This is a genomic window from Thermococcus thermotolerans (assembly GCF_024707485.1).
GTDB classification, from domain to species: domain Archaea; phylum Methanobacteriota_B; class Thermococci; order Thermococcales; family Thermococcaceae; genus Thermococcus; species Thermococcus thermotolerans.
Genome location: NZ_CP102602.1, coordinates 1,319,031 through 1,548,720, shown reverse-complemented (window position 1 = coordinate 1,548,720; position 229,690 = coordinate 1,319,031). Strand labels below are relative to the sequence as shown.

Annotated in this window: 226 protein-coding genes, 2 tRNA genes, 1 other RNA gene and 2 pseudogenes (2 of these 231 only partly in view); 133 read left to right on the top strand and 98 right to left on the bottom strand. The window is 51.0% G+C overall.

The genetic code is table 11. The annotated features are described in order from the left end of the window. The 3 genes in view from NUS69_RS08760 to NUS69_RS08750 are tightly spaced (at most 5 nt apart) and all read left to right on the top strand, a layout consistent with a single transcriptional unit that may run on beyond the window. A protein-coding gene (locus tag NUS69_RS08760; protein ID WP_258083418.1) for a hypothetical protein crosses the window boundary here: on the top strand, nt 1–608 show its 3' portion. It extends 181 nt beyond the left edge of the window; the window shows 608 of its 789 coding nt (coding positions 182–789); the start codon falls outside the window, past its left edge; its stop codon occupies nt 606–608. A 5-nt stretch (nt 609–613) separates the two neighbouring features. After that, nucleotides 614–1,060 (top strand): hypothetical protein, encoded by a 447-nt coding sequence (locus NUS69_RS08755; protein WP_258083417.1) that lies wholly within the window; start codon nt 614–616, stop codon nt 1,058–1,060. Nucleotide 1,061: 1 nt separating this feature from the next. Continuing rightward, a complete protein-coding gene (locus NUS69_RS08750; RefSeq protein WP_258083416.1) occupies nt 1,062–1,694 on the top strand; it encodes a hypothetical protein in 633 nt (210 codons plus the stop codon). A gap of 58 nt (nt 1,695–1,752) precedes the next feature. Here NUS69_RS08750 and NUS69_RS08745 read toward each other — a convergent pair whose 3' ends face one another. Continuing rightward, the gene (locus NUS69_RS08745) at nt 1,753–3,204 is read right to left on the bottom strand and encodes an NAD(P)/FAD-dependent oxidoreductase (protein WP_258083415.1); all 1,452 of its coding nucleotides are present in this window, start codon (nt 3,202–3,204) and stop codon (nt 1,753–1,755) included. A gap of 156 nt (nt 3,205–3,360) precedes the next feature. Between NUS69_RS08745 and NUS69_RS08740 the strand changes: the two genes are divergently transcribed. The 4 genes from NUS69_RS08740 to hisS all read left to right on the top strand — a co-directional run bounded on the left by NUS69_RS08740 (nt 3,361) and on the right by hisS (nt 7,172). Next, nucleotides 3,361–3,906: a CBS domain-containing protein gene (locus NUS69_RS08740; RefSeq protein ID WP_258083414.1), complete on the top strand. Its 546-nt coding sequence runs from the start codon at nt 3,361–3,363 to the stop codon at nt 3,904–3,906. A gap of 22 nt (nt 3,907–3,928) precedes the next feature. Next, complete coding sequence (locus NUS69_RS08735) at nt 3,929–5,071, top strand: cation:proton antiporter (RefSeq protein ID WP_258083413.1); 1,143 nt, start codon at nt 3,929–3,931, stop codon at nt 5,069–5,071. 106 nt (nt 5,072–5,177) lie between these two features. Beyond that, complete coding sequence (locus NUS69_RS08730) at nt 5,178–5,792, top strand: MarC family protein (RefSeq protein WP_258083412.1); 615 nt, start codon at nt 5,178–5,180, stop codon at nt 5,790–5,792. A 66-nt stretch (nt 5,793–5,858) separates the two neighbouring features. After that, a complete protein-coding gene (hisS, locus tag NUS69_RS08725; protein ID WP_258083411.1) occupies nt 5,859–7,172 on the top strand; it encodes a histidine--tRNA ligase in 1,314 nt (437 codons plus the stop codon). A gap of 208 nt (nt 7,173–7,380) precedes the next feature. Here hisS and NUS69_RS08720 read toward each other — a convergent pair whose 3' ends face one another. The 7 genes from NUS69_RS08720 to NUS69_RS08690 form a co-directional block, all read right to left on the bottom strand. Then, nucleotides 7,381–7,806, bottom strand: a complete 426-nt coding sequence (locus NUS69_RS08720) for a hypothetical protein (RefSeq protein WP_258083410.1) — start codon at nt 7,804–7,806, stop codon at nt 7,381–7,383. Nucleotides 7,807–7,837: 31 nt separating this feature from the next. Continuing rightward, nucleotides 7,838–7,969 (bottom strand): hypothetical protein, encoded by a 132-nt coding sequence (locus tag NUS69_RS08715; RefSeq protein WP_258083409.1) that lies wholly within the window; start codon nt 7,967–7,969, stop codon nt 7,838–7,840. A 57-nt stretch (nt 7,970–8,026) separates the two neighbouring features. Continuing rightward, a complete protein-coding gene (locus NUS69_RS08710; protein WP_258083408.1) occupies nt 8,027–8,278 on the bottom strand; it encodes a hypothetical protein in 252 nt (83 codons plus the stop codon). A 6-nt stretch (nt 8,279–8,284) separates the two neighbouring features. After that, complete coding sequence (locus NUS69_RS08705) at nt 8,285–11,236, bottom strand: hypothetical protein (protein WP_258083407.1); 2,952 nt, start codon at nt 11,234–11,236, stop codon at nt 8,285–8,287. A 139-nt stretch (nt 11,237–11,375) separates the two neighbouring features. Further along, nucleotides 11,376–11,510 (bottom strand): hypothetical protein, encoded by a 135-nt coding sequence (locus tag NUS69_RS08700; RefSeq protein ID WP_258085145.1) that lies wholly within the window; start codon nt 11,508–11,510, stop codon nt 11,376–11,378. Nucleotides 11,511–11,580: 70 nt separating this feature from the next. After that, entirely contained in the window at nt 11,581–12,963 is a 1,383-nt protein-coding gene (locus NUS69_RS08695) for an acetyl ornithine aminotransferase family protein (protein ID WP_258083406.1), read from the bottom strand. Nucleotides 12,964–13,002: 39 nt separating this feature from the next. Next, entirely contained in the window at nt 13,003–14,553 is a 1,551-nt protein-coding gene (locus tag NUS69_RS08690) for an alanine/glycine:cation symporter family protein (RefSeq protein ID WP_258083405.1), read from the bottom strand. A gap of 240 nt (nt 14,554–14,793) precedes the next feature. Between NUS69_RS08690 and NUS69_RS08685 the strand changes: the two genes are divergently transcribed. Beyond that, nucleotides 14,794–15,795, top strand: coding sequence for a tyrosine-type recombinase/integrase (locus tag NUS69_RS08685; protein ID WP_258083404.1), 1,002 nt, complete (start codon nt 14,794–14,796; stop codon nt 15,793–15,795). 248 nt (nt 15,796–16,043) lie between these two features. On the opposite strand, the gene NUS69_RS08680 is transcribed toward NUS69_RS08685, so the two are convergent. After that, on the bottom strand, nt 16,044–16,463 hold the full coding sequence (locus NUS69_RS08680) for a hypothetical protein (protein ID WP_258083403.1): 420 nt from the start codon (nt 16,461–16,463) through the stop codon (nt 16,044–16,046). A 141-nt stretch (nt 16,464–16,604) separates the two neighbouring features. Between NUS69_RS08680 and NUS69_RS08675 the strand changes: the two genes are divergently transcribed. Genes NUS69_RS08675 through NUS69_RS08655 form a run of 5 tightly spaced genes read left to right on the top strand, consistent with a single transcriptional unit; the run spans nt 16,605 to nt 21,523 of the window. Further along, nucleotides 16,605–17,009, top strand: a complete 405-nt coding sequence (locus NUS69_RS08675) for a hypothetical protein (RefSeq protein WP_258083402.1) — start codon at nt 16,605–16,607, stop codon at nt 17,007–17,009. A gap of 36 nt (nt 17,010–17,045) precedes the next feature. Beyond that, nucleotides 17,046–17,546: a hypothetical protein gene (locus NUS69_RS08670; RefSeq protein ID WP_258083401.1), complete on the top strand. Its 501-nt coding sequence runs from the start codon at nt 17,046–17,048 to the stop codon at nt 17,544–17,546. A gap of 14 nt (nt 17,547–17,560) precedes the next feature. Next, nucleotides 17,561–17,971, top strand: coding sequence for a hypothetical protein (locus tag NUS69_RS08665; protein WP_258083400.1), 411 nt, complete (start codon nt 17,561–17,563; stop codon nt 17,969–17,971). After that, complete coding sequence (locus NUS69_RS08660) at nt 17,961–18,485, top strand: hypothetical protein (RefSeq protein WP_258083399.1); 525 nt, start codon at nt 17,961–17,963, stop codon at nt 18,483–18,485. Before NUS69_RS08665 ends, NUS69_RS08660 begins: the two co-directional genes overlap by 11 nt. Then, nucleotides 18,431–21,523: a hypothetical protein gene (locus NUS69_RS08655; RefSeq protein WP_258083398.1), complete on the top strand. Its 3,093-nt coding sequence runs from the start codon at nt 18,431–18,433 to the stop codon at nt 21,521–21,523. Before NUS69_RS08660 ends, NUS69_RS08655 begins: the two co-directional genes overlap by 55 nt. 640 nt (nt 21,524–22,163) lie before the next feature. Here the strand turns inward: NUS69_RS08655 and brxL are convergent. The 6 genes from brxL to NUS69_RS08625 form a co-directional block, all read right to left on the bottom strand. Continuing rightward, a complete protein-coding gene (gene brxL, locus NUS69_RS08650; protein WP_258083397.1) occupies nt 22,164–23,618 on the bottom strand; it encodes a BREX system Lon protease-like protein BrxL in 1,455 nt (484 codons plus the stop codon). 11 nt (nt 23,619–23,629) lie between these two features. After that, complete coding sequence (gene pglZ, locus NUS69_RS08645) at nt 23,630–26,053, bottom strand: BREX-4 system phosphatase PglZ (RefSeq protein ID WP_258083396.1); 2,424 nt, start codon at nt 26,051–26,053, stop codon at nt 23,630–23,632. Next, the gene (locus NUS69_RS08640; RefSeq protein ID WP_258083395.1) at nt 26,031–30,383 is read right to left on the bottom strand and encodes a hypothetical protein; all 4,353 of its coding nucleotides are present in this window, start codon (nt 30,381–30,383) and stop codon (nt 26,031–26,033) included. The genes pglZ and NUS69_RS08640 overlap by 23 nt, the downstream gene beginning before the upstream one ends. Before the next feature lie 91 nt (nt 30,384–30,474). Further along, nucleotides 30,475–32,856, bottom strand: coding sequence for a phosphoadenosine phosphosulfate reductase domain-containing protein (locus tag NUS69_RS08635; RefSeq protein WP_258083394.1), 2,382 nt, complete (start codon nt 32,854–32,856; stop codon nt 30,475–30,477). Between the two features lie 122 nt (nt 32,857–32,978). Further along, complete coding sequence (locus NUS69_RS08630; RefSeq protein ID WP_258083393.1) at nt 32,979–33,398, bottom strand: hypothetical protein; 420 nt, start codon at nt 33,396–33,398, stop codon at nt 32,979–32,981. Nucleotides 33,399–33,467: 69 nt separating this feature from the next. Further along, on the bottom strand, nt 33,468–33,743 hold the full coding sequence (locus NUS69_RS08625) for a hypothetical protein (protein ID WP_258083392.1): 276 nt from the start codon (nt 33,741–33,743) through the stop codon (nt 33,468–33,470). A gap of 125 nt (nt 33,744–33,868) precedes the next feature. Here NUS69_RS08625 and NUS69_RS08620 point away from each other — a divergent pair, with 125 nt between their 5' ends. From NUS69_RS08620 to NUS69_RS08600, 5 genes are all read left to right on the top strand, one after another. Continuing rightward, nucleotides 33,869–34,096 (top strand): type II toxin-antitoxin system CcdA family antitoxin, encoded by a 228-nt coding sequence (locus NUS69_RS08620; RefSeq protein WP_258083391.1) that lies wholly within the window; start codon nt 33,869–33,871, stop codon nt 34,094–34,096. A gap of 31 nt (nt 34,097–34,127) precedes the next feature. Continuing rightward, nucleotides 34,128–34,424 carry a hypothetical protein gene (locus tag NUS69_RS08615; protein WP_258083390.1) on the top strand — a complete coding sequence of 99 codons (297 nt, stop codon included), beginning with the start codon at nt 34,128–34,130 and terminating at the stop codon, nt 34,422–34,424. 57 nt (nt 34,425–34,481) lie between these two features. Then, nucleotides 34,482–37,223 (top strand): alanine--tRNA ligase, encoded by a 2,742-nt coding sequence (gene alaS, locus NUS69_RS08610; protein WP_258083389.1) that lies wholly within the window; start codon nt 34,482–34,484, stop codon nt 37,221–37,223. A gap of 70 nt (nt 37,224–37,293) precedes the next feature. Then, the gene (locus NUS69_RS08605; RefSeq protein WP_258083388.1) at nt 37,294–38,091 is read left to right on the top strand and encodes an ABC transporter permease; all 798 of its coding nucleotides are present in this window, start codon (nt 37,294–37,296) and stop codon (nt 38,089–38,091) included. A 9-nt stretch (nt 38,092–38,100) separates the two neighbouring features. Next, nucleotides 38,101–39,099: an ABC transporter ATP-binding protein gene (locus tag NUS69_RS08600; protein ID WP_258083387.1), complete on the top strand. Its 999-nt coding sequence runs from the start codon at nt 38,101–38,103 to the stop codon at nt 39,097–39,099. A 145-nt stretch (nt 39,100–39,244) separates the two neighbouring features. On the opposite strand, the gene NUS69_RS08595 is transcribed toward NUS69_RS08600, so the two are convergent. Then, on the bottom strand, nt 39,245–39,550 hold the full coding sequence (locus tag NUS69_RS08595) for a hypothetical protein (RefSeq protein WP_258085144.1): 306 nt from the start codon (nt 39,548–39,550) through the stop codon (nt 39,245–39,247). Between NUS69_RS08595 and NUS69_RS08590 the strand changes: the two genes are divergently transcribed. The 7 genes from NUS69_RS08590 (at nt 39,458) to NUS69_RS08560 (ending at nt 46,032) form a co-directional block, all read left to right on the top strand. After that, nucleotides 39,458–40,630, top strand: coding sequence for a radical SAM/SPASM domain-containing protein (locus NUS69_RS08590; protein WP_308686505.1), 1,173 nt, complete (start codon nt 39,458–39,460; stop codon nt 40,628–40,630). The genes NUS69_RS08595 and NUS69_RS08590 overlap by 93 nt on opposite strands. Then, nucleotides 40,623–40,787: a hypothetical protein gene (locus tag NUS69_RS08585; protein WP_258083386.1), complete on the top strand. Its 165-nt coding sequence runs from the start codon at nt 40,623–40,625 to the stop codon at nt 40,785–40,787. The genes NUS69_RS08590 and NUS69_RS08585 overlap by 8 nt, the downstream gene beginning before the upstream one ends. 267 nt (nt 40,788–41,054) lie before the next feature. After that, nucleotides 41,055–42,284 (top strand): hypothetical protein, encoded by a 1,230-nt coding sequence (locus NUS69_RS08580; protein ID WP_258083385.1) that lies wholly within the window; start codon nt 41,055–41,057, stop codon nt 42,282–42,284. Then, nucleotides 42,281–43,789, top strand: coding sequence for an ABC transporter permease (locus tag NUS69_RS08575; protein WP_258083384.1), 1,509 nt, complete (start codon nt 42,281–42,283; stop codon nt 43,787–43,789). Before NUS69_RS08580 ends, NUS69_RS08575 begins: the two co-directional genes overlap by 4 nt. Before the next feature lie 4 nt (nt 43,790–43,793). After that, a complete protein-coding gene (locus NUS69_RS08570) occupies nt 43,794–44,714 on the top strand; it encodes an ABC transporter permease (protein ID WP_258083383.1) in 921 nt (306 codons plus the stop codon). 5 nt (nt 44,715–44,719) lie between these two features. After that, a complete protein-coding gene (locus NUS69_RS08565; RefSeq protein ID WP_258085059.1) occupies nt 44,720–45,637 on the top strand; it encodes an ABC transporter ATP-binding protein in 918 nt (305 codons plus the stop codon). A 32-nt stretch (nt 45,638–45,669) separates the two neighbouring features. Continuing rightward, nucleotides 45,670–46,032 carry a hypothetical protein gene (locus NUS69_RS08560; protein ID WP_258083382.1) on the top strand — a complete coding sequence of 121 codons (363 nt, stop codon included), beginning with the start codon at nt 45,670–45,672 and terminating at the stop codon, nt 46,030–46,032. Here the strand turns inward: NUS69_RS08560 and NUS69_RS08555 are convergent. Beyond that, on the bottom strand, nt 46,021–46,491 hold the full coding sequence (locus tag NUS69_RS08555) for a hypothetical protein (RefSeq protein ID WP_258083381.1): 471 nt from the start codon (nt 46,489–46,491) through the stop codon (nt 46,021–46,023). The two genes, NUS69_RS08560 and NUS69_RS08555, sit on opposite strands and share 12 nt — an antisense overlap. A gap of 68 nt (nt 46,492–46,559) precedes the next feature. Then, on the bottom strand, nt 46,560–47,312 hold the full coding sequence (locus tag NUS69_RS08550; protein WP_258083380.1) for a Nif3-like dinuclear metal center hexameric protein: 753 nt from the start codon (nt 47,310–47,312) through the stop codon (nt 46,560–46,562). Between the two features lie 99 nt (nt 47,313–47,411). On the opposite strand from NUS69_RS08550, the gene NUS69_RS08545 reads away from it, so the two are divergent. The 6 genes from NUS69_RS08545 to NUS69_RS08520 all read left to right on the top strand — a co-directional run bounded on the left by NUS69_RS08545 (nt 47,412) and on the right by NUS69_RS08520 (nt 52,205). Next, a complete protein-coding gene (locus NUS69_RS08545) occupies nt 47,412–49,184 on the top strand; it encodes a tRNA uridine(34) 5-carboxymethylaminomethyl modification radical SAM/GNAT enzyme Elp3 (RefSeq protein WP_258083379.1) in 1,773 nt (590 codons plus the stop codon). Between the two features lie 120 nt (nt 49,185–49,304). Beyond that, a complete protein-coding gene (locus NUS69_RS08540; protein ID WP_258083378.1) occupies nt 49,305–49,874 on the top strand; it encodes a hypothetical protein in 570 nt (189 codons plus the stop codon). 9 nt (nt 49,875–49,883) lie between these two features. Next, nucleotides 49,884–50,411 (top strand): hypothetical protein, encoded by a 528-nt coding sequence (locus NUS69_RS08535; RefSeq protein WP_258083377.1) that lies wholly within the window; start codon nt 49,884–49,886, stop codon nt 50,409–50,411. A gap of 127 nt (nt 50,412–50,538) precedes the next feature. Next, on the top strand, nt 50,539–51,054 hold the full coding sequence (locus NUS69_RS08530) for a YkgJ family cysteine cluster protein (protein WP_258083376.1): 516 nt from the start codon (nt 50,539–50,541) through the stop codon (nt 51,052–51,054). 27 nt (nt 51,055–51,081) lie between these two features. Continuing rightward, nucleotides 51,082–51,678 (top strand): hypothetical protein, encoded by a 597-nt coding sequence (locus NUS69_RS08525; RefSeq protein ID WP_258083375.1) that lies wholly within the window; start codon nt 51,082–51,084, stop codon nt 51,676–51,678. Nucleotides 51,679–51,698: 20 nt separating this feature from the next. Beyond that, nucleotides 51,699–52,205 (top strand): PUA domain-containing protein, encoded by a 507-nt coding sequence (locus NUS69_RS08520; RefSeq protein ID WP_258083374.1) that lies wholly within the window; start codon nt 51,699–51,701, stop codon nt 52,203–52,205. 31 nt (nt 52,206–52,236) lie between these two features. Here NUS69_RS08520 and speD read toward each other — a convergent pair whose 3' ends face one another. Then, nucleotides 52,237–52,668 (bottom strand): adenosylmethionine decarboxylase, encoded by a 432-nt coding sequence (speD, locus tag NUS69_RS08515; RefSeq protein ID WP_055429966.1) that lies wholly within the window; start codon nt 52,666–52,668, stop codon nt 52,237–52,239. Between the two features lie 331 nt (nt 52,669–52,999). On the opposite strand from speD, the gene NUS69_RS08510 reads away from it, so the two are divergent. The 15 genes and pseudogenes from NUS69_RS08510 (at nt 53,000) to NUS69_RS08440 (ending at nt 68,614) form a co-directional block, all read left to right on the top strand. Beyond that, on the top strand, nt 53,000–53,917 hold the full coding sequence (locus NUS69_RS08510; protein ID WP_258083373.1) for a protein translocase subunit SecF: 918 nt from the start codon (nt 53,000–53,002) through the stop codon (nt 53,915–53,917). Then, entirely contained in the window at nt 53,914–55,437 is a 1,524-nt protein-coding gene (locus tag NUS69_RS08505) for a preprotein translocase subunit SecD (RefSeq protein WP_258083372.1), read from the top strand. The genes NUS69_RS08510 and NUS69_RS08505 overlap by 4 nt, the downstream gene beginning before the upstream one ends. After that, nucleotides 55,437–56,129 carry a potassium channel family protein gene (locus tag NUS69_RS08500; protein ID WP_055429963.1) on the top strand — a complete coding sequence of 231 codons (693 nt, stop codon included), beginning with the start codon at nt 55,437–55,439 and terminating at the stop codon, nt 56,127–56,129. Before NUS69_RS08505 ends, NUS69_RS08500 begins: the two co-directional genes overlap by 1 nt. Before the next feature lie 146 nt (nt 56,130–56,275). Next, nucleotides 56,276–56,587, top strand: a complete 312-nt coding sequence (locus NUS69_RS08495; RefSeq protein ID WP_258083371.1) for a V-type ATP synthase subunit H — start codon at nt 56,276–56,278, stop codon at nt 56,585–56,587. 1 nt (nt 56,588) lies between these two features. After that, nucleotides 56,589–58,565: a V-type ATP synthase subunit I gene (locus tag NUS69_RS08490; protein ID WP_258083370.1), complete on the top strand. Its 1,977-nt coding sequence runs from the start codon at nt 56,589–56,591 to the stop codon at nt 58,563–58,565. A 15-nt stretch (nt 58,566–58,580) separates the two neighbouring features. Then, complete coding sequence (locus NUS69_RS08485; protein WP_088181426.1) at nt 58,581–59,069, top strand: V-type ATP synthase subunit K; 489 nt, start codon at nt 58,581–58,583, stop codon at nt 59,067–59,069. Between the two features lie 38 nt (nt 59,070–59,107). Then, on the top strand, nt 59,108–59,719 hold the full coding sequence (locus NUS69_RS08480) for a V-type ATP synthase subunit E (protein WP_258083369.1): 612 nt from the start codon (nt 59,108–59,110) through the stop codon (nt 59,717–59,719). 5 nt (nt 59,720–59,724) lie between these two features. Continuing rightward, on the top strand, nt 59,725–60,825 hold the full coding sequence (locus NUS69_RS08475; RefSeq protein ID WP_258083368.1) for a V-type ATP synthase subunit C: 1,101 nt from the start codon (nt 59,725–59,727) through the stop codon (nt 60,823–60,825). Further along, a complete protein-coding gene (locus NUS69_RS08470) occupies nt 60,822–61,130 on the top strand; it encodes a V-type ATP synthase subunit F (RefSeq protein WP_055429957.1) in 309 nt (102 codons plus the stop codon). Before NUS69_RS08475 ends, NUS69_RS08470 begins: the two co-directional genes overlap by 4 nt. A gap of 54 nt (nt 61,131–61,184) precedes the next feature. Then, a pseudogene (locus tag NUS69_RS08465) lies at nt 61,185–62,893 on the top strand (ATP synthase subunit A). A 5-nt stretch (nt 62,894–62,898) separates the two neighbouring features. Further along, a complete protein-coding gene (locus NUS69_RS08460; protein WP_258083367.1) occupies nt 62,899–64,290 on the top strand; it encodes an ATP synthase subunit B in 1,392 nt (463 codons plus the stop codon). 28 nt (nt 64,291–64,318) lie between these two features. Further along, on the top strand, nt 64,319–64,972 hold the full coding sequence (locus NUS69_RS08455; RefSeq protein WP_258083366.1) for a V-type ATP synthase subunit D: 654 nt from the start codon (nt 64,319–64,321) through the stop codon (nt 64,970–64,972). 48 nt (nt 64,973–65,020) lie between these two features. After that, nucleotides 65,021–66,244: an alanyl-tRNA editing protein gene (locus tag NUS69_RS08450; RefSeq protein ID WP_258083365.1), complete on the top strand. Its 1,224-nt coding sequence runs from the start codon at nt 65,021–65,023 to the stop codon at nt 66,242–66,244. A 130-nt stretch (nt 66,245–66,374) separates the two neighbouring features. Further along, nucleotides 66,375–67,391 carry an ABC transporter permease subunit gene (locus NUS69_RS08445; protein WP_258083364.1) on the top strand — a complete coding sequence of 339 codons (1,017 nt, stop codon included), beginning with the start codon at nt 66,375–66,377 and terminating at the stop codon, nt 67,389–67,391. Then, the gene (locus tag NUS69_RS08440) at nt 67,388–68,614 is read left to right on the top strand and encodes an ABC transporter permease (protein WP_258083363.1); all 1,227 of its coding nucleotides are present in this window, start codon (nt 67,388–67,390) and stop codon (nt 68,612–68,614) included. Before NUS69_RS08445 ends, NUS69_RS08440 begins: the two co-directional genes overlap by 4 nt. A gap of 8 nt (nt 68,615–68,622) precedes the next feature. On the opposite strand, the gene NUS69_RS08435 is transcribed toward NUS69_RS08440, so the two are convergent. The 5 genes and pseudogenes from NUS69_RS08435 to NUS69_RS08415 all read right to left on the bottom strand — a co-directional run bounded on the left by NUS69_RS08435 (nt 68,623) and on the right by NUS69_RS08415 (nt 73,352). Next, a complete protein-coding gene (locus NUS69_RS08435; protein WP_258083362.1) occupies nt 68,623–69,444 on the bottom strand; it encodes a 7-cyano-7-deazaguanine synthase in 822 nt (273 codons plus the stop codon). Nucleotides 69,445–69,474: 30 nt separating this feature from the next. Then, on the bottom strand, nt 69,475–70,158 hold the full coding sequence (locus tag NUS69_RS08430) for a hypothetical protein (RefSeq protein ID WP_258083361.1): 684 nt from the start codon (nt 70,156–70,158) through the stop codon (nt 69,475–69,477). A 338-nt stretch (nt 70,159–70,496) separates the two neighbouring features. After that, nucleotides 70,497–71,393, bottom strand: a pseudogene (locus NUS69_RS08425) (radical SAM protein); the annotation flags it as partial. 47 nt (nt 71,394–71,440) lie between these two features. Further along, nucleotides 71,441–72,142, bottom strand: a complete 702-nt coding sequence (locus tag NUS69_RS08420; protein WP_258083360.1) for a dihydroorotate dehydrogenase electron transfer subunit — start codon at nt 72,140–72,142, stop codon at nt 71,441–71,443. Further along, nucleotides 72,120–73,352 (bottom strand): dihydroorotase, encoded by a 1,233-nt coding sequence (locus tag NUS69_RS08415; RefSeq protein ID WP_258083359.1) that lies wholly within the window; start codon nt 73,350–73,352, stop codon nt 72,120–72,122. The genes NUS69_RS08420 and NUS69_RS08415 overlap by 23 nt, the downstream gene beginning before the upstream one ends. A 394-nt stretch (nt 73,353–73,746) precedes the next feature. Here NUS69_RS08415 and NUS69_RS08410 point away from each other — a divergent pair, with 394 nt between their 5' ends. The 8 genes from NUS69_RS08410 (at nt 73,747) to NUS69_RS08375 (ending at nt 83,078) form a co-directional block, all read left to right on the top strand. Then, nucleotides 73,747–76,200, top strand: coding sequence for an ABC transporter substrate-binding protein (locus tag NUS69_RS08410; protein ID WP_258083358.1), 2,454 nt, complete (start codon nt 73,747–73,749; stop codon nt 76,198–76,200). A 182-nt stretch (nt 76,201–76,382) separates the two neighbouring features. Then, a complete protein-coding gene (locus NUS69_RS08405; protein WP_258083357.1) occupies nt 76,383–77,438 on the top strand; it encodes an ABC transporter permease in 1,056 nt (351 codons plus the stop codon). Nucleotides 77,439–77,449: 11 nt separating this feature from the next. Next, nucleotides 77,450–78,907: an ABC transporter permease gene (locus NUS69_RS08400; protein ID WP_258083356.1), complete on the top strand. Its 1,458-nt coding sequence runs from the start codon at nt 77,450–77,452 to the stop codon at nt 78,905–78,907. A gap of 10 nt (nt 78,908–78,917) precedes the next feature. Continuing rightward, nucleotides 78,918–79,877 (top strand): ABC transporter ATP-binding protein, encoded by a 960-nt coding sequence (locus NUS69_RS08395; protein WP_055429942.1) that lies wholly within the window; start codon nt 78,918–78,920, stop codon nt 79,875–79,877. A gap of 10 nt (nt 79,878–79,887) precedes the next feature. Then, on the top strand, nt 79,888–80,895 hold the full coding sequence (locus NUS69_RS08390) for an ABC transporter ATP-binding protein (RefSeq protein ID WP_258083355.1): 1,008 nt from the start codon (nt 79,888–79,890) through the stop codon (nt 80,893–80,895). 30 nt (nt 80,896–80,925) lie between these two features. After that, entirely contained in the window at nt 80,926–81,402 is a 477-nt protein-coding gene (locus NUS69_RS08385; RefSeq protein ID WP_258083354.1) for a hypothetical protein, read from the top strand. Next, nucleotides 81,399–82,160, top strand: coding sequence for an NAD+ synthase (locus NUS69_RS08380; RefSeq protein ID WP_258083353.1), 762 nt, complete (start codon nt 81,399–81,401; stop codon nt 82,158–82,160). Before NUS69_RS08385 ends, NUS69_RS08380 begins: the two co-directional genes overlap by 4 nt. A 9-nt stretch (nt 82,161–82,169) precedes the next feature. Further along, nucleotides 82,170–83,078: an EamA family transporter gene (locus tag NUS69_RS08375; protein WP_258083352.1), complete on the top strand. Its 909-nt coding sequence runs from the start codon at nt 82,170–82,172 to the stop codon at nt 83,076–83,078. On the opposite strand, the gene glnA is transcribed toward NUS69_RS08375, so the two are convergent. Further along, complete coding sequence (glnA, locus tag NUS69_RS08370; protein WP_258083351.1) at nt 83,075–84,406, bottom strand: type I glutamate--ammonia ligase; 1,332 nt, start codon at nt 84,404–84,406, stop codon at nt 83,075–83,077. The genes NUS69_RS08375 and glnA overlap by 4 nt on opposite strands. Nucleotides 84,407–84,626: 220 nt before the next feature. Here glnA and NUS69_RS08365 point away from each other — a divergent pair, with 220 nt between their 5' ends. The 4 genes from NUS69_RS08365 to rnpB all read left to right on the top strand — a co-directional run bounded on the left by NUS69_RS08365 (nt 84,627) and on the right by rnpB (nt 87,337). Next, on the top strand, nt 84,627–85,034 hold the full coding sequence (locus tag NUS69_RS08365) for a DUF61 family protein (protein WP_258083350.1): 408 nt from the start codon (nt 84,627–84,629) through the stop codon (nt 85,032–85,034). After that, the gene (locus NUS69_RS08360; RefSeq protein WP_258083349.1) at nt 85,034–85,315 is read left to right on the top strand and encodes a hypothetical protein; all 282 of its coding nucleotides are present in this window, start codon (nt 85,034–85,036) and stop codon (nt 85,313–85,315) included. The genes NUS69_RS08365 and NUS69_RS08360 overlap by 1 nt, the downstream gene beginning before the upstream one ends. Nucleotides 85,316–85,357: 42 nt before the next feature. Beyond that, nucleotides 85,358–86,974 (top strand): COG1361 family protein, encoded by a 1,617-nt coding sequence (locus NUS69_RS08355; protein WP_258083348.1) that lies wholly within the window; start codon nt 85,358–85,360, stop codon nt 86,972–86,974. Between the two features lie 41 nt (nt 86,975–87,015). Beyond that, nucleotides 87,016–87,337: RNase P RNA component (gene rnpB, locus NUS69_RS08350), an RNA gene on the top strand. Here the strand turns inward: rnpB and NUS69_RS08345 are convergent. Genes NUS69_RS08345 through priL form a run of 3 tightly spaced genes read right to left on the bottom strand, consistent with a single transcriptional unit; the run spans nt 87,323 to nt 90,505 of the window. Next, nucleotides 87,323–88,171: a DMT family transporter gene (locus tag NUS69_RS08345; protein ID WP_258083347.1), complete on the bottom strand. Its 849-nt coding sequence runs from the start codon at nt 88,169–88,171 to the stop codon at nt 87,323–87,325. The genes rnpB and NUS69_RS08345 overlap by 15 nt on opposite strands. Continuing rightward, nucleotides 88,168–89,208, bottom strand: a complete 1,041-nt coding sequence (gene priS, locus NUS69_RS08340; RefSeq protein WP_258083346.1) for a DNA primase catalytic subunit PriS — start codon at nt 89,206–89,208, stop codon at nt 88,168–88,170. Before priS ends, NUS69_RS08345 begins: the two co-directional genes overlap by 4 nt. Beyond that, nucleotides 89,201–90,505 carry a DNA primase large subunit PriL gene (gene priL / locus NUS69_RS08335; protein ID WP_308686504.1) on the bottom strand — a complete coding sequence of 435 codons (1,305 nt, stop codon included), beginning with the start codon at nt 90,503–90,505 and terminating at the stop codon, nt 89,201–89,203. Before priL ends, priS begins: the two co-directional genes overlap by 8 nt. Nucleotides 90,506–90,769: 264 nt before the next feature. Between priL and NUS69_RS08330 the strand changes: the two genes are divergently transcribed. The 3 genes from NUS69_RS08330 to NUS69_RS08320 all read left to right on the top strand — a co-directional run bounded on the left by NUS69_RS08330 (nt 90,770) and on the right by NUS69_RS08320 (nt 93,859). Continuing rightward, nucleotides 90,770–91,519 carry an ATPase domain-containing protein gene (locus NUS69_RS08330; RefSeq protein WP_258083345.1) on the top strand — a complete coding sequence of 250 codons (750 nt, stop codon included), beginning with the start codon at nt 90,770–90,772 and terminating at the stop codon, nt 91,517–91,519. A 64-nt stretch (nt 91,520–91,583) separates the two neighbouring features. Continuing rightward, the gene (locus NUS69_RS08325; protein WP_258083344.1) at nt 91,584–92,750 is read left to right on the top strand and encodes a hypothetical protein; all 1,167 of its coding nucleotides are present in this window, start codon (nt 91,584–91,586) and stop codon (nt 92,748–92,750) included. Further along, nucleotides 92,744–93,859, top strand: a complete 1,116-nt coding sequence (locus NUS69_RS08320) for a tripartite tricarboxylate transporter permease (protein WP_258083343.1) — start codon at nt 92,744–92,746, stop codon at nt 93,857–93,859. Before NUS69_RS08325 ends, NUS69_RS08320 begins: the two co-directional genes overlap by 7 nt. Nucleotides 93,860–93,869: 10 nt before the next feature. On the opposite strand, the gene NUS69_RS08315 is transcribed toward NUS69_RS08320, so the two are convergent. Beyond that, complete coding sequence (locus NUS69_RS08315) at nt 93,870–94,178, bottom strand: DUF5748 family protein (protein ID WP_258083342.1); 309 nt, start codon at nt 94,176–94,178, stop codon at nt 93,870–93,872. 70 nt (nt 94,179–94,248) lie between these two features. On the opposite strand from NUS69_RS08315, the gene NUS69_RS08310 reads away from it, so the two are divergent. Further along, nucleotides 94,249–95,439, top strand: coding sequence for a class I SAM-dependent rRNA methyltransferase (locus NUS69_RS08310; RefSeq protein ID WP_258083341.1), 1,191 nt, complete (start codon nt 94,249–94,251; stop codon nt 95,437–95,439). A 61-nt stretch (nt 95,440–95,500) separates the two neighbouring features. On the opposite strand, the gene NUS69_RS08305 is transcribed toward NUS69_RS08310, so the two are convergent. The 6 genes from NUS69_RS08305 to NUS69_RS08280 all read right to left on the bottom strand — a co-directional run bounded on the left by NUS69_RS08305 (nt 95,501) and on the right by NUS69_RS08280 (nt 101,572). Next, nucleotides 95,501–96,400, bottom strand: a complete 900-nt coding sequence (locus NUS69_RS08305; protein ID WP_258083340.1) for a restriction endonuclease — start codon at nt 96,398–96,400, stop codon at nt 95,501–95,503. A gap of 186 nt (nt 96,401–96,586) precedes the next feature. Beyond that, nucleotides 96,587–97,009 carry a hypothetical protein gene (locus NUS69_RS08300; RefSeq protein ID WP_258083339.1) on the bottom strand — a complete coding sequence of 141 codons (423 nt, stop codon included), beginning with the start codon at nt 97,007–97,009 and terminating at the stop codon, nt 96,587–96,589. A 237-nt stretch (nt 97,010–97,246) separates the two neighbouring features. After that, nucleotides 97,247–97,990 carry an RlmF-related methyltransferase gene (locus NUS69_RS08295; RefSeq protein WP_258083338.1) on the bottom strand — a complete coding sequence of 248 codons (744 nt, stop codon included), beginning with the start codon at nt 97,988–97,990 and terminating at the stop codon, nt 97,247–97,249. 37 nt (nt 97,991–98,027) lie between these two features. After that, on the bottom strand, nt 98,028–99,296 hold the full coding sequence (locus NUS69_RS08290) for a M20 family metallo-hydrolase (RefSeq protein WP_258085057.1): 1,269 nt from the start codon (nt 99,294–99,296) through the stop codon (nt 98,028–98,030). A 12-nt stretch (nt 99,297–99,308) separates the two neighbouring features. Then, on the bottom strand, nt 99,309–99,644 hold the full coding sequence (locus tag NUS69_RS08285) for a PqqD family protein (RefSeq protein WP_258083337.1): 336 nt from the start codon (nt 99,642–99,644) through the stop codon (nt 99,309–99,311). Nucleotides 99,645–99,697: 53 nt separating this feature from the next. Next, nucleotides 99,698–101,572, bottom strand: a complete 1,875-nt coding sequence (locus tag NUS69_RS08280; RefSeq protein WP_258083336.1) for an OPT family oligopeptide transporter — start codon at nt 101,570–101,572, stop codon at nt 99,698–99,700. Nucleotides 101,573–101,862: 290 nt separating this feature from the next. On the opposite strand from NUS69_RS08280, the gene NUS69_RS08275 reads away from it, so the two are divergent. Both NUS69_RS08275 and NUS69_RS08270 read left to right on the top strand, forming a co-directional pair. Next, the gene (locus tag NUS69_RS08275; RefSeq protein ID WP_258083335.1) at nt 101,863–102,678 is read left to right on the top strand and encodes an MBL fold metallo-hydrolase; all 816 of its coding nucleotides are present in this window, start codon (nt 101,863–101,865) and stop codon (nt 102,676–102,678) included. 10 nt (nt 102,679–102,688) lie between these two features. Beyond that, nucleotides 102,689–102,910: a hypothetical protein gene (locus NUS69_RS08270; protein ID WP_258083334.1), complete on the top strand. Its 222-nt coding sequence runs from the start codon at nt 102,689–102,691 to the stop codon at nt 102,908–102,910. Nucleotides 102,911–102,927: 17 nt separating this feature from the next. On the opposite strand, the gene glmM is transcribed toward NUS69_RS08270, so the two are convergent. The 8 genes from glmM to NUS69_RS08230 form a co-directional block, all read right to left on the bottom strand. Further along, nucleotides 102,928–104,292, bottom strand: a complete 1,365-nt coding sequence (gene glmM, locus NUS69_RS08265) for a phosphoglucosamine mutase (protein ID WP_258083333.1) — start codon at nt 104,290–104,292, stop codon at nt 102,928–102,930. Between the two features lie 29 nt (nt 104,293–104,321). Then, nucleotides 104,322–104,726, bottom strand: coding sequence for a UPF0146 family protein (locus NUS69_RS08260; RefSeq protein WP_258083332.1), 405 nt, complete (start codon nt 104,724–104,726; stop codon nt 104,322–104,324). Between the two features lie 32 nt (nt 104,727–104,758). Next, the gene (locus NUS69_RS08255; protein WP_258083331.1) at nt 104,759–105,877 is read right to left on the bottom strand and encodes an ABC transporter ATP-binding protein; all 1,119 of its coding nucleotides are present in this window, start codon (nt 105,875–105,877) and stop codon (nt 104,759–104,761) included. Between the two features lie 32 nt (nt 105,878–105,909). Continuing rightward, complete coding sequence (locus NUS69_RS08250; RefSeq protein ID WP_258083330.1) at nt 105,910–109,959, bottom strand: glucodextranase DOMON-like domain-containing protein; 4,050 nt, start codon at nt 109,957–109,959, stop codon at nt 105,910–105,912. A 9-nt stretch (nt 109,960–109,968) separates the two neighbouring features. Further along, nucleotides 109,969–111,237 carry a sugar ABC transporter permease gene (locus NUS69_RS08245; protein ID WP_258083329.1) on the bottom strand — a complete coding sequence of 423 codons (1,269 nt, stop codon included), beginning with the start codon at nt 111,235–111,237 and terminating at the stop codon, nt 109,969–109,971. After that, nucleotides 111,234–112,133, bottom strand: a complete 900-nt coding sequence (locus NUS69_RS08240) for a carbohydrate ABC transporter permease (protein ID WP_258083328.1) — start codon at nt 112,131–112,133, stop codon at nt 111,234–111,236. The genes NUS69_RS08245 and NUS69_RS08240 overlap by 4 nt, the downstream gene beginning before the upstream one ends. 38 nt (nt 112,134–112,171) lie before the next feature. Next, nucleotides 112,172–113,527 (bottom strand): extracellular solute-binding protein, encoded by a 1,356-nt coding sequence (locus NUS69_RS08235; protein ID WP_258083327.1) that lies wholly within the window; start codon nt 113,525–113,527, stop codon nt 112,172–112,174. A 123-nt stretch (nt 113,528–113,650) separates the two neighbouring features. Further along, on the bottom strand, nt 113,651–115,594 hold the full coding sequence (locus NUS69_RS08230) for an alpha amylase N-terminal ig-like domain-containing protein (RefSeq protein WP_258083326.1): 1,944 nt from the start codon (nt 115,592–115,594) through the stop codon (nt 113,651–113,653). Between the two features lie 72 nt (nt 115,595–115,666). Between NUS69_RS08230 and trmBL1 the strand changes: the two genes are divergently transcribed. Together trmBL1 and NUS69_RS08220 are read left to right on the top strand one after the other, a co-directional pair. Continuing rightward, nucleotides 115,667–116,689, top strand: coding sequence for an HTH-type sugar sensing transcriptional regulator TrmBL1 (gene trmBL1 / locus NUS69_RS08225; RefSeq protein ID WP_258083325.1), 1,023 nt, complete (start codon nt 115,667–115,669; stop codon nt 116,687–116,689). Nucleotides 116,690–116,744: 55 nt separating this feature from the next. After that, nucleotides 116,745–118,097 (top strand): glycogen synthase, encoded by a 1,353-nt coding sequence (locus NUS69_RS08220; protein ID WP_258083324.1) that lies wholly within the window; start codon nt 116,745–116,747, stop codon nt 118,095–118,097. Here the strand turns inward: NUS69_RS08220 and NUS69_RS08215 are convergent. Then, nucleotides 118,094–118,456 carry a ribonuclease P protein component 2 gene (locus NUS69_RS08215; RefSeq protein ID WP_167891112.1) on the bottom strand — a complete coding sequence of 121 codons (363 nt, stop codon included), beginning with the start codon at nt 118,454–118,456 and terminating at the stop codon, nt 118,094–118,096. The genes NUS69_RS08220 and NUS69_RS08215 overlap by 4 nt on opposite strands. Before the next feature lie 72 nt (nt 118,457–118,528). On the opposite strand from NUS69_RS08215, the gene NUS69_RS08210 reads away from it, so the two are divergent. Continuing rightward, nucleotides 118,529–119,614, top strand: a complete 1,086-nt coding sequence (locus NUS69_RS08210; protein ID WP_258083323.1) for a radical SAM protein — start codon at nt 118,529–118,531, stop codon at nt 119,612–119,614. A 1-nt stretch (nt 119,615) separates the two neighbouring features. Here NUS69_RS08210 and NUS69_RS08205 read toward each other — a convergent pair whose 3' ends face one another. Beyond that, nucleotides 119,616–120,665, bottom strand: coding sequence for an AAA family ATPase (locus NUS69_RS08205; protein ID WP_258083322.1), 1,050 nt, complete (start codon nt 120,663–120,665; stop codon nt 119,616–119,618). Nucleotides 120,666–120,747: 82 nt separating this feature from the next. On the opposite strand from NUS69_RS08205, the gene NUS69_RS08200 reads away from it, so the two are divergent. The 6 genes from NUS69_RS08200 (at nt 120,748) to NUS69_RS08175 (ending at nt 124,379) form a co-directional block, all read left to right on the top strand. Next, a complete protein-coding gene (locus NUS69_RS08200) occupies nt 120,748–121,527 on the top strand; it encodes a hypothetical protein (protein ID WP_258083321.1) in 780 nt (259 codons plus the stop codon). A gap of 32 nt (nt 121,528–121,559) precedes the next feature. Continuing rightward, nucleotides 121,560–121,787: an antitoxin VapB family protein gene (locus NUS69_RS08195; protein WP_258083320.1), complete on the top strand. Its 228-nt coding sequence runs from the start codon at nt 121,560–121,562 to the stop codon at nt 121,785–121,787. A 45-nt stretch (nt 121,788–121,832) separates the two neighbouring features. After that, the gene (locus NUS69_RS08190; RefSeq protein WP_308686503.1) at nt 121,833–121,976 is read left to right on the top strand and encodes a type II toxin-antitoxin system VapC family toxin; all 144 of its coding nucleotides are present in this window, start codon (nt 121,833–121,835) and stop codon (nt 121,974–121,976) included. A gap of 4 nt (nt 121,977–121,980) precedes the next feature. Further along, nucleotides 121,981–122,805: a potassium transporter Kef gene (locus tag NUS69_RS08185; RefSeq protein ID WP_258083319.1), complete on the top strand. Its 825-nt coding sequence runs from the start codon at nt 121,981–121,983 to the stop codon at nt 122,803–122,805. A gap of 201 nt (nt 122,806–123,006) precedes the next feature. Next, nucleotides 123,007–123,978 (top strand): halocin C8-like domain-containing protein, encoded by a 972-nt coding sequence (locus NUS69_RS08180; RefSeq protein WP_258083318.1) that lies wholly within the window; start codon nt 123,007–123,009, stop codon nt 123,976–123,978. A gap of 5 nt (nt 123,979–123,983) precedes the next feature. Continuing rightward, nucleotides 123,984–124,379 (top strand): hypothetical protein, encoded by a 396-nt coding sequence (locus NUS69_RS08175; RefSeq protein ID WP_167711407.1) that lies wholly within the window; start codon nt 123,984–123,986, stop codon nt 124,377–124,379. Here NUS69_RS08175 and NUS69_RS11705 read toward each other — a convergent pair. Then, on the bottom strand, nt 124,376–124,639 hold the full coding sequence (locus NUS69_RS11705) for a hypothetical protein (protein WP_308686502.1): 264 nt from the start codon (nt 124,637–124,639) through the stop codon (nt 124,376–124,378). The two genes, NUS69_RS08175 and NUS69_RS11705, sit on opposite strands and share 4 nt — an antisense overlap. A 391-nt stretch (nt 124,640–125,030) precedes the next feature. On the opposite strand from NUS69_RS11705, the gene NUS69_RS08165 reads away from it, so the two are divergent. Beyond that, nucleotides 125,031–125,354 (top strand): hypothetical protein, encoded by a 324-nt coding sequence (locus NUS69_RS08165; protein ID WP_258083317.1) that lies wholly within the window; start codon nt 125,031–125,033, stop codon nt 125,352–125,354. Nucleotides 125,355–125,547: 193 nt separating this feature from the next. Then, the gene (locus NUS69_RS08160; RefSeq protein WP_258083316.1) at nt 125,548–125,853 is read left to right on the top strand and encodes a hypothetical protein; all 306 of its coding nucleotides are present in this window, start codon (nt 125,548–125,550) and stop codon (nt 125,851–125,853) included. 297 nt (nt 125,854–126,150) lie between these two features. Here the strand turns inward: NUS69_RS08160 and ileS are convergent, their stop codons facing one another. From ileS to NUS69_RS08145, 3 genes are all read right to left on the bottom strand, one after another. Further along, on the bottom strand, nt 126,151–129,354 hold the full coding sequence (gene ileS, locus NUS69_RS08155; RefSeq protein ID WP_258083315.1) for an isoleucine--tRNA ligase: 3,204 nt from the start codon (nt 129,352–129,354) through the stop codon (nt 126,151–126,153). Nucleotides 129,355–129,602: 248 nt separating this feature from the next. Then, nucleotides 129,603–129,968, bottom strand: coding sequence for a hypothetical protein (locus NUS69_RS08150; RefSeq protein ID WP_258085056.1), 366 nt, complete (start codon nt 129,966–129,968; stop codon nt 129,603–129,605). Nucleotides 129,969–130,050: 82 nt separating this feature from the next. Then, a complete protein-coding gene (locus NUS69_RS08145; RefSeq protein WP_258083314.1) occupies nt 130,051–130,881 on the bottom strand; it encodes a DMT family transporter in 831 nt (276 codons plus the stop codon). Between the two features lie 126 nt (nt 130,882–131,007). Between NUS69_RS08145 and NUS69_RS08140 the strand changes: the two genes are divergently transcribed. The 3 genes from NUS69_RS08140 to NUS69_RS08130 are packed head-to-tail and all read left to right on the top strand — an operon-like array spanning nt 131,008 to nt 133,681. Further along, nucleotides 131,008–131,535 (top strand): 4Fe-4S dicluster domain-containing protein, encoded by a 528-nt coding sequence (locus NUS69_RS08140; RefSeq protein ID WP_258083313.1) that lies wholly within the window; start codon nt 131,008–131,010, stop codon nt 131,533–131,535. A 4-nt stretch (nt 131,536–131,539) separates the two neighbouring features. Beyond that, on the top strand, nt 131,540–133,408 hold the full coding sequence (locus NUS69_RS08135; protein WP_258083312.1) for an aldehyde ferredoxin oxidoreductase family protein: 1,869 nt from the start codon (nt 131,540–131,542) through the stop codon (nt 133,406–133,408). 12 nt (nt 133,409–133,420) lie between these two features. Continuing rightward, complete coding sequence (locus NUS69_RS08130; protein WP_258083311.1) at nt 133,421–133,681, top strand: MoaD/ThiS family protein; 261 nt, start codon at nt 133,421–133,423, stop codon at nt 133,679–133,681. Here the strand turns inward: NUS69_RS08130 and NUS69_RS08125 are convergent. Then, a complete protein-coding gene (locus NUS69_RS08125) occupies nt 133,640–133,948 on the bottom strand; it encodes a hypothetical protein (RefSeq protein ID WP_258083310.1) in 309 nt (102 codons plus the stop codon). The two genes, NUS69_RS08130 and NUS69_RS08125, sit on opposite strands and share 42 nt — an antisense overlap. Before the next feature lie 124 nt (nt 133,949–134,072). Here NUS69_RS08125 and NUS69_RS08120 point away from each other — a divergent pair, with 124 nt between their 5' ends. Both NUS69_RS08120 and NUS69_RS08115 read left to right on the top strand, forming a co-directional pair. Next, entirely contained in the window at nt 134,073–135,803 is a 1,731-nt protein-coding gene (locus NUS69_RS08120) for a glycoside hydrolase (RefSeq protein ID WP_258083309.1), read from the top strand. A 107-nt stretch (nt 135,804–135,910) separates the two neighbouring features. Beyond that, nucleotides 135,911–136,135, top strand: a complete 225-nt coding sequence (locus tag NUS69_RS08115) for a hypothetical protein (RefSeq protein ID WP_258083308.1) — start codon at nt 135,911–135,913, stop codon at nt 136,133–136,135. Here NUS69_RS08115 and cca read toward each other — a convergent pair. Next, nucleotides 136,058–137,419 carry a CCA tRNA nucleotidyltransferase gene (cca, locus tag NUS69_RS08110; protein ID WP_258085055.1) on the bottom strand — a complete coding sequence of 454 codons (1,362 nt, stop codon included), beginning with the start codon at nt 137,417–137,419 and terminating at the stop codon, nt 136,058–136,060. The two genes, NUS69_RS08115 and cca, sit on opposite strands and share 78 nt — an antisense overlap. Nucleotides 137,420–137,495: 76 nt before the next feature. Between cca and NUS69_RS08105 the strand changes: the two genes are divergently transcribed. Next, on the top strand, nt 137,496–138,815 hold the full coding sequence (locus NUS69_RS08105; protein WP_258085054.1) for an ATP-binding protein: 1,320 nt from the start codon (nt 137,496–137,498) through the stop codon (nt 138,813–138,815). Here NUS69_RS08105 and thpR read toward each other — a convergent pair. The 4 genes from thpR to NUS69_RS08085 form a co-directional block, all read right to left on the bottom strand. Continuing rightward, complete coding sequence (thpR, locus tag NUS69_RS08100) at nt 138,779–139,333, bottom strand: RNA 2',3'-cyclic phosphodiesterase (protein WP_258083307.1); 555 nt, start codon at nt 139,331–139,333, stop codon at nt 138,779–138,781. The genes NUS69_RS08105 and thpR overlap by 37 nt on opposite strands. A gap of 64 nt (nt 139,334–139,397) precedes the next feature. Further along, entirely contained in the window at nt 139,398–139,559 is a 162-nt protein-coding gene (locus NUS69_RS08095; protein ID WP_258083306.1) for a hypothetical protein, read from the bottom strand. Nucleotides 139,560–139,570: 11 nt separating this feature from the next. After that, nucleotides 139,571–140,377, bottom strand: a complete 807-nt coding sequence (locus tag NUS69_RS08090; RefSeq protein ID WP_258083305.1) for a hypothetical protein — start codon at nt 140,375–140,377, stop codon at nt 139,571–139,573. Between the two features lie 218 nt (nt 140,378–140,595). Beyond that, a complete protein-coding gene (locus NUS69_RS08085) occupies nt 140,596–141,057 on the bottom strand; it encodes a phosphoribosyltransferase (protein WP_258083304.1) in 462 nt (153 codons plus the stop codon). 340 nt (nt 141,058–141,397) lie between these two features. Here NUS69_RS08085 and NUS69_RS08080 point away from each other — a divergent pair, with 340 nt between their 5' ends. Both NUS69_RS08080 and NUS69_RS08075 read left to right on the top strand, forming a co-directional pair. Next, nucleotides 141,398–142,399, top strand: coding sequence for a hypothetical protein (locus NUS69_RS08080; RefSeq protein WP_258083303.1), 1,002 nt, complete (start codon nt 141,398–141,400; stop codon nt 142,397–142,399). After that, the gene (locus NUS69_RS08075) at nt 142,396–142,788 is read left to right on the top strand and encodes a hypothetical protein (protein WP_258083302.1); all 393 of its coding nucleotides are present in this window, start codon (nt 142,396–142,398) and stop codon (nt 142,786–142,788) included. The genes NUS69_RS08080 and NUS69_RS08075 overlap by 4 nt, the downstream gene beginning before the upstream one ends. Nucleotides 142,789–142,806: 18 nt before the next feature. Here NUS69_RS08075 and NUS69_RS08070 read toward each other — a convergent pair whose 3' ends face one another. The 7 genes from NUS69_RS08070 to NUS69_RS08040 form a co-directional block, all read right to left on the bottom strand. Beyond that, nucleotides 142,807–145,536 carry an adenosylcobalamin-dependent ribonucleoside-diphosphate reductase gene (locus tag NUS69_RS08070; RefSeq protein ID WP_258083301.1) on the bottom strand — a complete coding sequence of 910 codons (2,730 nt, stop codon included), beginning with the start codon at nt 145,534–145,536 and terminating at the stop codon, nt 142,807–142,809. Nucleotides 145,537–145,726: 190 nt separating this feature from the next. Then, nucleotides 145,727–146,161, bottom strand: a complete 435-nt coding sequence (locus tag NUS69_RS08065; protein ID WP_258083300.1) for a ferritin family protein — start codon at nt 146,159–146,161, stop codon at nt 145,727–145,729. Continuing rightward, nucleotides 146,158–146,976: an HAD-IIA family hydrolase gene (locus tag NUS69_RS08060; RefSeq protein ID WP_258083299.1), complete on the bottom strand. Its 819-nt coding sequence runs from the start codon at nt 146,974–146,976 to the stop codon at nt 146,158–146,160. Before NUS69_RS08060 ends, NUS69_RS08065 begins: the two co-directional genes overlap by 4 nt. Before the next feature lie 30 nt (nt 146,977–147,006). Continuing rightward, a complete protein-coding gene (locus NUS69_RS08055) occupies nt 147,007–147,603 on the bottom strand; it encodes a TasA family protein (RefSeq protein WP_258083298.1) in 597 nt (198 codons plus the stop codon). Between the two features lie 82 nt (nt 147,604–147,685). Next, nucleotides 147,686–148,651, bottom strand: a complete 966-nt coding sequence (locus NUS69_RS08050; protein WP_258085053.1) for a DUF1616 domain-containing protein — start codon at nt 148,649–148,651, stop codon at nt 147,686–147,688. Nucleotides 148,652–148,682: 31 nt separating this feature from the next. Then, a complete protein-coding gene (locus NUS69_RS08045; protein ID WP_258083297.1) occupies nt 148,683–148,928 on the bottom strand; it encodes a hypothetical protein in 246 nt (81 codons plus the stop codon). Beyond that, nucleotides 148,919–149,692, bottom strand: a complete 774-nt coding sequence (locus NUS69_RS08040; RefSeq protein WP_258083296.1) for a hypothetical protein — start codon at nt 149,690–149,692, stop codon at nt 148,919–148,921. The genes NUS69_RS08045 and NUS69_RS08040 overlap by 10 nt, the downstream gene beginning before the upstream one ends. A 41-nt stretch (nt 149,693–149,733) precedes the next feature. On the opposite strand from NUS69_RS08040, the gene NUS69_RS08035 reads away from it, so the two are divergent. From NUS69_RS08035 to NUS69_RS07980, 12 genes are all read left to right on the top strand, one after another. Beyond that, entirely contained in the window at nt 149,734–151,512 is a 1,779-nt protein-coding gene (locus NUS69_RS08035; RefSeq protein WP_407704656.1) for a DUF4129 domain-containing protein, read from the top strand. Further along, the gene (locus NUS69_RS08030) at nt 151,509–152,531 is read left to right on the top strand and encodes a DUF4350 domain-containing protein (RefSeq protein ID WP_258083294.1); all 1,023 of its coding nucleotides are present in this window, start codon (nt 151,509–151,511) and stop codon (nt 152,529–152,531) included. Before NUS69_RS08035 ends, NUS69_RS08030 begins: the two co-directional genes overlap by 4 nt. Then, nucleotides 152,521–153,450, top strand: coding sequence for an AAA family ATPase (locus NUS69_RS08025; protein WP_258083293.1), 930 nt, complete (start codon nt 152,521–152,523; stop codon nt 153,448–153,450). The genes NUS69_RS08030 and NUS69_RS08025 overlap by 11 nt, the downstream gene beginning before the upstream one ends. A 3-nt stretch (nt 153,451–153,453) precedes the next feature. Further along, entirely contained in the window at nt 153,454–154,767 is a 1,314-nt protein-coding gene (locus NUS69_RS08020; RefSeq protein WP_258083292.1) for a DUF58 domain-containing protein, read from the top strand. Beyond that, nucleotides 154,764–155,312 (top strand): hypothetical protein, encoded by a 549-nt coding sequence (locus tag NUS69_RS08015; RefSeq protein WP_258083291.1) that lies wholly within the window; start codon nt 154,764–154,766, stop codon nt 155,310–155,312. The genes NUS69_RS08020 and NUS69_RS08015 overlap by 4 nt, the downstream gene beginning before the upstream one ends. A 70-nt stretch (nt 155,313–155,382) precedes the next feature. After that, nucleotides 155,383–156,255 carry a glycosyltransferase family 2 protein gene (locus NUS69_RS08010; RefSeq protein WP_258083290.1) on the top strand — a complete coding sequence of 291 codons (873 nt, stop codon included), beginning with the start codon at nt 155,383–155,385 and terminating at the stop codon, nt 156,253–156,255. A gap of 3 nt (nt 156,256–156,258) precedes the next feature. Further along, a complete protein-coding gene (locus NUS69_RS08005; protein WP_258083289.1) occupies nt 156,259–157,257 on the top strand; it encodes a glycosyltransferase family 2 protein in 999 nt (332 codons plus the stop codon). Between the two features lie 41 nt (nt 157,258–157,298). Further along, a complete protein-coding gene (locus NUS69_RS08000; RefSeq protein WP_258085052.1) occupies nt 157,299–158,216 on the top strand; it encodes a glycosyltransferase in 918 nt (305 codons plus the stop codon). Continuing rightward, a complete protein-coding gene (locus NUS69_RS07995) occupies nt 158,216–159,313 on the top strand; it encodes a glycosyltransferase family A protein (protein WP_258083288.1) in 1,098 nt (365 codons plus the stop codon). Before NUS69_RS08000 ends, NUS69_RS07995 begins: the two co-directional genes overlap by 1 nt. Nucleotides 159,314–159,336: 23 nt before the next feature. After that, nucleotides 159,337–161,022, top strand: coding sequence for a hypothetical protein (locus NUS69_RS07990; RefSeq protein ID WP_258083287.1), 1,686 nt, complete (start codon nt 159,337–159,339; stop codon nt 161,020–161,022). Between the two features lie 52 nt (nt 161,023–161,074). After that, nucleotides 161,075–161,950, top strand: coding sequence for a hypothetical protein (locus tag NUS69_RS07985; RefSeq protein WP_258083286.1), 876 nt, complete (start codon nt 161,075–161,077; stop codon nt 161,948–161,950). Between the two features lie 11 nt (nt 161,951–161,961). Then, on the top strand, nt 161,962–162,801 hold the full coding sequence (locus NUS69_RS07980; RefSeq protein WP_258085051.1) for a glycosyltransferase family 2 protein: 840 nt from the start codon (nt 161,962–161,964) through the stop codon (nt 162,799–162,801). On the opposite strand, the gene NUS69_RS07975 is transcribed toward NUS69_RS07980, so the two are convergent. After that, entirely contained in the window at nt 162,764–163,762 is a 999-nt protein-coding gene (locus tag NUS69_RS07975; protein WP_258083285.1) for a glycosyltransferase family 2 protein, read from the bottom strand. The two genes, NUS69_RS07980 and NUS69_RS07975, sit on opposite strands and share 38 nt — an antisense overlap. Before the next feature lie 76 nt (nt 163,763–163,838). On the opposite strand from NUS69_RS07975, the gene NUS69_RS07970 reads away from it, so the two are divergent. After that, nucleotides 163,839–165,449 (top strand): alkaline phosphatase family protein, encoded by a 1,611-nt coding sequence (locus NUS69_RS07970; RefSeq protein ID WP_258083284.1) that lies wholly within the window; start codon nt 163,839–163,841, stop codon nt 165,447–165,449. Nucleotides 165,450–165,768: 319 nt separating this feature from the next. Here the strand turns inward: NUS69_RS07970 and NUS69_RS07965 are convergent, their stop codons facing one another. The 24 genes from NUS69_RS07965 to NUS69_RS07850 form a co-directional block, all read right to left on the bottom strand. Next, entirely contained in the window at nt 165,769–166,401 is a 633-nt protein-coding gene (locus NUS69_RS07965; protein ID WP_258083283.1) for an oligosaccharide flippase family protein, read from the bottom strand. Nucleotides 166,402–166,416: 15 nt separating this feature from the next. After that, nucleotides 166,417–166,581, bottom strand: a complete 165-nt coding sequence (locus NUS69_RS07960; RefSeq protein ID WP_258083282.1) for a DeoR family transcriptional regulator — start codon at nt 166,579–166,581, stop codon at nt 166,417–166,419. Between the two features lie 56 nt (nt 166,582–166,637). Further along, on the bottom strand, nt 166,638–167,018 hold the full coding sequence (locus NUS69_RS07955) for a DUF2283 domain-containing protein (protein ID WP_258083281.1): 381 nt from the start codon (nt 167,016–167,018) through the stop codon (nt 166,638–166,640). Further along, a complete protein-coding gene (locus tag NUS69_RS07950; protein WP_258083280.1) occupies nt 167,002–167,334 on the bottom strand; it encodes a DUF4258 domain-containing protein in 333 nt (110 codons plus the stop codon). The genes NUS69_RS07955 and NUS69_RS07950 overlap by 17 nt, the downstream gene beginning before the upstream one ends. Before the next feature lie 231 nt (nt 167,335–167,565). Then, nucleotides 167,566–168,252, bottom strand: coding sequence for a hypothetical protein (locus NUS69_RS07945; RefSeq protein ID WP_258083279.1), 687 nt, complete (start codon nt 168,250–168,252; stop codon nt 167,566–167,568). Further along, on the bottom strand, nt 168,240–169,184 hold the full coding sequence (locus NUS69_RS07940; protein ID WP_258083278.1) for a helix-turn-helix domain-containing protein: 945 nt from the start codon (nt 169,182–169,184) through the stop codon (nt 168,240–168,242). Before NUS69_RS07940 ends, NUS69_RS07945 begins: the two co-directional genes overlap by 13 nt. Before the next feature lie 366 nt (nt 169,185–169,550). Further along, entirely contained in the window at nt 169,551–170,441 is an 891-nt protein-coding gene (gene rfbD / locus NUS69_RS07935; RefSeq protein ID WP_258083277.1) for a dTDP-4-dehydrorhamnose reductase, read from the bottom strand. Next, entirely contained in the window at nt 170,438–170,908 is a 471-nt protein-coding gene (locus NUS69_RS07930) for a type II toxin-antitoxin system VapC family toxin (RefSeq protein WP_258083276.1), read from the bottom strand. Before NUS69_RS07930 ends, rfbD begins: the two co-directional genes overlap by 4 nt. Further along, nucleotides 170,896–171,084, bottom strand: coding sequence for a hypothetical protein (locus tag NUS69_RS07925; RefSeq protein WP_258083275.1), 189 nt, complete (start codon nt 171,082–171,084; stop codon nt 170,896–170,898). Before NUS69_RS07925 ends, NUS69_RS07930 begins: the two co-directional genes overlap by 13 nt. Nucleotides 171,085–171,146: 62 nt before the next feature. Further along, complete coding sequence (rfbC, locus tag NUS69_RS07920) at nt 171,147–171,704, bottom strand: dTDP-4-dehydrorhamnose 3,5-epimerase (RefSeq protein ID WP_258085050.1); 558 nt, start codon at nt 171,702–171,704, stop codon at nt 171,147–171,149. A gap of 2 nt (nt 171,705–171,706) precedes the next feature. Further along, the gene (rfbB, locus tag NUS69_RS07915; RefSeq protein ID WP_258083274.1) at nt 171,707–172,708 is read right to left on the bottom strand and encodes a dTDP-glucose 4,6-dehydratase; all 1,002 of its coding nucleotides are present in this window, start codon (nt 172,706–172,708) and stop codon (nt 171,707–171,709) included. A 9-nt stretch (nt 172,709–172,717) separates the two neighbouring features. Beyond that, a complete protein-coding gene (locus NUS69_RS07910; protein ID WP_258083273.1) occupies nt 172,718–173,776 on the bottom strand; it encodes a glucose-1-phosphate thymidylyltransferase in 1,059 nt (352 codons plus the stop codon). A 97-nt stretch (nt 173,777–173,873) separates the two neighbouring features. Continuing rightward, nucleotides 173,874–175,406, bottom strand: a complete 1,533-nt coding sequence (locus NUS69_RS07905; RefSeq protein ID WP_258083272.1) for a flippase — start codon at nt 175,404–175,406, stop codon at nt 173,874–173,876. 37 nt (nt 175,407–175,443) lie between these two features. Continuing rightward, nucleotides 175,444–176,787, bottom strand: a complete 1,344-nt coding sequence (locus NUS69_RS07900; RefSeq protein WP_258083271.1) for an AlbA family DNA-binding domain-containing protein — start codon at nt 176,785–176,787, stop codon at nt 175,444–175,446. 121 nt (nt 176,788–176,908) lie between these two features. Further along, nucleotides 176,909–177,646, bottom strand: a complete 738-nt coding sequence (locus NUS69_RS07895; protein WP_258083270.1) for a sulfite exporter TauE/SafE family protein — start codon at nt 177,644–177,646, stop codon at nt 176,909–176,911. 16 nt (nt 177,647–177,662) lie between these two features. Continuing rightward, on the bottom strand, nt 177,663–178,208 hold the full coding sequence (gene cysC / locus NUS69_RS07890) for an adenylyl-sulfate kinase (protein WP_258083269.1): 546 nt from the start codon (nt 178,206–178,208) through the stop codon (nt 177,663–177,665). A gap of 29 nt (nt 178,209–178,237) precedes the next feature. Next, nucleotides 178,238–178,453 (bottom strand): DUF2283 domain-containing protein, encoded by a 216-nt coding sequence (locus tag NUS69_RS07885; RefSeq protein WP_258083268.1) that lies wholly within the window; start codon nt 178,451–178,453, stop codon nt 178,238–178,240. Then, nucleotides 178,450–178,704, bottom strand: a complete 255-nt coding sequence (locus NUS69_RS07880; RefSeq protein ID WP_258083267.1) for a DUF4258 domain-containing protein — start codon at nt 178,702–178,704, stop codon at nt 178,450–178,452. The genes NUS69_RS07885 and NUS69_RS07880 overlap by 4 nt, the downstream gene beginning before the upstream one ends. A gap of 38 nt (nt 178,705–178,742) precedes the next feature. Then, nucleotides 178,743–180,173, bottom strand: a complete 1,431-nt coding sequence (locus NUS69_RS07875) for an alkaline phosphatase family protein (RefSeq protein WP_258083266.1) — start codon at nt 180,171–180,173, stop codon at nt 178,743–178,745. A gap of 5 nt (nt 180,174–180,178) precedes the next feature. Beyond that, on the bottom strand, nt 180,179–181,114 hold the full coding sequence (locus tag NUS69_RS07870; RefSeq protein WP_258083265.1) for a DHH family phosphoesterase: 936 nt from the start codon (nt 181,112–181,114) through the stop codon (nt 180,179–180,181). Nucleotides 181,115–181,143: 29 nt separating this feature from the next. Then, nucleotides 181,144–182,283: a sulfate adenylyltransferase gene (sat, locus tag NUS69_RS07865; RefSeq protein ID WP_258083264.1), complete on the bottom strand. Its 1,140-nt coding sequence runs from the start codon at nt 182,281–182,283 to the stop codon at nt 181,144–181,146. Nucleotides 182,284–182,308: 25 nt separating this feature from the next. Continuing rightward, entirely contained in the window at nt 182,309–182,536 is a 228-nt protein-coding gene (locus NUS69_RS07860; RefSeq protein WP_014788819.1) for a ribbon-helix-helix domain-containing protein, read from the bottom strand. Between the two features lie 101 nt (nt 182,537–182,637). Continuing rightward, a complete protein-coding gene (locus NUS69_RS07855; RefSeq protein ID WP_258083263.1) occupies nt 182,638–185,004 on the bottom strand; it encodes an STT3 domain-containing protein in 2,367 nt (788 codons plus the stop codon). A gap of 12 nt (nt 185,005–185,016) precedes the next feature. Next, nucleotides 185,017–186,012 carry an NDP-sugar synthase gene (locus NUS69_RS07850; RefSeq protein ID WP_258083262.1) on the bottom strand — a complete coding sequence of 332 codons (996 nt, stop codon included), beginning with the start codon at nt 186,010–186,012 and terminating at the stop codon, nt 185,017–185,019. 89 nt (nt 186,013–186,101) lie between these two features. On the opposite strand from NUS69_RS07850, the gene NUS69_RS07845 reads away from it, so the two are divergent. The 8 genes from NUS69_RS07845 to NUS69_RS07810 all read left to right on the top strand — a co-directional run bounded on the left by NUS69_RS07845 (nt 186,102) and on the right by NUS69_RS07810 (nt 192,989). Beyond that, nucleotides 186,102–187,055 carry an NAD-dependent epimerase/dehydratase family protein gene (locus tag NUS69_RS07845; RefSeq protein ID WP_258085049.1) on the top strand — a complete coding sequence of 318 codons (954 nt, stop codon included), beginning with the start codon at nt 186,102–186,104 and terminating at the stop codon, nt 187,053–187,055. A gap of 393 nt (nt 187,056–187,448) precedes the next feature. Then, nucleotides 187,449–187,526, top strand: a tRNA-Glu gene (locus tag NUS69_RS07840). Nucleotides 187,527–187,539: 13 nt separating this feature from the next. Then, a tRNA-Ile gene (locus tag NUS69_RS07835) sits at nt 187,540–187,617 on the top strand. Between the two features lie 1,281 nt (nt 187,618–188,898). Further along, a complete protein-coding gene (locus NUS69_RS07830) occupies nt 188,899–190,290 on the top strand; it encodes an ATP-binding protein (protein WP_258083261.1) in 1,392 nt (463 codons plus the stop codon). Between the two features lie 388 nt (nt 190,291–190,678). Then, nucleotides 190,679–190,858: a zinc finger domain-containing protein gene (locus NUS69_RS07825; protein WP_055429248.1), complete on the top strand. Its 180-nt coding sequence runs from the start codon at nt 190,679–190,681 to the stop codon at nt 190,856–190,858. 19 nt (nt 190,859–190,877) lie between these two features. Beyond that, nucleotides 190,878–191,153 carry an elongation factor 1-beta gene (locus NUS69_RS07820; RefSeq protein WP_055429247.1) on the top strand — a complete coding sequence of 92 codons (276 nt, stop codon included), beginning with the start codon at nt 190,878–190,880 and terminating at the stop codon, nt 191,151–191,153. A gap of 161 nt (nt 191,154–191,314) precedes the next feature. Next, a complete protein-coding gene (locus NUS69_RS07815; protein ID WP_258083260.1) occupies nt 191,315–192,271 on the top strand; it encodes a MarR family winged helix-turn-helix transcriptional regulator in 957 nt (318 codons plus the stop codon). Next, nucleotides 192,246–192,989: a hypothetical protein gene (locus NUS69_RS07810; protein ID WP_258083259.1), complete on the top strand. Its 744-nt coding sequence runs from the start codon at nt 192,246–192,248 to the stop codon at nt 192,987–192,989. The genes NUS69_RS07815 and NUS69_RS07810 overlap by 26 nt, the downstream gene beginning before the upstream one ends. A 13-nt stretch (nt 192,990–193,002) precedes the next feature. On the opposite strand, the gene NUS69_RS07805 is transcribed toward NUS69_RS07810, so the two are convergent. Together NUS69_RS07805 and NUS69_RS07800 are read right to left on the bottom strand one after the other, a co-directional pair. Then, on the bottom strand, nt 193,003–194,028 hold the full coding sequence (locus NUS69_RS07805; RefSeq protein WP_258083258.1) for a tetratricopeptide repeat protein: 1,026 nt from the start codon (nt 194,026–194,028) through the stop codon (nt 193,003–193,005). 33 nt (nt 194,029–194,061) lie between these two features. After that, nucleotides 194,062–194,199 (bottom strand): hypothetical protein, encoded by a 138-nt coding sequence (locus NUS69_RS07800; protein WP_258083257.1) that lies wholly within the window; start codon nt 194,197–194,199, stop codon nt 194,062–194,064. 42 nt (nt 194,200–194,241) lie between these two features. Here NUS69_RS07800 and NUS69_RS07795 point away from each other — a divergent pair, with 42 nt between their 5' ends. The 10 genes from NUS69_RS07795 (at nt 194,242) to NUS69_RS07750 (ending at nt 202,745) form a co-directional block, all read left to right on the top strand. Then, on the top strand, nt 194,242–195,753 hold the full coding sequence (locus NUS69_RS07795; RefSeq protein WP_258083256.1) for an alkaline phosphatase: 1,512 nt from the start codon (nt 194,242–194,244) through the stop codon (nt 195,751–195,753). 160 nt (nt 195,754–195,913) lie between these two features. Next, on the top strand, nt 195,914–197,551 hold the full coding sequence (gene thsB / locus NUS69_RS07790; protein ID WP_258083255.1) for a thermosome subunit beta: 1,638 nt from the start codon (nt 195,914–195,916) through the stop codon (nt 197,549–197,551). Nucleotides 197,552–197,622: 71 nt separating this feature from the next. Then, a complete protein-coding gene (locus NUS69_RS07785; RefSeq protein WP_258083254.1) occupies nt 197,623–198,504 on the top strand; it encodes an ABC transporter ATP-binding protein in 882 nt (293 codons plus the stop codon). Then, nucleotides 198,488–199,171, top strand: a complete 684-nt coding sequence (locus NUS69_RS07780) for a multidrug transporter (RefSeq protein ID WP_258083253.1) — start codon at nt 198,488–198,490, stop codon at nt 199,169–199,171. Before NUS69_RS07785 ends, NUS69_RS07780 begins: the two co-directional genes overlap by 17 nt. A gap of 8 nt (nt 199,172–199,179) precedes the next feature. Then, complete coding sequence (locus NUS69_RS07775) at nt 199,180–199,413, top strand: antitoxin family protein (RefSeq protein ID WP_258083252.1); 234 nt, start codon at nt 199,180–199,182, stop codon at nt 199,411–199,413. A gap of 256 nt (nt 199,414–199,669) precedes the next feature. Beyond that, a complete protein-coding gene (locus NUS69_RS07770) occupies nt 199,670–200,713 on the top strand; it encodes a hypothetical protein (RefSeq protein WP_258083251.1) in 1,044 nt (347 codons plus the stop codon). Continuing rightward, the gene (locus NUS69_RS07765) at nt 200,710–201,687 is read left to right on the top strand and encodes a potassium transporter Kef (RefSeq protein ID WP_258083250.1); all 978 of its coding nucleotides are present in this window, start codon (nt 200,710–200,712) and stop codon (nt 201,685–201,687) included. The genes NUS69_RS07770 and NUS69_RS07765 overlap by 4 nt, the downstream gene beginning before the upstream one ends. A 44-nt stretch (nt 201,688–201,731) precedes the next feature. Then, nucleotides 201,732–202,007, top strand: a complete 276-nt coding sequence (locus NUS69_RS07760) for a hypothetical protein (RefSeq protein ID WP_258083249.1) — start codon at nt 201,732–201,734, stop codon at nt 202,005–202,007. An 89-nt stretch (nt 202,008–202,096) separates the two neighbouring features. Continuing rightward, a complete protein-coding gene (locus tag NUS69_RS07755; protein ID WP_258083248.1) occupies nt 202,097–202,429 on the top strand; it encodes a hypothetical protein in 333 nt (110 codons plus the stop codon). Nucleotides 202,430–202,475: 46 nt separating this feature from the next. After that, nucleotides 202,476–202,745 carry a hypothetical protein gene (locus NUS69_RS07750; RefSeq protein WP_258083247.1) on the top strand — a complete coding sequence of 90 codons (270 nt, stop codon included), beginning with the start codon at nt 202,476–202,478 and terminating at the stop codon, nt 202,743–202,745. 310 nt (nt 202,746–203,055) lie between these two features. Here the strand turns inward: NUS69_RS07750 and taw3 are convergent, their stop codons facing one another. Genes taw3 through NUS69_RS07730 form a run of 4 tightly spaced genes read right to left on the bottom strand, consistent with a single transcriptional unit; the run spans nt 203,056 to nt 206,253 of the window. Continuing rightward, the gene (taw3, locus tag NUS69_RS07745; protein ID WP_258083246.1) at nt 203,056–203,652 is read right to left on the bottom strand and encodes a tRNA(Phe) 7-((3-amino-3-carboxypropyl)-4-demethylwyosine(37)-N(4))-methyltransferase Taw3; all 597 of its coding nucleotides are present in this window, start codon (nt 203,650–203,652) and stop codon (nt 203,056–203,058) included. A 30-nt stretch (nt 203,653–203,682) separates the two neighbouring features. Continuing rightward, entirely contained in the window at nt 203,683–204,015 is a 333-nt protein-coding gene (locus NUS69_RS07740; protein WP_258083245.1) for a type II toxin-antitoxin system VapC family toxin, read from the bottom strand. Continuing rightward, nucleotides 204,003–204,224, bottom strand: coding sequence for a hypothetical protein (locus NUS69_RS07735; RefSeq protein WP_258083244.1), 222 nt, complete (start codon nt 204,222–204,224; stop codon nt 204,003–204,005). The genes NUS69_RS07740 and NUS69_RS07735 overlap by 13 nt, the downstream gene beginning before the upstream one ends. Before the next feature lie 37 nt (nt 204,225–204,261). Continuing rightward, a complete protein-coding gene (locus NUS69_RS07730) occupies nt 204,262–206,253 on the bottom strand; it encodes an IGHMBP2 family helicase (protein ID WP_258083243.1) in 1,992 nt (663 codons plus the stop codon). Nucleotides 206,254–206,381: 128 nt separating this feature from the next. Between NUS69_RS07730 and NUS69_RS07725 the strand changes: the two genes are divergently transcribed. The 3 genes from NUS69_RS07725 to NUS69_RS07715 all read left to right on the top strand — a co-directional run bounded on the left by NUS69_RS07725 (nt 206,382) and on the right by NUS69_RS07715 (nt 210,308). Next, nucleotides 206,382–207,863, top strand: coding sequence for an AAA family ATPase (locus tag NUS69_RS07725; RefSeq protein ID WP_258083242.1), 1,482 nt, complete (start codon nt 206,382–206,384; stop codon nt 207,861–207,863). A 206-nt stretch (nt 207,864–208,069) separates the two neighbouring features. Next, entirely contained in the window at nt 208,070–208,987 is a 918-nt protein-coding gene (locus tag NUS69_RS07720) for a hypothetical protein (protein ID WP_258083241.1), read from the top strand. Nucleotides 208,988–208,991: 4 nt separating this feature from the next. Beyond that, on the top strand, nt 208,992–210,308 hold the full coding sequence (locus NUS69_RS07715; RefSeq protein WP_258083240.1) for a hypothetical protein: 1,317 nt from the start codon (nt 208,992–208,994) through the stop codon (nt 210,306–210,308). A gap of 30 nt (nt 210,309–210,338) precedes the next feature. Here NUS69_RS07715 and NUS69_RS07710 read toward each other — a convergent pair whose 3' ends face one another. Beyond that, nucleotides 210,339–210,602 (bottom strand): hypothetical protein, encoded by a 264-nt coding sequence (locus NUS69_RS07710; protein WP_308686501.1) that lies wholly within the window; start codon nt 210,600–210,602, stop codon nt 210,339–210,341. A gap of 215 nt (nt 210,603–210,817) precedes the next feature. Between NUS69_RS07710 and NUS69_RS07705 the strand changes: the two genes are divergently transcribed. The 10 genes from NUS69_RS07705 (at nt 210,818) to NUS69_RS07660 (ending at nt 220,539) form a co-directional block, all read left to right on the top strand. Then, nucleotides 210,818–210,967 (top strand): hypothetical protein, encoded by a 150-nt coding sequence (locus tag NUS69_RS07705; protein ID WP_258083239.1) that lies wholly within the window; start codon nt 210,818–210,820, stop codon nt 210,965–210,967. 120 nt (nt 210,968–211,087) lie between these two features. After that, nucleotides 211,088–212,548: an IMP dehydrogenase gene (gene guaB / locus NUS69_RS07700; RefSeq protein ID WP_258083238.1), complete on the top strand. Its 1,461-nt coding sequence runs from the start codon at nt 211,088–211,090 to the stop codon at nt 212,546–212,548. Between the two features lie 63 nt (nt 212,549–212,611). Then, nucleotides 212,612–214,012, top strand: a complete 1,401-nt coding sequence (locus NUS69_RS07695; protein ID WP_258083237.1) for an L-aspartate oxidase — start codon at nt 212,612–212,614, stop codon at nt 214,010–214,012. Nucleotides 214,013–214,073: 61 nt separating this feature from the next. Continuing rightward, the gene (gene nadA, locus NUS69_RS07690; protein ID WP_258083236.1) at nt 214,074–214,982 is read left to right on the top strand and encodes a quinolinate synthase NadA; all 909 of its coding nucleotides are present in this window, start codon (nt 214,074–214,076) and stop codon (nt 214,980–214,982) included. Between the two features lie 58 nt (nt 214,983–215,040). Next, entirely contained in the window at nt 215,041–215,874 is an 834-nt protein-coding gene (gene nadC / locus NUS69_RS07685) for a carboxylating nicotinate-nucleotide diphosphorylase (RefSeq protein WP_258083235.1), read from the top strand. A gap of 133 nt (nt 215,875–216,007) precedes the next feature. Beyond that, nucleotides 216,008–217,015: a pyridoxal 5'-phosphate synthase lyase subunit PdxS gene (gene pdxS, locus NUS69_RS07680; protein WP_258083234.1), complete on the top strand. Its 1,008-nt coding sequence runs from the start codon at nt 216,008–216,010 to the stop codon at nt 217,013–217,015. A gap of 36 nt (nt 217,016–217,051) precedes the next feature. Next, nucleotides 217,052–217,645 (top strand): pyridoxal 5'-phosphate synthase glutaminase subunit PdxT, encoded by a 594-nt coding sequence (gene pdxT / locus NUS69_RS07675; protein WP_258085047.1) that lies wholly within the window; start codon nt 217,052–217,054, stop codon nt 217,643–217,645. A gap of 55 nt (nt 217,646–217,700) precedes the next feature. Next, on the top strand, nt 217,701–219,740 hold the full coding sequence (gene fdhF, locus NUS69_RS07670) for a formate dehydrogenase subunit alpha (RefSeq protein WP_258083233.1): 2,040 nt from the start codon (nt 217,701–217,703) through the stop codon (nt 219,738–219,740). A 53-nt stretch (nt 219,741–219,793) separates the two neighbouring features. After that, nucleotides 219,794–220,054, top strand: coding sequence for a UPF0175 family protein (locus tag NUS69_RS07665; RefSeq protein ID WP_258083232.1), 261 nt, complete (start codon nt 219,794–219,796; stop codon nt 220,052–220,054). After that, nucleotides 220,051–220,539 (top strand): DUF3368 domain-containing protein, encoded by a 489-nt coding sequence (locus NUS69_RS07660; RefSeq protein ID WP_258083231.1) that lies wholly within the window; start codon nt 220,051–220,053, stop codon nt 220,537–220,539. The genes NUS69_RS07665 and NUS69_RS07660 overlap by 4 nt, the downstream gene beginning before the upstream one ends. On the opposite strand, the gene purF is transcribed toward NUS69_RS07660, so the two are convergent. Continuing rightward, complete coding sequence (purF, locus tag NUS69_RS07655) at nt 220,529–221,863, bottom strand: amidophosphoribosyltransferase (RefSeq protein WP_258085046.1); 1,335 nt, start codon at nt 221,861–221,863, stop codon at nt 220,529–220,531. The genes NUS69_RS07660 and purF overlap by 11 nt on opposite strands. A gap of 161 nt (nt 221,864–222,024) precedes the next feature. Here purF and purC point away from each other — a divergent pair, with 161 nt between their 5' ends. Beyond that, entirely contained in the window at nt 222,025–222,726 is a 702-nt protein-coding gene (gene purC / locus NUS69_RS07650) for a phosphoribosylaminoimidazolesuccinocarboxamide synthase (protein WP_308686523.1), read from the top strand. Here the strand turns inward: purC and NUS69_RS07645 are convergent. Beyond that, nucleotides 222,693–222,866: a hypothetical protein gene (locus NUS69_RS07645; protein ID WP_258083229.1), complete on the bottom strand. Its 174-nt coding sequence runs from the start codon at nt 222,864–222,866 to the stop codon at nt 222,693–222,695. The genes purC and NUS69_RS07645 overlap by 34 nt on opposite strands. A 30-nt stretch (nt 222,867–222,896) precedes the next feature. Next, nucleotides 222,897–223,898: a phosphoribosylformylglycinamidine cyclo-ligase gene (purM, locus tag NUS69_RS07640; RefSeq protein WP_258085045.1), complete on the bottom strand. Its 1,002-nt coding sequence runs from the start codon at nt 223,896–223,898 to the stop codon at nt 222,897–222,899. A gap of 117 nt (nt 223,899–224,015) precedes the next feature. On the opposite strand from purM, the gene purT reads away from it, so the two are divergent. Beyond that, entirely contained in the window at nt 224,016–225,305 is a 1,290-nt protein-coding gene (purT, locus tag NUS69_RS07635; protein ID WP_258085044.1) for a phosphoribosylglycinamide formyltransferase 2, read from the top strand. 130 nt (nt 225,306–225,435) lie between these two features. On the opposite strand, the gene purE is transcribed toward purT, so the two are convergent. Then, nucleotides 225,436–225,867, bottom strand: a complete 432-nt coding sequence (purE, locus tag NUS69_RS07630; RefSeq protein ID WP_258085043.1) for a 5-(carboxyamino)imidazole ribonucleotide mutase — start codon at nt 225,865–225,867, stop codon at nt 225,436–225,438. A 105-nt stretch (nt 225,868–225,972) separates the two neighbouring features. On the opposite strand from purE, the gene purD reads away from it, so the two are divergent. The 4 genes from purD to NUS69_RS07610 all read left to right on the top strand — a co-directional run. Next, nucleotides 225,973–227,289, top strand: coding sequence for a phosphoribosylamine--glycine ligase (purD, locus tag NUS69_RS07625; protein WP_258085042.1), 1,317 nt, complete (start codon nt 225,973–225,975; stop codon nt 227,287–227,289). Nucleotides 227,290–227,299: 10 nt separating this feature from the next. Further along, the gene (locus NUS69_RS07620) at nt 227,300–228,442 is read left to right on the top strand and encodes a formate--phosphoribosylaminoimidazolecarboxamide ligase family protein (RefSeq protein ID WP_258083228.1); all 1,143 of its coding nucleotides are present in this window, start codon (nt 227,300–227,302) and stop codon (nt 228,440–228,442) included. A gap of 199 nt (nt 228,443–228,641) precedes the next feature. Then, nucleotides 228,642–228,767: a hypothetical protein gene (locus NUS69_RS07615; RefSeq protein WP_255453695.1), complete on the top strand. Its 126-nt coding sequence runs from the start codon at nt 228,642–228,644 to the stop codon at nt 228,765–228,767. Between the two features lie 48 nt (nt 228,768–228,815). Then, nucleotides 228,816–229,690, top strand: the 5' portion of a protein-coding gene (locus tag NUS69_RS07610; RefSeq protein WP_258083227.1) for a radical SAM/SPASM domain-containing protein. Its footprint extends 157 nt past the window's final position; only the first 875 of its 1,032 coding nucleotides appear in the window; its start codon is at nt 228,816–228,818; its stop codon lies beyond the right edge, outside the window.

Below are 229,690 nucleotides of genomic sequence, written 5' to 3'. Positions count from 1 at the left end.
ATTATTATGCGGTTAAGGTCACAGTGACAGATGTAAAGTACAGGAATAACGGATGGGTCGGCCCACTATATCTGTACGTTGATATAGGAGTTCTTCCCACAACAGCTATAGAAGTTCCTGAAAACCACAGACCTCAGGCAGGGATTGTATTAAGCCAGAATTCCGTTTCTTTTAGCTATGAGGGAATTGGATTTAACGTCTACATCCCAAGGGCATTTATCTCATACTATGAAAAAACCGATTCGCTCCATCACTTTATCTGGGAAGTTAGTGGGACCAAACCAAGCTGGGTTGGGTGGTGGTTTGTATTTGATGACTATGCCGAGTTTGCGGTAGGATTTAGGGTACCTCAAAATTCACAGGTTGCTACAGCCACATATGCCTATGGTGAATGGTATAAATTCTATGGGGCGGTATTTAAGAAAGTTGGTACCGATAGTGCTGTAATTGGTATGGACAACAATCCGACCTCTCGCTATTTGGCAAAGGATGCACTTCAGCGGCTCAAAAAGAAGAACAAAGATATCCTCAAACTCCCAGAGGTAATAAAAGCCAGCGATGAAACTTTAAAATTGATTGGAGGTAGTCAAATGCCGGGAATGAGGTGATCAGGTTGGGCGCTTTGTTATCTTTTATTTATTTCATTCTAGCGGGGGCTTTTGGTGTTGTGAAAGGAAGCTTTCTCATATTACCGCTCATTTTAGGTACTTTAGTTTTGATGATCTTTTCTATAACCCTTAGAGAGAGATTGTTGGGCCTGATCTTTGTAGTTTTGCTGTTTGTTTTGAGAATACTCTATGTATCCGAAAGTATTACTCCCCTTCTTGTCTTCCTATCCTTTATTTGCAGTGCTCTCTATGTGCTGGTCCCTGTACTGGGGAGGAATGACCCAAACTCCAACATCTTGATGTTTGCCTCGGCATTGGCTCTCTTTGCCGTTGTATCAACTGTAACCTCTGACAACTATGTTCCTGCCTTAATTTTTGTAATTCCATCCATCCTTAGTCTGAGCCTCCTTTATTTTTTCAAAGTTCTCATTATACGATGGGAGGGGATTTAGAATGGGAAACAGAACACGAACTGCTGGTTGGATTCTGGTGGTGTTTGTAATACTTTCCAACATGCCAACAGTGAAGGGTGGAGATACTTTCACTAAACACATCAACGCAACTGTTGATGAAAAATGGATACCCCTAAATATGACGCATGGGGATATTTTGAAAATCAAAATAACAAGCATAGATGTTGCAGAAAACATCACATTCGTTAAGGGACCCGGTATTGTGATTAGCCCTGTTGGAGGTAGGTATCCATCTCTTTCCCCAATAGTGGTGCTTTACTTTGATATGAACGGGAGCATATATGCATTCTTTCCTGGAGAAAGTGTTTATCTTGGGACGTGGAAGCCGGGAAGCGATGTAACGGTACTTTTGACTACCCGGAGAATCCTGCTTTACAACGGTAACGTTTCGGCTTCTTTTGAGGCTCCGACAGAGATAGAGCCAGTAAGCTATCTTACGGTTAGGACGTCATCGGTTACACTAAACGCTACGATTGCGGTGATGAAGACGAGGGCATTTGAAGGCCGAAAACAGTCATTGGAAGTGATTCCCTCGGTTAGCTTTGTGTTCTTCGCCGTAGTAACTTCAATCGGTGCTGCTGGGTTGGTGGTATTATTGAGAAGGCGGAAATAATCCAGATGCGTACTACTTGAATCATGACGAAAAGGAAAGAATAGGTTTGGACGGATTATTAAGTTATCCTCTCAATTCTTTCCTTCCAGTTGCCAGGCCTCCTGAAGTCCTTCTCCGTGTAAAGGCCCTCTTTCTTGAGTATCCCCCTCGCCGCCAGAATTCCCGTCGCGGCCGCGTTGACTATGTCCCTGCTCAGTCCGGCACCGTCGCCGGCGGCAAAGATACCCTCGATGCTCGTCTCAAGGTTCTCATCGACCTCAACCTTCATGGCGTAGTATTTTATCTCGGGCGCGTAGAGCAGGGTGTGGTCGCTGGCAACTCCAGGCAGAACTTTATCGAGCTTCTCCAGGCCCTCCAAAATGTTGGTGACAACGCGATGCGGCAGGGCCATCGCTATGTCCCCTGGAGTGACGTGCTTCAGCGTCGGCTCGACGTCGCTCCTTCTTATGCGCGCCCATGTGCTCCGCCTCCCTCGCCTGAGGTCGCCTAGCCTCTGGAGTATCGGTTTCCCTCCGCCGATCGTGGTAGCCAGCTGGGCTATGCTCCTCCCGTAGGCGGTGGTGTCCTCGACCGGTTCGGTGAGCTCTATCCTCGTCAGGAATGCGAAGTTGGTGTTGTTGCTCTTTTTCTCGTGCATCGAGTGGCCGTTTACTCCAACATAGCCGTCGTAGCGTTCTTTAACCACGAAGCCGTTCGGGTTGGTGCAGAAGGTCCTCACGAAGTCGTCGTAGGTGTCGGTGTATATATGGAACTTGGGGTCGTGGTTTATGCTCGTTATGGGCTCCATGATTATCGCGGGCACCTCCACTCTAACGCCGACGTCGATCGGCCCGTGTCTGGCTTTGAGGCCTATCCTCCCTGCCACCTCGTGGAACCAGTCCGCGCCGCCGCGGCCCGGAGCGACGATGATATAACGGGTGTTTATGTCGAAGATGTCCTTTCCCCTCTTTACCTTCACCCGTCCCTGTCCGAATTCCAGGGCCTTCGTCCAGAGGAGGAACTCCACGCCCTTGCCTTCGAGGTGGCGCTTTACCTCCGCGATAACCCCGGGCGTTCTGTCCGAGCCTATGTGCCTCTGGATTATCGGGATGAACTTTACTCCGGCCTGAGCCGCCCGCTGCTCCCAGTACCTGACCTGGTCGGGGTTGCCTTTGAAGAGGTTCTTCGGTGCCTTGTGCCTAAGGAAAATCCTGTCTACCTCCCAGACGAGCTGCCAGGCGTAGTTCTCGTCCCCGGTGAGCTCGCTCAGGTCGCCCCCGATGTCTGGACGGAGGTTTATCGTGCCGTCGCTAAGTCCTCCAGCACCGCCGATACCGCTCATTATGTGGCAGGGCTGGCAGCCTATGCAGTAGCCGAGCTCGTACATCGGGCATATCCTCTGGTCGATGTCTCCACCCTCGTCGATTATCAAAACCTTAAAATCGCTCCTTTCCGCCAGCTCGTAGGCCGCAAAAAGCCCCGCCGGGCCGGCGCCGATTATGACGACATCGTAGGTTTTCTCAGAAACCATATTTCCCTTGCCGAGGTTTATGGGAAATCCCTTAAAAAGTTTTTGGCAGATTTTTGGTTAATTTGCTCTTTTCATGTTCCAAATTTCGACAGCAATATGGCAATGACTTCCCGAAACCTTTAAACAGAATTGGGCACTACGGTTCTTAGTGGGATAATGCCTGGGGAGAAATCTAAAAACGCCAAGGCGAAGAAGATAAAGATAATCCACAGCAAGAGGAGGCTCCTCCAGCTTAAGAGAAAGGAGGAGATGAGCCACAACATCAGGTACATCTCGAAGGTTCCCGTCAGTGTCGTCATGGACAGGGAGTTCCTGAAGGTTAAACCCAGCGACTCTCTTATTACCCTGATAGAGAACATGGGTGATGAGGAGAGCTCCGCCGTGGTCGTCGATGACTCGGGATACCTCGTTGGTTTTGTAACGATGAAGGATGTGCTCCATTTCTTTGACGTCCCAAGGAGGCATTCAATAGTGGGATTCGGCCTCCTCAAAAAGTATTCAGTCACGAGGGCGACCTACGTCAGGGACATCATGGTGACGAAGCCCATAACCATAAGCATCAATGATAACCTGGGCCATGCCATAAGGATCATGCTCGAAACGGGAAAGCACCACCTCCCGGTGGTTGATGAAAAGGGCCGCGTTCATGGGCTGCTTGAGGTAAAGGATATAATCCGGCTCATCCGCATAGTCTCGCTTTGACAACCTCCAATCAGGTGGGAGCATGGACGTCTTCCTGGAGCTTGCAGTGATACTGGTGACGGCCAAGCTGGGAGGATACATAAGCAGCAGGCTGGGCTTTCCGGCTGCCCTTGGCCAGATAGTGGGGGGAATCCTTCTCGGCCCTAGCCTCCTGGATTTCGTCACATACGGGGAGGGTGTGAGGCTCATATCCGACCTCGGTGTCATAATGTTGCTCTTTCTGGCAGGCCTCGAAACGGACATGGAGGAGTTCAGGGGTGTAGGCCTTCCCGCCTTTGTTATCGCTTCCCTTGGGGTTGCCCTTCCCTTTGTCTTCGGTTACTTTGTGACCATTGGGTGGGGCTATCCGAAGATGGAGGCCCTGTTTCTGGGTGGAGTCATGACGGCCACGAGCGTCAGCCTAACCGCCAGCGTCCTTATGGAGATGAAGCGTCTCAGAACGCGCGTTGGGGCGGCGATTCTGGCGGCGGCCGTTGTCGACGATATACTGGGCATAATCATACTCACGATACTCGTCGGAATGAACACCAAAGGAACTGTTTACACCCAGGATATAGCCATACTTCTCGTTGAGATAGCCGCGTTTTTCTTCTTCAGCTATCTCCTCGGCAGGGGAATTGTTAAGAGGGTTCTCCGCGGTTCCCATAGAATAAACCTGCCCGAAACAGTTACCACCGTTGCCCTTGTTGTCATGCTGGTCTTCGCTTACCTGGCGGAGTACTTCCAGATAGCGGCAATAACCGGAGCTTACCTGGCTGGAATACTCGTTGCTGGGAGTGAGGACGCCAGAAAGATAACCGACAAGATAGTTACCCTCGGCTATGCCTTCTTCATACCCGTCTTCCTGGTCGGAGTCGGCGCCGAAACTGACGCCCATGTCGTATTCGCCGCTGGAACATTTGCGTTCATATACTCCCTCCTGGCGATAGCCGGCAAGGTCATCGGCTGTGGGATCGGTGGGATTCTCTCGAAGTTTAACCTCCATGAGTCCATCCAGATAGGTGTTGGCATGATTCCGAGGATGGAGGTTGGCCTGATAATGGCCAACATAGGCTTGGCTGAAGGGGTTCTGAGCCAGCAGAGCTTCTCCATAGCGATAGCGATGGTAATGGCGACGACGCTCGTGACACCACCCCTGTTGAAGGTCGCCTTCTCAAAGGGTTAGCTCGGCCAACCGAGTGCTCATCACGGCTCAGACAGTGCCGGTCTCGTCATCGCTCAAAGTACAGTTATGGGCATAGCTTTATAAAACCCTCACCGCAGTGGCGAACATGAGCGAGTGGCTTTCGATACTCAGTTCGGCGCTCTTCATGCTCATCATGATAGACCCGAGCGATAAGATACTTCTGGTCAGCCTCCTCCGCGAGGACTTCCACATAGAGGACATAAGAACTCTTATCGTGAGGGCGAACCTGATAGGCTTCCTCCTGCTGTTCATCTTCGCGGTTTCCGGACAGATAATCCTCCAGCAGATATTCCACATAGACATAAACGCCCTCCGCGTTGCAGGTGGCTTCGTGCTCTTCAAGATCGGTCTGGAGGCCCTTGAGAGCGGCGGAATGCTCACCCTCAAGAGGGAGAAGAACATACTCGCCCTTGCCGCGGTTCCTGTTGCGACACCTCTGATAGCGGGCCCGGCAGCCATAACCACCGCGATAACCCTGACGGCCGAGAAGGGCCTCTACCACGCCACCGCTGCTATATTCATCGCCATACTCCTCACGGCGCTCACCATGTTCATAACCCTCTACGTCATCAAGAACGTGAGCAAGACGACTCTCGGTGTCTTCATAAGGATAATAGGTATGTTCACGATGGCGATTGGGGCGCAGATGATGGTGCAGGGCGTCGTTGGAATATACCTGCTCATGACGTCTGCTGGATAAATGTCGAAAACCCCTGGGCTAAACTTTTAACCTCTTCCGCTTTTCCCAGGAAAAGGAGGGTTGAAGATGAAAGTTAGACTTGAGAGGGTCAAAGGAACGCGAGATTTGCTCCCCGAGGAAATGGCCAAGAGGAGATGGGTATTTGAGAGAATACGCGAGGTCTTCGAACGCTATAACTTTCATGAGGTACTCACGCCGACCTTTGAATATACCACGCTCTTCCAGCTGAGGAGCGGCGAGGAGGTCGTCGAACAGCTCTACGCCTTCGACGACAAGGGCGGCAGGAACATCTCACTCCGCCCGGACATGACTTCGAGCGTTGCCCGTCTATTTGTCAACTCCTTCCAGAACGCGCCCAAGCCGATAAAGTGGTACTACATGGCCAACATGTTCCGCTATGAAGAGCCCCAGAGCGGCCGCTATAGGGAGTTCTGGCAGGCCGGCATTGAGCTTCTCGGAAGCGATAGAGTTGAGGCCGATGCAGAGGTCATAGCCCTCTTCGTTGAGAGCTACCTTGCAACTGGCCTCAAGGACTTCACGGTCAACATAGGCGACCGCGTTCTCCTCGACGAGTTCGCCAGGATGCTCGGCGTTAAAGATGACATAGGTCTGATGAGGCTCATAGACAAGAAGGACAAGATGAGCCGCGAGGACTTCATAGGTGCCCTGAAGGAATTTGGGCTGGACGATGAAGGGATTGAGAAGGTTCTCTCGCTGATCGAGATTAAGGGGGAGCCCGACGAGGTTCTCCCAAAGGCGGAGGAACTCTTTACGAGCGAAGAGGCTGAGGCAGAAATCAAGAGGCTCTACGGGCTGGTCGACCTCCTCGATGCATACGGCGTTAAAGACCGGATCCTCATAGACCTCGGCATCGCTAGGGGCTTCGATTACTACACGAGCATAGTCTTTGAGGCCATAGCGCCCAACGACCTCGGCATTGGGTCAATAGGCGGCGGTGGGAGGTACGACAACCTCATAGAGGTCTTTGGGGGCAAACCAACGCCAGCTACCGGCTTTGCGATAGGCATAGAGCGCCTCATCCCGATACTCGAGTGGAAGGGCCTCATTCCGGAGCCCAAGCTCAGGCCGGACGTTTACGTTATCCCGATTGGAAAGGAGCCGGAGCTCAAAAGGGCCGCCATCGAGATAGTCTCCTCCCTCAGAAGGGTCGGAGTTAAGGCCGACTACGAGCTGACCGGGAGGAAGCTCAGGAAGGCCCTGGACTACGCCGGAAGGCTCAACGTGCCTTACGTCGTCCTCGTCGGAAGGAAGGACCTCGCGGAGGGCAAGGTAACGATAAGGGACATGGAGAGCGGCGAGCAAAGGATGGTGGAAAAGGAAAAGGTTGTGGACGCCATCGCTGGGATGTTGAGGGGCTAAATTTCGTTCTATGTTACCTTTCTCAATATTCCCCTATTTGCGGTGGGGCGGTGGGTTTTGTTCCTTTTCCTTTCCGCAGTCTTCCCTCAGTTCTCCTGAAAGTGGGTACTCAATACTGGGCATGTGGGTTTCTCTGTATTGACCGTTCCTCTAGGTGGCGTTGTTATAGTCCTCCAATGTCCTCCTAATGAAGCTTCTTCTTGGGGCATTATGTCTCTAATATTGTTTTCGCTGGTTTGGCCTCCAGTTTTCGTCTCGTGGTTTCCAGGAGCAGTAACGTAACCGCTGTAAACGCCGCGTTCACAATGAACAGTTGTGGAGTTTCAAACGTGCTTAACGCCAGCAGTGGAATTGCGATTTCGAAAGTCCTGTACAGGGTTCCTCCCCATTTTAGGATCTGGTCAAATCGGGTGAAAACCCTGTAGATGACGTATGTAACTCCAACTCCCACCAGAAGAATGCCCGGTTGCTCCGGTGGGTAATACGCCACCATTGCAAACACTGAGATTATTAGGCTCAGGATTGGAGCCGTTGCCAGCAGGATTTTCTTCCTCTGAGAATCACCGGCCATATACTTGGCGGCTATCAGTATGGCTGCTAAAAATATTGTAAAAAACCAGAGGGTTTCAAGCACCAGTACACCCCAGTCCCCACTATTCATACGTTCAGCCCCCAATAATATTATTGTTAGGCGTTTCTCGATCCTCAAGCAATGTGTGGTAGTGTAATATCCATGCCAGTTCTTTACCTCCTTTAACCGTTACTGTTTCAAGTATTCCGATTATCCCAGACTTCAATCCTCCACCCGTGCTCTCCATCCTTGGGGTCTTGTGGTAACTACTTTAGAGTCTCCCCTACAAATTATGACCTTTGTCCCTCTTTCTGTTCTGTAGTCTTCTCTCCAGCTCTTTAGGGGTCAGATATTCGATTTCTGTGGAATTCCCGATGATGTAGGGCTCCTTTTGGGTCATTCTTTTTTTCTGGCTCACCATAAACGCAAGTACAAGGATTAAGAAGCCTATAAAATCCCAAATACTAATCTCCTCTTGGACAATTACCGCAGAAATATAAAAGATAAAGATAAGAATCCAGTATCTAACCTCCATTGCAGATCACCCCACTAACCAATCCAATACCTTCTTGAGGAACTCTTTTCCTAGTTCTTTCAAACCTGCTTCTGCTCCAGCCTTTACAGCTGCATATTCCACTGTTAGATATAGCCCAAGAACTTCGGCACTCGTCTTGCCGATCTTGAAATAATAAATCATTGTTTTCTTCTCCACGTATCCGTCGTATTTGACTGTGATGACTTCTTTCTCACTTTGTGTTAGTGCTTCTGTCGTTGGCATAAAGTTTATTGCCTTGTAAATTTTCAGGCTTATCGTATGATTCTCGGGCAAGTAGTAGATTCTTGTCGAGTTGTAGCATACTCCACGCTGGCATACAGTTCCGCCGCTTTCCTCAACAGTACGAACAAAGCTCAATGCAGTTGCTGATGGTCCATACATAATTTGAGCCAGTCCATCGCTGAACTTAACCTCATACTGTAGATTTATTGAGGAGTTTATTGGTAACGTTCTTATATTAAGCCAAAAGGTCTCGATGTCATCAATCACAACTCTTGGGGCTATTTGGATTTCTGGACCTTTATTTTGTATAGTAACGGTACAAGAAACCTTGTCTCTGTCCAGTCTCCATTCATACAGCCCAACTTCTTTTGGCATACAAGCGAAGTCTGTAATTTCCAAGTTTGCATTGATTGTGTTGGATCCACTTTTCTGACTATCTCCGTTGGAATTGACCCTGATGCTCCCGCTCCTCGACGCCTCCAGTTTTCTGCCCTCCCAGACTTCAACCCTCCACGCATGCTCTCCAGCCTGGGCAGTCCAAGTTAAGCTCACCACCCCAGAACCCCCGGCACCGATCGTGAGGCTCTCCCTCGACTTTTCTTGACCATCAATGAAAAGCTTTACCGTTAATGTTCTGGATCTGGAAACTGGGTTTTTCACGCTCACGTCAAAACTTACACTGTCCCCGTGTGTCGGATTCGCTGGCGAGACGTCAACGCCGGTTATGCTTAAAGTTCCTGAAGTCACTGTAACACTTTTACTGGCGCTCTTTGAGTGTCCGTTCCAGTAGATTGAAGCGTGAACAACGTAAGTGCCAGTGTCAGTGTAAGTTATGGTCTTTTCATACAGAATGGTTTTCCCGTTTGCCGGGACGTCTGTTGTCCCAGTTTGTGTGGATGACTTGGTTATGGAATACGGGACTGTGATGGAGTACCTCACCCCGCTCAAGGCCTTGCTGTTGTTGTTCTCCACGATAACCCTGTAGGTAACGCTCTCACCCTTCGTAATGCTCTCCCGTGAGGCTTCCACTCTAATGCCGACCATCCTCCAGTCCACTGGAGACTTAAGGTTTATCGTTGCCGAGTATTCCTTTGTTACAGTCCTCTCCTGACAGCTGGGGGAGGTCGAAAGTACCCCCTGGTTTCCGGAGAGCGGCACTGCGCCGCAGGAGGGGGTATAAGCTATCTCAACTTTTCCACTCACGATAAGCTCCCCGGCCATTGTGTGGGCCAATGTGAAGCCTTTGGTGTTCCAGGTATAGCTCTCCCCAGAATTGAGGAATGAGACAGTTCCAGAGTCAGAACCACCGGTTGTGTAATCCTTAACGTTGATCCCGATGTTGCTGACCGCGTTGTTCTCTGCCTTGAGAGATACCTTAACATGGTACGTGACCTCACCCGAAACGTTCTTGTCGACGATAACTGCCACGTCTGTTATCGTCAATATACCTGGATCGTTCTGGGTATCGAGCGCTCCCCTGAGCACGTTTGAGTCTATTAAAACTCCGTCTAGGGTTACTCCACCGGCATCACTCGAACCGGTAGTGATTGTGCCAGTTGTTGTAGTGGAATCCAGCGGGAGCTTCGGTAGGGGATCAGGGATTACTGGGTCGCCTGGCTTGATAGGAACCGGTTTTACCGGTGTTGGGTTTGTTATGGGGGTGCTCGTGACTTCACTGGAAACTACTGCAACCTTTAGGGCCTCTTTGAGCTCGGCAATCTTTTGATTGAGTATGGAATCGATTTTGGGGTTGTTGTTTCCATAGTTCCTCGCTTTTATGAGGGTGTAGACATTGCCCACCAGCTCGTATGCTCTCAGGGCGCTGGGCCAGTAATAGGTTGTTTTCTCTGTTATGACCTCGGTCGTCGTTGTTTTTTTCGTGGTTACGGTGATCAGCAGCCCACCGTTCTCTACCCATATAATTGAGTCCACACTTCCCTGGAGCGGGGAGGGCGAAGCGCTTTCACCGTAGGATAACAGGGTGACACTCCCGCCGGCGCCTGTTATGAGGTCATACATTGACTGTCTCAATGTTTTAGCGGCAGGCTCCATTCTCTGATAATCCCTCTGGGAATACCTCAGGTACAGTATAACCCAGTCCCCACCGAGTGCTGGGTTCATGAGGTAGCCGCCACTTACCTGAGGGGCTTTTTGGGTGCTCGTCCATTTCCATCTTTTCAGTGTCCATGCCTCATACTCGTTGTATTTGAATGCCACGTTGATGAATGCCATTGAGAACTCCTCAAGAAAGGCCGTCATGTTGAAGTCTTGGTTAATCTCTCCAGCGTTCTGGGCAATGTACTCTTCCAAAGCCTGGATCTGAGTGTCAGTCCAGCCTTGAGCCTTTAAGGACTGGACAGTCTCGTTGGGCAGGCCGCTCTGGCTGATGTTTTGCGCCATCTCTTGGAGCTCTTGAGCGGTGTAATAAGTTTTAACTCCTGAGGATTTCAGTTCTTCCAGAGCCTGCCAGATTAACGCTGAGACATTAACCGCGTTCTCAGCGCCTAGGCGGGAGTTCTGGATCAACTCCTGGGCGAGGGAGACATTACCTGTGGAGTTGAATTGGATCACGAGTTCGGCTTCCCTGTTAAGAATCCGCCAGAATTCCTCGTAGGGGCCGGTTGTTGCCGCTTTGACGTAGTTGTTTGACGCTCCCGCACTTACTGTCATGCCTACAATTAGCATTACCAACCACAGACCTATTAATTTCTTCATACCTGCTTCACCAAAATACTAGAGACAGTATAAATTTAAAAGATTTTTCTATTCAGATTTAGCACACCACTTAAAATAGTACACAAAAAATGGATACTAATTTGAGAGCAGTGAAGCCCGGGATAAAAAGATTCAAGATTTAGTATCTCCTTGTTTCAACCCTGAACTCCCTTGCCTTTCGCCTCATTCTCCATTCCTCGATTTTCCTCACGAACGGACAGCGGGAGCGCCATTTCCAGTAGGCCTTTCTCAGTAACTCGAACATCTCCAGCACCGGGATAACCTCTGACGCACGGCTTAAAGGGTTAGCGGATGAAGAAATATTAAAAAGAGCCCTGAGGCTCTCAATGCCACGTCACGACCCTGTGGGTGACCTTTCCCGCCAGTGCGTCCTTCAAGGCATCTTCCATTATCTCAAGGCCCCTCTCGGCCAGCTCCTCTGTTATCACGAGCGGTGGCGTTATCCTGATGACGTTTCCGGACATTCCGTAGCTCGGCAGGATGAGGCCCAGCTCGAAGGCGCGCCAGCATATCTTCCCGGTAAGCTCCGGGTCCGGCTTTCCGTCAGGTTTGACTATCTCTGCTCCTATCATCAGCCCCTTCCCGCGGACGTCTCCGATTACTTCGTAATTTTCCTGCATCTCCCTCAGTCGCTTCTGGATGATGACACCAACGCGCAGGGCATTTTCTAGCAGATTCTCCTCCTCAATTATTCTCAGCGTGGCGTAGGCAGCCGCAGAGATGACGGGATTTGCTGCCGGCGTGAGAAGCGCCGAACCGCTAGTGAGCCCTTCCATCAGCTCTCTTCTCCCGATGACACCGCTGAGCCCCATACCGCTGGCAACACCCTTTCCGAACGCCAAGAGATCCGGCTCAACATTAAACCACTCGCTCGCGAACCACTTCCCGGTTCTTCCGATTCCAGTCTGCACCTCGTCCATAGCTAGGAGTATCCCGTGCTCATCGAGGAGTTTCCTGAGCTCGATGAAGAAGTCATCGGGAGGCACGACTATTCCGGCATCCCCCTGTATCGGCTCGGCTATAAGGACGGCCGTTTCATCTGGAGGAACCACATGGGCAAAGATGTAGCTCTCAAGGTAGTCGAGGAAGCGGTTTATCAGCTCGTCGGGCTCTTCGTAGCCGTCTACTCCCCAGACGTTCCGGTAGGGGTTGGGGTAGGGCACCCACACGACGTTGGGGATGAGGGGGGATAAACCCTTTTTCTGGGAGCTCTGAAATGCCGCTATCGAGGTTGCCCCGTAGGTCTGTCCGTGATAGGCACCGATAAAGGCTATTATCCAGGGTTTTTTCGTTGCAAACCTCGCCGTCTGCATGGTTAAATCCATCGCGTCGCTTCCGCTCAGTCCGAACAGAATCAGGGGGTCTTCGATGGGGGCCTTTTCAGCGAGCATCTCGGCGACCTCTATGGCTCTCTTGCTGTAGGTGTAGCCTATCATTGAGTGCTGTATCCTCGCAACCTGCTCCTGAACTTCCTTCACCAGTTTTGGATGTGCGTAGCCGGTGGAAGCCGCTGCCGCTCCAGCTAAGAAGTCTATGAATACGTTGCCGTCGACGTCCTCTATCAGTGCCCCGTAGCCCCTCTCCGGGACAACGGGGAAGAGCTTGACACCAAGGCCGGGGGATATAACCCTCTTTTCCCTCCCTATCAGCTTTCTGGCCTTTGGGCCTGGAGGAGTGACAATTATTCTCGGATACTCAGAAGACATAACTACCGCCCCGAAATGTTAAAGGAAAAAACGAAAAGGTCACGGGTTGGCCGCGATGAACTCGTCGGTCTTTTCTCTGACGAACCAGAACAGCACGAGCAGGCCTATGAGGTTCGGTATTGCCATCAGTCCGTTCATCATGTCTGAGAAAGTCCAGACCGTTTCGAGCTTGGTCACTGAACCGATGTAGATGAAGACGACGAAGAGCAGGTTGTAGATGAGGTGCAGCCTGGGATAGAGCTTGGCAAACTTCTCTGGGTCCTGCTCAAGCCACTTGGCGAGGTACATGACGTTCTGCCTGCCGTAGAACGACCAGGCGAGTATCGTAGAGTAGGCGAACAGCACGATGCCTATTGCAACCATTATCTCGCCCGCATGTCCGAAGGCTGCCGCGAAGGCTGCCTGGGTGAGCGGTGCGCCGTTGAGCTCCGGGTTGAGGTAAGCCTCGGTGACAACTATCGAGACGCCGGTGAGGGTACAGATTATCAGGGTGTCGATGAACGGACCGAGCATTGCAACGTGCGCCTGCCTCGACGGGTGGTCGGTCTTGGCCGCGGCGTGGGCAAGGGTTGCCGTACCGAGACCGGCCTCGTTGGAGAACAGACCCCTCTTGACACCCCAGAGGATGACGTTTCCGATGGCCCCGCCGGCGACGGCCTTTCCGGTGAAGGCATCGTTAATGATAAGTGCGATGGCGCTTGGTAGCTTTCCTGCGAACTTTATCCAGACGCCGATGGCGAAGAGGAAGTAGATTATTGCCATGAATGGAACGAGGGCTTCAGCAACTTCACCGATCCTCTTGATACCGCCGACGATAACTATGAATGTCAAAACCGCCAGTACAAGCCCTGTGACCCACATCGGGACGTTGAATGCCGTCTTCATTGCGTCAGCAACTGAGTTGGACTGGGTCATGTTTCCTATACCAAAGGCAGCTATGGCCGCGAAGAGCGCGAAGAGTACCGCCAGCACCTTTCCGAGAGTCGGGTAGGCGTCGTCCTTGAGGAGGAAGATGCCCAGTATTGCAAACAGTACGGCGACTATTATTGCGCCGATCTGAAGCGCACCGCTGAAGCTTAATGCAGACTTGGCAACGAACAGAGCAAACAACAGGGTGAATATCGAGGCGAGATATTTGCCGGTCTTTGGTATGTTCTCCATGGCGAAGCCCTTTTCGAGGAAGTTGAAAGTCCCGCCTATCATGGTACCGTCTGGCAACTTGTCCCTGAAGGCGACACCGAGAAGACCCTCTGAGTACCTGGTTGCCATTCCTACGAGCGCCGTGACCCACATCCAGAAGAGGGCTCCGGGGCCACCGTAGTGGATAGCCGTTGCGACACCTGCGATGTTTCCGATACCAACGGTTCCGGCTATCGTTGCCATGAGTGCCTGGAACGGGGTGATGTCGCCCTCACCTTTCTTTTTTCTGCCCTCGAAGAGGGTGAACCTTATGGACCACCCGAGGCGGCGGAACTGAATCGCCTTCAGTATTATTGTCAGGAAGAGCCCGGTGCCCACCAGCAGTACTATCATCGGCAGGCCCCAGACTTCTCCGTCCAACCAGTTGATAAAGTCCACCAACATGCCCATTGAAGCACCCCCATATAAGTTCATTCTAGTGCATGTAAATGCCTTATGCCACGTTTGCTGACGTTAGTGTACTTTAACGTTAATGGTTATGAACATCATATGTTTTAAGGTTTGTGAAATATAATTGGATAAAATGTCATGCATTTGGCGCACTTTCAATTGTGTTTGTAAAATTGGAATGGTCGCAGTGGAGGGCATTCAGTGGGGGCTCTTGACTCTGGGTAACGTTATTAACCTCCAATGGCTAACCTCTGCAGGGATGATGAGTCTGGAGCCCCCTTGAGGTTTTTTGGGGAAACAAAGGAAGGGAAAGTTTTTACTGCTAAAAAGCAATACTTTAAAGGAAATTCTGCTAAAAAGGACAATTTTGAGAGTGAGACCCTCTTCACAAAGAAGTGGAGAATTAAAGAAGAACACCTGCAACTTTTCTGGGAGCACTATGAAAATAAAGACATCACACCCAGGCACAAAAAACATATAGAGAAGATTATCAACACTTTTCTGGAGTTCTCAAATTATGTAGTTGACTACCCAACACTGAAGAGGTTTTTCAAGATGATAGACAAAAAATGGAGTGATGAAACCTACAACAGGTACTTGATGTATGTAAAGAAACTTTGCAAGGTTGTTGGGGTTGATGAGAGATTATTAAACCTCTTCTCCTACAAGAAAGTGAACCATCAAATCAAAATAGTCAAAAAGGAAGATGTAGAAGAGTTTATTAGGATTGTCAAGGAGAGTAAACTACCCAATAGTGAGAAAGACCAATTAGTTCTTTTGATTCTCCTATTATCAGTTACTGGAATGAGGATTGTGGAGGCTTTAAAGTTGAAGAAGAGAGATATAGACTTAGAGAGTAGGGCAATATATATCCAATCAGAATACACAAAGAAAAGGGAGTTCAGGGTGACATTTTTCACAAACCAAGTGAGAAGCCTACTGGAAAAGCATCTACAAGGACTGGAAAAGAATGAGAGAGTATTTGACTTCACAATATACCAATCAAACAAAACATATTTAGATAAAATCTTCAGAGAAGACTTGAATACAGAATTGAGGCTTAAAGACCTCAGAAAATTCTTCATACAAGAATGGAAAAGGAAAAATGGGGATAGCATGGTCTTACAGCTGATTGTTGGGCACAAGGGATTAGTAACAACCCAAAACTACCTGAAACTGGAAATAGAGAGGCTTAAACAAGAGTATGATAAAGTTTTTTCACACATAATCTTCAAGATGTAATTGTTCTTAATTTCTGATGGGGGCTATGATTATTTCACAACTTATAATCATATTGCTCATAAGTTACATCATTGTGGTTTTGATAAGAAGACTACCCACACTTATTGCTGTAGTTGTTGTTAGTATCATTACATACTCATTATATGGATTATTACAAAGACATGGTGTTAGGCTGAGCATGATCCTAAATACAATTATAGTAAACACTCAAGAACTCATAGAAAAGCTAATGGAAATAATGAAAACAATCATTCAGCAAATATTAACTTGAAGACAAATATCTCAGTGCTTAACACTCTAAACCTGTATAAAAACTCTACTGTGAGTTTTTTGATAAATTCAGCATTCTCTATAAGTGTGTTGATAATCTCTTTAGCCTCATCATCAGACCCCATATCATCAACATCATCCCCATCAAGGAATACAACACTGTTTGAAATAAGTTCTAGCTCCCTTTTTTCTATTAGCTTCTTTGCTAGGTATGTCACATTATTCTTGAAGAGTTTAAGTCTCTGCTGGTCTGGGAGGTCACAAAAAACACACTCACTACTAGTGAATTTTTTGATAGCTTCCTTGACACTTTCAAACTCCTCAGCAGTGAGGAATTTCAAGTAGTCATCCCCAGCATCAATCCCATACATCACATAATACTCCTGTTCCATGGCCAATCCCCTCAACAAGGATACCAATAAAAAGTTTATAATGTTTTTGGTGTTTTATTGATGCACTACTGTACACAAATGTTTGAAATAATGATTAACTTTTTAAGTAGTTTTTGTACAATTATACAATGAAGGAGGTGATGAGTTATGACTGGGGCAAGTACCCACAATAAGGTTGGGATTGATGGTTTTGAGGTTGGGGGGCTTTATGAGTGCCCCCTTGATGAAGGAGACTTTGAAGTCATAGTCAAGGATAGAACAGTGCTCAAGCTACACAACAAACTCATCAACCAGTTTGACAATATCAAGCTTTACTTCATCATTCCAAGCTGGAATGATGAAGTGTTCTTGGAGCTTGAGAAGGAAGTTGTCCACAGGGGTAATGATGACTTAATTGAGTTTGACAGTGACTTCACACAAGCCATCTTCAAGGAATACCATGTCAAAAGCATCTGGTTTAAACAAGAATTCAACAAGCTAACATTGTACATTTTCCTCAGTAAAATAAACAATAGTGTGCACCTAGGGGTGTTGTTTTTTGATACCCCCTAAGTACTTTTTGTATTATTATAAAAATGAAGATTGGTGATGGAGGTGGTTGCCATGACAGGGGGTAAGGTTGATGATATCCAAACCAAGATTGATGAGAAGAAGCTCAAAGAACTTGAAGATGAATACTTTGAAGCACTCACTGGATTTGGTAGAGTACACAGAGCACACAGAGAGTATTACAAATTCAGTGATGGAGAACACTTTGAAGCTCTCCTCAGAGCAGTCAATAGAGCAGAAAAAGAGGGCCATATGGGGCTTTACAGGTTCATAATTGCTTCAGAAGTCTACTTTGCCAGAAAGATTGGAGAAGAGGACTGGGAATTCTATGATGACTTGAATGAGAGCCACTGGTTTGACAGTGATGACTATGAAGACTATGATGACCTCAAACTCTCAGAATTCCTTGAAAAACACAAAGAGGAAGTCATAGAAGCATTCAAGAATGCAATAAAGGAAGCAAAAGAAACAGCTCAGGAAATACAAGGAGTTGATGGTTATGAGTATGATGTCAGGGCAGGTATCATAGTTGAGAATTGAAGGGGTGGCTGGTCATGTACATTGTGACAGGCTTCACCCCTTCTCAATCTTTCAAATTTTCAAAGAAAAGAATCTATATTAGCAATGAAGCAGGGTATATCATCATCAACAAGGAATCAGACTTGAAGAACAAGGTGAGCTTCCCACAAGAGATTCCAGTTGAAATCAAAGTGGGAGGGGATAAAATCAAGCTCATCACAAAAGTTCTTGAAAACAAGTATAATTACAGGATTTACCTTCCAGTGAGCATCATGAGGACTCTAATCAGAATTTACAAGCTCAAGGAACCCCTGACTGCTGATGTTGAGTTGGAGTTTGAATTCAACTCAGTGCTTGCTAAAATCAATTTTTCTAATTTTTATCCTAAGCATTCTGTAATATTATGTTATGTGAAGGTTAAGGAGGTGATGAACCATGATGGGTAAAGTCACCAATCAGCTTGATGATAATGTTATTGTGGAGCAACTCACAGCAACACAGTTCAAAATCACAGTCTCAGGGAGAATTGTTTACATTCAAAATGGAGCAGGCTACTTATCAGTCAAAAAGAAACACCTTGACAGCCTCATAGAACTAAAAAGAAAAGACAAGGCAAATGCAGAGATAATCATCAAAGGAGAGAAGATTAAATTCATCAGTAAAATGTACAACTACAAAAAGTATGTTGTCATATACCAAATCCCAACATCAATCATAGACCTTCTCATGGTTGAATATGGCCTCTCAGGGACTAGATTCACAGTAGATGTCACAATACTGATAGATGTAGAGAAAAACACTCAGAAACTAATTCTTGAGGTGCCACAGTGGGAAGTTGAGAGAGTGTTTGACCCAGCTCCTGGTTTTGAAAAAGAAAGAGGTATGATGGAAAGGAGTGATGAGTCATGGCTGAGGCAAGCACCCAAATCCTCAATAATAATAGGAGTAATGAACACTTAAAGATTACTGAAAAAACAGCAGAGGAGATTGTAGAGTACCTTAGAAGATATTATATTGAAGAACAGGGCTGGGGGGACAGGGAGGATTGGTATATTGTACTCTTCAGAAGACCAGAAGGGGGGAAACAGAGCTTCTACTTCACAATCAGAGAACTCAAAGAAGAGCCAGAGAAAATCAAGAACTGGATAATGAAAAACCTTGAAAAATACAACATCTACCACAGCATTTTCATCTACAAGGAGAAGCAGAGGAAGGAAAAGTATGCCCTCAAGGAGAGCAGGGTCACCTATATTGATTTGGATAAGGGAGAACACCAGACTATCACAATGAAGGAATTGAACACAAAAATTGCTCCACTACTTGAAGAGAAGCTCAAGAAGAGGGGAATACCATATACAGTAATTCACTCTGGTAGGGGAATACATATCAAGATACTACTTAACACACCCCTAAAAGAGGGGGAATACAAGAGACTCTCAGCCCTGGCAGAGCTGTTTGAGGGTACTGATTGCAAGGCAGACAACATATATGATTTTGCTAGAATAATCAGAATCCCCTGGAGCATAAATCAAGAGTCAAAGCAACAGGCAAAGATTATCTACCAAACAGATGAAACAGCAAAGAAAGAAGTCATAATTAAGCTCATAGAGGAGCTTGAAGAGAAAAAGAAGGCCAAAACAAGAACAGAAAAACAGTATGAGGAAGAAGAAGTTGTTGATTTGGAAGAAGAGAAGTTGGACAGTATAGCAAAGGAAATCTACCTCATCATCAAAGATTATTATGCAATTGGGACAAGACACAACCTCTTGTTCTTCACACTGGCAACAATATACAAATATACAAGAATCACTGAGGAACAACTTTACTATATTACAGAAGAACTCATCAATCTCTTGAGTGATGAGGAGTACAAACAAAGAATGAGCATTGTGAAGTCCATTACAAAAAAGGCTGAAGAGGAGGGTAGGGATAAAATAGCAACAGTTAGCTTCTTCTTTATACAAAATGACAAAGGAGAACTACTTGAGGATAGAAGACTCAGTCAGTTTGCTTCAGCCAACAAAATTGAACTCTCAGAAGCAAAGGATGTCATAATAAAGCTCAAAAATGACATAATTGAGTTACTTAAGAAACATGGTCAAACCTACAACAGAAAGTTCCTGGGAAGGGTCAGAATCAGCAACAAGGGAAGAATAATGGATGTTGAAGTTTACAGGGATAGCATAGCCCTTGCCTGGTACAAGAAGAATGATGAAGGGGACCAGTTAGTAGGTAGAGAATACTTCATCAAGGCAAGAATCATCCTGAAGGAAGTCATAGTCAAGAGAAATGATATGAAGAAAACAAGTGAGTGGCTTTACACAGTCAAAATCCAATCAGAATACACAAATGAGGAATTCAGGCAAGCCCCACTCAGAAGGATAGCAGAGTACTTGTATGGTTCACCCCTTGTTAGAATGAAGTCAAAACAGCAAATAGAGACCATACTTCAGGCAGTTTTTGACATACTCATCAGATATTACAGAATTAAGATAACCAAGGTATCAGAAGTCTTTGAAGTAGAATGGAATGAAGAGAAGAAGAAATACACTCACAATGCCACAGAATTCTATAATGAGACATACAGTGTCTCAGATGTCAGAAATTACCAAGAAAAAGTATCAGAGGAAGATATAGAAAAGGCATTGGAAGTCTTCAACAGAATCAGGGATGACAAGCTCTTTGCAGTGGTATCAGGGGCCTTATTCAGTAGCTTCTTCAACAATGAGCTAAGATTGAAGCCCCTTATCTGGGTCTGGAGCAAGGAACCAGGATTGGGAAAATCAACCCTAATGGAATTCATCTCAGAGAAACTCTTTGCAATAAAGAAGCTCTCAATCCAAGAAGCTAAAAGCAACTTCAGAATTGTTAGTGCACTTAGCCTGGCCACACTCCCAATTGTGCTTGATGATGTGTCATCAAGGGAAATAGACAACAATCTAAGAGATTTCATAAAATCCTACTTGACTGGTGTTAAATCAATCAGCAGGGGCAGGGCAGACCTCAGTACAGTCAGCATAGACCTCAGAGCCACACTCTTTGTTACCAGCAATACCAGATTTGTTACAAATGATGAAGCATTCAAGGATAGGATTATCCAGATTAAGCTTAGTAATGAGGAAGAGAAAGCATATGTCTTCACAGATGAAGAAACAATAGACCTGATTGAAGAAATCACTGGGGGAACAGGGTACTATATGCTTGATGAAGTGCTCTCAATAATGAACCAGTACAAAATGACTTTCTCAGAGTATGCTAAAATGTATTACAAGAAAATGAGGGATGTTTTAACAGACATACACTCCAGAAGGCTAAAGCTCTACAGTCAGATTTGGCAGGGACTAATCCTACTCAGAGTCATTGCAGAGAAGCACAACAAAATGGAACTTGTCAAGAGGATTGATAGGGTACTGGAGAACACTGCAAATCTCATAGGGGAGATAGAATCACAACAGGATGATGTTTCAGAAATGCTAATTTATGTTGATGACATGCTTGAAAAGTTGGAAAACTCAAGTTTCATCAAGAAGACAGAAGATGGAGAACTAATTGTTACCAGCTCAGCACTCAAGATACTCAGAGAGAACAACACCCTATTTGAAGAAATTAAGAGTCTGAGAGAGCTTGAAAGGGTAATCAATAGCAAGTACAATGATGTTGCAAGGGTTAAGACTGTCAGAATCAAAGGCAAGGTCATCAAAGCCCTTGTTGTGAATCTTTCAAAAGCCACAAGAATGAGAGGGGTTGATGAAGAAGAGTTGAGGGAAGAGGTCTACCAGCTCCTCAAGGAGCTTAAGAATGAGAAGTCAATAAGCTTTGACAGGTTCATTGCACTCCTCCTCACCAGAATAAGTGTCAATGATGAAGAGGAAGTTGCAGAGAGAGTTAAGGAACTCCTGTTAACCAAGTTCAGGAGACACATAGAACTCATGGGTACTGAACTATCCTCAGTGCTCAAGAACTCAGAAGTTCCAGTGTTCAAGGTCAAGAGAATTTAACCCCATCACTTTTCTTTTTGGTTACAACCTCAAACTTTTTTGGGTGTAACCAAGTGTAACCACAGCTTGAACAATACTTTCTAGTTGTGACTTCAAACCCTAAAACTGCAAAAAATGACAATTTTTCTTGTTGCAAAAAGGGATTTGCAAAAATTGTATCAAAAACTGCTGTAACCCCTTGTGGTTACATTGGTTACAATGGTTACAGCAAGCTCCTGCCTTCTTTTGTGCCAATGAAGTCCTCTCAAGCCATTTCATTCTTTTGCCAAATAAAGCTCTATTGTGCCTTCTTTCAACAAAAAGAGGAATCTGGTAATTGTAACCATTGTAACCAATGTAACCTCAATTGAGTTGCATCAATTTTCTTTACATAGTTGTATTAACCCTTGATAAATATAAAGGAAAAATGAAAAATTAAAATTTAATTCCAAAGTTGTGGTTACAAAGTTACATATAGCAGGCAGGAGCAAGCTCTGTTAGGCTATCAGAGACAGGAGAGGGATGTAATCTCTAATGAAAACAGCAGTTATTGGGGGCTTGTAAAGGCTCTATTCAGCCAACAGAATGATTTCTGGGATGTAACCATTGTAACCACAGGGGGTTACACTCATTTTGAAGTACAAAGTAATGGGTGAAAAGTCTAGTAGATAACTTCAATCTCTGGAAGATTAGGTGAATACTCTGGGTCCATTATGTGCAATTGTTTTCTTATGAACCCTCTCATCTCAATTGCCATGTCTAAGCAGTATTTTTTGAATTCATCAATATGCACATCTTCTGGCCTCTCAACATGGGGGAATAGCAATTTCAAGAATGCTGTACTAATTCTTTTTATTGCTTCTACATCTCTGCTATCAGCATGAGATGGGACATATAATAAGCTATCTACTATGGCCCTGTATGTTAAATCATCTCTAAATCTATGTAAGACCTCAGTGAAATATTCAACATTCAAAGCCCATCCTCTGGCTTTCATGCCTTCTTTTATCCTTGGTAGTTCCCATCCCTTAATGAATCCATGGAATCTATCAATGAGGGCTGATTCTTGGAAAAACTCAGGAAGAGTGAGGAATACTTTCCTATTTTCCCCTTGGAAATCAATGGGAATATTTCCTAGGAGGATGAATCCAGCTTCACCAACTCCTCTATGGTTACCAACTCTATACTCCCCACTTTCAAGATATCCTTTAAGAGCCCCTCTGAGCTCTTCAGGGTTTGGGAAATGTACTGTCTGTATCTCATCTAAGGCAACATAGTCAAATCTGCTCACTAATCCTGGTTTCCTTCTGTTTAAATCATAGAATAATTTGGCTCTGCTTATACTACCTCCACTTATTAACCAACCATACTTGCTTAACTGTGAGTAAACATAGGATTTACCAGTTCCTTTTGGGGCTAGTTCAATAAGATTAACTCTTTTTTCAACAAATGGGAGAAGTCTAGCTATCATCCAGAGCTTTGCTTTTTTTGAGATAAATCCCTCAGGATTGTAATCCATTGCCCTTAACAAGACATCAATCCATTCTTCTGTTGAAAACTCCCTTCTGGCTTCCTTATAGTAGTCAATATCAATCCTATAAGGTCTAAATGGTTTAAAATCAACACATACAAGTCTTCCCTCTTCCTTTGATTTTCCAGGAACTTTTTCAATTCTCCAGTCCAGGGTTACAATACCCCAGGCTCCTTCTAGAGATAGCAGTTCTTCTCCATATTTTTGTATTAGATATCTCTCCACTCTTCCCTGATATTTTCTTTCAGGGAGTCCTAACTCAGGTAAGTGAAAGAGGGCTTCACCTGTAGCTATATCAATTTCAACAACAATCTTTGCTAGAATAGAGACTTGTTCCTGTTTGTTTATTAGTCTGTCTTTAAGGACTTGAGCATCTTCCTTCCTTGGTATTTTCTCTCTAATGAACTCCCTGATAGCTTCAATGTCAATATTTCCTTCTTCATCTGAGAATTTTTTAACTAGCCAATCCCTTAGATAGGAGGGTATATTTAGAGATGAAAATACCTTAGATTTTTGAGGGTCTTTGTATACACTCTCTTCATAAAATATTTCTCTGATTTTTTCTCCTAATGGGTCCATTGGCATTTGGGTCCCTCCTAAATTAACTCTTCTTCTTCAAGACCACCCCTAATCTCAAATTCAACTTCACCAATTTTCTTATCTCCAGATATCAGAGTTCCTTTGTACTTTCCAGGCCTAAGTTTGAGTTTTCTTAGATTGAACTTCCATAAGTTCCCTGTTTTTGTTTCTCCTTTTATGTCTCTTCCATCTATTCTTAATATCACTTCATTTAGACCATATAGGCTTTCAATTTTCACTTCTAATATAGGTTTCACAAGTCTAACTATTTTTTTCATAACCCTAACTTTTGCAGGAGCTTCTGAAAGGGGGCTGACAAATATAACTGGTACAATAAGTTCTTCTGGGGTGGCTCCCCCATGAGTCTCTGTGATACTTCTTTTTCCACCAGGGAATACCTTATATGTTCTGGATATCAAATATATTTTTTTGTCTTCTTTTATCTCTACTAAATACTCTGGTGTATTATCAATATCTTCCAGTGAATTAATTTCAGTTATTACAAAGTATCTACCATCTCTTTTATGCTGTCCTTGAATTGAAGATGGTAGTTTAATCCTGTCTTTAATGTACCCATTAAATTGGGTGGCTCCATGGTCAGAAGTTATTATGAATTTTTTGCCTTTTAGCTTGGAGATTTTGTTTTGTATTATCTCTTTGATTGTCTCTATTTCCTCAATAATATTTTCTGGATATTCTTTACTATGCAGCACAATATCAAGGTCTCTAGTTAGAATTATTGTCTTGTCCCCTAGCAACTTGTTGAATTCAGTTGTAGTTGGCATACTAGCTTTTGCAAATGTTATTCTGATATCATGATTAGTGAAATGTTTTTCTAAGTACCACTTAAGTAATCCACTCCACTCAACCCCCAATCCATCAATAAAGACTATTGGTGGAGACAATAGTTCAGAAATAACAGAATTCCTGTGTTTGAACTTGGTATGTAGATTATCTCTATTAAATTCCCTCTGAAGTCTAAGAAGTTTGTCACTTGGCTCATTCAACACTTTGGAGAGAATGTATTCTCTAAAGTACTCTTGAACTCTCTCAGGGATTTCTGGGTTGTTTATGAATGCAATGTAATGATAAAGGTCTGGAAATGTTATTTGTAGTATTCTTAGTGTCTTTTCTAAAGAGATACCTCTCTTTATGGCATCTCTGACTGATAGAATAATTTGTATCTTATCTTCCTTTTTAGTTCCAAGTAGTACTGATAACTTTTGAATTGGGTTATCTGTATCTTCAAGCAAGATAAAGAATTCTTGAGGAGGTGTTAGGTCCATTAACATAATAACTTCTTTCCTCTCTTTTATTTCAGAAAGGTTTAGTGTTAGTTTTCTCTCTAGAGGATATACCCAAATACTCTTTTCAAATGATGCATAATTGATAGCTTTGTTGTTCAGTACAAGTTTAAGATATTGATTATCAATTAAGTTTACATTGAGTCTCATCCAGTTGAAGATTAACCATCTCTTGTAATCAGTACTTGATTTCCATTGTTTCAGTAGATGGGTCCATGAGAACTCTTTTATGTTGAATGTTGTTTTTAGGTATTCCACAATATCAGGAATCTTTAACTTATTTAGTTCTCTTAGTAACTCTTTCCAAAACTTCAACTCATCATGAGAATATTCAAAAGGTATATTAATGCTCAGAATCTTCTCTGCAACATCTTTTAATGTAGAGATGTGTTCAATATCAATTCCAGGAAAGTCTCCCTTTTCCAAGTATTTAGATAGTATCTTGGATCCTGTTAAGAGAATTTTAGCTGACATCAACATCTCCAAAGAGGGTATACTTTCATACAAACTCAGATATTCTCTGTATCCAGTAACAGGCAAGATTTTATTTTTTCCCAGGTCTTGGGCTAAAGTCATCACTGTGTTGTCTTTGGTGATACAAATCTTAGGTTTCTTTTTTTCTTCTGGAAAAATTGGGGGCACATAGATTGGAGGGACTTTTCTTGTATCTTGTGAGTTTTTCCAATATTCTTGCACAAAAGAAGATACACCAAACAGAACCACCCAAAGTCTGCTTTGGGTATATGGGGTAACTTCAATTGAGTGTATCCTACTCAGGAGATGCACTGGGTGGTAACCCTTAGTTCCTTTCCTTTTATTCAGTCTGATAACTTCACTAAGTGAAGTCAGTAGCAATGAGTTCTCTCCTTTTTTTAGTTCATCTTTAATTTCAGTTATTGCTTTATGGATATCTGGAAGAGTGTCTCTTTTTGTACAATATTCTGACAAGTGAACTTGGATGGGGTTAAACTTTTCTGTTATTCCCTTAACAATTTGGACATAGGTATAATAATCATCAGTATAAATAATCTTAGTTGGAAATCTACCTCCAAGATACCCTTGATATGATGGGTGTTCCTGTTCTTCCCTGAGCAGAGGAATTAATTCTGAAAAATTAACTTTGAGAGTATTCTCCATTTGACTCACCCTGATACTTTCTAATTAATTTTGCAATTTTGAGTCCAACTCCTGGGTCATCTTTGATAATAAGTGTAACAAGCTCTTTGAGTTCTTCTGGTGGTAGTGCATGAATTATCTGTTGAATCCTATCATACATTTCTTCCTTGTATTTCTCCCTGACCCATTCTTTGTAAAAGTCTCTAATCTGTTTTGTTGTCCATTTTTCCACATTCTCCCCTAATTTGAGTTTCATGTCATTTAGCATATCTGCAAAGTCATGTTTAGTTAACAGTCCTTCAATCCAATCTTCCCCAAAGAAACTTCTGAAAATCTTGTAATGTATGTCTTCTTTAGAAAGAAGACTGAGTTCTGAGGAGTATGTCTCAATTAGTGTCTTTATCTCTGTAAGCCTGTTTTCTGAATCAATATTCCTGAATTCCAGTAGTGCTCTAACTAAGTTTTCAACATTATTTGCCACATTTTCAGGAACTCCTGGAAGATACTTAATTAGCTCAACAGGAATCATTTTTGTTCTCAGGAATTCTCTTATGTCACTTGTGCCAATAATTTTGATGAGGGAGTCTTCAATTTCTTTCTTTATTTTGGTCTTCCTTGCCCTAGTTATGACAGTTCTAACTTTTATTACAAGGCTTTCTTCACTGACTTTCTCTGGCCCCCTATCTTTGACTATCCCTCTGATTTCTTCCATAATTTCATTGAGAATCTCTCTGTCAATCTCTTCACCTAGTTTACTTGATACCCAAGATTTTAAAACCTCCATTTTGTCATCTAATATTTCTTCAATTTGTTTGGCATTTTGGGGGATTTTCTCATATAATATTCCAAATTCAAATTTCTGTCTGACCTTCACTGCATCTTGTATTGATACTATTTGGGACAATGCTCTCAATATTGCTATGATGTCTGGATTGGGTTTCTCCACTAGCTGGGGATGGTATTCATACATCCAGAGAGGTAGCAGTTCAAGGTTTTGTAGTTTCTCTTTTAGGTTCTCTATTAAGTCCTCCAAGAACATAACTTCCTTGCTAATGTGCAATACTTTTGAGAGCTCTCTAGTTAGAAGAATCTCATACTCAAGGATTTGGATTACCTTTTTGACTTCTTCTTCTCTCCATGCCCATGGCTCTTCCTGAAGAAGTTCTCTTATTTTGTCTTCAAGCTTCTGATAAAATTGTGCTCTTTTTAGTCCCTGTTCACTATTTAGTTCCCCCTCTATTGTATTAGAGGTTAGGCTCCTGAGTATGAAGTTGAAGAATCCTTTCTGATAATATTCTGGATGGTTAGAGGCATATCTTAATTTTTCTTTTAAATCCTGTGCAGGTCCATCTAGTGTATATACAATGTCTTTGATTGGTTCTTCAATTCCCTTGGGTAATTGGGTGCCCTGCTTGTCAATTTCTTCATTTTTGATTACAAAATCCAAGACATCAATAAGGACTTCTTCTTCCTCTGTTAGTTTGAAGGGACCATATTTTATTGCCCATATAGGATACTTCAATGTGGACTTGATTTTGAATCTTACATCTATTATTGCTGTTCTGGGATATTTTGACTCTGTATCCAAAGTAAAAATCTCTTTTAATAACTCAGAGAATCTTCTCTGCTCATAACTTAGTCTTTGTATGAAGAATTCTTTCCTCTTAGTAATTGTTTCAGTTATCAAATCTCCCAAGGTACCAACATCTAGCTCCCCATCATTTATTCCATCTGTGTAATAATAACCTTTGCTGAATTCTTTTAATAACAATGCAAATATTATCCCCCCAATTTTTGAAGGATACAACCCAAATGGAGGTTTGGTCAATTCATCCCACAACAGGAATAATGAGACTCTCTCTTCAGTCTCTGGGAATAGTTCCTTGATTCTTCTTCTCATTGCACATACTGGTATTTTTTGTGGGTTGCACTCTTCAGGTATGAACTCTCCCTGTATATCCACAATTCTCCAGGTATCTACCAGCAGATTGTAAATCTCTCTAGTTTGTCCTTTTCCAAGCTGGGGGAATGCTTTTAGTGTTCTTTTAATAATTGCTTCAGGTCTTTTCTCATATCTCCAGAGAGTGTCATTTTTAATCCATTCATCCAGTCCATGATTGAACACTTTCTTTATAATTGAGTTGAGAACTGAGGACAATGCTTTGGCTGTGTAAATGTTATCTTCAACCATCAACTCTTTCTCAGTGCCATTTTCAAGTAGAGAAACTACAAGGAATCTTCCATTTTCAATGTTGCTCATCCACTTATCAACAATGAAGTCAATGTTCTTCTTAAAGTACTCTGCTTCTTTAAACCTATTTGCTTTCTCATGTGCTTTCTGATGTTTATAGTTTAATTCTATTTCTTCCCAGTTTTTGTCACCCAGTTCAGATAGTGACACAATGAACACAGTATTTGGATAGTTCTGTGCTATCTTTGTCAATTTTTCTTTAATCTCTGAAAGAGGGGTCTCTTCTTTCATAACACCAAATATGACATTCAACTGATATGGTTCTTTTTTGATATTTGGAGTTCTCATAAGTGCCAAGTCTTCAACTGGAATAACAGGGATATCTTGATTTTTGGCATTGAATCTGACTGAGAGTCTTTCTTTTCCTAAAGTTACTAATTGTTTAACCTTGGATAAAATAGCTTCATTGTTTTTGATAAATAAACTAAATCTTGGTGCCTCAATATTGCTTATGTCAATTTGTCCCATGTAAGGTAAGATGAATTCATCCCCTATACTTGCTATGATTCCTTTTTTCATTAGAGAATTAATAACTTCTTGAAGCTTCAGATATAAGGGAGTTCCGGAAAATGCCACTTTAAGGGCTTCTCTAGAGGGCTTAAGTAATGGTACAGAAGAAACTCTCTTCATTAATGCACTTAGCATCATTATGACATTGAACACTTTTAGCTCTTCTTCTGATAATTTATCTTTCCATGTATCCCAATAGTTGATAATCTCTACAATGTCTTGGTGGAATATGTGGATGCCCTCATTTGATACAAAGAAATATTCCCATAAGAAGTCAGGAGTTAGGAGGTACCACATCCCTTTTGGATATTCATTGATAAATTTTCTAAAGGATACAGTCTCAGCTTTTTCTCCTCCTTTCAAGAATTTAAAGAGTGTTCTTTGATATGAGCCAATATGTTGTGAAATCCTAGCTGCCAGATAAACAGAGTATGGATGTATTGGGAATAGTTTCTTCATATCCTTCAAATTTGCATTTTTCTCTTCAGAGATTAGCTTCATGACTTCATCTTCAAGATAGTAATACATTGATAACTGTTCCCATTGTTGTTTCACAAATTTCTTCCATTCTTCAGAGTTCTTTGGCTGTATTACATTTGACATTAATTGATAGATTGTCACAGGTTCCATGTAATAGTGAATAAGATTGAATCTGGCTTGGATTTTTTGAATGTCATCTACTCTGGCACTTTTGAACTGGTTGGGATGTCTATGTGTTATGAGAATCAAGTAAAATGGTATTGATTTTGTAATCTCAGCAAGTTTTTGGAGTGTTGTCAAGGGAGGATGGTCTTGGTTAAAGAAGTCTGAAAATTCATCCCATATGAATACTATCCTAGACACTATTCCACTCTCAAATATCTCTTTTAGCCAGTTAACAAAAGTCTCAACATTGAATCTATTAGAGGATGGGCTTATTCCATCTTCTTCAAGAGATTCAATTAAATACTCAACAAAATCTATATCAATCTCTTCTTGGTTTAACTTCTCAAGGATATCCTCTTTGCTTTCAATTCCCATTTCATAGAATTCTTCATGTTTTTTTATGAATTCATCCCAGTTAATCACTGTATCTTCTAGTCTTTCTTTTAGCAGTTCAATTTCAGTCTTTGTAATGAAGGGCTTATCAGTATTTTGTTCTTTGACTATCCTCTTTAGTTCTTTTTGGATTCTATCTTGCAACACAAGAAGAAGCTTTCTTTCAGAGGTTATATCACTTGACCCATAATTGTAAACCACCAAGATTTTGTTGTTTTCTCTAAGCTCAAGCAGTTTGTCCCTTAAATTGCTGGGTATCTCATATTTTGAGAGATAACCCATAACATCATTAATGTCATCTGATAATAGATGTTTAATTACAAAAGCTGCATGGGTTTTTCCAGTTCCATATGCACCAAATATCCACAATGGCTTAGGTTCAGACCCTTCTCTATTTAAACTTGGAAGAAGTTTCCATAACATCTCATAGAATCTTGAATGGGGTATGAATGTTTTCCACATGTCTTTGTTTTTCTTGTCAACTTCTTCTCCAAAAACAGCTACAAAATTTTCATCAATTTCAATGTATTTAGCATATGTTTGGGGCTCCATATTACCTTCACCCTTCTTTTGCTCTCTTGGTGATTAACCCTTAACATCTTTTTAATCCTTTTGATGATTCATAAAGTCAAATTAAGGGAAGTCATGCCTTCTGTTTCATCTCTTTGTAGATATTGATTATATCCTTACTGTTTTTCTGGGGTGAAAGGAATATGTTGTCAAGGTCAGCAATTATTTCAACTCTAATCCATTCATGCCCAAAGGTTTCACTTAGGCCATGCAATATTTTCTCTAGTTGTTCTCTCTCTACCCCAAATACCTTGTATGGACCCTCAGGGAGAGTGGTATCATAAAGTTCTGAGATAGTCAGGCTGTATCTCTCTGTAGCTTCAGCATATCTATATAGTGAGTACAGAATTAGCATTTGAATCTGAAGTTCACTGAGATTTCCAAAGTTTAAGCCTGGTTTGGCAATGCCTATCATTTTGTTCTTCTGTTTTAGCACTATGCCCAATTCAAGTTTAGTTCCCAAGGGGCTCTTATCAAATATCTCTCTTAGTGAGCTGAGGATGTTCTTTTTTGTTCTCTGGGCATATTCTTCACCTAGGATGTTAAAGATGTCTTCTGTAGTGTATGTTCTTTTCCATTTCAGATTTTCAAGATACCATTTAATTAGAGGAGAATTCTTTGCTAGATTGTTCCAGATAATGCCCCATGTAAACAGGTCTGAGCTTCCAATTGAAATTAATGCTCTACCTAACTTTGTTATAGTGTATTTACCTTTTTGGACTTTGATTATCTCAGCTTCATTTAGCCAGTGCTTCATTGCTTTGAATTGCTCAGGACCCAAAGTATGAGAGCTCCACCAGTCTTCAGTGGTGTCAAAGAACTCCCTAATCCACTCAGTTCTTATGCCAAAGCCTTTATACCTGCCAAAGCCTTTATCTTTCTTCATACTTTTGACCTCCATATCAACTCTTAGTGAATCTGAAGCAAGACATCCTCTGTTTGTAAATGTGAGACATGTATAGCAATGAGTACATCTTTCTTTGTTAATTTTAACTTTTCCTTCACTCATGTCAATAGCATTTGTGGGACAAACTGCTTCACAGACCATACAATGAACACAATCAGAAGTTTTGTAAGCTACTATTTTAATGAGGTTTTGAAGCTTTTCTGATATCTCCTTGTTAGCATACTCAATGATGAATTGATTTTTAGTGATGTCTTCTTTCCAATTAAACCTGTATATCTCACTCTCAACTTTTAAAACAAATGTATTCTTTGAGATTACCATATCCCCCAGTGTTTTGGCCCACTCAAAGAATTTTTCATTGGGGTCTGAGATAACAATTGAAGTCTTGTCATTAGAAGTTGATACTATGACCTTTTCCTTTCTCTTTAGGTCATTTCCTCCTATTCTCATTTTCCAGTAGCCTTTTTCAATAAACTCTTTAATCTCAGACTCATCTTTTATGCCTTTGTTTCTGGCATAGTCCTCAATTATCTTAAGATATGGTTGTATTTCAGTAGTAAATGCCAATCCCATTATAGTTTCTTTCCAAGGAGAAGCAAAAGGACATACTGCACAACCTACTCTTCTTAGACCCAATCTGTATAGCCTGTTAAGGGGGATATCCCTGTATAACAAATAGAGGTATACTTCTGCAGAGTTCCAGTATAAAATTGGATGTACATTTCTCTGTATGAGATATTTGCCTTGAGATGTAAGTGTGTTTTTCTCTTTTAACAGCTTTCCTAGAGCAGTTCTTCTCTGGCTTTCATCACTTCTGACACCATCAAATAACAACAATATTGGGGTATCCTTGTTTACTAGCTTTCTAATGAGTTTAATTGTGGGGGCAGATTTATAGACACTACAACACCACCTGTGCACCCTGGAAGGGGGTCCCATCTTTCTCCACATTTCAGGAGCTGGTAAGTCTGTTTTTGCAGTCCTAAAATTCAGATTTTTGTATCTCCTTTTTATAATCTCCACATACTCATAAGTAGGGCTTAGCTCCATGTTAGTGTCATTGAATATAACAACAAATTCTGTTGGGGGAACTACTCTCTGGACTAAGTCAAGAAGTACAGTAGAATCTTTGCCCCCACTAAAAGACACAGCCATTAGGTCAACCTTATCTTTATTTGTGAGATAGATGTTTCTAATAGAATCTAATGTAGAGTTTATTAATTTGTCCAGGACTTCTTTGTTGACCTTTAACATTTCTTCCAGATTTACAGGTTCTAGAGCAAGGTCAGTTTCTATTACCTTTAACTTAGGTCTATGGAAGAACCCTCCTCCAACAGCTTTGGCAACTATTCTGCCCTGATAATAATAGTCTCTCCCAACAGCCCATAGAAGAGGTTCATTAGAGTGAGGATAGTCCCAAAATTCATTAAATCCTAGGAGGTCAAGTTCCTCCCAAAACACTGGTCTGATATCAGGGGAGATGTCTCCAAGACTCTTTTTTAGTAATTTTATACCCCCAGATTCAAAGTGCCATGTGACTCCATACATGTCTTTGGCCCCCATTGATACTGGTCACTGAGTACCTTAATGTTTCTATCATGAAAATACCCCTACCTCTCACTTTAAAATACTTTGTGCAAATGTTTGGGTAATGGGGATGTTGAAAGTGGTTAGCTTCTTGTTATAATCTTTAGAAGCTTTTTCTCAATTTTTCTGGGGAACAAAAAGAAATGTATCTCATTTTTTGATGGGTGTGTTTTTATACCTATAACTAATTTTTCATTCATATTGAGAAACTCTACAATTTTTGAGGGTATTGTCAATTGCAATCCAGACCTCCAAGGATATAATGATACACTGATACTGTATTTGTATTGATAAACTAATTTCCATTTCCCCTGATATAGTTTGAGTTTTTCTATGTCCTTAACATTAAAGAAAACCTTGATTGTAGAGTGAGTTACATCAAAGTGAACCTTTTTAATGACAACATTCTTAATTGTTCTCCCTTTATATTGTACTGACACTATGATTGATGATTTTGATAATCTCTTGATGGCATTTTTTTGCTTTTCCAATGTGTATCCCATTAATAGATTAATAGAAATATCACTTAGGGTGTAATATCCTAAAAACAGACAAAGATAAGAAGCAATTATTCACAGTTTTTTAAGGTCTTCTATTATGCTTGTTAAATCTGTCTGTTTTTCAGACTTCCCCTTTAATTTTGCTTCATCCAGGAACTTTTTGAACTTTATAAGCTCTTCAGTATCTACACTATGTTTAAAATATTCAATCAATGCATAGATGACTTCTGATTTAGTATATCTTGTCTTGAATGCCTCTTTGAGTTTAGTTTGTAAGGTGTTTAGTTTTTCAAAGGTTTCATTATCAAGCTGGATATTGTGTCTTGGAGTCTTCTTTTCCTCTGCCATTTATCATCACCTAATTGTTGATTATTTTGTGTTTGTATTTAACAGTTTTTGTTAGGCAGAAAACTTAAAATACTATTTCTGAATACTAGTATATACTGGTATATACTAACATGAGGGACCTTAAAATGAGCAAAAAAGTCAGGACAAGTGTGCTGGTAGATGAAGAAATACTTAAAATAGCTAAAGACTTAGGCATAAATATATCAAAAACTTTGGAATTGGCATTAATTAGGGAAATTCACTTTAAAATTGGCCTTTATGGTCAGGAGACCCTTCAGCATGCTGGAATATTAAAAAAGAACACTAATTTGTCCTTAATTGGAAATTGGGATGATGACTCTGGAGCCCCCTGATCGGTGAGGAGGTTTCGCGGGGCTGACCACAATGATACGAAGGCGCATCTGTCGTGAGTATCTGGAGGAGATTGAACGTCTCGAACGTTCGATTCGGGAGCTGGAGGAAGAGATAATCGAACTCCGCATGCAGCTCAAACTGAAGGTTGATGAGGCCAACAGACTCGCCATAGAGAACACCAGTCTGAGGCATAAGATAGAGATGATACAGAAACGTGAAAAGAGACTCATTGAGTTTCTCCGGAAGGCTAAGATTCCAATTGTTGTTATAGATGAGGAACAGTTCGAGGATGTCGATGTTGATTTGGGAGTTGATTCGAAAGAATGAGGGAAACTTTAATTAGTCCCGCTTCCGTTTCTACTTCAGTTTAAAGAGGTGAGGATCATGAGCATGGACATGACCACTGAGATGTTTAAAGAGGAAGGATGGATAAGAAAAACGTGTAAAGTGTGCGGCAAGCCCTTCTGGACGCTCGACCCGGACAGGGAGACCTGCGGTGACCCGCCCTGTGACGAGTACGCCTTCATAGGAAAGCCCGGCATACCTAAGAGGTACACCCTTGAGGAGATGCGCGAGAAGTTCCTGAGCTTCTTCGAGAGACACGGCCACGGAAGGGTGAAGCGCTACCCGGTTTTACCGCGCTGGCGCGATGATGTCCTCCTCGTTGGGGCGAGCATAATGGACTTCCAGCCCTGGGTCATAAGCGGCGAGGCCGACCCGCCGGCGAACCCGCTCACCATAAGCCAGCCCTCAATAAGGTTCACCGACATAGACAACGTCGGAATAACCGGCAGGCACTTCACGATATTTGAAATGATGGCACACCATGCCTTCAACTATCCGGGGAAGCCGATATACTGGATGGATGAGACGGTTGAACTTGCCTTCGAGTTCTTTACGAAAGACCTTGGAATGAAGCCCGAGGACATAACCTTCAAGGAGAACCCGTGGGCCGGCGGAGGAAACGCCGGTCCGGCATTCGAGGTGCTCTACCGCGGTCTGGAGGTTGCAACCCTCGTTTTCATGCAGTACAAGAAAGCCCCGGAGAACGCTCCAGCTGACCAGGTCGTCGAGATAAAGGGCGACCGCTACGTGCCAATGGAGACGAGGGTTGTAGATACAGGCTACGGCCTTGAAAGGCTCGTCTGGATGAGCCAGGGGACGCCGACGGCTTACGATGCCGTCCTCGGCTACGTCGTTGAACCGCTGAAGAAGCTCGCTGGAATAGAGAAGATAGACGAGAGAATCCTCATGGAGAACTCCCGCTTGGCTGGAATGTTCGACATCGAGGACATGGGTGACCTCAAGGTTCTCCGCCAGGAAGTCGCGAGACGCGTCGGCATAAGCGTCGAGGAGCTTGAGAAGGCAGTAAGGCCCTACGAGCTCATCTATGCCATAGCCGACCACACGAAGGCCTTGACCTTCATGCTCGCCGACGGTGTAATCCCCTCCAACGTTAAAGCCGGCTATTTGGCCAGGCTCCTCATAAGGAAGAGCATAAGGCACCTCCGCGAGCTTGGGCTTGAGACACCGCTCGCTGAGATCGTCGCCATGCACATAAAGGAGCTCTCACCAACCTTCCCGGAGTTCAAGGAGATGGAGGATGTAATCCTTGACATAATTAACGTCGAGGAGAAGCGCTACCACGAGACGCTCAAGCGCGGTAGCGATTTGGTCAAGAGGGAGATTGCCAAGCTCAAGAAGGCAGGAAAGGACGAGATACCCCTCGAAAAGCTAATCCTGTTCTACGAGAGCCACGGCTTAACTCCGGAGATAGTCGCGGAAGTGGCCAGGGGCGAGGGGGTTAAGGTTCACATCCCCGACAACTTCTACACCCTGGTTGCGAAGGACGCCGAGAGGACGGCGAAAGAGGAGGCCGCCAAGTACGTCGTTGACTTCGAGCTGGTCAAAGATTTGCCCGACACGAGGACGCTCTACTACGAGGATCCCTTCATGAAGGAGTTCGATGCAGAGGTTCTCAGGGTCATAGACGACTGGGTAATCCTGAACCAGACCGCCTTCTACCCCGAGGGCGGAGGCCAGCCCTACGACACCGGAGTGCTCGCCGCGGGGGACGCGGAAGTGAGGGTAACCAACGTCCAGAAGGTCGGAAAGGTAATCCTCCACCGCGTTGATAAACCCGAGGCCTTCAAGGAGGGCATGACCGTCCACGGGAAGATCGACTGGGACAGGAGAATCCAGCACATGCGCCACCACACCGGAACCCACGTCCTCATGGGCGCTTTGGTTAGGGTTCTCGGCAAGCACGTCTGGCAGGCTGGCTCTCAGCTCAGCACCGACTGGGCCAGGCTTGACATAAGCCACTACAAACGCATAACCGAGGAGGAGCTCAGAGAAATCGAGCGCCTTGCCAACCGCGTCGTCATGGAGAACAGGCCCGTGAAGTGGGAGTGGCTTCCGAGAACAGAAGCCGAGATGAAGTACGGCTTCCGCCTCTACCAGGGCGGAGTCGTTCCTGGAAGGATCATCAGGGTTCTCAACATCAAGGACTGGGACGTTCAGGCCTGCGGTGGAACGCATCTGCCGAACACCGGACTCATAGGTCCGATTAAGATTCTCAGAACCGAGCGCATACAGGACGGCGTCGAGAGGATAATCTTTGCAGCCGGAGAAGCTGCCATCAACTGGATGCAGGAGACCGAGAGGATACTGAAGAGAACGAGCGAGGTCTTCCGCGTGCCGCCCGAGAAGGTTCCAGAGACGGCCGAGAGGTTCTTCAGCGAGTGGAAGCAAGCAAGGAAAGAGGTGGAGAAGCTGAGGAAGGAGCTGGCGAAGCTCCTCGTTTACGAGCTTGAGAGCGAGGCCGAAAAGGTCGGCGACGTTGAGTTCATAGGCAAGGTCGTCGAGGGGACTATGGAGGATCTACGCGAGGCGGCAAACAAGCTCAGGAAGGAGAAGAGGGTTGTCGTCCTCATAAGCCGGGAGGGCCACTTCGTCGTTGCCGTTGGGGACAACCTCGACCTCAAGGCCGGCGAGCTTGCGAAGGTTATAACGAGCGTCGCCGGCGGCGGTGGCGGTGGGAGGAAGGAGCTCGCGCAGGGCAAGATAAAGAACCCGCTCAAGGCCGAGGAAGCTATTGAGGAAGTGAAGAGGAGGCTCGGCTGAGCTTTAATGGATGTTTCCATTGTGGGGCCGATATTCTTTTAAACCTCCCTTCCGACTTTTTTCGGTTGAAATGATGGACGGCCTTAGAATAGTCCGCGAGTTCTTCAGGGTCCAGAGGGAGGTCTTTTTCAGCTACCGCTGGGACGTGGTCAGCTATCTGATAGGCCTTCTAATCCAGGTTGCAGTGATGGGGATATTCGCCAGCCTGGTAACGATAGACGCCAACATCGAGCAGTACGGCACCGACTCCTTCCTCCAGTTCTTTCTGATAGGCTTCATCGTGCACAACATAATATTCCTTCCGCGGGGCAGCCTTTCCAAGCTCCTGATTGGGCGCAGCTTCCCGATGCTCTACGCCTCCCCCGCCGGAATGGTGGCGATCTTCGTGGGAATAAACGCCTGGAACGTCGTCTGGAGCCTTATGATAATGGGCCTGATAACTGTGATCTTCGTTCTCTTCTACGGCCTGGTCATACACATCAACCTCGGTGCTTTGCTTGTTATCCTCGCGGGCTTCACCCTCACCTTCGCCCTTGAACTTTTCTCCGCCGGCTTTCGGGCGGCGACCAAGGCCAGGCAGGACCCGATAAACTGGTTCCTCAACCTCACCTCCCAGCTCGTGAGCGGTCTCTACTTTCCTCCTCAAGTTCTCCCCTGGTGGCTCCAGCCTATTTCCAAGATACACCCCGAGAGGTACATTCTTGAGATGGCCAGGCTGACGATGGGCGGGGGCTATTCAGTGTCCCAGATCTGGCCGGGCTTCGTGAACCTTGCCCTGACCACGGGCGTCATGCTCCTGGTTGGAATCGCGACCTTTCGGTGGGGCGTTGGAAAGGCAATGCAGCTGGGAACCCTCGGGCACGTGTGAGGTGGTCAGATGATAGAAGCAGAGCATCTCACCAAGTACTATCCGCCCCCTTTCAGGGGCTTCTTCGATCTGGGTAGCCTTCGTGATTTTCTCGGAAAGCCCAGGGAGGAGATTCCGGCCCTCATAGACCTGAGCTTCCGGGTGAGGGTGGGGGAGATATTCGGCCTCCTCGGCCCCAACGGCGCGGGAAAGACAACCCTCTGTAAAATCGCCAACGGCCTCCTCGAGCCGAGTTCTGGAAAACTGCTCATCGACGGCCACGACAGCTTTAGGGAGCACGGCAAAGTTGCGAGCAAGATGTTCACCGTTTTCACCGGCGAGAGGGACATGTGGGGCATATTCCAGTGGCGTCTGAGCGTTCAACGAAACCTCCAGTTCATCGCGAGGCTGTGGAAGGTCCCGGAGGGTGAGATAGGGGAGCGCATAGAGTACGCGCTCAAGCTGCTGAACCTGTGGGAGAAGAGGGACGAGTGGTACCAGAAGCTCTCGGCCGGAATGAAGCAGAAGGTTTACATCGCCTCCGCCCTTGTGGTACAGCCCAGATACCTCATACTCGACGAGCCGACGGTTTTTCTCGATGTGATAACCAAGAGCGAGATACATGATGCAATATTAAGCTTAGTCCGTGACTTTGGGACAACGGTTATCCTCACCACCCACGACCTTGGGGAGGCGGAGAAGCTGAGCGACAGGGTTCTGCTCTTCAACAAGAGGCCTATCCTGGAGGGAAAGCCCGAGGAGATAAGCAGGAAGCTCAGGGCTCCGATTGATAAGAAGGTTGTGGCTCTGGTGGAGGGAAAGTTCGACTGCAGCTGGGAGGGTCTCGTGAAGTGCACCTTTAAGAACGGTTATACCCATGTCGTGGCGTACCTTAAGGTCGAAGAAGTTGATGAGTTCGTGAGGTTTCTCTCCTCAAAGGGTGCCCTTCAGATTAAGGTGGAGGAATTATCACTAGAGGATGTATTTCTGCTTGTTTTTAGTCGTTTTAGCGAGGTAGAAAAATCTTAACACTTCCTTGATTTTTAAATGAATGGAAAATTTTATAAGTACTAATCTCAGTTTTTTTTTTCGGAGGTGTTAGAGTACAATGTCTGGAGATGTAAAACCGGAATTGTACACCTTCCATGTTGGTGGCAAGTATTTTGTCTTGCATTCATCCACAGGAACCCTCTTTGAAGTCGATAAGAAAACCTATGACTTCTGCAGGTTTGTGGCAGAAATGGGCTGGAGTGATGCCAGAGAGCGTTTTGTAAGGGAGTACTCCGAATCTGACTGGAATTCTTTGATAAATGAGATTAAATCCGATGAGAGCCTGCGCCGGGTGTTCTTTGAAGCTAAACCTCCTGTAAAACCATATTTTGGAATTATGAAATCTAAGATCTCCTCCCTCTCCCTTAACGTCATGGAGGACTGTAACTTTGCGTGCGTTTATTGCTATGGTGATGGTGGGACTTACCACACCCCCAACACCAAGATGAGTCCTGAAGTTGGTAAAAAGGCCATTGACTTGCTAATGAAAGAAGGGAAGAAAGCTGTTAACCTTCAGTTTTTCGGTGGCGAACCTTTGTTGAACTTTCCGCTGATTCGGGAGCTTGTTCACTACGCCAAGGAGAAGGCTGAGGAATACGGCAAAACCGTTACATTCAGCATAACAACTAACGGCTACCTCATCACGGACAAGGTCATTGACTTTTTCCTCGAAAACAACTTCACGGTAACTTTGAGCTTTGATGGTCCTAAGGACATTCAGAATTACAACAGACCTCTACGCGGTGGGTATCCAACCTTTGATGTTGTGGCCAGGAACGCTCGAAAGATGCTTGAGCGCGGCGTTAAGGTTAGCGTCCGCGCGACGATTCTGCCCGAACAGCTCGGCAGGTACTATGAGATTTACCGGTTCTTCGTTGATTTTGGATTTAGGAGCGTTCATCTTGAGCCCGCCACCACCAGCACACCGCTAACCAAGGAGCATGCCAAACTCATTGAGTCCGCCCTGGAGAAGATAGCGAAGGACGAGCTTGAACACTACAAGGAGAAGGGAATCGTTTACACGAAGCTCCGTGAGATGGTTCACATGATATACTCCGGCACCTACCGCCATTATCCATGCGGCGTTGCCAGGAGCTACTTTGGGGTTTCGGCGGACGGAAAGATATATCCCTGCCACCGGTTCGTTGGGATGGAAGAATTTGTGGTTGGTCACGTTGATGATTTCAGATGGGAGAACGAGTTCATTCAGAAGATTCTGCGCCATACCGTAGATAGGAGGCCCAACTGTTCGAACTGCCCGATAAGGGCTTACTGTGGCGGTGGTTGTATCTACAACAACCATTACTACAACGGCGATATATTCCTCCCTGACGAGTTCCACTGCTCTTACATGTTTGCTCTCGTGAAGTGGGGTTCCTGGCTCTACTCAAATCTTGACGAGGATTGGTTGAATAAGGTCTTTTCACGCTCACTCCAGAGAGGGGTGAGGGCCGAGGAGTCCGATGAGGCCAAAACCCAAAAACCGAAGGAGGTGATAGAGAGTGTTTAAGAAGCTGAACGCCGGCGGCAACCCGGTGGAGCCCCTGTGTTGGATATCAGATAGCTGCAAGACCATTGACAGTGGAGGTTGCTGGCTTTTTGACAGTTGCGACTATGACCACGGTGACTGCAAGATAAGGGATTCCTGCGGCAGGGATTACAACTGAGCTCTTAGGAGGGTGTGAATTGTTCCGCAGACTTACAAAGACTACAAGTTCACACACCATTCAGCCGTACTGTTGGCTCAGTGATTCCTGCATAGAAGATAACGGCGGATGCAGACTGTGGGATGACTGTGGATACGATGCAGGAGGTTGTCTCCTCATAGACACATGTGGTGAGCTGGACCTGTGTGATTTGGATCCATTTTAGTTTTTTAAATCCCATTTTCAATTTTTAATGGAAATGGGAATTTATTAATCGGGGGTAGTTTCGTGTACCCTGTGCTGAGAGTCGAGGCAATGAAGCTCAAGCAGGGGTTGTTGTTACCGTACGCCTTGGGGTTAGCGCTCTTTCCGCTTCTCGACGACATCGCTTTGCTAATTCCCTATTTTATCGCGGGCTTTCTTTTCATCGTGTTCTCGGGCGACCTGTGGGGGACCTGCCAGCTTTTAATGTCCAAGCCCTACAAACGCTCGCGCCTGTTCCTTGAGATTTCCCTTTCCCACCTGCTCCTGGTTTCCCTCCTAATTGCGCCCTTTGCCCTCCTTAACCCGATATCTGCACTTTTTGCCTTCTTTGCCCTTCCATTCCTGCCTCTGGATTATTTGACGGCTTTGATGCTGAAGAACTCCCGGAAAACCATGGCGGTTGGAGTGCTGGTGTTTCTCCTCCTCACCTTCGTTCCGCCGGGAATCGTTCAGATTAAGGCCCAGGAAAAGGCTCAAGCTACCCTTGGGATAAAGAGCCTGGAGGACTACGAGGCCAAAAAAGAGGAGTACCACGCCCTCGTGCTGGAGCTTGAAAAGCGCTACTCCAACTATGCCTTCCTTTCTCCGGGGGCGCAGCTTGAGCTCTTCGCGAGAGGGGTCGAATCCGGTGAGGGCGATGCCCTCCTCAGGCTCTCCCTAACGCTGGTCACCTTCCTTGCCCTCACCGTGCTCGTCTTTCTCCTCTTCCTGCGCTTCGAGCCCGGAACCTTTATCAAACCCTCCCTTCCGTCCCTCTACGTACCGTTCCTCCCTTGGTGGTTTGGAAAAGAACTCGCTGGCCTGTGGGCCTCAAGAACCTTCCAGGCCCTTCTTGTCCTTCTGGTTCTTCCAGTTGGGAGAACCCTCAAGGCCTTTGTCCTGCTCTTCCTCCTGCCCCTCGCTTCCTTGGAAATCCTCTCGGAGAACCCGGTTTTAATCCTCAGCAAGCCCGTTGGCAGAAACTACCTCCTAAGGCGCCTCCTCGTTGCTTCTCTGCTCTTTGGAATTTCGACCCCTGTTGTTGGGTTCTCCTATGGGGTTGCCTTCTTTCTGGCGTCCCTGACTTTCTCCATGGGGCTGTTCACGAGGAGGGGTGCCTTAGTCCTAATCCCCGTGCTCGCGCTCCTCTTTGCCCCGGCAATCGGGTCGGGAACGGCCTCCCTAACACTTGCCTTCCTCTCAGTCGTTCCCCTCTCCGTCTCGGCCCTGAGGATTTCGAGGATGGACCTCAGCGCGTGGGGTGGCGTGGAATGAGACATAAGCTCGTGCTTTTCCTCCTCTCACTCTTCCCCGCCTTAGCGGTCGAGATAGACGTATCAAAGTTCACCGCTCGCTACCCGGATATTCCGGCCGAAGAGCTTGGCCATCTTGTCACAGCAGACCTGCTCGCCAAGTGGCTCCCCAGCTTTTTCAAGTTCCTGTTGGTTCCCCTAATCTTAATCCTGCTCCTCTCGCGCTTTGGCTCGGACTTCGAGCGAGGGAACGTCCTTCTACTCCTCTCAAAGCCCCTCACGAGGAGGCGCTACTTCCTCGACTGGGCAGTTGAGGGTATGAAGCTCGCTCTGATTTCAGCTTTGGGAGTAACACTCTCTGGAGCGCTCGCGATGCTGGCTCACGGTTTCGTGGTTGAGGACTACCTCATCGGTTCCCTCGCCCTTTCGCTCTCGCTAATCGGCGTCCTCGGAATCGCCCTGCTCCTCATTCCCTTCGCAACCTCCCGTGATGCGGGAGTTTTCCTCGGGCTTGGAGCGTTTGTAGTTCTCCTTCTCCTTGGGGAGTTCGGTTATTCCTTTATCCCAACTTCTTACCTTGAGAGGGCCGTTTCTATTGGGGAAGACTTTTCCGTCTGCTATACCGCCGTTGGTGAGCTTCTGGCCCTTTTCATTGGCCTGTCGCTCGTTGGAATGGAAGTCTTCAAGAGGAGGGAGCTTAGAAGCCCCGGGTCATTCTCAGTTCCGGGTTTTTCCTTCTCCCCCCGCGGGCTCTACGGCGTTTTCCTTGGACTTAGTCTCCAGAGCAGGCGCTTCCTGGCGTTCGTTGCCTTTACTGCCCTTATGGCGCTTTTAAATAAAGCCACCCTCGACAAGTACTACTCCATCTACCGCCTTCCTGGCCTTCTCAACGCCGTAATCCAGACCCTGAATGGCTCTTTCCTCCCCCTCGTGGTTCTCCCCCTGGGGGCGCTTTCAATAGGCTCGGCCATCGAGAATGGCACTGTTAGAGTTTTGCTGAGCAAGCCGTTGAGAAGGAGGGACTTCTTCCTCGGGACGCTCCTGAGCGACATCTTTGCTGTGCTGGCTGGAGTTATTCTCTACGTTGCTTTCATCGTTGCCTACGCCCTGCACCTTGGCTCTCCGTTGGGTAAAACCCTCGAACTCGGCCTTGTCTTTGGTTTTCTTCTCTTTCTCTCGCTCGTCCAGTATCTGGCCCTCGGCTACCTGTTTTCGGCCTTCATGAGGGGCAGGAAGGCGCTTTTTGCTTCGCTGGTTCTGGCCTTCCTGCTTGGCGTCGTTGCCCCGATAGCTTTCCTCGCCTCGTTCGGGCGCTCGGAAGAACTTGCCCAGAAGGCTCTTTACCTCCCGGCACCGTCGGTTCAGTACGCTGTACTCAGCTCCGCGCTCTTCCGGGGGCGCCACCTTCCTCCAGCAGAGATGGATAAGATTTTAAACTACGAAGGTAATCTGGCTATGCTGGTCGTTCCGACGTTCGTCTACTTAGTCGTCTCGTGGCTCAGGTTCAGGAAAGCCGACCTGAGGTGATAGAATGTGGGGGTTCGAGCTTGAGCTGAAGAAAAGTCTGAGGACGAAGAAGTTCTGGCTGATACTGGTTTTGATTCTGCTAATCTACGCCATGGCCTTCAGGGAAGTGAGGGACAACCTCGAAGGTGCCACAAATCCGGGGGAAGTGCTCGTCACGAGCCTTGTGGGTTACATAGCGGTCAGTGCGTTCCTCTTCATCGGCGTCTACGCCCTCATGGCCGGGGCGACTTCAGTTAATAATGACCTTGAGAACGGAACGGTCAGGGTTGCCCTCAGCAAGCCCCTCGGACGGGCCTCGTACCTGCTCGGCAAGTTCCTCGGCCAGGCGCTCAGCATAGTCGTGGCGATGGTCTTCGCAACACTGCTCTCCTTCGCGGTAACAAAGTACTACGGCCTCTCCCTCACGGCTTCCCTCGCTGGCGATTTGGTTCTCTCGAACCTGCTAATCCTGCTCACCATGCTCCAGCTTTTAGCTCTCGGTCTGCTGATTTCAACCTTTGTCCGCTCCTCGAACACCACCCTGGGGCTGGCCCTGGTTCTGTTCTTCGTTACCGGCCTCGTCATGCCCCAGATCGTGGACGGCTTCGCCGAGGACAAAGCGAAGGAGGAGTTCGGGATTGAGAAGTGGGGGGACTTCAGCAAGCTTTCGCCGGAGGAGAAAAGGGCCTACCGCGAGCGCCTGGACGAGCTTTACAGGGAGTACCACCTGAAGTACCTCTTCTACATCCCCCAGGTACTCATGCTCGACATCTTCACGGACATAGACAAAACCACCTTCAACGACGACGGCACGTACACCGTTGAGTACATCGGGGTTAAGCGGGCCATAGCTGACAATTCCGCCCAGACGGCGCTGATAGTTGGGCTTATCCCCATCTACCTTGGAGCGGCCCTCTTCAGGTTCAGAAGAATGGATTTGAGGTGATGGTCGTGTTGAGGGTTGAGGGTTTGGTTAAGGTTTATAGGGACGTTAGGGCTTTGGATGGTCTTAACCTTGAGGTTAAGCATGGTCAGGTGTACGGCTTCCTCGGGCCGAACGGCGCTGGCAAGAGCACTACAATCCTGAGCACCCTCGGTCTCGTCTTCCCCCAGGAGGGGAGGATTGAATTGTTTGGCGAGGAGGTCTTCAAGGACGGGAAGTTTGATGAGGGTAAGCTCGTCAGGGCCAAAGCTAAAATAGGTTACATGCCGGAGCACGCCACTCTGTGGGATTTTTTAACGCCAGAGCAGACTCTTGAGGTCATTGCCGACTCCTTTGGGATTCCCAGGGCAGAGAAGGAGAAGCGCATAAGTGAACTCCTCGACCTGGTTGGTTTGAAAGAAGCTCGAAGGAGGAAGGTTGGCAAGTTCTCCAAAGGAATGCGTCAGAGGCTTCTTTTGGCTCAGGCTTTGATTAACGATCCAGAGCTTTTAATCCTCGATGAACCGATGACCGGGCTGGATCCGAGGGGTATTGCCGAGTTCAAGGAGATCATCAGGGAGCAGAAGAAGGCCGGGAAAACCGTCTTCTTTTCCAGCCACATTTTGGCTCATGTTGAAGAGGTTTGTGACACGGTTGGAGTGATCGTTAAGGGTAAACTCCGGTTGGAGGATAGCATCGAGAACATCAAGCGGGAATTCCTGAGGAAGGCCGGCTATACCATTGTCATTGAGACCAACAGGCCCGTGGACTGGGGTTTGGCGGGGTGGAACGTGAGTCCCCTCGGTGAGAACAAGTACCGCGTGGTTGCCGAGAATGACATTCGCGAGGAGCTACACGACTTCGTTGCTTCCCAGGGCGCAAAAGTCCTTACGATGCAGGTGAAAGAGCCGAGTTTGGAAGAAATATTTCTCAAGCTCATCGAGTAAGTTTTTAACCTCCCGTTTCTCCTTTTTCTCTGGTGTCCCCAATCAAGGTCAAAACCCTGACCAGGGAAATCGTCGCGCTTGCAAATGAACTCGGCCTTAGCGCGGTTCCAGAGTACAGGACGCCTGACGGCACGAGGATAGACATAGCTGTCCTCAACGGCGAGCAAAAGCTCCTCGCCATAGAGCTTGAGGCCTCATTCAAGTGGTTTCCCCAGAGGCTCCTCTACGACGTCGTCAAGGCCCACCGGGCAGGTTTCCCGGAGCTCTGGGTTGTGACGCCCTTTACTGCCCGTCCCCGCTGGGTGTTTGAATATTCTCAAGAAATAGGTGTAAGGACAGAGGTTATAAAACCGGAGGAGATAATGGAGAAGATAAAGTCCCTTTCATCCCTTTGAGTTGGCCTCTTTCCTGTACCTTATGTATATCACGTCCTTTGCGTGCCAGACTGGGAGCTTGTCCCCGCTGATGGTTATCTGCGCCTCCTCACCCTGCTGGACTATTCTCTCCGTTACCTCCTTTGGCAACTGGAACTGGACGTAGACTTCGTCGGGCAGGCTGTCTTTCTTGACAGTTATCTTGAACGTTCCTTCACCCTTGTATATCTCTTCCCCGTAGCGTACCATATATTCCGTGCCCTCAGGGAACGTTATGGTGAGATCAAAGGAGTCAACACGGGGGTGTATCACCATTGAAAACAGCCCAAAACCGTCCTTTGTAACGAAAGTGACACTCTGGTTGCTCATGTAGAATACCTCGCGGTATTCGATGCTCGCTGGGGGTATCTGGGCGGTTGTGAGGGCGTACGCTGCGAGTGCCATAGTTACCACTGCCATTACAAGTAGCCCCTTGTTCATCCCGACCACCTCCTAAGATATTGGGGCTTTGTCTCTTATTAACTATTTGTGTAGGCCTTTACGTTTTCTCATAGTCCGGTGGGCGCGTCTATGAAGAAAGCCTCGATCCCAAACTTTTCTTTTACGACCTCCATCAGGGCCTTGACGCCCAGGGTTTCGGTCTTGTAGTGTCCTGCAACGGCAACGCTTATTCCAAGGTCGAGGGCAGTCAGGTAGTCCGCGTGGGTAAATTCTCCGGTTACGAGGAGGTCTATTCCCTTTCTCCACGCCTCTTCAAGGGCGAATGCTCCAGCCCCGCTGATGGCTCCGACGGTTTTTATCTTCCCCTCCCCGAACTCGTAGGTTTTAACGGTTGTATCGAGCTTTTCGGCTATTACCTGGGCGACCTTCTCTATCGGTTGCGGCTCCTCGAACTCCCCGAGGAAGCCGATCGTTGTCCCTCTGTACTCCCCGAAGGGCTCCTTCGGTTCAAGGCCTAGGAGCCTCAAAAGCCCGACGTTGTTCCCGACCTCTGGGTGGGCATCCAACGGCAGATGTGCCGCGTAGAGGTTAATGCCCGCATCGAAGAGCGCTTTCAGGCGTCTGTAGTGCACCCCCGTGATGTATCCCAGACCGCCCCATATCATGCCGTGGTGGACGATGAGCATGTCGGCCCCGGCCTTCGCGGCCCTCCCGATTGTTCTTAGCGTTGTATCGACGGCAAACGCTATTCTCTCGACCTCCGCCTTTCCCTCAACCTGGAGGCCGTTGCTCGACTTGTCTGGATAAGCTGAAATCTGAAGATATTCATCGAGGAAAGCAACGAGCTCGTCGCGGTTCATTCTCCCACCCCGTATTCACTTGGTGAATTATTCACTAACTGAATATGTCCGGCAAACCCTTTTAAAACCGAGCCTCAACTCCAGCCGAGAGGTGTCGGGATGAGTGAGAAGTTCCGGAAGGCTGTTGAAGAGCTCGCGAGGGCCGTCATGAACGGTGAGATAAAGAGCCGTGAGGAGCTCAACAGGTACAAGATAGCCGTATCCAGGAAGTATCACCTTTCAAAGATTCCCGGTAACTCAGACATCCTCAGGGCCATCCCGGAGGAGAGAAGGGAAGAGTTCAGGGACTTGCTGAAAAGAAAGCCGACGAGGACGATAAGCGGCGTTGCGGTAGTTGCCATGATGACCAGGCCATTTCCCTGCCCTCACGGCAGGTGCATCTACTGTCCAGGGGGGCCAAGCGTCGGCTCGCCGCAGAGCTACACCGGAAAGGAACCCTCCGCCCTGAGGGCCGTTCAGAGCGCCTACCATCCCTACATCATCATGATGCGTCGCCTTAAGCAGCTCACCGATATAGGACACGACGTGGACAAGGTCGAGGTCATAATCCAAGGTGGAACTTTTCCAGCGGTTGACCTGGACTACCAGGAGTGGTTCGTCAAGTGTGCCTTCAAGGCCATGAACGACTTCCCGCACTTTAAGGATGTGGAAAACCTTGAGGAGAAGCTCGTCAGGCTGATAGTCCACAAAGACGAGTCCGTCTTTGACGAGGACCCGAAGTTTAAGGGGGCATGGGAGAAAACGCACGCAAAGCCCTACTACTACCTCGAAGACGAGCAGAGGAAGAACGAAAGGGCTAAGGTCAGAATGGTTGGCCTGACCATCGAAACGCGCCCCGACTGGGCCTTCGAGAGGCACATAGACAGAATGCTGAAGCTCGGAACCACGAGGGTCGAGCTCGGTGTTCAGACGATATTCAACTTCATCCACGAGAGAACCAAGCGCGGGCACGGCGTTGAGGAGATAGTCAGAGCAACCCAGCTCCTCCGCGACGCTGGCCTTAAAATCAACTACCACATAATGCCGGGCCTTCCGGGAAGCAACTTCGAGAGGGATTTGTACACCTTCAGGGCGATTTTTGAAGACTCTCGCTTCAGGCCCGACATGCTGAAGATATATCCCACGCTCGTTACGGCAGATGCACCGCTCTACCGCCAGTGGAAGGAGGGTAAGTACCGCCCCTACCGCACGGAGGAGGCCGTTGAGCTTCTCGTCGAGGCCTACAAGCTCTTCCCCAAGTGGGTTCGCGTGATGAGGATCCAGCGCGATATACCCGTTCAGCTCATCGTTGATGGGGTCAAGCACTCCAATCTGGGCCAGCTCGTCTTCAACGAGCTCGTGGAGAGGGGCATAAGGCCGAGGGAGATTAGGTTTAGGGAAGTTGGCCACATGATGGAAAAGTTCGGGGTTCAGCCCGAAATCGAGCACATCAAGCTCCTCCGTGAGGACTATGAAGCGGCTGGAGGTAAAGAGATATTCCTCAGCTTCGAGGACGTTAAGAACGACATCTTGATAGGCTTCCTCAGGCTGAGAATTCCGAGCGAAAGGGCCCACAGGAAGGAGATAAACTGCTGTCCCTCAGCCATAGTCAGGGAGCTCCACGTTTACGGTCCGCTCGTGCCGATAGGCGGGAAGCCGAGGTACGAGTGGCAGCACCGGGGATACGGAAGGGAGCTTTTGGCTGAGGCCGAGAGGATAGCTCGCGAGGAGTTCGAGGTTAAGAAGATGCTCGTCATCAGCGGCGTGGGAGTCAGGAACTACTACCGGAAGTTCGGCTACCGGAAGAACGGGCCCTATGTCGCCAAGAGGCTCGATAGGAGCTACGCTGACTTCGAAATTCGCGGGCACTTCGACGGGCACTTAAACACCTGAATAGTGTTTTATTCTCTCCCTGCTTTGGTTTTCTAGCTCTCCCTATTGGTTGAAAAAACCTTTTCTCATCAGTAAAACTTTTAAGCACCGGTGAACAAGTATAGACTGAGGTGAGCCGGAGTGGTGAAAAAGCACCAGGTCTCGTACGAAACGAGTTTCCGGGCCAAGGTTCTCATATTGGCGCTCATTTTTGGAATCGCCATATTCATGATAGTGTATTACCCCCTGCTGAGCCATCAGACCAACCCGTGGGGGGTGGCGGCGCCCAAGGGGCAGATCGTTCTCGCCCAGAACTTTACCCTCGGTTCCGTGAACTACACCAATGCTGTTCCGGCAACCTCCCAGAACAACCTGCTTGTGCTCAAGGGCAACGACAACTTGGGGGACACGCTCACCCTGGAAGTCCAGACTCCAGGATGGTGCGTTGACCTGTGGACGTGGGGCGGCTCGTCGAAGGGCTGGCAGCAGAAGTACGACTGCGTCAGAGAGGTCCAGCTGAGTCAGTACGCTTTCAAGAGGATTCCCACCCACGAGGCAAAGGAGATACTCTACTGGTACCTTGAGACGGGCTACGTGATAGTTTTCCACAAAGAGAGCCCCGTCCAGAACTACGAGCTTGTCAACTTCACAGTGACCTACGGCGGGGAAACGGACTGGGGGGCATTCAAGGTGTCCCTTGGGAAGTCATGAGGTGGTTCCATGAGGATATCCTACGAAACGGCGTTTCGGCTCAAAGTTCTCTTTATAGTCCTTGTTTTTGGGATTCTCATCTTCAGGATAGTTTACTATCCCCTCCTCACCCACAAGGTTGTGCCCTACGGCGTTGCCGCTCCGAAGGGACAGATACTCCTCCTCGAAAACATAACACTCGGCAACTACACGTGGGAGAACGCGATTGATATGCAGAATCACCTGATACTGAAGGGCAGCGAGGACTACGGAAACACGGTTCTCCTTGAGATCCAAACGCCCGGCTGGTGTGCGGACGTTGCCTTCTGGGACGGGCAGAAGTTCATCGTGAGCGAGAAGTGCGTGAGGAAGCTGGCGATCTCCAAGTACTTCTTCGTGGTGACCTCTGCTTTCTACTGGTATGTGGAGCCCGGTTATCACCTGATCTTCTACAAACCCGATGGGAACCCCGAGAAGTACGAGCTTGTCAACTTCACCGTGACCTACGGCGAGAAAACCGACTGGGGAGCTTTCAAGGTCGCCTACGGAAAAAGCTGAGGGGGTTAAACCCTGCTTCAGTCTCTTTTTTCATTGGTCTTGCCAGATTATGGCAGTCTGTTCTGTTAACAGAGGGTCAGGCATAGGTGCCCGATGCATTTTTAACTTCCCGGTGCGACTGGGACATATGAGGTTCGAACCGAGGCCTTTCACCGAACCTGTGCCCTTCAGGTGCCTCTACTGCCTCGACTGTTGCCGCGGGAGGCATGTCTATCTGACCCTGAAGGACATAGAGAGAATAGCGAGAGCCGGCCACGACCCCCAGGAGTTCGTGACGTTCTCCATAGAGGGGGATAAAATCCGCTTCGTTTTAGCGGTGAGGGAGTGGGATCTGGGGTGTATCTTCCACGACCCTGAGACCGGAAAATGCCGGATTCATGAGGTCAACCCGGTAATCTGCAGGATTTATCCCTTCATGGTTTCGCGAAAGCCCCTCGGGGTCGAGGGAGAAAAACCGCTTCGGTACAAGGGCCAGAGTCTCTGGCTCTATTACGATGCATCCTGCCCGGGGATAAACGCTGAAAACCCTGAAACGCTTATAACTCCGGAGGAGATTGCCCGGCTCGGCCTCGAATTTGAGAGGGAGTTCGAGAAAACCGACATGGATGGCCTCGCGAGGCTCATTGATGAGCTCGAAAGGTAGATATATCCCCTTTGACTATATTCGAACATGGGGGACTGGAAGACCACGCTGCTCCTTGCCTCTTTCCTGGTACAGGCGGTGCTCGGCCTGGTGTTCTACGGAATCCCGGCCATAATGTTCTCCAAAGTGCTTCCCGAGTTCTTCTACCTTGAGCTGGCGTGGAGTCTTAAGCTTTTCATCCTCGGGTACTTTTTAACAGCGTTGCTGTCCCTCTACTATCTGGGGGTTTCGCCCAGGCTTGAAACGGGCAGGCTCTTCGGGACGGTTTACTTCGCCTTTGGAATGCTCGGCTCGGTCTGGGTCATCGTGGAATCCATCTCAAGTGCTGAGACGCCCCTGCTGTTCGTTGCCTTTGGCATATGGTTCGCCACCTCCCTCTGCGGAATCATAGCCCTCTGGCTGGCGGGGGAGAGAATTCCTGAGGCGGCAGCGGCCGCGGTAATGGCCCTCCTCGGCGTCTCCGCCCTGATAAGCACCCTTATTGCCGAGTGGGTTGCGGTGGATTACTACGTCCACGCCAGCATGAAAGGGGGGCCAGAAAACGCCACGGTTGTCGTGGGGTTGGTGGGGTGCCTGTCAATCTCTCGGACTCGAGCTGAGCCAAGCCTTTTAAGGCATGCCTGAGACTCCCAACCGGTGGGTTCATGGAGGGCGAGCTGAGATATAGACGTGCCTCCGCATGGGAGTACGATTTGATCCTCCGCGAGGCCGAGAAGTATGGTGAGCTAAAGCATCACTTCTTTGCCGTGGTGGAGGGGAGGTTCCGCGATGTTTACGCCGTGAACGAAAGTCTGTGGCGAGAGATCGAACGAATGAAGGTTAAGCCCTACGCCTACGGAACCTTCGTCGGCACGATAAAGGTGGACAAAAACCTTGTTGAGAAGTTCTATCCCAACGTGGAGTTCTTCTACTTTGTGAAGGTTGAGAAGAACTATGCCGTCTTGACCCCAAAGGCGGGCTTTCTCTTCACCACCGGAAAGGACGTGCCGAGAAGCGGCGTGAGAAGATACGTCTGGCAGGGAACGAAGAAACTGGTGGTCTACGACGAGAACGGTGTTATCCTCGGCATCGGCAGGATAAACCCGGAGAGCAGAAGGAAGTTCATCCTCAACGTTACCGACGTGGGGGAGTTTATAAGGAGAAAACGCTAGCCGGCAAAGGAAGTATAAAGGAAAACTAACCTCAGTCTTTTTCGCTGTTCTTCCTCTCGAGCTTCTCCTCCCACGTGAGTATCATGTGGGTAAAGGTCTCGTCTTCCTCCTCTATTCCACGCTTTATCTCGGAAACGTGGGCGTACTGGGCGCGGAGCTTGTCGAGGATGTAGTCAACTGCCTTCTCAGGGTCGGCGGTGGTTCCGCAGGTGTAAACGTCCAAAGCCGCGTAGCCCTTCTCGGGCCAGGTGTGTATTGAGATGTGGCTTTCTGCGACGATGACCATCCCGCTGACACCGGTGGGGGAGAACTTGAAGAAATAGCTTGCCTTGACCTCCATTTTACCGACCTTGGCTGCTTCCAGGAATATCTGTCTTATCTTGTCAGCGTTACCGAGGATTTCGGGATCACAACCTGCTGCCTCAACAACGTAATGGAACCCGATCGTCTCTATCTCAGCCATGGCTCTCACCTCTTGTTGCTCCTATTACGAACCCTTTTTAAAGTTAAGCCCTGAAGCGGAGAGCTGTGAACGGGCCGTTTTGGCGTTGAACTGCTCTGAACTGGACTGGAATTTATTGAACAGTTATATCTAGCTCGTTATTGAAATTTTCCGAAAGCTCATGGAGGATTCCCTGCAATTCCGATTTGAAGGCTCTTTCATGGGTTAAGTCCCCTCTGCGCCCAGTTTAATCATGCTCACCGATGGCCTTTTTTAGGCGTGAACCACTAATTTTAAAACTCATACCTCCAACTAACGACAAGTTTACTAAAACTCACGAAGGGGTGAAGGTATGTCGAAGCCTAAATCAAAGGCAAAGCCCACGGCGGGAGATGCCGTGAGGGCGAAGAAACAGGAAAAGCTGAGCTTCCTCGCAAGGATGGAATACAGAAAAATGATAATGTATCCGCTTGTGGTCTTCGTGATAGCCTTAATACTCCTCGCGGTCAACTTTCCGACGCTGGGGATAGACCTCAGGGGCGGTGTTGTGGTTACCGCCTACGGAGTTAATGCAAACCCGGATGAACTGGCCAAGTACATAAGCGATAAAATCGGTGTGGACGTCAGGGTCGAGAGCTTCACCGGTGTCGAGACCAGCGGTGTCAGGGTTTATGCGCCTATAGGCACCGACCCGCTCAGAATAATCGATGCCATGAAGGAGAAGTATCCTGGTGCTGAATATACCCACAGCGAGGTGCAGCCAACCTTTGGAGAGATAGCTCAGCAGCAGGGAATAAGGGCGCTGGCATTTGCGTTCCTTGCTATGGCAGTCGTGGTCTTTCTGTTTTTCAGGAACCTCGTGCCGTCGCTCACGATAATATTCTCCGCACTCTCGGACATGACGATAGCAGTTGCCCTGATGGGCATCTTCGGGATAGAGCTCACCACCGCCACTATAGCGGCGCTGCTCATGCTCATAGGTTACACCGTTGACAGCAACATCCTCCTGACGACTAAACTCCTCAAGAGAAAGGAGGACTCCATAGACAAGGCCTACCTCTCGGCCGTCTCGACGGGCTTCACCATGAGCACCACGACCCTGGGTGCCCTGCTGATTCTCTGGATAATCTCGACCTCCCAGACCATAGACAACATCGCCATAGTCCTAATCTTCGGTCTGCTCGCGGACTTCATGAACACGTGGGTTCTCAACGCGGGCGTGCTCAAGTGGTACCTTACCAGGGAAGCTGTCAGGGGTGGTAAGGCATGAAGAGAAGAACCAAAAAGCTTCTCCTAAACTGGAGGATAATCCTGCTCACTCTGTTTCTCATAGGCTCGATAGTGACCCTTGCGGTTAGGCCTCTCACGTTTGGTATCGACATAAGCGGCGGTGTCGCACTCGTTGCTCAGACCGAACACCCCGTTGACACCAAGACCATGCAGCTCGTAACTGACTCCCTTCAGAAGAGGCTGAACACCCTCGGCCTTAGAGACATAACCGTTGAGGCCCAGGGAGACCAGATAGTGCTGATTAAAGTCGCCAACGTTACCTCTCCGGAGGAGGCGAATCAGATAAAGAGCGTCATCGAGAGTCAGGGTGTCTTCTACATGGAGTTCGCGGGGACTGTATTTGGAACGGGAAACGACGTTGAGTATGTGGGTATCTATAAAATAAACCCCGACAACAGCTGGAGCGTTCCCTTCAGAATCTCCAAGAGCGCAGCCGAAAAGTTTGCTGAGCTTGCCAAGGGTAAGGCCGGCTGGCCGGTTGACATGTTCCTTGACCCGCCGGTCAACTCTCTGATGATTGTCCCCGAGAGCGTTTACAAGACGATGAACAGCTCGGAGTTCAACGCCAACGCCCCGGAGGCACCGACGCTCCTTGAGAGGATTACCAAGGCCTTTAACATAAGCGTCGTCGCCTACGCCAACCAGAGCGCCGACGAGATAGTCAAGCTCGCTCAGGGCAAGGGCAGGATAGTCCTCGTTGACGTCCCGGGGGAGCTTCAGACCCAGCTTGAGGCAATGAACATCACGGTAAGGTACGTCCCGAGGGCCCAGGGGGAGAGTGACCACGCGCTTATAGTCAGGGTTCTTGGCCTTTACGGCCCGTATTCCCTTGGCGAGGGTCTTACCGTAGGAGAACCCCAGCAGGATGTTCAGATAACTGGAAGCGCTCCGGACAGGCTTACGGCCGAGCAGGAGGCGAGCACCATCTACACCGTCCTTAAGAGCGGGTCGCTTCCGGTCAAGCTCAACGTCGTTGGTATGGAGTTCATATCCCCGAGGCTCGGCGAGGGCTTCAGGACGCAGGCTCTCTACGCGGGCATTGGTGCACTCATAACCGTCCTGCTCATCGTCTACTTCCACTACAGGAAGTGGAGGATAGCCATACCCGTTGCCTCGACCAGCCTCTTCGAGGCGATAATCATCCTGGGCTTCGCGGCGCTCATCAGGTGGAACCTTGACCTGCCCAGTATCGCTGGTATCATTGCGGCCATAGGTACTGGTGTCGACCAGCAGATAGTCATAACCGATGAGCTACTCGGTGGGGAGAAGACCACGAGGATAAGCAGACGCTCAAGCATGCTCAAGAGGATGGGCAGGGCGTTCTTCGTCATCTTCGCGTCAGCAGCGACCACTATAGCTGCCATGAGCTTCCTGCTGGTTTACTTCGTCGGAACGCTCAAGGGTTTTGCCTTCACGACGATACTCGGAGTGCTCATCGGAATCCTGATAACCAGGCCTGCCTATGCGGAGATAGCCAAATACCTCCTCGGTGAGGACTGATGTTCGTCGTGATAATGGGTGCTGGCAGGGTCGGCTTCCTCGTGGCAAAGATGCTTGAGGAGGAGGGGCACGACGTAACGATAATAGAGATGAACAAGGAGCGCGCCAAGGAGCTCTCCCTCCTCATCAATGGTTTGGTCATTGAAGGCGACGCCACTGACCCCAAAACGCTGGAGGAGGCCAACATAAAGCAGGCGGATGCCTTTGCAGCCTTGACGGGCAAGGACGATGCCAACCTGCTGGCATGTATACTGGCCAAGCACCTCAACCCGAAGATCAAGACGTCGCTCAGGATAAGCAATCCCCAGAACAGGCGCATCTTTGAGGAGGTCACCGACCTGAAGCGCTACTTCGACTTCGTGATATCGCCGGAGGAGATAGCCGCTGAATACATCAGCAGGAACATAGTCACGCCGGGCTTCGATCGCGTTTTGTTCCCAAAGGAGGGCGCTGAAATAGTTCGCTTTACCATCAACGGAGACAGCGAGATAGCGGGCAGGCTGGTCAAGGAGCTGAAGCTGCCGAGGGACGCACTCATGGTGGCTGTTTACGATGAGAAGGGCAACCTGATAATTCCCTCTGGCGATACAAAGCTTCCGGACAGGGGACAGGTCATAATCTTCGCCAAGAACAGTGTCCTCGACGACGTGAAGAGGCTTTTGGAGAAGAAGAAACCCAACAATGAAAGTTAATATGACATTTTTTTCAACTTTCATGTCCATTTTTGTTCTTTCCCCGTCAAATCCTCGGCCCATAGGCCAAAAACTATTTAAACCGATTAGGGAAGCCAAAGGTGGCGTGAGGATCACCTGTTTTCGGTGTCATTGGGGGGCTAATCATGGAGGACGTCATCAAGCAGATTGTTGATGCAGAGAAACAGGCGGAAGAGAGGATCGAGAGGGCCAAGGAGGAAGCCAAGCGGATAGTCCTCAAGGCCCGTGAAGAGGCCAAGCTTCTGGAAAAGAACATAGTGCAGGAGGCCGAAAGGAACGCCGAATCCCTCATTGAAAAAGCACGTCTCGAAGGGGAGGAAGAGGCGAAGAAGATACTGGAGGCGGGAGATTCTGAAATCGAAGAGCTCAAGGTCAGAGCCACCAACAACTTTGAGAAGGCCATCTCCGCTGGAATAGCGCTCGTGAGAGGGGGCTGAAATGTTCAAGCCTGAAGAGATGGTCAGGATAGAGGTCATCACGCTTAACAGATACAAGGACAGCCTCCTAACGTACCTCCACGAGAACGGTATTGTGGAGATACGGGAGCTCAACGTCGAAGTTGCCCAGAGTGATTCTCCCAACGAGTACCACAGGAAGGCCGCTTCGTACAGCATAACCATCTCAAGGCTTGCAGATTTCCTTAAGGCCTACAGAAAGTCCACCGGGGGTGGCCTCAGGGAGTTCATCTTCCCGAAGGAGCGGGCAAGGAAGAAGTACAGGTACGAGGGAATCGAGAGGCTCATAAAGGACGTTGAAGCGTTCCTTGCTCAAGTTGAGCCCGAGATAAAGGCAGTTGAGGGCAAGATAACCACCACCCAGACTGAAATCGAGAGGATAAAGGGCGACATAGCGATACTGGAGCTTCTTTCGGCTCTCAACCTTGATGTGTCATACCTCAGATCAACCCAAATGCTGGAAATCGTCGTCGGAACCGTTGACAGAAACCGGTTTAAGCCCCTCGTTGAGGAGGTTACCAAAGCCACGGAGAACAGGGCGGTCATAGTTTCAAGGGAACTGAAGGACAAGGTTCTGGCGGTTTTCGTCTTCCTCAAGGCCGATTACGACAGGGCCAACCCGATTCTGGCCAAGTACTCCCTTGAGAGGCTTGAGATTCCGGAGGGTGAGGGGACTCCCAGGGAGCTCATAGCCGTCTACGAGGAGAAGCTCAGGAGAAAGGAGGAGGAGCTTGAGAGCGCCAAGAAGGACGCGGAGATGCTGGCTGAGCGGTACTACGAGGATGTCCTCTTCTACCAGGAGCTCATGGAGAACGAGCGTGACAAGTCAACCGTACTGCCGATGCTGGCCAGGACGAACATGACATTTGCTTTGACCGGCTGGCTTCCGAGGAGCGATGTCCCCAAGGTTCTGGAGGGCATCAAGAGGGTGACCAACGGCACCGCCTACATCAACGTCAGGGAGCCGACCGAGGAAGAGCTCGACGAGATTCCAATAAAGCTCAAGAACCCGGGCTGGGCCAGGCCCTTCGAGATGCTCACCGAGATGTACGGCGTCCCCAAGTACAACGAGATAGACCCGACGCCGATAATAACCTTCACATACTCGTTCTTCTTCGGATTCATGCTCACGGACTTCATGTACGGCCTCATAATAGCGATAATAGCGGCCCTCCTTGTCAAGGGGCACAGGAAGTTCAACGACGGCACCTACAAGTTCGCTTACACCCTGCTTATAAGCTCGTTCTTCACAATGGTGATGGGCGTTATCTTCGGCAGCTACTTCGGCAACGCCCTTGATCTGGCTGGGTTCACGGTCCCGCGCGTCTGGGACACCTTCCAGGATGCCCTAGTGGTGCTCCAGCTTGCTCTCGCGATAGGTATAGCCCACCTCTTCACAGGCTACACAGTCGGCTTCATAGTCAAGCTCAGGAACGGCGAAATCAAGGACGCGATACTCGACCAGCTCTCGTGGATGCTCATAATACTCGGAATAACCTTCCTGTTCCTCGCCAGTAGCAACCCGTCCCTGGACATGCCGGGCAAGGTGCTCTTCGGGATCGGCTTGATCCTCTTCGTACTCAGCGAGCTCAAGAACGGTGCACTGGCGGTTCTCCTGGTCATCTCAGACTTCTTCGGCTTCGTGGGCAGCTGGCTCAGCTACGCGAGGCTCATGGCACTGGCCCTAGCGACGGCGGGAATCGCGATGGTCGTCAACATACTGGCCCAAATGGTCTGGGGCATAAGCATCGGCCCCGTCCCAATAGGCATAGTCATCGGAATCATACTGTTTGCCGGCGGCCAGCTGTTTTCGGTCGCCATCAACGCTCTCGGAGCGTTCGTTCACTCGCTCCGTCTGCAGTACGTTGAATTTTTCGGAACGTTCTACTCAGGTGAAGGTAAACCCTTCCAGCCCTTCAGGGCAAAAAGAGAAGTTTCCGAGCTGGAGTTTGAAGCTTAAGGAGGTGCATGAAAGATGGACCCGATAGTTTACGTATCCCTCGGTGCGGCCCTTGCCGCAGGAATAGCTGGAGCAGCTTCGGCCTTTGGTGTCGGTATAGCCGGTGCCGCAGCGGCCGGAGTCGTCGCCGAGGATGAGAGGAACTTTAAGAACGCCCTCATCCTTGAGGGTCTGCCAATGACCCAGAGCATATACGGCCTCATTACGCTGTTCCTCATCCTGATGGTCTCTGGAATCCTCGGTGGCGGCTTCAAGTTCACCGACCCGACCAACATGGACAACATCGTTAAGAGCGCCATACTCCTCGGCGCAGGTCTCACCGTCGGCCTTACCGGTCTCTCGGCAATACCGCAGGGAATCATCGCCAGCGCGAGCATCGGTGCCGTTGCCAAGAACCCGAAGACGTTCACCCAGGGAATCATATTCTCCGCTATGGCGGAGACCATGGCCATCTTCGGTCTCGTCGGCGCCCTGATCATGATAGTTACCGGAGTCGGCTTCTGACTCCCACAACTTTCTTTATAGGTCAAGGAGGAAGGAAGATGGATGGAGCAGAGCTGATAATTCAGGAGATAAACAGGGAAGCGGAGCAGAAGATACAGTACATACTCAGCGAGGCCCAGAAAGAGGCGGAGAGGATTAAGGAAGAGGCGAGAAAGAGGGCCGAAGCGAGGGCTGAGTGGATACTCAGGAAGGCCCAGACCCAGGCGGAGACGGAGAAGCAGCGCATAATAGCCAACGCGAGGCTTGAGGTCAGGAAGAAGCGCCTTGAGGTTCAGGAGGAGCTCATTCAGGAAGTACTAACCGCCCTCAGGGAAAGGCTCGCGGAGCTTCCCGAGGAAGAGTACTTCCCGATGCTCATCGACCTTACCGTTAGGGCCCTCGAGGAGCTCGGTGGGGAGGCCTGCATTGTTCGCTCCAACGAGAAGACCCTGAAGCTCCTTGAGAGCAGGCTGGGAGAGTTCAGGGAGTCCGTTGTGGCAAAGCTCGGAAGGGATGTGGAGATAAGCCTCGGTGAGCCAATACAGAGCATAGGTGGCGTTCTTGTGGAGGCCCCCGACGGCTCTATTAGGGTCGACAACACCTTCGAGGCAAGGATAGAGAGGTTTGAGAGTGAACTGAGGGCAGAGATAGCCAAGGCTCTCTTCGGGTGAGGTTAATGGAAGCAGGAGCCGTAAGTGGAATCCTAAACACGACGCTGGCTGTGGTGTTCGCCTGGGTGGGATATAAGACGGCAAGGATAGTATGGAAGTACACACCCTATTCATACCCAAACGCCAGGATAAAGGCCATGGAGGCAAAGCTCCTCACCGAGCAGCGCTTCAATGAGTTAGCCGAGAGCAGAACACTGCAGAACTTTGTCGTCAGTCTGGAAGACACCGACTACAAGGACTACCTCACCGACGTTTCGACCTACACCGTCGAGGAGATAGAGAGGGCCTTGGAAAAGGCCCTTGCCGGAACCTACGAGCTGATGATTAAGATCCTCCCGAAGAGGGTTGGCCCGTTCTTCAGGTTCATGCTCGAGGAGTGGGACGTCAGGAACATAGCGAGTGTCGTCAAGGCCAAGTTCGCCGGCGAGGTTGCGGGCGACTACGTCATGGAAATAGGCCCGATGCTCCCGAAGGTCAAGGCCATGGCAGAGGCAAAGACCATGGAGGAGATACTCGTTATCCTTGAGGGCACTCCCTACGAGGAGCCCTACCAGAGATTGCTCCTTGGAGAGGTATCGCTCCAGGAGTTCGAGACAGAGCTCTACAGGATGCACTACGGAAAGCTCCTCCGCTATGCTCTCTCAAGGAAAGACGACGAGCGCGTCATCCTTGAAGAGTTCGTCAGGCTCAAAATCGACAAGACCAACATACTTATGGTCCTCAGGGCGAAGTCAGCCGGAATGACCGCAGAGGAGATAAGGCCGCTGATAATACCTGGAGGGAGCATAAGACTCGACCCTCTCCTCCACGTTGACGACCTGAGCATGGCCTTGGCCGAGCTGGACTCCACCAAGTACGGCAAGGTCATCAGGGACGTCAGGGAGGAAGTCGAGAGGGATCTCAGCGTTCTTGAGAGGGCCCTTGAGAGGCACATCCTTGAGAGGATGAACGAGCTCAACAGGTTCTACCCGCTCAGCGTCGCGGCTCCGTTAAGCTACATCCTCCAGAAGGAGAGGGAAGTCAGGAAGCTCAGGGCCATAGCGAAGCTCATCGAGGACGGGGTTCACCCTGAGAGAATAAAGGAACTCGCGGGTGATGTTGCATGAAGATAGCCGTGCTTGGGGACAAGGACACCGCGCTCGGCTTCAAACTCGCCGGTGCCCACGAGGTTTACTCCTTCGACGACACCCCCCTTGATATGGAGCGCCTGAAGAACAAGCTGAAGGAGCTCGTAGAGAGGGACGATATAGGGATAATCCTGATAACCGAGAGATTCGTCCAGAAAGTTGAACTTCCGGAGGTTACCCTTCCAATCATCCTTCAGGTGCCGGACAAGTCCGGCTCCAGGCTTGGTGAAGAGGCGATCAAGGAGATAGTTAGAAGGGCAATTGGTGTTGAGCTGAAGAGGTGAAGGGAAATGGGAAGGATAATTCGCGTTACCGGTCCGCTCGTCGTTGCCGACGGAATGAAAGGAAGCAAGATGTACGAGGTGGTTCGCGTCGGCGAAATGGGGCTCATAGGAGAAATTATCCGCCTTGAAGGGGACAAAGCGGTCATTCAGGTCTATGAGGAGACTGCAGGTATAAGACCGGGTGAGCCGGTTGAAGGAACCGGGGCTTCACTGAGCGTCGAGCTCGGTCCCGGACTTCTTACCGCGATGTACGATGGAATTCAGAGGCCGCTCAACGTTCTCAGGGAGCTCAGCGGCGACTTCATAGCGAGGGGTCTTACCGCCCCGGCATTGCCGAGGGACAAGAAGTGGCACTTCACACCGAAGGTCAAGGTCGGAGATAAGGTTACCGGCGGCGACATCCTCGGTGTTGTTCCTGAAACAAGCATCATCGAGCACAGAATCCTCGTCCCGCGTGGGTCGAGGGCGAGATAATCGAGATAGCTGAGGAGGGCGACTACACCATCGAGGAGGTCATAGCCAAGGTCAAGAAGCCGGACGGGAGCATTGAGGAGCTCAAGATGTACCACAAATGGCCGGTCCGTGTTAAAAGGCCCTACAAGAGGAAGCTTCCGCCGGAGGTCCCGCTCATCACCGGCCAGAGGACGATTGACACCTTCTTCAGCCAGGCCAAGGGTGGAACCGCCGCCATTCCTGGCCCCTTCGGTTCAGGAAAGACCGTCACCCAGCACCAGCTGGCGAAGTGGAGCGACGCCCAGGTGGTTGTTTACATCGGATGCGGTGAGCGCGGAAATGAGATGACCGACGTCCTTGAGGAGTTCCCGAAGCTCAAGGACCCGAAGACCGGGAAGCCGCTCATGGAGAGGACGGTTCTCATAGCCAACACCTCGAACATGCCGGTCGCTGCCCGTGAGGCGTCCATCTACACCGGAATCACCATCGCTGAGTACTTCAGGGACATGGGCTATGACGTCGCTCTCATGGCTGACTCCACAAGCAGGTGGGCTGAAGCTTTGCGTGAGATTTCCGGAAGGCTTGAGGAGATGCCCGGTGAGGAAGGCTATCCAGCTTACCTAGCCAGTAAGATTGCCGAGTTCTACGAGCGTGCCGGCCGTGTAGTCACCCTCGGAAGCGACGAGAGGATTGGAAGTGTTTCCGTCATAGGTGCCGTTTCACCGCCCGGTGGAGACTTCAGCGAGCCCGTCGTCCAGAACACGTTGAGGGTCGTCAAGGTATTCTGGGCGCTCGATGCTGACTTGGCCAGGAGGAGGCACTTCCCGGCAATCAACTGGCTCAGGAGCTACTCCCTCTACCTCGACTCAATTCAGGACTGGTGGCACAAGAACGTTGACCCCGAGTGGAGAAAGATGCGCGACACGGCAATGGCACTCCTCCAGAAGGAGGCGGAACTGCAGGAGATAGTTAGGATAGTCGGTCCGGACGCGTTGCCCGACAGGGAGAAGGCGGTGCTCATAGTCACAAGGATGCTCCGTGAGGACTACCTCCAGCAGGATGCGTTTGACGAGGTGGACACCTACTGCCCGCCGAAGAAGCAGGTCACCATGATGAGGGTTATCCTCAACTTCTACGAGAAGACCATGGAGGCCGTCGACAGAGGGATTCCGGTCGACGAGATAGCCAGGCTCCCGGTCAGGGAGAAGATAGGCCGTATGAAGTTTGAACCGGAGATAGAGAAGGTCAAAGCTCTCATCGATGAGACGAACGAGCAGTTTGAGGAGCTCTTTAGGAAGTACGGAGCGTGATTCCGATGCCGGGAATGGAGTACTCGACCGTTAGCAAGATTTACGGGCCGCTCATGATCGTCCAGGGCGTCAAAGGTGTGGCATACGGTGAGGTCGTCGAGATAGAGACCGAGAGCGGGGAGAAGAGGAAGGGACAGGTTCTTGAAGCCAGGCAGGACATGGCAATCGTTCAGGTCTTCGAGGGGACTAGGGATCTCGACATAAAGACCACCCGCGTCCGCTTCACCGGTGAGACCCTCAAGGTTCCGGTTAGCATGGACATGCTCGGCAGGGTCTTCAACGGTATTGGGAAGCCGATAGACGGAGGCCCAGAGATTATACCCGAAGACAGGCGCGACGTCCACGGCGCCCCACTCAACCCGGTCGCGAGGGCCTACCCGAGGGACTTCATCCAGACAGGTGTTTCCGCTATAGACGGAATGAACACCCTCATCCGTGGTCAGAAGCTGCCCATCTTCAGCGGTTCCGGTCTTCCACACAACATGCTCGCTGCCCAGATAGCCAGGCAGGCGAAGGTCCTCGGCGAGGAGGAGCAGTTCGCCGTCGTCTTTGCCGCGATGGGTATCACCTACGAGGAAGCCAACTTCTTCAAGAAGAGCTTCGAGGAGACCGGAGCAATAGAGAGGGCCGTCCTATTCCTTAACCTAGCAGATGACCCGGCAATCGAGCGCATCATCACCCCGCGTATGGCGCTGACGGTTGCTGAGTATCTAGCTTTCGACTACGACATGCAGGTTCTGGTTATACTCACCGACATGACCAACTACGCAGAAGCTCTGCGTGAGATTTCTGCTGCTCGTGAAGAGGTTCCAGGAAGGCGCGGTTATCCGGGTTACATGTACACCGACTTAGCGACCATCTACGAGCGTGCCGGCCGTGTCAGGGGCAGGAAGGGTTCCATCACGCAGGTGCCCATCCTGACGATGCCGGACGACGATATCACCCACCCGATTCCGGATTTGACCGGGTACATCACCGAGGGACAGATAGTCCTCAGCAGGGAGCTGCACAGAAAGGGTATCTACCCGCCCATTGACGTTCTCCCGAGCCTCAGCCGTCTGATGAAGGATGGTATCGGTAAGGGAATGACTAGGGAAGACCACCCGCAGCTCAGCCAGCAGCTATACGCTGCCTACGCTGAGGGGCGCTCGCTTAGGGATCTCGTCGCCGTCGTTGGTGAGGAGGCACTCAGTGAAACCGACAGGAAGTACCTCAAGTTCGCTGACAGGTTTGAGAGAGAATTCGTCGCCCAGCGCTACGATGAGGACAGGAGCATCGAGGAGACCCTCGACCTCGGCTGGGAGCTTCTGGCGGAGCTTCCGGAGAGCGAGCTCAAGCGTGTCAGGAAGGAGTACATCCTCAAGTACCACCCGAAGTACAGGAAGAGGGAGGGCTGACCTCCCCTTTAACCTTTAGGTGGTCGAGATGGCAGAGTTGCTCAACGTCAAGCCCACCCGTATGGAGCTCCTGAACCTCAAGAGGCGCATTAAGCTGGCCAAGAAGGGCCACAAGCTCCTCAAGGACAAGCAAGATGCTTTGGTGATGGAGTTCTTCACGATATACGACGAGGCGCTCCAGCTTAGGGAAGAGCTGGGCAGGAAGATGGCCGAGGCCTTCTCCGCCCTTCAGAGTGCTGAGATAGACGTTGGAACCCTGCGCCTCAGGGAGATAGGTCTCTCTGTGAAGCCCAACCGGGAGGTCGAGATAAAGCGGAGGAACGTCATGGGCGTCCCGGTTCCTCTCATCGAGGCAGAATCCTTCAGGAGGAGCGCGGACGAGCGCGGCTACGCCTTCGTTTCCAGCTCGGCCAAGGTGGATCTCGCCGCCGGAAAGTTTGAAGAGGTTCTCGACCTGGCGGTTCGCTTGGCCGAGGTGGAGGAGACACTCAAAAGGCTCGCGAAGGAGATAGAGGTCACCAAGAGGCGCGTCAATGCCCTTGAGTACATAATAATCCCGAGGATGGAAGCCACCGTCAAGTTCATCAAGCAGCGCCTCGACGAGATGGAGCGCGAGAACTTCTTCAGGCTGAAGAGGGTCAAGGCCCTCATTGAGGCCAGGGCCCAGGCTGAGGGTTCGTGAAGCAACAACCCTTTTATTTCCAGCCTTCCTTTTCTTCCTGGTGGTGACATGACGGAAAAGCTGTTCTACAAAAACGCCTACCTCTGGGAGGCCGGCGCGAGGGTTAAGATGGTCGAGAGAAGGGGCGAGAGAGTGAGAATCCTGCTCGACAGGACTATTTTCTACCCTGAGGGTGGCGGTCAGCCCTCCGACAGGGGAATAATAGCCGGTGAGGGCTTCAGGATAACCGTCGAAAAGGTTAATGGAAAGGACGAGATATGGCACGAAGGAAAACTTGAGGGCCGCCTTCCGGAGTCGGGAGAACCTGTGAGGCTAATCCTCGATGCTGAATGGCGCTACGAGAACATGCGCCAGCACACTGGGCAGCATATCCTCTCGGCGGTCTTCAAGGACCTCTACGGCGCCAACACGACCGGCTTCCAGATATTCGAGGGCTACAACAAGATAGAGATAGACTACCCCGGCGAGCTTACGTGGGAGATGATTTTTGAGGTGGAGAGAACCGCCAACGGAATCGTCTGGTCGGACCTTCCTGTTGAGGTGGAGGTTTACGATGAGCTCCCAGAGGAACTTCAGAAAAAGCTCCGGAAGGAGCTCTCCGATAAAGTCAGGCCCCCGATAAGGATAGTCTCCATTCCCAATGTTGACGTAATACCCTGCGGCGGGACGCATGTGGGGCGCACGAGGGAAGTTGGCATCGTAAAGGTAGTCAACTTCTACCGGAAGAGCAGGAAGCTCTGGCGCATCGAATTCGTCTGTGGAAACAGGGCTCTAAAGTATCTGGACGAGCTTATGGCCGACTACTGGCTAAGCCTCGATGAGATGCCCAACAAGAACCGCCCGCTAGTCCGGCGCGTGCGGGAGCTCAAGGCCGAAATCGATAGGCTTGAGGAGGAAAAGGACGGCCTTAGAAGGGAGCTCTGGAGATGGAAGGCGAAGGCCCTGCTGGACAACGCAGAGGAAATCAACGGAATCAAAGTCGTCTCATACATAGAGGACGCTCCAATGAAGGACGCTCAGGCCTTCGTGGTTTACCTCGTTGACAAGAATCCCAAGACCGTTGCACTAGTGGCGGGCGAGAACTACGTTATATTCGCCAAGAACAGGGAGGTTGAAGGCATCTCGATGAGAGACCTCCTGAGGAAGGTTCTTTCGGAAGTCGGCGGAGGTGGAGGCGGAAGCGAGACCCTCGCAAGGGGAGGGGGGTTCAAGGTGTCACCCGAGGAGGTTCTAGAAACCGCCCGCAGAGCTCTGGGTGCCCACCTTGGATGATACACCTTTTGTGGTTTTTCTTTTGGAACCTGTTGCAGGCTTTAATTAAAAGTAAAACTTTTTAAAGATTGTTGGGAATTTTTACTGTAATGGGTTAAGGTTGTACGCACCTTCATGTGGGGGTGTGTCTTTGTCCCTGAGGCGGATAGTAATCAGATACGCGATAGTAACCCTGCTGGTAGCCTTTGTGCTCGGATACGCCATAAAAGGCGTTGTGGAGAAAAGGGCGTACTACGAGGCCGTTGGCTTCTTTCAGTTCAATCCCAACGCGGGAAAGGTTGTGGCTACGGCAGAAAAGCTCGGTATGGATCCCTTTGAGTATTACGTCAGGTACATCGCCCCAAAGACCCATCCCGAACTGGGGATGTCCTCCCTCCACGTGGGTCTGAAGTACATGTGGATTATCATCGAAGACCTTTTTGGGCACAAAACGAGGGGTTCATGGGACTACCTCTACGGCTTTCAAAGTGTGGACTGGGGCTACATATACAGAACCCTGATCTTTCTCGTTCTGACCGAGGTCTTCGTGGTGCTCTCGGCTCTTCTTCTCTCATTCAAGGCTGTGAGGAGTGAACGCTTCTATGGTTTCCTGCAGATGGCCGCGAGAACCTTCAACGGCATTCCCGTGTGGTTCTTCGTGGTTCTCTTCTTTTTGCTCATAATCTACTCTCCGATACCCTCTGAGCTTGCCAACGGCCTCAAGGGTTTGGGCTTAGAGATGCTCGCCTACTTCGTCTTTCCGGTTCTCTCTGTTCTGCTCGTCGCCAGCTGGGGGCTGGCCGAGGGCATAACCGTCGTTATGAGGGAAGAGTTTCAGCAACCCTATGTTGAGGCGAAGAAGGCGATGGGTCTTCCCGAGAGGAGGGTTAAACGGCACGTCGTGAGGGCCTCAGTAGTCCCGGTGATGCACGTCTGGCTCCAGAACTTCATTGAAATTCAAACGCTGATCCTCGTCGTTGACTACCTCTTCAAGCTCAACGGACTGGGGACGCTCCTAGCTTCGGCACTCATCATAACACCGGACAGCGTGTTCTTCTACGCAGGCATCTTTGCCTTCGTGGTCACCGTTCTCGTGCTCATGAACTTCATCGTCTCGATAATCGTTGAGGTTCTCTCGATAAAGCTGGAGCCGAGGGGGTCGTCATGAACCGCAGAAAGGTGGGTGCGCTGGTTTTGCTGCTATTTCTCACGTTCACCGCTGGAAGTTACGCAACCCTTGACCGGCTCAAGCTCGACAACTGGGACAACTATCTATTCTGGGTTGACTATCCCAGGGGGGCGAAGCCGGTCTGGCTGGGGGATTCCTCCGAGACCCTTACCTTCAGGGGAGGGGTTAACTACACGGTAGACTCCGAGACCCTTACCTTCAGGGGAGGGGTTAACTACACGGTAGAAGATAAGGCGCCCTCCAATCTGGTTCTCAGGGGGAAGGGAAAGGTTTCAATAACCATATTTCGGCCGGACGGACGGGTTGTTCATCTTGAAGGGGAGATAAATGGCACCTCAAGCGTGAACTCGAACGTTGACCTCGCCCTCCAGGCCAGGCGCTTCGCCATCGAGGAACTCGGTCTCAGGAGGGAGGATCTGGCATTCATAACCCCCACGCAGGCCCTCTTCATGGACGGAAACCGGCAACCGCTGAGGGGCACTTACACGATTCTGGTTCATCCTTCTGGCGTTGAGGCCACATTGGTCGGCGACACCTACGGCCTCCTCGGCACGGACTACAAGGGAAGAGACCTGTGGGTGGGTTTTGTTGGCTCCACGGTGAACACGCTGGTTTTGGCCTTCCTCACAACTCTCTTTGTGATATTAATCGGCCTTTTCCTCGGTGTCGCCTCGGGTTATTACGAATCGAAGTTCGGCGACGCTGTCTCTGTTGTCCTAGAGGCCCTCAACTCCATTCCTTACCTACCGCTGGCGATAGTGATTGTGTTTGTTCTCTCCTCCACGGGCTCTCATGGGAAGCTCAGGATGGGGACGGTCGAGCTGGCACTCATTCTGGCTGTGCTCCTCGTGGGCAAGTTCGCCAGTGCAGTCAGAGGAATAGTTATGCACGAGAAGGTTCAGGAGTACATAGAATCCGCGAGGGCCCTGGGTGCGGGCGACCTGGCGATAATCATGAGGCATATAATGAAGGCAGTCGTCCCCTACGCCCTCTCGTACTCCACGCTCCTCTTCGCCCAGATGATAGCGGTGGTTTCCGTACTCGGCCTCTTCGGGATAATCCCTGGCGTTAACTGGGGCTCCTTTGTGGCTGAGGCATTCTCTCAAAACGCCATCTATACCCTCTGGTGGTGGCCGCTCTCGCCTTCCATAGCAATAGTCCTCGTCGGCATCGGCCTGACGTTTCTGTCGGACGAGTTTTAATCACACCTTTATTCGTGACTTATTCCGAGTTTTTTGAAGACGATCTTTCTCTGGAACTCGGGCACAACCGGCCTTGACAGCTCCCTCTCGGCCTTCTCCCGGCTCATCAGGCCGTAGCGTACGAGTGCGGCTATTCTCCTCTGCTCGAAGCTGTGGCCGTGCTTCTCCCAGTACCTCTCAAGCGCCGGGCCAAGGACGAGGCAGTTGGTGGTGTATCCCGGTAGCTTTGGGAATTCGAAGGGAAGGCCTTTGAGGAGTTCGAGCCTCTCCTTCTCAGGTATCATGGAGAGGAGCCTTATCTGAACCACTCCTCCCTTCATGGGCCTGTAGGGGTGGTGACCGAAGGGAAGCTCGTGGCCCGTTATGATGTATCTGTAGCCGTTTCTGAGGGCATATTTGTGAAGTTTTTTCAGGGTTCTCCTGGAACAGCGCCTGCAGGGGGAATCTCCTTTGAGAAGGGCTTCGCGGAAAATGTCTGAGTAATCGTAGTGCAGAACCGTGAATGGAACGTCAAGTGCCTTGGCAATCCTCTCCGCGTTTTCTATGGCTTCTTTAGCCATAAGCCCGTGGTCGACCATCACCGCCTCCAGTTCCGGAATCTTGTATGCCTCCTTTGCCAGATACAGCGCGACTGTGCTGTCTTTGCCGCCAGAGTAGGCAACGATTGCCCTGTCAACATCCTTCATGAGCTCATCAAGCTCGGCGCAGATTTTCTCCCTGTCGATGGGATGCTTCAGGTAGACCTGACATTCCCGGCATATCGGCCTTCCGTCGATGATGTCTATCTTTGCCGTCCTCTCGTCGTGTATGCAGAGTGAGCACTTGAGCATGGTGGAAGAAAAGAGAGGCGGTTTAAAAAGTTATTTTCCCATCTTCGGGAACTTCGAACGAAGTTTTTTGGGAGCTCTCCTGGCCTTTTCAACGGTTTTCTCGGTTTTCTTCTTCCCTTTCTTAGTTGCGAAGAAGCCCACTATGGCTATGGCGTTCTGGAGGAGTATTCCGCGGTTGTTCCTTGCTATAAACCATCCGAAGAGCAGTCCAAATACAAGCCCGAGAATCCACAGCGATAGGATGAAAGTGTTCGCGCTCATTCCGTTTGGGCTGAGGGTCACTGAGAATGCCTTGTACGCCAGTGCAAAGGCGACGACGAAGACCGTTTCGAGCATTATCGTCAGCTTGGTGGCCGTTCCTATTATCCCCAGAAGCCTGCTGTTCTCGGTGTACTCCTCGATGACCCTCTGGTCGTGGAGGCCGTAGACGAGGGTTCTTGTGATGTTGGCCCCGCTCCTGAAGGCCAGAAATCCGAAGAATGCCGCCGCCCACGAAGCCCCCCAGAGCTTCCAGAAGGCCCAGATCCCAACGGCTATCCAGACCAGCGTGTAGATTCTCTCGATGCCCTTCTTCTCATTCTCCGGTATCTCCAGCGTTAGAACCTTCCTCCAGGTCATGCCGGCGATGCTGCCGAAGGTTCTCATAAGGATTACAGCCAGGTTCAGGAAAAGGAACGCCATCAGGAATACGAAGGCAAATATCTCGCGTATCATCGCTATCCCCGGCTGTAAAAGGTAGGTGAAGAGATATTTAACGCTTCCTCTCAGCGCTCCGGAGGGGATTTGGGGCTGTGCAGTGGATGGGATTAAGACAAATTGCCCTTGAAATATCTGCTGTAAATCTCCCTCGCCTCCTCCTCTCCAACGCCCTTTATCAGCACCTTCCCGCTTTTGAAGACCACAACCTCTGCGTCGCCGTCCTTAAACCTGAGGGTACCGTTTTTCATAGTGTATCCAACCCTGAGGGCAGCTAGATTTGAGGCGAGCGCTTCCAGGTTTACCCCTTCGACGTTGAGTCTGAACGCCCCGTCGCAGGTCTCCTCTATCTCCGCCCGCTTTCTCTTCACTATTGGAGCAACGTCCCTGGCAACGCGCCTCGCGCTGAAGAGCGTCAGCGGGTCCATTGTCCGGTATATAGCCAGCTGACAGCCGCTTATACGGACGTCTATGTATTTCTTTGCCTCCATTGCCGTTTTCAGGTATTCCCTTATGCTCTCTGCCCTTTCAAAATCCAGCCCAGCTTTCTTAAGCCTCTCAACGTTCAGCTCGTGAATCGTGAGGGGCTGGAGCATCATCTCGTCCACACCAAGCGAGGCGGCCAGCTCGGCTATCCTGGGTATGTCCTCGTCGTTGATGCCCGGCATGAATATCGTCCTGACGATCGAGCGGACGCTTTTATCTGAGCCGACTATTCTAAGAGCATTCACGACGTTTTCAAAGGTGTCGGCGTTGGTTATCATCAAATGCTTCTCCCTACTCGCTGCATCGAGGCTTATCATGACCAGGTCGAAGTCGAGCTTGCTCCACAGCTCCTCAGTCAAAAGTGAGCCGTTGGTCTGAAGGTCGAGCCTCGCCCCCGGAAACCTTTCCCTGAGCATTCTGTTGACCTCGACTATGCGCGGGCTCATGAGGGGCTCCCCGTACTGGGAGACCGTTATCGCGTACGGCCTGTCCCAGCCGTAGTAGCCGGGTCTGGGGGCTTTCCTGAGCTTGACCGCGACGTTCGAATAGCAGAATATGCAGTCGTGGTTGCAGGCAGGTGTTAGCTCGTAGCTCGGGTGGTGAACGGGATTGGGATTGCTCAAATCCAGCCCCTGACAGCCCTGGCAGTGAGTGGGGAACTTTAAATCCATCACGAACTTCTTTAGCAGTCTCGCCTCCCTGTTCTCAAGGATTTGGGGCTCCACACCCATGCTTCTCGCAAACTCCTCCCAGCTCATCCGCTTCATTCTCCCACCGGCCGAAACGGAGAAAAGGGGTTTAAAAAGGTGATTGGTCAGAGCAGTCCCCTCAGCTGGAAGCCGTCGAAGACGGGACCATCCCTGCAGACGAGGTACTTTCCGAGGTTGCAGGAGCCGCATACGCCGATTCCGCACTTCATATACCGCTCGGCCGATATCTGGACGTTCTTATAGTTCATGATCCTGAGAACGGCCTTGAGCATCGGCTCTGGGCCGCAGGCGTAAGCCTGGTCGAATTCTCCTTTCCTTTCGGCGAGAACCTCCGTTGGAAAGCCCCTCCTTCCGGCCGAGCCGTCATCTGTCGTGATAACAACTTCGTCCACGTAGTTTTCGATGTCCATCAGTGCCAGCTCGTCCCTTGAGCGGGCACCATAGATGAGGGTTATCCTCTCAAATCTGTTCCGGTGCTGTTTTGCAAATGCATACAGGGGTGGAATCCCTATTCCGCCTCCCACTAGGGCTATCCTCTCCCCTTTGGGCTCGAAGCCCCTTCCGTAGGGGCCTCTGATCCAGATGTAATCTCCTTCCCTCAGCTCAAAGAGCCTGCCCGTGAAAGGTCCAACGCGCTTGACGACTATGGTGTCGTTCCAGGCCAGACTGAATGGTTTTTCTCCAACTCTGGGAAGCCAGACCATTATGAACTGTCCCGCCCTGAATTCCAGCTTCTTATCGAAGCGGAACGCTTTAACGTCCTTTGCTACATCCCAAACTTCCCTAAGCGTCACCCTTTCCAGCATTTACCCTAACCCCCAGGGGCTTTCCTAGGATTTCGTCCTCTTCCATAACGACGTTCCCCCTGAGAATCGTCATCACTACCTTTCCTCTCAGCTTTCTGCCCTCCCACGGGCTCCATTTGGCCTTGGTATAGAACTCCTCGGGTTTAACCCGCCATTCTCGCTTCATATCAACGACTGTGAAGTCGGCGTCCTTACCGTTTTCGAGTCCTTTGTTCCTTATTCCAAATATCTTAATTGGGTTCTCGTGCATCTTTTCCACTATATCCTGGAGCTCCAGCATTCCCCTGTTCACCGCATCGAGGAGAAGTGCCACCTCGGTCTCAAGACCGGGTATCCCTGCCGCGCCGTTTTCCTTGTCTTCAAGAGTGTGGGGTGCATGGTCGCTGGCTATGATCGGAATCCTGGAAAAGTTTCTCCAGAGTGCCCTCCTGTGTTCCTCGTCCCTCAGCGGGGGATAAACCTTTAGGTGGGGGTTCCTTTCATAGTCCTTATTCGTCAGGAAGAGGTGGTGTGGTGTGACCTCGAAGCTGACCCATGGGAGCTTCGCGCTCAGTATGGCATCTATTCCATCGGCAGTGGAAACGTGGCAGATGTTGAGGGGTTTTCTGAATTTCTCGGCGGCTTTCAGGGCGCGTTTTATGGCGGTTATCTCGGCCTCTGGTGGTCTTTCAGGTTTTTTCTGGATTATTCCAGCGTCCTCGGCATGGACGCTGACGATCCCTGGAGCACAGGAGTAATCGCTTTCAAAGTCCCTGGAAAAAATCCCGCCCGTTGAGGCGCCCATGAATATCTTGTAAAAGTCTGCCTGCGCCTTTTTGGCTTCATCGCAGTTGTCGCTTAGGAGAAAACTTAGCGCATAATCTGTGTATGCCCTGCCAGAGAATGCCGCTTCCCTTCTCCGAAATGTCGATGAGTCGAGTACCGGTGGGTCGGTGTTCGGCATGTCAAAAACGGCCGTTATGCCACCGTGAAGCGCCGCCATGGTGCCGGTTCGGATGGTCTCTTTGGAACGCTGCCGAAAGTCTCTGAGATGGACGTGAACGTCTATGAGGCCGGGAAGGATGACCTTTCCACGCCCGATCCTAACCGTTTCTTCTCCCCTTAATTCTCCGGTGGATATTCTGGAAATTTTGCCGTCAAGAACCCCTATGCTCCCGTCTATCAGTTTCCTACCCTTCAAGAATCTGCCTTTCATGACAAGGTCGTACATAGCGCCCGCACCGGGATGGATGATACTCCATTTTAAGTTTTTTGCATCCAACTTCACAACTTGAAGCTAAAAACTGGGTGCTAACGATTTTTACGGCTTTCCTCAATTATATATGGCCTTCCTGACCCATTTTGTGATTTTTCCTCTGTTATTATTAAGATTTTAGCATGGTGCACAACGCAAGATGCCATTGAGAGGTAGATAAGAGTCATGAAATCTTTTGGGACCTGTAGATGGCTTTTCTAAAGCCACTACTTTTACAAGAACGTAACCCTTAAATAGGCTTTCAATGTATATCTTCATGCCATTATACACCATATGTGGCAACATTGCCAAAAAGTGAAGGAGGCAGTGGAGTATGAAGAAGGCTTTGGGATTGTTTATTATGGGTTTGATGTTGTTTAGTATTTTTTCAGTCCATGCAGTCAGCGCGGCTGACTACACCCCCAAGGACATACCCCTGAACAGCGACGAGGCCAAGGCTCGCTTCAAGGCCGACCTTCAGTGGTACCTCCAGTACGGCCACTTCGTTATCAGCAATGGTCCGTACATGCTCGTCATGTACTCCCCGGAGAACCTCTACCTCAAGCTTGAGAAGTTCACCGGTGCGAGGACCATCTACACCAACACCCTTCCAAAGGACGGTTATGCCGACGTTATCGAGTACCAGGGTGTCCAGAACCCTGAGAACGTTATCCTCCAGATCGCTAAGGGTGAGTACGACCTCGGTATGTTCTCCTTCCCGGCTGGAAAGTACCAGGGCCTTGGTGCCGACGTTCTCGCGAACCTCAACCTCTATAAGAGTGCCAGCTCCTACAACGAGCTGACCTTCAACACCTACCACGACCCGGACAAGGACGCTCCGCTCGTTACCGTTGGTGACCAGGTCTACTTCAACCCGTTCGCCATCAGGGAAGTCAGGTTTGCAATGAACTTCCTCGTCAGCAGGGACTACATCGTCCAGAACATCTACCAGGGTAGTGGCGCCCCAATGCTCGGCTGTATAAGGCCCAGCCACCCGGCCGACAAGTACTTCGAGCCAGTTTACAAGGCCCTTGGAATAACCGGCGCTGGCAACGAGCAGTTGGCCCTCCAGATGATTGACCAGGCCATGCAGAAGGCCGCTCAGGAGGTTGCCAACTACGGCCACACCCTTGAGAAGAAGGACGGAATGTGGTACTTTGACGGCCAGCCGGTTACGGTTAAGTTCATCATCCGTATCGAGGACGAGAGGAAGGAGATTGGTCTCTACGTTGCCGACCTGCTTGAGAAGAAGGTCGGATTCAAGGTTGACAGGCTCCTCTGGGACAGGCAGAAGGCCGGTCAGGTCGTCTTCGCCAAGCCTCCGAGCAACTACGAGTGGAACATCTACACCGGCGGATGGGGTACCAGCGGTATCCCGAGCGTCTGGATTGACGACTACACCGCTTGGTTCTATGCATCCTGGTACGGATACGTTCCTGGCGCAGTTGAGCCCAAGCACGTCAACACCGTCACCGTCGAGGAGGCCCTCAAGTACATAGGCAACGGCGATGTTAACGCCGGTCTCCAGAAGATAGGTGCTGAGTACTACACCAACTCAGACAAGCTCGGCCCGATGCTCAAGTGGACCGAGGAGGAGCTCACCTACCTGCTGACCTACTTCGTCATCAGCAAGGACGCCGTTCAGGGAACCCCGCACATCAACGCTGACCTCGTTCCGACCGACCCGATCAAGATCACTACCAAGGAGCAGTACTGGGACCTCCAGAAGATAAGCATGCTCATTGGTGTCCTTGAGAGCGCCAGGGTCTTCATGATTGAGACCTGGGAGTTCTACCCGGCCAACAAGCAGAGGGTTGTTAAGATCGTTCCTGAGGCCAGCACCGGTATCGGCCAGCGCTGGAGCATCATGACCGCTCAGACCCCGGACAAGCACCTTAAGATCGCCCAGTTCGCCTCAACCGGTGCCATGTTCATGAGTGCCTTCAACCCGGTTGGCGGTCTGAACGACGTTTACAGTGTCCGTGTCTGGAACCTCATCAGGGACTACGGCGCGACCACCAACTTCGACGGTATAGTTACCCCGTACAGGTGCAAGTGGACCCTTGAGCGCGGTGAGTTCACCGTTCCGGACGATGCGGTCATCTACAACCAGACCCAGGGCTGGATTGCCGAAAACGCTGGCAAGACCGCCAAGGTCAAGGTCGCAGTCACCTGCGACTTCGGTGAGTGGCACAACGGTGTTAAGGGCAACATCGACGACCTCAAGTACTACATAGCCTTCCTCTACACCTGGGCCTACAAGGACGGCGCCGACGACCCGTACTACGACGAGAGCCTTGGTGGAACCGCTGGAACGCTCAGCAACATACTTGGATTCCAGTGGACCGACAACGGTTACGTCGTCTATGGTACCTACGAGCACCCGCTCGCCGACGACATGACCGCAGGATTCTACGTGTTCTACCCGACCCTCCCGTGGGAGCTCTACTGGGCTATGGGTGAGCTCGTCGCCAACGCCAAGGAGTACGGCATCGACAAGACCTACTCCTTCAGCAGCGGTGCCGAGGGAGTCCTCTGGCTCGACCTCCTCACCAAGGAGCACGTTGACGACCTTGCCAAGGTCATGCTCAAGATCTCAGGCCTCACCTGGGACGACATAACCAAGACCACAACCACCCAGCCGCCCACCACCACCAGCAGCCCGAGCCCGACTGAGACCACCAGCAGCCCGAGCCCGACCCAGACCCCGACCGAGACCACCACGACCACGGCCGGCGGAACCAGCACAACCACCTACGTCGTTGTCGGCCTGGTGATAATCATCATCGCCGCGGCCGCCTGGTACTTCACCAAGAAGAAGTGAAGCAGTTTCGATCTTTCCCTTCTTTTTTGAAATTTTGCCTTCACTTCTGGATCTCTAACTGCGGGTTTCTGCAATACACTTCTATGAAAATGTGCACATCTATGCAGTAAGATATATAAAGTCAGTTTTACAATGCTGAAAAAGATACATTAAACACGAGCAACCTACGTGGGGGTGAAAAAATGGGGTATCTAAAGTACCTGGTGTTTAGGATTCTAAACGCCATTCTCGTCCTGTTGATAGTGACTTTTATTATCTCGGCACTGTTCGTTAAAGTTGCCGAAGAGAGCAACAGATCCAAAATGTACGAAGAATTGATGATGTGGGAAAGAACCGAGGGTGCTAAAATCAAACAGAGTCAGGGCCTTGAGGCCTTTGAACAGGCTAAAGCTGCAAAGCAGGCGTCCCTTGAAGAGAAGTATGAGCTGAACATCCCATACTGGCAGAAAGTTTACAAGAAGGCTTTGCGTACATTGCGGCTGGACTTTGGAACGACGAGCATGCCGATTTTCGGTACGAACAATGTCTCTGACATCATTAAGGTTGCCGTCCCAAGGAGCATCCTGCTCTTCACAACGGCAACGATAATAGTTATCATACTGGGTATCTTCCTTGGAGTCAGGGCTGCAAGGCACGCGGGCAGTGTCTTTGACAGGGGCCTCTCTATCTTCGCACTGCTCACATACAGTCTGCCGATGTGGTGGACCGGAATGATGTTCCTCCTGATATTCGCATTCAAGCTCGGCTGGTTCCCGCTCAGTTCAATGTTCGATCCACAGCTCACCGGCTGGGCCCACGTTAAGGACGTTCTCTGGAAGCTTGCCCTTCCGGTGTTCACCTACGTCTTCGTCGTCTTCGGTGGCTGGGCCTGGACGACCAGGAACATCATGATAGGAACCCTCCAGGAGGACTTTATCATGGCCGCCAAGGCCAAGGGTGTCCCCGAGCACAAAATCATCTACGGCCACGCCCTCCGTGCCGCTGCCCCGCCGATAGTCACCATGATCATCTTCGCCCTCCTTGGATCGCTCGGTGGTGCAATCATCAGTGAGCTCGTCTTCAACTACCCTGGAATGGGCAGGCTCTACTGGGTTGCCCTCCAGCAGAACGAGACCAACCTCCTCATAGGGCTGACGTACTTCTTCACGGTGCTCTACCTGGCAGGAGTGGTTCTGGCTGACATGATTTACGGATTCCTCGACCCGCGTGTCAAGGTCGGTGCTTCCGCCAAGATGTGAGGTGATTCACGATGAGATGGGTCGACGTCAAAGAAGGATTTAAGGAATTCCTTGAAGAATTCAAGAGGGAGAAGACCGGCATAGCCGGTGTTATTCTCCTTGTTATCCTTGTCCTTGTTGCACTTACTGCACCGTACACCACCATCCCGGATCTGCCAGAGAAGTGGAGAAGCTCCGCTTACTGGGAGGACAACCCCAAGAACGTTCCGCCGACCTGGTACAATATGTTCACCTCTCAGAAGCTTGTTCCTCAGGAAGTATACTACATCAACGACCTGAAGATAACTCACCCTTCGGATACTAGAACCGTAATTGAAGCTGATTACAACTTCCCCGACCGCTATATCCTGGGGCCGCAGGGCATAATTATACGTGGGCTGAACGTATCTGTTGGCGATCCAATGAATGCCCCAGTATTTGACCTGTACCTCTTGAGGCCGGATGGCAAGAAAATCCCCTTGCTCAAAAACAAGCCTCTGAGCGCAGGCACAATCTCCGTGGGTAGGGACAGTACGATATCGGCCAATGTCTACATATGGCTCGTCAACGTCACCGAGGGCAGGGAGATAACCATGTTTGAAGTTCCACTTCAGACGATACTCATCAGCGACATGGTTGCCCCAATGTTTGCCAAGGTTGAGCCCGGAATGAACGTGACCCAGATAATAGAAAACCCCGAGCCCCTTTGGGGTAACTACAAGCTTGTCCTCGACATAAACAACCCCGCACCCGACAAGAACAAGATTATACTTGATAACATAAAGGTGACCTTCCTCGGAAGGAGCTACGGAACCATGGGTACAGACTACCTCGGCAGGGACCTCTGGGCAGGTATCATCTGGGGTAGCAGAGTTTCGCTGACCATTGGTGTGCTCGTCTCCGTCCTAAGCACCGTCATCGGCCTTGTATACGGAGTCACCAGCGCATACCTCGGTGGAAACGCCGACGAGTTCATGATGCGTATCAACGAGATATTCGCCTCAATCCCGAGCCTGCCGATACTTATCCTCATTGGAGCCACAATGGGACACATAACACTAATGTTCATAGTGCTGCTGTTGGTCATCTTCGGATGGATGGGAATAGCAAGGATTTCGAGAAGTATGGCGCTCCAGATCAAGGAGCAGACGTACATAGAGGCGGCGAGGGCACTCGGTGCCGGCAACGGCAGGATAATCTTCAAGCACATACTGCCCCAGCTGCTTCCATATGCCTTCGCGGTCATAGCCCTCAGCGTTCCGGGTGCTGTTATAGCGGAGGCTTCGCTGAGCTTCCTTGGTATCGGTGACCCGACGGCCGTTACGTGGGGCCAGATACTCAACGCGGCCCAGAATCAGGCGGCAACGACCAAGGGCTACTGGTGGTGGGTTCTCCCGCCCGGGCTTGGAATCGCTGTCGTCGGCCTTACCTTCGTCCTCATCGGTACGGCCCTCGATAAGATACTCAACCCGAGGCTCAGGAGGCTGTGAGGTGGTATAAATGGCTAGGAACGTACTCGAAGTTAAAGACCTCAAGATGTATTACTTCACCAGCAAGGGTGTCGTCAAGGCCGTCGACAACATCTCGTTCAACCTCAGGAAGGGTGAAGTGCTGGGACTTGCCGGTGAGAGCGGATGCGGCAAGTCCTCCCTTGGTTTTACCCTTATGGGAATGCCGACTCCGCCGGGCAAAATCGTCAGCGGTAGCGTGAAGATTGACGGAAGGGAAATAGTCGGTCTCCCGGAGGATGTCCTTAGGAAGGAGATACGCTGGCAGAAAATATCCATGATATTCCAGGGTGCAATGAACGCCCTCAACCCTGTCTATACCGTCGGATATCAGATGACCGAGCCGCTGATACTCCACAAGGGGATGAGCAAGGATGAGGCCCTCGACAGGGCCCAGAAGTACCTTGAGCTCGTCGGTCTCGACCCCGAGATAGTCTATCGCTACCCGCACGAGCTTTCAGGCGGTATGAAGCAGCGTGTCATCATCGCAACGGCCCTCCTCCTTGAGCCCGACGTTGTCATTGCCGACGAGCCGACGACGGCTCTCGACGTCGTTGTTCAGGCTCAGATCATCAACCTCATGAAGAAGCTGAAGAAGGAGCTTGGCCTTTCGATGATATTCATCACCCACGACCTCAGCATCCTCGCCGAGATCAGCGACCGCGTTGCCATCATGTACGCAGGTAAGATCGTTGAGATCGGAGACAGCGAAAAGGTCTACTACGAGCCGGCCCACCCGTACACCCAGAAGCTTCTCTCGGCAATACCGAGACTGCATGAAGACGTCGAGAAGCTGGAGTTCATTCCAGGACAGCCACCGAACCTCATCAACCCGCCCAAAGGATGCCGCTTCCACCCGAGGTGCCCCTATGCGATGCAGGTTTGTAAGGAGCAGGAACCCGAGCTGAAGGAAGTTGATAAGGATCACTATGCCGCATGCTGGCTGCTGTGAGGTGTGAGAGATGGCGGAGCCGATACTCAAGGTTGAAAACCTCAAGAAGTACTTCCCGATCAAGAGGGGCTTCATCGACACGATCAAGGGCGCCCCCCAGAAAAAGGTTCACGCGGTGGACGGCATTAGCTTTGAGATATACAAGCAACAGGTCTTTGCCCTCGTTGGTGAGAGCGGGTGTGGTAAGTCCACCACAGGAAAGCTGATCGTTAAACTGCTGGAGCCCACCGACGGAAGGATATACCTAGAAGGCAAGGACGTGACCAACGTCAAGACCAAAGAGGAGATACTCGACTACAGAAGGCACGTTCAGATGATATTCCAGGACCCGTTCAGCTCAATGAACCCGAGGTTCAGGATATTTGACATCCTTGAGGAGCCGCTCCTCATCCACGGTATCGGTGAAACAAAGGCCGAGCGTGAGGAGCTCATCTACAAGGCCCTTGAGATGGTCAAGATAACCCCGCCCGAGGACTACGTCGGCAGGTTCCCGCACATGCTGTCCGGCGGTCAGAGACAGCGTGTCGCTATTGCAAGGGCCCTCATCCTGAACCCGACCTTCATCGTTGCCGACGAGCCGGTCTCGATGCTCGACGTGTCCATCCGTGCCGAGATCCTTGAGCTGATGAAGGAGCTCAAGGAGAAGATGGGTGTCACCTACCTCTACATCACCCACGACATGTCAACGGCAAGGTACTTCGCCGACTGGATGGCGGTCATGTACCTTGGAAGGATAGTCGAGATGGGTCCAGTCGAGAAGGTCATTGACAACCCGCTTCACCCCTACACCAGAGCGCTACTGGCGGCGGTTCCCGAGCCGAAGCCAGAAAGACGGAACATCATCAAGGAGCTGCCGATCAGGGGTGAGGTGCCCAACGCCGTCGACATACCACCCGGGTGCCGCTTCCACCCGAGGTGTATCTACGCCCAGAAGGGACTCTGCGACACCAAACACCCGCAGCTCGTCGAGTACGAGCACAACCACTGGGCCGAGTGCCACCTCGTTGGCAAGTACTGACTTCTCCTTTTCTTTCCTTAGGTGGTGACGATGGGAACGCTCAGGGATGCGATGGGATATCCTCTTCTGAGGGCCGGTCTGATAATGCTCATTCTGGCATTGCTGATCTCAGTTGCCGGTTTCTACCGTGTTAACAAGTCTTATTCCGCCAGCGGGACACTTGGAGAGGGTATGTACTACCTGGGAGACGATAAATTTGAAAGTGAATACCTCTACCATAACAGGACCCTGATCCTTTCATCATCCGGTGCAAACATCTCACTTATCCAGGGGACCAAAATAACGAACTACACACTTGTTAACCGTGAGATAACGCTTCATCCCGGGGAGAGGCCGGTGATATATGTTTTTAATGGGAGCGTGAATTATAGCTATAGGGCGACTGCCGTTGACTACCCCTACGCGGTCTACTCCCTCTTTGCTTTCGTGCTGATGCTCGTGGGGGTTGTTATAGCCTTCATGGGATACTCCCAGTTCCTGAGGGATGTGAAGGAGGGTAAGAAATGAGGAAGCTTGATTACGGTGCCGCCATCAATAGGATAACCGGGTTCATCCATGAGAAGGTTGAGGAGGCCGGTGTTGACGGTGTTGTCGTTGGGGTAAGCGGGGGCATAGACAGCGCTACAGTTGCATACCTCGCCGTAAGGGCACTTGGAAGAGATAAGGTTCTCGGCCTGATAATGCCGTACTACGAGAACGGCGACCTTGAGGATGCCAAGCTCGTCTGTGAAACCCTGGGAATTGATTACAGGGTGATCAGTATAAAACCCATTGTGGATGAGTTCGAGAGGGCAGTCGGTGGACTTGACGTTAAGAGCAGGGGTAACGTAATGGCCAGAACCCGGATGGTTCTGCTGTACGCTCACGCCAACGCTATGAACCGCCTCGTTCTTGGAACCAGCAACAGGAGCGAGGTTCTTACGGGGTACTTCACCAAGTGGGGTGACGGTGCCAGCGACTACGCTCCGCTCATAAACCTCTACAAGACGGAGGTCTGGGAGATAGCGAAACTACTTGGAGTTCCGGAGAGGATAATCAAAAAGAAGCCCACAGCCGGGCTGTGGGAGGGACAGACCGACGAGGACGAGCTTGGAATAAGCTACCGCCTCCTCGATGAGATTCTCTGGCGCATGGTTGACCTCGGAAAGGAAAAGGCTGAAATCGCAGAGGAGCTTAAAATACCTCTGGAGAGGGTTGAGTACGTCGAGAGACTGATAAAGGGCAGCGAGCACAAGAGGCGCCTTCCAGTCGGCCCGGTCTTCTGAGGTGAGTCCATGAAACGAGGCTACATTTTCGTTTTTCTAGCTGCATCAATGTGGGGGACTCTGGGCATATTCGCCAAGTACCTTGACGGTTTTGGATTAACGCCCTTCACGATGGTGTTTTACCGGGTTTTTTTCGCCATAGTCCTCCTATCACTGTATCTTCGCCTCAGGGGCGTAGGTTTCTCCCTTGAGCGCTCCCGCCTCAGATTCTACGCCCTCTACGGTTTCTTCAGCATCTTCCTATTTTACACCCTCTACTTCTATACGGTAACGATATCGTCGGTTTCATTTGCCGTTCTGCTTCTCTACACCGCTCCGGTATATTCAATAATCCTGGGGAGACTGGTCTTCAACGAGCCGTTGGTGAGGGAGAAGGTCACCGCCCTGGGGATGGTGATGCTCGGCGTTCTCCTCGTGAACTGGGGGGATGTTCAGTTTTCCACGAAGGCTCTGCTCTTCGGCCTGCTAACGGGTTTAACCTACGCTCTTTACGGTGTTCTGGCGAAGTTCGCCGTTAGGGATGACGAACCCGAGAAGGCACTCTTCTACACGCTCCTCTTTGGCATGCTTTACCTTCTGCCCTTCACGGACTTCTCGGTGCCATCAGGCGCGGTTCCGTATCTGTTTGCTCTGGCGTTCTTCCCGACATTCCTGGGGTACATACTCTACAACCACGCCCTAAAGGAGATTGAGGTGAGCAGGGCCAGCATACTCGCCACGATTGAGCCTGTCGTGGCGATATCACTGGCGTTCCTTTTATTTGGTGAGTCCCTTACCGCTGAACAGCTGATTGGAGCGGCGCTCATAATTGGGGGTTCTGCCTTGGTGCATCTAAGTGAGAAAGAAAAGATGGAAGAGGGCATCATTGGAGGAGTGCTTGAGGAGGTGCTCGAAGAGGTGCTTGAAGAGGTTCATTAGACGTGGAAGTACCTCTCCAGCTCCCATTCAGTTACCTTCTTCGTATCCTCGGGAAGACCTTTAGCGCCCAGGTATTCGAGATACCCCTCCCACTCACTCTCCTTGTAGGTGAGGAAGTTCCTGTATGCACCGCCCAGGGCTTCCCTGACGACCCTGTCCTTCTTGAGTTCCTCCAAGGCTTCGCCAAGGCTTTCGGGTAGCGTGTCTATGCCCAGGCTTTTCCGCTTGGAATCGCCCATCTCGTAGACGTTTTCCTCAACATACGCGTCGGGCTCGATTTTTCTCCTTATTCCGTCCAGCCCGGCCATCAGTATCGCCGCAAATGCCAGGTATGGGTTGGCACTCGGGTCGGGACAGCGGTATTCAATCCTCGCCCCGTTGCCCCAGAAGGCCGGAACCCTTATCAGTGCACTCCTGTTCCTGTAGCCCCAGCTTATGTATACCGGGGCCTCGTAACCGGGAACGAGACGCTTGTAGCTGTTCACAGTGGGGTTGGTTACTGCTGTCAGGGCCTTTGCGTGGGCGAGTATACCCCCTACAAAGTAAAGTGCGGTCTCGCTGAGCCCTTCATCACCAATAAATGCGTTCTCCCCGTCCTTCCAGAGGCTTATGTGGAGGTGCATTCCGTTTCCGGGAAAGCCGTAGAGGGGCTTTGGCATGAACGTAGCGTAGAGTCCGTGCATCTCCGATATGGCCTTTACGATGTACTTGAAGCTGACTATGTTGTCTGCCGTCCTTAGGGCTTCATCATAGCGGAAGTCTATCTCGTGCTGTGCCCTTCCGACCTCGTGGTGGAGAACCTCGGGAACGAGGCCGAGGGCTGGCATGTGGAGGGCTATCTCCCTCTTTAACTCCCTAGCTTTGTCTAGGGTCACAAGGTCAAAATAACCACCGCTGTCAGGTATCTGAAGCTCCCAGGAACCGTTCTTCTTGAAGAGGTAGAACTCCGGTTCCGGTCCTATGTACGCCCTGAATCCGGCCTTTTCGAGTTCCTGAAGGGTATCCCTGAGGACACCTCTGGGGTCGGCCGGATAGGGCTTTTTGCCTTTGTGTATATATCCATAGACCCTTGAAATTCCTTCCCATGGTATCTCCGCGTAGGTTGATGGGTCCGCTTTGAATATCAAGTCGCTGTCTTCTATTCCTTCGAATCCCGGAATCGATGAGCCATCAAAGGCTATACCGTCTTCTATGGCCTCGTCGTATCTTCCTATGGGGACTTCCATGCCTTTTGGAACCCCGTTTATATCAACAAAGATAAGCTGGATGAATCTTACCCCTCTGGATTCGAGGGCCGTTCCCTTTTCTGAGGCGCTCAGACTGTTCATATTTATCACCTATTATTGCTTTAATGTTCAGTATTGATGCCATCTTATTGAACGATTATTCCAATAAAAGCCTTTTTACTGAATTTTTGTCATTGTGACAACTGTGTGGTCTGAGTTCCCGCTGACTGACAAAAAACTGTCATTTTTATCATTTATCTTTTTTAATTTTAACAAACATATGTTAAGCAAAGGTTTATTGGATCAGGGAGTATGAGGGAACATGCCAAAAGCCGAAGACATCCTGAACAGGGAGATAGCTCGGGTAAACCTTCACCTTCCGGCAAACAGGCCCACTCTAAAACAGCTGTTGGAGGAAAAGGAACCGAGGGTCAGGTTGCGCGATGGGAGCTATCACCACTTCAGACGTTCCGAGCTGGAGTATCTCATCTCACTCCTCGATGAGGGAGAAGAAGAACGTTTGAGGATACCGATAGTGCTTGAAATAAGCACGCTGTACCGGGGCTACTTCAGGGTGAGAGGGAGAACCGAGGTTAAGGTCATTGAGAAAATCCTCGGTACCTATGATATCCTGGATGAAAAAATAGAAGGGCTCTATCCGAGATATCTCCTTCCGAAAATCAGAAAAGCCCTCCCGACGACAACGACGTATGCGTTCATAACGGAGTGATGGGTATGGACGAAGACCTCAAGGTTCTGCGCGACTACCTGATGTTTACCGTCCCCCACGTTACCGTACTCGCCGGTGCCCTCCTGGGGGTACTCCTGATAATGGGGGTTCAGGTCAACATCGCCCTTGGGATATTCACAGTCTTCTACGGGTTCATGCTCCTCGTACTTGGCCTCGTGATAGGCCCTCACTTTTCCAAAGTGCTCTGGTACCGGCTTATGATGGTCTTTTTTGCCTTTTTGATGCTCCTGGGGGTCGTTCTTCTGTTGTATGGAGAGTAGCCTTTATATGGGAAAAGGAACAACTAAACATGGTGAGAACGTATGCGGAAGGCAGTGGTTGCGTTGATCCTCCTAACTCTGGTCATGGCACTTCTCCCGGGCTCCTCCGCCCAGTTTGTCACTTTTACAACAAACGACGAAATTACCCTGCTTCGCGGGGACTACAGTACCGGGACGATAATGCTGACGAATGCCGGTGGCTTCAGTTTTAAAATCGTCAGCTATCAGAAATTCTGGGTGGAAGATGATAACGGCAACGTTGTCCCGGGATTTAATCTCACATTGACCCCGACTATTTTCAGTGATTGGACATCCCGGAAGACCTATTCGGTGTCATACAACATATCCTGTGCTTCCAATGTTTCAGGGGGGACGTACACGCTCTATCTGCGTTTCCTGGCGTTTACCTCTGATAACTCCATGTACATAGTCCACGCCACAGTGCCGCTCCACGTGATTGAGAAGGCTCTGGATTTTGGGGTGGCGGATGCCTATGTTAAGGAGCGTCCAGGTTCCCCTTATGTTCTCAACGGAGAGACTATAGTGGTGTTTTCCCATGTTAACAACATAGGGCACTCAAGAGTTCCCGTTCATGCTACCGTCTCTCTCTCCCTGGGGGGGAAGGTGTATTTCCTCGAAAACAGAACCCTCAACATGGCTCCCGGGGACAACTTAGTTCGCTTTGAAGTGCCTGTAGGGTATGAACTGCCCGAGGGCACGTACAGGCTGGAGTACGTGCTCAAGTATGATGATGGGACATACAGATACTCGCGGGAGATTCCCGTCAAGTTTGGGGTGAAGCTTGTAGGGGCCTCCCTTCAGTCGGACATGGTAAAGCTCGGGGAAGAGAACAGGGCCTATCTAACCCTCCTCTCGGAGAGAAACGTTAACCTGAATCTCACCGTGGAGACCTACAGAAACGGGACGTTGGTTGCAAGAGCCGTTGAACCCACCGTGATCGGAGGAGGTACGAACGTCATTGAGGTGAGCCTCCCGACCAACGTGTCCGGAGAGCTGACGTCCCTCATAGAGCTGACCTTTGATGGGAGGATTATCGGGGAGAGCAACGTTTCGTACAAAGTTCTCGCACCCCCCACTATAAAGGACGTAACCTATGAGAAAGTCTCCGACAATGAGGTCGTCTTCAAGATACTCATTGAGAACCCCAACTCCGAACCCTTCGAGGGACAGCTTTCCTACAGGATAGTGGCCAATGGGAGCGTTCTCTACAAGGACTCCCTGGGGAGCACAATAAAGCCCGGAATCAACGACATCTCCCTAAAGTTTCAGCTTCCGGTGGGACGGGCTGTTGGTTACGAATTTACGCTCAGCGCCATGGGTGAAACCAGCGTTTCCAAAGGGGAGCTGTATCTGGAACCTCCCGCTCCACCTACGACAACCACAACAACCACCACTACAACCGCATCAAATACCACGACAACAGCCTCCGCTGGAACATCGGCGGGCCTCTGGGTGGGGATCCTCGTAGTGGCCTTCCTCCTGCTGGTCGCCGGGGCGTTCTACTACAACACCCGCGAGGGTGGAAAATCCAGAAAACGCGTCCGGCCCAGGCCCAAGAGGCGCTCGCCCCTTGGGAGGTTTAAGAGGCCCAAGGAGCCCGAGTTCAGGGAGAACAGAGAACTTCCAAAGAAGAAGTGAATACCAAACTTTTTTATCCCTATTTTCTACACTCCCCCTAGGCGAGGGGGTCGGGGGCCCTCGGGGTGCTCCCGAGGAAGTTCCGCCCACCGCACCGGGGCCGCGGTGCCGCAAGGCACCTCCCGAGAGGGAGGGCAACGGCGCAGAAACGACACGTCCCGGCGGATATGGGGATGAAAGCGGCGAAGGGCCCGGCGACGGTGCCCGAGCTAACCCGCAGACGACCCGTCGGGGGGCGGTGAAACGGCCGTCCCGCGGGGTGCAAGGCCGAGGAAGGGGCGATGAGTTCCCGGTGGGAGCCCCGTGGTAGGCCGCTCAGTCGAATGCCTCCTTGACACAGAAGGCGGGCTACGACCCCCTCGCCTTAATATCCAGCAGGGACGCCAGAAGTATCAGGGCCCCTCCGAGTGCGGTTCTAACCCCTGGAACCTCCCCGAATATCAGAAACGCATAGATCACGGCGCTCATGGGGTCGAGGTAGCTCAGCAGAGCCGCCTCGTTGACCTCAACCTCTTTCAGCCCGTCCATGTACAGAAAGAGCGCCAGTACCGTGTGCACGCTCACGAGGATAAAAACCGCCCACCAGGCGGGCTCTCCAACGCCCGATGCGGCAATAAAAGGGGCCAAAACAACCGACGCTACGGCGAGCTGGAGGAAGGTCAGGGTCTTTCCGTCCACATCGCGCAGAAACCGTCCGAGATTTGGAATCAGCGAATAGAAGAAGGCCGCTATCGCCGCCAGCAGAATTCCAACGAAGTCCCTGTTTCCAAGGTCGACATCCTGCCCGCTCATTATCAGGATGAGCCCGGCAAAGGCGGTCCCTATCAGGAGCCACCTTTTCAGGGTCATCCTCTCCCCAAGGAACCTCCACGAGATGAGGGTCGCTATTATCGGGGCCATGTAATAGACGAGAACCGCGTTTGCTATGGTGGTGTAGCTGAACGCCGTGAAGAGGAATACCCAGTTCAGGGCCAGGGAAACTCCCAGGGCTACGAGGGGCTTCCATTTGGTTCTAACTATGGAAGGAAGCGATAAGACCCATCCTTTGTTGCCCGCCAAGAGGGACAGGAGCAGGATGGCCCCAAGCGACACCCTGAAGAAAGCAACCCCTAGCCCGGACAGGTTTGAGAAGCGGGCGAATATTCCAACGCTCCCCCAGATGAGCATTGAAGTTGTGATTTTCAGCCTTCCGTTCACATCTCATCCCCGTGCTCTTCCACCCATTCTTCGTAGGCTTCCCTGACCTCTTCCTTCCTAAACCCGGGAACCGCATCGCGGAAGGGATTGAACCTTTCGAGCTTTTTCTCGCTTGAGCCGATGTAAGTTGTTATAAGCCCTACCTTGGAATGCAGGCTTGACGGCAGACGGAGGATTCTTTTGACATCAACCGTAACGCGGCCGTCGAAGTAGGCCTTTGAGAAGGTGCTCGACAGTGCGAACAACCTCGTCAGTGTCTTGTATCCAATGCCCTGTGGGAACGCCGTTAGAAGCCCTTTCCTGACAAACCCCTCGTAGATGCTTTCCCTTCCTTCGATTACCTTTTCGACCTGTCCCTTTCTCAGACCGATGTTAAAGAGGTGGTTCTCGTTCACCCTCCGTATGAAGTACCCAAATCTCAGCCGGAAGACCCGGTAATAGCCTGATGACAGCATTATCCTCCTGCTCTGGATGTCATCGAAGGTTATCTCCTCTGCCGCTGAGATATACGCCAGTATCTTCTCTCTGGCCTTCCCGTCGAGGCCAAGCGCCCAGTCATCGAGAACCCTTATATGGTAGCCTCTCCCGGAATAAACGACGTGAACGTTCTCAAATCCGAAATCTTCTTTCAGGACTATCAGGGTATCCCTCGCGAGCTCCTTGGCGTCCTCCAGGCATATCGGACATACCTGCCCGTGCTCATGGATGTGAGAGCATCTCCTCAGGGGCAAATCCTTCGCGTCTATGTCAAAGACCAGCTCCGCCCCGAGCCAGCCGCTCATGCTCTTCGGCTCCTCGTAGAGCGCAACGCTTGAGTATATAGCGTACGGGGCCGTTGCCCTCACGTAGTCCTCCAGGTCGCGGACGTCCATGAAAACGTTCTTTCTGTCGCTCGGTCCCTCACCGGTATGGTCGAACCCAAACTCCCTCTCCTCAAGGGTTCTGACTATAAACTCGGGGAGTTTTTTGGCGCTCCATTCCTTCGAATAGTAGCGCTTTCTCTCCTTCTCTGTGACTTCCCTGAACAGCTCAGCCATTCTCACTACCCCCTGCATCCTCTTCCTCCTTACCCTTTCTGCTCTCGATATAGAGGCGCCTTAGATAGTACGTCAGTGGATTCTTGATGTTCCTGCAGTGCCTGTCCGGCTTGCAGAGCTGGGGAGCGTTTGCCTGTATCTTGGAGCAGTTCGGCGGGAAGTACCACGTGGAGTTTCCGCTGTCCTCAAGGGTTGGCCTGTCGGTTAGGCCAAATCCCAGATGGTACCAGATGTTCTTGACCTCGTGGGGCTGGTCTTCGAAGAGAGGAGGGGAGCAGCGGTTTCCGGCCTCGATTATCACCGGCAGTATCTCCTTCTCGACCACGCTCAGGTCACCCACGCAGTCCCGTATTCTGACGTCCCTCCGGGATGGGCTTGGGCACAGCCTAGCGTAGCTGAGGAAACTCGTAAGGAGAACAGTTATGGCGTAGTTCCTCAGCCCCGCGGGAACTCCCCCGAGGGCTATCTTCACACACGGAGGGAAGAGTTCAAAGCGCAGTGGCTGTGCCTCTGCCGAACCCATCCTCTCAAGCTTCTCTTTGAAGTACTCCCTAGATATTTCCCTTATTTTCTCATACAACTCTACATAATATTTATTAAAAATCGAGTCACGATTTTCATAAAGTTGAACTACTGCACGTTCGATATGAAACTCAAAAGACCGTTCCCAAGCATTGCTTAGCATGTTGCTTTGAATGTATACATATCCTCTTTTTATGTAGTATTTTTTCAGGTTGTCTCCAATGAACTTGAAAAAGTCTTTCATATGTATCTTGAATTTTAATTTCATTTTCTCTGCTTCTATTTTTTCGAATTGCTTTTCCCATAAGGTTCTCTCAATAATGACCTTATCCCTTTGAGGAATTTCATCTTTTGCAACTGCTCTGACATCTATTGATAACTGACTTAGAAGATCATTGAGAAGTTCGATTTGTTTAGATGGACTTTTCTCTTTTGTTATATTTTTGAGTCGTCGATTGAATCTTTCTTTATATATCCTCATGTTGGCTGATTTTACAAGCTCCATTTCTAATCCATAGGGTGCCATGGCTAAAGCCCCTAGCAATGCATAAAACGTTAGAATGTCTTGGAGTTCACCTTGAGTTTTATCTAGATCTACAAGTTCATTAGGGGGAGTATTGCTATCAAGTAGCCATAAAATCCTTTGGACGGCACTATCTATGCTTACCCTCGCAGGGATTATTACAAAGACTTCATCTAATAGCTCGATTCCTAGATCCTTCAGATAATTTTGAACCATCTTCCCGAAGGGATCAAGCATGGCTTCACCTCTCATCGATAGGTGCACCTTGGGGCATAAAACGGTTTCCGTGGGTGAGTGAAAGTCCGCTCGTACATAGGAGTGAATTTTTCAAAAGCCTCAGAGAGGCCGTTTATGGTACCTGTGGGCGCAAATAGCGCAAACCTCCGAACAACCCTTCGGCCATATTGATTTGAACTGGAGTGGCCACTTGCACCCCAAAAGTTTTATATCTCTTTGGTTCCACATGTTATATTAGACGTAAAGAGAGAGTTCGCAAAGATTTCACGGGTGATTTGGATGGTCATGAACTACACTGTCAAAAGAGTGAAAAGTGGCATTCCTGGTTTTGATGATCTAATCCAGGGTGGCTTTCCTAAGGGAACTACTGTTCTTGTCACCGGTCCAACGGGCAGCGGTAAGACTACTTTCGGAGTCCAGTTTGTCTACAAGGGGGCTGCAGAGTACGGTGAGCCTGGAGTCATAGTTACCCTTGAGGAAAGGGCGCAGGATCTGAGGAGAGAAATGCTGGCCTTTGGATGGGATCTTGAACAGTACGAAAGGGAGAGAAAGATAGCCATAGTTGACGGGGTGAGCGCTGTTGTGGGCCTTCCATCAGAGGAGCAATACGTTCTCGAAGGCAACCTCAACGCCGAGGACTTCCTCCGCTATATCTACCGCGTCGTTAAAGCCATAAACGCCAAGAGGCTTGTTATCGACTCGATTCCATCCATTGCATTCGGGCTCCAGGAGGAGAGCAAGATAAGGGAAGTCCTTCTTCAGCTCAACACGATACTCCTTGAGATGGGCGTCACATCGATACTGACGACGGAAGCCCCCGATCCCAGCAGGGGTAGAATAAGCCGCTATGGGATGGAGGAGTACATAGCAAGGGGTGTTGTCCTTCTGGACTTCGTGGAAAAAGAGGTCGAACTGAAGCGCTATCTCCTCATCAGAAAAATGCGTGAAACCAAGCACTCGATGAAGAAGTATCCCTTCGAAATTAACGAGGAAGGCATCGTTGTCTACCCGAGCGGCGAAGTCTACTGACCCCTCTTCTTTATCCCCGCCCGTTATGGGTAAAATTTTTAAGTCTCAGTTCTTACTATTAATCATGGTCACAAACAGAGAACTTAAAATTGTCCTTTTAATTGGTTCGATAGTAGTTTTAATTGCAATGGCAACCATCGGCTCTGCTCCGGGGGACTTCGATATATTTATAGGGGTCTGTGTGTATTCCACCGATTCCTTTTCCGTCCTGAGCGACGGCAGTACTTCCGTTGGGGTATACGCATCCCTGCAGGAGGGGGTGGTCTACCGGGTGGAGGGAAGGATGTACAACACGAGCTCTGGCCTCAGACTCAGACACGTCCGAATAGAGCGGGCGGAGGCTACTTTTCCGTTATCAGCCGTAAAAGGGGCCTACTGGGTATCCTCCGGCTACTACATATTAACCCCGGAGAGGGTGAGGCTGGCCGCCCCGCTACCCATCCAAAAGGGGGAACTTGTAGAGGCGGGGGGAATATGGTACCGGAACAGGTTCTACCCCATCAGATATCGCGTGTTGGGGTTTTCTCAAAAGCCCAGAGACGGCATGCCCTGGCGGGTTGAGGGTACGGTTATTTACGGTGGTACTAAAGCCGTACTATGGAACGGAAGTGAGGAGATAGTCCTTTATCTCCCCTACGGGACGAAAGTCGAGGCTGGAAGGCGCGTTAGGGTGGTGGGCATAGTCAGGTTCTACTCAAGGCTCTCCCTTATCGTTGACTCGCCGGATGATATATCCCTCGGGGGATACGGTGAGAAGGTTCCCGTTTCTGAGGCCTCCATCGGCGATATTGCCGTTGGAAACTGCACGGTGGCTGGTGCCGGCCGTTCGCTCAAGCTCGACTGCACAGAACTGAAGCTCCGCAACTTCAAGGCGAGGGTAGGCGATAGGATTCACTTCGAAGCAGTCAGGAGGAAGTCTTCGCTCTACTGTATTGATTGTCACGTCATTGAGAGCAGAGAGGAATTGCCTAACGGAATATGCTCGTTCTCCTTAGGAGAGCTTGCCAGAGTATCCGGACGTGTGGAGTGGGTCAGAGTGTATAAAAACGGCTTCGGGCTGGCGAACGTTACAGATGGCAATTGCTGGGTTCTTATTAAACTCAGAAAGTCCCTCAACGTTTCCCTAAAGGTCAACCAGACCGTTACAGCCTATGGATTCTTCACAACCTACCGGGGCATGCCCGCCTTTGAAGTTCCATCGGGTGATGACCTTTGCTCGGGGAGATGCTGAAGGGAATTATTGCGGGAACTATCAGCGGTACTCTTCCTGGAATCCATGTGAACACGCTTGGGGCGTTTCTGGCGGGGATCGGTGTAGGTGATAACCTGTTGCTTTTTTCGATGGGTTTAACCCACACTTTTCTTGATGTTATCCCATCAGCCTTTCTCGGTGTTCCCGACGAGGGGACGGCCCTTGGAATCCTTCCTGCACACAGGCTCGTTATTCGTGGAAAGGCAATGGAGGTCGTCAGAATAGCGCTGTGGGCGAGCTTCCTTGCGGTGCTTATGGCGATACCGCTTTCCATGGTCTATCCCATCCTGGCCAGGCTGTACGCTCCGTGGATCGGAAGAGTGGCCGTAGGGGCTCTGGCTCTTCTCTTAATCCTCACTGAGAACGGTCTGAAGAGGCTCTATGCGGTGCTGGTGTTCTTCCTATCCGGTCTGCTCGGGATTCTGGCGTTCAGGCTTCCGCTGAAGGAGCCGTACTATCACCTCTTCACGGGCCTCTTTGGCATCCCCGTGCTGGTTGCAGCGCTTGTGGACGGGGGTGGACATGTTGTCCCGGGTAGTGGGAAAATTGAAATGGACACAAAGCGCTTTATCGGCTTTTCCCTTCTGGGAACGTTCCTTGGAATGGTGGCCTCGCTGATTCCAGCTTTTACAGCCTCCCAGGCTGCCCTCATGGGCTCTTTTTTCTCAAGGGACGAGCGTTCGTTCCTGGCAGTTGTCTTTTCGGTCAACACATCCAACTTTCTGTTCTCCTTCATGAACTTCTTGGAAACCGGGAGGGTAAGAAACGGCATCGTGGCACTCATGGCTCCCCCTGCCCGGGGTTTTCTGCCGTACTACGCCCTGGCGGCGGTCTTTGTTTCCCTCTTAGTTCTGAGTTATGGAGATGCTTTGGCGGGTGCTGTGCTCAGAGTTCTGGCTTACATACCCTACAGGTTTATGAACGGTGCGGTGGTGGCCCTCCTCGTGCTCCTGTCCCTGCACTTCGACGGACTTCTCGGACTTCTTGTCTTGGCGGGAGGAGGTATGGTGGGTTTCCTGACGGTGCTCTTTGGTGTCAAAAGGACGAACTGCATGGGGGTTCTCATGCTCCAAATAATAATCGGATAAGAAGAGAGGATTAGATGGACTTCTCCTTCAGAATCCTCTGAAGTTCGGCGTAGTCTGTTACTATCCTCTTGTTGTCTAGGGTTGTAAAGTATGCTTTTTTCCTTTTGATCTTCTTGATGTCTGTATACTTCATCTCAGGCGGATCGTAAGAACCGGGCTCCACGACCTCATCTTCGACCGTGTACATGCCGAGGTCGGGCTGGCCCACGTACTTCCAGACCTCATAGAAGACCTCGGGCTCAAGGTGGATTTCTCCATCGATTTCTATCCAATCCGCCCCTATCTCCTCAAGAAACTCTTTCACTACCTCGAAGTGCATAGAACCACCGGCATAATATAGGACGCTAAGGGTTATATACCTATCGCCGAACTTCAAACGGTGGTGAGAGATGGCGAGGGTAATCGTTGACGCTCAGGCCGCGAGAGCCATAGGAAAGGGCGCGATGATAGTCTTCAAAAAGGGTGTCGTGAGAACGGAGGGCGAGTTTGAGCCGGGGGATGTGGTTGAGGTTTACACACGGGGCGGCAAGTTCCTCGGAAAGGGCTTTGTCAATCCCAACTCAAACATCATGATCAGGCTCGTAACTAAGGACCGCGATACGGAGATAAACAAGGAGCTCTTCCGTGAGAGGATCAGGAAGGCCAATGAGTACCGCAAGAAGGTTCTCGGCTACGAGGGGGCCTACCGCATGGTATACGGCGAGGCGGATTATCTGCCTGGCCTTATAGTTGACCGCTTCAACGAGATAGCCTCGATCCAGATTTCGAGCATAGGGATGGAAAAGTTCAAGCTCGACCTTGCGGAGGCAATAATGGAGGCCGAGCCGGAAATCGAGACGGTCTTCGAGAAAAACACCGGGCGCTCAAGGAGAAGGGAGGGTCTGCCCGAAATCGAGCGCGTTCTCCTCGGCAAGGAGAAGTACCGGACGGTAATCGAGGAAGGCAAAGCCAAGTTCATCGTTGATATGCGTGGACAGAAAACGGGCTTCTTCCTCGACCAGAGGGAGAACAGAATAGCCCTTGAGAAGTACGTCAAGCCGGGAATGAGGGTTCTCGATGTTTTCACATACACCGGCGGCTTTGCGATACACGCCGCCGTCGCTGGAGCCGACGAGGTGGTGGCTGTAGACAAGTCCCCCTGGGCCATCAACATGGTAAAGGAGAACGCCAAGCTCAACGGCGTGGAGGACAGGATGAAGTACGTCGTTGGCTCGGCCTTCCCTGTCATGGAGGAGATGATAAAGAGGGGCGAGAAGTTTGACATCGTTATCCTCGATCCACCTGCCTTCGTCCAGCACGAGAAGGACCTCAAGAGGGGGCTTCGCGCTTACTTCAACGTGAACTACGCCGGCTTACAGCTGGTGAAGGAGGGTGGAATCCTCGTTACGGCCTCCTGCTCCCAGCACGTTGATATGCAGGCCTTCAAGGACATGGTTATTGCAGCGGCAGCCAAGGCCGGCAAGTTCCTTAAGCTCCTTGAGCCGTACAGAACTCAGGCACCAGACCACCCGATACTGATGGCCTCGAAGGACACGGAGTACCTCAAGGCGCTGTTCCTCTACGTTGAGGATATGAAATGAGCCTCGTCTGGCGAGTATGGAGAGTCTATTATACAAAATTTTTTCTACTATTCTCCTAGCACTAGAACGGGTAGAAATACATCGAGATAGCTAGAACAATGGCATAGCAGGTGAGGATAATGCTACGCATAGTATGGGCGGAGCTTAGAGAGTTCCTTCTCTCATGTCTCAGCCACTCCTCATATGCGACGATGCTTAACCATAACAAAGTTGCAGCGCTAGTCAATACTCCCAATAGGCCGTAGGGCGAAGTTACTATCGAGTCATAATTCAGAAGTTCTCTGATAGCTACCATTAGAAAATAGCTGCTAAGGATAAGGCCGCTGAGGGAATAATACCGACCCTTGACTTTTTCACGGAGTTCGGTGAAAAAGACGAGAGGTGGGGTAAATATAACAAGAATGGAACCAATATAAATGATAAGGATAAATATAGAAGTAGCACTTCCCACCTTTACAGAAATGTCACCAGAAAGTTTGACATAGAAATGTAAGATATACCAAATGACTGAAAAGATCGTGCCAGCTAGCAATATTAGAATTGACACAGCCTCATCTTCTGTCATGGGATCTTCTCTTTGAGTGATAGTTGGAAAATGCTCAGTTTGTCGGAGTATGTTTGCTCTTTTTTGTAGTTCCACATAATGCACTAATTCTATGCCTAGTTTTTGAGCCATTTCTTCGGCTCTCTCTGTGAATCCACTCCGTGAAACTACCCACGCCTCATCACACCTGTAGTATTCTTTCCCGGCGAAAACTTCTTGAACAGCTCTTACGCCTACAGGCCTATTTTGGTTCTTTACTTGAATAGCAATTCTTTTTCCATACTTTTCAGCTATAATATCGACTCCGTAATCTCCGCTGAAGGGAGTTTGGGTCACCTCATACCCTAAATCCTTCAGAATCCGTGCAATCTCATTCTCAAACTCATAACCCTTCCGGGAATTTGACACCCTAACCACCGGGTCTTCTTCTTTCTTTTAAGAAAAGAACGGAGAAAGTATATATATCAATTTTGCTGTTGTTACCAAGTTGTGGACACTTTACTGCAAGATATCTGTAAACCCTCTGAACAGATAGGAGAGCGAGTGTGGGGATTATTTACGGAAGAGGCACTGTTGTGAGGACACATTTTAATAACAAAGAAATTAGAACTTGAAATCTCTCATCGAGGCAAACCAGTCGTCATCCTTCTTTCTTCTCCGGCGCTTAGTTAAATCCGCCTTAGCAAACTTTGAGAAGTCCTGATTAAGCTTTCTAACTTGGTGATCGAAATCATCAAGTGGCTTGAACCAGTCATCTTCAGGTTCGTATACTTCGATCACTTCCTCTTCATACCGATAAGGCCCCGATTTACGGTTAGTTCTGGAAGGTGATCGTCTATAACCAGCAAATACCAAAATGTTCACCGCTAACGCAAACAGAAAGCCAAAAAACAGTATATCCTTAGGGGAGACCCCTTGGTAGAGATCGGGGAATGCTGAGACGATTTTTGAATATATATAAATAAAACCCACAAATGCTACATAGAATAATGATACGTGACCCACAATTTTCCACTTTAGGGACAATATAGTCACCCCTAAATAAAAAGGGTATTTACATATATAACCTTTAGGTTTAAATTTCCACTTTCATACATTGGGGTACAGGGGACGATGAGGATAAAGCACCTCCTCTGAGCCGGCGTGGATGCTGAGACGCCCACGGTCCGAGTCCCTCAACCGGTCGCTCCCCCGACCGAAACCCTTTTTTTATTTGGTCGCTCAAACGACTAAAATCGTGGAGGTTATGGTCGTTAGGGACCATTACAGCCTGAGTATCAGGCTGTACCTCCACCGCGTTCCGACCCGGAACCTCACGTCCCTCACGGAGTAGCCCAGCTCTTCTCCCTTTTCCCTTATGGCATTTATCAGCGGCTTTTTGTCCGGAAGAAAGAGAGCTACCTTTCCACCGGGCTTCAAGTATTCCATCGCCTCCTCGATGAGCCTCACCGAGAATGCCTCACCGTACTTCCCACCTCCAACGCCTTCCCTCTCCGTCAGAACGCCTTTCGTCGGAGTCTCGTAGTAGGGCGGAGCGGAGAAGATTACGTCGAACTTTTCCCCTTCCGGGATCACTCCTTGGATTATTCCACCGCAGCTCTTGATTAGCCTGATCTTCGCTCCGTTTCTCCCTATGTTGGCCTTTGCGTGGGTGAAGAACTCCTCGTCGATCTCCGTCGCGGTAACGTCGCACTCGAAGAGCTTGGCCGCCATGAGGGCCATCATCGCGGTGTGCCCGGTTCCTATCTCAAGAACCCTCTCGCCGCCGCGGAGAAAGGTCTTCAGGAAGATATAGCGCGAGACGGGGGTGGTCACCAGTCCGCGCGGGTGGTACTCTATATCGAGGCCGAAAATTGCCTCCGCTATCGCCCTGTTGTAGAGTATCCTCGCTTCCCTGTTCGAGAAGTCAAGCCTTCCGCGCTCGTCGAGGTAGTCCTTCAGCTCCGGAAACAGCTTCACTGCCTCTTTTACAGGCAGTCCCAGCTTTCCGTCCTTCCATGCGGGCATGGCTCTGAATGGGAGGGATAAAAGAAAAGGGTTTCGCTCAGAGGAGCGCCAGGGCCGCCATAACCTTAGCATCTTCAACCATGTTGTCTACCTTCGCGTACTCGTTGGGCTGGTGGGCGGTCTCGTCGAGGGTTGCCCAGACAACCGCAGGGATTCCGAGCTTCCTGAAGTAGGCCGCGAAGGTTCCGCCGCCTATTCCTCCAACTTTTGCCTCCTTTCCGCGGAGCTTTCTCAGGGCCTCTTTAAGAAGAACCACTATCTCGCTGTTCGGGTCGGTTGGGGCCGGAGCGTCCATGCGCTGGAGGACCTCGAACTCTATCTCCGGCAGAACTTCGCCGTCGAACTCCTTTCTGTATTTCTCTTTAATCTCCTCGGCGAGGGCCTTTGCGTCGGAGAGGATATCATCTACACTGTACCTCGGCAGAATCCTGCAGTCGAAAACCACCTCGTGCTCGCCCGGTGCTATGTTCGGGCTGTCCGCTGGATTTTTAACCATCGTCGGCTCGAAGGTGCTCTCCGGCGGGTCGAAGAGTTCGTCCCTATCAGAATACTTCTCGTGGAGGAGCCTGTCGAGGTGGTAGGCGAAGTCGAGGGCGACACGGTGGGCGTTGAGTCCCTTGTCAGGCATGCTGGCGTGAACCTGCTTGCCCTTAACCCTGACCCTGAGCCAGAGGATGCTCTTCTCTGCCACCTCGATGAAGGTTCCGTCCTCGTTTCCGCCGTCCGGGACGAGAACGAGGTCGTCCTTTCTGAACAGCTCCGGGTGCTCTCTCATGAGCCACTCGACGCCGTATTTGCTCCCTGTCTCCTCGTCGCTGACGAAGGCGAGGATTATAGTTCTCTTCGGCCTTATCCCGAGGTTCATCATGGCCCTTACCGCGTAAAGAGAAGCGACCAGGCTCTGCCCGTTGTCCTCGCTTCCGCGCCCGTAGACCTTCCCGTCCTTCACGACCGGCTTGAAGGGCTCGGTAACCGTCCACCTGCTCAGGTCTCCGGGCGGAACGACGTCTATGTGGGTGAGGATCCATATCCTTGGGCTCTTCTCACCGTCCTGGCCGTAGTAGTAGGCGAGAATGCTCGGTCTGACTCCATTTTTCGCCCTCTCGTCGGGCGCGTTGTAGACCTCGACTTTGTCGAAGGGCCAGTCTTTTATTATCTCAAGCAGCTTCTGGGCCTTGTCGTATTCTCCCTCGTAGCCGTAGTCGGGGCTTATGGCGGGAATTTTTATTAGTTCGACGAGAGTATTGGCCATCTCATCGCGGAGCTTTTCTATCTCCAGTGAGACCTTTTCGAGGGTTTCACTCATTTCGACCACCACCTAAACTATCCCGTCCATCCTTTTAAACTCAACCAGGTACCTCTTCCCAAGTTCAACGAGAAACGTCACAAGGCGCTCGTAGAGGGGCTCAACTTCATTCCCAAAGCGTGCCTTCAGGGCCTTCCCTATCTCATTTACTGTTCTTCTCCCGTCGCAGAGCTCCCATGTGTATGCCCCGACCTCATCGAGTTCTATTCTCCTGTACTCGCCGTGGAGCTTCCTCGCGAGAAAGTCGAGCTTCGAGTCCATCGGGATGAGGAGGTAGTACTTCCCATCGATTTTCTTCAGCTCGACCTTTTCGTTGCGTACCGGGACAAGGTTCAGGTACTCTTCCATGGTCATTCCTCCGGCCTTTAAAATTTAAAGGTTGGGAAAGAAAAGGGGGGAGATCACTCCTTCCTGCCCGTCATGTACAGCCAGACGGCTATTCCTGCCAGGATGAGGATTCCAAGGATGTTGCTGCTGAAGCCAACGCTCGGTGCTACGCCTGCAACTATCAGTGCCGCGAAGAATATGCCCATGAGGGCCTCACCGGCTATGAGTCCTGCCGCACCGAGGACACCCGGGTCGGTCGGCTTCTCTGCACCGCCTCCCCTGGCCTTGCCGACGAAGTACCTGATTAGGCCGCCGATGAATATCGGGACGCCGAGGCTGAGCGGCAGATAGATGCCGACGGCAACGGGCATGACAGGGGTTCTGAACTTGGAGCCCTTCATGGCGAGTATCTCGTCAAGAACTATGAGGACGATCGCTATGCCGGCTCCGATGTATATCATGTTCCACTCCAGGTTGCCGGTGAAGACGCCCTCGGTGACCTTGGCCATGAGGAAGGCCTGCGGGGCGGCCAAAGCGTTCTCTTTGGCGGTTGGAGTTCCGGCTATACCGTAGGCCTGGATGAGGAGGTTGAGCACGGGGGCCATGACGAGGGCGGCAAAGAACGTTCCGACTATCTCGAAGACCTGCTGTCTCTTTGGCGTGGCTCCAACGAGGTAACCGGTGGCGAGGTCCTGCATGGTGTCACCGGCTATAGCGGCTGCGGTACATATGACCGCCGCGACGAGTATGGTAGCTGCCATTCCCTCCATCCCGCTGAGGCCTAGGGCCTTGAGCACGAAGGCCGTGAAGAGCAGGCTCATAATGGTGATTCCTGAGACAGGGTTGTTGGAGGAACCGACGACACCCGCGAGGTAGCCGGCTATTGAGCTTCCGAGGAAGCCGACGATGAGGAGTATCACCGCCATAACTGCCGCGATCCCTATCGAGCCGATTATGTGGAAGTACAGGAGGAACAGCGGTATCACGAAGGCTGCTATGAGTATCAGCACGTAGTTGAGCGGAAGGTCCTCCTCCGTCCTGATGACAGTCTCCCCCGCCTGCCTCCTCTTGGCGACCTCAAGACCGGCCTTGATGCCCCTCTTTATCGGGTTCCTGAGCTTGATGAGGCTCCAGATTCCACCGACGACCATTGCACCAACGCCCATGTACCTGATCTTGGTGCTCCAAATTACCCATGCCATGTCAACCGGGCTGAGGTCTGTGGCTCCCATCTGGCCGGCATAAAGCGGGATGGCTATGAACCAGGCTATTGCACCGCCAAGGAAGACGAGGAAGGCTATGTTGAGCCCGACGATGTAGCCGACGGCAATGAGCGCCGCCGAGAGGTCGCTTCCGAAGTAGTAAACGCGGGAGCCGACCATCTTTGCTGCCTCAACCGTGCCCTTCCAGAGGCCAGAGCTTCCGAGGAGCTTGAAGAGGCCGCCGAAGATTCCGCCGTAGAGAATGGGCTTTGCGTGGCTTCCCCCTCTGTCCCCTGCTATGAGAACCTCGGCACAGGCGGTACCTTCCGGATATGGAAGCTTCTCCTCGACTATGAACGCCCTCCTGAGTACGACCGTGAAGAGTGCACCGAGGGAGCCTCCAAGGGCCGCTATTATGGTCACCAGGTAGTACGGGAAGGTCGTGTAGTAGCCGAGGACTACCAGCGCCGGGAAGGTGAAGATGACTCCAGCCGCGAGGGACTCGCCGGCTGAAGCAGCGGTCTGGACCATGTTGTTCTCAAGGATGTTCCTGTCCTTGAAGGCGAAGAGTATTGCCATCGATATGACTGCCGCTGGAATGCTGGCACTGACGGTCATACCGGCGTACATGCCGAGGTATGCGTTCGCCGCACCCATCACTATCGATAAAATAACACCCAGAACAAAGGCCTTTATGGTGTACTCCGGCAGGGACTTTTCGGACGGTATGTACGGTTTAAACTCCATGGCTGCACCCCCATGGGTTGAGCATAATTAACTGATTACTACCAAATTAAAAACATTTTGCCGAGTTCTAGTTTTTAAAGTTTTAAAGTCGAACCTTTACATTTTTATATTACCTATGGTTATACAAACTTCCTGCGTGTTCCCATATGATGGACATTGTGTTCCAGTCGACTTGTATGAACCCGCAATCATACACATGTGGCCAGAAAGTGCATAGGGTGGTGGGGCAATGCCTTATATACTCCTGGAGTGATACTCCTACGTCTGCAAAAGAAAGCGGGGGTGGCGGTTTGATAGAGATTACCTTCCTTGGCAGCGGTGGTGGAAGGTTCATCACCATAACGCAGTTCCGCTCCACCGGTGGGTTCCATATTCGTGCCAGTAGGAACATCTACGTTGATCCGGGGCCGGGTGCACTGGTTCGCTCCTGGAGATACAAGCTCGACCCGAGGAGGCTGGACGCAATATTCGTCTCCCACAGGCACGTCGACCACTGCAACGACGTCGAGGTAATGATAGAGGCCATGACGGGCGGGGCTTTGAAAAAGAGGGGCATGCTCATAGCATCGAAGAGCGTCGTGTACGGCGATGAGACACACACTCCTGCGGTCAGCAAGTACCACATGGACGTCCTTGAGAGCATCCACATACCCGAACCGGGAAGCAAGATAGCCATCGGTGATGAAGAGCTGATAATAACTCCCACCGTCCACTCAGACCCCACGACGATAGGATTCCGCATGAGGACCCACTACGGTGACGTATCCTACATTCCGGACACTGCTTACTTCGATGAGCTCATAGAGTGGCACGACGGTTCGAAGCTTCTGATAGCCGCCGTGACGAGGCCTAGGGATATGGGGATACCCTACCACCTCAGCACCGACGACATCGTCATGATGCTCAAGAAAATGAACGAGAAGCCCGAAGTTCTTGTGATGAGCCACATCGGGATGAAGATGCACTTCGCGAACCCCTACAAGGAGGCCAAATACATAGAAACCGTCACCGGCGTCAAGACGTACGTCGCTAAGGAGGGCTTCAAGGTCATGGTGGAAAAGAACGAAATATCGGTTAGAACGCTGAGACCGGCTAGGTTTGTCTGAGGGGTTTTTGATGGACAGAAAGGCTCTCGCCCCGGTTTCGATTTTCTCATTTCTGCTCAACCTGTTCTTTGGCGAGTCCCACCTGTCGCTCGACCTCCTGGTTCCGGTGTTCATCTACTGGCTCTACCTTGTAGGGATGGGGGAAAAGCCCCACGCAAGGATCCTTGCCAGAGATTTTGGAGTAATCTTCCTGGCCGGTACGGTGGGCTGGACGCTCGGAACCCACGTCTAAAAGTGGAAAATTGGGACTCAGCCCTTTTTCATGGCTTCTTCAACGGCCTTTCTGACGGTTCCGTAGGCCAGCTCAAACAGCTCATCGCGTCTCCTCTCGCTGGGGGCCTCAACCACGACGCGGATCTTCGGTTCGGTGCCGCTCGGTCTCACGAGGACCCACGAGCCGTCCTTCAGCTGGAAGCGGTAGCCTGAAATCGTGAGGAGCTCCTTAACATCATCTCCCAGCTTCTCTTTGAGGGCATTGTATGCCCCCTCAAGAGCAATACCCTTGAACTCGTCCGGGCACTTCACGTTCTTCTTGGTGAGGTAGTATGTCGGTATCTCCTCCCGGATTATCTCCGAGAGCGGCTTTCCGCGCTCGTCTATGAGCTTTATGAGAAGTCCCATGGTCACGAAGCTGTCTATCCAGGGCCCGAACTTTGGATGAACCAGCTTCCAGGGTTCGGCGGCGAAGATTGCCCCGTACCTCTTTATCCCGTCGTGTGGCTGGCCGAGGGGAATTCTTACAACCCTACCGCCGGCGTTCTCAACGACGTGGTCTATCCTTGAGCCGGTGTCTATGGAAACGACGACCGTTCCGCCGCTGTGCTCTTCCACGTAGAGCTTTGCGAAGAGCGCTATGACTGTGTCCTCGTTGATGTAGTTCCCCTTTTCGTCGAAGACAGCTATCCTGTCGGCGTCGCCGTCCTGCGCTATGACCAGGTCAACGCCGAGCTCCCTCGCCAGCTCCCCGAGGTAGGCTATGTTCTCGTACCTCGGCTCCGGCTTTCTTCCCGGGAAGTGGCCGTCCACGTGGGCGTTGACGCTTATAACTTTCGCCCCCATCTCGCGGAGCAGGTAAGGCGCCACAACGCTCCCGGCACCGTTGGCGCCGTCGTACAGGACTTTCAGGTTAGTCTCGTGGTTCACGAAGTCGAGAACTGCTCCAATGTAGCCGTCTATGATGTCAGTGGGTTTCACCGTCTTTATCTCGTCCCACTCGGCCTTTCTGAAGCTTCCGGAGAAAACGAGCCCCTCCAGCTCCCTCTCCTGCTCGACGTAGAACTCAGTCCCGTCCCCGTTGAAGACCTTTATGCCGTTGTCAGTGGGGGGGTTGTGGCTCGCTGTAATCATGACCCCACCATCGCCGTACTCACGAGTCCCCCATGCTAAAGCGGGCGTTGGTATCAACCCGAAATCAAGAACCTCCTTTCCCGTCGAGAGAAGCCCGGAGATGAGGGCGCTCTGGAGCATTACGCTTGAGGTTCTTCCGTCCCTCGCAACGGCTACCGTTTCTCCATCGATGTACGTCCCCATTGCCCTTCCGATATCCATTGCAAGTTCAGGCGTGACCTTCTCCCACAGGACGCCTCTAATTCCAGCTGTTCCGAAGAGCTTCATATCACCACCGTAACTACTTGGGAGGCGGTTTAAATAGGTTTGGCTACGTATATGGGCAGTCCTCGATAGTTCACCAGTTTCATCCCCCTGGGCATCACATCGCCCGTTAGGGGGAGAATATACACTGGAAGACCGAGCTTTTCTCCGAGACTCAGGATGGGCCTTACTATCTCAGGGGTCGGCCTCACCGAGTAGAGCGCCTTTGCCCCGTGGTAGAGCTCAAGCCTCGGGTTGAAGAGGTCGTCGCGAGCCGCGTTGATGCCCAGCTCTTTCGCTTTCTTAACGGACTTCGGGTTCCAATCTATAGCAAGAACGTCATAGCCGAGCTCCTTCAGTCTAAGAGCCACCTTGAACTGGAAGCCTACCCCAAGCTCCACAATCTTCCCCTTGGGCACTTTTCCCGCGAGAAACTCCGCGAAATCCTCAACTGGCATGGGAGAAAATGGGAGGGGGGGTTTAAAAAGATTCAGAACACTGCCTTTCCGCTCCCCTTTTCAAAGACGTGGGCCTTGCGCATGTCGAATACCACATCAATCTCCTGGCCTTCCTTCACCTTGGACTCCGAGCGGAAGGCTCCCAAGAACGTCACTTCCCCAACGCGCAAGTGGACTATCTTTTCACTCCCTAAGTTCTCGATAATGTCAACCGTTGCTCTAACCATGTTCTCCCCTGGAACTTTCACTTGAGCGAACATTGCATCGTAAACGTCCTCTGGGCGAATGCCAAAGATGACTTCCTTTCCAATCAAGCCCTCCTCGCGGAGAACTTCAACTTGATCCGGGAGGAGTTTGAGCTTGAATTCCCCAAAGTCGGCAAAACCGTCCTCTGTTATTGTTGCATCCATGAAGTTCATTGGTGGTGAACCAATGAAGCCTGCAACGAAAGTGTTCGCTGGTTTGTCGTAGACCTCTTCTGGCGTGCCCACTTGTTGTAAAACGCCAGCGTTTATGACTGCTATTCTATCACCCATGGTCATGGCTTCAACTTGATCGTGAGTCACGTAAATGGTGGTTACTCCCAGTTGCTTCTGGAGTCTCTTGAGTTCCGCGCGCATTTTTACCCTGAGTTTTGCATCCAGGTTGCTGAGTGGTTCGTCCATGAGGAAGACTTGAGGTTTTCTCACGATTGCCCTGCCCAATGCTACGCGCTGTCTTTGACCGCCAGAGAGTTCTCTCGGTTTTCTTTTGAGGAGCTCTGTCAAGCCGAGCATTTCCGCGACTTCTCTGACGCGCTGGTCGATCTCCTGTTTTGGAACTTTTCTGAGTTTGAGGGGGAAGGCTATGTTGTCGTAGACTGTCATGTGGGGGTATAATGCGTAGCTCTGGAAGACCATGGCTATGTCCCGGTCTTTTGGGGGGATGAAGACGCCTTTTTCCGGGTCGGCGACTAGCTTATCCCCAATGTAGATTTGGCCTTTTGTGGGTTCTTCCAGGCCGGAGATCATTCTCAGGGTTGTTGTTTTCCCGCAGCCGCTTGGCCCGAGGAGGATCATGAATTCCCCATCCTTAACGTGAAGATTCATATCCTTAACAGCCGTGAAGTCCCCGAACCGCTTCCACACACCGATGAGCTTTACTTCCGCCATGTTCTCACCTCTCAAAAGGAAAAAATTGGGGGTCAGCGCCTCCTCCTGAGGAGGAGCGGTGCCACTGCAAGGGCAAGTATTATTCCCGGACCGCAGATTCCGCCGCCTTCTTCGGGGGTGGTCGTTGTGGTGGTCTCACTGGGGCTGGTTGTTGATGGAGTGGTAGTTGTTTCACTCGGGGTGGTCGTCGTCTCGCTGGGTGTTGATGTGGTCTCGGTTTTAGTTTCAGTCGGGGTCTCTGTCGGCGTCGGTTGCTCGCCACCGGTTCCCTCAACGAGCGATATCATGAGCACCGTGGCCAGGGTCTTCTTCTCAAGGTCGTAGGAGCTTAACTGCTCCTCCTGAGTCGGCTTGAAGCCCTCCGGGATGAGCATGTCAACGACCCTCGGCGCGAGGTTGTCTATGACTGCCTGCGGATCTGCCCCTCCGAGCTTCCACTGTTCTGCCTGAACGGCGACGGGCCTCCACTTGTCCGGCCCAAAGCCGTCCTGGGAGCCGACGAGGATTGAAGCGTAGAGGCCGTAGTCCGAGATGCTCAGGTACTTCTTCGGAACTTTGACCACTATAGCGTTCCTTGTGGGATCCGCGGATATCTGGAGCTCTCCCTGTATTGAGGTTCCGTCCGGGAGGACGATGAGGTTTCCGTAGTCCCAGCCGGCTATTCTAAGGGCCAAGTCCCACGGGTGGGCTGGGTCGAGCTGGACGTTGCTTCCCGGTCCATCCGGGAACATTTTGATGGCGCTCGTGTTTCCACCGTCCTTGAAGTCAAAGTAGGCCTCGATTATCTGGAGGCTGAAGCCGTTGGGTCCGTTCCACGGGTTGCCTCCAAGCTCTTTGAAGTAGAACTCCAGCGTCCAGTCGTCGCTACCCTCCACCATCTTGAACTTGAGCAGGTCGAGGTGGCCCGGAACGAAAACCTTGTCGGTCGGGTAGGTGTAGGTTCCTGGACCGTGGTCGTCCCCCTCCGGGTCGTTCACGACTATGCCCTGCTTGAGGAGCGGAAGCGCCTTGACCGTGGCGAGCTTTATCTCGTTGGCGTCGTACGAGCTTAACTGCTCCTCCTGGGTCGGCTTGAAGCCGGCAGGAGCGAGCAGGTCCATAACGCGCGGGGCAACGTTGTTGATAACCGCCTGTGGGTCTGCTCCACCGACCTTCCACTGCTCTGCTTCGACGGCTACCGGTCTCCACTTGTCCGGACCGTAGCCGTCTTGGCTTCCCGTGAGGACGACTCCCCAGAGACCGTAATCCTCGTTTATCTGAATGTACTTCTTCGGGACTTTGACTATTATCGCGTTCTTGACCGGGTCGGCTGAAATCTGCATCTCACCCTGTAGTGCCGTTCCGTTTGGAAGAACTATCAGGTTTCCGTAGTCCCAGCCGGCTATCCTGAATGCAACGTCCCACGGGTGGTCGGGGTCGAGGTTGACGTTGGCTCCCGGCCCGTCCGGGAACATCTTAATAGCCGAGCTGTTACCGCCGTCCTTGAAGTCGAGGTAGACCTCGATTATCTGGAGGCTGAAGCCGTTCGGCCCGTTCCACGGGTTGCCACCGAGGTTCTTGAAGTAGAACTCCATAACGTAGCTGTCGGTCTGTTCGAGCATCCTGAAGCGGAGGAGGTCAAAGGCCCCCTCAACGAAGACCTTATCGGTCGGGTAGGTGTAGGTTCCCGGACCATAGTCATCTCCCTCCGGGTCGGTTATGTCCACTATGGGAACTCCCTTGACCTCCGTCGGGAGCCTGAGCTCCACTGGGGTGCTTATCACATCAAGGTTTCCGTCTTTGACGGTCGAGACCGCGAAGTAGAAGTCATCTGGGGTCTCTATGTAGTCGAAGGGGACAACCACCTCGATTCCCCCGCTCGTCTCCTTGACGGTCGCCTCCCCGAGCTTCTCATTGCTCTCGTAGTCGGTTGCACCGTAGATTTCCGCCTTGCCGTTCCGGTAAACGATGTGCTTGGTTATCATCAGTCCGACGCTGTCCCTGGAGAACGGGAACATTGAGTAGCGCAGCTCGCCCGGCTTTTCCTGGAGGAGCGTGAAGGTGTTTCCGACGCGCTTGCCCTTCTCCCAGATGCTCACCTCGAACTCGTTGAGGTTGCCCTTAACGACGAAGTGCAGTCCATCCCCATCGAAGTAAACGCTCACACCGCTTGAGCTTGGCGACATGCTGGAGAAGTTCTTGATTTCACCCTCTTTAAGTCCGACGAGGGCCCTCGTGGTGTAGGGCTCACCGTCCGGGAAGTAGTTTCCGAAGAGGTAGCTCGGCGGCTCGACTCCGGCTAGCTTGTACATCTCGTAGAGGTAGGTCTTCAGGTAGCGGTCGAAGGTGTAGTCCTGCCCGCTGTCCTGGTCGCTTCCGTACCACCAGAACCAGTCGCTCGCCTCAGCCCTCAGCAGGTACTCGTAGGCCCTCTCCCAGTCCGCCTGGCCCATCCTGTCCTTGTTCTCCATGAGGGTCTTTCTCGCCAGGTAGAGCCAGTACCAGCCGTAGTTTTCCTGGGGCTCACCAATCCACGTTGAGAGGGTTCCGTCTATCCAGCTGCTCTCGGGCCACTGCATCTCCTCCTTAACCCCGACCATGTCGTAGAGCTCGCCGAGGCTCTGGGCCTTGAGGAGGGCGTTAACGTTGTCGCCCGTAAGGTTCAGCCTCTCCATCATCTGCGGCGTGAGCTTGTTTGCCTTGTCTCCGTAGAGCTGGATGTACTCGCTCGGGGTGAGGGTTCTTATGAGGCCCTGCTCCTGGAGTTCGGTCAGCTTCTTGTAGAGCTCGGTGAGGAAGAGTTTGCCGTCGTATGGATAGTGCTCCCACGGGTTCTCGCCGTCGAGGGTGACGACATAGACCAGAGAACCATCGTAGTTCTGCTTCTGGAGCTTGAGGAGCTCGTTAACGAAGTCTTCAACAGCCTGGTACTGGTTCATTCCACCGTAGGTAAAGCCAACGCGGTCGCTGAGCGCGTGATCTCTCGGGAAGAGGTAGATTTTCTTCCCGTTGAACTCAGCCACCCAGGGTTTGTAGTAGTTCTCGACGGTTCCCTCTATTCCGAGCTTCCCGAGAACCATCTGGTCGGTCATGACCCACTGCCAGCCGTTGTCGGCCAGTATTTCGAGGGTCTTGTCGTTTAGGGCACTCTCAGCCGCCCATCCACCCTTCGGAAGGGCCGTTCCACCGCCGAGGTACTGTTTGTATAGCTCGTCCGCCTTCTTGACGTGCTCATCAAAGTCGCTCTCCCAGCCGAAGTCGTTGAGTATCGGCCCTATTGGATGCGCATAGGGAACTACCGTGACCTCGACGTTGCCGTTTCCGAGGAGGAGGTTTATCTTCTCGTGCTCCTCGAAGGTGTGGTTGAGGAGCCACATCTGGGCGTCGAGAACGGTCTTAACGTCCGCCCTCGTGTAACTGCCCTCGTCAACCTTGTCGTAGAGGGCCTTGAGCTCGGGGTGGGTCATTATGTAGTTGTAGTCTATCCACGCGAGGTTGAAGAGCACAGCGAGGTCTATGTAGTCCTGCTCGGTGAACTCGTTGGTCACTGCCACCTTCTGCTCCTCAAGTGGCAGATTGGCGTACTTGGCCTTTGCAGCCATCATCTTGTTCTTCAGCTCTGTGTAGCGGTCCCAGAAGTCCCTTATCGGGTTGCCGTTGGGGTCGGTTATCGGCTCGCCGTTCCAGGGGATGGTGTGGTCGAAGAACCCTCCCGGTGCCTGGAGCATGAACCACTTCTCGCCAACGGTGAGGGGCTCCCCGTTGGCTATCTTCTCGGTGACTATCTGGTAGTTGTCCTTGGCGCCGTTCATGTAGCCGGCGAGCTGGGCTATGAGCGAGCCCGATAAATCGATGGTGGCGTGGACGTCCGGGTACTGGCTGAGGTAGTAGGCCATCTTCCAGTAGTTGTTTGCCGCGTGGAGCCTGACCCACGGTCTGGTATAGATGTCCTGAATCGGGTCGTAGTAGTAGGGCTGGTGCTGGTGCCAGACTATTATCACGTTCAGCGGCTTTGGTTCAGCCGCTCCAACGGTCTTAACGTTCGCTCCAACGATGCTCCCCACAACGAGTATTGCCAGCAGCAGGGCAATCCATCTCTTCATGCTATCACCTCATTCCTTCAGGCCTCCGATCGTGAGGCCGCTCCTTATGTAGTTCTGGGCGAGCATGAACATCACGAACACCGGCAGGGCGAAGAGCAGGGCAGCCGCTCCAAAGTAGCTCCAGTCAATGCCCCTGCCGATGCCGCCCATGAGCAGGTATATCCAGACCGCGAGGGGCTGGTTCTTCTCGGTCAGGAGGAGGCTCGCCAGGATGAACTCGGTCCAGCCTCCTATGAAGGCGAATATCGCAACGGTCGCTATTCCCGGCAGGGCCATCGGAAGGAGCACGTACCTGATTATCTGGAGGTAGCTGGCGCCGTCAACGAGTGCAGCTTCGTCGAAGTCCGGGCTGATGGAGTCGATGTAGCCCTTCAGGAGCCACGTGTTGAAAGGCACGCCGCCTGCAGCGTAGATGAAGGACAGAACCGGTAGCTTGTCGTAGAGGCCGAGCTTGACTATCATGCCGTAGAGCGCTATAAGGCCCGCTATGCCGAGACCTCCAGCGACCTGTGTGAACATCAGGTAGAAGTACAGGACGTGGTCCCTTCCGAAGAACTTCATGCGCGAGAATGCATAGGCCGCTGGGACAACGAAGATGAGGGTCAACAGCACCGCCAGACCGGCTATTATGAGGCTGTTCTTGAGGTAGCCAAAGAACACCGAGTTGACGAACATTCCCACCCTTGTGAAGGTGACCTTTCCTGAGTTCCTGATGACTATGTAGTTCTTCCCTGTCGGCCCCTGGAGGAGTATTCCTGAGAATGAAGTTCCTCCGAGCTCGCCGCTTGTGATTTCTAGATTTCTCACAAGTCCGAAGCCGATGCTCCCGTCATCGTTGACTCTGGTGAGGACGAACAGCCCCTTAACGTTCCCTTTCAGCTGTCCCTGCACATTTTCGCCCGCGGAGACCTCGAAGACCGCATTGGACAGCGGTATTTCAAACGTAAGCCCGGTGAAAGGCCCATACCTGACCTTTCCGATGAGCTTACCGTTGGTAATGTAGAGCTTTCCGTCCTGGATGTTGGCGCTGCCTTCAATGGTTCCCGTGAAGTTTTCGCTTATCTTGCTGCCCTTGAACCCGAAGAGCACCTCCCTATATGAGTCAAGGCTAACGTTCTGGGGAATCAGATGAAACTCGGTGGTTGCGAGTGTTGAGCCGGGACTTATTGAGACCACGAAGATGTAGTAGACCGGGAAGAGTATTATGAACATGACGAACACTGCCAGTGCCGTGAGCACGAGGCTCCTCAGAGCCTCACCCTTTCTCATGCCCCTCATCCTTTAGCACCCTCCTGGAGCCTGGTTATCCTAACGTTGACGTACATGTAGATCGCCAGAACGAGGGTCGCTATTATCATCACCGCCGCTGCCCTGCCGTAGTGGGGCGTCGCACCGAAGGCCTTCCTGAAACCGTAGAGCAGTATGAACTTGTCCTCGAAGAGGCCCGCGTTGTAGATGTAGGGCACCATGAAGTACTGGAAGCTGGCCGCGCTGGTTAGTATTGTGGCAAAGGCTATCGGCTTGCCCACTATGGGAAGAACCACGTGCCTTATCCTCTGCCAGTAGCTGGCACCATCTATTATTGCCGCCTCTACCAGCGTCTCGGGAACCGACTGGAGGGCGGCGGTTATGACCGTTATCATGAACGGATACGCCAGCCATACCTCGATAATGTTCAAGGCCAGAAAGCCCCAGAGCGGGTCGTTAATCCAGTTCGGGAGCGTTTGGACCCCGAGGGATTTGAGCATCTGGTTTATGGGGCCAAAAATCGGGTCAAACATGAACTTCCACACGGTAACGGAGAACAGGAGAGGGAGCGCCCAGGGGATTATCAAAAGCGAGCGGTAAACCATCTTCCCCTTAACGTACTTGCTGTTGTAGAGCAGGCTGAGGAAGATTCCAGCGAGGACCTTGAGGGTGACGCTCGTCAGCACGAACAGCCACGTCCACAGGAATGCGCTCCTGAACTTCTCGTCGCCCAGTATCCACCTGAAGTTGTCCAGCCCCACAAAGGTCAGCTTTGGTGCCTGCGGTGCCTGAATTGGGAAGTTTCCGAGCTGAGCGTTGGTGAAGGCCAGGTAGATGGAGTACACTATCGGCCACAGGTTGAAGAACAGGAACGCTGCTATTCCGGGGAGTATCAGAAACACGGCGATTGTCGTGATTTTTTTCATCCCAATCCCTCCAAAAAGGTAGGAAAAGGGAAAAGGCTTCAGCCTCCGATGTTGTTCAGAATCTCCTGCTGGTACTTCTGGAGGATGGCAGGTATGTCAGCGGTGGCCGGGTCCTGGAGTATCTCGTTGATGGCCCCGTCAACGCCGCCCCAGACGGCTCCCATCTTCGGGCTCTTGGGCATCAGGTAGGCGTGCTGGACGGCCTGTCCGAAGCCGTAGATGACCGGGTCGTTCTTGATGTCAGGGTCGTTAAGCACCGGCGTGAGAACCGGGATGTAGCCGAGCTGGAGCGAGAGCTCCTTGATGACCTCAGGGCTGGTGGTGAACCACTTGACGAACTTCCAGGCGGCATCCTTGTTCTTGATTCCTGCCGCGAAGTAGATGTCCTTAACTCCACCGTAGGGCCTCGGCCAGTACTCCTTGCCGTCCTTGGTTATGGGCGGAAGCGGGGCAACGCCAAAGTTGATCCCGGCGTCCTTAACGCTGGCTATGCTCCACGGGCCGTTGACCATCATCGGTGCCCTCTTCTCAAGGAAGATGCTCTGCTGGGTGTTGTAGTCAGCGGTCGGAGCCATGTACGGCCAGATGTTCTGGAAGAAGAACTGGAAGCCCTCAATAGTCTCAGGCTTGTCAAGGCCGGGCATCTCGGTCTTGTCGTCGAAGTAGTATCCTCCGAAGGCCTGTGCCCAGGCCGATATGAAGTATGCGTTAACCGGATACGCTATTCCGTACTTCTCGTTGTTCGGGTCGTTGTACTTCTCCATTATGGCCTTCATCTCGTCGAAGGTCTTGGGTGGCTCGCTCACCATGTCCTTGTTGTAGATGATAGCAACGGTCTCAGCGGCAAAGGGCATGGCGTAGAAGTGGCCCTTGTACTGCATGGCCTCCTGGGCCATCGGGGCAAACTGGTTGAGGATGTCATCGGTAACGTAATCGTCGATGGGCTCAAGGAGTCCGGCATCGGCGAACTTTCCAATCCAGTCGTGGGCCCATATGAAGAGGTCCGGTCCCTGGCCGGCAGGAATTGCAGCTTTAAGGGCATCCTCAAGGTTGGGCTTCTGCTCGAAGACTATCTCAACGTCGGGGCACATGGCCATGTACTCCTCGGCGAGGCTCTGGAAGACCTGGAGCTCGTTGGGCTGCATGGCGTGCCAGATGACCACCTTTCCACTACCGCACTCAGTCTCTGGAGTCGTTGTGGTAGCCGGGGTGGTGGTTGTTTCGCTCGGTGTGGTTGCCGTCTCGCTTGGGGACGTTGTTTCCGTTGGGCTGGGGGAGCTGGTTGTTGGACTTGGAGAAGTTGTGGTCTCCCCACCGCCGCCTATACAGCCACTGGCCACGACGCTCAAAACCAGAACTCCAACCAAAAGCAGGGCAAACAATCCCTTCTTCATATCCTTATCACCCGCCTAGATTTTGGGTGATATAGTATCATCGGCAGTGATATATATACCTTGCGCTTTCCTGTTCAATCCTGTGTGGCATGACCATTATGGGACTCCGATGAAAAGGTGGGTTCATCCTTCGAGCACGAGGAACGACCAGGGCGCCAGCTCAATCTTTTTCCTTCCTTCGAGAAGATACCTTCCGGGCACTTCGATGGTTCTCCTCTCCCCGGAGTAGTTTATCCCGACGAGAACGCTTTCATCGCCGTGGATCCTCTCATAGAGCAGGAGTCCATCCTTGAAAGATAAGGGCCTGAACTCACCCAGCTGGAGGGCCCGGTTCTCCCGTCTGAGCCTGACCAGCTCCTTCGTGGCGTTCAGTAGGCTGAGGTTCCACTCTCCCTCGTCCCACTTCATCGGCGTTCTTCCGGCGCTCAGACCCTCGCCGCCACCGTTGAGACCGACCTCGTCGCCATAGAATATCGAGGGAATTCCCTTGTACGTCATCAGAAACGCCAGCGCGCAGAGGTACTTCCTTTCATCTCCGACTAAATCGATGAAGCGCTCTGTGTCGTGATTGTCGAGGAAGTTGTACATGGTGTTCTCTGCCGGCCCGTAGTGGGCGCTCAGGAGCTCCAGCCCGTTGAGGAAGTCCTCCGCGTCAATCTCCCGCTCGACGAAGAACCGCAGGATGAGCTCATACAGGGGGTAGTTCATGGTGCCGTGGAACTTGTCGAAGAGCCAGAGCCTCGCGTCGTCCATGACTTCCCCAAAGAGGTATGCATCTCCCGGCATGGCTTTTCTTACCCCCCTCCACAGTTCGGGAGGAACGCCGTGGGCAACATCCAGACGCCAGCCGTCGGCGCCATTCTCAAGCCAGTATCGCATAACATCTTTGATAAACCGCTTTACCTCTGGGCTGTCGTGGTTAAGCCTCGGCATCAGCCAGACGGAGTAGAAGCTCTCGTAGTTTCGTTTCATCCATTTGAGCTCTCTGTACTTCTCTGACCACGGTTCCCTCGATTTCAAAACCTCTAGAAACTCTTCCGAGACGGCTGGGAATCCGGTGATTCTGTAGAAGTCCCGATACCGGCTCTTTTCTCCGTTAAGAATGACGTCCTGGAAGTAGGGGTGGAAGAAGCTCGTGTGGTGGAAAACCCCGTCGAGAATCAGCCTGATATCCCGCTTTTTGAGTTCCCTCACCAGCTCCCTGAAGACCACCCATCCGCCGAGCTTTCTGTCGACCCTGAAGTAGTCCGTAACATCGTAGCGGTGGTACGTCATGGACTCGAATATTGGGGTGAGGTAGAGGGCGTTTACACCGAGGCCTTCGATGTGGTCGAGCCTCTTTGCTATCCCTGCCAGATCCCCTCCGTGGAACTCCTCGCTCCTGAGTGCCTCACCCCCGGGCGTCCCCGACGGGCCTTTCTCGAACCTGTCGGGCATTATCTGGTAGAACACCCTCCCAAAGACCCACTTGGGGCTCTCTGACCTGTAGGGTTCGGCATCAAACGGGCCGTATTCGATTGCTTTCTCTCCGGTCTCTACGAGGAAAGAGTACTCAATTGGCCCCTTACCGGGAAGAACCGCCTCAAAGTACTCGAAGATGTCATCGTGGGTCTTCGGTCTCATCACGATTTCCCCGTTCCCGGCCCTTAGGACTACCCTTGAGGCCTTCCCCCTAAGTGAGCGGAAAATCACATGGGTTCTCCCGGCGAAGGAGTAGAGGTATGTGGCGCTCGGCCTGTGGAAGAACCCGCCCTCCGCGATTATTCTCGCCACGCTGACCTTCCTCTCGAACTTGTACGATAGCCTCCTGTAGGTTTCCCTTTCCTGATTTTCCGGGTCGGGCAGGAACTCCCCGTCCACTGAGAAGCCGTAGTGCCAGGTTCCCTCGGGGAGCTCCAGCCTTATGCTCCATCTTTTTCCTTTCTTCCTCATTCGAAAGCTGCCTTCGTTGAATGCGTTGAAGTTCCCCACGAGGTACGCGTAGCTCCCCCCTCTCGGTATCGAGAACTCCACCTCTGCGACCCTGCCAAACCTCCAGTCAGGTTTGAACCCGAAAATTTTATACACTTTCCCCACCCAAGTATCACTACTGATGAATAAACTATTGCGAGTGAAACTTAAAAGTTTGGAGGTCTCGGTATGAAGGAAGAGGAAATCATTGAGAAACTCCAGAAGCTTGGCCTCACCAAGTACGAGAGCCTTGCCTACATAACCCTTCTCAAGCTCGGCCCGAGCAAGGCCACAGACATAACCAAGGAGAGCGGCATTCCCCACACGAGGGTTTACGATGTCCTGAGCTCCCTCCACAGGAAGGGCTTTGTTGACGTCATGCACGGCTCCCCAAGGCTATACAAGCCGGTCAACCCGGAGGTAGTGCTTGAAAAGATAAAGGAGGACTTCATAGAGGACATTGAAAACCTCAAGGTCGCTTTCCTCGACCTCTACCGTGAGGTTCACGGGGAAGACCTGCCCGAAATCTGGACGATTCAGGGGTTCGACAACACCGTCGAGCGCGCTGAATACGTCATAAGAACCGCCAATCATGAGGTTCTCATAAATACGCCCTTCGAGTTTCTCAAGCTCCTCAAGGGCGAGATACGCGCAAGGAAGGACATTGTCTTCGTCATCATAAGCAACTTCGAGGAGATACCCGACTGGTTGAAGAGGGACAACATAATCCTCGCCAGAACCGGCGGTGCCCCCTGGCTCATGGCCAGCTGGATAATCGGCGACCTCAACTACGCCCTCTTCTTCGGCGCCCTTCCAAGGGACAGGAGGCGCGAGAAGTTCTATTCCTTCTGGGCAAAGAGCCCCAAGATAATCCAGAACTACATGCACTGGTTCTACACCATATATCTCGACAACAGCGAGATCATTAAGCCTCTTGACTATGAGTCCCTTCCCAAGCCCCTCTCCCTAGTCAACATAAGAACACTGATAACGGTACTAAAAATGGCAGGAATGCCGAGAAAAGCTGAGATAGTGGGCAGGATGATAGACACCAAAGAGAAGGTAACTCTCGATGGCACCATAGTGGACTACGAATACACCCCGCTAACGGCGAACATAACGTTCAAGTACAACGGAAATGAGCTTAAGGTCGGCGGTATCGGCAGCTACTTTGAGGACGTTGAGGGGGAGAAGTTCATTCTCCTTGAGTGAGGCCATTCTTTCTTTTCAATTCGTTGGATTCCTTTAGAAGCGCGGGGTGATGTGGATGAGGATTCTGATCATAGGCTTTGAGTACCTGCCCGTCAAGGTGGGGGGCCTTGCAGAGGCGATAACCAGCATAGCGGAGGGGCTCGCCACCCTCGGAAACGAGGTCGTTGTTTTCACTCCTGACCACGGGAGAAACCTCGGTGAAGTCGTCGGTTCTTTTAAGGTCTCGGCGTTCGGGGGGTCTGTCCATATAACCGTCAGGAAGAGGGAGCAGAACGGCGTTACTGTCTACTCCCTTGGTGGGGGGCTTCTCAGCGAGAGAGATGTCTACGGCCCGAACTGGGAGGGCCTATTACGAAAAACCGTGCTCTTTGGGAAGGCCAGCGTGGGGCTTATGAACGAGCTTATTGAAACCTTTAAGCCGGACGTGATCCACGCTCACGACTGGCACACAGTATTTGCCCTTGGCCTTTTGAAGAAGTACTTCGGTATAAGGAGTGTTTTCACCGTCCACAGGCTCAACAAGGCGAAAATTCCAGCCCACTACTTCCACGATGCAAACCTCCCCGAACTCGCCCCTTACCCCGAGATAGACCCCGAGCACACCGCCGGATACATAGCGGACGCTGTAACGACCGTCAGCAGGAGCTATCTGTGGGAGGAATGGGGGTTCTTCAGGCACTTTGAGGGCAAGGTTACTCACGTCTTCAACGGCATAGACTGTTCCTTCTGGAACGAGGAGCTCATGGAGACGAAGGATATTCCCAGAGAGGAGCGGAGGAGGCGCGTCTTAGAGCGTTTCGGCCTGAGCGATGGGAAGGCGTTCATGTTCATAGGGCGCTTTGACAAGGCCCAGAAGGGAGTTGACACCCTTCTAAGGGCTATAGAGGTTCTCTCTGCTGATCCTGCCTTTAGGGAGATGAGGTTCATCATAATCGGCAAGGGCGATCCGGAGCTTGAGGCCTGGGCCAGAGCCGTGCAAAACCGCTTCCCCGAGAACGTCAGGGTAATTACCGAGCTCCTCAGCAGGGAGACCGTCAGAGAGCTCTACGGCTCAGTGGACTTTGTGATAATCCCGTCGTACTTCGAGCCCTTCGGTTTAGTTCAGCTTGAGGCGATGTGCCTCGGGGCGGTGCCGATAGGCAGCTCCGTCGGGGGAATAAAGGACACCATAGTAGACCTTAACTCCGACCCGGAGAATGCCACGGGACTACTCGTCCCCCCGAGGGACGCCTTTGCCCTCGCCAGGGCGATGGTTTTCGCCAAGGAGCTGGACGAAGAGACTTTGAGAAAGTTCCGTGAGAACGGAAAGAGGAGGGCGAGGGAGGACTTCACCTGGGAGAACGCCTGCAGAAGATACATGAGGGTTTACGAGGGCGCTGTTGACAGGGCCGTTCCGTTCCTTCGCTAACGCCAGCCGTACTCGGCTAAAAATTTCTTTTTCAGCCTTTTTATCGTTCCAGAAACGCCGAGGGTTCTGAAGATAGCCCTTGAGCCGTTTATATGGGTGACCAGCGTCAGGGCGAAGCGAAGCTCCTCCACGTGCTTTCGGTCAACCCTTACGATTCCGGTCTGACTTTTCTCGTCGAACTTGATGAACCAGGGCTTGGCTTTGGCTGAGCCGAGAGTTCCCAGCGTTGAGAGGCTCGCGTCCCATATGGCCCTCTTTATCTCGTCCTTCTTAAACGGCCTCTCCCCGATGACCTGAAAGGCTATGTAGCGGTGCTTGTCCCTGAGCGTAGGTGGCAGGTACTTCGGCTTCTCCCTCATAGGCATCTGCTCAACTTTGCCCGCCAACCTTTTTAAATCCCTTGCCCCGTGTAGGGTTAGCGAGGTGAGGCGATGGTCTGGGAGACGCCTTACTTTTCATACGCCGTTCGCGAGTTGCCGAAGGGCTGCCAGCTCTGCGTTAGGGGTGAGAAGCTCGTCCTCTTCACGACCGGCGCCTGTCCGAGGGACTGCTTCTACTGCCCGCTGAGCGAGACGCGGAGGGGAGACGTCGTCTACGCCAACGAGAGACCCGTAAAAACCCTTGATGACATCAGTGAGGAAGCCCTTCTGATGGAAGCCAGGGGGGCCGGCGTTACCGGCGGCGACCCGCTGGCGAGGCTTGACAGAACCGTTGAGTATATCCGTGCCCTTAAGGAGGCCTTTGGCGAAAGTTTCCATATTCACCTCTACACCACCGGTGCCTTGGCCACGAAGAAGAACCTGGAAAAGCTCTACGATGCCGGTCTGGATGAGATACGCTTCCACCCCGACCTCTTCAACCCGAACTCGAAGCTGTTCAAAGTTGAAATCGAGAACATAAGAAACGCCTTCGACTTTGACTGGGACGTCGGCGGCGAGATTCCTTCGATTCCTGGGCAGTTCGAGAGGATGAGGTGGTACGCTGACTTCCTCGACAACCTCGGCGCGAAGTTCCTCAACGTGAACGAGCTTGAGTTCAGCGAGACGAACCTTAGGGCGATCCTCGACAGGGGGTACAGGCCGGTGAGCGACGAGAGCGCCGCCATAAAGGGCTCCCTTGAGCTGGGTCTGAAGCTCCTAGAATGGGGCGATGAGAACACATCGCTGAGCTACCACCTGTGCACGGCCAAGCTGAAGGACGCCGTCCAGCTCAAGAACAGGCTTAAGCGGATGGCTAGGAACGTCGCCAAACCCTACATGGAGATAACCGAGGACGGAACGCTCCGCTTTGGAATTGCCGAATACGACGACCTCGACGAGCTCTACGGGTTTCTCGTTAATGAGGCAGAAGTCCCGGCGGAATGGCTTTACATCAACCGCAAGAAGGGCAGAATAGAGATGCCGGTGGAGGTGGCTTTGGAGCTCGCCGAGGCGATAGAGGGCGACGTTAGGTTCTTCATCGTCGAGGAGTATCCAACATGGGACAGGCTTGAAGTCGAGAGGGTTCCGCTTCCATAAGTCACCTGAGGGCGAGCTTTGCAAGCGGGTCAGTGAGGTAGTACTCCCCATTTTCCTCCTCAATCCAGCCCATCTTCTTCAGGTTCTTTAGGAGTTCGTGAAGCCTCGGTTCGGGGGTTCTCATTTTCTTGAGTTCTAAGTAGTCCCGTATGAGGCTCCACCTGTTGTAACCCAGTGCTATCGCCCTTAAAATTCCAACGTACCGCCTGCTCCGTCTTTCAAGCTCTGAGAGCTCGCCAAGAAGGAGGCCTTTGGCGATGTTGAGGGTTGACTCCATAGCCCTCTGGAAGTCATAGGTTTCGAGGTATTTCGTCCCAAAGAGAACGAGCCAGCCGGGTATGCCGTCGAGTATGGAGACGGCATTCTCAATATCTTCCTCCGGCATCTCAACCCCTGCCTCTTTAAATCCTGCCCGCAGGAATGCTTTTGATGTCTCACCATCAAAGGGCTTTACATAAATCTCTCCTCCGAGTCTCCCGTAGAGCGGACTCTCGTAGTCGTCTATGCCAAGAAAGTCGTGCAAAAGTCCAACCTCAGAGCCCGTCAGTATGATCCGTAGATTGGGCAGGCTGTCGTAGGCGTGGGCGAATAACGCCAGTAGTTCCTTTCCACCTCGCGAGCCGTAGAACCTAAGGTACTGGGCCTCGTCGAAGGCTATGATGAACTTCCCGGTTTTTTCTCCGAGTTCATTCAGCTCCCTGAATATCTCCCTGAGGGAAGCATCCCGGGGTTCGATCTGAAGGAACCTCAGGTTCAGTTTTACCCTGAATCTTGAGGCGATTCTCTGGAAGATACTCCCTTTCGACTGGAGTTCCTGGATGAGGTCTTCCTTCGTTATGTGCCCGCTCTCAGCGTAAAGCTCCCTGCAGTCTATCAAAATCCCGGGATTCTCGTTGAGGTAAGCCCTGAGTATCGAGCTCTTGCCCACTCGCCTTATTCCGAGGAGAAGCGTTAGGGGATAGCGCTCGATGCTTTTTTCAAGCTCTTTGAACTCCTTCCCCCTATCAAAAATTTCCTCCCTCCTGCTCTTTGGCCTCAGGTCGAACAGCACTTACGCCACCGTAAGTAACTTACGGGGGCATAAGTTATAAGGGTTTCGAAAGGGTTATTTACCCTTGGGAATATTAACCGCCATGCGGGTCTTCCTCAGGAGCTACCTCCTCCCGTGGTTGCTGGCGGTAGGCTTTTGGCTCGCCCTCTGGCTTCTCGTTCCCCCTAAGAAAAATCTCAGCGCGGTGAGTCTTTTCGTTGCTTTCCTCCTTCTCGTTCCCTTTCTCCTCGTGGCGCTTCACTTCGTTGGTAAGACGCTCGAAAGCTACGGCTACTCGCGGAAGGACATCAAAAGATTGCCTGAAATAATTGAGAAAACCCACGGCAGGCTCTACCTTCCAAAGGAGGTTTTTAATACCGTTGCCCGGGCCCTGATGTTCTGGGGCTTTTTTGCTACGGCCGTTATCATGACCGAAAACCCCGTTAAGGGTATTCTCAATGGAATCGCGATGTTTGCTAAAATCTTTGCCTTCTTCATTCTCCTAATCTCGATGGTCATCTGGGTTTTGGGGTTTCCATTCGCACTCTACGGGCTCTTTACCGGAAGTGAACTCAATAGGGACTTCTTGATTGAGCTGATGAGGGAAAACCTCGTCTTCACGGCAATCCTTATCGCTGTCAGGCTTATAGCGCTCCACTCCGGTTATCCGGTCGGCGATGACCCTGTGGGTAAACTTATGGTCTTCGGGAGAAAAACTGTCCTTGTGAAGTCCCTCTTGGAGCTTTCAGGCCTGAACTTCCTCTACTGCCTCACTGCCCTCTACCTTCCTGAGAAATCGAGGAAGCTGACAGCTCTGGTTTTAACGCTGATTGTTATGGCCCAAATCCTGCTCGTCTGGAGGATGCTCGCGGGCAAGTTTTAAGTATCCAGTGCATGCACTTACAGGTGGTGCCGGTGGGAAAGACGATGACAATAGATAACGTCTACTACGAGCTCGTCAAGATGAAGGGGACGAAGAGTTTCTCCGGGCTTTTGAGGGAGCTCATAGGCAAGAAAAAGAAGGGCAACCTCGATGTGGTCATGATAGCGTTCGGGACAATGACGGAAGAAGGGGCCAAGGAATTTGAGAAGGAAATGAAGGAGGTCGAGGAATGGATGGACTCCTGGACACCAGCGTGGTGATTGAGCTGTTCAAGGGCAATCAGAAGGTTTCAGTACAGGGATCTGATGTCAAAGGGCCTGAGACCTCTAACGAAGGACCTCCTCATAGCTTCCACTGCCATAGCCCACAACGCCACGCTCTACACCTGCGATGATGATTTTGAGCGCTTTAATGAGTACGGACTAAAGGTGAAGGTGTTGGGGAGATAAACCTATGAAAGCAGAGGGAGGCAGTGTGGGAGGAAAATATTTCGGATCTCCGGCCGTTAGGCACGCTCTCTTTTTCCTGATTTCCTTTGGGTTCGGAGTGCTACTATTTGGGCTTATCTACGTGGTATTCGCTAGACCGGGTGCATCTTTTGTTCTCCTCGTTAAAATGCTCGGCGTTTTGTTTCTGGTCGGTGCCCTCGCGCTGTTTCTCACCACAACGCTACAGGGGAGGGAGAAGAAAAGACGGGAAGAAATCGTCTATTCCCGGCGGAACTTTCTCGGAGAGCTTTCGGCGTTCCTTCTCGTGTTTATCGTAGCCTACTTCTCGGGGGTGAGTCTGGAAAAGAGCGTCTCGATGGCGCTCTATGTTCCTGTTATGGCCGGCTGGTACTACTCCATGATGGCCCACAGGTACGTAATTCCTGACAGGATACTTAAAATTCGGGCCGTTGTAAATTTTGTTGCCATGACTTCGGGGCTGTATCTCTTTGTAACTGATAACATAGGTATAAGCGGTCTAGTTGGGGCACTTTTCGCGGCTGTATCGGAGAGAGACTACAGGATAACACGGGAACTCGTGGAAAGAGGCCTGCTGGAAGAGAAATACGCAGAAAGTGGCGCTTTGCGTTTGTTTTACGGCATCTTTTATGGGTTTGGAGTAATAGTGGCTTTGATTGCGGTTACCGGAAATCATGGCGTCTCCTTCATCAGGGAGTCCCTTCTAACGGTGTTCAGGCTCCTGTACCTGTTCACGGCGATTTTCCTCCCCTTTGGGACGTTTATCGGGTGGTTAAGGTTGAAGATTCATGGAATAAAACTCGATGACTAATGATGATATTGCCAATGATGGACTGCTGTGTTCTTTTGTTCGCTCTTTTACTCTGGCTTCTTTTGTCTGGTTCTCGTCGTTTTGGTACGGTTGGAAATTGAAAATCCTACGAAAAAAACGTTATTTAATACAACTTGTAAAGAGAAAAGTTTATATAGTTTCATATGTTATTTTGGGTGACCACCTGGTCAGGTGGTGGCCATGATGTGGAAGAAGACTGCTTTCGGGGTTTTCCTCGTTGCTATGGTGTTGAGCCTGCAGTTGATTGCAGCACCGCAGGCTATGGCAATGAGTGTCAATAACTCCAGCGTAACCTTCCGCAGGGCGGTCATTGCGTGGTATGATGACAAGGGCAGGCTTCAGATGAATGTCACGTGGGTGAACAAGACTATTGACTTCTCGAACTTAACAAACTCCTCCTGTGCCTGTCACAACTCAAGCTCCTGCAGTGTTGTGAGTCCACTAAACGTTTCCATAGTTACACTTTACAACATGAGCAAGAATCATGAACAATTGCTTTTCCTTAGAATTAATCTCTCCAACAGCACGTTCAACTACACCATGTATGCTCTCATTTATAAAGCGGAAAGGAGCCAGTACAACTTCACACTGATTACGAAGATATTCACGGACCCACAGACTGGAGAATACAAAGCCTTCGTTACTGGAATGAACATTGCTCCAAATGATGAGGATAAAGTTGTCCCCGTCGGAGATACGATTATTACCGCTGACAACTTGACCCTCTCGGAGTACTACTGGACTCTCAACAAGGTTCTCATGAAGCTCAGGCGTGGAGATGAGACCAACTGGATTTGGGGTAGAAGTGCCTACGAGCTGAGGCACCTCTCACACCGGGTAAGACTCAAACTACTAGAGTACAACCAAGGGAAAGCAATAGGAATGACAACAGTAATGGACGGATATACTGAGTGGTTAAAGTGTACAATTTGTACATATGTTGTTACATTTATCTGCCAGGCGGGAGTGTGGTCAAGTTGTACTGGAATATGCGGAACGATATGCCTTATGACAGTTAACCCATTTGCTATCGGGACCTGTTTGGCAACTTGTGCCCCAATTTGCTGGAAGATTTCATCAGCAGTAGCTTTCTTTGGATGTGCCTATGGAGCATATAATATATGTTCCAGTGAAGGATACTGTCAGGGGTGAGAAATATGAAGAAAAGAAAGCCAAAACTCCTAGATCTGATAGGATATAAGAGTTGGGTGTTTTTTGTTCCCCTTTCTTTAGTTTCGCCTCTCTTTGTATATGGTATCAAAAACGTTGAAGACAATGTGGGTAGATTAACGCTTCTGTTTAGCGTCCTATTCGTTGCCGGTTACACACTGTACGTGCCTAGAACAATCATTTTCAAAAAATATCAGTTGGATTACTTGTATTCTTGGTATAAACTTTCACGAAGACATACAAAGGGGATTCAAGAAAAGACTTTTATCGAAATTGCAAGGAGGGAGGTGATATCGCGTGAGAAAAATGGTAACAAGAGAAAAATACTTGAAGAATACCTGCAGGAATTGATTAGGGACAAAAAGAATGATGACCCTAACTAAGCTATTGCCTTTTCCTTCATGGCTTTGGCGGTTGCATATTCACGGACCCACAGACTGGAGAATACAAAGCCTTCGTTACTGGAATGAACATTGCTCCAAATGATGAGGATAAAGTTGTCCCCGTCGGAGATACGATTATTACCGCTGACAACTTGACCCTCTCGGAGTACTACTGGACTCTCAACAAGGTTCTCATGAAGCTCAGGCGTGGAGATGAGACCAACTGGATTTGGGGTAGAAGTGCCTACGAGCTGAGGCACCTCTCACACCTTGTGAAGTTAAAGTTACCAGGATACAACCAGAGGAGAGCAGTGGGAATAACAGCGGCTATGGATTTGTCATGGAGTTGCATAACCTCAATAATATCCTGTTTGGGTAGCATAGCTGGTTTGGGATTTGGGGCACTGGAAGTCTGTCCTCTTTGTGCACAAGTAATTACCTGCATCCCTGCATGTGCAAGTATCTTCACTGCTTGGACGTGCTTGTTATGTCTAGGTACTGGAGCAGCAGCATGCTTTGCATGTGCATCCACCCTACTGGGGATTGCAAGTTGTGCTCTTGCAGCTAGCTGTTTATAATACTCTTCCTTTAATTTTTTATTTTAAAATTAATAAACAGGAATTTAAAAAGTCTGGTTGGAGGTGAAAGACAATGAACATGATGACTAAGATAATTCCAATCCCCTTCTTGGTATTGGCGGTTGCCTACGGCATTTACGCGGGCGAATCACTGCCCGTTCTCGTTGGGGTAGCTGGCATGGCCTTCTACGCCCTGAGCCTGAAGAGGGGAGAGGAAACTTCCATAAAGCTAACGGGCCTCGTTGCGATGTTCTCCTCAATCCTCGCGCTCTGGGAGGGCCCGCTTAGATACCTTGGAGGAGTCGGCATAGTACTGCTCGCAATCCTTGAAGTTTCTATAAGAATCAGAACACACCTAAGTTCCTCTCCAGAAGTGGACGGGGATGGTTTATCGTGAGGTATATCGTGGTTAAGAGGTTCAAAAGTGCGGAGGAAGCTGAGAGATTCCTCTGTGGTAGAAGCAGAGGGCATCCCCGAGTTATAACAGGAGCAGGAGTCTACACAGCTTGCCAAATTGGAGGGGCGCATATCTGTGAAAAAGCTGGGTTATGCTAATTCTACCCTTTTTAACTTGTTAAGGGGGAAGAGTTATGGTCCCAAGTAAATACATTATAGGCATTGGATACGGGATTTCCTTATGGCTGATAACATCGGGACTTATTTTATACTTTAAGACCCCAAAGACTTTCTCGTTTGTAATCCGGGAAAGTGACTTGGAAGTGGTTCCCAAAAACGAACTTCCCGACGAAGTGAGGGAATACAAACGTAGACTGGAAGAATCCCTCCGCCAAAAACTCATTGAAAAGAGTAGGAAGGAAGCGAGAAACCGACTCTTGGCTGGAGTGTTTCTGCTTGTGGCTACAGTTCTATTCAACCTCTTTGGGGGTGTTCCATGATGAGAAACGCGACAAAACTTTCCTCCTTCCCTTTTTAGTGCCCTTTCGATGACCCACGGCATCTAAACCGACAGGCTCCTCCTGTTAATCGTTGGCATTGTTTCGGCCATCCTCTACATACCCAGTCTTCGAGAGGAAGACTTGCCTTAGTTGAATGTCTCGTTGTGGTGTTCTCCTCAATCTTTGCACTCTGGGCAAACTCGTTTAGATATTAGTCGGTGTTGCTCTGCCGGCAGTCCTCGAATTTTCAGCGGCAATGAGAAGAAGAGAAATACAAAGAGCCGTTGAGACTCAAAATTAGTCATTAATTTTTTCAATCCCTATCTTCGCCTGAACCTCCGGCCACTCGACGACGTAGCCCTTTGCTTCCCCAAAGACTACCTCAACGGCCCTCGTCTCCCTCATTATGTAGTCGAGGTTCTCCTCCAGCAGCTCGCGGTTCTCTTCGCTCGTCTCTATGGTTACCACTATCCTGTCGTTGACGTCGAGGTCGAGCCTCTTTCTCATCTCCTGTATTCTCCTCACGAACTCCCTGGCGAGGCCCTCCGCGAGGAGCTCCCTCGTGAGGGTCTTGTCGATGAACACCCTTCCGCCCTCGAACTCTTCGCTGACAAAGAAGTCCGGCAGCTTCTCCTCTATGCTCAGGTGCTCCCTCGTGAGGTGGAAGGTCTTTCCTTCAATCTCGACGTCCATCTCGCCCCTCTCGTAGAGCTCCCTTCCGTGCTCGTTTATCCACTGGGAGACGAGCCTGGCGTCGCCCTTGAACTCCGGCCCAACTTTCGCGAAGTTCGGCTTTATGACGAGCTCGCGCTCCACCTTTCCTACGAGGACTTCCTTGGCGTTGAGCTGGTCTCTCAAGATGCGGTTGAGCCTCCCGACGGCCTTCTTCACAGTATCGTCCTCGGTCTCGACTATCATCCTCCTGACCGGGTAGCGGAGCTTTATCTTGGCCCTCTGTCTCGCCGAAGAGCCGGCCTCTACTATTCTCCTGACGTACTCCATCTCGCGCTCAAGCTCCTCGTCCCTTGCCTTCTCGTCCGCCTCCGGCCAGTCGAGCATGTGGACACTCTCCACTCCGAGGAACGGCCTCAGCATGTTCTGGTATATCTCCTCCGCTATGTAGGGGGTAAACGGTGCCATGAGCCTCAGCAGGACGTCAAAGACCTTCCAGACGGTGTAGTAGGCCGCGAGCTTGTCAGGGTCGTCGCCCTCCACCCACATGCGCTTCCTGATGAGCCTCACATACCACCTGCTGAGGTCCTCAACGACGAAGTGGTATATCGCCCTGGTGGCCCTTGTGAGCCTGAATGTCTCTATACCCTCGGTGACGTCGCCTATGAGCCCGTTGACCCTGCTGAGTATCCACTTATCTTCCTCGCGGAAGGGAAGCTCCTCTGGGTTGAGCTTGGTAGGATCAAAGTTGTCGAGGCTCATGTAGGTCGCGCTGAGGACATAGACGTTCCAGAGTATGTTGAGCATCCTCTTGACCTGTGCAAGGCCCTTCCAGCTGAAGCGCAGGTTCTCCCAGGGGTTCGTCGCCCAGAGCATGTAGAACCTGAAGGGGTCCCTGCCCTCCTTCTGGACGACCTCCTCCGGCCTTATGATGTTGCCGAGGCTCTTGCTCATCTTGTCTCCCTTCTCATCGAGGACGTAGCCGTGCATCGCCACGTGCCTGTATGGAACTGTGTCAAAGGCTATGACGCTGGCCGCCTGCTGGGAGTAGAACCACTTGGTGACCTGGTCCTCGCCCTCGACTATGAAGTCGGCCGGCCAGAGCTTTCTGAAGTTCTCCTCCGTCCTCGGGTAGTCCAGCGAAGCCCAGCTCGCTATTCCGCTGTCGAACCAGACGTCAACGACGTCCTTTACACGGCGCATCTCCTTGCTGTCCACCTTTATGATGAAGGCATCCACGTAGGGCCTGTGCAGGTCCTCCGGGCCGAGCTTCTCCTCTATCAGCTTGAGCTTCTCGTTGTAGTCCTCTGGAAGCTCTATCCTCTCGCCGTTCACCTCTATCGCAACGCTGAGCTCTACGAGTTCCTTGAAGCTTCCAACGACGTGTATCTCGCCGTCCTCGCTCTGCCATATCGGGAGTGGTATGCCCCAGTAGCGCTGCCTGCTTATGACCCAGTCGCCGGAGTTCATGACGCCGTTGTCGTAGCGCACCTTAACCCAGTCCGGATACCAGGTGACCTTCTCGTCGTTCTCGGCTATTATCCTGTCCTTCACCTTGCTGACCTTGAGGAACCACTGGTCTGTGGCGCGGAATATGAGCGGGGTCTTGCAGCGCCAGCAGTGGGGGTATTTGTGCTCTATCGTGCCCGCCTTCACGAGGTAGCCTTTCTCGCGAAGGTGCTCTATTATCTCCGGATCTGCATCCTTGACGTAGATTCCCTTCCAGTAGCCCTCCGTGTAGCGTCCCTCGTCGTCGACCGGACTGTAGATTGGCAGGCCGTACTCCCTTCCGACCTCGTAGTCCTCCTCACCGTGGCCGGGAGCGGTGTGAACCAGTCCGGTACCGTCCTCCAGCGTAACGTGCTCGCCGAGGATAACCCTGTGGGCCCACTCGTACCTCTCGCGGAACTCCTTCTGTGCGGGATACTCGTCCATGAGGACGTGAACGTAGCGGAGCCCTTCGAGTTCCTCGCCCTTGAACTCCTCAACTATCTCGCCCTTAACGCCGACCTCGTTCAGAACCCTCTCAACGAGGGCCTTCGCTATTATCCAGTACTCCTCCCCGTTCTCGGTCTCAACCCTGACCTTGGCGTAGTCATACTCTGGATGAACGGCAACCGCTAAGTTCGCCGGGAGCGTCCAGGGCGTGGTCGTCCAGATGAGGAGGTACTCGTTCTCCTTGCCCTCTATCGGGAACTTGACGTATATGCTCGGGTCCTCCCTTACCTTGTACTCGCCGCGGACCTCGTGTTCAGCCAAAGCCGTCTCACAGCGCGGGCACCAGTGCAGAACCCTCTTGTCCTTCTCAAGGAGGCCCTTTTCCCAGGCCCTCTTGAGGGTGAACCAGCCAGATTCTATGTACTCGTTCTTTATCGTCATGTAGGGGTTGTCCCAGTCCATCCAAACGCCGAGCTGCTTGAACTGCTCGGTCATTATCTTGAGGTTGTTGAGGGCGAACTCCTTACACTTGCGTATGAAGTTGTCGACGCCTATCTCGGTCTCTATGTCCTTCTTGGTCTTTAGGCCCAAAGCCTGTTCGACCTTGACCTCTATCGGGAGGCCGTGCATGTCGAAGCCCGGTTGCCTGCGCACGTTGTAGCCCTGCATAGTTCTAAAGCGTATCACCATGTCCTTGATTATCTTGTTCCAGGCGGTACCGAGGTGTATTGCACCGCTGACGTAGGGCGGCCCGTCGAGGAAGTAGTACTTCGGGCCCTTTGCTCTGCTTTCCTTCACCTTCTCATAGGTGTTGTTCTCCTTCCAAAAGCGCTCGACTTTTTCCTCAAGCTTCCCTGGGTTATACTCCCTAAACTCCGGTTCCTTTATCATGTCAAAACCCTCCAGAAATGATAGTAATCACTACCCTAGAACAGGGGGACTCAAGCCGCGAAACGGGCGAAGCGAAGGATAAAACACTCCCCCCTCATGGGCATCGGGGCAGAATTGGGAACTTCCCTTATAAGGTTTTTGGATGGAGAACTGCAGAATATAGGGTTGTGCCCTCCCCGACCGACCCCAGGTCACTTCTCCCAGGGGCGTGAGGGGGAGGGCCCGGTTGAATTTAAGGTGAGGATGATTTAAACCTGACGCTCCTCCTCGGGCTCGCCTTTGCGCCTGCTCTCGTTCTTTATGACCTGGATGACATAGTCTATGAACTTCCTGATCTCTTCGAGCTCCTCTTCGGGAATGTCCTTGATTTTCTTGTTCTTCGTTTTGTACGTTAGCAGCTTGAGGAGGGCCAGCCTCCTCAGTGCAGTCCTCGTTCCTATCTCCCCTTCCTTCCAGTCGCGCCAGATGGCGTTGGCTATGCCGTAGAACTCCGGGATGCTGTCGAGACCGGGAGCATTAACGTCTATGACCTCCGTTCCTAGGTACTTGTAGCGCTTCTCCTTGTCCTCCTTCGAGAACTCCTTGGTTTTTTCCTTGATGTACGCATGCACCATGGCCACCACCTCCGGGAAATAATTTGTCCTATGAATTTATTAACTTTTTGTTTCTAAAGTGTCTGCGGGTGGTCACTGCTCCTCAATCTTGGTTTTTAACCTCGTTCCATATTCCAGCCATTATCAGCGCGGCGCCCAGGTAACCCTTGACGCTGAGGACTTCCCCTATCGTTATGAACGCCGCTATGTGCCCGAAAATTGGCTCCGCGGAGTATATCAGCGCCGCCTTGTGGGCCTTCGTGTTCCTCTGGTGCTTAACCTGCAGGGTGAACGCTATCACCGTCGCGAAGACCGAGGTGTAGAGCACCCCCGCCCAGGGCAGCGGGTCTGTGGGGGCGACGAAGGGCTCGAAGAGCAGTGCAAAGGCCAGTGAGAAGACGAAGTTCCATGTTATCTGCCAGAAGGCTAAGCTGAGGTAGTCCTTCTCCCCGAACTTCTGGACCAGAACTATCTGGAAGGCGAAGCTGAGGGCGCAGAGAACCGTAAGCAGGTCGCCGTAGTTGAAGTTCAGGCTCGCCCCGGAGATGAGGTAGAGGCCGGTTAGGGCTATTGCGAGTGAGAGGACGTCCCTGAGCTTGAGCCTATCCCGGAGAATGAAATACGCTATGAAGGGCGTGAAGACGACGTAGAGCGAAGTTATGAATGCAGAGTTCGAGGCCGTGGTGTATTTAAGCCCCACTATCTGGAAGCCGTGGCCGAAGAAGAGGGTAAGCCCGAGGATGAAGCCCTCCCTGAAGGTCTCCCTCCTCAAAACCTTCGACCTGAAGAGGGCGAGCATTAGGAGCGACGCTATGCCAAAGCGGTAGGCTAGGAAAAGTATCGGCGGCAGATAATCGAGGCTAACCTTCATCGCCGGGAAGGTGAAGCCCCATATCGCGGTGATACCGAGGAGTACGAGCTCGGAGCGGTTCATCGCCGTCTGTAGTCTGCCCCCGTTTATAAGGCCTTCCCTTCGTATAAACTTACATCTTCACGTTTTTACCTTGGTTTCACAAGAGTTATATAGATGAAGTTTCAACCATGGAATCAGGTGTTCCCGATGGGTGATGAAGCGGTAGAGAAGATCTGGATTCTGATAACCCCTGACAAGTGCAGCGGCTGCAGGCTGTGCGAAGTTGCCTGTTCGCTGGAGCACGAGGGCATAATCTGGCCGGAAGCATCGCGTATAAGGATATACGAGCTCCTTCCGGGAGTCAACGTCCCCCACACATGCGTTCAGTGTCCTGACTACCCGTGCGTGAAGGCGTGCAACTTCGATGCGCTGAGCGTCGATGAGAAAACCGGTGCCGTGCTCGTAAACGAGGAGAAGTGCACCGAGTGCGGCGCGTGCTACCTTGCCTGTCCCGGCAACGTCCCGAGGATTCCGGTTGGCAAGGGCAGCGTGGTAATCTGCGACCTCTGCGGAGGAAGCCCGAAGTGCGTCGAGGTCTGTCATGAAGCAGGGCACGATGCGCTGGTTCTCGTGAAGGGCCAGTACCGCTCCGTCTACAGAACCTTCGCGAAGGACCCTGTTGAGAAGAGCACCGAGCTGGCGAGAAAGATGTACGGTGAGGAGTTCCTGGGGTGATATTATGTACGGCTACGCTGGAAAGCTTCTGGACGTTGATCTGAGCACAGGAAACGTGAAAACCGTCGAACTAGATGAAGAAATGCTCCGCTTCTACGGCGGCAGGGGGCTCGGCACGTACCTCCTGTGGAGGGAGCTTGGAGAGAGGTGGGAAAAGGTAGATCCCCTCGGCGAGGAGAACCTTCTGCTGATCCTCACCGGCCCGCTGACGGGCTACTACCCGGGGATAAAGACAGCGGTAGTGGCCAAATCCCCCGAGAGCAACGGGATCGTTGGCAGTGTCCTGAGCAGCGAGGTGGGGATAGAGCTCAAAGCAAGCGGCTACGACGGGATAATAATCCGCGGGAGGGCGAAGGAGCCCGTCTATCTTTTCATCAATGACGATGATGTTGAGATAAGGGACGCCTCGAAGTACTGGGGCATGGGCGGAGTGGAGCTTCACAAGACCCTGCTGAAGGAAGTCCACGATGAGCTCAGGAAGAAGGCCAAGCTGAGGGGTGTCCCGAAGGAGCCAGCGATGATGTACATCGGCAGGGGCGGGGAAAGGAAGGTGCGCTTTGCCGCCATAATGAGCAAGCTTATGCACGCTGCCGGCTACGGCGGCTTCGGTGCGGTGATGGGGAGCAAGAACCTCAAAGCAGTGCTCGTTAAGGGTAACAAAGCCCTGCCAAAAGTCCACGACCCGGAAAAGTTTAAGTCCATGCTCCGTGAGTTCCAGAGGGAGCTCTTGACGCTCACCACCTTCCGCCAGTGGGGAACCGGTGCCGGAGGCTATAGCGTAGGGAAAGACCGCTCAAGCCAGCCGGTCAGGAACTGGCAGGAGGAGTACCATGACGACGAGAGGATAAGCGTTGTGAACTTCGAGCTGAAGGCCTGGATCAAGAAGTACTGGGCCGACTACGGCTGCCCGGTCAACTGCATGAAGATCTCCTACCTCCGCTACGGGCCGTACAGGGGCTCGATAACGGACGCGCCCGACTACGAGCTGATGGCCTACATGGGCACGAACCTGGGCATCTTCGAGCCCGAGAAGGTCGTCTACCTCTCCTACCTCGTCGATGAGCTCGGCCTGGACGGCATCAACGCGGGAAACGTCCTTGGCTTTGCGGCGGAGCTTTACCAGCGCGGAATCCTGACGGAGGAGGACATCGGCTTCAAGCTCGAATGGGGCGACGAGAAGGCCTTCGCAAAGCTCCTTAAACTCATAGTGGAGAGGAGGGGCATCGGGGAGATACTGGCCGAGGGCACCTACCGCGCGGCGAGAAGAATCTCCGAGATGAAGGACGTCGATGCGATGAGATATGCAGTCCACGTCAAGGGCATCGGTGTCGGTGCCCATGGAATAAGGAGCGACCTCGACTACACGAGGGACATAAGCTACGCCGTCTCGGTTCAGGGCGGCGACCACACCGCAACTGCCGGTTTGCCCGCGAGGAGCTACGAGGGAGAACTCGTCAATGCCTTCTACGACTCGGCCGTTATCTGCATGTTCACGACGAGGCCGGGCTTCGAGAGAATCCTTGAGTTCGGAAACGCGGTTACGGGCTTTGATTTAACCCCTGAGAAGTGGTTCAACGAGACCGGCCTGAGGATAATCCACCTCCAGAGGATCCTGCTCCTCCTCGGGGGGCCAGACGTTTACTGGACTCCCGAAGACGACGACAACCCGCCGAGGTTCTACGAACCCCTCCCGACCGGACCGGTCAAGGGCAAAGCGCCGAGCAGGGAGGAGATAAGGGCGAAGGTGAGGCAGTACTACGAGCAGGTCGGCTACGACGAGCGCGGGATTCCGAAGGAGGAAGTCCTTGAGGAGCTCGGTCTCGGTGAGGCGAAGCGTGAGGTGAAGCGCATAAGGGAGCGCCTCGGCCTCTGAACGGTGGTCTTCATGAGGGTAACGCTGATACTCTACGGGGAGCACGCTCTAAAACACGGCCCGCGGAGGGAGCTTGAGGTCGAGGAAGGGAAAAGGGTGGGCGAACTCCTAAAGGAGCTTGGAATAGGGACGGACGAGCACCACATCCTGGTGAACGAGAGGAGGGTGGAGGAAAGCCATCCCCTCAGGGAAGGCGACAGGATCAAGGTGCTCCCGGTGGTCTACGGCGGCTCACTCCCCGGGCCCGTGGACGCAGGACATGTTCATGGCTAAGAGCATCTCGACGTAGCCTGACTCAAGGTTCTCCTTTATTTTATCCGCCAGTGTCTTGAACTCCTCAAGGGTGAGCGGTCTTTTGTTCTTCAGCCACTTGATCTTCCCGTCGTTCTTGTCGAGTATTACTATCTCCCCCTCCGTGATCAGGGGCACGTAGTTCATCTTTATGCCGTAGAGCTCCTCGGCAAAGGCCAGCTTGGCCCTTACGAGTTCGAGGTAGTTCGCCAGATCCTCCCCGAGAATCAGCCTGAATTCGCGCTCCATCTTCCCACCGCTGGGATCTCAATGCACAGGTTTATTAACCTATCGGGCAGGTGTGGGTAAAAATGTCCTTTAATTCTTCCGAAATCCAAATAAGTGTCGGCGATGTATCACTCTCGGTGAGACAATGGAGATGAAGTATGCCCACCACTTCCACGCCTACCAGCCCGGCGACATAGTTTACGTTAAAGACGGCGACGGTAGCAAGCCCATCGAGTACGAGGAGAGGAAGAGCCCAGTCGCGATAAGAATCCGCGGGGAAGAAGTTAAGGGCGAGAACTGGACACAGGCGATGCTCTACTCCTACGAGCACATAGCAGATACCCTCTCCCGCATGAAGGGGGTCAGCATTGATATAGAACCCTTCACGTTTCTGATGCTCCTCCGCTACCATAAAAACACCTTTGAGGACGCCGTTGAGCTTCTCCGTAGGTTCGACGCCGTTCCGACGACGCCTTTCCACCCGATAGTGCCCCACCTTGATGAGTTTGAGCAAAGGATCCTGGCGAGGGTTTCCTTCGACTTCTATGCTCCGCTGATTAAGGATAAACCCGTAATCGGCTACTGGCTTCCGGAGGCTGTGATAACGAGAAAAACGGCTCAAATAATCGAGTCCCAGACGGACAAAAAGCTGGTCTTCCTCCTCGATGAGAGGCAGCTCCTCTATGACTTTCCCCAGGCGAAGCACTCCTGCAACCGCTACGGTAAATCCTTCGTCTTCGGAAGGGAGTGGGGCATAAGCGACGCCTTCGCCTTCAACACCCTCGACGTTCCCGGTCTGGTCTCGGCTACCCTATCCCACCGCGACGACCACAAGGAGAACCTCGGCGTTCCCTATCTACTCTTCACCGCCAGTGACCTTGAGAGCCTCCTGGGAAACCCGGCACAGCTCGACCTCTTTACGGCATGGATGGAAGGGCTTGAGGCGAACGGCGTCGAGAGGGTCTCGGCGATGGAGTTCGTGAGGAGGAAGCTCTCAGGGGAATATAGGCGCCTCGACGGCGAGTGCTCCTTTGAGATTGGGGTTAAGGACTACTCCGCCTGGAGCGACTACTTTGACCTGAGCACCGACGGCAAGACGAGCGACTCCAGGTGGCTTGGCTATAGACGGGCCGACGGAAAGGTCTTCGCGAGGGAAATGAACGGCAGGAAGATTTCCCAGCTCTGGAAGGTCGCCTTCACGAGGCTCTTTGAGGAGCTCAACAGAACCGTCAGGCTGGGGGTTCTGAAGGGTCTTGAGGAGCTCGGGGCCAATTCCGAGGAGTTCTTAATCAGATACGCGAGGATTTTCTTCATGGACTACTACGACTACTTTGGCATAGAAACCTCACTCGATTACGTGCTTGAACCGGCCAACGGCGAGGGGAGCTCTTTAAGGCTCGGTAGGGTTTACTACCTCATGCTCCTCGCCAACCACTCCTGCCCGCGCTTCTGGGAGAACCTCGACACGCGCGTCGCCTTCGGCAACGTCTCTGTCATGGCCAAGGCCCTCATCGAGCTTATGGAGTACTTCGACGGCGATGAACTCCAGAGCCTTTTCGTGGGGGCCTACCTAAAACTCCTCAACTTCGACAAGCTCTACCACCTCTGGAACCTTGGAGCAATGCTTTCTCTGGAGGGCTGGGAGACTGATGAGAGAGCGTGGCTCGATGCGCTCAGTCCAGAGGTGCCCAACAGTGCTTACAACGTCGTCACGAGAGCTTCTCTTTACGTTGGAAAGCGTGACCTGAAGGGCGAGCTCAGGAGTCTAATCGAACCCTACAACCTCGACTGGGCCGTAGCGGACACGGGCCACATACCGGGGGAGGTTCACGGCCACTGGGAGAAGGGGGGATGGTGTGAGCACAGGAGACGTTAGGGGGACAATTTTGGACTTTTTATCCAGCCCTCTCATTAGATGCATAACTTTTTAAACTGTTTTACATTATAAACAAACCCAAGTGGAACTTTCCAGGCCCAATGGTGATGCCATTGAAGAGGGTGGAGTTCCAGGGGGACGGGGAGGGGCTGCTTGAGCTCGTCTTTGGGATTCTCGATGGTGTGATGTACCTCAGGATAAGGCGTATTCTGGATGAGATTGAAAAAATACTCGGTAAAGACAGGTTGCTCATCCTACTCCTTCAGGTTCCACTTCTCTCTGCTCAGGAAGAGGTAGGCCTCGTCCTCCAGCTCCTTCGGAACGTAGTCTAACAGAATCTCCGCCCTTCTGATGCCCTCCCTCACGTTCTTCCCCATGGCGACCTGGTTCTTCTCAATGAGCTCAGCGATGACCTCGGCGATGTCTTCCTTCACGGTCTTTTCCGCGAAGAGCCTCTTCCCTCTAATCCACACCCGCTCGTTCTTCCGGTAGAAGTCCCAGCCCCTCTCCGTGAAGAACTCCGGGCCGGGCTTTATTTTCACCCTCTCCCGCTCCCTCCTGTCCACCTCCAGCATTATGAACGCTTTGTTACCGCTATGCCCAACGTTCCAGCCGAGGACACTGAAGCCTTCCCGTGGGAGGGCCTTCTCAAAGCCTCTTGCCGTTCTCTCCAGCTGTGGAAGGAGAACGTCCTCGACAAGGTTGGGAGCATCGAAGGCCAGCGTCACGAGGTGGGTTCCCTTCCTCCTCAGTTCGGAGAGGTAGCTTCCACTTCTCGTGGCTCTCCCGAAGAAGAACTCCTCGGAGGGGCTCTCCAGAAACTGATGTGCCTTGAAGTAGAAAAAGCCATAGCGCTCCCAGCTCAGATTAGCTGCCACGTTCCGTCTTGGGTCGACGGGGTCGATGACTATCAGGGGTCTGTCTGCATCGGCCTCGCGCCTGACCGTTTTCATGGCTGTCTCGTACTCCCGCTTGAGCCAGTTTCCGGGGTCGATTATCTTCTGCCTCAGCATGAAGTCGGCGTTTTTGAGGACTTCGAGGAACGAGCCGTATTTGATGACGAGTATCTCCGCAAGATACCCAGAGAAGCCCCGGATGTATATCTCGCTCCCGTAGGCGTTTATCCCCTTCAGAAAGCGCTTGAGGAGTCTTACCTCGTCGTTTCTGCCCCGGAGGTTCTCAATGACCCAGCGGTTGTGGAGTATCGAGCGGTCTACGGCTGTTCTAACTTCTCTCCAGCTTTTCACATCGTAGCAGGGAACGAGGTCGACCTTGACCCCTTTATAGCGCGCTCTCACGTAGGGATGTTCGGCGTAGGCGATTTCGTAGGAGCCGAGCTTCTCCGCGATAGCTCTGCCAAGTTCCAGGCCTCTTTCCCGGAGCCCTTCGAGGGGGGTGTCGAGAGGGAAGGCCAGAAAAAGGTCGACGTCGTGGTCGCCAGCTAAGTAGGTGTCCTTGGCGAGCGAGCCGACGAAGTAGGGCTTAACGTCGAGGCCCAGGCTTTCTATGGTCTCCTCCGCTATGCCCTCCAGTTCCCTCATTAGGCCCTCCACGAAGGCCCTCTCCTCGTCCGTCGGGCGTATTCTCGGGAGAACTTTTTGAAGCACGGCCTCGATTTCCGGTCACCTGCTGGTAGTTTGGTATCAAAATATTTATATATCTTTTGTTAGTCAGCTATCAATAGGTGTGAACATGGAAGACCTCGCCCTTGTTCAGAATCCCTGGTGGAGCGACGAAGATTCGATTTATCTCGACGAGAGGGTTAAGCGGGCGCTCTCGAAGAAGCCCAGGCTCTTCTACCGTTTTGAGCCCGTAAACAAGGTTCTCATCGGGCCCAGACAGGTCGGGAAGACAACCTATATGAAGCTGTCGATACTGAACCTAATCGAGTCGGGAGTTAATCCAAGGAACATTCTTTACTTCTCCGGTGACCTTCTGAGGGATTACAAGGAAATTGTGTCCCTGGTACGCTCCTTTCTGAGAAGAACCCCTGGAGAAGCCTACGTGTTTCTCGATGAGGTTACTTTTGTCGGCGACTGGGAACGGGCGGTTAAGTTTCTGCTGGATTCCCCACTGGCGTCAAGGATGGTTCTTCAGGTTACGGGCTCCACCTCGGCAGGTTTAAAAAGGGAGAGCTTCCCCGGGAGAAGTATTAGGATCGAGGAGTTCCTTCCGCTTGATTTCAGGCTCGTTGCGTCCATTTACAGGCCCAAGCTGAGGGGGCTTGAGCTTCCACATCCCAATCCTAAGACGCCAAGAGAGTTCTACGAAAACTCTCTTGAGTTATACCCCTTCCTCGATGAACTTCTTGGGGCCTTTGATCTATACCTGTCCTCTGGCGGTTATCCCAGTTCAATCTACGAGCTTCTTGGGGGGGAAATCCCCCCGGAAACCTACGAGATGGTTTACAACGCAACCATACTCGACGTTGTAAAACTGGGCAGGAGCGAGAGGATTGCGCTCTCACTGATCCTTGGCCTGCTCAGACGCTACGGCGACAGGGTTAGCCTCAATTCCCTTGCCAAAGAGCTTGAGATAGGCTCCCATGTGACGGTCAGGGATTACTTAGAGCTCTTTGAGGAGTTATTCATCGGGCGGAACTACTTCCAGGTTAGGCTCCATGATATGACTCCCCTCTTCAGGAGGGAGCGCAAGTTTTATTTCCTCGACCCTCTGTTAATTAGGACGTTCTCGAAGCTCTTCGGTGTAGCCGTTGACGATTCGAGGCTCATTGAGGGTGTCGTTGGAGAGCACCTCAAGAGGCTTTTCCCTACTTACTACTTCTATGGCTCAAAGGAAATTGATTTCATAGCCGGAAACATGGGCATTGAAGTGAAATGGCGCCGTAGTGTCTCCCCATCTGACTTCCCGAGAGTTGGGGTAAGGAACAAAATTTTACTTTCTAAAACTGACCTTGAGTTCATTGAATCCAGGAATCTCGCAATAATTCCCGTTCCGTTCTTCCTCTTCCAACTTCACTCGGCCAGCTCGAACCTCGCAACGGTCTCATAGATCGGGCCCTTCGGTGTAAGCGTGCTCTTCTTCAGCTCTATGGCCTCGACATCGAACTCTCCGAAATCCTCGTTGGCGAGCTCTTTGAGGGCCATCGCCAGCTCCAGCTTGTCCCTGACGAACTTCACCCTGCCTATGGTTATGTGCGCCACGAAGTCCTTGTCTTTCTTGAAGCCGAGCCTCCTCATTTCCCGCTCGACGTCCTTCGCTATCGCCTTTATCCCATCGTCGTTCTCTATTCCAGCCCAGATTACGCGGACGTAGTTCGGGTTCGGGAAGACGCCGATGCCCTTCACTTTAACGCGGTGCTTCTTATGTTTCTTAGCTATCTCGGCTAACGCCTTCTTGACCTCCTCCGCTAAAACCTCATCAATCTCGCCGAGGAACTTTAGGGTAACGTGGAAGTTCTCCCTCTCGACGAACTTTATCTTCGCCGCTTTGCTCCCTATCCTCTCCTGGGCTTTCATGAGGTTGTCGCGGACTTCGTCGCTAACCTCAATGGCTATGAACGCCCTCATACCACCACCGAGAAAAGTTGGGGGAGGGGGTTAAAGAGGTTTCGAATTCTTAAAAATGAAATCTTCACCATCCTAGAAGCCACATCAGAATGAACGCTATTACTCCAATCTCCCACATGATATCCAGTGGCAAACTGTCCCCACGTTTTGACTTTGTGTGCTTCAGAACAAATATCACTAGAATATAAAGAAAGATTAGGAAATCCAAAATTGTCCTGTAGTTCATTTTCCCACCTCTTAGTTATGCCATATTATGATAGGGCCTCCTAACACTTGCTTGATATATATTCCTTTATTACCCCCTAGGTCATCAACTACTTTAATGTATGCACCTGCTAATATAAGTGCCTCTGCTATCCCCATTAGGATACTTTCTGCTACTGTGATACCGATTCTTTCTAAAAATGCGATAAGTGCAGCCCTCCCTATTTTGGTTCCTCCACCGGCGATTCCTATTCCCATGAAATCTAGTAGCATTTGGGTTTCATGCTCATTTAAAGTAAGTTTCCATCCCCACCAGTGTTGTTCATAGTGCCACTGGGGAAGTATTGTTTCACTCTCTTTAGGTGCCCTTACTGTGGTGCCAATGTCGTATCCAATAGTTTTGTAGTTGAGGACACTTGACTTGGAGATTGTTTGCTTAAGAGTGTTGATGACTGTAGCGTCATAATATTCATAGTGAACTTGTCCGTTTGTTACTACTTTCACTGTGATCTTGTTGGAAGTATAATATGTTACTAACGCCATGCTGAGTGAACTGCCATCATATGTTCCTACCACAATACCTTTTGAAGTGTTTATGAAGAAAACATACTTCCCTTCACTCTTAACTCCTGACAACGCATCTACAGAGACTGAAGATACTCCCAATTTCCTTAGGTCCCTTTGGGCAAGGAGAAGAACATTCTTTTTCTCTATTGGGCTCAAACTCTGAACCGTTAATATTAGTGGGGTATCTGTCGGCTGCTTATTAATATTCGCAGTTGCACTTGCACTTTCAGCCGTCACTCCAATCATTAGCAGTCCCAACAGGACTGCGAACAACGACTTCCACCGCATGGAGTTCACATCCTTATAGTTTTTGCATTACTATTTGGATGATTTATCCTTTATAACCTTTTCCGTTTACTCTTAGTAAAAATTCTTCCCTTTATTTTCGAGCATGAATTTATTCTAATGCGAGTTTTCCTCTTAGAACTTTTCAAAAGAAGCCTGAGTAAAGGAGTTGCATGGCGATGCAAAGAAAGTGCAAAAAAGAAACCTCATTCTCTCACGACAACCGGGAACTCCTCCCAGGGGAAGACTATCCACTTGTCCGTGCGGAAGACGTAGAAGTCGGGAACCACCTTCGTCCAGGGCTTCATGCTGAGGCAGGCCACTTTAACATCCGATGCGCCGGCCTTCTTGACCTCATCGATGACGACTTCGAGGGTCTTCCCGGTGTCGCTGACGTCGTCAACGATAACGACTTTCTTGCCCTCCAGCGAGCCGTGGAGGGGGATGGTTATGAGCGGCTTCTCCATCCTCTCCTCGATGTCCTTGTAGAACTTGACGTCGATGACCTTGACCTCAATATCGCCAAGTATGTGGCTGAGCCTCACGGCCGGGATGAGTCCTCCCCTCGCTATGCCGACTATGACGTCGGGTTTATACTCCCTCAACTTATCGGCAAGCGCGAATATCGCCCTGTCCACCTGCCACCAGGTGAGGTAAACCTTGTCCATGTCAACACCTCCGAATAGCGTGAGTTTTGACCCTCACAACTTAAGGCTTTCGGGTGATGGATAGAAGTTAAAGTCCTCGGCTTAAAAAGCCTCCGTTGGCAGGAAAATGTCAAAATCAATTTTTGGTGATATTTGAGAACATGTTTCGAATTAATGTGTAGTTGTGCTATTTGTTCATCAGCTTACTCATCTTTCTTTTGCCTCAAAGTCTCAGATAAACCATAATTAGAAAAAAACACTACTGAAAAAAAAAAGAAAAAGAAATTACTTTTAGTAAACAGAAAAGCTTATATGTTGGGTCATCAACAAATGTAATGAAAATGTTGGAAAGGTGGTCTATATGAACCGCAGGATCTTGGGTAGCATGATATTAGTACTACTAGTGTTTGGTATTGGGGCCATACCAATTGAGGCATCAAGCATGAAGGGATATGAGCCAAGGATTACAAAGGACATTTTAAAGCAAGTTATGAAGGAGTATGTAGAGCTAAAAGCACAAGAACGGACGAGGGAAGCGGATATGCTGTTGGAGAAATATGGAATTGTTAAACTTGGAGAAATTAAAAAGACTTTCAGTATTCCTGTGTCGGGAAGAATTTCTTTAGTAGAGTCTCAAAAATTTGGTAAGGACTTGCCTCATCCTGACACATGGGTGTCACAGAGTGATCTTACACTTACTATTGAGTATCTTCTCCAACAACAATATGCCACTTTGTTCATTGACTATTATTGGGAATGGGATCTAACAGAGGATTTGGCGGATAGTGGGGATATGGACGTTATTTCCATCACTACTGTAGTTGGAAAGACTAGTGAAAACCTTCTTGTGAGGCCAGTGGATGTGTGGGGTGGTCAGCTGGAGTCGGGTAGCGCTTTTGGTAATCATGATGTTGTAAAAACTGCAGACGATACCAGCTTTGATTGGAATAGTGGGGTTCTTGAACACCAGTTGACTTTTAAAGTTGGTGACCAGATTAAGCGTGGGGTTATTCAAGTTATGTATGATATAAATACAGAGTATCTGCTTGGAAGAGGTGGCGCAATCACTACTTACATGACCTATGTGCATACCTTTGGAAATAAGTGGCTGGAAGATGTTACTACCGATGTGGCTGGCCTAATAGCCAATGGTGCTACCACAGTAATATTAAAGGATCCAATAGTGGGGACAGTAGTTTCAAGAGTAGTAGAATTTGCCGTAGATCGGGCGGTCTCATGGGCACTAGAGAACTTTGGTGTTGTCAGAGATGGAATGTGGGCCGCTGATCCTGTGGATGCTTATATTTCATTACCTGACTATTGGCCTCCTGGTGCATTGAGCATTGGAGGGACTAATGAATGAGCATGAGAGAAGTCCTGAGTGAGTTCTGGGGAGAGTTTCTCTTTATTTATCTCTTCATACCCATTGTGTTCGCCGTTTACGTGATTGCAACCCCGCTTTCGGAAAGGTTTCCGGGTTTTAGCTGGGAAGGCGTCCGAAATTTTATCTATGGAGCGGGCTTTTATTTGGCAATATACTTTGCCCTGATGCGGAACCCAAGACAGAGGAAAATCGCCGAGAAGTACCGTCGCAGCAAGAGGACGATGGCCTATTACATACTCTCCGTGGCCCTGGTGGCCTTCCTTCCGATACCCTCTCAATACGCCCTGCCCATAATTGTCATTGCGACGGTCTTCTTCTTTCACAGGACTTACAAGATACGCCTCGAAGAAATGGGGTATAAAAGCTGAGAAAGGAGGAGAATGGCCTCAGCTTATAACGCACTTGCTCCATCCGCAGCGCGGGCAGGTGGCGCACCCGCTCTCCATCTTAAGCTCGACGAGCTCTCCGTCGCTCTCGTAGCAGACAGGACAGTAGGCAACGCCGAGGAGCTCCTTTATTTTATCCTCTGGCACGTCCGGCTTCTCGGCGTGGTGCGGGTGTTCGTGCTTCGGCTTTGCCGCAACGGGCCTGCTTATCGAGAAGGTTATGCCTGCGTTCTCTGTTTTCTCCTTCCCGTTGGTGCCGTTGAGTATGGCCTCGACGTTGATGAACTTCGAGAGCCAGGGCTCGGCCTCAACGACAGCCTTAAGCTTCTCCACCGCGTAGGCGCTCGGCTTGGCCTTGACGCGCTGCTTCTTCTCGCCCTCAACACTGTAGACCTGCACCGAGAGCGAGCCGTCGCGGTAGACCGTTATTCCCTTGCAGCCGAGCTTGTAGGCGAGGAGATAGGCAGCCTTAACGTCCTCGACGGTGGCGTCGTTCGGCATGTTTATTGTTTTACTCGCGCTGTCGGTGAGCCAGAGCTGGATGTTCGCCTGGGCTAAGATGTGGTCGAGCCAGTGGATGTCCATCGAGGTAACGAAAACGCGCTGCATGTCCTCGGGGATCTCCTCAAGACCCTGGACCGAGCCGTAGTTGTCGCTTATCTTCCTGAGTATCTCGTCGCTGTACAGTCCCCTCTTCTTCAGCTCGGACTCGAAGACCGGGTCGACGTAGTAGAACTCTCCAACGGTTACGCTCTTCTTATAGACGAGGGCAAATATCGGTTCGATTCCGCTGGAGGTGTCGGCTATCATGGAAACCGAACCCGTCGGCGGGCAAGTGGTGACCATCCCGTTTCTAACTCCATGGCGCTTGATTTCCTCGGCCAGCTTGTCCCAGGGGAGGTTCCATATTTCGCGGTGGTAGAAGCCCTCAACCGGAAGCTCGCCGTCTTTATAAGCGGACTTCTCGTAGAGCGGGAAGGGCCCGCGCTTCTTCGCTGCCTCGACGGAGTATTTGTAGGCGTAGAATGTGAGGTACTCGGTGGCCTTCCTCATGAAGTCGTAGCCCTCTTTGCTGTTGTAGGGAATGCCGAGCTTGAAGAGTGTGTCCGCCAGCCCCATCATTCCGACTCCTATCCTTCTCGTCAGCTTGGTGTTGTGGTCTATCTCAGGCAGCGGGAACTTGTTGACGTCGATGGCGTTGTCAAGGTACTTGGCGACCTTCTGGATTACATAGGCATACTCGTCCCAGTCGAAGTAGGGCCTACCTTCCTCGTCGTACTTCACGAACTTTGCGAGGTTTATGCTTGCCAAATTGCACGATTCGTAGTCGTAGAGGGGCTCTTCCCCGCATGGGTTAGTTGCGCGGATTTTCTCGCCCTTAGCCGGCTCCAGAACGTTCCTCTTGTTGATGACGTCGAAGAAGACCACACCGGGGTCTGCCTTGGCCCAGGCCATGTAGGCGAGTTCTTCAAACAGGCTCTTGGGGTCGATTTCCTTGACCTTCTCTCCCGTCCTCGGGTTGACGAGCGGGTAGCGCTTGCCCTCTCTCAGCGCCTCCCAGAAGTCGGCCCAGATGCCCACGCTGATGTTGAAGTTGCTGAGCACGTTGGTTCCAACGTTCTTTTCCTTCGCGTGGATAAACTTCTCTATGTCCGGGTGCCAGACCTCAAGGATGCCCATGTTCGCTCCGCGCCTTACACCGCCCTGCTTGATGACGTCGCTGACCGCATCTATGAGGTGCATGAAGCTGACCGGGCCGGAGGCGGCTCCGGTGGTGGTTCCGACCAGGTCCCCCTCTGGGCGGAGTTTGGAGAAGTTGAGGCCAGTTCCGCCGCCCATCTTCTGTATCATGGCCACATCGTGGGCGGCCTTCATTATGCTCTCCATGTCGTCCTCTATCGGCACCACGAAGCACGCCGAGAGCATACCGAGGGGTCTTCCTGAGTTGATGAGCGCCGGTGTGTTCGGCATGAATATCTGGCTCGTCATCAGCCTGAAGTACTCCTCGACTTCGCCCTCATAGTCATCAAAGGCGCCGTTTTCGAGCATCTTTATTACATCGTCGATCGGCACCTTCATCTGGCCCTTCTCCGCTAACTCGCGGTAGAGGTTGAGCAGCCTCTCGAAGTGGTACTTGTTGAGCTTGAACCTTCCGATGGAGAGCTTTCCGTCGTACTCGTCGAGCATGCCCATGTAGTGCTCTACCCTGCTCAAGTCCTGCTCGTGGTTCCCTTCCCTATCAAAAACCCTTTCATCGTAGAGCAGATCCGGGATGACTGAGAGAATCGCGACACGCTCGAAGAGCTCCCTGGGGCTCTCAACTATCTCTCCTTTCTCGTTCTTTATCAGGTACCTGCTCGCCAGAACGCGGAGGGCGTTGATGGAGAAGCGCTTGTCTATTTCGTCCAGCTTGTCCTTGTTGAGGATTTTCTTCTTCTCCTCCCTTATCTCGGCCTTCTTCTTGCGGTAGAGTATGTATGCCTTTGCGACATCAAAGAGTCCGGCGCGCATGAGCTCCAGCTCAACTATATCCTGGATGTTCTCTATGTGGGGAACCTGTCCGTCGTAGAGTTCGTTGACCCTCCTGACGACCCTCCTGACAACTTTGTTAAGGAGCTTCTCGTCGCGGACGCCGACTTCAAGCATTGCCCTTTGTATAGCCCATTTTATACGCTCTTTATCGAACGGGACAATCCTGCCGTCCCTTTTCATCACTTTTTCAACCGGCATATAAACACCCCTGACATACAGCTGTTTATCGTCGCCCCCATTAGTAGAAGCATCAGCAAAAGTCTATGCCGGCCACCCCTACATATACCTTACCCCGTTGGAAGTTGCCGGGGTGACGAATTTATGCCCCCAACTTTGCCTGGTATGTAAGGTGGTAGAAAAGGGAGATGTCGGATAATTTATCCAAACGTCAAAGGCCCTCATAGACCAGTTTGAGCCTGTAGGCGTGTTTAAGCTCTTCTCCGGCCATCATTTTGAATATGTGTCCCAGGGAGCCGTCCAGTATTTTGGAGAGCCTCGTGTAGAGCTCGTATGCGTGCTTTTCCCTCACGAGGGCTTCGAGAACCAGCTCCTCAAGGCTCTCCGGCTTTGCCCTCTCGTCGCTCAGCATGGGTTCGAGGGAGAGTGAGTCGAGGTAGTCTATGACCGCCGTTTCCTCCAGCGTCCCCTCGGAGAGCATCCCTTCGAGGGTCTTCCTGTGCCTTAGCTCTTCCTCGGCCATCAGCTGGAAGGTCTCTACCAGTTCCGGCCTCTCGAAGGTGGCGAAGGTCTCGCCGAGCTTGTGGAGGTTGTAGAGCTCGTTCTCCTGCCATATGAGCCTTTCTAGGAGTTCCCCAAGTTTCATTGGGCTTCCTCCATGAGGGTTTTCAGGTATTCGAGGAGTTCCTTAGCGCTCGGCAGAACGAGGTCTGGCTCTATCCCCCTCTCTTCAACGTCCCTCAGAGTGCTCACACCTGTCAGGACCATCACCGCCTTCATGCCGAAGCGCCTGGCGAAGAGGATGTCGGTGTCGAGCCTGTCGCCGACCATCCATATCTCATCGACACCGTCGAGCTTGTTCCTCGCCACCTCGTAGGCCGGCTCGTTTGGCTTGCCTATTATCAGGGGCTCGACATCGGTTGAGGCCCTCAGTGCGGCTATTATTGAGCCTGCGCCGGGATAGAGGCCCTCCTCCGCCGGGTAGGTGGTGTCCGGGTTGGTGCCTATGAAGCTCGCCCCGTTCCTTATCGCCAGCGTGGCGTACTTGAGCTTCTCGTAGGTTAAGGCCGGGTCGAGGCCGACGACGACGTGTTTCACGTCCCTCCATGAACCCTCTCTGCATTCCTCAACGGTAACGACTCCCCAGTCGAGGCGCTCCATCTCCCGGTGAAGCCCCTCACCGCCTATGACGAAAACCCTCCCGGGTTCCATATGACGCTCCATGTACAGCCTGGTGGCGAGGCCTGAGGTGACTATAAGGTCCTCCGGGATATCGATCCCCATCGAGAGCAACTTTTCCCGGTACATGGCGGGGTCTCTGGTTGAGTTGTTGGTGAGGAAGATGAAGTGAACCCCCTCCTCCTTTAGAAAGTTTATCAGCTCGCGGGCGCCTTCAACGGGCTCGTTTCCGCGGTAGATTACGCCGTCCATGTCGAAGATGAGGCCGATTTTCCTCAGCATGGAAAAAGAATGGAGGGAGGGTTTAAAAGTTCACTGCTCGGCGTTGAGCTTCATGTCCACAACCACCCTGTCGGTCTGGCACTCGTTGCCTGCTTTTTCCGAGAACTTCACCGTCATGACAACTCTCAGCGTCTCGTCCTCCTTGAGCGGCTTGTCAATAAGCCCTATCCCTTCTCCGCTGATATCCCTTAGGCTCTTGCCCTTTACTGAGTCAACCGTCCATGAATCGTTGCCGCGGTACACCTTCAGCTCCTCCACAATTAGATACCCGCTCAGCTCTCCGACATCGGTCGTGTTGTCAACGGCCTTCTCCGCCGGACTCATGGAGCCGTCTTCGAGGTCTCTGACGTCGAGGATCATGCTCAGCCTGGAAACGTCGATGTCGCCGCGGTTTTTGACGTAGAATGTGAACGTCCTCTCATCGCCGGGCTTGAGGTTCGAGAACTCAAAGAGCCTGAGGTCGTTGTAGAACCTGTTTCCGTCTTTGCTTAGGGCTATGTCGAACTCTCCGGAGCTTATCTCGTTGTTCTCTGATATGGCCATGTCCGTGAAGAGCGACTTGGCGGGCCCGGCTAGCACCAGCAGGGCCGCGAGGAGGCCTATTGCTACAACTTCTTTATGTTTCATACAGCACCACCTTGTGTGGTAGGTCGAAGAGATTACGCAAGAAGAGCTTATAAAATTTTCTCTTAAAATGGTAAGAATGGGCTCACGGCCTGACGTTCACGTTGAGTTTTAGGGACTGGATTGTGCCGTTTATGGCTTCAATGATGAGGTTTTTGGCGTCCGTTTCCGCGTAGTTGCCGTCGGGAGGCGCCGCGGGAAGTTCCGGAGGGCTGTCTTTGAAGAGGAGGAACCAGACCTGCCATCTGCCGGGCCTGTCTATGCTGAAGGTGTAGTTGGTCTCGAACTGCGGCGTCCAGTTGCCCTCTATGTTCACGGGGACGTTCGGCAGTGTCACGTTGAACCAGCCGGGCATGGGGTACATCTCGTGGATTATCGTCGTGTTAGTTGCGTTGTCCCAGGTGAGATTGACGAGCCATATCTGGACGTAGTAGGTTACGTTACGGTGCTCGTGGTTGACTATGCCGATGATTACCGTCCCGTTCTCCCCGACGAACAGGTCAGTGGGATAGTTATCTGCCATCCCTTCCGGTCCGAGGATATAGAACTCGGTGAAGGCCTCGCCGGGCTTGGGGTGGGTGACCACGTAGGCGAGCGTCCCGATGGAGGTTATTATCGCTATAATCAGGATGGCAGTCAAGGCCTTGTCGAGTTTGCTTGAGCTTTCCCACTCAAGTTCTCTCTTCACGTCCTCGATAGTTATCCATGGAATCCATGGCTCGAATGCCTTCGAACGGCGGTAGATGGCTATGAGCGAGAAGGCAACGTTGAAGACCGTTAGGCTGACGAGTATCGGGATGAGCCTTATGCCCCAGGGTGTGTAGTTTAATGCTAAGCCTATGAGCGGGACGATGGCTATGCTGAGGCCGAAGCTGAGGGCGAGCCTTTCTAAGTTGTCCAGCTCCTTCCTTTCGGGGAACAGGGCGGTTATGAAGACGTAGCCCGGGAAGAAGAGGACGAAGGCGAGCCCCAGTGCCTTCCTTGCCAGGCTCTCCGGAAAGGCGTAGATCAGGAAATCCAGGAGGAGGGAGAGGGCAATGATGGTGAGCATATCCCAGTGTCTCCACGGACCCTTAGGTTCTTCAGGCACCGCTGAGCACCTCGTACACCTTTTTAACGACTATCACGGCAAAGATCAGGAGGAGTAGTTCGACCATGGGCTTCAGGCTCTCCTTCTGCTCCCTGCTCATGAAGAGGCCGCCAACCTCCAGGGTTATCAGCAGGCCTATCAGCGTCAGCGTCAGGAACACGTCAACGCTCCCCGCGGCCAGCGCTGAGACGAGAACCCACAGGGAAATGAAGAGCACCACGTAGTCATCTACATCCATTCCTCAACTCCTCCCAGCTTTCTTGCAGATATCTCTATTCCATAGTCCTTTTCCTCGACCTTTTCCACGTGGATGAGCTCGCCAGTGGCCCTCGCAAGGGCGAGCAGCACCGAGGAACACACGGGGCAGGGCATCTTTTCACATGTCCCCGCATCGCAGGGGATGGTTGGCTGGAGGATCACCCGGAAGCCGTTCTCGACTTCTTCTATGTAGACCCTCCCGGCCAGTCCGAGGGCCTTGAGCACGGAACCGGCGGTCGCCTCGACCTCCCCGGGTCCCGTACCGGCCAGAGAGTACTCCAGGTGCTCCTCGTACTTCTTTACAAGCTCAATCCCCAACGGCCCGAGGAAGAGTCCCATGGCCCGGTCGTTCGGGATCTCCGTCAGAAAAACGGTCTCCTCGTCTATCCTCGCCAGGTCGAGTTCGAAATCCTCGTGGAGGGGGACGAAGACACCTCCCTCTGGAAGGTTCTCGAAAGGTGGTATGTAGACGGCGTTTCCTTCCAGTCTTAGATTATCCACAAAGGAGTTGGAGAACCTCCCGTAGGAGCTTAGGACCAGCCTTATAGCATCTTTTTTTACATACTCTGACGATTTGAACGTGAGTACAACGGCCCCCAGGAACATCCCGGCTATTCCAAGGTTTATGTAGCTGGTTATGAGGTTGAGAAAGCCGTAAACGGCCAGAGAGCCGCCGGCCGCGAGCAAGGAAGCACCCACGATGTTCTTCACTTCCATCCTCTCCCCCAGCCTCACAACAACCATTAACCTTAAAAGATTTGTCTTACCATGAGTTGTTGATTAAAATGAGGAAGCTGGCCCCTTTCCTGCTCATCTCCATGATGGTTCTAGGCTCGGGCATTGCTGTGGCCGAGGGTTCGGACTACCTGACGGCAGGTTCTAACGATTACGGGGCATATCTCTACTTTGACTCCTTTCTGGGGGAGTTTAACGCCCTGTTCTCTGGAATCCTCAATGGGGGGAACGGCACCGTTGAGATGGCCACTGAGCTATACGCTCAACTAAACGCCACCTACGAGACCCTAATAACGTACTCCTCCGCAGGAATTGGAAAAAACGCCCTTGAGATAGCTCCCGACTTCGTCCAGCTGGGGTCGTGTGCCTTCAGGATCGCCTCAGGGAACGAGCTCTTTGGGGAAGCCTTTGGGGAGGGCAACTACGCCGGCGCCAGGGGCGCGGTAATAGGGATGAAGGTCGGTCTGAGGGATTGCCGTTCAGCGATTGATTCAATATCCTCGGTAACCCTGACCGGGCCGAACGGCACCCGGCTGGCCTTCGATGTGGGTGAGCTGTACGCGAGACTGGGGGAGCTTGAGCTCCTGGTCGAAAGGTACGAAAGGCTTCTTGATCAGGTGCAGGTTCCCGAAAACTTTACGCTCTCGGTGTCCAACCCAACCCCGTACGCCTACGAAAACGTGACATTCTACGGCTTCACCCTTGGCCTTGAGGACGTGCGCCTTCTTATAAACGGGAGGGAGTACCGGGCAAACGTCACCAACGGGATGTTCCACCTTGAGGTTTCCTTCAAGAGACCCGGCGTTTACCAGGCTCGGGCGCTGGCCCTCAACGGGACGAGGGAGGTCTTCTCAAACACCGTGAACGTGTCCGTTGGAGAGATCCCCACAAAGATACTGGCCAGCGAGAGCGTTTCGCAGGGAATCACCGTTGAGGGCTACCTCTTAGACTACTTCGGTGAGGGGATTCCATGGAAGAGGATAATCCTGAGCGTTGGCAACGAGACGTACTACGGGATAACCGATGAAAACGGGAGCTTCCGGTTCTCCATTGGAAACCTCTCAAAGGAGACCAACGCAACGCTGACCTTCCCGGGCGATGGGATAAGGATGGAAAGCTCCCTCGTGCTTACACTCCTCCCAGCAAAGGACAGGCCGGTTATAAGACTGTTTCAGGAGGGAAGCCAGGTCAAGGCCGGCGAGGACGTTCCAATAAGGGGCACCGTCTATGGCCCCTATGAACTGTCCCTGACGGTCTACGTCGACGGAAAGCCCCATTCCAGTTTAAAAGCCAGGGGAAACTTCACGTTTGTCGTTAGGCTTCCACCCGGACGGCATGAAGTCTATGTCTACTTCAGCGGGAGCGATGAGCTGGCCCCCGCGGCCTCAAACGTCCTCGTCCTTGAGGCGGTTCTGATAGACTACACCCGGAGGTTCCTGCTCTTCATCGTATCCCTCCTTACAGCGTTCGTTGCCTACAGGTTAGTCACCCGGAAAAAACCGGGGAGTGGGGAAAGGAAAGGGGCCGTTGCGAATGTTCATGCGTCCGGAGAAGGAGTCCCTCCCGGGGGGAAGCCCGACCTGAGGAGGGCCTACAGGGTCGTGTACGGCCTGCTGAAGAGGGTCTACGGCCTCCCTAAGTCCACCACCCCAAGGGAGCTCCTCTCGCTCCTTGGGTCCGAGCCCTTTGCCGGCAGCCTCGCAGCATTAACCCGGCTCCACGAGAGACACGTCTATGGAAGAAAGGGTCTGAGCGCGAGGGATATCCTGGGGGCCATCAGGCACGCCTCCCTTGTGATCATAGGGGTCTTCGTGAGGGATGAACTGTGAACAGGGTGTTCTACGGCATACTGCTCGTGGTCGGCATAGGCCTCATAGTGATGCCCCTCTCCGTTCCGGTCTTCAAGAGCGACGCCCCCTACAGCGTGCTCAACACGAAGTGGAACGGCCTTTCAAGCTTTGGAAGGCTCCTCTACACTAACGGCGAGGTAACGCCAATACTGGCCCCCTACGACTCCGTTGGGCTGGAAGACCTTGAGGGGACGCTCGTCGTTGTGGGGCCGGACGTCGGCTTCTCCAGCGGGGAGGTGGAGGAGCTCAAGAGCTTCCTTGAGAAGGGGAACACCCTCCTCCTAGCGGACGACTTCGGCACCGGCAACCAGCTCCTCGAAGGCCTCGGGCTGAAGGTCAGGCTGTCAAAGAAGCCCGTGCTGAGCCTCACCTACTCAAAAAACGCAGATTTTCCGGTGACCATGGACGTGAGGGATCCGGAGCTCGCGAAGGGCGTCTCCCTGCTGGTCATGAGCAGGCCTTCGGCCATACTCAACGTGCAGAATGCCCTGGTTTACACCAGCAACGCCTCGATGCTCGGAGGAACCTACGGTGCCTTCCCGGTCGTTGTGAGGATACCCTACGGGAAGGGAACGATAATCCTCGTCTCTGACCCGGACATCTTCACGAACTCCCTCTACCGGGAGAACGAGCCCTTCCTGAAGAACCTCGTGGAGGGCCTTCCGAAGAAGACGTTCTACATCGACGAGGCCCACCACGCCGACTTCAACCCCTACTCGTCGGGGAGCATCGTCATCAGAAGGGCAGTCAACAGGGAGCTGGTTTTCTACTACGTGCTTTTTGTGGCTTTCATAGCCTTCATAGTCGAGAGCGGCATCGCCGGAAGAATACTGGCATGGCTTGCCTCGCTGGTGGCGCGGTTCTTCCGGGAGGAAGAGATTAGCCAGGAGGAGCTCATCCGCAGGCTTGAGGAGAAGGGCCTCGATGGGGATAAGTTAAAAACCATACTGGAGGAAATCAGAACCGGGTCGAGGATAGGTGGTGCTCATGGACGGTAAGGAGTTTATGGAGCGTCTTAAAAGAGAGGTCGACAAGGCCGTTGTTGGAAAGGAGGATATAATCGAACTCCTCACCATCGCTCTCCTCTCGGAGGGTCACGTTCTCATCGAGGGAATCCCAGGAGTGGCGAAGACCACCATAGCGAAGGCCTTCGCAAATGCCATAGGTCTGAGCTTTTCGAGGATACAGCTCACCCCCGACCTCCTTCCGGCGGACATAATAGGTGTCGTCTACTACGACCAGAAGAGCGGTGAGTGGAAGACGAAGAAGGGCCCGGTATTCGCCAACATAGTCCTCGCCGACGAGATCAACAGGGCCCAGCCGAAGACTCAGAGCGCGCTCCTTGAGGCAATGCAGGAGAGGCAGGTGACCATAGAGGGAACAACCTACGGGCTCCCCCAGCCTTTCCTCGTGATAGCCACCATGAACCCCCTGGAGCACGAGGGCGTCTACGTTCTGCCTGAGGCCCAGCTCGACAGGTTTCTGCTCAAGATAGAGATAGGCTTTCCCGACAGGGACGAGGAGATAACCCTCCTCAAGAGGAAGAGCCTCGGCGAGTTCTACGACGTCGAGCCCATAATAACCCACGAGGAGCTGATGGCCCTCATCGGGGAGGTAAAGGGCGTCAACGTCAGCGACGAGATGATAGAGTACATCTATGCCCTAATCTCCGCCACGAGGAGCGACGAGAGGCTCCTGTTCGGCGCCTCCCCCAGGGCCGGCGAGCACCTCCTCTACGCGGCCAAGGCCTCGGCCTTCCTCGACGGCAGGGACTACGTTATTCCGGACGACGTCAAGAAGGTCGCCCCCGCTGTTCTCGCCCACAGGCTGATGCTGAAGGCCGAGTACGAGCTTGAGGGGGTCAGGGTCGGGGATGTTATAAGGGACGTCATCCAGGAGACCGAGATCCCGGTGTAAAAGATGAAGCGCGAGGACCTCATCCTTACCCTCTCCTTTCTCCTCATCCTTGAGGGCTACCTCGGGGAGAGCGCGGCCCCGGCTCTGCTGGGCTTCTTCCTGCTCCTCTACGTCTACGGCATCCGCTCGGCCGTTGAGCTGAAGGTCACAGGTGAAAGGGTTCTCGAAAGCCGTCAGCTTGAGGAGGGGAAGCCCGCAAGGGTCACCGTGAGGATAAGGAACGGGGGGAGCGGGGCCTTCGTGAGGCTCACCGACCCGAACGGGGAATTTGAGGTCTCCGGCCTTGAGGAGTTCCATCTCGGCGCCGGCGAGGAGAGGGAAGTCTCGTACTCGATAAAACCCAACGCTAAGGGCAGATTCGTGCTCGAACCGCTTCTGGTCACCGTTCAGGATGAGAGGGGCCTCTACTTTGAGGAGTTCCGGGTTGGTGATGAAATTGAGGTCACGGTCTACCCGGGTGTGGAGGGCATAAGGGACGCGGCGAGGCTCGACTACAACCTCAGGCTGGCCGAGGCCTACAAAAGGGGAGTCCTCCTCGGCACCGAGAGCCTTGAGATAAAGGATCTCCGTGAATACCAGCACGGGGACGACTTCAAGAGGATAGACTGGAAGGCCACCGCCAGGCTGGGCGAGATTATAGTCAGGGACTTCCTGAGGGAGAGCAACGCTGACGTTTACATCTTCCTGGACAACACGAGGGAGATGCGCAAGGGCCTGAAGATGGCCAAGATAGACTACGCCTCCGTCCTTGCGCTCCAGCTGGCGGCGAGCCTCGTTAAGAGGTTCAGGGTGGGGATGGTTATCTACGACGACGAGAGGGCCGAACTCGTGAGGCCCGGTAAAGGCCCCTCACAGCTTGAGGCGATGAGGAGGAAGCTCGCCATACGCGGCAGAAGGGGCAGGATGAGCCTTCGGTTCGACTTCGAGACCGGCATAGGTGAGAGGGCGAGGGAGTTCCTCGGCAAAGTGCTCCCGCTCAAGAAAGGGAGGAAGGGAAGCACGGGGATCTTTGAGGGCCTTTCACTCCTAAAGCAGACCTCCTACATCATCTTCATAACCGACCTCAGCAACCCGAGGGAGCTCTACCGGGCCGTTGCCCTGGCGAGGAGAACCCACAGGGTCCTGATACTCTCCCCCAACCCGGTTCTCTTCTACTCCGGAGAACTCGACGAGAAGACCCTTGAGAGGCTATACCGGGCTTATGTCCAGAGGGAAGGCCTGCTGAAAAAGTTCAACCTCTTAGCTCCAACCATCGACCTTGGGCCAAGCGACTACCTCCGCGAGCTGATGAAGGCATCCAACGGGTGGGGCAGATGATAGGGGTTATCTCTGTGGTAATAGCGGGCATCATCACGGGGAACCACATCCTCTTCCTCGCGCCGGTGGTGTACCTTGTAAGCTTGAGGGACAGGGATCTGGGGCTGGTAGCATACCTGATCTTCGCCCTCTACTCGGGAGATAGAATTTCCCCAGCCGACATGTACACCTACGAGGGCCTTGTGACGTCTCTGGCCTTCGCGGGATCCATGGTTCTCCTCCTGGACGACGGCCTCAGGGGAAAGGTTAAGCCCGGGAGGCTCGAACTGCTCGTGCTGCCCTTCATGCTCCTCGGAATAATTGTCCCCGAGGCCTTCATAGCCGGGGCGGTGTTCTACTTCGCTCTGAGGTTCAGGATAGACGTTAGGGTGGTGGCCGTCCTCGGGACAGCGGCAGCGACCTTCTTCCTGCTCAGGGGCTTTCTCGGCGGCCTGGGCTCCGTCCCCAACCAGGTGGCCGTGCTGGCGGGCTTCGCAATCTTCCTAGCCGTGCTGACTATGCTGAGGGGAAATCTTAAAAAGGTGGACTCGTTTAGGTGGAAATGAATCTGGAGCTCTCTGCCCATGCCCGTGACACTCGGCATCTAAATTATAACGGACTGTAATGGTGACTTTGATGAGGACGCTGGTGATCATTCCCACCTACAACGAGGAGCTGACGATCGGGTCTGTCGTGGCCCTGGCCAGGAAGTACGGTGATGTCCTGGTCGTTGACGATGGAAGCAGCGATAGAACGTCCGAAATAGCCCAGAAGGCGGGGGCGGTTCTTATACGGCACGACTCAAACAGGGGGAAGGGCGCCGCCCTGGGCACCGGGTTCGAGTATGCCCTCAGCAGGAACTACGACGTGGTCGTTACCCTGGACGGGGACGGCCAGCATAACCCCGATGAGATACCCCTAATCCTGGAGCCCATCGTCAGGGGAGAGGCCGACCTCGTGATAGGGTCGAGGTACCTCAACGGGAGTAGGAAGAAAATACCCCTTTACCGGCGCATCGGCCTCTGGGTCCTTAACAAGGGAACGCAGGTGGCGGCGGAGGTCAGCGTTGATTCCCAGAGTGGATTCCGGGCAATTACTCGCCGGGCTTTAAAGGCGCTGAACCTTAGCAGCACCGACTACTCGATAGAGACGGACATGGTGGTGAAGGCAAGGGAGGCGGGGATACGCATCGCTGAGGTTCCCATAAACGTCCGCTACGATGTTCCCAAAAGACACAAGAAGAACCCCCTCTCCCACGGGCTCGGCGTCCTGGCGAGCATCGTGGGGCTGATAGGGTACAGGCGCCCCCTGCTGCTCTTCAGCCTCTTGAGCCTGCTGTCTTTTGCGGTTGCGGGGGTTCTGGCCTACTGGGCGCTGAAGCCATACTATGCGGGCGGGAACGTCTATCTCACCCAGGCCATCGGCGCCGGTATATTCACGATAATCGGGATTCAGCTGTTCATCGGCGGCCTGATGCTGAACGTGCTGGCAAAAATGGTGAGGGAGTGAACTATGGATCTTTCAAATAATGCAAGTGTGATTATAGTAACGTATAACCATAAAAAATACATGAAAGCCTGTCTAACGTCTGTTCTAGATAATAATCCTTTAGAAGTTATTGTAGTTGATAACGGTTCTACTGATGGAACCGTTGAATTTATTGAAAAAGAGTTTCCACAGGTTAAGATAATTAAAAGTCCAAGAAATTTGGGTTATGGTGGGGGAAACAACTTAGGGGTTAAACATGCAAGAGGTGAATATGTTGCTATATTAAACCCCGACACAAAAGTTGAGAAAAACTGGCTTGAAGAGCTTTTAAAGCCTTTAAAAAGGGAAGAGAAGCTAATTACTACTCCAAAAATTTTGACTTATGAGGGCTCTAAGATAAACACATGTGGAAACATGGACCACTTTACTGGGTTAACCTTTACAAGAGGTCTAAATGAGAGTCCTGAAAAGTTTGATAAATTTGAGTACCTAAGTGGTTTATCTGGGGCATGTTTTGCTATGAGAAGAAAGGACTATTTAGAGCTCGGGGGTTTTGATGAAAATTTCTTTGCTTATAACGAAGATGCAGAATTTTCTTGGAGGGCTCATGCCAAAGGATTTAAGATATTATATGTTCCAACATCAATAGTATATCATGATTATGAGCTCAAAGTTCCCCCAGAAAAGATTTATCACTTAGAAAAAGGGAGATACATAATTCTGAGGAAATACTTAACCCGGAAGGGGCTTTTACTGATACTTCCTTCGTTACTGGTAACTGAGATGCTAACCTGGGGCTATTCAATTTTAAATGGGATTAGTGGGGTTAAATTTAAGATTAAAGGACTAAAAGAGGGGATTAGAACGGAAGTTGAGAAAATAGAATGTGATAGAAAAAAATTGTTAAAAAGCTTGGACTGGAAGGTTCCTGAGGAGCAGTTGAGCTATAGCGTTGTTGATAGAATTATAAAAAAGATTGCAAACTTTGTTTATTGGATAAATTATAGGGTGATAGTGAGATGAAAATCGCCTTAGTTTGCTCTCACGGTGGGCATTTGACTGAAATGCTTTATCTAATGGATGCTTTTAAAGGCCACGATGTGTTTTTCATAACTTACGATCACCCAAGAACACGAGCTTTGCCCTACAAGAAGTATTTGTTTCCAAACTTTGGAGAAAAGCCTTTTAGAGTTATAACCCACCTACCAAAGATAATAAAGGTTATAGCAAAAGAAAAGCCAGATGTTATGGTTAGTAACGGAGCCGAAATTGCGATCCCGTTCTTCTATTTAGGAAAAATTTTAGGAATAAAAACAATTTTCATAGAGTGTTATACCAGAATTAATGAACCCACTATTACTGGAAAGCTTGTATATCCGGTCTCAGATTACTTTTTTGTTTTATGGCCTGAAATGCTCCAACATTATGGTAAGAAAGCAAGATATATTGGGGGATTATTTAAAAAGATTAAGAAAAAAATAAACTTAAAAGAGAAAAAGAACCAAATTTTTGTAATAACTGGGACACATTATTTAGGCTTTGAAAGATTAGTTAAAGCTGTTGATAGTATTGCTAAGGATATTGACTATAACGTTATAATTCAGCTGGGAAATACTCATTACAAGCCAGAGAATGCTGAATATTTTGATTTTGATAAATATGAAGAGATTAAAAAAATAATAAAACACTCTAAGCTTGTCATAGCTCAAGGAGCGATAAGTGTACTCGATGGATTAAAGTTAGGAAGTATTGTTATTGCGTTTCCAAGATTAAAGCAGTTTGACGAGGCTACTACCAATCATCAACTCATATTTTCAAGGAAACTTGAAAAAGAGGGATTGGTAAAAGTTGCTACTAATGAGAAAGAGCTTAGAAAGGTATTAATCGAGTTATTGTCAAATTCAAATTGGAACTATTTAAGTTTGGTTATTGTAAATAAACGGAGTATCAATACTTTAAAAGAAATATTAAGGTGTGACTAATGGAAAAGTTGAGAATTTCGGTGATAATCCCTACAAGAAACCGGGTGTTATACCTAAGACAGTTGTTAGAAAATATAAGTAACCAAACTCGGATTCCGGATGAGGTTATAGTAATTGGTCATATAGATGACTTGGAAACAAAGAACTTCCTTTTGAAATTTAATAAAGGTAAGTTTGAATTTAGGTTAAAGTTCGATTTTATTAACGGTGGATCTTCAAACGCAAGGAATAAGGCAATTTCATTAAGTGAAGGAGATATTTTGATATTCCTAGATGATGATGTTATATTGGAAAAAGACTATATCAAAAACGTTGAGACAATATTTAGCTCTAATCCTAGAGTTAAGATAATAACTGGATATACTTTTGATATAGTGGATTTAGTAACCCCGTGGATTGTCAAAAAGGGAGATATCGAGTATATCCGGGAAAATAGAAATGACGAATTCGTTAAAATCATACTAAGAGAAATAAAAAAGAGATATTTTAAAAAAATACATATATTCAAAAAAAAGACATGGAAAATTTATCTCTTGTACTTACTGAAAATTCTCAGGAATATCTTTAAATCAATATTCCTCTGGGAGTCTCCAATAAAAGGAAAAATACTGCCATCAGGTTACAGAAGTGAATTTCCAGAAATCTCAAAGATAGAAATGGAGGGAGGATTAGTAGAAGTGGAGTGGATTCAGGGAAATAACTTCGCTGGAAGAAGGGAGGTATTTGAAGAATTTAAATTCAATGAGGAGTTTGAGAAACTCCATAGCTATACCTTAAACGAAGACTTGGAATGGTCAGCTAGAGTTTCAAAGAAATATAAAATATATATTACATCCCATGCCAAATTAGTTCACTTGAGAGCGCCAACAGGAAATAGAATAGACTATACAACAAGACTAAAAGCCTTAGTTATTAGCACTTATTACATTTCCAGTATTAAGGGAAATAAAATAGCTCATCTATGGGCAATCTTTGGGGTACTGCTAAGTAGAACTCCCACAATACTCTTAAATCCTGTAAAAGGGATAAACCAGATCAAGGCAATAATAGAGGGGTTAAAAGAAAATCATAACGTTCATGAAACCAAAGGATGTTGAACATAGATACGAGGCGATAATTTATGAAAACAATAGCTAAAAATAGTTCATTCAATATCCTTCCTAAGAATTTGAGTCCTATTATAAAGACCCTCATCATTACTGCAATATCATCAATCAACTATGCACTACTAGCTGAGGATTTAAAAATTCGGAATTATGGTGGGATAGATTCATATGGAATTACGGGGATTCTTTCCATAGCAATTGTTTTACTAACAATTTTTTTAGGGCTATATACTAAAAGAACACTTAAATATTCATATATCGGCATTTTCTACTTGGTGTTACTTTTCTTTGTCCCCCAGATATTTTCAAAGCTTCCGATATTCCCTTTTGTATACCGTATATACGGTCATATTGACTACATTATAAGGACAGGATATATAAATCCAAACTTGCCTGGGCTTGGTTATCAAACTTGGCCGGGAGCCATGTTTCTAGGTGCTATACTTGGGATAATCTCAAAAGTGGGTTTGTACATCCTTTTAACACTTCCTGTTCTTTCCTATCTAATCAATGTGCCCATTTTCTATCTCCTATTAAAGGGGCTGACAAAAGATCCCAGAAAAGCAACTATAGGCGTGTTATTTTGGATAACTGGTAGCTATGGTTTTGGATGGTTTGTACCTGGAGTACTGGCAGGGTACTTAGAGATGGTAGGAATTTATATATTATTTAGGTTCTATTTAAAAAGAAATGAGAACTATTCAAAGTTTGGGATTATCTTGATGTTGTTGACCTTAACTTTAGTGTTTACTCATATGTTAACAAGCATTTTCTGGGCAATCACGATGATGGATTTTTTGATTTTATCGTTATTTATTAAAGACAAAAAAACTCAAACATTAAGTACTGTCCTTTTAATGTTATTTATAGTTTTTCAGTTTTACTGGATATTTAGTTATTCACTTACACTTCAGATGTTTAAGTCAAGGATAGCTCAGTTCCTGACATTATTTTTGAGAGCTACTAAGGCGACTGAAAAATGGATTAGTATTACTCAGACCGTGTTAACACAACATGCTAAGATATTAAAAATTAAGGCTTACTTCGTTTATTCTATTATTGGAGCAAGTTTAGCGGGAATGTCGCTTGTACTTGCTGAGTCGTTAAAAAGATCCATTAAAACAAGAAAAGTTGATAAATTGGTATTCCTTTTAGTGCTCCTTTTAATGTCTTACAGCCTTGGGATACCGGCAATTGCTGGAAGTTATAGTGGAGAAATCTCATCAAGACTTCTTGGGGGGAGTAAATATATTTTTGTAATCTTTTTTACATTAGCTCTTAAAAGTCCAAAGTTTAGAAAAGTGGCTATTATAGTATTGTTTCTCTTTTCGTACTTACATGTGATGTGTACTTATGGCAATCTGGCTTATGACTATGTCGCATTTAATGAGGTTGCCGGAATCTCGTATACATCAATAAATATCCATTCAAAGGTTTATACGATATATGATCCTTTATGGGATATGGAGTATATAGGAGAGGTATGGCAACATGTGTCATCTATAGATTCCCTCCTAAAAAAGAAGAATACAACAATTCCTTTTGTTGTGTTGTCTTCAAGAAGAATTGATGGATACAAGTTCTTCACTGGAAGAAAGCCCAATCTAATGCCAATAAGAATAAAAAGTTCAAAGATATATTGTTCAGATAATCAGTATATAAATGTCCCAAGCAAATTTGAAATATATTATGGAGGGTGATACTATTAATATAAGATCAAAGATTATAAGGCTCAAAAGAAATTGGGGAAATTTGAGAACTAAGCAATTTTGGGAAGATGTGCTTATATATTATCTAGCAAAGGTTATTTATCCACGAAATAAAGGTGTATTCATAGTGGAAGAAGAATGGGATAATCTAATTATCCTAGACGCATGCAGATATGACAGTTTCAAGGAAGAATTCGAAAAAAGGAATATGGAGGGCAAATTAACATATAGAATATCCCGGGGTTCTGGAACACCTGAATTTCTTACTGAAAACTTTGGAAATGGAAAGTTTGATGACATAGTTTATATTACTGCGAACCCATATGTTGATCTTCTATTGAAAGGGAAGTTTTATAAGATAATTTCAGTCTGGAGGGATGGATGGAGTGAGGAGTACAATACAGTCCTACCATCAACTATGTATGAATACACACTGGACGCTTTAGTTAAATATCCTGATAAAAGGTTTATAATACACTTTATGCAACCCCACTATCCTTTCATAACCTTGAAAGTTAGAGAAGATACTGGAATAAAATACCAAAGAAAAGCTACGTTGGAAGGAAAAAGCGTCTGGCAGGATGTGACTATATGGTCTCTTATGAAAGCAGGAATTATATCTTTTGAGGACGTAATAAAAGGTTATAAAGAAAATTTAAGCTTGGCCTTAAATTATGTAGAAAAACTTATAGACATACTTCCTGGGACAACGGTAGTTACTGCCGATCATGGAGAGGCATTTGGAGAAAAGCTTCATTCTTTAGTTCCTATTAGGGTATATGGTCATTATAACGGAGTTAGGATAGAACCTTTGATAAAAGTTCCTTGGCTTGTAATTGATGAAAAGGATAAGAGACTAAAGAAACCTGAAAAATTAAAAATAAAGCAGGCAATAAAAAGATTACATAAAACAAAATAAGAGTGATTGCAATGAAGTTCAAAAAAACACAAATTTCTGTCATTATGTGTGTAAAAAACAGAGAGAAGGAAGTAGAAAGAGCTTTAAAGTCAGTAAAGAAACAAAAGGGAGTATTGGAGATAATAGTTGTTGATGGGAATTCCACGGATAGAACGATTGAAATAGCAAGAAAATATACAGACAAAATATACTCAGATGAGGGAAAGGGCCTAGCATATGCAAGACAGCTTGGAGCTGAAAAGGCTAAGGGGGAGTACATTGCATATATAGACTCAGATACGGAACTCCCAAAAGAAGACTTGTTAATAAGAATGATTAAAGAAATGGAAAAAAAGGGCTGGGTTGCTATACACGCTCAGTTGGTAAATCCAAGAAAAAACAAAACATTATGGGAATATTGTGAAAACATGCATTTAACAACCAGATTTAACAAACCTGGAGAAAGAAGGTATCTTGGAACTATTGTATGTGTTGTAAAACGAAATATTGTTTTAAAATATCGTTTTGATCCATTTATGAAATATGCAGCTGAAGACACAGAATTTTGGAGTAGAGTTGGAAAGGAACATAAGTTCGGGGTTTCAAAAGAGGTTGCTTTTCATTATCATCGAGCATCATTTAAGGATTTTGTAAAGCAAAGGGTTTGGTATGGAAAAGGAAATGCAAGGGCTATTGTCAAACATAAAGCCTGGAAATTACTGCTCGTTCCTTTTGGAATAATTGCTTATGGGGTTTTTCAAGCACTTGAGTGTAGGAAATGTATAAAATGCATTCCGTATTATTTGGTCTGGGGCATTGCTTTGATGTATGGGACTATTGTTGGTCTTTTTGAGATATGGGGGGAGAGATAACATACTTCATTTTTCCATTTATGCCATCGATTAATCCATTAATTGTCATGGATGCGTGTTTAATTTTGCCTTCTAAACTAAATTTTGCAACAATCATTAAGAAATTCCCTAAAAATTTCATTAGCTTTAGATGTCCTAGATTATTTTTCTTTAAAAAGTAATATCCATTTCTTATTTTGTAGTAGAGAACGTAGGGTCTTTCTTTTGATATGGTCTCTTTGTGAAAAACCTTTGCATTTTGAGAATACCTTAGGTTAAATCCAATAGTTGTGATGCGATAGAGCAAATCAACTTCTTCTTGATATAGAAAATAATTTTCATCAAATAATCCAGCATACATTAATGGGATTACATTTATCAATAGTGCAGCTCCGAACAAGTTCTTATATGTAATTTTGTTTTTTCCTTTTTTTGTTCTATAGGGACTCCACAACCTAAGAGGATCAGTATAATAGTAAATCTCTGGCCCAACAGCCCCACTTTTTTTATCGCTTTCTGCAACTTTGACTAGCTCTGTCAGGAAGTTGTTATCTACTACAGTATCATTGTTCAAAAGTAAAATGTAATCTGGGTTTAAAACACTTAAAGCGAATTTTATCCCAACGTTATTTCCACCAGCGAAACCGTAATTATCTTTGTTCTTAATTAAAATCATTCGTTTATTAATCTCATATTTTTCATAAAGAGGTCGATTAAACCTTCCTTGCTTTGCCACATCTTCACTAATCTCAAATACTTTAATTGGTTTATTGTTTGGATTATATTTGAAAAACTTTGAACTTACCTCAATTTTCCCTTCTGCGTATTCTCTTATCTTTTGAACAGAATCATCCTTAGAACCGTTATCAACAACAATAACGTCATAATTAGGATAAGTAATCCTATAAAGTGATTCTAAACATTCAATTGTATCTTGCCAGCCGTTCCAATTCAAGATTATTATGGAAACTCTAGGAAACACCGGACTATCCCCAAGAAGTATTGAAAAGCTAAAAACTTAAAAGCATTGTTCTCTGTTACATCTCTGGGGATATTTCATGAATGATTTTCAAAAATTACTAATCATTGGTCTTGATGGAGCAACTTGGGATATTCTAATGCCCCTAATCAAAGAAAGAAAACTTCCAATATTGGAGAAATTAGTCAAAAATGGAAGTTATGGAATTTTAGAATCAACTATTCCTCCAGTTACAGGTGGGGCTTGGCTTTCTTTAGCAACGGGAAAAACACCTGGAAAAACTGGGATAATAGATTTTCTGAACAAAAAGGATGAGGGTTATAAATTATACCCAACATCTTCTTCAGATTTCAAAGGACACTCTTTTTGGGATTATTTAAGTAAGGCAAACAAAAAAGTTGGCATTTTCAATTATCCCATGCTGTTCCCGCCATATAAAGTGAACGGCTTCATGGTTTCTGGATTAGGCTCTTCTCCAGATGACAATATTTCGCACCCCTCTTTTTTGAAAGAAGAACTTGAACAAGTTGCAGGGGAATATGAAATTTATGTTGATTACCACAACAAAAAATATGAAAATCTTGACTTGTTTATATCTGATTTAAACAAATTCCTGGACAAGTTTGAAAAATGGATTTATTATCTGATCAAAAACAAAGAATGGGAAGTCCTCTTCTTGGTATTTTCGGTAACCGATTGGGTTCAGCATATAATGTGGAGGCATATAGATGAGAGCCATCCTCTATACGACCCAAAAATTTCACCTAAATACAAAGAGGAATTTATCAAATTCTGGCAGAGAATAGACAAGATCCTAGGAAATCTCTTAGACATGGTTCCAAAAGACACCATCGTTTTTCTTGTTTCAGATCATGGGTTTGGTCCTAATGATCAGGTGTTTAACCTAGCAAAATGGCTCGCTATGAAAGGATATATTGTCAGGAGAAGAAACATCAAGAAGCTCATCAAAAAATACGCATATAAAGTTGCCACAATCGTGGCAAAAACACCAATAAGGGAACTATTCTCTACTAAAACCAGAAAAAGCGTTGGGAATGTATTAAGAACCAGCATCGCAGACGAAATTAACTTTGAAAAAAGCAAAGCCTATTGTTTAGGGCATACAATTCCATTCGGGGCCATTTATATAAACGCAAGCAATGAAAAAGAGAGAGACGAAATTAGAGCCAGATTGATAAATGACTTGAGGAATATAAGCAAGGACATCAGAAAAGAAGTTGAAGTCCAAATGTACGAACCTAAAAAGCTCTATTCTGGAGAGAAAGTTAATCTTCTGCCAGACATAATCTTTACGATTAACAACTGGAGATGTGTTATAATAGAAGACAGCTTTGATAAACCATTATTTGAAGAAAAATCCTTTTCGACAAGACATACCGGAGCACATAGGCTTAATGGTATCTTCCTCGCCTACGGTTCAGGAGTCAAAAAGGGGCAGAAAATCGATGGAGCTAAAATATACGATGTAGCCCCAACAATCCTCCACATCTTTGGCTTGCCAATTCCAAAAGACATGGATGGACGAGTTTTAATAGAAATTTTTGAAGAAGACTCAAAATTTGCAAAGAGAAAGCCAAAATACTTTGATTCAAGTTATTATGAGAAAAAAGGAGAAGATGAAAAACTCAAAAAAGCCATCAACAACCTAAAACTAAAGGGCAAGATTTAAACAAACTTCCTTAAACTTTTCTTTATAATTTCCATATCAAATCCCGTCTTCCGTTTTATCGCCAAAACAGCTCAACGTCTTCTTTATCAAACTCCTACGTAGGAGAATCAAAAAGAAGTAAACCACAAGGAAAACTATCAAGACAGAAATTGCATACCACATATTTGATATCTTTAAATGCGAATTCCAAACTAGGTAATAGCCGAGCATCAAAGTGTCAGTCCACGTCATCACGAAGCCAGCAATACCCGTCAGCATTAGAGGGATTGAAAACCTGACCAGCTCTTTTCCGAGCTTTGAATTCAGGGAAATCCCGGGTTTAAAAAACCCCTTTCTTCCACACATCAAAGGTGAGCGCCAGAAGTGTGAGAACCTGGGCAGCAAGGTAGGCACCAAAAACAAACGCAAACGGGAGCCCCAGGAACGCCCCCATCACAACAAAGGCCATGAAAAGCGTTGGATAAACTATGTTCTGAAAATACACCTGCTCCCTCACCCGTCCAAAGCCCCTCGATACCGAGATCACAACTCCGGTTAACGCCCAAAAAGGCAGGGCAAAGACGGCTATCCTCAGCGCTCCCGCTAACCTCTCATCGCCGAAGAGCCGGGAGATGTTCCCGGCGCCGGCGAAGAGGATGGCCGTCCAAATTAAACTGTTCACCGCAACAATAACCAGAGCCGTTGAAACCAGATCCCCGACCCTCGAAGGCTCCTTCTCCCGGTAAAAAGCAACCTCCCTCGGGAGGGCGTTCTGGAATCCGAGCGTGGCTATAACAAGGGCGATGTTCAACACGGTCAGAGCTAAATTAAACACCCCATACTCCCCGGTGGAGAAGTACCTCGCTATCACCGCCCTGCTCAAAAAGCCGAAGAACATCGAGATAACCGTTCCCGCAAAGAGGATTCCCGTCTCCCTCGCAATCTTCTGCAACGCCTGGCTCGCCTCGCTCATGGAGGTCACCTGTAATTATGATGGCTTTGATGGCTTTAATTTGTAATAAGTACCATTTCCAGTCACTCCAATCTTTTCAAATATCCCTCTTTTGACCAGTTCTTTTAAATCTCTAGTGGCAGTGGCCTCAGACACTCCAAACAGCTTCGGATACTCTTTATCTCCTATCCTCCTTCTCATTCACATAGAGCACTATCCTGAAATTATGAAAATCGGAGGATTCTCTTCAATTCCGTCTAGACACTGATAGAAGTGACTGCCGTGGGAAGGCCGACGTTTGCCATTTCCAGTACCCTTGAGCGCTCACGTTCCTTTTTTCTCTGGACTACGACTATTGAAATCATCATTTCAACCCGGTCTTCGCTGATCCTGATCTCCGCGTGGAGCCTCCTAATGTTCCTGAGCAGGCCTTTGTCCAATCCGAACTTCTTGGATGCCCCAAGTATCTCAAAACCGATGACGTCCAGCTTATCCCCACCCGGAAGCCGGCCAAAGTCAAGAATAACATCATCCCCAAGCATAACAGAATGCTCATACTTACCCTCCGGCACCACTACAAAGAGTGAATCGACAAGGGGGTCGTAATCCACGGGCCTGAACTCAATCTTCTCTCCCATATTCTTTCACCTTCGTTCTCCTCTTGGAGGGCTGCGGAAACACCGTCACCACGATTAATTTTAATTTGCTCTTAACATGCCTTGCATCTACTATTATTATCAGGTCCTTATCATCAGTATACGCGTAATACAGCTTAAATCTCCCCTCAGGCTCTTGCTGGAGCACGCCCCTGAGTCTCTGTGGATTATAAAGCAGCTCTTCCACCAAATCCTTTGAGATCCCCCTAACCTGGAGGCGATATTCACAGTGATGGGTAACTGTGACCTCGGAGATGCTTTTGGACCTCAACAGAGCCACGAACTTGGTGAAATCCATGTTCCTTCGAATATTGTACCCAAACCAAGCATTTAAATATTACGTTTCTGGAAGCCTCTCCATGAATGAGGCTTTCAAAAAAGCAACGTAAATATCAGAGCTTCGCTTATGAGGACTCATGGGCCTTTCCCACGTGACAGACCAGGAAGCATTAAAACAATCGTCCGGCAAAGAGGATTCCAGTTCCTCCGGCAATCCTCTGCAAAGCCCGACTCGCCTCGCTCATGAGTTTCACCCGCTTATTTTGTCTAAATAGTTCTTAAGGCGAATAAGCCCCTTTACAGTTCCGAGCTGTTCCATTAAGATGTTAAGACGGTGTGTAATCCTCGGGACCAAGCTCTTGAGTGACTCATCCCCAGAAAGCTGGTTCTCAAGCTCCTGAATGATTATTTCATACTCCAACCCTGTTTCAACAAGTGCAATTAAATCCTCAACATCCCTTGTCCTTTCCAGTGAGGTCACGCTCTTAAACAGGAAGATGTCCTCCTTTGAAACCAGCATGATCCTAAACCACTTATGAGAGCTGAACTCTTCTGGAGCTTCAGCCCTTGAAACCATGCTTTCAGACAGGTACAGCTTGTCGAGAACTCTCTTCACAAAAACATCGAGATAGAACCCCTCTAATGGGTGCAGGTACCGCGTGCTCATGCCGAGGTCATAATCCCACCGTGAGCGGTACTGCCTCACATAAACTGGCAGTTTTGGCAATGGAGTTTCTAAAAGATTTTGCAAAAGAGAAAACTGTTCTCTGCCTAACACTATAATGTGGATGTCCTTCGTCGCACTTTTAAGCCCTCTGAGGGCCAGATTTCCACCGCCAATCAAGTAGACTTCCAGGGGCTCGATGTTAAGTAGCTCAGCCTTTTTTTCCAGAAGGTGAAATTCGGATATTATTCTTTCCCTGGTTACCGCACCCAATTCCCTTCACCGAAGTACATTTTGAAGGTTTCCCTCACTTCTTTCATAGAGGGATAAGGATACCTTTTAACTCCTTTGCCCTTAAGGTACTTCAATAGCACTTCCACATCCACGTTGTATTTCATGCCGAGCTCAAAAAGCTTCTTCCGGTCTATCTTGTCTTTATGGGACAGCAACAGGACAATCGAATACAGGATCGTCCTCGGTTCGAAGTCCACGAGCAGCGCATGAACAACAACTTCTTCAAGGGATATGTTCTTGACCTTTTCGGAATAATAATAGTGATACCACCCAGTCCCAATGAGTTCCACCCCAAAATCGCCGAATCTCCCAACCCCAGTTAGGTGGAAGTTTCCGACATCTTTCCCCCCATACTCCCTCGTCGACAGGATAAATTCCTCAACTCCACTCCACACCAGGGCAGAATCCCCTGAGAACTCTCTAGCCTTGATGGAGTTTTGCAGTTCATAAAATTCCTCTGCAAACTCGTGAAAGGGTTCGTATCTCCCCATCAGGAAGTATCCTTCATCTTTTTTTCCAATAACCCCATAATCAGAAAGCTTATCAATTACATGGTAGAGTGTACTCCTTGGGAGATTGCCCTTTATGCAGAGCTCATAGGCACCTAATGGAGTGCGCTTGATAACCGCGAGAAGGGTGAGATTCTTTCCGCTCAGGATCTCATCGAGGGGCATGTGGCCAAACCTGAAAGTCAATTTTCTAAAAAGTTCTGCGGGCTTTGTCTCGCTTAGGGATACTATCTTGTATTTCCCCCGTTTTTCCGCCTTTACTAAACCCTTTCTTTCAAGAGATGTAACGAGGGCGGAGGTTCTATAAATGGATAAGCCCAGTTCGTTGGCTAACTTAGTTACAGCTTTTTCTCTTTCAAGCTTTAGAAGCAACTTAACTTCCATTTTTGATAGGGTCTTCATGTCCAAAAATTAGAAAGTAGTATATATAAAACTTTTGATTTTTTGAACATTTTCTGCAGAGCATGGTCGCTCACGTGGCTCACCTTTTCAATTTATAATCCCTTTGAGCTTTGAACCATTTAAGATAAAATGGGAGCACAAATCTGTAGAACAACAGCTAATTCGTTTACCTCTACCAGAGATAGAGGGGAAAGTCATTACAAAAGTGAACTGATCGAGATATGTGTTGGCCCAAATCTGAAGCCCCTTCAATATGACACCAGATAATTGACATTAACCCTCAGAATCGAACTCAGAATCGAAGAGGAAAAAGGGACGTACTCACTGTTTATTCTGAACTACGACCGCTGTCCGGTCTTTATCACCTCAAAACTTCTCGGATGTGGCGTCATCTGGCTGGATGCTTCTCCCCACTAAGTACTTCCTCAGTCCCTCCTTCCAGGATGGCATTCCCAGACCAATTTTGTGGAGTTTTCTGTTTTCAAGCGCCGAGAACCTCGGCCTCCTCGCCAGCCGGTTGAGCTCGCTTGACTTTATAGGCTTCACTTCAACGTCCCAGTCAAGGATTTCAAATATCGCTTTAGTGAACTCGTACCACGAGCAGTGGCCCTCGTTGACCATGTGGTAAACTCCCCACTCCGGCTGAATTTTCAGAAACTCCTTCAGAGTCCTCGCGACGTCCACAGTATAAGTCGGGCTCATGAACTGGTCGTTCACGATTTTCAGCTCCTCCCCGCGCTTCGCCTTCTCAATGACCCAGTTGACGAAGTTCCCTCCCTTCCCGCTTGCACCGGCCTTCCCGTACAGGCTCGCCACTCTGATTATGTAGTACTTCCTAGAATAGTTCCTCGTGAAAATCTCACCGGAGTACTTACTTGCCCCGTAGACGTTTATCGGGTTCGGAACGTCTTCCTCGGTATAAGGCTCACCTTTCTCGCCGTCAAAGACGTAATCCGTGCTGATGTAGACGTTGATGGCATCAATTTCACTGGCAACTCTGGCAACGTTCAACGCGCCGATGGCATTGACAGCAAAAGCTTTCTCCGGATAAAGCTCTGCATCATCAACCCTGACGTAAGCGGCCGTGTTGATGATTACGTCGGGCTTTAGCTCTTTCAGCACCTTCAGGGTCTCAGGAACCGTAACGTCCAGATCCCTGTGGATCAGCGGGATGACGTCAAAAGACGGGTCTTCTCCAAAGACCTTCACCAGGTCCGTTCCGAGCTGACCGCTGGCACCGATTACAGCGACCCTCACAAGGCATCACCAAGTTTAGATATCTCCTCCGGATCACTGATAAGAGATATACCCTCACTTTCACAGGCGTTGGCAAAATCGCTGTCAAACGAAATCAGGTATTTAACGTCGTAGAACTTGCAGGTTGCGAGAATAAGGGCATCGTTCGGAAGCAGGCCGTATTTTATCATGTACTCAACTGCAAGGGTTTCAATAGCTCTGTTTATTTCAAGATCGAGGAAAAGCTCAAAAAGCCGTGAGAAGTCCAAGAGATCCTCCCTCAGATTTCTGATAAGAGCGGGATTGTGTTTTAGTGTATATGGCCTTTCACCTGTTAATGCCCTCAGGTACACCATAAGCGCCTCGCTGAACACTATGCTGTTGGAATACAGAACATTAAAACGCTCCCTTAGGTCGAGGAGGTCAATGTTACCTTTCAAATGTTCGATTATTACGTTGGTGTCCACAAAGGCCGCTAGATAGCCCATTCCTCCTCGACCTCTCTGAGGAGTTTTTTAAGGTCAAGGTCCCTAAACTTTCCGTGAAGCTTTTGGACACTGTGCTCTATAAGGATCTCCCTCTCAACCATCCGTTTCAACCGCTTGAGGTCAATCGTCTTCAGGATTTCGTCAGGAACGTTAAGTTCAATGGCGATTTTTCCCATATCCAATCACCGCCGGTGTATTTTTATCATGTGGCTATAAAATGTTTTTGCGATGTAGCGTCTCAAAACACCCATCCCTTTTCGATAGCTTCCCTCAGCGTCGGCCACTTCCCGTCCTTCTCCGAGACTATGGGGTCGTCAATCGGCCAGTCTATGCCTATATCCGGGTCGTTCCAGATTATTCCTCCCTCATAATCCGGCGCATAGACGTTGTCCACCTTATAGACGACCTCAGCAACGTCGCTCAGCACAACGAACCCGTGGGCAAAGCCCCTCGGGATGTAGAGCTGGTATTTGTTGTGCTCCGAGAGGATGACGCCGACCCACCTGCCGAAGGTCGGAGAGTTCCTTCTCAGGTCAACGGCGACGTCGTAGATGACTCCCCTAACGGCCCTGACTATCTTGGTCTGGGCATAGGGCTCGCGCTGAAAGTGAAGGCCTCTGAGCACTCCATATCTGGACTTTGAGTGGTTGTCCTGGATGAACTCCCCTTTGATCCCAGCCTTTTCAAAATCCGGTTTCTTGTAAGTTTCCATGAAGAAGCCCCGCTCGTCCTCGAAGACCTTCGGCTTGATTAGAATGACATCGGGAATTTCCAGCCGTTTGAACTCGAAGGGCATCCTCACCACCCCAGCTTCCAGGGTGTCGGGTGGAGAACCCTTTCGTTCACCAGCGGCCTCCACCAGTCCTCGTTTTCGAGGTACCACTTGACCGTCTTCTCTATGCCCTCCTCAAAGCTGTGCTTCGGCCTCCACTTCAAATCCCTCGTTATCTTCCACGAGTCGAGGGAGTAGCGCAGGTCGTGGCCGGGCCTGTCTTCGACGAACTCTATGAGGGACTCCTCCCTGCCCATGAGCTCAAGGATCGTCTTAACGACCTCCAAGTTAGTCTTTTCCTCGCCGGCGGAGATGTTGTAGATTTCCCTCGGTTCCCCTTTGAGCAGAACGGCCTCAATTGCCCTCACGTGGTCTTCAACGTAGAGCCAGTCCCTCACGTTCTGACCGGTGCCGTATACCGGAATCCTGAGCCCCATGCTGGCCCTGATTATCGTCTTGGGGATGAGCTTTTCCGGGAACTGGTAGGGGCCGTAGTTGTTTGTGCACCTCGTTATGGAGGCGTTCAGGCTGTAGGTCCTCGCCCAGCCAAGCACGAGAACGTCGCTGGCGGCTTTGGTGGCGGAGTATGGAGATGAGGGCATAAGGGCGTCCTTCTCGGTGAACGAGCCCTCCAGGATGTCGCCGTAGACTTCATCGGTGCTCACGTGAACCAGTCTGACCTCGGGGTTCTCTTTCCTTACCGCCTCAAGAATCGTGTAGACACCGATGACGTTGCTCTTCAGGAAGTGCTCGGGGCTTGAAATGCTCCTGTCCACGTGGCTCTCGGCGGCGAAGTTAACCACCGCATCGGCCTTCCTCACCAGCCCCTTAACGAGCTCGAAGTCCGCTATGTCCCCCTTGACGAAGGTGTAGCGCGGGTCGTCCTCGATGTCCTTTAAGTTGGCCGGATTCGAGCCGTAGCCAAGCTTGTCGAGGTTTATCACTTCCCAGTCGGGGTGCTTTTCCAGGATGTAGCGGATGAAGTTGCTCCCTATGAAGCCCATCCCTCCGGTTACTAAAAGCCTCATCGTTCCACCTCACAGTATAAGCCTTGAGTTGTCGCCGACAACGAGCTTTCTGCCGAGAGGATGCGAAGTGCCGTTTATTATCTTCACGCCCCTCCCGATCAGGCTCTCAACTATCCTGCCGGCGTTCCGTATCTCGCTGCCCTCAAGCACTATGGAGTCCTCTATCTCGGTGTTTTCAATGACGACGTTGTCGCCGATGCTCGTGTAGGGCCCTATGTAGGAGTCCATTATCCTGACGTTCTTTCCAATGACCACCGGGCCCTTAATGACTGTGTCCTCGTCTATCACAGTGCCCTCGCCGATCACGACCCTCCCGTGGATACGGGCGTTGGTGTGTATCCGGATGTCGGTCTCGATATCGTCCAGGATGAGCCGGTTGGCGTCTAAGATGTCCTCCGGCTTTCCCGTGTCCTTCCACCAGTTCTTAACCTTCGTCCAGCCGACGCGGTAGCCGTGGTCGATGAGCCACTGGATCGCGTCGGTTATCTCAAGCTCGTTCCTCCAGGAGGGCTTTATGTTCCTGACCGCATCGTGGATAACTGGCTTGAAGAAGTAAATGCCAACCAGAGCGAGGTTGCTCGGCGGCACCTTGGGCTTCTCGACGAGCCGCCTTATGGTCTTCCCGTCCTCGTTGAGCTCGGCCACACCGAACTGCTGGGGGTTGGGAACCTCACAGAGGAGAATGCTTGCGTCAAAGTCCCCCTCCCTGAAGTGCTTCAGGTGCTCGACAATGCCCTCCCTGAGGATGTTGTCACCGAGGTACATGACGAAGTCGTCGTCCCCGAGGTAGTCCCTGGCGACCAGAATAGCGTGGGCAAGCCCTTTGGGCTCGCCCTGGTAAATGAACTCTATCTCAGCGTCCCAGTCAACGCTCCTAACGGTCTCCATCACCTGCTCCTTGTTCGGGCCGACGATAATCCCGATATCGTGAATGCTGGCCTCGATGACGTCCTCGATGGCGTAGAACAGGACGGGCTTGTTCGCAATCGGAATCAGCTGCTTCTGCTGTGAGTATGTTAAGGGTCTCAGCCGGGTTCCGTGACCGCCAGAAAGTATCAATGCTTTCACGGTTCTTCACCAAGGATTAATACCCCTTTTGTGTAATAAAAATATTTATGCATCCTCTGAAAAGTTTGCATGCTAATTCTGGAGGCTGTGGCGGGTATTAATGAACAAACCTCCCCAGCACCTTCTTCACCCACTTCAGGTCAATCCCTAACTTCTTCTCTATCGCTAGGAACAGCTCGACGTCCTCCCTATCCACGCTCCCGCTGAGAAGAACGAGGAGGAAATAGACAGCCAGAAAAACCGCCAGTACGGGAACCGCGTACCATATACTCGATACTTTCAGAGGGATGACCTTCAGCGTGCCGAGCAGTATGAGGCCAATGCCCAGGGGCTTGAGGTAGTTCTGCGAGAATGGATGTATCCCGGTTTTCCTGTAAAGCCAGACCGATCTGAACACGTTGGCGACAAAATACGAAACAGCCGTGGCCACGGCAGCTCCCTCTATGCCATAGGCAGGTATCAGAAGGACGTTCAGGAGGATGTTGAAGCCCGCCGCAAAGACGTTCCCCACCATGTTGAGGTTGGGCTCACCGATGACCACCAGGCTCATGCCGTTCAGACCGAGGAATGTGTGGAACATGAAGCCCAGGGAGAGTATCTGGAGGGCCGGGGCCGCCTGAACGTACTTCTGGCCGAAGAAGAACGCTATCGCAGGTTCTGGAAATAGGAACAGGAGTGAAAATATGGGGAGCGTGAGCAGGAATATCCACTTGGTCAGTATCTGGTACACCCTCTTCATCTCGGACAGCTTTCCAAGGGCCCAGAACCCGGCCACGAGGGGGGCGTAGAGGAAGCCCGCGGAGTTCAGGAAGATGGGGATGAGCCTTGCGAGTGGGGCGGCGGCGTTGTAAAGCCCCACGGTGTCTGACCCCCAGTAGTACCCCAGCATCAGAGTGTCCGTCCAGTTCATGACGAAGGCCAGTATGCCCGAGAAGAGGAGGGGCAGGGAGAATACTACAATCTCCCTCCCGATACGGGGATCAATCCCGGGTCTAAATTCGATGAGGCCGGTTTTCCTGATGTCCGCTATCAGCAGGGCGAAGGTTGCTGCCCAGGAGAGCACGTACGCGGTGAACACAGTCTGAAAACCGCTATCAGATACTGCAACCCCCGTTATAATGATGAGAAAGACTGCGGGGTATACCACGTTCTGAAAATACACCTGCTCCCTCACCCTTCCGAAGCCCCTCGATACCGATATCATCACGGCGGTTAGCGCCCAGAAGGGGAGGGCGAGCACGCCTATCCTGATGGCATAGGAGAGACGCTCATCCTGGAGGAGCAGGGCAACTTTATCTGCGGAGGCAAATACCAGGACCGCTGTTGCCAGCCCCGTTAATATTGAAAGCGTTATAGCGGTTGAAATCAGGGTGGTGACTTTTGATGGCTTCCTCTCCCGGTAAAACGCGATCTCTCTCGGTAGGGCGTTCTGGAAGCCCAGGGTAGCAACAACGAGAGCTATACTGAGGACTGTTAGGGCCAGATTAAAAACCCCGTATTCCTCCCTCGAAAATTCCCTTGCTATGATTGCCCTGCTCAAAAAGCCGAAGAACATCGAGATAACCGTCCCGGCAAAGAGGATTCCCGTTCCTCTGGCAATCCTCTGCAGAGCCTGACTCGCCTCGCTCATGAGTTTCACCCGTAATTATGATGGCTTTGTGATGGTATTATGATGGCTTTGATGGCTTTAATTTGTAATAAGTACCCTTTCCAGTCACTCCGATCTTTTCAAATATCCCTCTTTTGACCAGTTCTTTTAAATCTCTAGTGGCAGTGGCCTCAGACACTCCAAACAGCTCCTGATATTCCTTATTCCCTATCCTCCCCTTCTCCTTCACATAGAGTACCGCTCTGATCTGCCTTTCATTTAGACCCAGCTTTCTCAGGTACTCCTCAGTATAAATATCCTTTCTCAAAAGAACCAGGAATCCCCCGGCCTCCTCCTTGAACTCAGGCTCGGGTAAGCCGTTCTCCAGACAGAGGCGAACCATCTTAAACGTTCCTGTCCCCCATCTCTCAATCAGTCCGGCGTAGTAGAAGATCTGGGCAATCTTGGGGTTTCTCAGCTTGGATGGGTGCATCTCCTTTTTCAGGTCTTCAAGGTTAACCCCCTCCGGCAGCTTCCCTGGATTCCAGATCCAGATGAAGTCATCAAAGATCTTAATCTGTATACTGCTCGGGTCGGTGTAGTCCCTGTGAATCAGGGCGTTTATTATGGCCTCCCTGAGGGCATCCAATGGATAATCCCAGATTTCCCTTCTCCTCAGCTCCCCTTCAAACTCATACTTGACTCCAATATGGCCCATTATCGTCTTCATGGCCTCTTCAACCTGTATAAAGAGATTTCCCTCAATCTCTTTGTCGTCTATGATCGTTATCGGGTCTTTAAACCGGCCTATTCTAACCCTGGCCTGGATATGATACCTCTGCGGCTCTTTTCCAAAGAGTAGCAGCGCGGCGTTGGTTATCCTTCCATCTTCCAGAAGTCCCAGCTTATCCAGAATTGACTCAACGTCCTCGTTTTCATTGATGTACGGCAGCCTGTTCCTAGCCATACGGACAAACTTTCTGATAGTTTCCTCATCCAGGTCTTCTAACGCTGCGGAAGATGGCAGGGAATCCCATGTAATCCCGGATTTCTTGAGGAAAAACCTCCCCAAATCCTCCCAGCCCATCTCAACGGTCTGGGCACCGACCCTCCTGTAGTATCTTCCCCTGAAAGAAACCGGGACTGATGACTGGGAGACCTCAATAATGACGACTCTCTTTCCACTAACCTCTTCAACCTTTATGGATGGGTTTATCCCGAGGTTGTGCCTTATTGACCTGGCTAGACTGTCTAAGTCCCCAGAAAAGCCAAAAACCTTTCCATCATCGCTAACACCGAGGAGCAAAATTCCACCGCGGGTGTTGGCGAAGGCTGACAGTGTCTTATACACGGAATCATTCAGCTCCCTCTTAAACTCACTGGTTTCGCTCTCGCCTCTCTTAAGCAGGTCACTAACGTTCATACAGCCCACCTAACATTTTGAGGGAGTAGTCAGTTAATAAGCTTTTCAGCATAATGGAGAAAAACAACCTCGTGCCCTCTGCAATCTTCTGTAAAAGCCTGGCTTGCCTCGCTCATGAGTTTCACCTGCTCAGCAACGTGAACAGTCCAATCAGCAGTATTATCACGTTTATCGCCCTTTTAAGCTTCTCTCTATCTGTGGTACGGTTCACGTGAGTGCCGAGGTAAACCCCGGGAATTGTCCCGAGGATCAGCGTCCCAGCCAGGCCGTAATCAACCCCACCGATGCCCGCGTAGTTCAGAAAGCTGAAGGCGGAGAGCACAAGCCCATAGAATATCGTAACCCCAACCACATCCTTCGGGTCTAGTTTGGCCACGTTCATCAGCGTGAAGCTCACTATAACCCCCGCCCCGACCGAGGTGAACTGGACGGTCAATCCTACGACGAAGCCGAGGAGGTAAACGTAGGCCCACCTTGGCCTCACTGGGAGGTCGAATTCACCCTTGAGGAGGCTCAGAACCGCGCTGAGAACCAGTATGCCCCCGAGGAGCGGCGTGAGGTACTCGTTCAGAACTGCCCTGTCAATCTCCCTCAGGATTATTCCGCCGAGGACTACAGCGGGAACGCTGCCCGCGAAAAGGCGGAGCGCTATGTCGTACCTTATCCTGCCCCGCCTCCCGTGGAAAAAGACTCCGAATATTCTGGTGACGGTGGCGTATAGCAGGTCGGTCCCGACGGCAGTTAGGGGTTCAACGCCGAGAAAGATTAGGGAAGGGGTCATTAAAGCTCCGCCGCCGACCCCCGTGAGGCCCACGAGAAAGCCGACGAGGAAGCCCAGCCCAGCGAAGGTGGCCTGCAATGCCTCACCCTCCAGTTTAAGGCAGGTAGCCGAGCTCCTTGGCCTTCTCTATTACCGCCTCGACCTCCTCCTCCGGCGTCATCTTTGAGCTGTCCACCCTCACCTCGGGGTTTTCGGGCTCCTCGTAGACGCCATCGTAGCCGGTCAGGCCCTTTATCTCTCCCCTAAGGGCTTTGGCGTACAGCCCCTTGGGGTCGCGCTGGATTCTCACCTCCAGGGGGGCGTAGACGTAGACCTCCATGAAGTTCCCAATCTCCCTCCTCGCGTACTCACGGACGGCCCTGTAGGGCGAAATCAGCGAGACTATCGCTATGACCCCGTTCCTGCTGAGGAGCTTGGCCATGTGGATAACAACGCGGTTGTGCATCTCCCTCGCTTCCTTTGAAAAGCCCAGCTCGGGATAGAGCGTCTTTCTTATCGTGTCCCCGTCGAGTATCTCGACGCGATAGCCCATCTCCCTGAGCTTCCTGGCGAGCTTTACAGCCAGGGTTGTTTTTCCGGCACCGCTCGGCCCCGTGAGCCAGATGGTGAATCCCTTTTCGAGGTTTTTGAGCCCGTTCATTTTATCTCCCCCAACCAGCAATAGCAGAGTCAGTGGACAGTGGTCTCTTCAATTCTCACCGTTATCTCGTTTAACGGATGCGAGTGAGTTCTCAGGGAGGCGTTGATTATCTCTATGCCCACTATCTCCCCCTTCTCGCCGTAGTCTATTATCACGCCCTCCTCAACCTCGACCGTCTCGACGATCCTTGCGTCGGAGAACTTTATGTACATGACATCGTGTTTTGGGTCGTATGATATCCTCATCGTTCCTCACCCCCTCCATATTTTCTGACTTTGGAAGTTACGTATGCTGTGATAACAACAACCACTCCATCAGACGTCTCCTCGTAGATGGCCCTTATCAGCTTGCCGTTCAGGCGCTTCTGGGCAACCTTCCTCCCGAAGTATCCTTCCGAAACACCCTCCGGGTTTGAGATAACCTCCTCTACCAGTTCCCCCGGAATTCCCCTTTCCTCAAGCCTCTCCAGTGCGTGGGGAATGAAACGAATCTCCATGGCGTCCCACCGGTCAAAATATTGAAATATCGGGAATGCTAAAGAATACTCCTCCCGTGCATTCCTGCGAGGGGCTCCTCTATGCCAAAGAGCCTGAGCACCGTTGGGGCAAAGTCGTAGATGGTGAGCTGCGTTGCTTTACTCTCGTCGAAGCCAGGTAAGTACATCGAGAACACCCCGAACTCGGAGTGGTTCGCGTCGTCCGGCCCGGTGTCGTTTTCTGGTAGATAGTTGCTCGGGTGGCCGACGGTTCCTGCCGCGCGCCAGTTGAGGTTGTCGAAGTAGACCATTATGTCCGGCTTGCTTCCCTTCGCCACCGGATAGATGTCCTCGGGGTAGAATACCTTCGTGTCCCACCTCTCGCCGTTCGGGCCGCGTATCCCCTTTATCTGCTCGGCAACCTCGTCCCTGACCTTCTCGAACCTGGAGAGCGGTATCCTTCCAGCCTTCTCCCTGCCGAGGACGTTGAGGAAGACCCTTGAGTAGTAGCCGCCCCATCCCCAGGCGATGGTCTCCTTCCAGTCCACGTCGAGGCTCTCGAAGCGCTTGACCTTCCCGTCGTGGAGGGCCTCAGGGTTCCTGATCTTCAGCAGGCCCTCCTCAGCTAACCACTGGTTGACCGCGAAGTTGCCGTGCATGGCCTTTATCCCGTGGTCGGAGACTATGAAGACGGCCGTCTCGTCGAGGTCTACGAGCTTGAGCGTCTCGCCTATCTCCCTGTCGAGAAGCCTGTAGTAGTCCGGAATGACGCTCTCGTACCTGTTTCCCTTACCCGGGTAGAGGTGGTGGTTTTCATCGAAGTAGCGCCAGAAGGCGTGGTGGAGTCTATCCAGGCCTATCTCGACGAAGTGGAAGTAGTCCCACTCCTTCTCCTGGATGAGGTAGCGGATGACCTCGAACCGCTTTTTCGTCATCTCCCAGATTCCCTCTTTCACCTCGTCCTTTGCCTCCTTCCTGAAGGGGACGTCAAAGATGTACTCGCCGACCAGGCGCTCGATCTCGCCCTTGAGCTCCTTTGGGTACGTGTAGTCCACGCTGGCATCAGGGGTTATGAAGCAGCTCACGAGGTGGCCGTTGATCGGCTTCGGCGGGTAGGTCGGAGGAACGCCGACGATTATCGACTTCTTTCCGCGCTCGCCGAGGTAGTCCCAGAGGGTCGGCTCCTTGACCTTTTTGCTGTGGGCTATCCAGTAGTCTGTGTAGGAATAGCCTGTTCTGTGTCTGAAGCCGTAGAGGCCGAGCTCGCCCGGCGTCTTGCCGGTGACCATCACCATCCACATTGGAATGGTTATCGCTGGTATTCCCGTCTGCATCGGGCCGTAGACGGATTTTTCGAGGAGTTTCTTCACGTTGGGCATGTCGTCGATGAAGCGGTTGAAAAGTAGCTCCGGCGGGGCGGAATCAAGGCCTATGACGAGGACTTTCTTCGTCCCCTTCATCCCTTCCCTAACCTTTTTTTCAAACTCCATTCTCCTCACCTCAGGTATTCCTCAATGATTGCGACGGCATCTTCGATTTTATCCCTCTCGCAGACGCAGCCGAGGACTTCCCTCTTGCCGCCGGCGTTGGCTCCAAGGGCTTTAAGGCGTTCTATTACCTCGGTCACCTTTATCCTCTCCGCTTCCTCCCCGGAAATCCTGAAGTAAAGCTGTGCCTTTCCGTGGAAGTTCCCGTTGATGACCACTGCGCCTCTGTAACCGAGCTCCCAGACGAGCTTTCTCGCGACCTTGGAGATGATGTTGAAGGGGCTCTCGAAGTGAGCGATGGCGAAGCCGTTCCGCTCCTCAACGCCCGAAACTGCTCCCTCGATGGCCTCCCTGATCACTTCTGCCTTCTTCACCCACGGCTCGTATTCGAGGAGCTCTTTCACCTCGTGGCTTAAAAGAACTCTAAGGGCTTCCTCCACGGCCTCCCTCTCCATGGCGATGTAGTTGGAGTCTATGAGCTCGACGAGCCTCAGCGCTTCCTCCCGCGAGATTCTCTCCCTATCAAGGAGCTTTCTGACCCTCTCCAGCCCGAAGGCCTTCTCCCCTATATCCCCCACGACACCGAGGGCGCTCCATGCGTTCCATATCCCGAAGTGCTCCGATACGACGAGTGAGCATGAGGGGTAGTACTCCCCACCGAGCGACGGGTTTATCTGCTCGACGAGCGGATTCCCGATTCTCGGCTGGGTGTGGTGGTCGATGAAGAGCGTTGGTATCCTTACCCTCTCAACCTCGTCTGGAGCGTTGAAGTCTAGGACGTAGAGCCTCTCGGCTTTTCCAATGGCCTCCCAGATCCTCTCATCGAAGCGGAACTCGCCTATCGGTGCGGTGATGTTGGTAAACTCCTCAAGAGAGAGTCCCCTGACCAGCAGTGCCGAAGACGTCACGCCGTCGGTGTCCCAGTGGTGGACGATTAGATGCACCTAACTCACCCCGCAAAAAATAATGGGGATCACTCCACGAACGGGTTCTCGAAGCTCCTCACGACCTCGAAGACCTCCGGCCTCATCATATACTCCGGCGGCTTTTCGCCAGTCATTATCATCTTCCTGAGCTTCGTCCCGCTTATGTGGACGTGGAACTCCTTGTCGTGGGGACATATCTTCGCGTTGACCATGCCGCCGCACTTCCTGCAGTAGAAGGACTCGCGGATGAACATCGGGGTTATTCCCAGGTCCGGGAACTCGCCGAAGAGGTCCCAGGCCTCGTAGGGCCCGTAGTAGTCGCCGACTCCAGCGTGATCCCTTCCGACTATGAAGTGCGTCGCACCAAAGTTCTTCCTCATTATCGCGTGGTGAATTGCCTCCCTCGGGCCGGCATAGCGCATCTCGTAGCGGACTGTGGCGAGGGTTGCAGCATCTTTGGGATAGTAGTGCTCGAAGAGCGTTTCGTAGGCCTTGATTATGACCTCATCGCGGTAGTCACCCTTCTTCTTCCTCCCGAGGACGGGGTTGATGAAGAGGCCGTCGACGAAGGTAAGGGCAGCTTTCTGGACGTACTCGTGGCCGAGGTGGGGCACGTTCCTGGTCTGGAAGGCCACTATCGTCTTCCAGCCGCGCTCCTTGAAGAGAACCCTCGTCTCGACCGGCCTGAGGGTGTACTTGGCGAAGGGATTTGGAAGCTCGTTGAGGAGTTCAATCTCACCGCCGACGAGGTATCCGCCCATGTTCATAACCCTGGCGACGCCGGGGTGGGCCGGGTCGTCAGTCTTGAATACCTTGACCGCGAATTCCTTCTTGTCGTAGGCGTATATCTCCTCGACGTGCATCCTCGCTATGGGCAGATCGTCGTAATACAGGAGTATCGCGTCGCCCTCGTCGAAGGTTCTCTCCCTCACATCGAGCACTATCGGGATCGTCCAAGGAGTGTCGTCGCTCAGGCGCATGTGGTCGAGGACGCTCTCGAAGTCGTCGCTCGTGAGGAAGCCCTTGAGGGGTGAATAAACACCGTGCGCGATGTTCTCAAGGTCTATCGCCCGGCCGTGCTCGATCTGGACGCGGGGGTATTCCTTCTGCTCGCCCAGAATCCTCTCGCGGGTTCTCTCGGCAACGAGCCTCCTGACGAGCCTGCCTCCGTGGGGCTTTGAGACCATGGTATCACCTCAAAAAGGAAAGGCCTCAGTCGAGGTAGCCGAGGGCGCGAAGCCTCTCCTTGACCTTCTCTTCCTCCTCCTCGGTGAAGACTTCCTCCTTCTCCTCCTCTTCGAGGCTTGCCAGAACCTCGCGGAGGACGTAGGTGACGTAGTCCGAGACCGAAGTGAACCCGGTGCCCTCTATTCTGGCCTTAATCTTGTCGTAGAGGGGCTTTGGTATTGAAACGGTCGTATACTTCTTCTCCTCCGCCATAACAGACACCTCCTGCCTTAATGATATTTAATTACATTTAATTAAACGATGGGCGGAGAATATAAAGATTTCGCATCGGGGGAGGAATAGGCAGAGCTGGCCTACCGACCCTCATCCGTCCCGTGGAGAACGTCATCTATCCTGAAAACTCCCCTGTCGAGCACGGTCTTCTTGTGGACGTAGATGTAGCGGATGACAACGCTTCCATTCAGGTCATCGGGCAGGGTGAATTTGTCCTTTCCTTTAACCCCGTACCACTTCTTGAAGACTAGAGTGCCGTTGTCGAGGTAACCGTAGATGCCGAGACCGGTTCCGGTGGCGTTTGTGAACCTTAGAACCACCGAACCGTTCTCAGCTGTTACTCTAACATTCGGATGCTCAAACCGGAATATCTTGATGTACCCGCCGTCCGAATAAACCTCCGTGAAGTTTGGATGGTCATCCGTAAACATAAGTCTGGCGAGGGGAGTTTCAAAGGCTTTCCCGTTCATCAGCACGGCGTAGCCGTAGTTCAGGTTGATGTAAACGTAGACATCGGCGTTCGGCCTGCCGGTGAAGGTTGCGTTCTCCACGGAGCCTCCCCTCTCAACGAGGACTTCCCGGGGAATCAGTATCGCTCCGCCTGCGTTAACCTGAACGCTCCAGTGGTCTCCTTTGGGGACTGCCATGATGGAATACGGTCCAGCCGAGAATAGTAGCATTCCACCTGCGGACGACACAAGGGGCATTGGGAGCATTGTGTACTCTGCCGGAGAGGCGCCTGCCGTCTCAAGAACCGCCCCGAACTTCATTATGGTGTCGTAGGAAACGATGACGTAGTCCACGCCCAGCTTCATGAGGTCCGCACTTTTTCTGATACCCAGGTAATACTGGGCCACCCATTTACTGGGCCCTCCCTGGGCAACAGGGGCCCTTTCGGAGAAATATGTGACCCAGTGGCCCTGATCCCACCACGTCAGGACGACGTCGTTAATGTTCGAGTGTTCCCCGAGGTAGGTGAGGGCTCTGTCCCATGCCTCGTTGGCAAGTGGTTCAATGCCCTTCGTTGTCCAGACTCCATGCACCCCCGTCGCGAGGGGAACTGAAAGCAGGATCACGGCCAGTGCCGTGGCCCCGAATCTCCGGTCATTTACCCGCGGTAGCATTGTTTCATACGTTCTTACAACCCCGATTCCGGCCATCACAGCAATTGCGAGCGAGCCTATGAAGAGGAAGCGCGTCCAGAGAAGGATCATTGGAACGGCCACTACTGAAAGTCCGAGCAGGACAAAGTCTCCTGTTCTGCTTTTGTTTGACTGGAAACTTAACAGGAATGCCGGTGCAATGAAAATTGCTGGTCCATAGGCCTCCCAGAGATCGTTTAATGAGGCCCTCTGGGTCTCCACTATGGGAGCCGCCGGGAAGAGCCTCAACAGTATTTCATTTAGTGTCCCGTAGTATCTCACCCCCACCCATAGTGCGATCACGGCTCCGATACCGACCACAACCGCCCGCTGCTTTTTCTCCTTTAACGCCTTAGAAAGCACGAAGAGAACTGCAATGAACACAACGGAAACAGGCACAGCGTATTTTAGATAGATCAGGAGAAAAGCATCCTTGATGAACCCGAACTGGAGTCCAAACTCTTCGGCGAGCGCCTTTCCAAGTCCCCTGGTCGAGGCTGCCATGCCGTATCCAAACCAAGCGCCCAGTGAGTTAGCCAACAATGCCCCAAAAAGAGTCGCCAACACCAAAACAAAGGAATCGACAAAAACCTCCTTCTTCTCTAGCAGAAATGCTCCAATGGCCATGAGCAGAGCACTGCCCAGAAGAAAGCCAAATATTGGGTAATATGCCTGCCAGAATATCGCAGCAAAACCACTCGCAAGGGCGGGTATCAGGTAAAATGCCAGCCTCTCGTACTTTCGTTTTCTCGGCTTCCAGGTTAATGCGAGTGCGATTCCAAGCAGGGCCGCGCTGTACCAGAAGAGCATGTAGTTATCTCCCCTGTAATAGCCGGCCATCGAGCGGAAGATGTGGCCGAAGAGAACTGCCAGAAAGAACGCCGAGAGAAAGGCCTCCCTCCTCCCATAGAGCCTCAAAACGGCCAGATACGTGAACAGCACAGTCAGAACCCCAAAGATGACAGGCGTTATCCTGAATGCATCATAGAGGGACACTCCAAAGACTGAAAGTAACTTATACACGTAAGCCGGGGTCATCCAGAGACCGAGGGGATGAGAGTTGTGTATTTGGGATCCCCATGGTCCGGTAGCGTAGGGGAAAAAGTTCACCCACTCCCCCTTCTCTAGCGCGTACCTTATATATGCGAGGTGGAAGTACGGATCATAGCCGAGGAGGTACTTAAAACGCATCGGAAGGAGCCTGATGGCGGAGGCCAAAACCGTGAGAATAACGGCGGCGTACTTCGGGGTTAAAATCAGGCCATACCCCACGGCGAGTCTCTTCCTGATCCCGTCAACATCCATTAACATTCCCCCTCATTCTCCCCTCTGTATCTTTGCGTGTCCGCCAACTAAACTCTTCCTCAGCTCAAGGTTTCTTATCTCGCACTTCTCGTCTATGATCGAACGCCATATCGTGGAGTTGCGTATTATCGTTCCCCTGAAGATTATTGAGTCGCTTATGTCGGAGTTCTCTATCACGCAGTTCTCGCCGATGTAGGCGTAGGGCCCTATCATCGACCGGCCGAGTATTTTGGCACCGCGCTTTATGACAACCGGAGGTATTATCTTCGCGTAGGGACTGATCTGGATCTCCTCCACGTGGCTTTCCTTCAGGAGGGTCTTCAGCGCCTCAAGGTAGCTATCGGCGGAACCTATGTCGTACCAGTACTCGGAGAAGCGGTAAGCTTTGACCTCCTCGCCCCTCTCAAGGAGCCACTGGATGAAGTAGCCGGGAGAATCGCGGTTGCCGTTGGAGAGGTACTCGTCCACACGCTCCATGACCCTTCTCGGAAAGACATAAACGCCGGTGCTCACTAGGGTCGACCGGGGCTCGGCGGGTTTTTCCTGGAAGGAAATGACCCTCTCCCCCTCAAGGACTACCACGCCGTAGCGCTTAGCCAGCTCAAGGTCACCGACGTCGTAGACCGCTATGAGTGTCCTTCCGTCGTAGGAGTTTAGGAAGTCCCGGAGGGAGAAGGAGAACAAGTTGTCCCCGGCTATCACGATGTAGTCATCGGGGCCAAGCTCATCCAGTGCGTTTTTTAGCGCCCCTATTGTCCCAAGCTTTTCGTCCTCGTGGAGGGTGTCCTCGACTATCAGACCCACCCCATACCTCTCAGCATACTGCCGGAAGTGTGCTTCAAAGAACCGGTTCGTTGAGATGTATGTATCCAGTTCCAGCTCTCCCGCCTTCTCCAGAATATAGTCGAGTATCACGCGGTTTCCGACGGGAAGCAGGGCTTTGGGATTATCTTTTGTGATTGGCCACAACCTCGTGGCATACCCACCGGCCATGATTAGAACTTTCATAGCTACCACCGTGGTTATCTCTGAGGCTGAAGGGGGATACGCCCCAAATGTATTTAAATTATTCCGTTTCATCAACGGTGGTGGTAGAAATGAAGGTTCTCGTCACTGGGGGTGCAGGCTTCATAGGTTCCCATCTCGTTGATGCTCTGATGGAGAGGGGATACGACGTGAGGGTTCTCGACGACCTGAGTGCGGGCAGCCTGGACAACATCAAGGGCTGGTTAAACCATGAAAGATTTGAATTCATAGAAGGGGACATGAGAGACCCCGAAACAGTCAAGAACGCCCTCGATGGTGTCGATGTCGTTTTCCACCTTGCCGCCAATCCCGAAGTAAGGATCGGTTCCCAGAGCCCGGAGCTTCTCTACGAGACTAACGTCCTCATAACTTACAACCTGCTCAATGCAGTGAGGGATTCCAGCGTCAGATACATTATATTCACATCCTCATCGACGGTCTACGGTGAGGCCGAAGTTATACCCACGCCGGAGGACTACGCCCCCCTGGAGCCGATAAGTGTCTACGGCGGTGTGAAGCTAGCGGCCGAGGCCATAATCAGCGGCTATGCCCACACCTTCGGATTTAAAGCGTTAATCTTCCGTCTGGCAAACATCATAGGCGAGCGCTCCAACCACGGTGTCATCTACGACTTCATCAACAAGCTGAGAAGAAACCCGGAGGAACTTGAGATACTCGGAGACGGAACGCAGAGGAAGAGCTACCTCCACGTGAGCGATACCGTTGAAGGAATGCTCCACATCTTTGAAGCGTTCAAGAAGGAGAACAAGCGGGTCGACTTCTATAACCTCGGCAACGACGACTGGATCACCGTTAAGGAGATAGCCGAGATAGTCAGTGAAGAAATGCAACTAAAGCCGGCATTCAAATTCACCGGAGGCGTCGACGGTGGCCGCGGCTGGAAGGGCGACGTCAAGTTCATGCGCCTGAGCATAGAGAAGGCAAAGAAAACGGGATGGAAACCGAAGCTCAGCAGCTATGAAGCAGTAAGGAGAACCGTTAGGGAACTTCTGTTGAGTCATTAGGACTTGAAGAATAGTGAGGGGCACCGTACGAAAGAGGCCGGAGTGAAGTTCCACTCCTCGCAAACCTTTCCCTGTTAATTGCGGTTTCATGTTCCGTTGTGGCTCATGAAACCACTCGGGTCAGGTTTGTTTCGGGGTGAAGCTTTCGCTTCAGTCTCCTCCGCACAGCACCCCTCAAACACTATTGGGGGCTTTAACTATATAAACCTTTGCTTTTATTTATTGCAAAATTTTATGGCAACTTTCCGAAATAATTTCACAAAATTGGGTATTCTCCACTGTTCGGGGATCTTTTACTGCGGTTTTATGAACCCTGCTGTTATTTGTCTACCTAGGCCGTTGGCAGTTTACCGAAATCTTTTTAAACCCTCCCTCCTCCCTAATCTCGGACGCGCCCCGGTGGTGTAGCCCGGTCAATCATGCGGGACTCTCGATCCCGCGACCCGGGTTCAAATCCCGGCCGGGGCACCAAAATCCTTCTCGCGGGCCCGTGGCTCAGCCTGGTCAGAGCGCCCGCCTGATAAGCGGGAGGTCCGGGGTTCGAAGCCCCGCGGGCCCACCATAACAGCCCTTGCTTCGCAAGCGCTGGCGGAAGAGTGTGTGCTTTTTTGAAGGGAACTCATTTGAGTGTGGGTTTCTTTCCTACTGGTCTGTTTTGTGAGTGTTTCACTTAGGAAGGCGCCCTTCGGGCGCCAAAACAAAGTTGAAACTGCTTTGAAATGGTTATTTAAGAGATAAACCCCTCTTAAAGTTGCCTTTAGTTAGTGCACAGCTAATCTCTGCTAATTTAATGAGAAGGGCACTGTTTTGGTCAAGCTTTTTCTAAAAGCTTGTTCGCCTGCGCGAAGTTTGATCAAGGTTTGTGATTCCTTATTGAATGACTGCTTTTGAAGTGGATTTTCTTTAAGAGCTGTTTTTTGATATGTGGATTCGTTCCAAAGGGCACTTTTCAGGGGGTTCAAGTTTTTTAGCGCTCCTTTGGAGCGCGGTTATAGTAGAACCCGTGTGGAAACGGCCTGTTTGATGAATCCAAAATTTCTAACGGCGGGGTTTTGAATTGAAATCCCACTTCAAGAGTACCCTGTTGAGGAATCACAAACCTTGATGAAACTTTTCGCCAGAAAAGTTTCTTTGGTGAAGCTTTTTCCAAAAGGTTCAGCGCTGGCGGAATGTTTTTGACTGTCTTAACTGCCCTCGTCTTAAAGCTGCATTCCACTTCAAGCTCTCCCCATTACTGAATTCCCATTAAACCAGCATTCTACCTTGAGTTCCTCCCCACCGACGCCCTTCGGGCGTCTAAAAAAGTTGAACTCAAATTTATATGGGCAATTTGGCTGGAATTCACTATTTTAATGATTACTTTTGGATGGGAATGTCTGTGTCATAAGCTTGGAAATGAGGGTTTAACTCCTTTCGCGAGCCTTTCCCAAGGTTCGTTCGCTTCACTGTGCCCATTTCCTCATGCGTTCCACCTCTGTATGAATCTTCAATGGTGCGGATGAGTCCTGGATGCAGGATACGATTGAGAGGTTCATTGACGGTTAAGCCCCGCAACTCTTAATATACATCTTTGGACATCCCCCATAATAGGGTGTGTCCAGACATGTTGTTTGATGTCCAGCCAAAGACATCAATTGACGAATTGTTCGGGAAAAGAACGGCCTATTTGAGCTTTCTTGGCATTCTTCGCGCCGTGAGGACGGTAATTCTAAGAGGCGACTGCTCTTTGCTGTGTGCATATGGGGAAAACTCTTTGGTCGACCTTTGCTAAAAGTTCGACTCTAGTCTGCTCAAGTCGACTAGACCACAAGGTTTTTATTCTGTTTGAACAGACTAGACCGTGGTGAAGACCTTGGACGAGAAATTCCTGGAAACTTTTGTGAGACGCACCGTTGATACCGCCGATAGAACCCTCAAAAAGTACGCTTTTGCTCCTAGCGGGAAAAAACGTCCGGAAAGAAAACTCCTCTCAAAACTGTCTTATGAGGTTGAGTCTTTTCTTCGGGATGGAGAGAATCGGGTTCTTGTCCTCTACGGTCTCCGCGGTGTCGGGAAGACAACGATGCTAGCTCAAGTCTACTTTGACCTTTTATCTAGAGTCTCCCGCGAGCGGCTGGTTTACCTCTCCCTGGACAGACTCTATCCCCTCGGCATCAGTCTAAACGACTTCATAATGGCCTATGAGCGCCTGATCGGCGAGAGAGCGGAAGAGTTTAGTGCGCCTACCTTTCTGTTCATCGACGAGGCTCATTACGATAGGAACTTCGGGACCACGGTGAAGGCACTTCACGACTCCGCGAACAACCTAATGATCATCATTACAGGTTCCTCTTCCCTTACATTGAAGCTCGACCCTGACCTAACACGCCGCGCCAAGAAGCTCAGAGTGCCACCGCTCACTTTCACTGAGTACCTTCTCCTGAAGAAGGGAGTTCACATTCCAGGAGAGTTAAGTGATGCCCTGAAAGACGCTTTTCTTACCTGTAATTTTACCGGAATCGAAAACATACTGGGCGACGTTCTCCTGAAGTTCAGCGAGAAGGATGTTGAAGACTACCTCGTTCATGGTTCGCTTCCGGTCTACCTGAACTCCGAAAACCCCCTGGAGGACGCCTATGAGATTCTCAGGAAAATCATCGAAGTTGACCTCAGACACGAGGGGCTGAGTGAAACAACCCGAGAGAAGGCCCTCGGCCTGCTCCTCCTGATGGCTTCCGGGGAGAGCCTGACCTATGACACAATCACATCAACGCTTGGAATATCCCGGGATGCCGTGGCCAAACTCCTGGAGAAGCTCGAAGACCTTGAAGTGATATTCCCCGTCAGGGCCTATGGCTCTATAGGTAAGGTCGCAAGGAAGACCCCCAAATACAAGTTCCTCGCCTCAATACTCAGAAGCGCGGTGCTCTATGAATTTGGCCTCTTTGAGAGGGACAGTAAGACGCTGGGTATGCTCCTTGGGGACGTGGCGGCGTTCTATCTCCATATCCTGGCAAGGGAAAAGCGGCTCCGCCTTCACTACGATGCCCAGAAAGGAGGGGCCGACTTCATCTTAAGTGGGGGGAAAATGGGCATTGTCGTTGAAGTTGGATGGGGGAAGAAAGGAACTAAGCAGGTTCTAAGAACGATGAAAAAGACCGGCCTGGACTGTGGTGTGGTCGTCCATAATGGGAAGCTTGAAAACAGAAATGGCGTGTGGTTTGTCCCCCGTGAATTGTTCCTCCTAATGCTTTGAGCTTTTTCGTAGTTCCCTTTATCCAAATCCCACCCCCGGGTGGAAAGGACGTCAGTATCGTTAAGTTTGGTTAAGTCCACAAACTTAACGAAAGTCCTCGAGACAGTTAGAAACCTCCGGGGCGAGGGGGTGAGGCCCCCCAGTAGTTTGATAAAAGTGGGGTGCAGGGGCTCTGCCCCTGCGTTCCATCAGGATGAGCAGTTGTGCAATATAACAAGTTACACCCATTTAACCTCGTTCCGAAAATTTTATCGACATCCTGACTAAGACGGCCATGAATCGAAGAAAAATCACTAGCCTGGCGGAACCTGCCCAGAGAAAGGTTTATAAGCCAACCCCCTCAATGCCCACCAGTGATTAAAAACCACCTTTCTCGGAGGTGTTCGCAGTGGAAGCCAAGTTCGAGATACCCGTATGCACATCATGCGGAAAGGAGATAACCCCAAGGGAGCACGCCACTCATTTCGTCTGCCCGAACTGTGGCGAGGAGATCATCTGGCGCTGCGAATCCTGCAGGGTGTTAAGCGTCCCCTACAAGTGCCCCAACTGCGGCTGGGAGGGGCCGTGAAGTTTAGGAGGTGAAAAAGATGGCTGACTTCAACCTTGTTGGCGTTATAAAGGTCATGCCGACCGACCCGGAGGTAAACCTCGACGAGCTTGAGGAGAAGCTTAAAGCTGTCATCCCCGAGAAGTTCGGCCTGGCAAAGGTCGAGCGCGAGCCGATTGCCTTCGGCCTCGTCGCCCTCAAGTTCTACGTCCTCGGTAGGGACGAGGAGGGCTACTCCTACGACGAGGTGGCGGAGCTCTTCAGGCAGGTCGAGAACGTCGAGAGCGCGGAAGTTGAGACCGTTTCGAGGATCTGAATCCTCTTCTCTTCCTTTGATTTGGAGGGCTTCTGTTGTCTTGTTCTGTACCACCAGTATCTAACATTGCTTGTTATGAACGCCGCTGAAAGTACCCTCATTCCGAAGTGATGTGCCAAAAATCAAAAAGTTTTTATAAAACCTTTAACAATTTTGACACGATGATTAGCATGCTAACCCGGGCAGAGCTCAGGGTTCTCTCAGTCCTGCATGGGCCGGTCACCCTCAGAGAACTCTCTGGGCAGCTTGGGGTTTCCCGCTCTCGCCTTTCGATAATCGCCCGTTCCCTAGAACGAAAGGGTCTTATTGAGCGGCAGAAGGATGGAAAGGAGATTCTACTCATTCCTTCCAGCTCCAAGCCCCTCGAACTCTTCCACGAGCTTCTAACGAGGTTTCCTCATGTTGACTTCATCTCTCTCTTGGCAGGTAGAAAGCTTAAGGTCATAGGCGGAATGGCCGTTGAGGAGCCCAGGCCGGTGTGGGAAATCTCCCTGAGGTCCAACGTTAACCGCTACACGGTGCATCACGTCCTAACGGAGCTGATGGAAAGGCTCATCGTCGGGAAAAACGAGAAGGGGTACTTTATTGCGGAACGGTTTTCTCTCGTCAAAGAGTTCGCCGACGAATACTTTCGCCTGCAGAACTCGATAAAGGCAAGGAGCTTCAGCCATGATTCGGTAATCCTCTGGAGCGGCGTTAATGAGTTCATCCTTGCTACGAGAAGCTTCAGGGGCTTGGTGGTAGATTCCTTCCAGCTTACCGGCCCCTCCCGCTTTTCAAGCTATGGTCTCAGCGTAATCTCAGGGGGAGTTTACCACTATTACTGGCCTTCCAGGGAGATAACGCTCGAAGAGGTCATTGTTCATACACTGGCAGTTGGAGCTGGCGCGAGGGAGCTCCTCTACATCGTGGCCATTCTAAAGGCTAGGGAGTTTAACGTTGAGCGGCTCAGACGTCTGGCCATTAAGTTTGATGTCCTCGGAGTCGTTGACGATATTATTGAGTATCTTGGCGGAAAAGAGAAAGGTTATCCGTTCCCTTCCAGGGATGAAGTTGAGGAGCTCTGCCGTCAGTACTTTGGAGGCCCCAAAAATGATAACGAGGGAAAGATTGGTTGAAGAGTTTGCCCTGCTGGACGAGAAAGCAACTCTATTGGCCTCCCGGGAAGTTATCCCCGAGGAAATAAGGCTTTACCTTATAGGTGGTGGCAATCTTGCATTGAGGGGCATAAAAGACGCCACTGCAGACGTAGATGTGGTGGTCGAGAACGTTCGAGTTCTGGGATCCCTTGATGAAGTTCTTACGAATCCCTCACCTGAACTTAAAGTGGGCCCGGGTGTCAGGGTTATCTACGTGAAGACGGTTGAGCACGGATACAAAGTTAAACTGGGGGCCGTTTCGGTTTATAGAAAGCTTGACCCGGAGATGCGTGATTTCAACATGGATGTCTTTGTGAAGAGAGTCCTAGGAGGGCTCACACTGTCGGAGGGTATGAAAAACCGCTCGGTACTTCCCGGCGAGGTTGAGGATTTCGAAACCCTTAAGGTTAGGCTGGTGTCCCTTGAGGACATTTTCCTGTTCAAAGGAGTTACCTCTCTCGGCAGAGCCAAGGACGTTGATGATCTGCTTCGCCTGCTTGAGCATGGTGTTGATTTTAAGGTAATGCTTGGTGAGCTTAATCATCAAAGAACGATCATTGAGCCGGAGAGATTTGAATGGCTTGTGGGGCTTCTTCACGAGAAGGCGGTGATCCTCAGAAAGATACTCGCGGAAAAAGGACTCAGAAGCAGGGCCTTGGATAAGTTTATTAAGGAGCTGGAGCTCTCTTTTGTTTAAATGAAAAAGAAACTCAGAGCCCCAAGCTCAAACTCGGCTTCGGCCTCTTCCACTCGTCGAGGATTGCTTTCAGATCCTCGTTCTCCACCCTGGAATACAGCTCATCGAAGCGCTCCTTCGCACCCTCTTCTCCAGCCTTCCAGCGCGCCAGTTCTCCTATGGCTCTGAAGAAGTACGCAGTGTCGTCCTCGAAGAGCTCGGCAAAGGGCTCCATGTTCTCCGCTACAACGCCGTAGGAACCCTCGTTGAAGAGCCCCTCTATGAAGTCAACCAACGTGTCAAAGACGAGGCCGAAAATCTCATCGCTTGTATCGACGGCCTTAAGGAGCGCGTCTCTTATCGCCCTGAAGGCCTTTCCGTACTCCTCCCTGCCCGCGAATATCTCCGCCTCCACCAGCCTGGCGTTGACCTCTATCTCGTCCTCCCGGGGTTTCCTGAGAACCTCTCCTATCAGCGCCTCTGCAGCATCGTAGTCGCCGAGCTCGTATCTGAAGTGTGCCAGGTCGAGCAGGCTTATCATGTGGTTCTTCTCGTCGTTGAGCCTCTCGAAGATTTCCCTAGCGCGCTCCATGAGCTCTATAGCCTTCTCGGTCTCGCCAATCTCGTCGTAGTTCACCGCAATGTTGGCCAGCGTAAGCGCTATCTCCCTCTCGTTCTTGAGGACTTCCTCCTCCAGCTTGAGGAGCTCCTCGTAGGTCTCTATCGCCTTCTCCGGCATGCCGAAGTGCTCGTAGGCATCGGCCAGGTAGTAGAGAGCCGTCGCGTACTCCTCCGGGTCGTCCTTCCTCCTCTCGGCTATCCTCCTGTAAAGCCCTATCCCCGCATCGGTATCATTGAGGTGAGCGTAGACGTGGGCTATCTCATGGGCGAGCTCGTAGGGGTCGTCGCAGTCGATAACAACCCCCTCCAACCTCTCCAGCTCGCGCCTGAGAACCTCCTCATCTTCGATGGCCTCAATGTAATCATCAAAGAGCTCAAGCAGCCTCTCGCAGTCCCTCTCGCTCAGCGCTTTCTCCCACTGGGCTTTAACATCGGCCATTCTTCATCACCTGATTCTGCTTTCCCGAACGGGTTAAAAAGGTATGGTGGTTCTGGCCTTTTCTTCGCTAACCGAACCAGGGGAGTAACTGCAGTTTGAATCTTCTGTTTTTACTATCGCTGCGGTTTGAAAATCGAAAAGCTTTAATATCATTTTGGATATAATCTCCACACTCCCACCCCCCGTATGGGGGTCGTGCGGAAGGTGGTGGCCATGGACGTGAAGAAGGTTCTGGGTCTGGCACTGCTTGTGGGAATTTTGGTGTTTTCCCAGATGGGGACAGCGACAACCCCGGTTGCAGAAGGCACCATTCAGGCCAACCACGGCGTCAAGAACGTCATCCTGATAATAGGGGACGGCATGGGCTTTGCGCACCTTCAGCTCACGAGGCTTGTCTACGGCCCGCTGAACATTGAGAAGATGCCGTACAGCGGCGTTGAGATGACGTACTCCAGGTCAGGAGAGGTTACCGATTCAGCGGCCTCCGCAACCGCCCTCGCCACCGGCATCATGACGTACAACGGCATGATATCAACGGTCACGGAGGGCGGGAAGACCTACACGCTCACCACCGTTCTTGAGCTTGCCAAGGCCCTGGGCAAGTCCACCGGACTCGTCACCACGACGAGGATAACCCACGCTACCCCGGCGGCCTTTGGAGCTCACGTTGAGGACAGGGACATGGAGGCCGAGATAGCCAGGCAGCTCATTGAGAACAGGATCAACGTCCTCTTCGGAGGGGGCAAGAAGTACTTTGACGATGAGACGCTGAACCTCGCAAAGGATTACGGCTACCAGGTCGTCTTTGACAGGGCGGGCCTCGAATCGGCCAGCGGTGACCACGTCCTCGGCCTCTTCTCCTCAAGCCACATACCGTACGTCCTCGACAGGACTGAGAATGATGTCGGGCTCCTCGACATGACCAAGAAGGCAATCGAGCTCCTTGAGAAGAACCCCAACGGCTTCTTCCTCATGATAGAGGCCGGAAGGATAGACCACGCCAGCCACGGCAACGACATAGCGGCGGCCCTCGCCGAGACCAAGGAGCTTGACGACGTTGTGGGCTACGTCCTTGAGTACGCCAGGCAGAGGGGCGACACCTTGGTCATCGTCACCGCAGACCACGAGACGGGCGGCCTCGCCATGGGAACCAACTACGGAAAGGTCGTTGATGTCCAGGGAATCCTCAACATAAAGGCCAGCGCAGGCACCATGGCGGCAGAGATCAAGAACGGTGCCGACATAAAGGAGGTTGTCAAAAAGTACACGGGCATCGAGCTGAGCGACGATGAGGTGGCCTACATCCAGAAGCGTGCGGAGGAGGACCCGAAGTACGGCCTCTCCAACGGCATCGGAGAGGTGCTTGCTGAGAGGCTCGGAGTCAGGTTCGCGTCCCACAAACACACCGGTGAGCCGGTGCCCCTCTTTGCCTACGGGCCCGGCGCCAGCAAGTTCGTCGGCTTCCACCACCACACCCAGACCGGAAGGCTCATCGCCGAGCTGATGGTCTACGGCGTCGGCACCATAAACGTCGCCTTTGCGGGCACCAGCACCGTTGAGGGCGACCTGAACGGAGACCACAGGGTCGATGCCAAGGACGCCTACCTGGTTCTCAGGCTGTTCCTCGGTGCCACTGTGGACGATGACACTGAGAAGGCCATCGACATGGACGGTAACGGCATAATAGACCTCGGAGACGTTATTGCAATTCTGCAGGAGGCCTGACTCTTCTTTCCCTTTTCTATGTCCATTTGCCCCCGCGGATTCCTGACTACCCCTGACCGCAAAATTTATAAATAACCTAAAGGAACCATAAACCGGAAACACTAATTGTAACTAAAAGTCCTCCGTCGACAAAAACAAAAAAGGACGGAGGTGAGAGGAGATGGCCCAGCTTGCCGGACAGCCGGTTGTTATTCTGCCTGAGGGAACTCAGAGGTACGTTGGTAGGGACGCGCAGAGGCTCAACATTCTCGCCGCGAGGATCATAGCCGAGACCGTCAGAACCACCCTCGGTCCGAAGGGAATGGACAAGATGCTCGTCGACAGCCTCGGAGACATCGTCATCACCAACGACGGTGCGACGATACTCGACGAGATGGATATCCAGCATCCTGCTGCCAAAATGATGGTTGAGGTTGCCAAGACCCAGGACAAGGAGGCCGGTGACGGTACCACCACGGCAGTTGTCATTGCTGGCGAGCTTCTCAGGAAGGCTGAAGAGCTCCTCGACCAGAACATCCACCCGAGCATAGTCATCAAGGGTTACGCCCTCGCTGCCGAGAAGGCCCAGGAGATACTCGATGAGATAGCCAAGGACGTCGACGTTGAGGACGTTGAGATGCTCAAGAAGGCCGCCGTTACAGCTATCACCGGAAAGGCCGCTGAGGAGGAGCGCGAGTACCTCGCCAACATCGCCGTCGAGGCCGTCAAGCAGGTCGCCGAGAAGGTTGACGGCGTCTACAAGGTCGACCTCGACAACATCAAGTTCGAGAAAAAGGAGGGCGGAAGCGTCAAGGACACCAGGCTCATCAAGGGCGTCGTCATCGACAAGGAGGTCGTCCACCCAGGAATGCCGAAGAGGGTCGAGAACGCCAAGATAGCGCTCATCAACGAGGCCCTTGAGGTCAAGGAGACTGAAACAGATGCCGAGATAAGGATCACCAGCCCGGAGCAGCTCCAGGCCTTCCTTGAGCAGGAGGAGAAGATGCTCCGCGAGATGGTCGAGAAGATCAAGGAGGTCGGAGCCAACGTCGTCTTCGTCCAGAAGGGTATTGACGACCTCGCCCAGCACTACCTGGCCAAGTACGGCATCCTCGCAGTCAGGCGCGTCAAGAAGAGCGACATGGAGAAGCTCGCCAAGGCCACCGGCGCCAAGATTGTCACCAACGTCCGCGACCTCACCAGCGAGGACCTCGGTGAGGCCGAGCTCGTCGAGCAGAGGAAGGTCGCCGGCGAGAACATGATCTTCGTTGAGGGCTGCAAGAACCCGAAGGCCGTGACCATACTCATCCGCGGTGGAACCGAGCACGTCGTCGACGAGGTCGAGAGGGCCCTTGAGGACGCCGTCAAGGTCGTCAAGGACATCGTCGAGGACGGCAAGATACTGGCAGCCGGCGGTGCTCCGGAGATCGAGCTCGCCATCAGGCTCGACGAGTTCGCCAAGGAGGTCGGCGGCAAGGAGCAGCTCGCCATCGAGGCCTTCGCCGAGGCCCTCAAGGTCATACCGAGGACCCTGGCAGAGAACGCCGGTCTCGACCCGATCGAGACCCTCGTGAAGGTCATAGCAGCGCACAAGGAGAAGGGACCGACCATCGGTGTCGACGTCTTCGAGGGCGAGCCGGCCGACATGATGGAGCGCGGCGTCATCGCCCCGGTCAGGGTCACCAAGCAGGCCATCAAGAGCGCCAGCGAGGCTGCCATAATGATCCTCAGGATCGACGACGTCATCGCCGCCAGCAAGCTTGAGAAGGACAAGGAGGGCAAGGGCGGAAGCGAGGACTTCGGCAGCGACCTTGACTGAAGGCCTTTAACTTCTTCTTTCCTTTCAACACCTCCGAAAAGCATTTTTAGTCCAACGGGAACTTTTCTTGTATGTCCTCCATTGAAGTAATGGGCCTCTCCAAATGGTACGGCTCAAAGAAAGCCCTCAGCGACGTTTCCTTCACCGTGCAGGAGGGCGAGATAGTCGGAATAATCGGGCCGAATGGAGCGGGAAAGACGACGCTTATAAGGATTCTGAGCTGTCTCCTGAAGCCCGACTCCGGTGAAGTGGGGATTTTTGGTAAGAAGCCCTGCGAGGCAAAGGGCCTCTTCGCGCTCCTCCCCCAGGACGTTAAGGCCCACTTCTACACGCTCACCCCTAGGGACTACGTCTACCACTACCTCCGGATGAGGGGGCTCGGGAGGGAGGAAGCCAGAAGAGTTGCGGACGATGCCATGAAGCTCTTCGGAATAGACTACGCGGACGAGCCCATGTCCACGCTCTCCGGGGGAATGGTCAGGAGGGCCCTGCTGGCCATGGTTCTCTCAGCCGATGCCAAGCTCTACTTCCTCGACGAGCCCACCGTTGGCCTGGACGTCGAGAACAGGCTGAAGCTGTGGGGGGTTCTCCGGGAAAAGGCGGAAGAATCAACGATAGTCCTCACCAGCCACTACCTCAACGAGATATCGAGCGTCTGCGACCGCGTTCTCCTCCTGAAGGACGGTAGAGTGAGAGCATTTGGGAGACCTGAGAATATAGCTGGAGAGTACCTAAGGGGGCTCCATTCAAAGGTCGTTGCCTTCGAGGATGTCACCCTTGAGGGCTTTCTCGTCAAAAAGGCCGGCAGGAATACCTACATCTACACCCGCTCGAAAGCTGAGGAGAGAGAAGCCGTTGAGGCCCTTGAAAAGGCCGGCGTGCCCTTCAAGAGGGAGAGCCTGACGATAGAGGACGTTTTCCTCGCGGGTGGTCTCGATGATGGCGCTGATTGAGTACTACGCAAGGGCACTGACCGGGGGGAGGTTCTCCCTCATCAGCTTCGCAATCCAGCCGCTCTCCTTCATCTTCATAGTCTACGTCGTGAGCGGGGGTAGGTTTTTGAACACTGCTTTGGCTGGAGCGGTCGTCAGCTTCATAGTCGGGGTCGGGGTAGCGGATTTGGCGATAGAGCTGGTCGGAATGAAGACGCGTTCAAGGTTCTACGACATCCTCATGTCCCTCCCGGGAAGCGGCTGGAAGAAGGCTCTTGGAATTTCCATAGGGATGAGTGTCCCGGCTCTGCCCTACGTCCTTCTCCTCACGGTTCTTCTCCTCTCGCGCCTTGGAGTCCGGGCACTCCCCGGAATGGTTCTCGGGATAATATCTCTCTGGCTGTGGGGTGCGGGGATAGGCTTCCTCCTCGGCGTGAGGATGAAGGAGCCGGTTAGAACGATGCGGCTCTCGAACATACTCGTGACCGGCCTCACGGTGTTCCCGCCGGTCTACTATCCCCCGAGCGTTCTGCCCGAGACGCTTGTCAGAGTTCTCGTTTTCCTCCCGACGGTGAGCGCCTCACGGTTAATCTCGGGGAGCGGGGACGGCCTTTCGGCTACTGTGGCGGCCCTCTGGGGCCTCCTGGGCGTGGCCTTCCTCCTCAGGTTCGCGGGGCTTGAGGGGTGAGCTTCTATATGTCGAACACCAAGACATTTATTGATGAAAGAGATGGAGAAATTGAGGCCATCTATGAGAACGGCGTATTTAAGCCCCTCAAAAAGCCCCCTCTCCGCGATAATGAGTGGGTAGTGCTGGCCGTCAAGGAGAAGGTGATAACCCAGGAGTTTCTTAGAAAGCTTGAGGAGCTCAGCAAGAGCCTGCCAAAGTTCAAAAGCCCCTCCAAGCTTATTGCGGAGGATAGAAAATGATAGTGATAGACGCCGTGCTAATTTTTTGTGGGTTGAATCACAAAAATTATCTGTGAAAGCCCAAAAGTTGTTATCATTGATTACTTGTATTCTTTTGTCCACTCCTTTACTCACCCTTCTTTCGGTTTATTCTCGTCTTTTTGATACGGTTGAAAATTGTAAATTGCAACGAAAAAAAAACGTTATTCAATCCAACTTGTAAAAAGAAAAATTTATATATGGCGATTGTCTGCTCTCTCCGACACCTGGTCAGGTGATGGTTATGAAGTGGGGAAAGGTTGGGTTTAGTCTTGTGCTGGTCTTCATGGTGTTGAGCCTGCAGTTGATAGCGGCTCCCCAGGCCATGGCGATGAGCACCAACAACGCCAGCGTAACCTTTAGGAGGGCAGTCGTTGCTTGGTATGATGAGAAGGGTAAGCTTGAGATGAACGTTACTTGGGTGAATGCAACATTAAACCTCACTAATTTAACGCATTCTCCCTGCGCTTGCCAGAACGCCAGTTCCTGCGCTTCGAACTTAACTGCAAACTTTAACGTTTCAGTGGTTACGCTTTACAACATGACGGAAAAGCACGAGCAGTTGCTTTTCTTTGGGATAACGATCTACAACGAGACTTTTAATTACACCATGTATGCCCTCGTTTACAAGGCTGAGAGGAGTCAGTACAACTTCACGTTAGTCACGAAGATTCTTACAGATAAAATCCATGGTGGTTACTGGATATACCTCACCACAATGAACATTGCTCCCAATGACGAAAACAGAGTCGTTCCCGTTGGGGACACGATTGTCACTAAGGATAACCTTACGCTTTCTGAGTACTACTGGACTCTTAACAAGGTTCTCATGAAGCTCCGCAGGGGCGATGAGACAAACTGGATTTGGGGCAGGAGTGCTTACGAGTTGAGGCACCTCTCCCACTTAGTGAGGCTTAAACTACCTGAGTACAATCAGGAAAAAGCAATAGGGCTGACAATAATAACAGATGATGCATGTACATCAAGTTGTGGGCTCATATGTTCGTTATCTACAACCCCTTTCTGTTTCTTATTATGTGGAATTGTTGCAGAAAATCCTCTCTGTGGCATAACCTGCTCGATCTTGTGGGGAGGTGCTTGTGGTTTTGGCTGTAGTGTTGCTTGTACAGGAACTACTGATCTCTGTTCTGTAGGATGTGGTGGATTCTGTGCAGGACTTTGCTCAGCTGCATGTACAAAACTTGGGCCATTTTCATTTTTCTGTGAAGAATATGCGTGTGCTCCAGCTTGTACTGGGGCTTGTGAGGTGGTATGTGGATGAAGGGACGGAAAAATTTTCTCCTTCTAAACTTTTTTATTGGGACAGTTTTCCTAGCAGTTCTTTTCTACTATGCTCTATCGCTTTCGTGGGCAGAAAGCTTATTATTCGCAGTCGTCTTGTCAATTCTCTACACATCTGTGCACATTTTCTGGGAAAGACTAGATAAACACTGGAGAGACTATCATTTTTTAGGATCTTCGGGTATCTGGCTCATACTCTTTTTTCTGATTTTGTTTGGGTTCGGGGTGCTACTATTTGGGCTTATCTACCTGATGTCTGCAAAACAAGATGGTTCTTTCGTTTTTCTCATTAAAGGGCTTACCATTCTGTTCATAATTGGTGCCTTTGCGCTGTTCATAGTTACACTACACGGCAGGGATAAGGAGACACCAGAAAAAGTCGTCTATTCCTGGAGAAACTTCATAAACGAGCTTTCAGCGTTCCTTCTCGTGTTTATCATTGCCTACTTCTCAGGGGTGAGCCTAGAAAAGAGCGTCTCGATGGCGCTCTACGTTTCTGTTATAGCCGGCTGGTACTATTCTATGATGGCCCACAAGTACGTAATATCCGACAGGATACTCAAAATCCGGGCCGTTGTGGATTTTGTGGCCATAACTTTGGGGCTTTACCTCTTCGTAATTGATAATCTGGCCATAAGCGGGCTAATTGGAGCACTTTTCGCGGTTGCGTCTGAAAAAGACTACAAGATAACCCGAAAACTTGTGGAAACGGGCTTGCTGGAAAAGAAATATGCCGAAGGCGGGGCTTGGAGGTTATTTTATGGCATCTTTTATGGATTTGGAGCGATGATGGCTTTGATGGCAGTCACGGGAAATTACAGTGTCCTCTTTATACGTGAGTCCCTTCTAACGGTGTTCAGGCTCCTGTATCTGTTTACAGCGGTTTTCCTCCCCTTTGGGACGCTAATCGGGTGGTTGAGGGTGAAGGCCCATGGGATAAAACTTGATGACTAATAATATTGCTAAGGGTGAACTTCTGTTCTCTCTGACTTCACAACATGACAGGGAAGCATGAACAGCTGTTGTTCGTCAAGGTTACTGCTTACAATGCCACCTTTAACTACACCATATACAACCTTGTTTATAGAGCCGAGAGGAGTCAGTATAATTTTACGCTAATCACTAAAATCTTAACTGACCCAAAGACTGGAAAGTACACAGCTTTTGTTACTGGAATGAACATCGCTCCTGATGATAAGAACAGGGCAGTTCCTGTTGGGATACTGTACTGGTACTTGGTAATCTCACGCTTTCAGATTACTACTGGACTCTGAACAAGATTCTTATGAAGCTTCGCAGGGGTGACGAGACGAGCTGGATTTGGGGCAGGAGTGCTTATGAGCTGAGGCACCTCTCTCACTTAGTGAGGCTTAAACTACCTGAGTACAACCAGGAAAAAGCAGCAGGCATGGCGACAGTGGCAGATGGGGAATATTTTGTAATAGGAACTCCTGTGGGAATTGGCTATCTAAAGATATACTGTGGAAATCCTCAAGAACCTCTTTGGAAGATATATGCAACAGTTGCAGGTTCGTTAATGGTCATGATCGCGGCGTGTGCTGCATCGTCAATTACTGCATTTGTTGGTTGCATTGGGACGGCGCTTTTAACAACGGTAGCTTTGGAAGGGATGTGTGGATATTGGAAAGTTTGCTATACTGTGATTTTAGTTACTAAGTGTGGAATATATTCATAACTTTAAAAATTTATTCACAAATGATAAACTGCTGGAGGGGTGTAGTATGATCGAGATAAAACTCTTGATAACAGTTGTGGGTATGGTTTTACTTATCACGGCATTGTTGATGGTCCTTTCAGGAAGAGACAATGCAGAAAAGAACTGGAAGCTGTGGTTTATAAACTCGGTTTTCTTATATCTTCTCATTGGAACAATGATTCTTCTTCGTGAAAGCAAGGGATACGAAAATAGTTCTTTAGAAGATATTGCCGTAGTGTGGTTACTCATAACTGGAATTCTGGGCGTGTGGACAACTCTAAAGGGAGGGGTATAGCATTAAAGGAGTCACAAGTGAGTCCATTGAAATTATATACACTGGACAATATGATTTTGATGGGCTTTCCTTAATTATTTTGTATTAAGGACACGTTTTCACTCGCTGATAATGTGGAATCGCATTTTCTTCATAATGCATTTGAGGGTTTTTAGATTTTATAGTGGGAACTTCCGTAGATATTTCAGCTGGGGTGAAAGCTTTGACTTTATAAATTATATCTGATTCGGCCGTAGTATGATTATCATAACATTATTTGCGAAAGTAGGGTACTAATGATGGACATTTTGTTTCTAATTGCTGTGTTCTCCTACTTCAATTCGAGCTTTCCAATCTCTCCTTCCAGTCTCCTCAGCTTCCCTTTAAACCTCCTCAGCTGGTCGTTCGCTATGCCCACGATTCTTTTGATGTATTCCTCGCTCACCCAGAGTTCCCCGTCCGCTCCGAGCGGAACGTCCATCCTCTCGGTGGAGCGTATCTCAACGAGGAGCTTCTTATGGCTGACGCTCTTTATGTTGGAGTATTTGAAGCCGAGGCCTATCGCCAGGTTAAGAAGTTTAACCGCGTCCTCCATCGTCCTCGCGCCGACATGTAGGATAGGACTTCTGACCAGAAACCAGAGCTGGCCCTTCTCGTGCCTCCCGATGGCCTCAAGCACCTCCTCGACTTTGACGGTTCTGTGCCACTTGCCGAGCCAGACGGAATTGACCTTGTCCCCGAAGTGGGGCATCTCCATGACCGAAATCCTGCCGGAGCAGGAGGAGGTGGTAAAGTAGTTCTCCAGCGCGTTTATTTTTTCAAGCAGCGAAACTATGTCCTCGTCCACTTTATTCTCGGCCAGCGCCTTCCGAAGGCTCTCCATAGCTTTAGCCTTCTGCTCGTCGAAGTTCTTGGTGTAGAGGAACATGATTTTGGGTTGTGGATGGAGTTTAAAGGCTTAACGTTCAAGGAGAATCAGCCTTAGAGAGGAGATCTTGGCTATCTCCACGAAATCAGAGTCATATGTTATTAACTCCTCTCCCCGGTTGATGCAGATTGCTGCTATGAGTAAATCTGCAAATCCCCTCGGATTGCCATTTTTAAGGAGTTTCTCTTGGATCTCATGAGCGAGAAGATAGTCGTCAAGAGTTGGAAACAGGACATCCCCTTTGAAACGGGAATATCTCACAATTCTTGGAAACTCCACGAAGGTAACTCCAGTTATGCTCTCCTCTATTTCCTCTCCCTTCCTGAGACGTTCTATGGCAACGTTTGTGTCTATGACAGCCATTTAATCCGCTCCTTGTCCTTTTTCCTTACGTTCTCAACCTCTTTGGGAACTTCAATTTCGTCTTCGGTCTCTTCAATTCCGAGTAACTTTCTGAGTTCCTCTACGCTTAGTCTCTCGGGGGTACTCTCCATCAGTGCCCTCATAAAGGCCTCCTTGAACCTCTTCTCATCGACCCAGTCAGGAACGGAAAGAGTTATGATTTTGCCCATCTCAACACCTGTTAGGACTTTTTGTTTTTGGAGGATTTTAACCTTTCTCCTTAGATTCCCCCAACGTGGCAATATCGACCACAGTCCCCCGCTCTCCAACGAACTCCACCAACCGCTTGTACGTTGGGTGAACACTTAAAGTCGAGGAATCACCTATCAAAATCAGTTTTCTCTTCGCCCTCGTCAGCGAGACGTTCAAGCGCCTCAAATCCTTTAAGAAACCAAGCTCGCCTTTCCGGTTGGAGCGGACGAAGGAGAGAACTATAACTTCCTTCTCCCTGCCCTGGTAGCCGTCTACAGTCTTCACCTCGACCTCCTCCGGCAGGAGCGAGCGTATCAGGTCGCGCTGGTCGTCGTAGGGGGTAATCACTCCAATCCACTCCGGATTGAGACCGAGCTCCAGAAGTCTCTCAACTGTTTCCTTAACCAGCCTCGCCTCAAGCGGGTTCTCCCTGCTCTCGCTCCCATAGCGCTGCCTCTCGAAGCGGTCTTCCCTTCCAGAGGTGTCCACGAAGACCAAGACGTTATCCGGCCTCAGAACTTCGCCCCAGGAATCGCCGAGCGCGGGACCCTTAACGCCCAAATCGGCCAGCGTTATGTTTTTCACTCTCTCATCTGCCACAACCCTTCCGCCGTAGAACTCCCTGCTCGGGAACTCCATGAGCCTTTCGTTCATCCTGTACTGGACGGTGAGCATCTCGCTCTTCCAGGGATAGCGCTCAATCAGACCCTCGAAGAGCGTCTTACTCAACTCCTTGGCCTTCTCGCTGAGTATCGTCGGGGGCAGCTGCTTGTGGTCGCCGGCCAAGACGAAACGCCTCGCCCTGTTTATTGGTATCAAAACGCTTGGAATCGTCGCCTGCGTCGCTTCGTCTATTATCGCAACATCGTAGGAGCTGTAGTCGACGACATCGAGGCCGGCAGAGGCGTTCGTTGTGAGAACAACATCGGCATCGCGGATGATTTCCCTCGCGATTCTCTCCTCAAGTTTTCTGGCATCGTCGAACGTTTTTTGAACCTGCTGGTTAATCTTCAGCCATTCCGCCATCTCCCGGATCAGCCTCGCCGGAACGCCCCTTGTTCCGATGCCCTTCGAGGCCAGCCTGAGTATCTCCCTGTCGCTCAGCCCGCGCCTGTACTTCGGCGAAGGCTTGGTGAAGGTGTCGCGCTTCTCCTTGAGGTTCTGGCCTATGACTCTAAGCTCCCTCAGCTCGCCGTAGAGCTCGTGCTGGGTTATAAGGTAAGCCAATGTCGTCTCGTGGAGGCTCCTTGAGACCCTGCTCGGATGACCGACGCGGACAACTTTAATCCCCGAGTCAACCAGCCTCTCCACGAGGTTGTCAACGGCAACGTTGCTTTCCGCTGTCGCTAAGACCCTGTTGCCCCTCGCCACTTCCTGCTTTATCAGCTCGGCCAAGGTTCTCGTCTTGCCCGTCCCGAACGGCCCGTGGATGAGGAAGAAGTCCGGGCTTCCGAGGGCTCTCGCTATTGCCCTCCTCTGGCTCGCGTTCAAACTTCTATCAAAGGGCGTGAACTCAAGGGGCTCACTCCCTTCCGGCTCCCTAAGGCCCAGGTAGAGCTCCAGCGCCTTCCTCCCGCTCTCCCTCAGGCCATCCAGGTTCTCAAGCCAGCGCTTGAAGGTTATATCGTTGGCGTAGAGGTCTATCCTAACGCCCTTCAGGGCCCACTCGGGAACGGTTTCAAGGGCGACCGTTATGAACCGCTTCCCCTTCTCGACGACCGTTCCGACCAGATCGCTCTTCAGCGGGTCTCTCCTGCTGACAACTACCAAATCGCCGACGCTTATCTCCGTCTTTATCTCTCTATCGCGCCCGTATTTTACCAGGAAGTAGCCCAGCTCCTCCCCAACGACCTTTCCGTTGAGCCCAAGAACGGCCCTGCCTACCTTCTCCCTCTCCCTGCCGGAGAGCCTTTTCATCTCTGTCCTCATCGCCTCTATCTCGGCCCTACGCTCCATCTCGACTAGGATTTTTAGGTGAGAGATGAACTTCTCCAGTTTTTCGTCCATTTTTCCTCCCGATGAGCGAAGAGAAGAGCCGTTTAAAAGGGTTGGGCTTCTGAAGATTTGCCTCCCGCGAAAGGTATAAAAGTATAATGCATTACAATTTTATGCATAAAACTATAATGTGATGAACCATGTTCGTGGATAGGAAAAGAGAGTTGAGAATTCTGCACTCTGCCTACAAAGCCCTCAAAGAAGGGCACAAAGTAAACATCGCAGTAATAGGTCCAAGGAGGATGGGCAAGACAGAGCTCCTTCTCAAATTCAAGGAAGAAGCCGACGGGGTGGTACCTTATCTCAACCTTCAAAGGATTGGAAGCATAGACTCCTTCATCTTTGCATACACCCGTGAACTGCTCTATGAGCTATCCCAGGTCAAAAAACTCAACGTTGAAAGAATTCACCTTTTGAACTGGGATGACCTGCTCATACTCGCAGCTAAGCTCGGCGTTGGTGAGGAGGCCAAAGCCATTAAAAATGGTACTCTGGAAACTCTTTTTGAAGTCCAAGAGAGGATTCTGGAGAAGCTTGGTGAGAGAGCCATCTTCATCCTCGATGAGTTCCAGGAGGTTAAGAACCTTTCCAGGTTCCTTGAGGTGATGAGGGCCATCACGGAGAAGGAGAAACGGGTTGCTTATTTCATCTCCGGCTCGGCAGTGAGCATGATGGAGGAGATACTGTCCCCCGAGAAACCGTTCTTTGGCCAGTTTAGGAGGATCTATCTGCAGGGATTACCCAAGGAGGATACCTTCGAGCTTGCCAAAAGCATACTCAAGAACTCCGGCGTGGCTTACTCCCACTCAGCCCTTGAGGCAGTTTACCGGCTGACTGGGGGGCATCCGTTCTACGTCCATGCAGTCTGCAGGAGGATTGTTGAAGAGGGAGTTGAGAGAGCTGGACCGAGAGAGGTCGAGTACGCTTTCCTCACGGAGCTCCTTACTGAGACTGGGGAGATTTACATGCATCTCGATTACGTGTTCAATGAATCCCTTTCGAGAGCTTACAGAGGGGCAGTCCACAGGGAGATACTTCTTACCCTTGCCAGAGAGGAAGGGCTGAGGCTCTCTGAGATCGCCAAACAGCTTGGAAAGCCGAGCGGGGAGGTCTCAAACTACCTGAAGTTTTTGCTCAGGACGGACTTAATAGTCAAGGAAAATGGCAGGTATTATTTTGCAGACAAGCTAATGCGTTTCTGGCTTGCCAAAACCTATCTCGGTATCACCGGACTGGAACTCCGCCGGGAGAGACTGCGTGAGGAGCTCATTAAAGAGCTTGAAGAGAAGTTTCTGAAGGCAAAAACGGAGCTTGGCCTTACGGGTGAGGCTTGGGTGAGGGAAAGGCTTGGAAGGACTCTGGGTCTTGAATTTAAGCCCTACCGCAGGGGCGACATGGAGTTTGATGGGGTTGCCTTCGGAGACGTGCCGCATGTGCTCGAAGTCAAGTGGAGGAGCCGTCCGGCCTCGTATAAGGATGTCAAAGAATTTGTCGAAAAGGTGAGGGACGAATTCGGCAGCGCCAAGATGTTCTTCTTCTCAAAGGCAGGGTTCACCGAGAAGGCGCTCCGGCTCTGTCAGGAACTCGGAGTAAGACCCCTTACTAGGGAGGAGCTGAGATGAGCGCAGAATAAGAAAAGGTCTTTGGAGGGCGGTCAGCCCATGCGAGTTTCCTCACCGCTCGGACGAAACTTCCCTCATCATCCCTGGGGGAGTAGGAAAGAGGGGTTAAAAAGCTAACCTGTGCTTAGTTAATAATAACCATTGGGTGGAAAAAGTTTATATACTACTATCCAAAGTTCTTGTTGATAAGTTTGAAGGTGATTCAGATGGCGACCTGGGGATTGTGGTATTATAAGTGGAACGGGTCAGAGTACGAGGTCCTAAGTGATTGGAACGACCAGAAGTTTGATTACATCATCGTTACCGATGGGGGAGAAGGAGGAACTGAGGGCCTCACAACCAAATATTCTGGAGCAGGATACAACAATGGATACAATGATGCAGGAGAGTTGATAGAGAAGATAGAAAACCAGTGGTTAAGTGGCAGAAACTACATTGTGGAGATTCCATACTTCAAATATCAACAAAAGCCTCATGCCAGAGACTTGAACTATTGGCTTGGCTGGATTGATGGTGCTGCCGCTTGGGGTAGTTCAAGACTCAAGGGATTTTATTGGTCACTGGAAAACATTAGGTATATTCAAGCGGGAGAGCTGAGTAGATACACGATAGAGGCTATATGGGGTAGAATAATGGAGAACAGAAGAGAATACGGGCAGGATTACCAGTTTATCTGGATACCAAGCTTGAGAAGTCTCTTTGTGAGCAGATATTTTTCATCGGAACAGGATGTTTTAGAGGCAGTAGCTTATGAAACGGACGTTCCCAATATAGCGAACTACTTCAACAAGGTTTTCATTCAGCCGGGTTACTACTTTGCAAATAAAAAGATGCGCAACACCGAAAACAAGACTAAAAAGATACTTCTAGAGCATGGCATAGTATACACCTATAATCTTTTAGTGAACATTCTGAGGGACATACACAAATTTATGCCTTCAAATGTCTCCATCGAGATGGAAGTAGATGGCGATTTAAATTATCAAGCCAACTGGGAGTATGCTTGCGACTATGTAAAGGCCCAGAGGGAGGCGCTGGGTTACTTGTGGTCAGACAGGGCATATTATTTTGACAAAAGAGGCAACACTTTTGAAGAGATGAGGAGCCACTGTCTAGGATGGTGAAGTGATGAAGGAGCGTGTTGTGCCAGTATTTGTGTTCTTCTTTTTGAGCTTTCTAATTTCTTCCAATGTTCTGGCCAGCGAGCCGGAGATTACTGGCATAATCCACTACCACGACGGTTTTCTTGTTTTGACTCATCACTCAAACAACACAACTCAGCTCTGGTTTTTTGAGCCCGGAAAAGGCTTCAAGCTTTTGAACGCAACTTTCCCGAACTTGACCTTCATACACTCGACTGGAGACAGCGTGCTCCTCTACAGGAACCTCTCAAAGGGGCCGTACCTCCAGGATTTCGGGCTCTACATCTACGACGGGAAGCTTCATTTCCTGGGAAATTACTCCGAGACGGACAACTGGGGAGTAGGCAGTGAGATCTACTGGAACGGCAAGTTCTACCTGTTCCTCGAGGCCGATTGGTCAACCCAGAGGGGAGATTACTACGACTGGTACGCCATAGTCGGCGATAAAATTTACAGGGTCTTTCCCCCAAGCCCTGATAGCTCGCTGTATTTATTAGGAGTATGGGAGCTGCCGAGCGGTTATCTCATTGAGGGGAATGACCCGATGAGCTACCAGAGCGAGCTCTTTCTCATCGCCCTCAACGGTTCCCGCCTTGTTTTCAGGAATCTAACCCCTGCAAACCTCTCCGTGGGAGGTCTGTGCTTTAATGGCACTCACTTTGCCGCCCTGGACAGCAACTGGTTTAAAGTGATCTTCTACAACGCCTCGGTCTGGAAGTACTACCTCCAGATTATATCCCCAAACGGTAACTACTGGCTCATCCCCATTGACTCCTTTGCCAAGGAGAAGGGGGAGCACGTTTACCTCGACCTTCTCGGCTATCAGGGTGGAGAGTGGGTTGTCAGGAAGTACCTGTACTGGTGCAACAGAACGGGAAACTACTCTCGGAGCTGTCACGAGAGAACCCTGAATTACTTTCTCGTATCTCGGAAGGGCGTTGAAAAAATCGGTAACTCCTCAAACCTGACGGGAACCTGCCGGCGAAATTATCCCCAGATTGTTTTTAAGGGAAGGCAGGTTGTTAAATCGCCGTTGAAGTTAAACGGAAAAGACGTCACAATCAACGGCACCCTGTTAAGCTACGATGGAAAAAGCCTCAAAATTCCCTTTAACGTTATACTGGCCGATTGCAGCAACGGTTGTCTGCTCTCAAATGGGAAAGAGTTAGCCTACTTTGATGGATATACGCTTAAACCCATTAAACTCCCGGTGAATCGGGTGATGATTCGCTGGTTAAGCCTCCTCGGCGTGACCTTTGTACTGCTCTTTATCGGAGGGATAGCTAAGGCGAGAAGAAGATAAATGACAAGCAGAGAAAGAGGGGTTAAAAAGCTAAGCCCTCTCGGAGAAAATCACCGAAACTATGTCCCTGTGGAATGACTTTAGGGCCTTCCAGTGGCGTTTTTCAATTTCCCCGCTCCACGACACCCTCTTGTAGAACCTTTCCAGGTCGTCGAGCAGGTACTCCAGGTATTCCCTGCGCCCGTTGTCAACACCGATGCCGTTGCTCAAGAGCTTGCCCCTCAGAAACGGCATGACCTCCGACGGCCGGCCGAGGGCCGCCCAGAAGAGACCTTCCTTCAGGATTTCGCCCAACAGCTCCTCAAAACCAAGACCCTTCTTAAGGCTTACATCAGCGGAGGGTTTGGCCCTCCCCCCTTATGTTCAACCTTACCGCTGCCTCCATGGGTATCACCACGGTTAAGGGGTGCGTTTGACTATTTTAATTTTTTCCAAGTTTCCCCGTCATTTTGTCTGGATAAGAAAAAGAATGGGCAAAATTTTGAATGACCGTCAAACAATGAAATCGGATGATGGATTATCGTCAGGCAATTATGAGGATGAGTGCCGCTATGGCTATGGGAGCCAGGTGGGCGAGTGCCTTTGCAAGGTTCATGGACATCACCGCTGGGGAGAGGTGCCCTGGCTTTAAAAGCTTTACGTTTGTAAAATCCGGATGAATACAGTTGGAAGTTCGGAGTTTTGCCCCGACGACCGATAACGGTTCGGTTGGAGGGGTGGGAAACCCTTAAAAACCCATGCCAGGTTCATGTTAAAAAGGACGTGGAGGTCAGGCAAAAATGGGAAAATTTGAACACAAACTTGTTAATGCTATTAAGGAGTACACCTTCGATGACGTTCTTCTGATACCGCAGGCGACCGAAGTCGAGCCCAAGGACGTTGACGTCTCGACCCGGATAACCCCCAACGTGAAGCTCAAGATACCGATCCTCAGCGCGGCGATGGACACGGTAACCGAGTGGGAGATGGCCGTTGCGATGGCAAGGGAAGGCGGCCTGGGAGTTATCCACAGGAACATGAGCATTGAGGAGCAGGTCGAGATGGTGAGGAAAGTCAAGCGCGCCGAGCGCTTCATAGTCGAGGACGTCATCACCATAGGCCCCGATGAGACCCTCGACTACGCGCTCTTCCTCATGGAGAGAAACGACATCGATGGCCTTCCGGTCGTTGGTGAGGACGGCAGAATAGTCGGCATCGTTACCAAGAAGGACATAGCGGCCAAAGAGGGCAGCCTTGTGAGGGAGGTCATGACCGGCGAGGTCATAACCGTCGGCGAGGACGTTTCAGTGGAGGAAGCCCTTGATACGATGGTTGCCAACAGAATAGCCCGCCTCCCGGTCGTCGATGAGAAAGGCCGCCTCGTGGGGATAATCACGATGAGCGACCTTATGATGAGGAAGAAGTACAGGAACGCGGTAAAGGATGAAAACGGTGACCTCTTGGTTGCCGCGGCGGTGGGTCCCTTCGACATCGAGCGCGCCAAGGCCCTTGACCGAGCAGGTGTTGATGTAATCGTCGTTGATACGGCCCACGCCCACAATCTTAAGGCCATAAGGGCCATGAAGGAGATAAGGAAAGCCGTCGATGCCGACCTGATAGTCGGAAACATCGCCAACCCCAAAGCGGTTGACGACCTCACCTTTGCCGATGCCGTCAAGGTCGGAATAGGGCCCGGGAGCATATGCACCACACGCGTAGTGGCTGGCGTTGGAGTTCCACAGGTTACGGCAATAGCCCTCGTGGCAGACAGGGCCCAGGAGTACGGGCTCCACGTCATAGCCGACGGCGGAATCCGCTACTCCGGCGACATAGTCAAGGCAATAGCGGCGGGAGCTGACGCGGTAATGCTGGGCTCCCTCCTGGCCGGAACGAAGGAGGCCCCGGGCAAGGAGGTCGTCATAAACGGGAGGAAATACAAGCAGTACCGCGGCATGGGCTCCCTTGGGGCGATGATGAAAGGCGGGGCTGAGAGGTACTACCAGAAGGGGCACATGAAGACCAGGAAGTTCGTACCGGAGGGAGTTGAGGGAGTTGTCCCCTACAAGGGGAGCGTGAGCGACGTCCTCTACCAGCTCGTCGGCGGTCTTCGCTCCGGAATGGGCTACGTTGGGGCTTCAAGCATAGCCGAGCTCAAGGAAAAGGGTGAGTTCGTGGTCATAACCCAGGCCGGCGTCAGGGAGAGCCACCCGCACGACATCTTCATCACCAACGAAGCTCCCAACTATCCGGTTGGGAAGTGATTCCTTCCTTATCTTTTTGAAAACCTTATAAGGCGTTTCTCCCAGTCCAGCCTGGGGAGAGCTATGGCCAGCGTTGGAATCATCGGGAGCGGTGCCGCTGGGTTGACCGCCGCAATAGCCCTCGCGAGGCGTGGCTTTGACGTCACTGTCATCGGAAAGGGGTTCAAAAACACTAACTCATACCTCGCCCAGGCCGGGATAGCCTTTCCCATCCTCGACGGTGATTCTCCTAAAGCTCACGTTCTGGACACCATCAGGGCAGGCAAGTACCTCAACGATGAAGAGGTTGTCTGGAGCGTAATCTCAAAGGCGAGCGGGGCCTACGACTTTTTAACCTCAATCGGCGTCGAGTTCGAGACCAGCGAGACCGAAGGCGGTCACTCCTTCCACCGCGTTTTCACGATAAGGAACGAGACCGGAAAGCACATGATGAAGGTTCTTCACATGGCCGCTAAAGAGGCGGGAGTGCACTTCGTTGAGGGCTTTGCTGAAGAGCTCGCCGTAAGCGAGAGGAAAGCCTACGGGGCCTTTCTCGGGGGGGAGCTCATGAAGTTCGACGCGACTGTGATAGCAACGGGGGGCTTTGCGGGGCTCTTCAAATACACCGCGGGCTCCCCTCTAACTACCGGCCTTCTCATCGGGGATGCGGTTATGAAGGGCGCTCTCGCCAGGGACCTTGAGTTTATACAGTTCCACCCGACCGGCTACCTGGGGAAATCGGGAGTTAAACTCATCAGCGAGGCCGTCCGCGGTGCGGGGGCGAGGCTGGTGACGGAGGACGGCGAACGCTTCGTCAACGAGCTCTCCACGAGGGACATCGTCGCGAGGGCAATCTACCGCCAGATGCAATCTGGGAAAACCGTTTATCTTGACGCCACCTCGATAGAAGACTTCAAGAAAAGCTTCCCCCAGATATACGCTTTCCTGAGGAAGGACGGCATCGATCCGGCTGAAGACCTAATCCCGGTCTCCCCGATAGCCCACTACACCATCGGCGGGATAGCGGTTGACATCTGGTACAGAACGGCAATCGAGAACCTCTACGCCGTTGGGGAGGCCATGAGCAACGGCTTCCACGGCGCGAACAGACTGGCCAGCAACTCGCTCCTTGAGTGCATTGTTTCGGGTCTGGAAGTGGCCAGAACGATAGCGAGGGAGAGGCCGAAGCTCGGCGAGGTTCGGGAGATTCCATACCGCTTTGATTCACTGGGGGACGTCGATTCCATCAGGGAAGTACTTTGGGAGCATGCTGGCATTGTGAGGAGCGGCCCCTTTTTGAGGGAAGGCCTGAGGAAGCTCGATTCGGTTGAGGCAGACCCGAGGCTCAAACTCCTCGCCGGGGGCGTCATGGAGTGTGCCTTGGCGAGGGAAGAAAGCAGGGGCGCCCACTACCGCGAGGACTTTCCGGTTATGAGGAAGGTCTTCGAGAGACCGAGCTTCTTCGACGGAAGGTGCAGGCTCTAACTAAAGGTGGCCAACAACCTTTTAATTCTCCGGCTGTACCCTAATCAGGTGAGGTGAGACCATGAAAATTGAAGAACTCGTGCGGGAGATTGAACGCCTGAAGGAGGAGCGCAACGCTATAATCATGGCCCACAACTACCAGCTGCCTGAAATCCAGGACATAGCCGATTTCCTCGGCGACAGCCTTGAGCTCGCGAGGAAGGCCGTCAACGTTGATTCCGACGTCATAGTCTTCGCGGGAGTGGACTTCATGGCAGAAACTGCCAAAATCCTCAACCCCGAGAAGAGGGTCCTGCTTCCGAGCAAGCGGGCAACCTGCGCCATGGCCAACATGCTGAAGGTCGAGCACATCCTCAGGGCCAAGGAGCAGTATCCGAACGCTCCGGTGGTTCTCTACGTCAACACAACGGCCGAGACCAAGGCCTACGCCGACGTGACCGTAACCTCGGCCAACGCGGTCAGGATAGTTGAAAAGCTCGATTCCGATGTCATCATCTTCGGGCCGGATAAGAACTTGGCGAACTACGTGGCCAAACAGACCGGCAAGAAGGTTATTCCCGTGCCAGAGTACGGGCACTGCTACGTGCACAGGCAGTTCACCCTTGAGGACGTCGAACGCGCTAGGAAGCTCTACCCCAACGCCAAGCTGATGGTTCACCCGGAGTGCGAGCCGGAAGTTCAGGAAAAGGCGGACATCATAGTCTCCACCGGAGGGATGATAAGGCGCGCAAGGGAGTGGAACGAGTGGGTCGTCTTCACGGAGCATGAGATGGTGTACAGGCTCGGGAAGCTCTACCCCGATATCAAGTTCCACCCGGCTAAGGAGGATGCGGTCTGCATAGGAATGAAGGCCATAACGCTCAACCACATATACGAGGCCCTCAGGGACATGAAGTATGAGGTTGAAGTGCCGGAGGAGATAGCCCGGAAGGCCAGGAAGGCCATAGAGAGGATGCTGGAGATGAGCTGAGGTGTTAAGTTGAGAAGGAAAGATTCCGAGATTTTTGTCAAGTTTGGAGGGAAACTTTATGGTCTCCCTTTCCTATCTGCTCAGGTTCCTTGAGGAGGACGCTCCCTTCGGCGACGTCACGAGCGAGGCGGTGGTTCCGGAGGGAATCAATGCTAGGGCCGTAATTATCGCGAAGCAGGAAGGGGTTATAGCGGGCGTTGAGGAAGCTAAAGCTCTGTTCGAGCACTTCGGGGTTGAAGTTGAGACTAGAAAACATGACGGGGAGAGAGTGAGGAAGGGAGATACCATCCTTGAGCTCGAAGGGAACGCACGCTCCATACTCCTCGTCGAGAGAACCGCTTTGAACGTAATGGGCAGGATGAGCGGCATTGCTACCGAGGTCAGAAGGCTGGTGGACAGGGTTAAGGCCGTGAATCCCAAGGTCCGCGTTGCTGGAACGAGGAAGACCCTCCTCAAGCCGCTGGATAAGAGGGCGATACTCATCGGCGGCGGCGAGCCCCACCGATTCTCGCTGAGCGACGCGATGCTCATAAAGGACAACCATCTCGCGCTGGTTCCGTTGGAGGAGGCCATAAGGCGCGCCAAGGCCTTCAGCCTCTACAAGGTTGTCGAGGTGGAGGTCGAGACCCTTGAGGATGCCCTCAAAGCGGCAAGGGCCGGTGCCGATGTCGTGATGCTCGACAACATGAGCCCGGCTGAAATAGCCGAGACGATAGCGACTCTAAAGCGCGAGGGCCTCCGCGATAGGGTGAAGATCGAGGTCTCCGGCGGAATAACCCCCGAAAACATCGAGGAGTACGCCAGGCTCGACATTGATATCATAAGCCTCGGCTACCTCACGCACTCCGTCAAGAACTTCGACGTCAGCCTTGAGATAATTGGAAAGACCTGAACGAGGGCTTTTCTGTGCTGCCTTATTTTTCCTGAAGTTTCTTGGGGGCTGGTGCGGCTTTTCCGCGGCAAGGTTTATATTCAAGTTTTTTCTTGAATAACATTGCAAGTCATAACTTGAAATGGTGGTGCCCATGGGGAAGCTTGAGGTTATTGAGAGAAAGGGAACTGAGAGGCTGAAGAGGGGCTTTGCCAAGATGGTTAAGGGCGGCGTCATCCTGGACGTCACCAACGCTGAGCAGGCCAGAATAGCCGAGGAAGCCGGCGCGGTTTCTGTCATGGCGCTCCACATGGTTCCCGCGGACATAAGAAAGGCCGGCGGCGTTGCCAGGATGGCCCCCGTTGAGAAGATCCAGGAGATAATGGACGCGGTGACGATCCCGGTCATGGCAAAGGTAAGGATCGGCCACGTGGCCGAGGCAAAAATCCTTGAGGCCCTTGGCGTCGACATGATAGATGAAAGCGAGGTTCTGACGCCCGCCGATCCATATTTCCACATAGACAAGAGGGAATTCAGCGTCCCCTTCGTCTGCGGCGCCAGGAACCTCGGCGAGGCCGTCAGGAGGATATGGGAAGGCTCGGCCATGATCAGAACCAAGGGTGAGGCCGGAACCGGCAACATCGTCGAGGCAGTAAGACACGTCCGCCTCGTCGCAGACAACATAAGGCTCATCCAGCGCATGACTGACGAGCAGGTATACATCATAGCCGAGAGATTCGCCGAGCCCTACCTGAGGCTGGCCGCCAGCATAAAGGACATCAGCGGAATTCCCAAGCAGATACTCGAAAATGAGCCGGTTTACGGCCACTACACCTACGGCGAGATAGTTGAGGGGCTCTACAGGATTCTCCTGGAGATAAAGAAGCTTGGCCGCCTTCCGGTCGTTAACTTCGCGGCTGGAGGGGTCGCCACCCCGGCCGACGCGGCACTCATGATGGGGATGGGAATGGACGGTGTCTTCGTCGGCTCGGGAATCTTCAAGAGCTCCAACCCAGAGAAGATGGCGAGGGCCATAGTTGAGGCCGTCAACCATTGGGATGAACCCGATGTCCTGGCCGAGATAAGCAGGGAAATCGGCGAGCCGATGCGCGGCAGGGACATTGAAGAGCTGGAGGTTCGCCTTGAGGAGAGGGGCGTCTGATTTCTTTTCTTTTGCCTTTTCAATGGGGTGGTGGGAATGGTCAAGGTGGGTGTTATCGGCCTTCAGGGCGACGTGGGCGAGCACATCGAAGCTGCAAGGAATGCCCTGAAAAACCTCAGCGTCACCGGAGAGGTGGTCTGGCTAAGGAAACCGGGGCAACTGGAAGGGGTCTCCGCGGTCATAATCCCCGGCGGCGAGAGCACGACGATATCGAAGCTCATGGTGAAGAACGGCCTTTTTGAACCCATCAAAAAGCTCGGTGAGGAAGGTCTACCCATAATGGGCACCTGTGCCGGTCTAATAATGCTCTCGAAGGAGGTAATCGGTGCAACGCCGGAGCAGAGGTTCCTCGGGCTTCTCGACGTCAGGGTTAACAGAAACGCCTACGGCAGGCAGGTGGACAGCTTCGAGGCACCGATAAATCTGGCCTTCAGCGACGAGCCCTTCCCCGGCGTCTTCATCCGCGCTCCAAGGATAGTCGAACTCCTGAACGATAAGGTCAGGCCGATAGCCTGGTTCGGCGACAGGGTCGTTGGAGTCGAGGCCGGCAACGTAATCGGGCTGGAGTTCCATCCGGAGCTAACGGAGGACACAAGGGTTCACGAATACTTCCTGGAGAAGGCGATATAATCTGAACATTTTTTCATCAATTTTCTCCAGAAAGCTTTTTATCTTTGCCATTCAAATGCTTATTGGTGGTATCGTGGATGGACTTAGGACTGTCGTCTGTCCCTACTGCGGCTTTGGCTGCAGGCTTCTCGTTGACACCAGAACAATGAAAGTAAAGCCTTACGGTGGTGAGCCCAACAGGGGTAAGCTCTGCCCCAAGGGTCTCCACGCGACGGAGTTCGTTCTTTCAGGGGACAGGCTCAAGCGCCCCCTGAAGCGTGAGAAGAGCCGGATGAGGCCGATAAGCTGGGGAAGGGCAATTGGGGAGATAGCGGGCAAGCTCCTCGAAATCCGCGAGCTGTACGGTGCTGACGCTGTAGCGTTCATGGCATCGTCCAAGGTGAGCAACGAGGAAAACTACCTCCTCCAGAAGATAGCGAGGCTCTTCGGCACCAACAACATAGACAACTGTGCCCGTCTCTGCCACGAGGCGAGTGTTCACGCCCTCAAGATGACCGTTGGGGCTGGGGCACAGACCAACCCCTACGAGGACCTTGAGGGGTTCGGGGCAATACTCATCTGGGGCTACAATCCGGCGGAGACCCACCCGGTTGTCATGGACTACATTCTGAGGGCCAAGAGGAATGGGGCCAAAATAATCGTCGTCGACGTCAGGGAAACCAGGACGATGGCCTTCGCGGACTATAGGCTCATCATCCGTCCGGGGACCGACATAGCCCTCGCGAATGCCATGATGAACGTCATAATCCGGGAGGAGCTCTACGATGAGGGGTTCATAAAGACCAGAACCGCCGGCTTTTCCGAGGTGAGGATGGCTGTAATGAAGTACATTCCGGGGTACGCGGAGAAGGTAACGGGAATTCCGGCCGAAGTGATCCGCAAAGTTGCGAGAACCTTTGCCTTGGCCGGAAGCGGCGCGATAATGTGGGGTATGGGGCTCACCCAGCACGTTTCAGGCGTTGAGAATGTCATGGCCGTTATAGACATAGCACTCCTCCTGGGCTACATCGGGGAAAAGGGCGGCCTCTACCCGATGCGCGGTCAGAACAACGTCCAGGGAGCGGCATACATGGGTGCGCTGAGCGAGTTCCTACCGGGCTACGTCCCGCTGACCGACGAGAGGTTCAGGAAGCGCGTGGCGAAGATATGGGGCGTGGAGGACCTCCCGACGGAGCGCGGGCTCTACCTCACGGAGCTCTGGGATGCGATAGAGAGCAACGATATTAAGGCGCTCTACATAGTCGGGGAAAACCCTGCCGTCAGTGAGGCGGACTTCCTCAGGGTGAGAGATGCCCTCAGAAAGCTCGACCTCCTCGTTGTTCAGGACGTTTTCATGAGCAGGACTGCCCGCTACGCCCACTACGTCTTGCCGGCTTCGGCCTTCTGCGAAAAGTCCGGAAGCTACATGAACAGCGAAAGAAGGATTCAGTGGAGCCATAAGATCTGCGAGCCGATGGGTGATTCCAAGCCCGACTGGGAGATACTTACCATGCTCGGCAGGGCCCTCGGTTTGCCCGGGTTCAACTATTCGAGCGTTGAGGAAATAACAGCTGAATACTTCCGCCTATTCCCCTCACTGGAGGAAAGGAGCGTTGAGGAGCTGAAGAACTCAGAGGGGATATTCCTTCCGAAGAAGAGGCTCCACACCTGGGAGTTCCCAACTCCAGACGGAAAGGCCAGGTTCATCGCTGTGGAGCAGGTGCAGCCCTGGGAGAGGCAGGACTACGAGTATCCCTTCATCCTCACCACAATCAGGCTGATAAGCCACTACAACACCGGTGAAATGACCCTCAGGAGCCCATCGCTCGTCAGGCTTATGGGGGAGCCCAGGGTGATGATAAACAGGAGCGACGCGGAGAGGCTCGGAATCAACGACGGCGACTGGGTGGAGATCGAGACTAGGCGCGGAAAGATTAGAATGAGGGCCAAGCTTGGAGGTATTCCCCCGGGTGTCGTTGCGGTTCCCTTCCACTTCAAGGCGAACAAAATAACGAGTCCGGCTCTGAACAAAGCAGGAACGCCGGAGCTCAAGTTCTCCGCGGCTAGGTTAAGGAAGCTCAAAAGCGGAAAGCCCACTCCGAGTATTCCCAGATGAGGGGAACGTTATGTTTTTAGGAGGGTTCGGCTCTATTTCTTTTGGTGGTTATTATGGGAGAAGTTATTGTCAAGGTTCCCTCGGATCTCATGAGAATCCTCCGCCTTGATGAGAGAGAACTTTCGCGGGCGGTTCGGGTATACTTGGCCATCGAGCTGTACCGCGAGGGCATCGTTAGCCTTGGAAAAGCCGCCGAAATAGCCGGGATTAGCAGATGGGAGATGATGGAGCTCCTCGCTTCCCGGGGTGTCTCTCTGAATTACGATGAGAACGACCTTCAAGAGGACATTGAGACCCTTGAGGGGTTACTATGATCGTTGTCGCCGATTCTGGTCCGCTTATAGCCCTCGCAAAGATAGGGAAGCTTCACGTCTTACACGACCTGTTTGGGACGGTGGTTATTCCAAAGGCAGTATGGATAGAGGTCGTAGAACGCGGTGAGGGAAAGCCAGGTTCGGAAGAAGTTAAAAACGCCAAGTGGGTTGAAGTTATTGAAGTCAGGGACACTCTCGGCGTTGAAATCCTTGAGAGGGAAATCGAGAGGGGAGAGGCTGAGGCCATAGTGCTTGCAAGGGAGCTAAACGCTTCTCTTCTGCTCCTTGACGAGAAGATTCCGAGGATAATAGCGAAGTCCCTTGGCCTTAAAGTTGCCGGAAGTCTCGCGGTTCTCTTCATGGCCAAGAAAAAGGGAATTCTAGATGAGGATCTTGATTCATTAATCGGAAAGCTAAGGCGTAAAGGCGTGTACTTCAGTGATAAAGTTGTGGAGGCCCTGAAGGAGATATATTCTAAAACCTAAACGCCCACTCCGGATACTCCCCGGTTAGGCATGCCAGACAGAGGTCCCTCCTCCCAACGGCCTTTTTCAGCCCATCGACGCTGAGGTAAGCCAGGCTGTCGGCCCCTATGGATTCCCTCACCTTCTCAACGCTTCCAAATGCCGCTATGAGTTCGTGCCTCGTAGGAATGTCCACCCCCATGTAGCACGGGTACCTTATCGGAGGTGAGGCAATCCTCACGTGCACCTCCCTCGCGCCAGCCCTTCTAAGCATTGCCACGATGCGCTTCATGGTGGTCCCCCTGACGATTGAGTCATCAACAAGAACGACGCTCTTGCCCTCTATTACCCCCCTCACCGGCGAGAGCTTGAGCTTAACCTTCAGCTCGCGGTAGAACTGCCCGGGGGTTATGAACGTCCTCCCTATGTAGCGGTTCTTTATGAGGCCCTCCGAGTAGGGAACCCCGCTGATCCTGGAGAAGCCCAAAGCTGAAGCCCTCCCCGAATCCGGCACGGCTATGACGACGTCTCCGTCGGCCGGGCTCTCCTTTGCCAGTTCCTCCCCCATCCTGACCCTTGCGGTATAGACGTTAACGCCGTCTATAGTGCTGTCCGGACGGGCGAAGTATATGTACTCAAATACGCAACCGCGGCGCTCCCCCGTCGCCACGACCCTGCTTTCGATTTCATCCTCCGAGAGGAGGAAGACCTCCCCCGGCCTGACGTCCCTCACCTCCTCCACGAAGAGCCTCAGCGCGGAATCCTCCGAGGCGAAATAGTGGCCGTCTCCACTCCCGTAGCTTAATGGCCTAAAGCCGACCGGATCCCTGGCGACGAGTATCTTCCCGTCGAAGAGAAGGGCCATGGAGTATGCCCCTTTGACCTCCTCAAAGACAGCCTTCATAGCCTCAAACTCATCTCCCGTCTCTTTTAGATGCCAGAGAAAAGAGATACCCAGCAGCTCAGAATCCACCGAGTGTCTGAACTTAACTCCCAGCCGTTCGTAGTGCCGCCGGAGGGGAAGGAAATTTGTGAGGGTTCCGTTGTGGGCTATCGCTATTGTCCTTCCGCAGCAGCCGGTTTCCAGCGGCTGGGTTTCCGTGAGGGAGCCGGAGGTGGAATACCGGACGTGGGCTATTACCATCTTGGATCTCAGCTTCGCTATCTCGCCGTTCCTGAAGACCTCCGAAACGAGCCCTCGGCCGGCCACGGTTTTTATCCTGTGCCTCCAGGCACTTATCCCCGCGCTCTCCTGTCCCCTGTGCTGTAGGGCTATGAGTGCGTAGTAGGCTTTCTTGGGGGCGTTCTCGGCAACAGCTGCAAAGACGCCGCACTTCTCCCTCATGAGGAATCCCGCCAATTTTTGACTTAAACATGTTAATAAATATGAGTTTCGACGCCGTATTTTAGCCCTTTTGTGTTTAAAAGCTTTGCCCATTGATTGACATTTACATGCTAAAACAAGCCTTAAATATGGAATGATTTTACACAAAAATGGTGAAGCCCATGCAGGTTTACGAAGGTAAGGCCAAGAAGGTTATCCCTCTCGACGATGGAAAGGCCATTATGGAGTTCAAGGACGATGCAACGGCCTTCGACGGTAAGAAGAAGGGCCAGTTTAGGGGCAAGGGCTGGCTCAATGCCCAGATAAGCGCGGTTCTTTTCAAAGTCCTTGAGGAGAGGGGTGTTAAGACGCACTTCATAGGGGTCGCCGGCGACAACAGGCTCATCGTTGAGCGCTTGAAGATGTACCCCATCGAGGTCGTGGTTAGAAACGTCGTTGCCGGGAGCCTGAAGAAGCGCCTTCCCCTTGAGGAGGGAACCGAATTAAAAGAGCCGATAGTCGAGCTCTACTACAAGGACGACAGCCGCGGCGATCCCATGATAAACCATCACCATGCCAGAGTTCTCGGGATAAGCGAGGGCGAGATAAGGGAGATGGAGCGCATAGCCCTCAAGGTGAACGAAATCCTTAGAGAGTACTTTGCCGAGCGCGGAGTAATCCTGGTCGACTTCAAGCTGGAGTTTGGAAAGAACGAGAGGGGTGAAATAATCCTCGGCGACGAGATAAGCCCGGACACCTGCCGCTTCTGGGACGCCGAGACAAAGAAGAGCCTCGACAAGGATGTCTTCAGGTTTGATAAAGGCGACCTCGTTAAAGCTTACGAGGAGCTCTACGAGCGCCTTACGGGCAGTTCGCTCTCGTAGGTTATAAGAACCGTGTAGCAGCCCTTTTCGTCTTCTTCTATCACTATTTTCCTCAGCCGGATTCCGTATTCGCTTACGGCCCTTTCCACCAGCCCCGGCAGGTTCTCAAGGAAAGCCTTCCTCTTTACCGTGAGCTCCATGCGACCACCAAGAAAAGTTTGGAGGGGGGCTTAAAGCCTTATCCCGTAGTTCTTCACGACTATCCCCTCTTTTTCCGTGACGGTGCCGAGCTCGAAGCTCTCGAAGTGCTTGTTGAGGATTTCCAGGGCCGTTTCCCTCTCTCCCTGCGCGACTATCGCTATGAGGCCGACCCCCATGTTAAAAACCCTGAACATCTCCTCCAGAGGAACGCCGTTCTCGTGGATGAGCTTGAATATTCCTCCGATTGGTGGCATCTTAAGGGAAAAACCGTGGCTGGTGAGGCGCTTGAGGTTGGTCAGACCACCGCCGGTTATGTGTGCCAATCCGTGAACCTCAACGCTCTCGATGAGCTCCAAGACGGCCCTAACGTAAATCCTCGTCGGTTCCAAAAGCCACTCCCAGAGCTTTTTGCCTTCATAATCGTAGTCGAGGCCGTACTTCGGGATGAGGAGCTTTCTCGCCAGTGTCAGACCGTTGGAGTGTATTCCCGAGCTGGCGATTCCGATGACGGCATCGCCTGGCTTTATCTCCTCACCGGTTATTACCTCTCCCTTCCGGACAGTACCTATGGCCGTTCCTGCCAAATCGAGGCCGTTTATCAGGTCGGGCATCACAGCGGTTTCTCCCCCGACTATCGCTATCCCCGCCTGCCTCGCCCCCTCGTAGAGCCCCTTGGCTATCTCGGCAAAGATTTTCTCGTCCGGCTCCTTCACGGCGAGATAGTCGACGAGCGCCACCGGCTCGGCACCAACGCAGAGCAGGTCGTTCACGTTCATCGCTATCATGTCTATCCCTATTGTGTCGAACTTTCCGACGGCCTCAGCTACGAGCACCTTCGTCCCAACCCCGTCGGTTGTCATGGCTATGTAGAATTCGCCGAAGTCCATAAGCGCAGCGTAGTGGCCTATTCCACTCGGCTCACCGGTTTTACCCCTCCTGAACTCGAAGGTCTTCTTCGCGAGCCCGATGATTCCCCTGAGGGCCCTCGCGGTTTTCTCGTCATCGACTCCGGCCTGAGCGTAGGTTAGCATGAGCATCACCGGTGAGAGTTCCATCGAGGGCTTAAAAGCTTTGTCATATTTATGCTTAAAAAGGCTTAAATATAATGGATTTTTAACATTTTAACGTCAAAATTTGAGGTGATGGTCATGATCAAGCCCCGGAATGAGCTCGGAACCGCTATGACGGATTCTGCCCAGAAGATAGTGCTCCTCGGAAGCGGCGAGCTGGGAAAGGAGATAGCGATTGAAGCCCAGAGGCTGGGAGTTGAGGTCGTAGCGGTTGACCGCTACGCAAACGCCCCTGCGATGCAGGTCGCCCATCGCTCCTACGTCGGTAACATGAGAAACGCGGACTTCCTCTTCTCGGTTGTCGAGAGGGAAAAGCCGGACGCGATAATCCCCGAGATTGAGGCGATTAACCTCGATGCCCTCTTCGAGCTGGAGAAGGACGGCTACTTCGTGGTTCCAAACGCGAAAGCAACCTGGATAGCCATGCACAGGGAGAGGACGAGGGAAACCCTCGCGAAGGAAGCCAAGGTTCCAACGTCGAGATACGCGTATGCAACTACTCTCGACGAACTCTACGATGCCTGCGAGAGGATAGGCTACCCCTGCCACACCAAGGCCATAATGAGCTCCTCGGGAAAGGGTTCCTACTTCGTTAAGGGGCCGGAGGATATTCCGAAGGCGTGGGAAGTCGCTAAGAAGAAGGCCCGCGGCAGCGCGGAGAAAATCATAGTCGAGGAGCACATAGACTTCGACGTCGAGATAACCGAGTTAGCTGTCAGACACTACGATGAGGACGGTGAGGTAGTCACGACCTTTCCGAAGCCGGTTGGCCACTACCAGATTGACGGCGACTACCACGCGAGCTGGCAGCCGGCGGAGATAAGCGAAAAGGCCGAGCGCGAGGTTTACCGCATAGCGAAGCTCATAACCGACGTCCTCGGCGGCCTCGGACTGTTCGGCGTCGAGATGTTCGTGAAGGGAGATAAGGTTTACGCCAACGAGGTCTCGCCGAGGCCCCACGACACGGGCATGGTGACTTTAGCCTCCCATCCAACGGGCTTCTCCGAGTTCGGGCTTCACCTCAGGGCGGTTTTGGGACTTCCCATTCCCGGAGAGTGGGTCGGTGGGTACCGCCTGTTCCCAATCCTAACGCCGGCGGCAACTCACGTCATCAAGGCCAACGTCTCCGGTTACTCCCCACGGTTCCGCGGGCTGGTCAAGGCTTTAAGCGTACCGAACGCAACTTTGAGGCTCTTTGGAAAGCCGGAGGCGTATCCGGGCAGAAGGCTCGGGGTTGTGCTCGCATGGGGGAGGAACGTTGTTGAAGCTAAGAAACGTGCCGAGATGGTTGCACACACGGTTGAGCTTAGAACCAGGAGTTCAGAGTGGCACTCCCAGGACTACGAGAGGAGAAAACACCTGATTTGATTAACACCTTGTTACAGTTCGACGGAAAAAGAAAAGACTTAAAAATGCTAAAATGTTCCAAAATGTGTGCTTAAATCAGATGTTTCTAAAATAAAGTGAGGATTGAATAAGAGATTGTCCTGATGCGGGCTTATGCCCGCATCCTTTTCCTGTACTCTTCGAGCTTCTCCCTCAGTTTTTCATCCTTTACCGCGAGGATTTCCACTGCAAGCAGTGCGGCGTTTTTGCCGTTGTCTATACCAACGGTGGCAACTGGAACACCTGGAGGGAGCTGGGCTATGCTCAGGAGGGCATCGAGACCGTCAAGCTTGGCCGAAACAGGAACTCCGATGACGGGCTTGACCGTGTGGGCCGCTATAACCCCGGGTAGTGCAGCACTCAGTCCGGCGATGGCTATGAAAACCTCGTAGTCTTTATTGGCAAGCTCCTCAACCTTTTTCGGGTTTCTGTGGGCTGAGGCGACCTCAACGTCGTAGTCAACGCCGAACTCGTCGAGAACCCCGGTAACCTTCTCGGCTATATGGGAGTCGCTCTTGCTTCCCATTACCACGAGCACCTTCATGGGCTTCACCGGATTGAGTTCATCTTGACCTTTATAAATTTTGTCATTTTAATGTAAAAACAAAGCTTAAAAACTCAAGTTTTTGACAAATAAATGGTGAAGCTCATGAGGGTTCTGCTCGTTGGAGGCGGCGGTAGGGAGAACGCCATCGGTGAGGCGCTCGTGAGGAGCGGCGCCGAGCTGTACGTCGTTTCGAAGCACAGGAATCCTGGACTGGTCAGGCTGGCGAAGGAGTATGGCCTCGCGAAGGAAACTGATGTTCCCAAAGTTCTTGAGTTTGCAGAGAAGTGGGGAATTGACATCGCGTTCATAGGGCCTGAGTCACCCCTGGAGAAGGGAATCGTAAATGCCTTCGAGGAGAAGGGTATTCCTGCGGTTGGACCGACTAAAGAAGCCGCTCAGCTTGAGACCAACAAGGCCTTCGCCCGCTCCCTCATGGAGAGGTATGAAATTCCCGGCAGGAAGCTCTTCCGCGTCTTTGATGATATTTCTGGGATGCGCTCCTGGATGGACGACTTCGGAAGGCCGGTCGTCGTGAAACCCCTCGGGCTCACCGGCGGGAAGGGCGTTAAGGTGGTCGGCCATCAGCTGAGGGACAACGGGGAAGCCAAGGCCTACGCCGAGGAGCTGATTAGAAAAGATGGAAAAGTCCTAATTGAGGAAAGAACCGAGGGCGTTGAGTTCACCTTCCAGGTCTTCACGGACGGGAAGAGGGTAATCCCCATGCCCCTTGCCCAGGACTATCCCCACGCCTACGAGGACGATAAAGGTCCCATCACCGGCGGCATGGGGAGCTACTCATGTTCCAGCCACCTACTCCCCTTCGTTCCGAGGGAAGACTACGAAAAGGCCCTTGAAACCCTGAAGGCGACCGTTGAAGCCATGCGGAAGAACGGAACACCGTACAGGGGAATCCTATACGGCCAGTTCATGCTCTCCAAAGATGGCCCGGTTATAATCGAGTACAATGCCCGCTTTGGCGACCCGGAGGCAATGAACGTCCTCCCGCTCCTTAAGACGAGCCTGCTTGATATTGCCGAGGGGATCGTTGACGGCAACCTCGGAAAGGCGGAGTTTGAGAACAAAGCCACAGTCGTCAAGTACCTCGCTCCAAGGGGCTACCCCCTTAGCCCGGTTAGGGGTGTAAAGGTCGAGGTCGATGAAAAAGCGGTGGAAGATGCCGGGGCAAGGCTCTACTACGCCTCGATCGATGAGAGCTTCACGCTCCTCGGTTCCCGTGCCATAGCGGTCGTTGGAATCGCCGACACTCTCGAAGAGGCGGAGAGGATAGCCGAGAAAGCCGTCCCCCACGTTAGGGGTGAGCTGTTTTATCGCAGAGACGTCGGCACGAGAGAGAGCGTTGAGAAGAGGGTACGCACCATGAGGGAGTTTGGAAGGGAGTTCGAGCCGAATTCATGCTGAGGTGGTTGGAATGATAAGCCGTGAGGAGATTTTGGGCGTTCTTGAAAGCTACGACCCGGAGAAGATAACCGTTGGAGTCATCGGGAGCCATTCGGCCTTAGACATAGCCGACGGGGTAAGGGAGGAAGGCCTTCCGGTTCTCGTCGTCGCCCAGAGGGGCAGGCACAGGACCTACGCCGAGTACTTCAAGCTTAGGAAGACGAGGGGTGGCCTGACAAAGGGCTTCATCGACGAGGTCATGGTTCTTGAGAAGTTCGCTCAGATAATTGACGTTCAGGAGGAGCTGGTCAAAAGGAACGTCATCTTCGTGCCAAACCGCTCCTTCGTGGTCTACACCGGCATCGACAGGGTTGAGAACGACTTCAAAGTTCCACTCTTCGGCAGCAGAAATCTCCTCAGAAGCGAGGAGAGAAGCGAGGGGAGGAGCTACTACTGGCTCCTTGAGAGGGCCGGGCTCCCTTATCCTGAACCTGTTAAACCAGAAGAGATTGACGAGGTCGGCCTCGTCATCGTCAAGCTTCCCCATGCCAAGAAGAGGCTTGAGCGCGGCTTCTTCACGGCGGCAAGCTACAAAGAATTCCGCGAGAAGGCAGAGAAGCTCATCAAGCTCGGCGTAATCACCGAGGAAGACCTCGCCAAAGCGAGAATTGAGCGCTACATCATTGGCCCGGTGTTCAACTTCGACTTCTTCTACTCGCCGATTGATGAGGAGATAGAGCTTTTGGGCATTGACTGGCGCTTTGAGACCAGCCTGGACGGCCACGTTCGCCTTCCAGCGGCACAGCAGTTAGCCCTGCCCGAGTGGCAGTTCGAGCCGGAATACACCGTCTGCGGCCACGCATCCTCAACGCTCCGCGAGTCCCTCCTTGAGAAGGTCTTCGACATGGCCGAGCGCTATGTGGAGGCCACCCGGGAGTACTACTCCCCGGGAATCATCGGCCCCTTCACCCTGCAAACTGCGGTGGACAAGGACCTCAACTTCTACATCTACGACGTCGCCCCGAGAACCGGCGGCGGAACCAACATCCACATGGCGATGGGTCACCCCTATGGGAATTCCCTCTGGAGGAAGCCGATGAGCACGGGAAGGAGGGTTGCCCTTGAGATAAAGCGCGCGATTGAGTTAGATGAGCTTGAGAAGGTTGTTACATGATTTACAATCTCTTGATTACTTCTTAAAATTTTATTTGTTTAAAAATTCCGAATTTGTGAAAAGGAGCTTTTTATGGATTACTTTTTTTTTTAGAAATTTAATAACTTTAAATCACAAACCTTAAGTTTACAAAATACTTAAATAATACTACGTACTTAGGATAACATGCCGAGATAACGATGAGGCAAAGAAAGTGGGGGTGGAGAAAGTGGAGAACAAACAAAAAACTAAGATTTTAGCTTTAGAGATTGATGAGGAGTTCGACGTTGAAATAAACACAAAAGTTAATGGAGATGAGGGATACTGCAAAGATCTGATGTTTTGATTTTTATTATATTTTTAATCTATTTGGAATAAACGTGGGGGGAGTTTGATGGAGGCGAGGTTAGGTCTACGGAGTGTTGACATCTCAATAACATCGTCATGTAATTTAAAATGTAAACATTGCTATCTGGAAGACTTGAAAAACGCAAAGATTACATTGCCTTTTGGGAAAATTGAAGAAGTCCTCACAGATGCTAGGGATCTTGGCGCACATCATGTAACGTTGACTGGAGGAGAGCCTACCCTCCATCCAAAATTTCCAGAAATTCTTAATCTTGCTAACAAATTAGAGTTTAAGATAACAATATTTACCAATGCAACGACATTGAACGAAGACATAGTAAGTGTTTTGAAAGAGTGCAACATAAATGGAGTTCAAGTTAGTCTTGAAGGACTAAAAGAGATGCACGAAAAAATTAGAGGTAAAGGAACCTTTGAAAGAACAATATCTGGGATAAAACTCCTTGTAGATGCTGGTATTAGGGTTACTGTTAATACTCAACTAACAAAAGACATAATTGACAATATTCAAGAATATGCTTCATTTTTGAAGTCAATAGGCGTTTCAAAGCTTCTGTTAACTATCCCTTCCCTAGTTGGTGAAGCAAAAAAGAATAATGTTTGTTTTCCAGATGAAAAATTAGACGAGATTAGGAGCATGCTAAAAATACACAAACTCAAAGATCAGTTTAATATCGATTCTACAAACCCTGACTCAAATTATACTTGTACTGCACTAATTCATCAGCTTGCCATAAATTTTGATGGCACAGTTTATCCGTGTCACTATTTTAGGTCGACACACCACCACTCATTAGGAAATATTTATGTCGAAAGTTTGAGGGATATATACGTATCCTGGATGAACGGGGATTCAGAACTTCTCCATTACCAGAAGTATGGAACCGCCAAGTGTAACGTGTG

Coding starts and splice junctions, on each gene's coding strand:
- NUS69_RS08750 (WP_258083416.1), top strand. CDS start 1,062: ATGGGAAACAGAACACGAACTGCTGGTTGGATTCTGGTGGTGTTTGTA.
- NUS69_RS08745 (WP_258083415.1), bottom strand. CDS start 3,204: ATGGTTTCTGAGAAAACCTACGATGTCGTCATAATCGGCGCCGGCCCG.
- NUS69_RS08740 (WP_258083414.1), top strand. CDS start 3,361: ATGCCTGGGGAGAAATCTAAAAACGCCAAGGCGAAGAAGATAAAGATA.
- NUS69_RS08735 (WP_258083413.1), top strand. CDS start 3,929: ATGGACGTCTTCCTGGAGCTTGCAGTGATACTGGTGACGGCCAAGCTG.
- NUS69_RS08730 (WP_258083412.1), top strand. CDS start 5,178: ATGAGCGAGTGGCTTTCGATACTCAGTTCGGCGCTCTTCATGCTCATC.
- hisS (WP_258083411.1), top strand. CDS start 5,859: ATGAAAGTTAGACTTGAGAGGGTCAAAGGAACGCGAGATTTGCTCCCC.
- NUS69_RS08710 (WP_258083408.1), bottom strand. CDS start 8,278: ATGGAGGTTAGATACTGGATTCTTATCTTTATCTTTTATATTTCTGCG.
- NUS69_RS08705 (WP_258083407.1), bottom strand. CDS start 11,236: ATGAAGAAATTAATAGGTCTGTGGTTGGTAATGCTAATTGTAGGCATG.
- NUS69_RS08695 (WP_258083406.1), bottom strand. CDS start 12,963: ATGTCTTCTGAGTATCCGAGAATAATTGTCACTCCTCCAGGCCCAAAG.
- NUS69_RS08690 (WP_258083405.1), bottom strand. CDS start 14,553: ATGGGCATGTTGGTGGACTTTATCAACTGGTTGGACGGAGAAGTCTGG.
- NUS69_RS08685 (WP_258083404.1), top strand. CDS start 14,794: ATGGCTAACCTCTGCAGGGATGATGAGTCTGGAGCCCCCTTGAGGTTT.
- NUS69_RS08675 (WP_258083402.1), top strand. CDS start 16,605: ATGACTGGGGCAAGTACCCACAATAAGGTTGGGATTGATGGTTTTGAG.
- NUS69_RS08670 (WP_258083401.1), top strand. CDS start 17,046: ATGGAGGTGGTTGCCATGACAGGGGGTAAGGTTGATGATATCCAAACC.
- NUS69_RS08665 (WP_258083400.1), top strand. CDS start 17,561: ATGTACATTGTGACAGGCTTCACCCCTTCTCAATCTTTCAAATTTTCA.
- NUS69_RS08660 (WP_258083399.1), top strand. CDS start 17,961: ATGATGGGTAAAGTCACCAATCAGCTTGATGATAATGTTATTGTGGAG.
- NUS69_RS08655 (WP_258083398.1), top strand. CDS start 18,431: ATGGCTGAGGCAAGCACCCAAATCCTCAATAATAATAGGAGTAATGAA.
- brxL (WP_258083397.1), bottom strand. CDS start 23,618: ATGCCAATGGACCCATTAGGAGAAAAAATCAGAGAAATATTTTATGAA.
- pglZ (WP_258083396.1), bottom strand. CDS start 26,053: ATGGAGAATACTCTCAAAGTTAATTTTTCAGAATTAATTCCTCTGCTC.
- NUS69_RS08640 (WP_258083395.1), bottom strand. CDS start 30,383: ATGGAGCCCCAAACATATGCTAAATACATTGAAATTGATGAAAATTTT.
- NUS69_RS08635 (WP_258083394.1), bottom strand. CDS start 32,856: ATGTATGGAGTCACATGGCACTTTGAATCTGGGGGTATAAAATTACTA.
- NUS69_RS08630 (WP_258083393.1), bottom strand. CDS start 33,398: ATGGGATACACATTGGAAAAGCAAAAAAATGCCATCAAGAGATTATCA.
- NUS69_RS08625 (WP_258083392.1), bottom strand. CDS start 33,743: ATGGCAGAGGAAAAGAAGACTCCAAGACACAATATCCAGCTTGATAAT.
- NUS69_RS08620 (WP_258083391.1), top strand. CDS start 33,869: ATGAGCAAAAAAGTCAGGACAAGTGTGCTGGTAGATGAAGAAATACTT.
- NUS69_RS08615 (WP_258083390.1), top strand. CDS start 34,128: ATGATACGAAGGCGCATCTGTCGTGAGTATCTGGAGGAGATTGAACGT.
- alaS (WP_258083389.1), top strand. CDS start 34,482: ATGAGCATGGACATGACCACTGAGATGTTTAAAGAGGAAGGATGGATA.
- NUS69_RS08605 (WP_258083388.1), top strand. CDS start 37,294: ATGATGGACGGCCTTAGAATAGTCCGCGAGTTCTTCAGGGTCCAGAGG.
- NUS69_RS08600 (WP_258083387.1), top strand. CDS start 38,101: ATGATAGAAGCAGAGCATCTCACCAAGTACTATCCGCCCCCTTTCAGG.
- NUS69_RS08590 (WP_308686505.1), top strand. CDS start 39,458: ATGAAATCTAAGATCTCCTCCCTCTCCCTTAACGTCATGGAGGACTGT.
- NUS69_RS08575 (WP_258083384.1), top strand. CDS start 42,281: ATGAGACATAAGCTCGTGCTTTTCCTCCTCTCACTCTTCCCCGCCTTA.
- NUS69_RS08570 (WP_258083383.1), top strand. CDS start 43,794: ATGTGGGGGTTCGAGCTTGAGCTGAAGAAAAGTCTGAGGACGAAGAAG.
- NUS69_RS08555 (WP_258083381.1), bottom strand. CDS start 46,491: ATGAACAAGGGGCTACTTGTAATGGCAGTGGTAACTATGGCACTCGCA.
- NUS69_RS08550 (WP_258083380.1), bottom strand. CDS start 47,312: ATGAACCGCGACGAGCTCGTTGCTTTCCTCGATGAATATCTTCAGATT.
- NUS69_RS08545 (WP_258083379.1), top strand. CDS start 47,412: ATGAGTGAGAAGTTCCGGAAGGCTGTTGAAGAGCTCGCGAGGGCCGTC.
- NUS69_RS08535 (WP_258083377.1), top strand. CDS start 49,884: ATGAGGATATCCTACGAAACGGCGTTTCGGCTCAAAGTTCTCTTTATA.
- NUS69_RS08530 (WP_258083376.1), top strand. CDS start 50,539: ATGAGGTTCGAACCGAGGCCTTTCACCGAACCTGTGCCCTTCAGGTGC.
- NUS69_RS08525 (WP_258083375.1), top strand. CDS start 51,082: ATGGGGGACTGGAAGACCACGCTGCTCCTTGCCTCTTTCCTGGTACAG.
- NUS69_RS08520 (WP_258083374.1), top strand. CDS start 51,699: ATGGAGGGCGAGCTGAGATATAGACGTGCCTCCGCATGGGAGTACGAT.
- speD (WP_055429966.1), bottom strand. CDS start 52,668: ATGGCTGAGATAGAGACGATCGGGTTCCATTACGTTGTTGAGGCAGCA.
- NUS69_RS08510 (WP_258083373.1), top strand. CDS start 53,000: ATGTCGAAGCCTAAATCAAAGGCAAAGCCCACGGCGGGAGATGCCGTG.
- NUS69_RS08505 (WP_258083372.1), top strand. CDS start 53,914: ATGAAGAGAAGAACCAAAAAGCTTCTCCTAAACTGGAGGATAATCCTG.
- NUS69_RS08500 (WP_055429963.1), top strand. CDS start 55,437: ATGTTCGTCGTGATAATGGGTGCTGGCAGGGTCGGCTTCCTCGTGGCA.
- NUS69_RS08495 (WP_258083371.1), top strand. CDS start 56,276: ATGGAGGACGTCATCAAGCAGATTGTTGATGCAGAGAAACAGGCGGAA.
- NUS69_RS08490 (WP_258083370.1), top strand. CDS start 56,589: ATGTTCAAGCCTGAAGAGATGGTCAGGATAGAGGTCATCACGCTTAAC.
- NUS69_RS08485 (WP_088181426.1), top strand. CDS start 58,581: ATGGACCCGATAGTTTACGTATCCCTCGGTGCGGCCCTTGCCGCAGGA.
- NUS69_RS08480 (WP_258083369.1), top strand. CDS start 59,108: ATGGATGGAGCAGAGCTGATAATTCAGGAGATAAACAGGGAAGCGGAG.
- NUS69_RS08475 (WP_258083368.1), top strand. CDS start 59,725: ATGGAAGCAGGAGCCGTAAGTGGAATCCTAAACACGACGCTGGCTGTG.
- NUS69_RS08470 (WP_055429957.1), top strand. CDS start 60,822: ATGAAGATAGCCGTGCTTGGGGACAAGGACACCGCGCTCGGCTTCAAA.
- NUS69_RS08460 (WP_258083367.1), top strand. CDS start 62,899: ATGCCGGGAATGGAGTACTCGACCGTTAGCAAGATTTACGGGCCGCTC.
- NUS69_RS08455 (WP_258083366.1), top strand. CDS start 64,319: ATGGCAGAGTTGCTCAACGTCAAGCCCACCCGTATGGAGCTCCTGAAC.
- NUS69_RS08450 (WP_258083365.1), top strand. CDS start 65,021: ATGACGGAAAAGCTGTTCTACAAAAACGCCTACCTCTGGGAGGCCGGC.
- NUS69_RS08440 (WP_258083363.1), top strand. CDS start 67,388: ATGAACCGCAGAAAGGTGGGTGCGCTGGTTTTGCTGCTATTTCTCACG.
- NUS69_RS08435 (WP_258083362.1), bottom strand. CDS start 69,444: ATGCTCAAGTGCTCACTCTGCATACACGACGAGAGGACGGCAAAGATA.
- NUS69_RS08430 (WP_258083361.1), bottom strand. CDS start 70,158: ATGATACGCGAGATATTTGCCTTCGTATTCCTGATGGCGTTCCTTTTC.
- NUS69_RS08420 (WP_258083360.1), bottom strand. CDS start 72,142: ATGCTGGAAAGGGTGACGCTTAGGGAAGTTTGGGATGTAGCAAAGGAC.
- NUS69_RS08415 (WP_258083359.1), bottom strand. CDS start 73,352: ATGTACGACCTTGTCATGAAAGGCAGATTCTTGAAGGGTAGGAAACTG.
- NUS69_RS08410 (WP_258083358.1), top strand. CDS start 73,747: ATGTTGTTTAGTATTTTTTCAGTCCATGCAGTCAGCGCGGCTGACTAC.
- NUS69_RS08405 (WP_258083357.1), top strand. CDS start 76,383: ATGGGGTATCTAAAGTACCTGGTGTTTAGGATTCTAAACGCCATTCTC.
- NUS69_RS08400 (WP_258083356.1), top strand. CDS start 77,450: ATGAGATGGGTCGACGTCAAAGAAGGATTTAAGGAATTCCTTGAAGAA.
- NUS69_RS08395 (WP_055429942.1), top strand. CDS start 78,918: ATGGCTAGGAACGTACTCGAAGTTAAAGACCTCAAGATGTATTACTTC.
- NUS69_RS08390 (WP_258083355.1), top strand. CDS start 79,888: ATGGCGGAGCCGATACTCAAGGTTGAAAACCTCAAGAAGTACTTCCCG.
- NUS69_RS08385 (WP_258083354.1), top strand. CDS start 80,926: ATGGGAACGCTCAGGGATGCGATGGGATATCCTCTTCTGAGGGCCGGT.
- NUS69_RS08380 (WP_258083353.1), top strand. CDS start 81,399: ATGAGGAAGCTTGATTACGGTGCCGCCATCAATAGGATAACCGGGTTC.
- NUS69_RS08375 (WP_258083352.1), top strand. CDS start 82,170: ATGAAACGAGGCTACATTTTCGTTTTTCTAGCTGCATCAATGTGGGGG.
- glnA (WP_258083351.1), bottom strand. CDS start 84,406: ATGAACAGTCTGAGCGCCTCAGAAAAGGGAACGGCCCTCGAATCCAGA.
- NUS69_RS08365 (WP_258083350.1), top strand. CDS start 84,627: ATGCCAAAAGCCGAAGACATCCTGAACAGGGAGATAGCTCGGGTAAAC.
- NUS69_RS08360 (WP_258083349.1), top strand. CDS start 85,034: ATGGGTATGGACGAAGACCTCAAGGTTCTGCGCGACTACCTGATGTTT.
- NUS69_RS08355 (WP_258083348.1), top strand. CDS start 85,358: ATGCGGAAGGCAGTGGTTGCGTTGATCCTCCTAACTCTGGTCATGGCA.
- priS (WP_258083346.1), bottom strand. CDS start 89,208: ATGGCTGAGCTGTTCAGGGAAGTCACAGAGAAGGAGAGAAAGCGCTAC.
- priL (WP_308686504.1), bottom strand. CDS start 90,505: ATGAGAGGTGAAGCCATGCTTGATCCCTTCGGGAAGATGGTTCAAAAT.
- NUS69_RS08330 (WP_258083345.1), top strand. CDS start 90,770: ATGGTCATGAACTACACTGTCAAAAGAGTGAAAAGTGGCATTCCTGGT.
- NUS69_RS08325 (WP_258083344.1), top strand. CDS start 91,584: ATGGTCACAAACAGAGAACTTAAAATTGTCCTTTTAATTGGTTCGATA.
- NUS69_RS08320 (WP_258083343.1), top strand. CDS start 92,744: ATGCTGAAGGGAATTATTGCGGGAACTATCAGCGGTACTCTTCCTGGA.
- NUS69_RS08315 (WP_258083342.1), bottom strand. CDS start 94,178: ATGCACTTCGAGGTAGTGAAAGAGTTTCTTGAGGAGATAGGGGCGGAT.
- NUS69_RS08310 (WP_258083341.1), top strand. CDS start 94,249: ATGGCGAGGGTAATCGTTGACGCTCAGGCCGCGAGAGCCATAGGAAAG.
- NUS69_RS08295 (WP_258083338.1), bottom strand. CDS start 97,990: ATGCCCGCATGGAAGGACGGAAAGCTGGGACTGCCTGTAAAAGAGGCA.
- NUS69_RS08290 (WP_258085057.1), bottom strand. CDS start 99,296: ATGAGTGAAACCCTCGAAAAGGTCTCACTGGAGATAGAAAAGCTCCGC.
- NUS69_RS08285 (WP_258083337.1), bottom strand. CDS start 99,644: ATGGAAGAGTACCTGAACCTTGTCCCGGTACGCAACGAAAAGGTCGAG.
- NUS69_RS08280 (WP_258083336.1), bottom strand. CDS start 101,572: ATGGAGTTTAAACCGTACATACCGTCCGAAAAGTCCCTGCCGGAGTAC.
- NUS69_RS08270 (WP_258083334.1), top strand. CDS start 102,689: ATGGACAGAAAGGCTCTCGCCCCGGTTTCGATTTTCTCATTTCTGCTC.
- glmM (WP_258083333.1), bottom strand. CDS start 104,292: ATGAAGCTCTTCGGAACAGCTGGAATTAGAGGCGTCCTGTGGGAGAAG.
- NUS69_RS08260 (WP_258083332.1), bottom strand. CDS start 104,726: ATGCCAGTTGAGGATTTCGCGGAGTTTCTCGCGGGAAAAGTGCCCAAG.
- NUS69_RS08255 (WP_258083331.1), bottom strand. CDS start 105,877: ATGGCGGAAGTAAAGCTCATCGGTGTGTGGAAGCGGTTCGGGGACTTC.
- NUS69_RS08250 (WP_258083330.1), bottom strand. CDS start 109,959: ATGAAGAGATGGATTGCCCTGCTGCTGGCAATACTCGTTGTGGGGAGC.
- NUS69_RS08245 (WP_258083329.1), bottom strand. CDS start 111,237: ATGAGGGGCATGAGAAAGGGTGAGGCTCTGAGGAGCCTCGTGCTCACG.
- NUS69_RS08240 (WP_258083328.1), bottom strand. CDS start 112,133: ATGAAAAAAATCACGACAATCGCCGTGTTTCTGATACTCCCCGGAATA.
- NUS69_RS08235 (WP_258083327.1), bottom strand. CDS start 113,527: ATGAAGAAGGGATTGTTTGCCCTGCTTTTGGTTGGAGTTCTGGTTTTG.
- trmBL1 (WP_258083325.1), top strand. CDS start 115,667: ATGAAGGAAGAGGAAATCATTGAGAAACTCCAGAAGCTTGGCCTCACC.
- NUS69_RS08220 (WP_258083324.1), top strand. CDS start 116,745: ATGAGGATTCTGATCATAGGCTTTGAGTACCTGCCCGTCAAGGTGGGG.
- NUS69_RS08215 (WP_167891112.1), bottom strand. CDS start 118,456: ATGAGGGAGAAGCCGAAGTACCTGCCACCTACGCTCAGGGACAAGCAC.
- NUS69_RS08210 (WP_258083323.1), top strand. CDS start 118,529: ATGGTCTGGGAGACGCCTTACTTTTCATACGCCGTTCGCGAGTTGCCG.
- NUS69_RS08200 (WP_258083321.1), top strand. CDS start 120,748: ATGCGGGTCTTCCTCAGGAGCTACCTCCTCCCGTGGTTGCTGGCGGTA.
- NUS69_RS08190 (WP_308686503.1), top strand. CDS start 121,833: ATGTCAAAGGGCCTGAGACCTCTAACGAAGGACCTCCTCATAGCTTCC.
- NUS69_RS08185 (WP_258083319.1), top strand. CDS start 121,981: ATGAAAGCAGAGGGAGGCAGTGTGGGAGGAAAATATTTCGGATCTCCG.
- NUS69_RS08180 (WP_258083318.1), top strand. CDS start 123,007: ATGATGTGGAAGAAGACTGCTTTCGGGGTTTTCCTCGTTGCTATGGTG.
- NUS69_RS08175 (WP_167711407.1), top strand. CDS start 123,984: ATGAAGAAAAGAAAGCCAAAACTCCTAGATCTGATAGGATATAAGAGT.
- NUS69_RS08165 (WP_258083317.1), top strand. CDS start 125,031: ATGAACATGATGACTAAGATAATTCCAATCCCCTTCTTGGTATTGGCG.
- NUS69_RS08160 (WP_258083316.1), top strand. CDS start 125,548: ATGGTCCCAAGTAAATACATTATAGGCATTGGATACGGGATTTCCTTA.
- ileS (WP_258083315.1), bottom strand. CDS start 129,354: ATGATAAAGGAACCGGAGTTTAGGGAGTATAACCCAGGGAAGCTTGAG.
- NUS69_RS08150 (WP_258085056.1), bottom strand. CDS start 129,968: ATGGTGCATGCGTACATCAAGGAAAAAACCAAGGAGTTCTCGAAGGAG.
- NUS69_RS08145 (WP_258083314.1), bottom strand. CDS start 130,881: ATGAACCGCTCCGAGCTCGTACTCCTCGGTATCACCGCGATATGGGGC.
- NUS69_RS08140 (WP_258083313.1), top strand. CDS start 131,008: ATGGGTGATGAAGCGGTAGAGAAGATCTGGATTCTGATAACCCCTGAC.
- NUS69_RS08135 (WP_258083312.1), top strand. CDS start 131,540: ATGTACGGCTACGCTGGAAAGCTTCTGGACGTTGATCTGAGCACAGGA.
- NUS69_RS08130 (WP_258083311.1), top strand. CDS start 133,421: ATGAGGGTAACGCTGATACTCTACGGGGAGCACGCTCTAAAACACGGC.
- NUS69_RS08125 (WP_258083310.1), bottom strand. CDS start 133,948: ATGGAGCGCGAATTCAGGCTGATTCTCGGGGAGGATCTGGCGAACTAC.
- NUS69_RS08120 (WP_258083309.1), top strand. CDS start 134,073: ATGGAGATGAAGTATGCCCACCACTTCCACGCCTACCAGCCCGGCGAC.
- NUS69_RS08115 (WP_258083308.1), top strand. CDS start 135,911: ATGCCATTGAAGAGGGTGGAGTTCCAGGGGGACGGGGAGGGGCTGCTT.
- NUS69_RS08105 (WP_258085054.1), top strand. CDS start 137,496: ATGGAAGACCTCGCCCTTGTTCAGAATCCCTGGTGGAGCGACGAAGAT.
- thpR (WP_258083307.1), bottom strand. CDS start 139,333: ATGAGGGCGTTCATAGCCATTGAGGTTAGCGACGAAGTCCGCGACAAC.
- NUS69_RS08095 (WP_258083306.1), bottom strand. CDS start 139,559: ATGAACTACAGGACAATTTTGGATTTCCTAATCTTTCTTTATATTCTA.
- NUS69_RS08085 (WP_258083304.1), bottom strand. CDS start 141,057: ATGGACAAGGTTTACCTCACCTGGTGGCAGGTGGACAGGGCGATATTC.
- NUS69_RS08080 (WP_258083303.1), top strand. CDS start 141,398: ATGAACCGCAGGATCTTGGGTAGCATGATATTAGTACTACTAGTGTTT.
- NUS69_RS08075 (WP_258083302.1), top strand. CDS start 142,396: ATGAGCATGAGAGAAGTCCTGAGTGAGTTCTGGGGAGAGTTTCTCTTT.
- NUS69_RS08070 (WP_258083301.1), bottom strand. CDS start 145,536: ATGCCGGTTGAAAAAGTGATGAAAAGGGACGGCAGGATTGTCCCGTTC.
- NUS69_RS08065 (WP_258083300.1), bottom strand. CDS start 146,161: ATGAAACTTGGGGAACTCCTAGAAAGGCTCATATGGCAGGAGAACGAG.
- NUS69_RS08060 (WP_258083299.1), bottom strand. CDS start 146,976: ATGCTGAGGAAAATCGGCCTCATCTTCGACATGGACGGCGTAATCTAC.
- NUS69_RS08055 (WP_258083298.1), bottom strand. CDS start 147,603: ATGAAACATAAAGAAGTTGTAGCAATAGGCCTCCTCGCGGCCCTGCTG.
- NUS69_RS08050 (WP_258085053.1), bottom strand. CDS start 148,651: ATGCTCACCATCATTGCCCTCTCCCTCCTCCTGGATTTCCTGATCTAC.
- NUS69_RS08045 (WP_258083297.1), bottom strand. CDS start 148,928: ATGGATGTAGATGACTACGTGGTGCTCTTCATTTCCCTGTGGGTTCTC.
- NUS69_RS08040 (WP_258083296.1), bottom strand. CDS start 149,692: ATGGTTGTTGTGAGGCTGGGGGAGAGGATGGAAGTGAAGAACATCGTG.
- NUS69_RS08035 (WP_407704656.1), top strand. CDS start 149,734: ATGAGGAAGCTGGCCCCTTTCCTGCTCATCTCCATGATGGTTCTAGGC.
- NUS69_RS08025 (WP_258083293.1), top strand. CDS start 152,521: ATGGACGGTAAGGAGTTTATGGAGCGTCTTAAAAGAGAGGTCGACAAG.
- NUS69_RS08020 (WP_258083292.1), top strand. CDS start 153,454: ATGAAGCGCGAGGACCTCATCCTTACCCTCTCCTTTCTCCTCATCCTT.
- NUS69_RS08015 (WP_258083291.1), top strand. CDS start 154,764: ATGATAGGGGTTATCTCTGTGGTAATAGCGGGCATCATCACGGGGAAC.
- NUS69_RS08010 (WP_258083290.1), top strand. CDS start 155,383: ATGAGGACGCTGGTGATCATTCCCACCTACAACGAGGAGCTGACGATC.
- NUS69_RS08005 (WP_258083289.1), top strand. CDS start 156,259: ATGGATCTTTCAAATAATGCAAGTGTGATTATAGTAACGTATAACCAT.
- NUS69_RS08000 (WP_258085052.1), top strand. CDS start 157,299: ATGCTTTATCTAATGGATGCTTTTAAAGGCCACGATGTGTTTTTCATA.
- NUS69_RS07995 (WP_258083288.1), top strand. CDS start 158,216: ATGGAAAAGTTGAGAATTTCGGTGATAATCCCTACAAGAAACCGGGTG.
- NUS69_RS07990 (WP_258083287.1), top strand. CDS start 159,337: ATGAAAACAATAGCTAAAAATAGTTCATTCAATATCCTTCCTAAGAAT.
- NUS69_RS07980 (WP_258085051.1), top strand. CDS start 161,962: ATGAAGTTCAAAAAAACACAAATTTCTGTCATTATGTGTGTAAAAAAC.
- NUS69_RS07970 (WP_258083284.1), top strand. CDS start 163,839: ATGAATGATTTTCAAAAATTACTAATCATTGGTCTTGATGGAGCAACT.
- NUS69_RS07965 (WP_258083283.1), bottom strand. CDS start 166,401: ATGAGCGAGGCGAGCCAGGCGTTGCAGAAGATTGCGAGGGAGACGGGA.
- NUS69_RS07960 (WP_258083282.1), bottom strand. CDS start 166,581: ATGAGAAGGAGGATAGGAGATAAAGAGTATCCGAAGCTGTTTGGAGTG.
- NUS69_RS07955 (WP_258083281.1), bottom strand. CDS start 167,018: ATGGGAGAGAAGATTGAGTTCAGGCCCGTGGATTACGACCCCCTTGTC.
- NUS69_RS07950 (WP_258083280.1), bottom strand. CDS start 167,334: ATGGATTTCACCAAGTTCGTGGCTCTGTTGAGGTCCAAAAGCATCTCC.
- NUS69_RS07940 (WP_258083278.1), bottom strand. CDS start 169,184: ATGAAGACCCTATCAAAAATGGAAGTTAAGTTGCTTCTAAAGCTTGAA.
- NUS69_RS07930 (WP_258083276.1), bottom strand. CDS start 170,908: ATGGGCTATCTAGCGGCCTTTGTGGACACCAACGTAATAATCGAACAT.
- NUS69_RS07925 (WP_258083275.1), bottom strand. CDS start 171,084: ATGGGAAAAATCGCCATTGAACTTAACGTTCCTGACGAAATCCTGAAG.
- rfbC (WP_258085050.1), bottom strand. CDS start 171,704: ATGCCCTTCGAGTTCAAACGGCTGGAAATTCCCGATGTCATTCTAATC.
- rfbB (WP_258083274.1), bottom strand. CDS start 172,708: ATGAGGCTTTTAGTAACCGGAGGGATGGGCTTCATAGGGAGCAACTTC.
- NUS69_RS07905 (WP_258083272.1), bottom strand. CDS start 175,406: ATGAGCGAGGCGAGTCAGGCTCTGCAGAGGATTGCCAGAGGAACGGGA.
- NUS69_RS07900 (WP_258083271.1), bottom strand. CDS start 176,787: ATGAACGTTAGTGACCTGCTTAAGAGAGGCGAGAGCGAAACCAGTGAG.
- cysC (WP_258083269.1), bottom strand. CDS start 178,208: ATGAACGGGCTCAAAAACCTCGAAAAGGGATTCACCATCTGGCTCACG.
- NUS69_RS07885 (WP_258083268.1), bottom strand. CDS start 178,453: ATGAGGATATCATACGACCCAAAACACGATGTCATGTACATAAAGTTC.
- NUS69_RS07880 (WP_258083267.1), bottom strand. CDS start 178,704: ATGGAGATTCGTTTCATTCCCCACGCACTGGAGAGGCTTGAGGAAAGG.
- NUS69_RS07875 (WP_258083266.1), bottom strand. CDS start 180,173: ATGGAGTTTGAAAAAAAGGTTAGGGAAGGGATGAAGGGGACGAAGAAA.
- sat (WP_258083264.1), bottom strand. CDS start 182,283: ATGGTCTCAAAGCCCCACGGAGGCAGGCTCGTCAGGAGGCTCGTTGCC.
- NUS69_RS07860 (WP_014788819.1), bottom strand. CDS start 182,536: ATGGCGGAGGAGAAGAAGTATACGACCGTTTCAATACCAAAGCCCCTC.
- NUS69_RS07855 (WP_258083263.1), bottom strand. CDS start 185,004: ATGGATGTTGACGGGATCAGGAAGAGACTCGCCGTGGGGTATGGCCTG.
- NUS69_RS07850 (WP_258083262.1), bottom strand. CDS start 186,012: ATGAAAGTTCTAATCATGGCCGGTGGGTATGCCACGAGGTTGTGGCCA.
- NUS69_RS07845 (WP_258085049.1), top strand. CDS start 186,102: ATGAAGGTTCTCGTCACTGGGGGTGCAGGCTTCATAGGTTCCCATCTC.
- NUS69_RS07820 (WP_055429247.1), top strand. CDS start 190,878: ATGGCTGACTTCAACCTTGTTGGCGTTATAAAGGTCATGCCGACCGAC.
- NUS69_RS07815 (WP_258083260.1), top strand. CDS start 191,315: ATGATTAGCATGCTAACCCGGGCAGAGCTCAGGGTTCTCTCAGTCCTG.
- NUS69_RS07810 (WP_258083259.1), top strand. CDS start 192,246: ATGATAACGAGGGAAAGATTGGTTGAAGAGTTTGCCCTGCTGGACGAG.
- NUS69_RS07805 (WP_258083258.1), bottom strand. CDS start 194,028: ATGGCCGATGTTAAAGCCCAGTGGGAGAAAGCGCTGAGCGAGAGGGAC.
- NUS69_RS07795 (WP_258083256.1), top strand. CDS start 194,242: ATGGACGTGAAGAAGGTTCTGGGTCTGGCACTGCTTGTGGGAATTTTG.
- thsB (WP_258083255.1), top strand. CDS start 195,914: ATGGCCCAGCTTGCCGGACAGCCGGTTGTTATTCTGCCTGAGGGAACT.
- NUS69_RS07785 (WP_258083254.1), top strand. CDS start 197,623: ATGTCCTCCATTGAAGTAATGGGCCTCTCCAAATGGTACGGCTCAAAG.
- NUS69_RS07780 (WP_258083253.1), top strand. CDS start 198,488: ATGATGGCGCTGATTGAGTACTACGCAAGGGCACTGACCGGGGGGAGG.
- NUS69_RS07775 (WP_258083252.1), top strand. CDS start 199,180: ATGTCGAACACCAAGACATTTATTGATGAAAGAGATGGAGAAATTGAG.
- NUS69_RS07770 (WP_258083251.1), top strand. CDS start 199,670: ATGGTTATGAAGTGGGGAAAGGTTGGGTTTAGTCTTGTGCTGGTCTTC.
- NUS69_RS07765 (WP_258083250.1), top strand. CDS start 200,710: ATGAAGGGACGGAAAAATTTTCTCCTTCTAAACTTTTTTATTGGGACA.
- NUS69_RS07760 (WP_258083249.1), top strand. CDS start 201,732: ATGACAGGGAAGCATGAACAGCTGTTGTTCGTCAAGGTTACTGCTTAC.
- NUS69_RS07750 (WP_258083247.1), top strand. CDS start 202,476: ATGATCGAGATAAAACTCTTGATAACAGTTGTGGGTATGGTTTTACTT.
- taw3 (WP_258083246.1), bottom strand. CDS start 203,652: ATGTTCCTCTACACCAAGAACTTCGACGAGCAGAAGGCTAAAGCTATG.
- NUS69_RS07740 (WP_258083245.1), bottom strand. CDS start 204,015: ATGGCTGTCATAGACACAAACGTTGCCATAGAACGTCTCAGGAAGGGA.
- NUS69_RS07735 (WP_258083244.1), bottom strand. CDS start 204,224: ATGGGCAAAATCATAACTCTTTCCGTTCCTGACTGGGTCGATGAGAAG.
- NUS69_RS07730 (WP_258083243.1), bottom strand. CDS start 206,253: ATGGACGAAAAACTGGAGAAGTTCATCTCTCACCTAAAAATCCTAGTC.
- NUS69_RS07725 (WP_258083242.1), top strand. CDS start 206,382: ATGTTCGTGGATAGGAAAAGAGAGTTGAGAATTCTGCACTCTGCCTAC.
- NUS69_RS07720 (WP_258083241.1), top strand. CDS start 208,070: ATGGCGACCTGGGGATTGTGGTATTATAAGTGGAACGGGTCAGAGTAC.
- NUS69_RS07715 (WP_258083240.1), top strand. CDS start 208,992: ATGAAGGAGCGTGTTGTGCCAGTATTTGTGTTCTTCTTTTTGAGCTTT.
- NUS69_RS07705 (WP_258083239.1), top strand. CDS start 210,818: ATGATGGATTATCGTCAGGCAATTATGAGGATGAGTGCCGCTATGGCT.
- guaB (WP_258083238.1), top strand. CDS start 211,088: ATGGGAAAATTTGAACACAAACTTGTTAATGCTATTAAGGAGTACACC.
- NUS69_RS07695 (WP_258083237.1), top strand. CDS start 212,612: ATGGCCAGCGTTGGAATCATCGGGAGCGGTGCCGCTGGGTTGACCGCC.
- nadA (WP_258083236.1), top strand. CDS start 214,074: ATGAAAATTGAAGAACTCGTGCGGGAGATTGAACGCCTGAAGGAGGAG.
- nadC (WP_258083235.1), top strand. CDS start 215,041: ATGGTCTCCCTTTCCTATCTGCTCAGGTTCCTTGAGGAGGACGCTCCC.
- pdxS (WP_258083234.1), top strand. CDS start 216,008: ATGGGGAAGCTTGAGGTTATTGAGAGAAAGGGAACTGAGAGGCTGAAG.
- pdxT (WP_258085047.1), top strand. CDS start 217,052: ATGGTCAAGGTGGGTGTTATCGGCCTTCAGGGCGACGTGGGCGAGCAC.
- fdhF (WP_258083233.1), top strand. CDS start 217,701: ATGCTTATTGGTGGTATCGTGGATGGACTTAGGACTGTCGTCTGTCCC.
- NUS69_RS07665 (WP_258083232.1), top strand. CDS start 219,794: ATGGGAGAAGTTATTGTCAAGGTTCCCTCGGATCTCATGAGAATCCTC.
- NUS69_RS07660 (WP_258083231.1), top strand. CDS start 220,051: ATGATCGTTGTCGCCGATTCTGGTCCGCTTATAGCCCTCGCAAAGATA.
- purF (WP_258085046.1), bottom strand. CDS start 221,863: ATGAGGGAGAAGTGCGGCGTCTTTGCAGCTGTTGCCGAGAACGCCCCC.
- purC (WP_308686523.1), top strand. CDS start 222,025: ATGCAGGTTTACGAAGGTAAGGCCAAGAAGGTTATCCCTCTCGACGAT.
- NUS69_RS07645 (WP_258083229.1), bottom strand. CDS start 222,866: ATGGAGCTCACGGTAAAGAGGAAGGCTTTCCTTGAGAACCTGCCGGGG.
- purM (WP_258085045.1), bottom strand. CDS start 223,898: ATGCTAACCTACGCTCAGGCCGGAGTCGATGACGAGAAAACCGCGAGG.
- purT (WP_258085044.1), top strand. CDS start 224,016: ATGATCAAGCCCCGGAATGAGCTCGGAACCGCTATGACGGATTCTGCC.
- purE (WP_258085043.1), bottom strand. CDS start 225,867: ATGAAGGTGCTCGTGGTAATGGGAAGCAAGAGCGACTCCCATATAGCC.
- purD (WP_258085042.1), top strand. CDS start 225,973: ATGAGGGTTCTGCTCGTTGGAGGCGGCGGTAGGGAGAACGCCATCGGT.
- NUS69_RS07620 (WP_258083228.1), top strand. CDS start 227,300: ATGATAAGCCGTGAGGAGATTTTGGGCGTTCTTGAAAGCTACGACCCG.